Annotated in this window: 168 protein-coding genes and 1 riboswitch; of the genes, 64 read left to right on the plus strand and 104 right to left on the minus strand. The window is 70.9% G+C overall.

The window, feature by feature from the left end; all coding sequences use genetic code 11:
• Positions 1 to 46: 46 nt before the first annotated feature.
• Positions 47 to 523: a TIGR03668 family PPOX class F420-dependent oxidoreductase gene (locus tag ACIBU0_RS01550; protein WP_398809958.1), complete on the minus strand. Its 477-nt coding sequence runs from the start codon at positions 521 to 523 to the stop codon at positions 47 to 49.
• Between the two features lie 80 nt (positions 524 to 603).
• On the opposite strand from ACIBU0_RS01550, the gene ACIBU0_RS01555 reads away from it, so the two are divergent.
• Entirely contained in the window at positions 604 to 909 is a 306-nt protein-coding gene (locus ACIBU0_RS01555) for a hypothetical protein (protein ID WP_398809961.1), read from the plus strand.
• 28 nt (positions 910 to 937) lie between these two features.
• On the plus strand, positions 938 to 1,393 hold the full coding sequence (locus ACIBU0_RS01560; protein WP_398809964.1) for an archease: 456 nt from the start codon (positions 938 to 940) through the stop codon (positions 1,391 to 1,393).
• Positions 1,394 to 1,486: 93 nt separating this feature from the next.
• On the opposite strand, the gene ACIBU0_RS01565 is transcribed toward ACIBU0_RS01560, so the two are convergent.
• Complete coding sequence (locus tag ACIBU0_RS01565) at positions 1,487 to 2,899, minus strand: RtcB family protein (protein WP_398809966.1); 1,413 nt, start codon at positions 2,897 to 2,899, stop codon at positions 1,487 to 1,489.
• Between the two features lie 165 nt (positions 2,900 to 3,064).
• Here ACIBU0_RS01565 and ACIBU0_RS01570 point away from each other — a divergent pair, with 165 nt between their 5' ends.
• Both ACIBU0_RS01570 and ACIBU0_RS01575 read left to right on the plus strand, forming a co-directional pair.
• Positions 3,065 to 4,189 (plus strand): CapA family protein, encoded by a 1,125-nt coding sequence (locus ACIBU0_RS01570; RefSeq protein ID WP_398809969.1) that lies wholly within the window; start codon positions 3,065 to 3,067, stop codon positions 4,187 to 4,189.
• Positions 4,186 to 4,809 (plus strand): hypothetical protein, encoded by a 624-nt coding sequence (locus tag ACIBU0_RS01575; protein WP_398809971.1) that lies wholly within the window; start codon positions 4,186 to 4,188, stop codon positions 4,807 to 4,809. Before ACIBU0_RS01570 ends, ACIBU0_RS01575 begins: the two co-directional genes overlap by 4 nt.
• 23 nt (positions 4,810 to 4,832) lie before the next feature.
• Here ACIBU0_RS01575 and ACIBU0_RS01580 read toward each other — a convergent pair whose 3' ends face one another.
• The 3 genes from ACIBU0_RS01580 to ACIBU0_RS01590 form a co-directional block, all read right to left on the minus strand.
• A complete protein-coding gene (locus ACIBU0_RS01580; protein ID WP_398809974.1) occupies positions 4,833 to 5,474 on the minus strand; it encodes a phosphoribosyltransferase in 642 nt (213 codons plus the stop codon).
• A 293-nt stretch (positions 5,475 to 5,767) separates the two neighbouring features.
• Entirely contained in the window at positions 5,768 to 6,121 is a 354-nt protein-coding gene (locus tag ACIBU0_RS01585) for a hypothetical protein (RefSeq protein WP_398809977.1), read from the minus strand.
• A gap of 114 nt (positions 6,122 to 6,235) precedes the next feature.
• On the minus strand, positions 6,236 to 6,475 hold the full coding sequence (locus ACIBU0_RS01590) for a hypothetical protein (RefSeq protein WP_398809979.1): 240 nt from the start codon (positions 6,473 to 6,475) through the stop codon (positions 6,236 to 6,238).
• Between the two features lie 232 nt (positions 6,476 to 6,707).
• Here ACIBU0_RS01590 and ACIBU0_RS01595 point away from each other — a divergent pair, with 232 nt between their 5' ends.
• Complete coding sequence (locus ACIBU0_RS01595; RefSeq protein ID WP_398809982.1) at positions 6,708 to 7,115, plus strand: hypothetical protein; 408 nt, start codon at positions 6,708 to 6,710, stop codon at positions 7,113 to 7,115.
• Positions 7,116 to 7,149: 34 nt separating this feature from the next.
• Here ACIBU0_RS01595 and ACIBU0_RS01600 read toward each other — a convergent pair whose 3' ends face one another.
• On the minus strand, positions 7,150 to 7,602 hold the full coding sequence (locus tag ACIBU0_RS01600) for a YbhB/YbcL family Raf kinase inhibitor-like protein (protein WP_398809985.1): 453 nt from the start codon (positions 7,600 to 7,602) through the stop codon (positions 7,150 to 7,152).
• Between the two features lie 114 nt (positions 7,603 to 7,716).
• On the opposite strand from ACIBU0_RS01600, the gene ACIBU0_RS01605 reads away from it, so the two are divergent.
• Positions 7,717 to 7,917, plus strand: a complete 201-nt coding sequence (locus ACIBU0_RS01605; RefSeq protein ID WP_398809988.1) for a hypothetical protein — start codon at positions 7,717 to 7,719, stop codon at positions 7,915 to 7,917.
• A gap of 73 nt (positions 7,918 to 7,990) precedes the next feature.
• On the opposite strand, the gene ACIBU0_RS01610 is transcribed toward ACIBU0_RS01605, so the two are convergent.
• The 3 genes from ACIBU0_RS01610 to ACIBU0_RS01620 form a co-directional block, all read right to left on the minus strand.
• On the minus strand, positions 7,991 to 8,179 hold the full coding sequence (locus ACIBU0_RS01610; protein WP_398809990.1) for a hypothetical protein: 189 nt from the start codon (positions 8,177 to 8,179) through the stop codon (positions 7,991 to 7,993).
• A gap of 56 nt (positions 8,180 to 8,235) precedes the next feature.
• Positions 8,236 to 9,126 (minus strand): SDR family oxidoreductase, encoded by an 891-nt coding sequence (locus tag ACIBU0_RS01615; RefSeq protein ID WP_398809992.1) that lies wholly within the window; start codon positions 9,124 to 9,126, stop codon positions 8,236 to 8,238.
• A 119-nt stretch (positions 9,127 to 9,245) separates the two neighbouring features.
• The gene (locus ACIBU0_RS01620) at positions 9,246 to 9,641 is read right to left on the minus strand and encodes an SseB family protein (RefSeq protein WP_398809995.1); all 396 of its coding nucleotides are present in this window, start codon (positions 9,639 to 9,641) and stop codon (positions 9,246 to 9,248) included.
• 181 nt (positions 9,642 to 9,822) lie between these two features.
• Here ACIBU0_RS01620 and ACIBU0_RS01625 point away from each other — a divergent pair, with 181 nt between their 5' ends.
• Entirely contained in the window at positions 9,823 to 10,476 is a 654-nt protein-coding gene (locus tag ACIBU0_RS01625; RefSeq protein ID WP_398809998.1) for a phosphoribosyltransferase, read from the plus strand.
• Between the two features lie 55 nt (positions 10,477 to 10,531).
• On the opposite strand, the gene ACIBU0_RS01630 is transcribed toward ACIBU0_RS01625, so the two are convergent.
• Positions 10,532 to 11,551, minus strand: a complete 1,020-nt coding sequence (locus tag ACIBU0_RS01630; protein ID WP_398810000.1) for a sigma-70 family RNA polymerase sigma factor — start codon at positions 11,549 to 11,551, stop codon at positions 10,532 to 10,534.
• A 115-nt stretch (positions 11,552 to 11,666) separates the two neighbouring features.
• A complete protein-coding gene (locus tag ACIBU0_RS01635; RefSeq protein ID WP_398810003.1) occupies positions 11,667 to 12,101 on the minus strand; it encodes a PPC domain-containing DNA-binding protein in 435 nt (144 codons plus the stop codon).
• Positions 12,102 to 12,171: 70 nt separating this feature from the next.
• Between ACIBU0_RS01635 and ACIBU0_RS01640 the strand changes: the two genes are divergently transcribed.
• Positions 12,172 to 12,744, plus strand: a complete 573-nt coding sequence (locus tag ACIBU0_RS01640; protein ID WP_398810006.1) for a GNAT family N-acetyltransferase — start codon at positions 12,172 to 12,174, stop codon at positions 12,742 to 12,744.
• A gap of 24 nt (positions 12,745 to 12,768) precedes the next feature.
• Here the strand turns inward: ACIBU0_RS01640 and ACIBU0_RS01645 are convergent, their stop codons facing one another.
• On the minus strand, positions 12,769 to 13,548 hold the full coding sequence (locus ACIBU0_RS01645) for an SDR family NAD(P)-dependent oxidoreductase (protein WP_398810009.1): 780 nt from the start codon (positions 13,546 to 13,548) through the stop codon (positions 12,769 to 12,771).
• A 169-nt stretch (positions 13,549 to 13,717) separates the two neighbouring features.
• Between ACIBU0_RS01645 and ACIBU0_RS01650 the strand changes: the two genes are divergently transcribed.
• Positions 13,718 to 15,241, plus strand: a complete 1,524-nt coding sequence (locus ACIBU0_RS01650) for a right-handed parallel beta-helix repeat-containing protein (RefSeq protein WP_398810012.1) — start codon at positions 13,718 to 13,720, stop codon at positions 15,239 to 15,241.
• Positions 15,242 to 15,339: 98 nt separating this feature from the next.
• On the opposite strand, the gene ACIBU0_RS01655 is transcribed toward ACIBU0_RS01650, so the two are convergent.
• Positions 15,340 to 16,791 (minus strand): FAD-dependent oxidoreductase, encoded by a 1,452-nt coding sequence (locus tag ACIBU0_RS01655; protein ID WP_398810015.1) that lies wholly within the window; start codon positions 16,789 to 16,791, stop codon positions 15,340 to 15,342.
• Positions 16,792 to 16,866: 75 nt separating this feature from the next.
• A complete protein-coding gene (locus ACIBU0_RS01660) occupies positions 16,867 to 18,102 on the minus strand; it encodes a polysaccharide pyruvyl transferase family protein (protein ID WP_398810018.1) in 1,236 nt (411 codons plus the stop codon).
• 338 nt (positions 18,103 to 18,440) lie between these two features.
• Here ACIBU0_RS01660 and ACIBU0_RS01665 point away from each other — a divergent pair, with 338 nt between their 5' ends.
• Positions 18,441 to 18,644 carry a hypothetical protein gene (locus tag ACIBU0_RS01665; protein ID WP_398810021.1) on the plus strand — a complete coding sequence of 68 codons (204 nt, stop codon included), beginning with the start codon at positions 18,441 to 18,443 and terminating at the stop codon, positions 18,642 to 18,644.
• Between the two features lie 44 nt (positions 18,645 to 18,688).
• Here the strand turns inward: ACIBU0_RS01665 and ACIBU0_RS01670 are convergent, their stop codons facing one another.
• The 12 genes from ACIBU0_RS01670 to ACIBU0_RS01725 all read right to left on the minus strand — a co-directional run bounded on the left by ACIBU0_RS01670 (position 18,689) and on the right by ACIBU0_RS01725 (position 31,259).
• A complete protein-coding gene (locus tag ACIBU0_RS01670) occupies positions 18,689 to 19,612 on the minus strand; it encodes a glycosyltransferase family 2 protein (protein ID WP_398810024.1) in 924 nt (307 codons plus the stop codon).
• Positions 19,609 to 20,565: a glycosyltransferase family 2 protein gene (locus tag ACIBU0_RS01675; protein ID WP_398810027.1), complete on the minus strand. Its 957-nt coding sequence runs from the start codon at positions 20,563 to 20,565 to the stop codon at positions 19,609 to 19,611. The genes ACIBU0_RS01670 and ACIBU0_RS01675 overlap by 4 nt, the downstream gene beginning before the upstream one ends.
• A gap of 13 nt (positions 20,566 to 20,578) precedes the next feature.
• Complete coding sequence (locus ACIBU0_RS01680; protein ID WP_398810030.1) at positions 20,579 to 21,529, minus strand: glycosyltransferase family 9 protein; 951 nt, start codon at positions 21,527 to 21,529, stop codon at positions 20,579 to 20,581.
• Positions 21,530 to 21,612: 83 nt separating this feature from the next.
• Complete coding sequence (gene rfaE2 / locus ACIBU0_RS01685; protein ID WP_398810033.1) at positions 21,613 to 23,067, minus strand: D-glycero-beta-D-manno-heptose 1-phosphate adenylyltransferase; 1,455 nt, start codon at positions 23,065 to 23,067, stop codon at positions 21,613 to 21,615.
• On the minus strand, positions 23,064 to 23,819 hold the full coding sequence (locus tag ACIBU0_RS01690) for an SIS domain-containing protein (protein WP_398810036.1): 756 nt from the start codon (positions 23,817 to 23,819) through the stop codon (positions 23,064 to 23,066). The genes rfaE2 and ACIBU0_RS01690 overlap by 4 nt, the downstream gene beginning before the upstream one ends.
• Positions 23,816 to 25,051, minus strand: coding sequence for a glycosyltransferase (locus ACIBU0_RS01695; RefSeq protein WP_398810039.1), 1,236 nt, complete (start codon positions 25,049 to 25,051; stop codon positions 23,816 to 23,818). The genes ACIBU0_RS01690 and ACIBU0_RS01695 overlap by 4 nt, the downstream gene beginning before the upstream one ends.
• On the minus strand, positions 25,048 to 26,010 hold the full coding sequence (locus ACIBU0_RS01700) for a glycosyltransferase (protein WP_398810041.1): 963 nt from the start codon (positions 26,008 to 26,010) through the stop codon (positions 25,048 to 25,050). The genes ACIBU0_RS01695 and ACIBU0_RS01700 overlap by 4 nt, the downstream gene beginning before the upstream one ends.
• Positions 26,007 to 27,014 (minus strand): glycosyltransferase family 9 protein, encoded by a 1,008-nt coding sequence (locus ACIBU0_RS01705; RefSeq protein ID WP_398810044.1) that lies wholly within the window; start codon positions 27,012 to 27,014, stop codon positions 26,007 to 26,009. The genes ACIBU0_RS01700 and ACIBU0_RS01705 overlap by 4 nt, the downstream gene beginning before the upstream one ends.
• Entirely contained in the window at positions 27,011 to 27,586 is a 576-nt protein-coding gene (locus ACIBU0_RS01710) for a D-glycero-alpha-D-manno-heptose-1,7-bisphosphate 7-phosphatase (RefSeq protein WP_398810047.1), read from the minus strand. The genes ACIBU0_RS01705 and ACIBU0_RS01710 overlap by 4 nt, the downstream gene beginning before the upstream one ends.
• On the minus strand, positions 27,583 to 28,587 hold the full coding sequence (locus tag ACIBU0_RS01715; protein WP_398810050.1) for a glycosyltransferase family 2 protein: 1,005 nt from the start codon (positions 28,585 to 28,587) through the stop codon (positions 27,583 to 27,585). The genes ACIBU0_RS01710 and ACIBU0_RS01715 overlap by 4 nt, the downstream gene beginning before the upstream one ends.
• The gene (locus tag ACIBU0_RS01720) at positions 28,584 to 30,218 is read right to left on the minus strand and encodes a carbamoyltransferase (RefSeq protein ID WP_398810052.1); all 1,635 of its coding nucleotides are present in this window, start codon (positions 30,216 to 30,218) and stop codon (positions 28,584 to 28,586) included. The genes ACIBU0_RS01715 and ACIBU0_RS01720 overlap by 4 nt, the downstream gene beginning before the upstream one ends.
• Before the next feature lie 54 nt (positions 30,219 to 30,272).
• A complete protein-coding gene (locus tag ACIBU0_RS01725) occupies positions 30,273 to 31,259 on the minus strand; it encodes an NAD-dependent epimerase/dehydratase family protein (protein ID WP_398810054.1) in 987 nt (328 codons plus the stop codon).
• Between the two features lie 358 nt (positions 31,260 to 31,617).
• Here ACIBU0_RS01725 and ACIBU0_RS01730 point away from each other — a divergent pair, with 358 nt between their 5' ends.
• Complete coding sequence (locus tag ACIBU0_RS01730) at positions 31,618 to 32,181, plus strand: hemerythrin domain-containing protein (RefSeq protein WP_398810057.1); 564 nt, start codon at positions 31,618 to 31,620, stop codon at positions 32,179 to 32,181.
• A 368-nt stretch (positions 32,182 to 32,549) separates the two neighbouring features.
• Complete coding sequence (locus ACIBU0_RS01735) at positions 32,550 to 33,812, plus strand: MFS transporter (RefSeq protein WP_398810060.1); 1,263 nt, start codon at positions 32,550 to 32,552, stop codon at positions 33,810 to 33,812.
• Between the two features lie 456 nt (positions 33,813 to 34,268).
• On the opposite strand, the gene ACIBU0_RS01740 is transcribed toward ACIBU0_RS01735, so the two are convergent.
• From ACIBU0_RS01740 to ACIBU0_RS01755, 4 genes are all read right to left on the minus strand, one after another.
• Positions 34,269 to 34,796 carry a hypothetical protein gene (locus ACIBU0_RS01740; RefSeq protein WP_398810063.1) on the minus strand — a complete coding sequence of 176 codons (528 nt, stop codon included), beginning with the start codon at positions 34,794 to 34,796 and terminating at the stop codon, positions 34,269 to 34,271.
• 144 nt (positions 34,797 to 34,940) lie between these two features.
• Positions 34,941 to 35,705 (minus strand): metallophosphoesterase, encoded by a 765-nt coding sequence (locus ACIBU0_RS01745; protein ID WP_398810067.1) that lies wholly within the window; start codon positions 35,703 to 35,705, stop codon positions 34,941 to 34,943.
• Positions 35,702 to 35,989: a hypothetical protein gene (locus tag ACIBU0_RS01750; RefSeq protein ID WP_398810069.1), complete on the minus strand. Its 288-nt coding sequence runs from the start codon at positions 35,987 to 35,989 to the stop codon at positions 35,702 to 35,704. Before ACIBU0_RS01750 ends, ACIBU0_RS01745 begins: the two co-directional genes overlap by 4 nt.
• Positions 35,986 to 36,681, minus strand: coding sequence for a hypothetical protein (locus ACIBU0_RS01755; RefSeq protein WP_398810072.1), 696 nt, complete (start codon positions 36,679 to 36,681; stop codon positions 35,986 to 35,988). The genes ACIBU0_RS01750 and ACIBU0_RS01755 overlap by 4 nt, the downstream gene beginning before the upstream one ends.
• A gap of 311 nt (positions 36,682 to 36,992) precedes the next feature.
• Here ACIBU0_RS01755 and ACIBU0_RS01760 point away from each other — a divergent pair, with 311 nt between their 5' ends.
• Positions 36,993 to 37,301: a hypothetical protein gene (locus ACIBU0_RS01760; protein ID WP_398810075.1), complete on the plus strand. Its 309-nt coding sequence runs from the start codon at positions 36,993 to 36,995 to the stop codon at positions 37,299 to 37,301.
• A 27-nt stretch (positions 37,302 to 37,328) separates the two neighbouring features.
• Here ACIBU0_RS01760 and ACIBU0_RS01765 read toward each other — a convergent pair whose 3' ends face one another.
• The 3 genes from ACIBU0_RS01765 to ACIBU0_RS01775 all read right to left on the minus strand — a co-directional run bounded on the left by ACIBU0_RS01765 (position 37,329) and on the right by ACIBU0_RS01775 (position 41,386).
• On the minus strand, positions 37,329 to 38,435 hold the full coding sequence (locus tag ACIBU0_RS01765) for an NAD(P)/FAD-dependent oxidoreductase (RefSeq protein ID WP_398810077.1): 1,107 nt from the start codon (positions 38,433 to 38,435) through the stop codon (positions 37,329 to 37,331).
• Between the two features lie 254 nt (positions 38,436 to 38,689).
• Positions 38,690 to 40,912 carry a catalase/peroxidase HPI gene (gene katG / locus ACIBU0_RS01770; protein WP_398810080.1) on the minus strand — a complete coding sequence of 741 codons (2,223 nt, stop codon included), beginning with the start codon at positions 40,910 to 40,912 and terminating at the stop codon, positions 38,690 to 38,692.
• Between the two features lie 24 nt (positions 40,913 to 40,936).
• A complete protein-coding gene (locus ACIBU0_RS01775; RefSeq protein ID WP_398810083.1) occupies positions 40,937 to 41,386 on the minus strand; it encodes a Fur family transcriptional regulator in 450 nt (149 codons plus the stop codon).
• 217 nt (positions 41,387 to 41,603) lie between these two features.
• On the opposite strand from ACIBU0_RS01775, the gene ACIBU0_RS01780 reads away from it, so the two are divergent.
• Entirely contained in the window at positions 41,604 to 42,965 is a 1,362-nt protein-coding gene (locus ACIBU0_RS01780; RefSeq protein ID WP_398810085.1) for an alpha-lytic protease prodomain-containing protein, read from the plus strand.
• A gap of 241 nt (positions 42,966 to 43,206) precedes the next feature.
• Here ACIBU0_RS01780 and ACIBU0_RS01785 read toward each other — a convergent pair whose 3' ends face one another.
• The 6 genes from ACIBU0_RS01785 to ACIBU0_RS01810 all read right to left on the minus strand — a co-directional run bounded on the left by ACIBU0_RS01785 (position 43,207) and on the right by ACIBU0_RS01810 (position 47,445).
• On the minus strand, positions 43,207 to 44,289 hold the full coding sequence (locus ACIBU0_RS01785) for a serine hydrolase domain-containing protein (protein ID WP_398810087.1): 1,083 nt from the start codon (positions 44,287 to 44,289) through the stop codon (positions 43,207 to 43,209).
• Entirely contained in the window at positions 44,286 to 45,206 is a 921-nt protein-coding gene (locus tag ACIBU0_RS01790) for a DUF6895 family protein (RefSeq protein ID WP_398810090.1), read from the minus strand. Before ACIBU0_RS01790 ends, ACIBU0_RS01785 begins: the two co-directional genes overlap by 4 nt.
• Positions 45,203 to 46,165 carry a DUF6895 family protein gene (locus ACIBU0_RS01795; RefSeq protein WP_398810093.1) on the minus strand — a complete coding sequence of 321 codons (963 nt, stop codon included), beginning with the start codon at positions 46,163 to 46,165 and terminating at the stop codon, positions 45,203 to 45,205. The genes ACIBU0_RS01790 and ACIBU0_RS01795 overlap by 4 nt, the downstream gene beginning before the upstream one ends.
• Positions 46,162 to 46,899, minus strand: coding sequence for a hypothetical protein (locus tag ACIBU0_RS01800; protein ID WP_398810095.1), 738 nt, complete (start codon positions 46,897 to 46,899; stop codon positions 46,162 to 46,164). The genes ACIBU0_RS01795 and ACIBU0_RS01800 overlap by 4 nt, the downstream gene beginning before the upstream one ends.
• Positions 46,900 to 46,920: 21 nt before the next feature.
• Positions 46,921 to 47,106 (minus strand): hypothetical protein, encoded by a 186-nt coding sequence (locus tag ACIBU0_RS01805; RefSeq protein ID WP_398810098.1) that lies wholly within the window; start codon positions 47,104 to 47,106, stop codon positions 46,921 to 46,923.
• 93 nt (positions 47,107 to 47,199) lie between these two features.
• Positions 47,200 to 47,445, minus strand: a complete 246-nt coding sequence (locus tag ACIBU0_RS01810; RefSeq protein ID WP_398810101.1) for a hypothetical protein — start codon at positions 47,443 to 47,445, stop codon at positions 47,200 to 47,202.
• Between ACIBU0_RS01810 and ACIBU0_RS01815 the strand changes: the two genes are divergently transcribed.
• Positions 47,429 to 49,423, plus strand: a complete 1,995-nt coding sequence (locus ACIBU0_RS01815) for a spermidine synthase (protein ID WP_398810104.1) — start codon at positions 47,429 to 47,431, stop codon at positions 49,421 to 49,423. The two genes, ACIBU0_RS01810 and ACIBU0_RS01815, sit on opposite strands and share 17 nt — an antisense overlap.
• An 81-nt stretch (positions 49,424 to 49,504) precedes the next feature.
• On the opposite strand, the gene ACIBU0_RS01820 is transcribed toward ACIBU0_RS01815, so the two are convergent.
• A complete protein-coding gene (locus tag ACIBU0_RS01820; protein WP_398810107.1) occupies positions 49,505 to 50,254 on the minus strand; it encodes a CbtA family protein in 750 nt (249 codons plus the stop codon).
• A gap of 16 nt (positions 50,255 to 50,270) precedes the next feature.
• Positions 50,271 to 50,489 (minus strand): CbtB-domain containing protein, encoded by a 219-nt coding sequence (locus ACIBU0_RS01825; RefSeq protein ID WP_398810110.1) that lies wholly within the window; start codon positions 50,487 to 50,489, stop codon positions 50,271 to 50,273.
• A gap of 63 nt (positions 50,490 to 50,552) precedes the next feature.
• Positions 50,553 to 50,627, minus strand: a riboswitch (cobalamin riboswitch).
• Between the two features lie 115 nt (positions 50,628 to 50,742).
• On the opposite strand from ACIBU0_RS01825, the gene ACIBU0_RS01830 reads away from it, so the two are divergent.
• Entirely contained in the window at positions 50,743 to 51,327 is a 585-nt protein-coding gene (locus ACIBU0_RS01830) for a histidine phosphatase family protein (protein ID WP_398810112.1), read from the plus strand.
• 84 nt (positions 51,328 to 51,411) lie between these two features.
• On the opposite strand, the gene ACIBU0_RS01835 is transcribed toward ACIBU0_RS01830, so the two are convergent.
• Positions 51,412 to 52,848, minus strand: a complete 1,437-nt coding sequence (locus ACIBU0_RS01835) for an MFS transporter (protein WP_398810115.1) — start codon at positions 52,846 to 52,848, stop codon at positions 51,412 to 51,414.
• A gap of 105 nt (positions 52,849 to 52,953) precedes the next feature.
• Here ACIBU0_RS01835 and ACIBU0_RS01840 point away from each other — a divergent pair, with 105 nt between their 5' ends.
• A complete protein-coding gene (locus ACIBU0_RS01840) occupies positions 52,954 to 53,604 on the plus strand; it encodes a TetR/AcrR family transcriptional regulator (protein ID WP_398810117.1) in 651 nt (216 codons plus the stop codon).
• A 75-nt stretch (positions 53,605 to 53,679) separates the two neighbouring features.
• Here the strand turns inward: ACIBU0_RS01840 and ACIBU0_RS01845 are convergent, their stop codons facing one another.
• The 4 genes from ACIBU0_RS01845 to ACIBU0_RS01860 all read right to left on the minus strand — a co-directional run bounded on the left by ACIBU0_RS01845 (position 53,680) and on the right by ACIBU0_RS01860 (position 57,253).
• Positions 53,680 to 54,981, minus strand: a complete 1,302-nt coding sequence (locus ACIBU0_RS01845) for an MDR family MFS transporter (RefSeq protein WP_398810120.1) — start codon at positions 54,979 to 54,981, stop codon at positions 53,680 to 53,682.
• Entirely contained in the window at positions 54,978 to 56,123 is a 1,146-nt protein-coding gene (locus ACIBU0_RS01850; protein WP_398810123.1) for a PLP-dependent cysteine synthase family protein, read from the minus strand. Before ACIBU0_RS01850 ends, ACIBU0_RS01845 begins: the two co-directional genes overlap by 4 nt.
• Positions 56,124 to 56,271: 148 nt before the next feature.
• Positions 56,272 to 56,676: a hypothetical protein gene (locus ACIBU0_RS01855; RefSeq protein ID WP_398810126.1), complete on the minus strand. Its 405-nt coding sequence runs from the start codon at positions 56,674 to 56,676 to the stop codon at positions 56,272 to 56,274.
• 178 nt (positions 56,677 to 56,854) lie between these two features.
• Complete coding sequence (locus ACIBU0_RS01860) at positions 56,855 to 57,253, minus strand: hypothetical protein (RefSeq protein WP_398810129.1); 399 nt, start codon at positions 57,251 to 57,253, stop codon at positions 56,855 to 56,857.
• A 257-nt stretch (positions 57,254 to 57,510) separates the two neighbouring features.
• Between ACIBU0_RS01860 and ACIBU0_RS01865 the strand changes: the two genes are divergently transcribed.
• The gene (locus tag ACIBU0_RS01865; protein ID WP_398811721.1) at positions 57,511 to 58,455 is read left to right on the plus strand and encodes an MIP/aquaporin family protein; all 945 of its coding nucleotides are present in this window, start codon (positions 57,511 to 57,513) and stop codon (positions 58,453 to 58,455) included.
• 124 nt (positions 58,456 to 58,579) lie between these two features.
• Here ACIBU0_RS01865 and ACIBU0_RS01870 read toward each other — a convergent pair whose 3' ends face one another.
• Together ACIBU0_RS01870 and ACIBU0_RS01875 are read right to left on the minus strand one after the other, a co-directional pair.
• Positions 58,580 to 59,410: a tetratricopeptide repeat protein gene (locus ACIBU0_RS01870; RefSeq protein WP_398810132.1), complete on the minus strand. Its 831-nt coding sequence runs from the start codon at positions 59,408 to 59,410 to the stop codon at positions 58,580 to 58,582.
• 112 nt (positions 59,411 to 59,522) lie between these two features.
• Complete coding sequence (locus ACIBU0_RS01875) at positions 59,523 to 61,067, minus strand: protein kinase (protein ID WP_398810135.1); 1,545 nt, start codon at positions 61,065 to 61,067, stop codon at positions 59,523 to 59,525.
• A 215-nt stretch (positions 61,068 to 61,282) separates the two neighbouring features.
• On the opposite strand from ACIBU0_RS01875, the gene ACIBU0_RS01880 reads away from it, so the two are divergent.
• Positions 61,283 to 62,623, plus strand: coding sequence for a DUF2254 domain-containing protein (locus tag ACIBU0_RS01880; RefSeq protein WP_398810138.1), 1,341 nt, complete (start codon positions 61,283 to 61,285; stop codon positions 62,621 to 62,623).
• Positions 62,624 to 62,912: 289 nt separating this feature from the next.
• Here ACIBU0_RS01880 and ACIBU0_RS01885 read toward each other — a convergent pair whose 3' ends face one another.
• Positions 62,913 to 63,938 (minus strand): 6-phosphofructokinase, encoded by a 1,026-nt coding sequence (locus tag ACIBU0_RS01885; RefSeq protein ID WP_398810139.1) that lies wholly within the window; start codon positions 63,936 to 63,938, stop codon positions 62,913 to 62,915.
• A gap of 169 nt (positions 63,939 to 64,107) precedes the next feature.
• Between ACIBU0_RS01885 and ACIBU0_RS01890 the strand changes: the two genes are divergently transcribed.
• The 7 genes from ACIBU0_RS01890 to ACIBU0_RS01920 all read left to right on the plus strand — a co-directional run bounded on the left by ACIBU0_RS01890 (position 64,108) and on the right by ACIBU0_RS01920 (position 71,542).
• Positions 64,108 to 64,407 (plus strand): DUF1876 domain-containing protein, encoded by a 300-nt coding sequence (locus ACIBU0_RS01890; protein WP_398810142.1) that lies wholly within the window; start codon positions 64,108 to 64,110, stop codon positions 64,405 to 64,407.
• Between the two features lie 252 nt (positions 64,408 to 64,659).
• Positions 64,660 to 65,448 (plus strand): GntR family transcriptional regulator, encoded by a 789-nt coding sequence (locus tag ACIBU0_RS01895; RefSeq protein WP_398810145.1) that lies wholly within the window; start codon positions 64,660 to 64,662, stop codon positions 65,446 to 65,448.
• Positions 65,449 to 65,496: 48 nt separating this feature from the next.
• Positions 65,497 to 65,724 (plus strand): ferredoxin family protein, encoded by a 228-nt coding sequence (locus ACIBU0_RS01900; protein WP_016437651.1) that lies wholly within the window; start codon positions 65,497 to 65,499, stop codon positions 65,722 to 65,724.
• 29 nt (positions 65,725 to 65,753) lie between these two features.
• Entirely contained in the window at positions 65,754 to 67,100 is a 1,347-nt protein-coding gene (locus tag ACIBU0_RS01905) for an ABC transporter substrate-binding protein (protein ID WP_398810150.1), read from the plus strand.
• A complete protein-coding gene (locus ACIBU0_RS01910; RefSeq protein WP_398810153.1) occupies positions 67,097 to 67,981 on the plus strand; it encodes an ABC transporter permease in 885 nt (294 codons plus the stop codon). Before ACIBU0_RS01905 ends, ACIBU0_RS01910 begins: the two co-directional genes overlap by 4 nt.
• A gap of 31 nt (positions 67,982 to 68,012) precedes the next feature.
• Complete coding sequence (locus tag ACIBU0_RS01915) at positions 68,013 to 68,777, plus strand: ABC transporter ATP-binding protein (RefSeq protein WP_398811724.1); 765 nt, start codon at positions 68,013 to 68,015, stop codon at positions 68,775 to 68,777.
• Positions 68,774 to 71,542, plus strand: a complete 2,769-nt coding sequence (locus ACIBU0_RS01920; protein ID WP_398810156.1) for a fumarate reductase/succinate dehydrogenase flavoprotein subunit — start codon at positions 68,774 to 68,776, stop codon at positions 71,540 to 71,542. Before ACIBU0_RS01915 ends, ACIBU0_RS01920 begins: the two co-directional genes overlap by 4 nt.
• Before the next feature lie 36 nt (positions 71,543 to 71,578).
• On the opposite strand, the gene ACIBU0_RS01925 is transcribed toward ACIBU0_RS01920, so the two are convergent.
• Positions 71,579 to 72,304, minus strand: a complete 726-nt coding sequence (locus ACIBU0_RS01925; RefSeq protein WP_398810159.1) for an SDR family NAD(P)-dependent oxidoreductase — start codon at positions 72,302 to 72,304, stop codon at positions 71,579 to 71,581.
• Positions 72,305 to 72,661: 357 nt separating this feature from the next.
• Complete coding sequence (locus tag ACIBU0_RS01930; protein ID WP_398810161.1) at positions 72,662 to 73,045, minus strand: VOC family protein; 384 nt, start codon at positions 73,043 to 73,045, stop codon at positions 72,662 to 72,664.
• 131 nt (positions 73,046 to 73,176) lie between these two features.
• Here ACIBU0_RS01930 and ACIBU0_RS01935 point away from each other — a divergent pair, with 131 nt between their 5' ends.
• The gene (locus ACIBU0_RS01935) at positions 73,177 to 74,415 is read left to right on the plus strand and encodes a PP2C family protein-serine/threonine phosphatase (RefSeq protein ID WP_398810164.1); all 1,239 of its coding nucleotides are present in this window, start codon (positions 73,177 to 73,179) and stop codon (positions 74,413 to 74,415) included.
• 17 nt (positions 74,416 to 74,432) lie between these two features.
• Here the strand turns inward: ACIBU0_RS01935 and ACIBU0_RS01940 are convergent, their stop codons facing one another.
• The 7 genes from ACIBU0_RS01940 to ACIBU0_RS01970 form a co-directional block, all read right to left on the minus strand.
• Entirely contained in the window at positions 74,433 to 76,985 is a 2,553-nt protein-coding gene (locus ACIBU0_RS01940; protein WP_398810167.1) for an ATP-binding protein, read from the minus strand.
• 12 nt (positions 76,986 to 76,997) lie between these two features.
• The gene (locus ACIBU0_RS01945) at positions 76,998 to 77,681 is read right to left on the minus strand and encodes a response regulator (protein WP_398810169.1); all 684 of its coding nucleotides are present in this window, start codon (positions 77,679 to 77,681) and stop codon (positions 76,998 to 77,000) included.
• A 57-nt stretch (positions 77,682 to 77,738) separates the two neighbouring features.
• Positions 77,739 to 78,374: a potassium-transporting ATPase subunit C gene (locus ACIBU0_RS01950; protein ID WP_398810172.1), complete on the minus strand. Its 636-nt coding sequence runs from the start codon at positions 78,372 to 78,374 to the stop codon at positions 77,739 to 77,741.
• Positions 78,375 to 78,399: 25 nt separating this feature from the next.
• A complete protein-coding gene (gene kdpB, locus ACIBU0_RS01955; protein WP_398810175.1) occupies positions 78,400 to 80,496 on the minus strand; it encodes a potassium-transporting ATPase subunit KdpB in 2,097 nt (698 codons plus the stop codon).
• A 32-nt stretch (positions 80,497 to 80,528) separates the two neighbouring features.
• Positions 80,529 to 82,190: a potassium-transporting ATPase subunit KdpA gene (gene kdpA, locus ACIBU0_RS01960; RefSeq protein ID WP_398810178.1), complete on the minus strand. Its 1,662-nt coding sequence runs from the start codon at positions 82,188 to 82,190 to the stop codon at positions 80,529 to 80,531.
• An 8-nt stretch (positions 82,191 to 82,198) separates the two neighbouring features.
• The gene (gene kdpF, locus ACIBU0_RS01965) at positions 82,199 to 82,288 is read right to left on the minus strand and encodes a K(+)-transporting ATPase subunit F (protein WP_016434100.1); all 90 of its coding nucleotides are present in this window, start codon (positions 82,286 to 82,288) and stop codon (positions 82,199 to 82,201) included.
• A gap of 511 nt (positions 82,289 to 82,799) precedes the next feature.
• A complete protein-coding gene (locus ACIBU0_RS01970; RefSeq protein ID WP_398810182.1) occupies positions 82,800 to 83,363 on the minus strand; it encodes an HXXEE domain-containing protein in 564 nt (187 codons plus the stop codon).
• A gap of 124 nt (positions 83,364 to 83,487) precedes the next feature.
• On the opposite strand from ACIBU0_RS01970, the gene ACIBU0_RS01975 reads away from it, so the two are divergent.
• Positions 83,488 to 84,549, plus strand: a complete 1,062-nt coding sequence (locus ACIBU0_RS01975; RefSeq protein ID WP_398810185.1) for an AraC family transcriptional regulator — start codon at positions 83,488 to 83,490, stop codon at positions 84,547 to 84,549.
• Between the two features lie 80 nt (positions 84,550 to 84,629).
• Here the strand turns inward: ACIBU0_RS01975 and ACIBU0_RS01980 are convergent, their stop codons facing one another.
• Genes ACIBU0_RS01980 through ACIBU0_RS01990 form a run of 3 tightly spaced genes read right to left on the minus strand, consistent with a single transcriptional unit; the run spans position 84,630 to position 88,278 of the window.
• Complete coding sequence (locus ACIBU0_RS01980; protein ID WP_398810188.1) at positions 84,630 to 86,060, minus strand: aldehyde dehydrogenase family protein; 1,431 nt, start codon at positions 86,058 to 86,060, stop codon at positions 84,630 to 84,632.
• On the minus strand, positions 86,057 to 86,935 hold the full coding sequence (locus ACIBU0_RS01985) for an SDR family NAD(P)-dependent oxidoreductase (protein WP_398810190.1): 879 nt from the start codon (positions 86,933 to 86,935) through the stop codon (positions 86,057 to 86,059). The genes ACIBU0_RS01980 and ACIBU0_RS01985 overlap by 4 nt, the downstream gene beginning before the upstream one ends.
• Entirely contained in the window at positions 86,932 to 88,278 is a 1,347-nt protein-coding gene (locus ACIBU0_RS01990; RefSeq protein ID WP_398810193.1) for a flavin-containing monooxygenase, read from the minus strand. The genes ACIBU0_RS01985 and ACIBU0_RS01990 overlap by 4 nt, the downstream gene beginning before the upstream one ends.
• Positions 88,279 to 88,469: 191 nt before the next feature.
• Between ACIBU0_RS01990 and ACIBU0_RS01995 the strand changes: the two genes are divergently transcribed.
• The 4 genes from ACIBU0_RS01995 to ACIBU0_RS02010 all read left to right on the plus strand — a co-directional run bounded on the left by ACIBU0_RS01995 (position 88,470) and on the right by ACIBU0_RS02010 (position 92,882).
• Positions 88,470 to 89,633, plus strand: coding sequence for a sensor histidine kinase (locus tag ACIBU0_RS01995; RefSeq protein ID WP_398810196.1), 1,164 nt, complete (start codon positions 88,470 to 88,472; stop codon positions 89,631 to 89,633).
• A complete protein-coding gene (locus tag ACIBU0_RS02000; RefSeq protein ID WP_398810199.1) occupies positions 89,630 to 90,298 on the plus strand; it encodes a response regulator in 669 nt (222 codons plus the stop codon). Before ACIBU0_RS01995 ends, ACIBU0_RS02000 begins: the two co-directional genes overlap by 4 nt.
• Before the next feature lie 164 nt (positions 90,299 to 90,462).
• Positions 90,463 to 90,678, plus strand: coding sequence for a hypothetical protein (locus tag ACIBU0_RS02005; protein WP_398810202.1), 216 nt, complete (start codon positions 90,463 to 90,465; stop codon positions 90,676 to 90,678).
• A gap of 8 nt (positions 90,679 to 90,686) precedes the next feature.
• Positions 90,687 to 92,882, plus strand: coding sequence for an MMPL family transporter (locus tag ACIBU0_RS02010; RefSeq protein ID WP_398810205.1), 2,196 nt, complete (start codon positions 90,687 to 90,689; stop codon positions 92,880 to 92,882).
• A 68-nt stretch (positions 92,883 to 92,950) separates the two neighbouring features.
• Here the strand turns inward: ACIBU0_RS02010 and ACIBU0_RS02015 are convergent, their stop codons facing one another.
• Positions 92,951 to 94,156, minus strand: a complete 1,206-nt coding sequence (locus tag ACIBU0_RS02015; RefSeq protein WP_398810208.1) for an MFS transporter — start codon at positions 94,154 to 94,156, stop codon at positions 92,951 to 92,953.
• A 143-nt stretch (positions 94,157 to 94,299) separates the two neighbouring features.
• Positions 94,300 to 97,521 (minus strand): bifunctional cytochrome P450/NADPH--P450 reductase, encoded by a 3,222-nt coding sequence (locus tag ACIBU0_RS02020; RefSeq protein WP_398810211.1) that lies wholly within the window; start codon positions 97,519 to 97,521, stop codon positions 94,300 to 94,302.
• A 204-nt stretch (positions 97,522 to 97,725) separates the two neighbouring features.
• Between ACIBU0_RS02020 and ACIBU0_RS02025 the strand changes: the two genes are divergently transcribed.
• Entirely contained in the window at positions 97,726 to 98,313 is a 588-nt protein-coding gene (locus ACIBU0_RS02025; protein ID WP_398810214.1) for a TetR/AcrR family transcriptional regulator, read from the plus strand.
• A gap of 181 nt (positions 98,314 to 98,494) precedes the next feature.
• Positions 98,495 to 99,334 carry an RICIN domain-containing protein gene (locus ACIBU0_RS02030; protein ID WP_398810217.1) on the plus strand — a complete coding sequence of 280 codons (840 nt, stop codon included), beginning with the start codon at positions 98,495 to 98,497 and terminating at the stop codon, positions 99,332 to 99,334.
• A 13-nt stretch (positions 99,335 to 99,347) separates the two neighbouring features.
• Here ACIBU0_RS02030 and ACIBU0_RS02035 read toward each other — a convergent pair whose 3' ends face one another.
• Both ACIBU0_RS02035 and ACIBU0_RS02040 read right to left on the minus strand, forming a co-directional pair.
• Positions 99,348 to 101,780, minus strand: coding sequence for a SpoIIE family protein phosphatase (locus ACIBU0_RS02035; RefSeq protein WP_398810220.1), 2,433 nt, complete (start codon positions 101,778 to 101,780; stop codon positions 99,348 to 99,350).
• 413 nt (positions 101,781 to 102,193) lie between these two features.
• Entirely contained in the window at positions 102,194 to 103,204 is a 1,011-nt protein-coding gene (locus tag ACIBU0_RS02040; protein WP_398810223.1) for a LacI family DNA-binding transcriptional regulator, read from the minus strand.
• Positions 103,205 to 103,435: 231 nt separating this feature from the next.
• Here ACIBU0_RS02040 and ACIBU0_RS02045 point away from each other — a divergent pair, with 231 nt between their 5' ends.
• Positions 103,436 to 104,086, plus strand: coding sequence for a GNAT family N-acetyltransferase (locus ACIBU0_RS02045; protein ID WP_398810226.1), 651 nt, complete (start codon positions 103,436 to 103,438; stop codon positions 104,084 to 104,086).
• 277 nt (positions 104,087 to 104,363) lie between these two features.
• Here ACIBU0_RS02045 and ACIBU0_RS02050 read toward each other — a convergent pair whose 3' ends face one another.
• The 4 genes from ACIBU0_RS02050 to ACIBU0_RS02065 all read right to left on the minus strand — a co-directional run bounded on the left by ACIBU0_RS02050 (position 104,364) and on the right by ACIBU0_RS02065 (position 107,188).
• Positions 104,364 to 104,588, minus strand: coding sequence for a hypothetical protein (locus ACIBU0_RS02050; RefSeq protein ID WP_398810229.1), 225 nt, complete (start codon positions 104,586 to 104,588; stop codon positions 104,364 to 104,366).
• A 110-nt stretch (positions 104,589 to 104,698) separates the two neighbouring features.
• Positions 104,699 to 104,827 carry a hypothetical protein gene (locus ACIBU0_RS02055; RefSeq protein WP_398810232.1) on the minus strand — a complete coding sequence of 43 codons (129 nt, stop codon included), beginning with the start codon at positions 104,825 to 104,827 and terminating at the stop codon, positions 104,699 to 104,701.
• On the minus strand, positions 104,824 to 105,609 hold the full coding sequence (trpC, locus tag ACIBU0_RS02060) for an indole-3-glycerol phosphate synthase TrpC (protein WP_398810235.1): 786 nt from the start codon (positions 105,607 to 105,609) through the stop codon (positions 104,824 to 104,826). Before trpC ends, ACIBU0_RS02055 begins: the two co-directional genes overlap by 4 nt.
• Before the next feature lie 262 nt (positions 105,610 to 105,871).
• Positions 105,872 to 107,188 carry a ferric reductase-like transmembrane domain-containing protein gene (locus ACIBU0_RS02065; RefSeq protein ID WP_398810238.1) on the minus strand — a complete coding sequence of 439 codons (1,317 nt, stop codon included), beginning with the start codon at positions 107,186 to 107,188 and terminating at the stop codon, positions 105,872 to 105,874.
• A 621-nt stretch (positions 107,189 to 107,809) separates the two neighbouring features.
• Here ACIBU0_RS02065 and ACIBU0_RS02070 point away from each other — a divergent pair.
• The gene (locus tag ACIBU0_RS02070) at positions 107,810 to 108,916 is read left to right on the plus strand and encodes a ricin-type beta-trefoil lectin domain protein (protein WP_398810240.1); all 1,107 of its coding nucleotides are present in this window, start codon (positions 107,810 to 107,812) and stop codon (positions 108,914 to 108,916) included.
• A 73-nt stretch (positions 108,917 to 108,989) separates the two neighbouring features.
• Here ACIBU0_RS02070 and ACIBU0_RS02075 read toward each other — a convergent pair whose 3' ends face one another.
• Positions 108,990 to 110,348 (minus strand): glycoside hydrolase family 43 protein, encoded by a 1,359-nt coding sequence (locus ACIBU0_RS02075; RefSeq protein ID WP_398810243.1) that lies wholly within the window; start codon positions 110,346 to 110,348, stop codon positions 108,990 to 108,992.
• A gap of 518 nt (positions 110,349 to 110,866) precedes the next feature.
• Between ACIBU0_RS02075 and ACIBU0_RS02080 the strand changes: the two genes are divergently transcribed.
• The 4 genes from ACIBU0_RS02080 (at position 110,867) to ACIBU0_RS02095 (ending at position 118,588) form a co-directional block, all read left to right on the plus strand.
• Positions 110,867 to 112,918 (plus strand): family 43 glycosylhydrolase, encoded by a 2,052-nt coding sequence (locus ACIBU0_RS02080; RefSeq protein ID WP_398810246.1) that lies wholly within the window; start codon positions 110,867 to 110,869, stop codon positions 112,916 to 112,918.
• Positions 112,919 to 113,017: 99 nt separating this feature from the next.
• Positions 113,018 to 115,330 (plus strand): beta-L-arabinofuranosidase domain-containing protein, encoded by a 2,313-nt coding sequence (locus ACIBU0_RS02085; protein WP_398810248.1) that lies wholly within the window; start codon positions 113,018 to 113,020, stop codon positions 115,328 to 115,330.
• Between the two features lie 99 nt (positions 115,331 to 115,429).
• The gene (locus ACIBU0_RS02090; RefSeq protein ID WP_398810251.1) at positions 115,430 to 116,851 is read left to right on the plus strand and encodes a non-reducing end alpha-L-arabinofuranosidase family hydrolase; all 1,422 of its coding nucleotides are present in this window, start codon (positions 115,430 to 115,432) and stop codon (positions 116,849 to 116,851) included.
• Positions 116,852 to 116,941: 90 nt separating this feature from the next.
• Positions 116,942 to 118,588: a glycoside hydrolase family 27 protein gene (locus ACIBU0_RS02095; RefSeq protein WP_398810254.1), complete on the plus strand. Its 1,647-nt coding sequence runs from the start codon at positions 116,942 to 116,944 to the stop codon at positions 118,586 to 118,588.
• A 124-nt stretch (positions 118,589 to 118,712) separates the two neighbouring features.
• Here the strand turns inward: ACIBU0_RS02095 and ACIBU0_RS02100 are convergent, their stop codons facing one another.
• Together ACIBU0_RS02100 and ACIBU0_RS02105 are read right to left on the minus strand one after the other, a co-directional pair.
• Positions 118,713 to 120,668, minus strand: coding sequence for an RICIN domain-containing protein (locus ACIBU0_RS02100; RefSeq protein ID WP_398810257.1), 1,956 nt, complete (start codon positions 120,666 to 120,668; stop codon positions 118,713 to 118,715).
• 52 nt (positions 120,669 to 120,720) lie between these two features.
• Positions 120,721 to 122,988, minus strand: a complete 2,268-nt coding sequence (locus ACIBU0_RS02105) for a glycoside hydrolase family 97 catalytic domain-containing protein (RefSeq protein ID WP_398810260.1) — start codon at positions 122,986 to 122,988, stop codon at positions 120,721 to 120,723.
• A gap of 424 nt (positions 122,989 to 123,412) precedes the next feature.
• Between ACIBU0_RS02105 and ACIBU0_RS02110 the strand changes: the two genes are divergently transcribed.
• Both ACIBU0_RS02110 and ACIBU0_RS02115 read left to right on the plus strand, forming a co-directional pair.
• Positions 123,413 to 124,840, plus strand: coding sequence for a glycoside hydrolase family 43 protein (locus ACIBU0_RS02110; RefSeq protein ID WP_398810263.1), 1,428 nt, complete (start codon positions 123,413 to 123,415; stop codon positions 124,838 to 124,840).
• A 57-nt stretch (positions 124,841 to 124,897) separates the two neighbouring features.
• On the plus strand, positions 124,898 to 126,466 hold the full coding sequence (locus ACIBU0_RS02115; protein WP_398810265.1) for an alpha-L-arabinofuranosidase B: 1,569 nt from the start codon (positions 124,898 to 124,900) through the stop codon (positions 126,464 to 126,466).
• A gap of 108 nt (positions 126,467 to 126,574) precedes the next feature.
• On the opposite strand, the gene ACIBU0_RS02120 is transcribed toward ACIBU0_RS02115, so the two are convergent.
• Positions 126,575 to 128,005 carry a glycoside hydrolase family 43 protein gene (locus tag ACIBU0_RS02120; protein WP_398810268.1) on the minus strand — a complete coding sequence of 477 codons (1,431 nt, stop codon included), beginning with the start codon at positions 128,003 to 128,005 and terminating at the stop codon, positions 126,575 to 126,577.
• 364 nt (positions 128,006 to 128,369) lie between these two features.
• Between ACIBU0_RS02120 and ACIBU0_RS02125 the strand changes: the two genes are divergently transcribed.
• Positions 128,370 to 129,794, plus strand: a complete 1,425-nt coding sequence (locus tag ACIBU0_RS02125; protein ID WP_398811727.1) for a family 43 glycosylhydrolase — start codon at positions 128,370 to 128,372, stop codon at positions 129,792 to 129,794.
• Between the two features lie 18 nt (positions 129,795 to 129,812).
• On the opposite strand, the gene ACIBU0_RS02130 is transcribed toward ACIBU0_RS02125, so the two are convergent.
• The 12 genes from ACIBU0_RS02130 to ACIBU0_RS02185 all read right to left on the minus strand — a co-directional run bounded on the left by ACIBU0_RS02130 (position 129,813) and on the right by ACIBU0_RS02185 (position 141,504).
• A complete protein-coding gene (locus ACIBU0_RS02130) occupies positions 129,813 to 130,535 on the minus strand; it encodes a FadR/GntR family transcriptional regulator (protein ID WP_398810271.1) in 723 nt (240 codons plus the stop codon).
• Positions 130,526 to 131,539: an aldo/keto reductase gene (locus ACIBU0_RS02135; protein ID WP_398810274.1), complete on the minus strand. Its 1,014-nt coding sequence runs from the start codon at positions 131,537 to 131,539 to the stop codon at positions 130,526 to 130,528. The genes ACIBU0_RS02130 and ACIBU0_RS02135 overlap by 10 nt, the downstream gene beginning before the upstream one ends.
• Before the next feature lie 36 nt (positions 131,540 to 131,575).
• Positions 131,576 to 132,613 carry a PfkB family carbohydrate kinase gene (locus ACIBU0_RS02140; RefSeq protein ID WP_398810277.1) on the minus strand — a complete coding sequence of 346 codons (1,038 nt, stop codon included), beginning with the start codon at positions 132,611 to 132,613 and terminating at the stop codon, positions 131,576 to 131,578.
• On the minus strand, positions 132,610 to 133,242 hold the full coding sequence (locus ACIBU0_RS02145) for a bifunctional 4-hydroxy-2-oxoglutarate aldolase/2-dehydro-3-deoxy-phosphogluconate aldolase (protein WP_398810280.1): 633 nt from the start codon (positions 133,240 to 133,242) through the stop codon (positions 132,610 to 132,612). The genes ACIBU0_RS02140 and ACIBU0_RS02145 overlap by 4 nt, the downstream gene beginning before the upstream one ends.
• Positions 133,239 to 134,000 (minus strand): SDR family oxidoreductase, encoded by a 762-nt coding sequence (locus tag ACIBU0_RS02150; protein ID WP_398810282.1) that lies wholly within the window; start codon positions 133,998 to 134,000, stop codon positions 133,239 to 133,241. Before ACIBU0_RS02150 ends, ACIBU0_RS02145 begins: the two co-directional genes overlap by 4 nt.
• Complete coding sequence (locus tag ACIBU0_RS02155) at positions 133,997 to 135,040, minus strand: zinc-binding dehydrogenase (RefSeq protein ID WP_398810285.1); 1,044 nt, start codon at positions 135,038 to 135,040, stop codon at positions 133,997 to 133,999. The genes ACIBU0_RS02150 and ACIBU0_RS02155 overlap by 4 nt, the downstream gene beginning before the upstream one ends.
• Complete coding sequence (locus ACIBU0_RS02160) at positions 135,037 to 135,474, minus strand: RbsD/FucU domain-containing protein (protein WP_398810288.1); 438 nt, start codon at positions 135,472 to 135,474, stop codon at positions 135,037 to 135,039. The genes ACIBU0_RS02155 and ACIBU0_RS02160 overlap by 4 nt, the downstream gene beginning before the upstream one ends.
• Entirely contained in the window at positions 135,465 to 136,373 is a 909-nt protein-coding gene (locus ACIBU0_RS02165) for an amidohydrolase family protein (protein WP_398810291.1), read from the minus strand. Before ACIBU0_RS02165 ends, ACIBU0_RS02160 begins: the two co-directional genes overlap by 10 nt.
• Positions 136,366 to 137,691: an L-fuconate dehydratase gene (locus ACIBU0_RS02170; protein ID WP_398810294.1), complete on the minus strand. Its 1,326-nt coding sequence runs from the start codon at positions 137,689 to 137,691 to the stop codon at positions 136,366 to 136,368. The genes ACIBU0_RS02165 and ACIBU0_RS02170 overlap by 8 nt, the downstream gene beginning before the upstream one ends.
• Before the next feature lie 92 nt (positions 137,692 to 137,783).
• Positions 137,784 to 138,827 carry an ABC transporter permease gene (locus ACIBU0_RS02175; protein ID WP_398811730.1) on the minus strand — a complete coding sequence of 348 codons (1,044 nt, stop codon included), beginning with the start codon at positions 138,825 to 138,827 and terminating at the stop codon, positions 137,784 to 137,786.
• Positions 138,828 to 138,831: 4 nt separating this feature from the next.
• The gene (locus ACIBU0_RS02180; protein WP_398810297.1) at positions 138,832 to 140,397 is read right to left on the minus strand and encodes a sugar ABC transporter ATP-binding protein; all 1,566 of its coding nucleotides are present in this window, start codon (positions 140,395 to 140,397) and stop codon (positions 138,832 to 138,834) included.
• Positions 140,398 to 140,442: 45 nt separating this feature from the next.
• Complete coding sequence (locus ACIBU0_RS02185; RefSeq protein ID WP_398810300.1) at positions 140,443 to 141,504, minus strand: sugar ABC transporter substrate-binding protein; 1,062 nt, start codon at positions 141,502 to 141,504, stop codon at positions 140,443 to 140,445.
• A gap of 434 nt (positions 141,505 to 141,938) precedes the next feature.
• On the opposite strand from ACIBU0_RS02185, the gene ACIBU0_RS02190 reads away from it, so the two are divergent.
• Complete coding sequence (locus tag ACIBU0_RS02190; RefSeq protein ID WP_398810303.1) at positions 141,939 to 144,170, plus strand: alpha-L-fucosidase; 2,232 nt, start codon at positions 141,939 to 141,941, stop codon at positions 144,168 to 144,170.
• 37 nt (positions 144,171 to 144,207) lie between these two features.
• On the opposite strand, the gene ACIBU0_RS02195 is transcribed toward ACIBU0_RS02190, so the two are convergent.
• From ACIBU0_RS02195 to ACIBU0_RS02205, 3 genes are all read right to left on the minus strand, one after another.
• Positions 144,208 to 146,286, minus strand: coding sequence for a glycosyltransferase (locus ACIBU0_RS02195; RefSeq protein ID WP_398810306.1), 2,079 nt, complete (start codon positions 146,284 to 146,286; stop codon positions 144,208 to 144,210).
• A gap of 8 nt (positions 146,287 to 146,294) precedes the next feature.
• Positions 146,295 to 147,002 (minus strand): hypothetical protein, encoded by a 708-nt coding sequence (locus tag ACIBU0_RS02200; RefSeq protein WP_398810309.1) that lies wholly within the window; start codon positions 147,000 to 147,002, stop codon positions 146,295 to 146,297.
• Between the two features lie 320 nt (positions 147,003 to 147,322).
• A complete protein-coding gene (locus ACIBU0_RS02205) occupies positions 147,323 to 148,705 on the minus strand; it encodes a condensation protein (RefSeq protein ID WP_398810312.1) in 1,383 nt (460 codons plus the stop codon).
• 782 nt (positions 148,706 to 149,487) lie between these two features.
• Between ACIBU0_RS02205 and ACIBU0_RS02210 the strand changes: the two genes are divergently transcribed.
• The 4 genes from ACIBU0_RS02210 (at position 149,488) to ACIBU0_RS02225 (ending at position 156,514) form a co-directional block, all read left to right on the plus strand.
• On the plus strand, positions 149,488 to 151,848 hold the full coding sequence (locus ACIBU0_RS02210) for a xyloglucanase (RefSeq protein ID WP_398810315.1): 2,361 nt from the start codon (positions 149,488 to 149,490) through the stop codon (positions 151,846 to 151,848).
• Positions 151,849 to 151,984: 136 nt separating this feature from the next.
• Positions 151,985 to 152,701 (plus strand): cellulase B precursor, encoded by a 717-nt coding sequence (locus ACIBU0_RS02215; RefSeq protein ID WP_398810318.1) that lies wholly within the window; start codon positions 151,985 to 151,987, stop codon positions 152,699 to 152,701.
• Between the two features lie 124 nt (positions 152,702 to 152,825).
• Complete coding sequence (locus ACIBU0_RS02220; protein WP_398810320.1) at positions 152,826 to 154,961, plus strand: alpha-galactosidase; 2,136 nt, start codon at positions 152,826 to 152,828, stop codon at positions 154,959 to 154,961.
• A gap of 41 nt (positions 154,962 to 155,002) precedes the next feature.
• Positions 155,003 to 156,514 (plus strand): glycoside hydrolase family 43 protein, encoded by a 1,512-nt coding sequence (locus tag ACIBU0_RS02225; RefSeq protein WP_398810322.1) that lies wholly within the window; start codon positions 155,003 to 155,005, stop codon positions 156,512 to 156,514.
• Between the two features lie 72 nt (positions 156,515 to 156,586).
• Here ACIBU0_RS02225 and ACIBU0_RS02230 read toward each other — a convergent pair whose 3' ends face one another.
• From ACIBU0_RS02230 to ACIBU0_RS02240, 3 genes are read right to left on the minus strand one after another with little or no spacing between them, the layout of a single operon-like run.
• Entirely contained in the window at positions 156,587 to 157,852 is a 1,266-nt protein-coding gene (locus tag ACIBU0_RS02230; RefSeq protein WP_398810325.1) for a cellulose binding domain-containing protein, read from the minus strand.
• Positions 157,853 to 157,906: 54 nt separating this feature from the next.
• Positions 157,907 to 159,400, minus strand: coding sequence for a glycoside hydrolase family 43 protein (locus ACIBU0_RS02235; protein ID WP_398810327.1), 1,494 nt, complete (start codon positions 159,398 to 159,400; stop codon positions 157,907 to 157,909).
• Entirely contained in the window at positions 159,397 to 161,043 is a 1,647-nt protein-coding gene (locus ACIBU0_RS02240) for a glycoside hydrolase family 27 protein (protein ID WP_398810330.1), read from the minus strand. The genes ACIBU0_RS02235 and ACIBU0_RS02240 overlap by 4 nt, the downstream gene beginning before the upstream one ends.
• A 358-nt stretch (positions 161,044 to 161,401) precedes the next feature.
• On the opposite strand from ACIBU0_RS02240, the gene ACIBU0_RS02245 reads away from it, so the two are divergent.
• The 3 genes from ACIBU0_RS02245 to ACIBU0_RS02255 all read left to right on the plus strand — a co-directional run bounded on the left by ACIBU0_RS02245 (position 161,402) and on the right by ACIBU0_RS02255 (position 166,253).
• Entirely contained in the window at positions 161,402 to 163,051 is a 1,650-nt protein-coding gene (locus ACIBU0_RS02245) for a glycoside hydrolase 43 family protein (protein ID WP_398810332.1), read from the plus strand.
• A gap of 66 nt (positions 163,052 to 163,117) precedes the next feature.
• Complete coding sequence (locus ACIBU0_RS02250) at positions 163,118 to 165,190, plus strand: non-reducing end alpha-L-arabinofuranosidase family hydrolase (protein ID WP_398810334.1); 2,073 nt, start codon at positions 163,118 to 163,120, stop codon at positions 165,188 to 165,190.
• A 97-nt stretch (positions 165,191 to 165,287) separates the two neighbouring features.
• A complete protein-coding gene (locus tag ACIBU0_RS02255; RefSeq protein WP_398810336.1) occupies positions 165,288 to 166,253 on the plus strand; it encodes a glycoside hydrolase family 6 protein in 966 nt (321 codons plus the stop codon).
• A 99-nt stretch (positions 166,254 to 166,352) separates the two neighbouring features.
• Here ACIBU0_RS02255 and ACIBU0_RS02260 read toward each other — a convergent pair whose 3' ends face one another.
• Positions 166,353 to 167,564 (minus strand): S8 family peptidase, encoded by a 1,212-nt coding sequence (locus tag ACIBU0_RS02260; RefSeq protein WP_398810338.1) that lies wholly within the window; start codon positions 167,562 to 167,564, stop codon positions 166,353 to 166,355.
• A 436-nt stretch (positions 167,565 to 168,000) separates the two neighbouring features.
• On the opposite strand from ACIBU0_RS02260, the gene ACIBU0_RS02265 reads away from it, so the two are divergent.
• Positions 168,001 to 170,454 carry a SpoIIE family protein phosphatase gene (locus ACIBU0_RS02265; protein WP_398810341.1) on the plus strand — a complete coding sequence of 818 codons (2,454 nt, stop codon included), beginning with the start codon at positions 168,001 to 168,003 and terminating at the stop codon, positions 170,452 to 170,454.
• A 49-nt stretch (positions 170,455 to 170,503) separates the two neighbouring features.
• Here the strand turns inward: ACIBU0_RS02265 and ACIBU0_RS02270 are convergent, their stop codons facing one another.
• The 3 genes from ACIBU0_RS02270 to ACIBU0_RS02280 form a co-directional block, all read right to left on the minus strand.
• Positions 170,504 to 172,018 carry an RICIN domain-containing protein gene (locus tag ACIBU0_RS02270; protein ID WP_398810343.1) on the minus strand — a complete coding sequence of 505 codons (1,515 nt, stop codon included), beginning with the start codon at positions 172,016 to 172,018 and terminating at the stop codon, positions 170,504 to 170,506.
• Between the two features lie 155 nt (positions 172,019 to 172,173).
• Entirely contained in the window at positions 172,174 to 172,449 is a 276-nt protein-coding gene (locus ACIBU0_RS02275; RefSeq protein ID WP_398810346.1) for a hypothetical protein, read from the minus strand.
• Entirely contained in the window at positions 172,446 to 173,264 is an 819-nt protein-coding gene (locus ACIBU0_RS02280) for a phytanoyl-CoA dioxygenase family protein (protein WP_398810349.1), read from the minus strand. Before ACIBU0_RS02280 ends, ACIBU0_RS02275 begins: the two co-directional genes overlap by 4 nt.
• 73 nt (positions 173,265 to 173,337) lie before the next feature.
• Between ACIBU0_RS02280 and ACIBU0_RS02285 the strand changes: the two genes are divergently transcribed.
• The 3 genes from ACIBU0_RS02285 to metG all read left to right on the plus strand — a co-directional run bounded on the left by ACIBU0_RS02285 (position 173,338) and on the right by metG (position 176,341).
• Positions 173,338 to 174,114 (plus strand): helix-turn-helix domain-containing protein, encoded by a 777-nt coding sequence (locus ACIBU0_RS02285; RefSeq protein ID WP_398810352.1) that lies wholly within the window; start codon positions 173,338 to 173,340, stop codon positions 174,112 to 174,114.
• 39 nt (positions 174,115 to 174,153) lie between these two features.
• On the plus strand, positions 174,154 to 174,603 hold the full coding sequence (locus ACIBU0_RS02290; protein WP_398810355.1) for a hypothetical protein: 450 nt from the start codon (positions 174,154 to 174,156) through the stop codon (positions 174,601 to 174,603).
• A gap of 208 nt (positions 174,604 to 174,811) precedes the next feature.
• A complete protein-coding gene (gene metG / locus ACIBU0_RS02295; RefSeq protein ID WP_398810358.1) occupies positions 174,812 to 176,341 on the plus strand; it encodes a methionine--tRNA ligase in 1,530 nt (509 codons plus the stop codon).
• Here metG and ACIBU0_RS02300 read toward each other — a convergent pair.
• The 3 genes from ACIBU0_RS02300 to ACIBU0_RS02310 form a co-directional block, all read right to left on the minus strand.
• Entirely contained in the window at positions 176,316 to 176,891 is a 576-nt protein-coding gene (locus ACIBU0_RS02300; RefSeq protein ID WP_398810361.1) for a dihydrofolate reductase family protein, read from the minus strand. The two genes, metG and ACIBU0_RS02300, sit on opposite strands and share 26 nt — an antisense overlap.
• A gap of 246 nt (positions 176,892 to 177,137) precedes the next feature.
• Positions 177,138 to 180,389 (minus strand): carboxyl transferase domain-containing protein, encoded by a 3,252-nt coding sequence (locus ACIBU0_RS02305; RefSeq protein WP_398810363.1) that lies wholly within the window; start codon positions 180,387 to 180,389, stop codon positions 177,138 to 177,140.
• A 2-nt stretch (positions 180,390 to 180,391) separates the two neighbouring features.
• Positions 180,392 to 182,155 carry an AMP-binding protein gene (locus ACIBU0_RS02310; RefSeq protein ID WP_398810366.1) on the minus strand — a complete coding sequence of 588 codons (1,764 nt, stop codon included), beginning with the start codon at positions 182,153 to 182,155 and terminating at the stop codon, positions 180,392 to 180,394.
• 755 nt (positions 182,156 to 182,910) lie between these two features.
• Between ACIBU0_RS02310 and ACIBU0_RS02315 the strand changes: the two genes are divergently transcribed.
• Both ACIBU0_RS02315 and ACIBU0_RS02320 read left to right on the plus strand, forming a co-directional pair.
• Positions 182,911 to 183,684 (plus strand): calcium-binding protein, encoded by a 774-nt coding sequence (locus ACIBU0_RS02315; protein WP_398810368.1) that lies wholly within the window; start codon positions 182,911 to 182,913, stop codon positions 183,682 to 183,684.
• 82 nt (positions 183,685 to 183,766) lie between these two features.
• Entirely contained in the window at positions 183,767 to 184,543 is a 777-nt protein-coding gene (locus ACIBU0_RS02320; RefSeq protein ID WP_398810371.1) for a calcium-binding protein, read from the plus strand.
• A gap of 100 nt (positions 184,544 to 184,643) precedes the next feature.
• On the opposite strand, the gene ACIBU0_RS02325 is transcribed toward ACIBU0_RS02320, so the two are convergent.
• The 3 genes from ACIBU0_RS02325 to ACIBU0_RS02335 form a co-directional block, all read right to left on the minus strand.
• The gene (locus ACIBU0_RS02325; protein ID WP_398810374.1) at positions 184,644 to 185,642 is read right to left on the minus strand and encodes an RNA polymerase subunit sigma-70; all 999 of its coding nucleotides are present in this window, start codon (positions 185,640 to 185,642) and stop codon (positions 184,644 to 184,646) included.
• Positions 185,643 to 185,758: 116 nt separating this feature from the next.
• A complete protein-coding gene (locus tag ACIBU0_RS02330) occupies positions 185,759 to 187,219 on the minus strand; it encodes a ricin-type beta-trefoil lectin domain protein (RefSeq protein WP_398810376.1) in 1,461 nt (486 codons plus the stop codon).
• Positions 187,220 to 188,658: 1,439 nt separating this feature from the next.
• Positions 188,659 to 189,267, minus strand: coding sequence for a TetR/AcrR family transcriptional regulator (locus tag ACIBU0_RS02335; RefSeq protein WP_398810378.1), 609 nt, complete (start codon positions 189,265 to 189,267; stop codon positions 188,659 to 188,661).
• A gap of 146 nt (positions 189,268 to 189,413) precedes the next feature.
• Here ACIBU0_RS02335 and ACIBU0_RS02340 point away from each other — a divergent pair, with 146 nt between their 5' ends.
• From ACIBU0_RS02340 to ACIBU0_RS02350, 3 genes are read left to right on the plus strand one after another with little or no spacing between them, the layout of a single operon-like run.
• The gene (locus tag ACIBU0_RS02340) at positions 189,414 to 190,175 is read left to right on the plus strand and encodes an SDR family NAD(P)-dependent oxidoreductase (protein ID WP_398810381.1); all 762 of its coding nucleotides are present in this window, start codon (positions 189,414 to 189,416) and stop codon (positions 190,173 to 190,175) included.
• 43 nt (positions 190,176 to 190,218) lie between these two features.
• Positions 190,219 to 190,623, plus strand: a complete 405-nt coding sequence (locus ACIBU0_RS02345; RefSeq protein WP_398810383.1) for a DUF4345 family protein — start codon at positions 190,219 to 190,221, stop codon at positions 190,621 to 190,623.
• A gap of 44 nt (positions 190,624 to 190,667) precedes the next feature.
• Positions 190,668 to 191,366, plus strand: coding sequence for a type 1 glutamine amidotransferase domain-containing protein (locus ACIBU0_RS02350; RefSeq protein ID WP_398810386.1), 699 nt, complete (start codon positions 190,668 to 190,670; stop codon positions 191,364 to 191,366).
• A gap of 180 nt (positions 191,367 to 191,546) precedes the next feature.
• On the opposite strand, the gene ACIBU0_RS02355 is transcribed toward ACIBU0_RS02350, so the two are convergent.
• Positions 191,547 to 191,723, minus strand: coding sequence for a hypothetical protein (locus tag ACIBU0_RS02355; protein ID WP_398810389.1), 177 nt, complete (start codon positions 191,721 to 191,723; stop codon positions 191,547 to 191,549).
• Positions 191,724 to 192,272: 549 nt separating this feature from the next.
• Entirely contained in the window at positions 192,273 to 192,689 is a 417-nt protein-coding gene (locus tag ACIBU0_RS02360) for a MarR family winged helix-turn-helix transcriptional regulator (RefSeq protein WP_398810392.1), read from the minus strand.
• A 92-nt stretch (positions 192,690 to 192,781) separates the two neighbouring features.
• On the opposite strand from ACIBU0_RS02360, the gene ACIBU0_RS02365 reads away from it, so the two are divergent.
• The 4 genes from ACIBU0_RS02365 (at position 192,782) to ACIBU0_RS02380 (ending at position 196,832) form a co-directional block, all read left to right on the plus strand.
• Entirely contained in the window at positions 192,782 to 194,386 is a 1,605-nt protein-coding gene (locus tag ACIBU0_RS02365) for an MFS transporter (RefSeq protein WP_398810395.1), read from the plus strand.
• A 140-nt stretch (positions 194,387 to 194,526) separates the two neighbouring features.
• The gene (locus ACIBU0_RS02370) at positions 194,527 to 195,816 is read left to right on the plus strand and encodes an aldehyde dehydrogenase family protein (protein ID WP_398811733.1); all 1,290 of its coding nucleotides are present in this window, start codon (positions 194,527 to 194,529) and stop codon (positions 195,814 to 195,816) included.
• Positions 195,817 to 195,903: 87 nt separating this feature from the next.
• Positions 195,904 to 196,284: a PPOX class F420-dependent oxidoreductase gene (locus ACIBU0_RS02375; RefSeq protein WP_398811736.1), complete on the plus strand. Its 381-nt coding sequence runs from the start codon at positions 195,904 to 195,906 to the stop codon at positions 196,282 to 196,284.
• 23 nt (positions 196,285 to 196,307) lie between these two features.
• The gene (locus ACIBU0_RS02380) at positions 196,308 to 196,832 is read left to right on the plus strand and encodes a hypothetical protein (protein ID WP_398810397.1); all 525 of its coding nucleotides are present in this window, start codon (positions 196,308 to 196,310) and stop codon (positions 196,830 to 196,832) included.
• An 89-nt stretch (positions 196,833 to 196,921) separates the two neighbouring features.
• On the opposite strand, the gene ACIBU0_RS02385 is transcribed toward ACIBU0_RS02380, so the two are convergent.
• A complete protein-coding gene (locus tag ACIBU0_RS02385; protein WP_398810399.1) occupies positions 196,922 to 198,637 on the minus strand; it encodes a sigma-70 family RNA polymerase sigma factor in 1,716 nt (571 codons plus the stop codon).
• Positions 198,638 to 199,518: the final 881 nt, after the last annotated feature.

Here is a 199,518-nt window from a genome sequence, read left to right on the forward strand (position 1 = left end):
ATTATGATCGTGGACGGTCGAGGTCAATGGGACCGCACCGGCGGAATCACCCGCCGGTGCGTCCGGCAGACGGCTCCGCCTGCCAGCCGCGCCAGCGCTGCACGGTGATCGCGATCACCGGCCCGTCCGGCGGTTGCCGCACGTACTGGGGGTATTTCTGCCGCAACAGCTCGATGGCGGCGGCGTACTCGTCACGCGCATCACTCGCGTCGGGCATGTCGGGCATGTCGGCCGGAAGGACGTGGGCGCCGCCGTCCGCCCGGACCCACCACAGGCGGTCCCAGTCGTCGTCGTACATGTCCGCCAGGACGCAGACGGCCGGGTGGACGGCGATGTTGTGCAGCCGCCTGAGCTGCCCGGACCGTTTCGGTTTCCGGTCGACGGCGGTGACGATCTCGTCGCCGCGCACCGCGAACACGACCGGCACCAGATGGGGCCGGCCCGCGGGATCGACCGTCGCCAGCCGTGCGACAGGCGCCTCGGCGAACCGCCTGCGCGCCTCGTCCTGCTCCATGTCCGGCATGTCGGCTCTCCTTCGGCTCTCCGCGATAGGCGATGCCCTGTCGCGGGTACCCGGCTCGGCACAGGACGCCTCGTGGGGAGATGACTCGGATGCTGTTCCTCGGCCTGCTCCTCCTCGTGGCCACCGGTGTCTTCACCGGGCTGGTCATCGCCGACAACCTGTCCGGCGGTCCCGAGTACACGGTGTCGGTGCTCGGTCAGGACATCGCCACCATGAACACACTGGCCGTCTTCTGCTCGGGCCTCGCCCTGGCACTCATCTTCTGCCTGGGTCTGATCCTGGCGACGAGCCGCAGGGGTAACTCCCGCCATCGCAAGCCGCGACGGCACCTGACCAGCGGTGGCTTCCCGTCCCGCCGGACGGCGGATCCCGACGCCCGCGCCTGAGCGGCCCGACAGCCGAGAGGTGGTGCACATGGTCGGCGACACCGACGACGACATCGAGACGCGGCGGCGCGGCGGAAGCGGCCATCGGGCGGTGCCGCACACGGCCGACGTGCGGATCGAGGCGTGGGGCGTGAGCCGCGAGCGCTGTCTGGTGGAGGCCGCGCTGGGAATGGTGGAGTGCTTCGCGGACGTCGCGGCGGTACGGCCCACCTCGGTGGAGCGGGTGCAGTTCGCGGAGGAGAGCGACGAGGATCTGCTGACCGCACTCCTCGACGAGGTCGTCTTCCGCCTCGACGTGGACGGCCGCGTCCCGGTCGACCTGGAGGCCGACACCACGGACGGGGACCTGGACGTACGGCTCGCGCTGGCCGACCTGGCGGACGTGGAGGTCACCGGCGCCACCCCGAAGGGCGTCTCCTGGCACGGCCTGCACATCGGGCCGGATCCGTACGGGTGGTCGTGTGCGGTGACCGTGGACGTGTGAGGCATGACGTATGAGGCACGACCTGTAAGGCATGACCTGTGAGGCACGACCTGTGAGGCACGACCTGTGAGGCATACGGCCCTCCCTGCGACCTCAGCCCTTCACCACCCCCAGCGGCACCAGCCGGGCCACCGTCCGGCACAGTCCCGCGCCCTCGCTCGCGGCCACCACCTCGCTCACGTCCTTGTACGCCTCGGGCGTCTCCTCCGCCAGGCCGCGCAGTGACCGCGGGCGCACCGCGATGCCCGCCGACTCCAGCCGGGCCCGCAGTTCCCGGCCGCCCACCGCGCGGGCGGCCTTGTGGCGGCTGAGGACCCGGCCCGCACCGTGGCAGGTGGAGGAGAAGGCGCCTCCACCGGGCACCCCGACGAGGACGTAGGAGGCTGTGCCCATCGTCCCGGGAATCAGCACCGGCTGGCCGACCTCGCGCAGGTCGGTGGGCAGGTCGGGATGGCCGGGCGGGAAGGCGCGGGTCGCGCCCTTGCGGTGGACGCACAGGGTGCGACGGGCGCCGGCCACCGGGTGGGTCTCGATCTTGGCGAGGTTGTGGGAGACGTCGTACACCAGCGACAGCCGGGCGCCCGCGGCCCGGCGAAAGACCTTGCGGGCGGCGTCGGACAGCAACTGGCGGTTGGCGCGGCCGTAGTTGGCCGCTGCGGCCATCGCGCCCAGGTACCGCTGCCCCTCGGGCGACTCGACCGGAGTGCAGGCCAGTTGGCGGTCGGGGACGTCGATGCCGTGCCGGGACATCGCGCGGTCCATCAGCCGGACGTGGTCCGTGCAGATCTGATGGCCGAGGCCGCGGGAACCGCAGTGGATCATCACGCACACCTGGCCGGGGGCGAGCCCGAACGCGGCGGCGGCCGTCGCGTCGTACACCTCGTCGACGCGCTGCACCTCCAGGAAGTGGTTGGCGGACCCGAGGCTGCCGACCTGGCCGAGGCCGCGTTCGCGGGCCCGGGCGCTGACCTGGTCGACGTCGGCGTCGGCGACCGCCCCGCCGTCCTCGCAGCGCGTCAGGTCGCGTTCCTCGCCGTGGCCCTGCTCCACCGCGTACCGGGAGCCGCCGCACAGGATCCGCTCCAGCTGCCCGGGGCCGGTCAGGTGCCACACCCCGCCCGGTCCGGCGCCCCGCGGAATCGCCGGGTCCAGGCCGTCCATCACCGCCTGCAGCGCGGATCCCAGCCCCGTGCGGTCGGTGTCGACGGCCAGCAGCCGTACGCCGCAGGAGATGTCGAAGCCGACCCCGCCGGGCGAGACGACGCCGCCCTCGGCCACGTCGGTCGCGGCGACGCCGCCGATGGGAAAGCCGTAGCCCCAGTGGATGTCGGGCATGGCGTACGACGCACCGACGATCCCGGGCAGCGTGGCCACGTTGACCACCTGCTCCAGTGACTTCTCGGCGTCCCTCAGCAGTCGCCGGGACGCGAACACGACGCCCGGTACGCGCATCGCGCCGTGCGGGTCGATACGGAAGCGGTGGGGAGCTTCCTCGACCAGTTCCATGACAGCCTCCCGCGCCTCGGCCGACACCCCGGTCCCCTGAGCCCGGCACGCAGGTGCGGGGTACCCGCGCGCGGGAGTCCGTATCGCTCCGGGTGCCGCGGCCGGCATCGGGGGTGCCCCGGCCTCGTACCGTGGAGAGGCACCGCGGGCTCGTACCGTTGAGACATGAGCGGCGGCACCGTGACGCTGTTCGTCTGTGGCGACGTGATGCTCGGACGCGGCGTCGACCAGATCCTGGCCCGGCCGGGCGACCCCGAGCTGCGGGAGGGGTACGTCACCGACGCCCGGTCGTACGTGGGCATGGCGGAGGCGGTGAACGGCCCGATTCCGGCGCCGGTCGATCCCTCCTGGCCGTGGGGCGAGGCGCTGGGGCTGCTGGAGGCGAGCCCGCCGGACGTGCGGATCGTCAACCTGGAGACCTCCGTGACGCGCAGTGACGCGTTCGAGCCCGGCAAGGCTGTCCACTACCGCATGCATCCGGCCAACCTGCCGGCCCTCACGGTGGCCCGGCCCGATGTCTGCGTCCTGGCCAACAACCATGTGCAGGACTTCGGCCGCGCGGGCCTGGAGGAGACGCTCGACGTGCTGCACGGAGCGGGTCTGCGGACGGCGGGCGCGGGACGGAGCGCTGAGGAGGCGTACGCGCCCGTGGCTCTGCCGCTCCCCCACGGCGGCCGGGTGCTCGTCTTCGCTCTCGGCGCGGCCAACAGTGGCGTCCCGGCGGGCTGGGCGGCGACGGCTGACCTTCCGGGCGTCGCCTACGTTCCGGAGCTGTCGCCGGTCACGGCCGCCGCCGCGGTGCGGCGCATACGGCAGGTGAAGCGGACGGGCGACATCGTCGTCGTGTCCGTGCACTGGGGCTCCAACTGGGGCTATCTCGTCTCCCGCGACCAGCGCCGCTTCGCGCACGCCCTGGTGGACGGTGGCGCCGACCTCGTCCACGGCCACTCCTCGCATCACCCCCGCCCCGTCGAGGTCTACCGGGACCGGCTGATCCTGCACGGCTGCGGCGACTTCATCGACGACTACGAGGGCATCCCCGGGTACGAGGAGTACCGCGACGATCTCCGCATCGCCCATGTCGTCACGGTGGCCGCGGACACCGGTGCGCTCACCGGTCTGCGCATGGTGCCACTGCTCGCCCGCCGGATGCGGCTGGAGCACCCGTCGGCGGCGGACCTCGGCTGGCTCCACACCACCCTCGACCGCATCAGCCAGGGCGTCCACGTAACCCTGGGCGCGGACGGCACGCTCGCCCTGGCCGGTCCCGCCACCCGGGCCGGACCGTGACCCGCCGGCTCCGGCTGACCCTGCTCGGCGTCGGCGCGATGAACTCGCCCCGTTTCGCCCCGGCCGGTCTGCTGCTGCGCCACGCCGGACAGCGCGTGGCCTTCGACGGCGGTCCCGGGGCCGAACCGCCACCCGGGCCGCTGGCCGCCTGGCTGGTCACCGACGAGCAGGCGGAGCTGCGGTCCTTGCTGCGCAGGAGCGCGGCCGAGCGGGACGTCGTCCTGCGCGCGGGTGATCTGGACGTGGGCGAGGTACGCGTGCGCTGCCGTCCCGTGGTGCACACCTCGCATCCGGCGTACGGGTATCGCGTCGAGGCCGGTGACCTGCTCGTGGTGTGGGCGCCGGAGTTCTGGGAGTTCCCGGCCGGGGCGGACCTGATGTTCGCGGAGGCCGCCGCCTGGAACCGGCCGATACGGTTCCGGGGCGGCGTCGGCGGCCACGCCGATGTGCACACCGTCGCCGAGGAGGCCGTACGGCACGGTGTGCGCCGCCTGGTCTGGGCCCATATCGGGCGGCCCGGCATCCGGGCGATCGACGCCGGGCTCAGGCCGCCGGCCGGTGAGTGGGGCGTCGAGGGGCGGACCTACACGCTGCGGCTGCCGCAGAGCGCGCCGAGCTGAGCACGGGCGGGCCGAGCCGCGCCTCATGCGCCGCGCAGTGCCTCCAGCACATCGGCGTCGGTCAGCTGCCCGAAGTCCTGGTACCACTCCCCGACCGCGCTGAACAGCCTCGGCTCGTGCAGGCAGACGAACTCGTCGACCTCCCGGCGCAGTTCCTCCGCCGCCTCCGGCGCGCACACCGGTACGGCCAGCAGCAGGCGCTCGGGGTTCCGGTTGCGCACGGCACGCAGGGCGACGCGTGCCGTGGAGCCGGTCGCGACCCCGTCGTCGACGACGATCGCGGTACGACCGCGCAGTTCCGGAGCCGGCCGGCCCTCCCGGTAGCGCTCCTCGCGCCGCCGCAGCTCCTTGCGCTCCCGCTCCACCACCGGCGCCAGATCGGCCTCGCTCAGGCCCAGCCGGTACAGCGACGCCTCGTCGAAGAGCGGAGGGTCGTCGCCCGCGATTGCGCCGACCCCGAACTCCTCGTGGAACGGGGCGCCGATCTTGCGGACGACGAGAACGTCCAGCGGGGCGTCCAGCTCCCGGGCGATCTCCCGGGCGACCGCGACCCCGCCCCGGGGCAGCGCGAGGACCACGGGCTGCGGAAGGTTGCCCTTGTCCTGCCGGATGCGCAGCTGCTCCGCCAGCTCCCGCCCGGCCTCCTTGCGGTCACGGAACTGCATGGCTTCCCCTTCCGTTCCGTCGCCGCGTACCCCGCCCACCGGCACCGGACACCCCACAGGGTTCGACCGTCTTCCACGCCGCACGGGTCCCGACCTCCCGGACGGGCTGTCCTGGCGGGCTGGGCCCCCGTACCGGCGCCACGAAGGCGGTGCCGGTACGGCGGCCCCGATGACCGCCGACTTCGCGGCGCGGGTGCTGGAGTTGCAGATCGTGATCGGCACGGGCGGCCTGCCGCGGCGTGTCCGGCACCGCCGGAGAGCTGCCACCGGTGTTCAACGGCCGACCCGGGCTCCTACTGGATGGTCCAGCCGACGCTGCCGACCCCGGAGCTGTAGATCGCGCACACGCCCGACGACTCGCCGTACTGCCCCGGCGCCAGCGTCACCCACTGGCCCGAGACGTCCGGGGCCCAGCCGCAGACGATCTCGGCGCGGAAGGTGATGGTGCGGTCGGTGTTGTTCTGGCAGCCCGCGATGCCGTGGTCCGGGTTGTTGTTGTGCACCCAGCCGTCGCAGTCGACGGTGCCCACGGCCGCGGGCTGCACGGACGCGGCCTGCGCCGGGCCGGCCAGGCCGCCGACGGTGAGCGCCACGGCCGAGACGGCGGTGGTCAGTCCGGCCGCGAAGATCTTCTTGCTGCGGTTCATGAGTGTCCCCGTGAAGTAGTCGTCCCCGTTCGGGTCTTGCCGCCTTCAGTGAAGGTCAGCGGCGCCCGTACGGGAACCTCGGACTTCCGAGGGTGGTGTCGGGGGCGGGCCGGTTCACCCGTTCGCCGTGTCGGGTGGGTCCGGGCTGTTCCAGTCGTACGGCCCGCCGCCCTGCCATTCGATCAGCTCGGGGTCGTCGACGGCCCGGTCCTCGGCGGGCAGGTCCGCGCGGTGCACCAGGTCCAGCACGTCGAAGAGGCTGTAGGCGGTGCCCACCGGTTCGCCGTGGATCGTCACCTGACGTCCGCCGTCCGGCGCGGGCGGCAGCACCACCACGGGGGGACGCGTGCTCATGCCACCACCATGCGCTCTGCGCGGCGCGTACGCAGCCCGGCGTACCGGCCACAGTGGCCGGTTCTTCCGCATGCCGCCCGGACCGGCCGGGTAGCGGCACGCCGATGAGTGCTCGGGTACCGGAGCGTGACCGGATGACGAAGATCCTGCTCACCGGCTGGTTCAGCTTCCGCGACGGGGAGGTCACGGCGGGTGACGTGCTGGCCCTGAGTGCGGTCCCCCGGACCTGTCCATGAGCGCGCCTCCCGTCGCCGCCGCCCAGGTCGTCGGGGTGATCCTGACGCACGGCCAGCAGGAGTACGGCGGGCGGCGTCGGCACGAGGAGGTCGCCGACACCCTGACGCGGTGGCTCGGCGGCCTCGGCTGCGCGACGATCGACCTGGAGACGCGGCTCGACTCGCGTGACTGGCGGCTGAGCACGACGGCCGACCAGCTGCGGTCCGTGCTGTCCCGGCTGGACTGTGTCGTCACCGACCCACTGCACGGCCTTGTGCTGGACGTGGGAGAGCTGGACCGCTGGTGGACCTGGTGTCTCACCGACGGCCGTACGGCGGCCCGGAGCCGTCAGCGGGAGTTCCTTGCGGGATCGCCCAGGGACGGCGCGGAGGGGCTGCTCGACGCGCTGCACGCCGTCCGGTGATCGCGCTGCACGCCGTCCGGTGGCAGGAGCGCCGTCAGCGCTGGTAGAGCCCGACGAGTGTCCCGGTCGCCAGCTGTTGCCGGTCCAGTACCCGGTGGGCTTCGTCGGCCGTGGCCGCCTCCGGGATGGAGACGTGGCCCGGGAGGGCGTAGAGGCGGAAGAAGTACCGGTGTGCGTTGTCGCCCGCCGGGGGCTGCGGACCGCCCCACCCCGACTGTCCGTAGCCGTTGCGGTGCGGGTGGCTGCCCGGGGTCGTCGCGCCCGTCGGCAGCCCGTCCGTGTGCGGGTCGATCCCGGTGACCAGCCAGTGGACGAAGGTCCCCGACGGGGCGTCCGGGTCCTCGCACAGCAGGGCCAGCTCCGAAGCCTCGTCGGGGACTCCGGACCAGGTCAGGGGCGGGGAGACGTTGTCCCCCTCCTTGGCGTAACGGCGCGGGATCATCGCGTGGTCGTTGAACGCGGAGCTCTTGAGTTCGATGCCGGTCATGCGCGCCGCAGTACCCACACCGGCACGGTCCACACGCGGTGACGGGCGGGTTGAGCGGGGCGGCGTTTGCACGAGGAGGGCGAGGGGCACCCGCGGGCGAAGGAGGTGATCGTCGTGCCCGAACCCGGCAGCAAGAAGTACGACACGCGGCGCGCACGGCTGCGCAAGGACGCGGAGCGGGCCGGAACGCCCGATCAGCACGCGGGCGAAGAGGCCAACGAGACCTTGCAGGAGGAAGAGGCCTGGCGCAGCCGGGGCCCGCGCACGGAACGCGGCCGCGGCCCGAAGGGCGAACGCCCCGAGAACCTCGACTGAGACGGGACGGCGAAGACGCGGGCCGGAAGCCCTTCGCTCCGGCCCGCGCCTTCGGCGGTTCGTCTGCAGTCGTTCACCGGTCCAGTTCCTCCTCCACCGGAGGCTTTCCGACGGTGCGCAGATGCTGCGACTGGCCCGGCTTGCCGCCCTGGCGCGCCTGCTCGGCCCGCTGGGCGGGGCTGAGATCGAGGTCGGAGTCCGGGTCCGAGGCTCCGGCCTGCCGCGCCGCGCGCAGCACCTCTTGAACGTTCGTGTGAGCCATGGGAGTTCCCCTTCCTGAGGAACCTTGAGACTTCCGGCGGTGCTCGGTGGCAGCCGTCACGGCAGCGGCGTGCCTCCGGTCGCGTTGAGGATTTCCGCCGTGACGAAGCTGGCCTCCTGGGAGGCGAGGTAGACGTAGGCCGGGGCCAGCTCGGCGGGCTGTGCCGGGCGGCCCAGCGGGCTCTGCTTGCCGAACTCGACCGTGTCCGGCAGCGTCGCCGGGATGAGCGGCGTCCACACCGGCCCGGGCGCGACCGCGTTGACGCGGATGCCGCGGTCGACAAGCATCTGGGCCAGCCCCTGCGTGAAGGTCACGATCGCGCCCTTCGTCGTCGCGTAGTCCAGCAGATGCGGACTGGGCTTGTAGGCCTGCACGGACGTGGAGTTGATGACGCTGCCGCCCTCGGGGATGTGCGGCAGGGCGAACTTCGTCAGCCAGAACATGCCGTAGAGGTTGGTGCGCATGACCCGGTCGAACTGCTCGGTGCTGATCGCCTCGATGCCGTCCGGCTGGGACATCTGGTAGGCGGCGTTGTTCACCAGGACGTCGATGCGCCCGAACTCCGCGACCGCGCGCTCGATCAGCGCTCGGCAGTTGTCCTCGTCGCGGATGTCGCAGGACACGGCGACCGCCTTGCGGCCGGCGTCCTCGACGAGCCGGGCCGTCTCGCGTGCCTCGTCCGCCTCCTCATCGAGGTGGGTGAACAGCACGTCGGCTCCCTCCCGCGCGAAGGCGAGGGCCACCGCCCGCCCGATGCCGGAGTCGCCTCCGGTGATGACGGTCTTGCGGCCCTCCAGCCGCCCGGCGCCGCGGTAGCTCTCCTCACCGTGGTCGGGCGGCGGGTCCATCGGACCCGTCCATCCGGGGTGGGGCTGGTCCTGCGCGGGAAACTCGGGGCGCGGGTGCTGGGTGGCCGGGTTCTGCTGGGTGTGCTGCGGGTCGGTCACGACGGCCTCCTGAACCGCTTGAGCAGGCACGGACCGTGACCGGGTTCCCGCCCGGCGCGGACCGAAAAGCCAACCGCAGCAGTCACCCACGCCTCACCGGGCGCCGCCCCGCCACAGGGTCAGGTGTCCTCCCGGTCCAGCAGCGCCCTGACGCCCTGGGCGGTCAGAGCCAGCTGCTCGGGGGTGCCGGCGTCGATGACCAGGGACAGGTCGCCGGGCCAGCCGTGGGCGAGCACGCCGAGCAGCACACTGCGGTGCCGCCGGATCCGGGGCAGGGCATGTTCCATGCGTTCCTGCGTGGTGAAGACCGGCACCAGTTCGGTGCCGTCCTCCTGCTCGAACACGGGAAGCGTCAGCGCCTTGGGAGCCGGCCCCTCCGCGTCCGTCGCTGCGGGAAGCAGCACCTCGCTGTGGGCCAGCGTGCTCAGCGCCGCCTGGTCCGCGCCCTTCTCGACGACCGTCCGCAAGGCCTGCTGGGCCGCCAGGGCACCGCTCTCGGAGTGGTGGTCGGTCATGGTTCGTCCCGTCGCCGTGTCGTGTCCCCCCGCTCCGTCCGGTGTGCGCCGGACGGTTCGGGTACCCGATCCGCGGCCCCTCATGTGCGCGAGCCCCTCATGCGCTGACGGGGGAGGTCCTCGTTTCGCGCGGGTCACGCCGGGCACTCGGCGGCTGCGCCGACGTGGAGGGAGAAGTGCCGTGTCATTCCGCGACCGCACCCACGCGGGCCAGGAACTCGCCCTGCGGCTGGTCGAGTGGGCCGACTCCGGCGACCTGCTCCATGTGCTCGTGCTGGCCCTGCCGCCCGGCGGTGTGCCCGTCGCCGCGCAGGTGGCGGGTGCGCTGCACGCCCCGTTGGACGTGCTGGTCACCCGAGAGGTGAGCACCCCGGTCCGGCCCGAGACCGCGATCGGCGCGATCGTCGCCGACGATCCGCCGCTGTACGACCGCCGGAGCCTGGCCATGATGCATCTGTCCGAGGACCGGCTCGGCGATGTCATCGTCCGCGAACGCAACGAGCTGCACCGCAGCGAGTACGTCTATCGCGGCCGCCGCCCGCTGCCGGCCGTCAACGGCCGCACGGTCGTCCTCGTCGACGACGGCCTGGCCACCGGCCTGACCGCCACCGCTGCACTGCGCTTCCTGCGCCGCCATGGTCCGGCCCGGCTGATCCTGGCGGTACCCGTCGGCAGCCCGCGGACGCTCGCGTCGATCCGCGCCGAGTGCGACGACGTCGTCTGCCTCGAGCAGCCGCCGCACCTCCATGTCGTCGGTGAGTGGTACGAGGACTTCGGCCCGGTCTCCGACACGCAGGCCGCGAACACGCTGCATGCGTTCCACGCCCCGGCGTGACGCTGCCCCGGCGTGACGCGGACGGCTCAAGCTCGCCCGGCGTCACGCGGATGGCTCAACTCGCCCACGCCATCAGCCGCTGCCCCGTCTCCGGCGCCCGCAGCCTCGCCAGTGACTGCTTCTCCAGCTGGCGGACGCGCTCGCGCGTGAGGCCCACCTGCCGGGCGACCTGTTCGAGCGTGCGCTGCTGCCCGTCGTGCAGGCCGTAGCGGAGGCTGAGGATCATGGCTTCGCGGGGCGCGAGCGTGCCGATGGCCTTCCTCAGGTCCGCCGCGAGCGCCTGGTACTCGGCGATGTCCGCGGCCTGGAGCACCTCGGTGTCGGGGATGAGGTCGCCGACCACGGTCTCCCCGGTCTCGTCGACCGGTGTGTCCAGGCTGACCGCCTGCCGGCCGACCCGGCGCAGCCAGCCGACCCGCTCCTCGGTGAAGCCGCTGCCCTCGGCGACCTCCTCGACGGTGGGCTCGCGTCCGAGGTCGTGCTGGAGACGCCGCTCGATCTTGCCGAGCTTGCGCAGCTCCTCGACGATGTGCATGGGCAGCCGGACGGCCCGGGCGTGCTGGGCCAGGCCCCGCTCGATCGCCTGGCGGATCCACCAGGTGGCGTAGGTGGAGAACTTGAAGCCCTTGGTGTGGTCGAACTTCTCCACCGCCCGGATCAGTCCGAGGTTTCCCTCCTGGATGACGTCGAGCAGCGGCACACCGCGATGGGCGTGCCGCTTGGCCATCGCCACCACCAGCCGGAGGTTGGCCCGGATCATGTGGTCCTTGGCGGCCCGGCCGTCCCGGGCGAGGGCCTCCAGTGCGTGGCGTCGCTCCGGCTCCAGGGCGGGCTCGCCCACATCGGCCTGCCCGAGTTCCTCGGCGGCCCGCACGCCGGCCTCGATGCGCCGGGCCAGCCGTACCTCGTCCTCCGCGGTGAGGAGCGGGGTCGACGCGATCTGCGCCAGGTACTGGCCGAGTAGGTCCGGCTCCTCGTCGGGCTCGGGTACCCGGCCGCGTGAGCGTGCGGTGCGGGTGGAGGCACGCCGGCTCACCCGGGGATCCACTGCGGGAGTCCGTGTCAGGGGAGGCATCGTCAGGGCCCTCCGTCCCGTGCGTGTCCCCCGTCGTACAGAGCTTCACGAGTACCCGGAGGGTGCGCGGCGAACCCCGAACACGCCTTGCCCGGCAGCGGGATCGGCCCGCTCGTCACTCCGGGTCGATCAGCGCGAGGCCGACGTCGGGGCGGTGGATCTTCGCCAGGGCCGCCGGGCTGTCCCGCACGATCACCTCGAGGGTCGGCCACACCTGCCCCTGCAGCAGATGACCGCCGCGCGTCGTGCCGTCCGACAGGCCGAGGACGGCATGCAGATGGGCGGTCGGTCCGTCCTCGCCGACGGCGATGTCCCCCAGCAGGGACAGGACTTCGCACTGTTCGTCGACCCCGATGCGCCGGTAGTCCTTGGCCTCGCGGTCGAACCACCCCACCACGGCCCGCGCGAAGGCGCCCACGGCGGTCACCTGGGACGCCCCGAGAGCCTGCTCCCGGGCGAACCGGGTGATCTCCGCGAGGGCCTCCTCGCCCGGAGCCAGGACCAGGACGTACACCGACGCCGGGGAGGCCTGCACCTGTTGCCACTTCATGCGCGCCGGGTACCCGGGCGCCCGCTGGAACAACCGCGCGGCGCTCCCGCCCGCGTGACATCGTGGTGCCATGGCCATCGACGTTCGCCCAGCTACGGTGTTCGACCACGTCAGTTCGGTGATCGGCCCCAAGTCGCCCACCGCGACCGTCTGTTGGTGCCTGAGCCACCGCATCCCGTCCAGGCTCAACAACGAGCTGCGCGGGCCCGCCCGCGGCGCGTATGTCGCCGAGCTGTGCCGTGCCGATCCGCCGCCGCGGGTGCTCGCCTACGACGGCGACGAGCCGGTCGGCTGGGCCGCGGTGGCGCCTCGCGCGGCCACGTCGTTCGCCCGCAACCGCAAGATCCCGCACGTCGACGACCTGCCGGTCTGGTCGCTGTGGTGCATCCGCGTCCGCCCCGGCCACCGGAAACAGGGGATCTCCCACGCCCTCATCGCCGGGGCGGTCGACTTCGCCCGCGACCGGGGTGCGCCGGTGATCGAGGCGTACCCGCTCGACAACGGGGACGCCAGGGTCGACCTGACGATGGCGTACGCCGGACTGCGGAAGAACTTCGAACGGGCCGGCTTCGTCCACGCGGCCGACACGACGTCCGTCCTGGCCGGGCACCCCCGGATCCTGATGCGCCTCGACCTGCGCTGACGGATCGCCGAACGACCGGTTGGCTCAGTGCACGGAGAACCCGCCGTCGACGAAGACCGCCTGCCCGGTGACATAGGCGGAGGCGCGGCTCGCGAGAAACACCGCCGCGCCGGCGAAGTCCTCGGCCAGGCCGTTTCGCCCGACCATGGTGCGTGCGGCGAGCGCCGCCACCTTCTCCGGGTCGGACGACAGGCGGGCGTTCAGGGGCGTCATGACGAACCCCGGCACGAGCGTGTTGCAGGTGACGCCGTACGGCGACCAGGCCTCCGCCTGGGAACGGGCCAGCGCCTCCAGTGCCCCCTTGGACACACCGTAGGCGCCGCTCTGGACGAACGCCCGGTGCGCCTGCTGGGAGGTGATGTGGATGATCCGTCCGAAGCCCCGCTCGGCCATGCCGGGCCCGAACCGCTGCCCCAGCAGATGGGGCGCCTCGAGGTTCACGGCCATCGTCGTGTCCCAGACATCCTCGCCCAGCTCGCCCATCGGGGGCCGCAGGTTGATCCCGGCGGAGTTGACGAGGATGTCGGGCTCCCCGAACGGCTCGGCCGCCTCGTCCGCGGCGCGCCGCACGCCGTCGCGCGTGCCCAGGTCGGCGCTCACCCAGGCCGCCCGGCAGCCGTGCGCCTCCAGCTCGCCGACCGTCGCGGCCAGCTCCGCCTCCTTGCGCGCCACGATCGCCACACGCGCTCCCGCGCGGGCGAGGGCCTCGGCGATGGCCCGGCCGATGCCGGAACTGCCACCGGTCACCAGGGCGACCCGGCCGTCCAGGGAGAACAGTTCGGAGAGGTATGCCTGCGAGGTCATGTCCGCACCCTAGGGCGACGGCGCACAGGGGCGGCGCGCGGGGCGTCGTCATCGCGTCCCCGCCGTGCCGGTGTGCCTGCATGCATAGTCGTGCGCATGCCCGGTACTCGGCGATCACGGAGCGCCCCCTTCGCCCCGGCGCTCCTTGGAGAGGAACGGCACGATGTCCATGCCGTTGACCGTTGACGCCCAGGCGCACGGTCTGGTCGGCGACGGTACGACCAATGACCAGCCGGCGCTCGCGAAGCTGGTGGACGCGCTGGGGGCGGCGTGCGAGGCGGACGGCCGGCCTCGTGTCATCCAGGTCCCGCCCGGCCGTTATGTGATCCGCGACCAGGCCGTCGTATGGCGCAGCGGGGTGTCGCTCATCGGTGCCGGGCGGGGCGCCACCTGCTTCGTGCTGTGCAATCCAGAGGCCCCGACGACACCGGTCCCACTGGCCTGGTTCACCTCCCAGCTGCACGGAGCGGGCCCGGACCACCACATCGAGGACGTCACCTTCGCGCACTTCGAGATCGACGGCGCGGGTGTGGTGACGGAGGAGTACGACCCTCTCGCCAAGGGGCTCGGTCTGCAGTACGTGCTGCGCGGCCGCTTCAGCGACCTGTACATCCACGACACCGCGGCCACCGGCTTCGGCTGCGACTTCCTGCAGGACACGGTCGTGGAGGGCGTGCTTGCCGCCCGCTGCGGCCGGCAGGACCCAGGCGACAGGATGGGCGGCGCGGGGCTCGGTATCGGGATCGGCGGCTGGGGCATGGTCGAGCGGCTGACCCTGACGGCCTGCACCGCGCTCGGCAACGGCACCAACGGGATCTTCGTGGAGTTGCAGCAGGAGGAGTGGCCGCCGCCGCGGGGCATCCGCATCACCGCCTGCCACGCCGAGGACAACCGGTTCGGCATCTCCGACTGGGGCGCCGACGGTCTGATCGTCACCTCCTCGACGATGGTCTCCAACCACGAGGCCGGGTTCGATGTGTCCTCCCAGGGCACCGCGGGTGTCGGCGGACGCGGCGGCATCGTCACCGGCTGTGTGATCGACGGCAACGTCCGCGACGGCATCGGGTTCGGCAACACACCGGGGCCTTACGCCTTCCGCGGCAACCGCATCAGCCACAACGGCCGCTACGGCTACTGGGAGCACAACCTCGCCGGCGGCGACCAGGAACCGGTCGCGGACCTCGTGCTGGAGTCCAACGACATCCGGGACAACGCGCTCGACGGCATCCGCATCGACGCGGACCTGCGCGACCCCGCGATCATGGGCAACCGCGTCCGCAACAACGGCCGGCGTGCCGCGCCCGCGGCGAGCGGCGGCGGCGCGGGCGTGCACTTCACCAGCCTCTCCCTGACCGACGAGAACGCCGACTGGCCCCCGGACGGGCACCGCGGCAAGCGGCTGACGGTCGGCGGGCAGAGCGCGGTCGTCACGTTCAACACGTCGACCCGGCTGGCCCTGGCCCCCATGCGCCCGGGCGCGGGCACGGCCTGGCCCGACGGCACGCCGGAGTCTGGCGCCGCGTACCGGCTGCCCGGCTCTTCCGGTCCGCGTGCCGGGATCGCCGTCGCCGCAGCGGTCACGGGGGTGCAGGTGAGTGGCAACCGGGTCTGGGACGATCAGCGGCCCGCGACGCAGACGCAGGGCTTCTTGATCACGGACGGCGGACAGTGGACTGAGTGCCGCGATACGTAGGTGCCACGCTTTGTCGTCGTGCGTCTGCGGCGCCATCGTGGCTTGTCGCGCAGTTCCCCGCGCCCCTTGAGGGCGTTGCCGTACCGCGCCTTCGCAAGTCAGCGGCGCTGCGGTACGGGTTCCCGGGGTTCCAAGCGCAGGTGGGCGCCCTGGCGGCGTAGTGCCCGTTGGACCAGGTGGTAGGGCACCTCGCGGGGACTGCGGCCGAGGCGGACGGCCAGTGCGGCGCAGACTCCGGCCGCCTGGCCGGTGGCCATGGAGATGGGCATGACGCGGTAGGAGGAGTGCGCCACGTGGGAGCCGGAGATGCAGCGGCCGGCGACGAGCAGGCGGTCGGTGTCCCGGGGCAGCAGACAGCGCAGGGGGATGTCGTAGAAGTGGCCGCGCGGGACGCGTTTGAGGACGGTGCCGCTGCCCCTGGGGTTGTGGATGTCGACGGGGTAGGCACCGTGGGCGACCGCGTCCGGGAAGGAGCGCGCCGCGAGGATGTCGTGGCCGGTGAGGTGGTAGTCGCCGAGGATGCGGCGGGTCTCCCGTACCCCGATCTGGACGCCGCTCTGGGCCACGTACGACTTCTTGAATCCGGGCACCTTGCGCCGCAGGAAGCGGTCGATCTGTTCCATCTGGCGGCGCGCGGCGTACTCGGCGCGGCTGAGGTCCCACACGTCGGTGCCGAGCGCGCGGGTGACGCGGGTGCTGTTGATGCTGACCTCGCGGGGGTGCGGGGTGCCGAAGAACAGGATGTCCTCGCGGGGCAGGCGCAGCTCACCCGCCTCGGTGGCCTCCTGGACGAGGTCCCACAGCCCGTGCACGCCCCGCCACTGGTCGGGATGCTCGCTGACGTACTCGGAGAAGACCGGCTCCAGGAAGTCGACGACCCGGAACATGAGGGTCATCGGCTGTACCAGTCCGTCCTCCGGCCGCCCGATCTCGTACGGGGCCCCGGCGGCCGCGGCGATGTCCCCGTCCCCCGTACCGTCCACGACGACTCCGGCGTCGATCACCACCGGCCCGGACTTGGTCTCGAAGACCACCCGCCAGCCGTCGTCGAGGGGCAGCGCGGCGGAGGCGAAGGAATGGAACAGCATGCGCACGCCCGCCTGGTCCATCAGGTCGAGGAGGACGAGTTTGTAGATCTCCGGGTCGAACGGCACGGTGTAGCCGGTGTCGGGGGACGGCGGGATGCAGCCGCCGCGTGCGGTGAGCCGGTCCAGCAGGAGCCACAGGAACCCGGCCACCACCGGTTCGCCCTCGCCGTGGTCGGTCGGCAGCAGCCGGCTGTTGTGCCCGCTCTCGTTGAAGACGGCCTGCTTCTGCTCGTTGTGGAACGACATCAGCGGCATCACCAGCGCGGCGGTGGCATTGCCGCCGAGGAAGCCGTAGCGCTCCACGAGCACGACGTCCGCCCCGGCGTCGGCCGCCGCATAGGCCGCGGCGGTGCCGGCCGGCCCGCCGCCGACGACCAGGACGTCCGTGCGGCCCCCGTGGCGGGCCGCACGCGGCGGCAGGGTGACGGTCGTGGCGGGGCGGGGTGGTTCCAGGATCGGCATCGCTTCTCCCGTCGACTGGGTTCGGTTGCGGACGGCGCGCTCCCTCCCGGTCCCACGGCGCGCGGCGTCCGGGCGTCACGCCCCGTGGCCCCTCAGGTCGGCCGTCCCGGAGCCCGGCGTGAGAATCAGGTCGGCGCTCTCGGCCCGCCGGGCCTCGTGTGCGCCGCCGTCGATGGAGTCCAGCAGGGCTCCGCAGCGCGCGCAGGTCTCCCGGGCCAGGGCCCGCAGTCCCTGGACCCGGGTGTTGAGGTCGGCCTGCCGGTGCGGGAACTCGTCCCAGAGCCGGTCCACCTCGGCGAGCAGGAGTCCGGCCTGCTCCCGCGCCACGCCGACCAGGGCGGGCGCCCCCGTACGGCGGGCGAAGTCGAAGACCTTCCCGGAGTACGGCAGCGGCAGCACGGGCAGGCCGGACAGCGCGGCGAAGATCACGACGTGCAGGCGCATGCCGACCACCATGTCCAGGTGGCTCATGAAGCCGAGGACCTGGCCGGGGCTGTAGGAGTTGTGCAGGATGCGGCCCAGGTCGGGGGCGCTCATCCGGGACAGGACGCCGTGGGCGTGCCGGACGTCCTGGCGTTCCATCGGCACGAACACCACGTGGGCGTCCAGGCGCCGGGCGAGGAAGTCCGCGACGTCGGCGAGCAGCGCGTGGTAGTCGTCCTCGTCGAGTTTCTCCGCCGCGCGGCCGGGCTCGCGCACGGACATCCCGACCAGCCGGGCGCCGAGGGGGAGGCCCTCCTGCCGCATCATCTGCTCGGTGAAGGGTTCCGGCGCGAGCAGCAGCGCCGGGTCGGCGGTGACGGTGAGGTCGCACTCGACGCCGACCTCCTCCAGGACGAGGCGGGACTCCTCGTCGCGTACCACGACATCGGTCATCTCCGGGAGCACGGTGCGCACGGCCTCGCGGTCGTCCGCGTCGCGCAGCGGGCCCGCGCCGACCGCGTAGGCGAACGTGCGCACGCCTCGTTCGTGAGCCGCCTTCACCAGCCGCAGATAGCGCCGCGCCTCGCCGTCGTAGAGGATTCCGCCGCCGCCCAGCACCAGCAGGTCCAGTCCGCCGAGTGCGTCGAGGACGGGTTTCTGCGGGACGTTCTCCCAGTCGATGACCTCGTCGGCCTCCGGCTGATGGCTGCGGGTGTGCTCGGCGTTCCGGCTGAAGACGACGAGTCGCGCCTGCGGCCGGTGGGCGCGCAGGCAGCGCAGAACACACATCAAAATCGCTTCGTCGCCCATGTTGCACCCGCCGTACGAGCCGAGCAGGCCGATCCGAAGATCCGGCGAGACGGGCGACGGGTACTGGTTGATCGTCATCCGGGACTCCCGTTCGAAGGAGGCGGGCGGGACACACGAGAACGGCTGCTCGCCGAGAGACTGCGAGCCGGGGTCTGGTGGGGCTGACAACACGCCGTCGTGGCGTCGGGCCCGGACGCCCGGGCCTTTAGGGACAGTATGGGTGCTCTTGCACGACTCGTCCTTTCCGTCGCCGGGCCGCGCTGCAGCGACGGGTAACCCGCCGGGCGAGGGCGACACCGGCGGAGGTCACCGTGTCACCCGTCGGCGAGGGGGTACCCGGTTCCGCGCTCGACGGTGCCGGGCCCCTCCCCCGCCCGGAGGAGGGCCGACCGTCTCCTGTGCGCAGGAGGACCACGATGAGCGTGAGCCACCACACCCCGTCGCAGGCCGAGGGCGAGCGGGACGAAGACGAAACCCCCTGGGCCCACCATCCGGCTACGGAGTACACGACGCCCTCCCAGGCCGAGGGCGAGCGCGACGACGACGCCGCGACGACCGAGGACACCGACGGCCCGGACGCCGAAGCGGCCGGCACCGAAGTCCCCGGCACCGGTTCCTGACGCCGCCGCACCGCTCACCCGACGACCACTTACCCGACGGCCACTCATCCGACGTATTTGCGCGCCGACGACGAACGCCGGGCGCGCTGCAGTGCCATGACCCGGTCCTCGATCTCCGGTGGCACCGGGTCGCGCTGTCGCAGTACCCAGGGCAGACCGGCCGCCGCGCGGCCGAAGGCGCGGGCCGAGGCCAGGTCGTGGGGGACGGTGGCCATCAGGTGGGCCGTCCGCCGCAGGGCGGGCAGGAGCGGGCGGCGCAGCCAGGTGAACCAGAGCGTGTTGCGCAGGCCGAGGATCCGGCGTGCCGTGCTGTCCCTCAGCGCGGAAGCCCGGTGATGAATCGTCAGGTCCTCTACGTAGCTGAGCCACCAGCCCTGCCGCTGCAGATCGGTGGCCATCAGTTCCTCCTCGCCGCCGAGCCACAGGCCCGGGTGGAAGCCGCCCGCGGCCCGGAAGGCCTCGGTGCGCATCACGGTGGCGGCCGCGAGGAAGGACCCGAGGGCCGGCCCCGGCAGCCAGTCGGGTCCCGTCAGCGGGGACCCCCTGAGCTCCGGCACGACCGGATCCTCCGTGCCGGACGGCTCCACGAGGATGCGTGCGGTGACCGCCGCGAGGCGCGGCCGCTCGTCGAGCAGGTCCGCCGCCCGCCGCAGGCTGCCCGGGGCCCACCAGGTGTCGTCGTCGCAGAAGGCGACGTAGGGCGTGCGGACCCGGCGCAACGCCAGGTTGCGGCCGACCGCGCCCAGGTTGTGGCCGGGCCGCAGCAGCACGACCTCCGGGAAGTCGCGCAGGACCGCTTCGGCGGTTCCGTCGGTGGAGCCGTTGTCGGTGACGACGACCTGCGGTCGCTCGGGCAGCTCCCGGAGGCGGCCGAGGGTGTGCAGCAGCTCCGCACGCCGGTTGTGGGTGATCACCACCACGGTCGTACGCCCGTCCGGCCCGCCGGGCGCCGCGTTCCGTGCGCTCATGTCGGCCCGTTCCCGCCAGCCGCCGCCGCGAACGCGCCGTTCCCGTCCAGCAACCGGGCCGCCTGCTCGATGTGCGGCGGCAGCGGCCTGCGCCGGGTGACGGCGGCGGGCCAGCGTACGAGGACCTCCCGCAACGCCCGGCGGGCGCCCGGCTCGCCGGTGAGGGCCGAGGTCGCCAGCCGCGCGCTGGCCCGCAGGGCCACCGGGAGCGGACGGCGCAGCCACAGGGTCAGCACTTCGTTGCGGCGCACCAGATGGCTGCGGCCGTCGCGGCCGCCCGGCTCCGGGAGGTGACATGCCGTCAGCGACGGTACGTAGGTCACGCCCCAGCCGGCGGCCGCCATGTCGTAGGCGAGCAGGGTCTCCTCCCCGCCGAAGAAGAGGAGCGGGTGATAGCCGCCTGCCGCGAGGAAGGCGTCCCGGCGCACCACGCAGGCGCAGGCCAGGAAGCCGAGCACCGGACGGCCCGGCAGGTCGGGCCGGTCCGGCAGGGGTGAGGCCGCGAGGACGGCGTTGAGCGGGTCCTCGGCCCCGTCGGCGCCGACCAGGGTGCGGGCGGCCACCAGGCCGAGACGGGGGTGCGTGTCGAGCAGGTCGGCCGCGTGGCGCAGCGCGCCGGGCGTCCACCAGGAGTCGTCGTCGCTGAAGGCGACGTAGGGCGTCCGCGTGTGTCGTACGGCGAGGTTGCGGCCGAGGGCTCCGGTGTTCTCGCGGGGCCTGAGGAGTCGGGCCGCCGCGGCGTGCCGGCGCACCGCGCCGCTGGTCGCGTCGTCGGAACCGTTGTCCACCACGATCACCGGGGGCTGCTCGGGCAGGGCGGCCAGGGCGTCCAGCGTGCGCAGCACGCTCGTGGGGCGGTCGCGGGTGATCACCGCGACGGTGACCCGCCCGTCGGGGTCGTCCGCTCGGCCGGGCGGCGCGTGGGGGGCGGACTGGTAGGCCACGAACGTCATCTCCCTTGCGGGGCTACGCGGTTGTCGGAACGGGCCGCAGCAGGCTCAGGGCGGCGGTGACGACCTCGTCGGTGCCGATCCGCAGCAGCAGCGGGTCGGGGACGTCACCGTGCGGATCGCCCGGCGGGCCGGGTTTCCACAGAGCGATGTGGCATTCCGCGCGTGGCGGGCCCCACAGTCGGGGCGACACCGGTCCGAAGAGCGTCACGGAGGGTGTGCCGTGGGCCACCGCGAGATGCGCAAGGCCCGTGTCGCCGCTGACCACGAGCGCGGCGTGGGCCAGGAGCGCCGACAGCTCGCCGAAGGGCAGCCCGCCGCGCAGCAGGCCACTCGTCGGCAGGCCGGCGCGGGCGGCGACGTCCAGGACGAGCGGGTCCTCGGCGGGGCCGCCGGTGAGGACGACCCGTCGGCCGAGCGTGCGCAGTCGCCGTACGACGGCGGCGTACCGCTCGGCCGGCCAGCGCCGGGCGGCGGACTCGGCGCCGGGATGGACGACGACGGCGCCGGGCGCCGGGGACGGCGTGGCGGGCGGGGGCAGCCGTACGTCGTCGGGGTCCGCGGCGATGCCGTACGCCCCGAGGAAGCGGCACCAGCGTTCACGCTCGTGCTCGTCCGGCCGCCACACGGGAGGGCGCACGGGGGCGTCCCCGGGTTCGGCGGCGTGGGCCAGCAGTCGGCGGGGGCGCAGGGCGGCCAGGGCGTCGCGGCTCTCGGGCCCGTTGCCGTGCAGGTCGATGGCGATGTCCGGGGGCGGCCCGGCCCAGTGGTCCAGCGACGGCACGCCCCGTCCCGGAGCCTCGGCCGGCAGGATGCCGTCGACCGCTCCGGTGGCCGAGGCGGCCTCGGCCAGGGCCGGCGGCACCGCCAGCACGACGTGATCCTGGGGGAAGGCGCGGCGGATGCCCCGCAGGGCGGGTACGCCGGCGAGCAGATCTCCCAGCCCCAGCGCCCGCAACACCAGCACGCGCCGCTCCTGCGATGGCGCCCCAGGCTGTTCGGCGCCCGGTTCGGCTGCGCTCCCTGCGCGATGCCGCTCCGGCGGATCGATCACCGTGACCTCCGCCCGCTTCCCGCGACCTTCGCTGCCTCGCCCGCCGTTCGCGGGGCCAGCGCCGCCCGTTCGGCGATGCCCGTGGTGGAGCGGCCGTCGAGGTAGGGAAGCAGGACGACCTGGCCGCCCCAGCTCTCCACGAGGGACGCCTCCGGCAGGCGGGTCAGGGCGTAGTCGCCGCCCTTGGCCCAGATGTGCGGGCGCAGTTCGGCGAGGAGGCGTTCGGGGGTGTCCTCGTCGAACACGGCGACCGCGTCGACGCACTCCAGTGCGCGCAGGACGCGGATGCGGTCCGCCTCGGGGACGAGCGGCCGGCCGTCTCCCTTGCGGCGGCGTACGGACGCGTCGGAGTTGACGCACACCACCAGGCAGTCCCCGGTGCGCCGGGCGGCCTGGAGCAGGGCGACATGGCCGGCGTGCAGCAGGTCGAAGCAGCCGCCCGCGGCGACGACGGTCCCGCCCGCCGCCCGCACCCGGGCCGCCGTGCGCAGCGCGTCGTCCGTCGGCTCGGCGTCGGTCGGCGCGGCCGCGGGCTCGGTCGGCGGCGTGTCCACGGCGACGGAACGGACGCCGCCCTCGGCGACGTACCGGGTGGCGGCGTGCACGGCTCCCCGTACCGCCGTCTCGACGAGCTCCCCGTCGGCCAGGAGCCCGGCGGCGGTCGCCGCGAACCGGTCCCCGGCGCCGCAGGCGTCGCCCTCGGCCGTGACCGGCGACGGCACGAGCAGCGGCGTTTCGCCGTGCGACAGCAGCGCCCCGCGCCCGCCGAGGGTCACGGCGACGGAGGCCGCGTGCCAGGCGCGGACGAGCCGGGCGGCGTCCTGTGCCGCCGCGTGCAGCTCGCTGCCGTGCCGGTCCTCCCCCGCGTCGGCGCCCCGGCCCGCGAAGGCGTGCGCCTCGGCGGCCGACGGCGTCGCCAGCCGCACCCCCGGCACGGGCGGACGTCCCCGCGGATGCGGATCCCAGGCGACCGGTACCCGCGCCGCGGCATCCGCCAGTGCCTCGCGCAGCACGTCGGCGGTGCCCCGGCCGTAGTCGGCGACGAGGACGGCGTGGGCCTCGGCGATCGCCCGGCATGCCTGCTCGGTCGCTTCCCGGGCCCTTCCCTCGCCGTCGTCCAGGCGCAGCAGGGGCCTGCCGTCCGCGAGGACGCGGGTCTTGCTGGACAGCGCCCCCGTGAGCGGGAGTTCGACCAGGTGGACCCGGTCGGCCAGGAGCTCGCGCAGGGACGCGCTGTCCGAGTCGTCGCCGAGTGCGGTGACCAGGGTGACCGGCCGGCCGTCGGCCGCGGCTAGGCAGGCGGCCAGCGCCGCACCGCCCGGTCGGGTGGTGCGCCGGGGTCCGCTGACGACCGGTACGGGCGCGTCGGGGGCGAGGCGTTCGACCCGGCCGGCGACGTCGTGGTCGAGGAGGGCGTCCCCGACGACCAGCAGCGCGGCCGGGGCGCTCATGTGCCGTCCTCCTCCAGGAGCAACGCCCAGCGCTCGGCGGGCCGTCGGCTCTCGGCGGTCTTTTGCCGTCCGTCGGCCCGGTGCCGCTCCTCGGGGGCCGCACCGGTTCCGACGGCCCAGTACCGGTCCTCCGCCGTCTCGCCCCGTGCGCCGGCCAGCCGCCGCCGCTGGGCCGCCTCCCGTCGTTCGACCGCCTGGTCGAAGGCCTCGCAGAGCATGTGGACGGCCACCAGGTGCAGCTCCTGCACGGTCGCGGCGGTCGCCGCCTCGACACACAGGGCCTCGTCGGCCGTCCCCGCCAGCGGGTTCGGCGCCGGGCCGGTCAGCGCCCACACCGTCATGCCGAGGCGGCGGGCCTCGCTCGCCGCGACGAGCAGATTGCCGCTGGCGCCGCTGGTGGACAGCAGCATCAGGACGTCCCCGGCGCGGCCGTGCGCCGCGACCTGCCGGGCGAAGATCTCCTGGACGCCGTAGTCGTTGGCGATCGCGGTCGTGGACGACGTGTCGGCGTGCAGGGCGAGGGCGGAGAACGGCGGGCGGTCGTCCCGGTAGCGGCCGACCAGCTCGGCCGTCAGGTGTTGGGCCTGGGCGGCGCTGCCGCCGTTGCCCGCGACGAGGAGCCGGGACCCCGCGCCGAGCCGGGAGGCGAGCAAGGTGCCCCAGCGCCGGACCACGGGGGCGGCGTAGCCGCGGAATCCTTCGAGTGCCTTCATCAGGTCGTCGCAGTGCGTGACGTCGGTGGCGAGTTTCATCGGACGGCTCCCGAGAGTGAGGGGACCGAGGACACGGCGCTGTAGGCGCGGGTCACGCCGTCGGCCACCCGGTCCCAGGTGTAGCGGGCGAGGACCCGGCGGCGCCCGGCGGCGCCGTAGCGGGCGAGCAGGTCGGGGTCGGCCAGGAGGCGGCGGACGGTTCCGCTGATGTCGTGGTCGTCGTCGGGTGGGACGAGGACGCCGGTGATGCCGTCGACGACGGTGTCGAGCTGTCCGCCGACGGCGGTGGCGAGGACGGGTGCGCAGCAGGCCATGGCCTCGACCGGGACGATGCCGAACGGCTCGTAGCGGGGCAGGGAGAGCACGAGGTCGGCGCTGGACAGCAGCCCCGGCATCTCCTCCCGGCCCACCCCGCCGAGCAGGGTCACCCGGTCGGCGACGCCGCATTCCTCGGCGATGGCGCGCAGCCGCTCGGCCTCGGGTTCGGCGAGGAGCAGGGCGGCTTCCGGCCCGCCGGCGATGAGGAGTTCGGCGTCGGGGACGTCGGCCAGCGCGCGGATCGCGCGGTCGAAGCCCTTGCGCGGGACGAGCCGGCCGACCGAGAGCAGCCGCCGGGGCGCGGACGCCGGCCGGGGCGGGGCCGCGACCGGGGCGAACCGCACGGGATCCACGCCGCAGGGGACGACGGAGATGTGCTGCCGGGACAGTCCCATGGCCTCCAGTTCGGCCACCTCGTCCTTGCAGGTGGCGATGATGCGGCTGCACTCGCGGCCGACGGCGGTCTCGATCGCGATGCGGTCGGGCGGGCTGGTGTCGGCGGCGCCCTGGTAGCGCCTCTTGACGGTGCCGAGCGCGTGGTAGGTCTGCACGACGGGGATGCCGAGGCCGCGCGCCCCGGCCAGGGCCGCCCATCCGGACATCCAGAAGTGGGCGTGCACCACGTCGGGCGGCTCCGTCGCCCACTGACGTGCCAAGAAGTCCCCGAACTCCGGCATGTACGGCGGGAGTTCGTCCTTCGGTATCGGAGCCGCCGGTCCGGCGGGCACATGGACGACCTGGAACCCGTCGGGGGTGGTGACCCGCTCGGGCAACCGGGGGTCGTCACGCCGCGTGTACACGATGACCTCGTGTCCCCGGCGGACCAGTCGCCCGGCGAGTTGCGCCACGTACACGTTCTGCCCGCCCGCGTCCGGCCCGCCGAGCGCGGCCAGCGGACTGGCGTGCTCGGAGACCATGGCGACACGGCCGGCCGAGGGGTGGCTGGTGCTCATCGGGTGACCTCCTTGATCAGGCGCTCCCAGTCGTCCCGGAAGCGCCGCTCTCCATAGCGGGCCTGTGCCGCGGCCCTGGCGGCCTCCCCTGTCAGCCGGGCGTCCGTGGGATCGGCGAGGAATCCGCGCAGGGCGTCCTTGAGTACGTCGAGCCGGTTCGAGACGACCCCGGCCCCGTCCGGGACGGCCTCGCGGACCTCGGTGGTGTCGAGGGCCACGACGGGCATCCCGAGGAACATCGCCTCCAGCAGGGACAGCCCGAGGGACGTCCACCGGATGGGGTGGAGGTACATGCGACAGCGGGCCATCGCCGGGTGCAGGCGGCTCTGCGGCAGGTCACGGCTGCGGCAGCGGTCGGGGGGCAGCCCGAGGTGGCCGCCCAGGCCTTCGCTGCGCATGCCGAAGACGTCCAGCGGCACCGCTGCGGCGAACTCCGGCAGCAGGTCGGTTCCCGTCGTACGGCCGCGCCGTACGGGCTCGTTGACGACGACCGCGGCGCGCGGCTCCTCGCCGGTCCACAGGTGGCCGGGGTCGATGATGCCGTGCTCGATCACCGTGGTGGGTGCCCGGCCGTTGTCCCACATCAGGCGGTTGAAGTGGGTGACGTGCACGAGGGGGATGTCGGACCGGTCGGCCAAGGGGTGCCGGGTGTCGACGGGTGTCTCGTGCGGGCTGTTGTGCTCGACGTACACGGCGGGTACGTCGATGCCGGGGCGGCGGCCGGTCCACCGACGGGCCAGTTCGAGTTCGTGCGGCCGCTGCAGGACCATCAGGTCGATGTCGGCCTCGCGCAGCCGGTCGGAGCTCAACTCCCGTACGGTCGGCGGCCATTGCCATGTTCTGGCGCGGCCCAGGCCGTCGGGGCCCCGGTCGGGGGTCACGGGGACGAGGAAGGTGTAGGCGCCCTGGACGAACGACGTCAGCCAAGAGCCGTGCACATGCCAGACAAGGATGTTCATGCGGTCTCCCCCATGAGTTTCTGCACCGCGGCCACCACGTCGTGGGCCGTGACCTCGTCGAGGCACGGATGGCCGGGCACGGGACAGTGCAGCGCCCTGGTGTCCGCGCACGGTGCGTTCTGGTCGCCGAGGAGCACGCTCGGCACTCCGTACGGCGCCCAGCGCTCCGCCGGGACCACCGGGGAGAACAGGGACACGACCGGCGTGCCGACGGCCGCGGCCAGGTGGGCGGGGCCGGTGTTGCCGCAGACCACGGCGTCGGCGGTGCGCAGGACTCCGGCGAGCGTGCGCGGGGAGGTCCTGCCGCCGAGGTCCACGGCGGTGTCGCCGCTGACCTTCCGGGTGAGGCCCGCTTCGTCGGGGCCTCCGGTGACGACGACCCGGTGACCGGCGTCGGCGAGCAACTCGACGGCCTCGGCGCAGCGTTCGGGGCTCCAGGCGCGGGCGGGCGCGGTGGCGCCGGGGTGCAGCACGACGTACGGGCCGTTGCCGGTCAGCGCGATGGTGTCGGGCGGCGGCAGCACGCGCAGCCTGCCGTCGTCGCCGGGGTGGGGCAGGAAGCCCATGGCCGCGGCGGTGTCCAGGGCGGCCTCGGCCTCGTGACGGCCGGGGAGCCGCCGGTGCCGTACGTCGAGGAGGCGCCCGGGATGGTCGACGCTGTCGGCGCCGATGCGGGGGACGCCGGCCAGACGCAGCAACAGGGCGGTGGGCAGGGGGCTCTGGTGGAAGGAGGTGAGCACGAGCGCGGTGTCGAACGCCGCGTCCCGCAGGCGCCGTACGAGACCGTCGACATCGGCCTCCTGGACGGTGGGCGGGTCGAAGCCCTCCCAGGGGGACTCCCACACCATCACCTCGTCGACACCCGGCAGGAGTTGGGCGGCAGGCTCGCCGCGCGGGCCGCACAGCAGGGTGACGTGGGTGGAGTGCGCGGCGACGGCGCGGACCGCGGGTCCGGCGAGCAGTACGTCGCCGAAGCTGTCGAGACGGACGACCAGTGATTTCACGGGCGATCACCTCGCGCCCAGGTGTCCGTCTCCGTCTCGGCGAGGAGCCGCCGCACCGCCGTGAGCAGGTCGGGGGCGGTGCTGGGTGCGGTGTCGACCTCGCCCGGCAGGGTCGCCGCGTTGGGCACCAGCACGCCCCGTGCGCCCGCGGCGCGTGCGGCCTGGACGTCGGCCGCGATGTCGCCGATGACCACGCAGTGCGCGGGGGGCACGCCCAGGCGTCGTGCGGCCTCGATGACCAGGCCCGGGCGGGGTTTGCGGCAGGCGCAGCCGGCCTCGGGCGGGTGGGGGCAGTAGACCCAGGTGTCGAGGCCGCCGAGCAGGGTGTTCGCGCGGTCGTTGACAAGGCGGACGTCGGTGTCCGTGAGCAGTCCGCGGCCGATGCCGGACTGGTTGCTGACCACACCGGTCGGGATGCCCGCGGCGCGCAGCAGGTCCAGTGCCTGCCGGGCGCCGGGCAGCGGGCGTACGCGGCCGGGGTCCCCGTTGTAGGGGACGTCCTCGACGAGGGTGCCGTCGCGGTCGAAGAGGACGGCGGCGACCCGAGTGCGGTCCCTCGTCCGCGGGTTCATGGTGTGCTCCTGAGCGGCGTGCTCGTGAGGCGCGTGACCCGGCGGTGGCGGATCAGGCCGTCGAGCCAGTGCCGGATCGCCAGCGGCGGGATGACCACGCTGGTGGCGACCATGGTGGTGATCTCCTGGGGGGTGCGCGGCCCGGGCCTGATGCGGGCCAGGGCGAACTCGGCCGTGCCCAGCGCCCACAGGGCTCCGGCCAGGCCGGCCGCGCGGCGCCGGCCGGTCAGCGCCAGGGCGGGTGCCGTGAGCGCCATGGACGTCACGAGTACGTGCCGGGGCAGCCGTCCGCGCGGCGCCTGGGCGCGCGCCCACCAGTCGGGGCCGTGCAGCCGGGTCATCAGGGCGTCGTCCGCGTTGCCGCGCTGGGCCCGCACCGACACCCAGCGGTCGGCCGGCCGCACCGGGTGGCGTGTCGTGCGCCCGCCCCGGTGCAGCAACCATCCGGCCTCGTGCACGCGCAGGGCCAGGTCGGCGTCTTCCCGGAAGGCCCGGCCGAACCGCTCGTCGAAGCCCTGGACGTCCACCAGCGCCGCGGTCCGGTAGGCCATGTCCGCCGTGGCCCAGGCGGCGTGCTCCAGTCCGGCCGTGCCGCGCTCCCAGTCGGTGGGCCTGCGGTCCTCGGGCAGCGGCACGCGCAGGCGTCCCTGGATGCCGCCCGTGGAGGCCCCGGCCGCGGCGAGGTCCTCCGCGAGGAGGCGGGACCAGTCGGGCAGGACCTGGACGTCGTCGTCGAGGAAGACGGTCCAGGGCGTACGGACCGTGCGCCAGCCGGCGTTGCGGGCGGCCGCCGGGCCGCGTCCTGCCGTGCGCAGGGTCCTCACCCGCAGCCCGTCGGCCGCGTCCAGGGGCAGGGGGCCGGTGAGGTCGGGGCGGTCGTCGACCACGACGACCTCGTCGGGCGGGTGGCCGGTGGCCGCGGCGAGCGCGCGCAGGCAGTCGGCGAGGCAGGGGCGCCCGATCGTCGGGACGACGACGGAGTAGGCGGGCGCGTCCGTCATGCGAACACCTTCTTCCGCCGGATCGCGAACGGTCCCAGGGCCAGCAGGTCCACGGGCGCGGAGCCGAAGCACTCCAGCGCGTCCCTCGGATCGTCGACCATGGGCCGTCCGGCGGTGTTGAGGCTGGTGTTGACCACGACGGGCAGTCCGGTGAGGCGCTCGAATCCGTCGATCATGCGCGCGACGAGGGGCTCGTCCTGCCGGTCGACGGTCTGGATGCGGGCCGTGCCGTCCACGTGGACGACGGCCGGGATGCGATCCCGCCACTCCTCGGCGACCTCGTGCACGAACAGCATGTAGGGGCTGGGCAGCGGCCCGTCGAACAACTCCGGGGCCCGCTTGGCCAGGACCATGGGCGCGACGGGGCGGAACTCCTCGCGGCCCTTCACGGCGTTGAGGCGTTCCAGGTTGGCCGCGCGGCCGGGGTGGGCGAGCAGCGAGCGATGGCCGAGTGCGCGGGGCCCGTACTCGCTGCGGCCCTGGAACCAGGCCACGATGCCGTCCCCGGCGAGTTCGGCGGCGACGGTCTCGGCGATGTCGTCGGGTTCCTCGTAGGGCACGGCCGCGCGTTCCAGCCAGGCGCGCAGGTCGTCGTCGCTCCAGCCGCGGCCGAGGGCGGCGGTCGGCATGGCCTCCACGGCTTCCTTCTGGTGCGCGACATGGAGCGCGGCGCCCAGGGCGGTGCCCGCGTCTCCGGCGGCGGGCTGCACCCAGACACGGCGGAAGGGGGTCTCCCGGTAGAGCCGGGTGTTGGCCACGCAGTTGAGGGCCACGCCGCCCGCGAGCGTGAGCACGTCCTCACCGGTACGGTCGTGCAGCCACCGGGCGAGTCCGAGCAGGACCTCCTCCAGGCACGCCTGCGCGCTGGCGGCGATGTCGGCGTGGTCCTGCGTCCAGGCGCCGCCCGGCAGGCGCGGCTGGACCAGCGTCCCCCAGGGGACGGGGCGGGCCCGGAATCCGCCGTGGCCGTCCAGGTGGACGTACGGGCGCAGTCGGTCGAGGAAGCGGGGCTTGCCGTAGGACGCCAGTGCCATCACCTTGAACTCGTCGCTGCTGCGCAGGAACCCGAGGTGCTGGGTGAGGTCCTCGTAGAACAGGCCCATCGAGTCGGGCAGCGACTGCGAGCCCAGCACGGTGAGTTCGCGGTTCGCGTAGCGGCCGGCGAGGTGGGAGCCGCACTCGCCGCGTCCGTCCAGCACCAGGACGGCGCTGTCGGGGTACGGGGCGGCCTGTCCGGCGGAGGCGGCGTGGGCGACGTGGTGGGCGACGAAGCGGACCTTGTCCGGGTCGAGTCCGGGCAGGGCCTCGGCGAGGAACTCGGGGGCGCGGCGGGCGTATTCCTGACGCAGGTGGTCCCAGGGGTCGTACAGGCCCAACTGTTCTGCGGGGCGGGCGAGTTGCGGGTCGTACGAGTAGGCGACCGCGTCCAGGTCGGACGGGGTGAGGCCGGCCCGCTCCAGGCACCATCGGGCGGACTGTTCGGGCAGTTCCCAGGCGGAGAAGGGGACGGGCCGCTTGCCGTGCTTGCGCCGGCTGAAGCGCTCCTCCTCCGCCGCTGCCACGATCCTGCCGTCCATGGCGAGAGCGGCGGCCGGGTCGTGGAAGAGGGCGTTGATTCCCAGGACTCGCATGCGTTGCCTCCGTGCGGCGTACGGGAAGGGGGCGTACGGGACGTAGCTGTCCGCCTACGGGGCCGGCTCGCCCGCGGACTGCGCCGTGGCGAAGTAGGCGATGGTCTGCTTGATGCCCTCCTCCCAGGGCACGTGGGGCGTCCAGCCCAGCAGTTCGCGCGCGAGGCCGGTGTCGGGGCGGCGGCGCTGCGGGTCGTCGGTGGGGCGGTCGACGTAGACGATCCGGGAGGAGGAGCCGGTCAGTTCGACCACGCGGTGGGCGATCTCGCCGACCGTGACCTCGTCGGTGCCGCCGATGTTGACGGGACGGACCGAGTGACTCGCCGCGACCAGCAGGACACCGTCGACGGTGTCGTCCACGTAGCACAGGGACCGGGTCTGCCGGCCGTCCCCCGCCACCGTCAGCGGTTCACCGGCCAGTGCCTGACTGACGAAGGTCGGGACGGCACGCCCGTCGTGCGCGCGCATGCGCGGCCCGTACGTGTTGAACAGGCGGACGATGCCCGCGTTGGCGTCCCTCTCCCGCACATGCGCGGTGACCAGTGCCTCGGCGAACCGTTTGGACTCGTCGTACACGCTGCGCGGACCGACCGGGTTGACGTTGCCCCAATAGTCCTCGCGCTGCGGATGCTGCAGCGGATCGCCGTACACCTCGGACGTCGACGCGAGCAGGAAGCGGGCTCCGTCACGCTCTGCGACGGCCAGCATGTGGCGCGTGCCCAGACTGCCGACGTCGAGTGTCTCCAGCGGCAACCGCAGGTAGTCGGCGGGTGACGCGGGGCACGCGAAGTGCAGGACCAGGTCGTACGGCCCGGGCAGGTGCTGGAGGGCGTCGGGGGCCGAGACGTCGCACTCGACGAACCGGAAGCCGCGGCGGCCTTCGAGGTGCGCGACGTTCTCGGGCGACCCGGAGGACAGGTTGTCGGCGCAGTCGACTTCGACGCCTGAATTCAGCAGCCGTTCGCACAGGTGACTGCCGAGGAAGCCGGCGCCGCCCGTCACCAGCGCTCGTTGCCATGTACATGTCGTATTTGCGCTCATGGAAGTTCCTTCGTCCGCACCCGAAGGCGCCGGGCGGTTGGCCCGGCACACGCCGTCCGGCGCGACACAAGGGGGATTCGGAGAGCCGCGGAAAGCCTCGGCGGGCTTTCCCGAGCTATGGGCGAGAGTGAAAGAACATGTCGCGGATTGCGCTGAGCAGCGGAGCCGCTTCGGCGGGTCGCCGAGTCCCGGCGACGCACTGCCACGGGGTTCCCGGGCCAGTTGTTTTCACACGTTGATTCCCACTATGCGTCGGTTCGCAGACACTCGCGACTCCCCGTGTGAGTCCGCCGACCGCGGGCACTCGGAGCCGCGGCGGCTCCGTCCGGACCGCCGCTCCAGGCTGGAGGTGAAGGACATGGGTCATGGTGGGAACGTCATCGACGAGCTGATGACCGATCACCGCGAGGTCGAGCAGATCTTCGGCCGGATCGAGGGGCTCGCGTCCGGGGACAGGGTCCGCAAGGTCTACGCCGAGCAGGCCACGATGGAACTGGTCCGGCACTCGGTGGCCGAGGAGGAGTACCTGTACCCGGCCGTGCGGGAGCACGTGGCGGGCGGGGACGCCATGGCCGACAAGGAGATCGAGGACCACTCCACGGCCGAGCAGATCATGAAGGACCTGGAAGGGTGCGAAGCCGGTGACCCCGAGTTCGACCGGCTCATCGGAATGCTGATGAGCGACGTCCGCTCGCACATCGCCGACGAGGAGCAGAACCTCTTCCCCAAGCTGCGCGCGGCGTGTTCCGCGGAGACGCTCGACGAGCTGGGCGACAAGGTGCGTCAGGCGAAGAAGATGGCCCCGACCCGCCCGCACCCGTCGGCCCCGGACAAGCCGCCGGCCAACAAGCTGCTGGCCCCGGGAGCGGGCCTCGTCGACCGGGTGCGCGACGCGCTGACGGGACGCGGAAAGGAGAGCTGACCGCACCCGGGCGGACGGTCGTGCGGTCCGGCCGCCCGAGGGCTGTGAGCAACCACACTCGATCAACCAAATACGGGAGTTTCCCGGGCAGTTGGCCCCCGAGACGGCGGCGCGAGAGGAGCACGCGGCGTCGGCTCGGGGGTCCCGTCTGTCACGATGGTCCGCGCCGTGACCGACTCGGTGGAACCGCCGCGCAACGCAGCCGGTGATGTCAGGTTCCCCGGTCCCTCCTCTGACTCCTCCTGGTTGTCGAGTACCGCACTGTGTCTTCCACCACCTCTGCCCTGCCCCCGCCTGCGCCGAAAACCGCCTCAGTCCCGTCCAAGGACGCGTCCCGTTCGCCCTGGCGGTCGCTGCGGTACCGCAGCATGCGCTGGTGGTCCGTCGCCAACTTCCTGTCGAACGCCGGTACGTGGATGCAGCTCACGGTCCAGAACCTGCTGGTGCTCCAGATCACAGGCTCGGCCGCGGCGACAGGTCTGTCGATGTCCGTCCAGGCCGCTCCCGCGCTGTTCATGAGCCTGCTGGGCGGCAGCGCCGTGGACCGCTGGCCGCTGAAGATGACGGCCGCCGTCAGCCAGGCGCTGCTCGGCGCGGTCGCCTTCACCACGGCCGTGCTGGTGGCGATGGACCGGCTGGACATGACGTCCCTGATGGTGCTGGCCGCGGTGACCGGCGTGATCGCCACCGTCGACGGACCGGCGTGCGCCCTGCTGGGCAACGACCTCGTCCCGGTGGAGGACGTCCCCTCCGCCATCGGCGTCGGTGCGCTGGTGCACAACGCGGGCCGGCTCGTGGGCACCGCCCTGGCCGGTGTGACGGTCGGCTTCCTCGGCACGGCCTCCGCCTACGCCGCGAACGGCCTGTCGTTCCTCTTCGTGGCCTCGGTCATCCCGTTCCTGCGCCCGGCGCCGGGCGCGGTGCGCCACGCCGCCCGGGTGAAGGCCGCTCCCCGCGGTGACGGCGGCGCCTCGGGCCCCGACATGACCGTGCGCCAGGGCCTGAAGTTCTTCGCGCGCCGGCCCCGCCTGGTCGCGCTCGCCGCGGTCACCGGGATCAGCGCGGTCTTCGGCCGCAACTACGGCCTCACCCTCGCCGTGCTCGTCACCGGGCCGCTCGCGGGCGGCGCCGGCTCCTTCGGCACGGTCTCCACGGTCCTCGCCGTCGGCGGCATCCTCGGCGCGGTCCTCGGCGCCCGGCTGCGCCGCCCCTCCGTCCGGCTCGTGGGCATGCTGGCGGCCTCGGGCGCCCTGCTGCAGGTCGCGGCCGGCCTGTCCCCGTCGCTGGCGGTCCTGCTGGTCCTGGTCCTGCCGATGGCAGTCGTGGAGTCCGTCTCCGACACCGCCGGCACCGCCGTCCTCCAGACCGACCCGCCCGCTCACCTCCGAGGACGCGTCCTCGGCGTGTGGAGCAGCATCGGCACGATCTGGGGCCTCGGCGGCCCCCCGGCCCTCGGCCTCCTCATGGAACTGGCCGGCGCCCGCGGCGCCCTGGTGACGGGCGGCCTGATCATCGCGCTCGCGATCGGAGCGGGCTTCGCCCTGCGCTCCCGCCGGACCCCGGCCCCGGTGGTCCTCCCCACGAAGGACGGGGACATCACGGGGCGGGCGGCACTGGACACGGCGGCCTGACGGCCCGGAGGGGGGCCGTAGTGCGCGGCTCCACGGGGAATGCCCCGGGCCGCGCGGCGCCGAGCACAACCACCTGAGCGGGCGGCACGGCGCCTGGGCCACCTGACCTCTGTCCGATGAGCAGCAGCCCCCGGCGCTTCGCACACCGCGCACGCGCGGGAGACCCACAGCGGCACTCGGCACGGCTGCTGCCCGAGACATCCAGGGCGGCGCAGGACCGCCCGCCTCCGTGTGACGGAAAAGCATCCTCTCGGCGCCGTCGCACACCGCGCCGGCGCGAAGGCGCCCGAGCCACCTGAGCGCGGGCGAGCCCGAAACAAAGCACACGCCCAGGCCCCGAACGCCGGCCTCGTAAAGCCCCCGCCACGCAGACAGAGCTCAGCGCGGCTGCCTGACGTTGCCGAGCGGCCCAGGGGCGGGTCCGCGTCGTACGGCCCGTTCTCCCAGGGCCGCCGCTCAGGCGATGAGCGCCCGGCCCGGGTCGAGGCGTTCGTGGAGGGCGGGGGCGTGCAGGGCGGCCACGGGGGCGAGGAGGTCGGGGTGGCGCAGGAGGGCCGCGGCCTGGCGGTCCCGGGTGTCGGGGGACACCAGGCGCCGGAACTCGATCGGCACCCCGGTCGCATGACCGCCGTCGGCGATCGCGGCGACCGCCAGCCGCGCCAGCCCGGCGTCGGTGAGCAGGCAGGCCGCCCAGCTCGCCACGACCTCGTCCACCCAGGTGCGCCAGGCCGCGTCGTCGGCGTCGTCGTGCGCGGTCGCGTCCGCGCCGGTGATCCAGTCCAGGCCCGCCGAGCCGCCGGGGCCGGCCATGCCGACCAGGGCGGCGTCGGTCGGCGTCGGGTAGCGCAGCCACGCCGCGACCGTGACGGCCTGCCGGGCCTGCACCTCACCCAGGGCAGCGGCGAGCGCGCCGCCGCACGCCGGGTAGGAGCGCGTCAGCCATTGGGTGGTCGCGGCGATGAGCGGGGAGAGATCTGCGAGCACTGCCGGTCCGTCCGAGGTACGGGAGATGGACGGGAATCCATCGGATGAACGGGGATCCATCAAACGGTAGCCCGCCACCCGCGACGGCCGACATGCCTGTGACCTCGTGAACGGCGTGGTCTCGCCCACACCGGGACGGCGCGCTCAGTCCGCCCCGCCGTCCGGGGCGCCGGTCGTAGTCCGCCTGGGCCTCGCCAGGTGGTAGACGTGGAACGCCCGGCCTATGACCGGCTGGGCGACGTTGCGCACCTTCACACCCCCACTGGTCATGCCGTGCTCCGTGCCGAGGTGGGCATGCCCGTGCACCGCGAGGTCGGCGCCTGCCGTGTCGATCGCCTCGGCCAGCAGATAGCTGCCGAGGAAGGGGTAGATCTCGGGAGGTTCACCGGCCAGCGTGTCCGGAACCGGCGAGAAGTGGGTGAGGGCGATGCGTACGTCGCAGTCCTGCTCCTGAAGCTGCTCCAGTGAGGCCCGCAGCGTGTCGGCCCGTCGGCGCGAGTACCTGACGAACTCCTTCATGATCGGCTCACCGAACTCTCCGGCGCAGCGGCCCACGAACCCGCCGCCGAACCCCTTCGTACCGGCCACGCCGATCCGCGCGTCCCCGTCGTCCACCACCGTCGCCTGTCCTTCCAGCACCCGCGCGCCCGCGTCCTGCAGCACGGCGGTGACCTCCTCCGCACAGTCGGCGTGGTGATCGTGATTTCCCAGCACCGCGACCACGGGGACCGCCAGGTCCTTGATCTCCCGTGCCACCACCTGGGCCTCCTCGCGGGTGCCGTGGCGGGTGAGGTCCCCGGCGAGCAGCAGGACGTCGGCGCTCTCGTGCAGGGTCTCGAACGAGGGGCGGAGCATGCCCTCGCTCTCGGGGCCCATGTGGATGTCCCCGACGGCCGCGATCCGGATCATTCGACCTCCTCGGCGTGGTCGGGCGCGGAGTTGTCCACGACCACGATGTCGCAGTGCACCGGGTGTCCCAGCAGCTCCGCGCGAGCGGTGCGCAGGACGTCGTCGCGGCACTGGACGGACGGCACGGTGCCGGTCAGCAGGACCGCCTCGCCACGGATCTCGATCCGCACTCCCAGCTCGCCGAGGGGTCCGGCGGCCAGGTGGTCGGTGAGGTGGGCCACGAGGTAGTCCAGGTTCTGCGCTGCGCCCGCGTCGGCGGCGGGCTGTGCGCCGTGAGGGCTCATCGGTGCTCCTCCCGTGGGGCGATCACATGCAGGCGTTCCAGCAGGTAGAAGAAGGCGGCGGGCATCGGCTCGTCCCCGCAGGAGCGCCGTACGTCCTCCCAGTCGACCTTCTCCCGCAGGGCGCGCGCCGCGGCGAGCGCCGGCCCGAAGTCGCAGTAGTGCTCCGAGAAGGGCTCGATCAGGCCCCGCATCAGATCGGTCGGCGCCAGGACGGGCATGTGCACCGAGTCGACCGAGAGCGCCTGTGCCCGGTCGAGGATCTCCGTGGTGACCGGGCGGTGTGCCAGCTCGAAGAGGATGTCGACGTCCTGGCCGAAGCACGCCGTCTTCATCAGCCAGTCCTCGGGCGGCATACGGACCACGAGCCCGGCCTCGGTCAGCGTCTGCGCCACCGCGTCGGCGTCCGCGCCCCGCACACAGAAGTCGGCGTCGTGCTGCAGATGGCCGCTTCCGCCGTGGGCGTACACGGCCACGCTGCCCGCCAGGGCGAACCTGTGCCCCTTCCGTTTCAGCAGAGCGCCGACCTGCTTCGCCGCCTCGAGGATCGCCTTGCTGCGGTCGCGGGGAAGTTCCTCGCCGCTCAGCGAGTGCGTCTCCCCCGGCGACGGCTGGGCCGGGTTCTCGCCGACCGGGCGCAGCTGGGGAATCCCGGGGCGCGGAGCGGGCGTCGCACTCTCCCGGTTCTGCGTCATGACGCCTCCGTTCGCCCTCCGGCCGTCCGGCGCAGGTCCCCGCGGGGACCCCGTGCGGGTTCGAAAGCCTCCGAGTACCCGGCGCTCCCGATTTCGATACGGCACGTCTTGGGCCGGCTCTTCGTGGGCCGACCGCACCGCCCGCTCGCCCAAGGCCGTGCCGAGAGCGGATCAGCTCGCCGTAGCCGCACCAGTGGCGCAAGATCGCGGCGTCTGCCTTCTGGGGCACACCGGGCCGACCACCGTGCCGGTCGTGAGGCCCGCCCGCAGCGTTCGGAGCGACCGCGCGGTCGGCCGCTCCCCGCCCCCGATTGGTCGCGCTCACCGCGGTCACCGGTACCGACGTGCGGACCGCGCTGGGCGGCAGCGTGGCGGTGTACGCCCACGGTGCGAGCGGCCATGTGCAGCACGACCCCCGTGAGGCGCCGCCCGCGACGTTCGGCGCGTCCGCGCGGACGCCCATGCCCCTGGCCGCCTTCGAAGGCGGGCCCGCACAGCCACCGCGGCCAACCCACCGCGTCGGCCGTCCTGTTGTGGAGGGCGGGCGGCCTGGCCTCGTCGGCCGTACGTCCCAGCGGCTCCTCGCGGCACCACGTCGGCAGCGGTTGCGAGTGAAGTGACGCCGGGTCAGGACCCCAAAGCCCCTCTCACGCCGCGGTGTAACCGAGCTGGCGCCGCATGAACGGCGTCATGAGCGTCTTCGCCTTGGCCAGCGTCGTGGTGAGGCCACCGAGGACCGCCGTCTCGCCGCCGGGCACGGGCAGCAGCGTCACTCCGTCGGCCGGGCCGAACGGGACGATGAGCGGGGTGCGGTGGATCGGCCGGTAGAAGCGGGGCTCCTTGCGGTGCTTGCCGGCGTTGTTCAGGTAGGAGCGGATGTTGTGGGCGGCCAGGTCGGCCTGGGCGAGTGCGGCCGGGGTGATCTTGAGTTCGGTGGCGTCGTTCACGTCGCCGACCGCGAACACGTCCAGCCACCCCTGGACGCGCAGCGCCTGGTCGACCTTGACGTGTCCCGACGCGTTCAGCCAGTCCCCGTGACCGGCGAGACGCAGCCAGAGCGTGTTGGGTGTGGTGCCGGTCGCCCAGAAGGAGCGGTCGGCCTCCATGACGGTGCCTTGGGCATCGCGATAGGTGCCGAAGTCGTTGCCGGGGGACATGAAGGCGTCGAGGCGCACCTCCACGTCATGGGACTCCAGCCAGGTCCGTGCCTTGCGTCCGGCCCGGGTGCTGCCCGTGGAGTGCAGCAGTTCCGGCCCGGAGTGGGCGAGCGTGACGCGGGCGTCCGGCCGGGCGAGGCGGATCTCGGCGCTGAGCTCGACGCCGGAGGGCCCGCCGCCGACGACCAGGATGTGTTCGGCGGCGGCGATGTGCTGCTGGTGCGTGGCGAAGGACTTCGCCGCCTCCTCGGTGGTGGTGCCGGTGAAGCGGGCAGGTTCGGGGTAGTCGGCGCCGGTGGCGATCACCAGCACGTCGTACGGCAGCCGCTCCCCCGTCGCCAGTACCACCTGGCGCTCGGTGGTGTCGATGCGGACCGCTTTGCCGACGGCCACGCGGCCGTTGGTCAGCAGCCGGTCGTACGGGATGAAGGGGGTGTACGACCAGTCCCGCCGCACTCCGGCACGCAGGGAGGCGATGCGGTGGAAGAAGACCTCCTTGCGGTCCACCAGCGTCACGCGTGCCGTCGCGTCCAGTCGCTTGGCCAGACGGACGCCCGCATAGCCGCCGCCGATCACCACTACGTCGCCGTCGAGCACGCCGCGTCTCCTGTGCTGGGTGGGGGGGAAGGAGGAGCGGGCGGAGCGGCGGGCCGGCCGCCGTCGGCCACTCCCCGCAGGGAGCGTAGCCCTTGAAACTTAAAGGGGTCGCTGAGGTGGCGTGTGCATTACGTGAAGACTGTGATCCGAGCGGCGGCCGCTGACGTGGCCGCCGTGGCCGCCGAGGTGGCCCCGCAAACGCCGACGTCCAGGCCGGCCCGTGCGGGCCCGCCTGGACGTCAGGTGCGGGGCGATCAGACGAGGTCGAACCGGTCCGCGTTCATGACCTTGACCCACGCCGCGACGAAGTCGTTCACGAACTTCTCCTTCGCGTCGTCGCTCGCGTAGACCTCGGCGAGCGCGCGCAGTTCGGAGTTCGAGCCGAAGACGAGGTCGGCACGGCTGCCGGCCCACTTCAGCTCGCCCGTGGCGGCGTCACGGCCCTCGAACGTGGTCTGGTCGGAGGACGTCGACTTCCACGTGGTGCCCAGGTCGAGCAGGTTGACGAAGAAGTCGTTGGTCAGCGCGCCCGGGGTCTTGGTGAGGACACCGAGCTGCGACTGCTGGTGGTTGGCGCCCAGGACGCGCAGGCCACCGACGAGGACCGTCATCTCGGGGGCGCTCAGGTCGAGCAGGTTCGCCCTGTCGAGCAGCAGGTACTCGGCCGGCAGGCGGTTGCCCTTGCCGAGGTAGTTGCGGAACCCGTCGGCGGTCGGCTCCAGCGCGGCGAACGACTCGACGTCGGTGTGCTCCTCGGTCGCGTCGACACGGCCCGCCGCGAACGGCACCTCGACGTCGAAGCCGGCGTCCTTGGCGGCCTTCTCCACGGCCGCGGAGCCGCCGAGCACGATCAGGTCGGCCAGGGACACCTTCTTGGCGCCGGAGTTCGCGTTGAACTCCTGCTGGATGTTCTCCAGGGTGCGCAGCACCAGGGCCAGCTGGTCGGGGTCGTTGACCTCCCAGCCGCGCTGCGGCTCCAGGCGGATACGGGCGCCGTTGGCACCGCCGCGCTTGTCGCTCGCACGGAACGTCGAGGCCGACGCCCACGCGGTGCTGACCAGCTGCGAGACGGTCAGGCCCGAGTCGAGGAGCTTGGCCTTGAGGGCCGCGACGTCCGCGGCGTCGATGGCCTCACCCTCGGCCTGCGGCAGCGGGTCCTGCCACAGCAGCGTCTCCTCGGGGACCTCCGGGCCGAGGTACAGCGACTTCGGGCCCAGGTCACGGTGGGTCAGCTTGTACCAGGCGCGGGCGAAGGCGTCCGCGAACTGGTCGGGGTTCTCCAGGAAGCGGCGCGAGATCTCACCGTAGATCGGGTCGAAGCGCAGCGAGAGGTCGGTGGTGAGCATCGTGGGCAGACGCTTCTTCGACGGGTCGTGCGCGTCCGGGATGACCGCCTCGGCGTCCTTGGCGACCCACTGCTTGGCGCCGGCCGGGGACTCGGTCAGCTCCCACTCGTAGCCGAAGAGGATCTCGAAGAAGTCGTTGCTCCACTGGGTGGGCTTGGTGGTCCAGGTGACCTCCAGACCACTGGTGATCGCGTCGGCGCCCTTGCCGGTGCCGAAGGTGGACTTCCAGCCCAGGCCCTGCTCCTCCATGGTGGCGGCCTCGGGGTCGGCGCCCACGTGGTCGGCCGGTCCGGCGCCGTGGGTCTTGCCGAAGGTGTGACCACCGGCGATCAGGGCGACGGTCTCCTCGTCGTTCATCGCCATGCGGCGGAACGTCTCGCGGATGTCGCGGGCCGCGGCGATCGGGTCCGGGTTGCCGTTCGGGCCCTCGGGGTTGACGTAGATGAGGCCCATCTGGACGGCGCCGAGCGGGTTCTCCAGCTCACGGTCGCCGCTGTAGCGCTGGTCGTCGAGCCAGGTGGTCTCGGGACCCCAGTACACGTCCTCGTCGGCCTCCCAGACGTCGGCGCGGCCGCCGCCGAAGCCGAAGGTCTCGAAGCCCATCTGCTCCAGGGCGACGTTACCGGTGAGGATCATGAGGTCGGCCCAGGAGATGGACTGGCCGTACTTCTTCTTGACCGGCCACAGCAGACGGCGGGCCTTGTCGAGGTTGCCGTTGTCCGGCCAGCTGTTGAGCGGCGCGAAGCGCTGCTGCCCGCGGCCGCCACCGCCGCGGCCGTCGCTGATGCGGTAGGTGCCGGCGCTGTGCCAGGCCATCCGGACCATCAGCGGGCCGTAGTTGCCGAAGTCGGCGGGCCACCAGTCCTGAGAGGTGGTCAGCACCTCGGCGATGTCCCGTTTCACGGCCGCGAGGTCCAGGTTCTCGAACGCCTGGGCGTAGTCGAACTCCGCACCGAGCGGGTTCGCTACGACCGGGTCCTTGGCCAGGATCTTCAGGTTGAGCCGCTCCGGCCACCACTGACGGTTGCCGCCGCCCTGCGTGGGGTGCGCGGCGCGACCGTGCGCGACGGGGCAGCCACCGGTGCCCTCAGTCTTCGCGTCAGTGACGATCGCATCGGGGTTCTCAGCCATGGGAAACCTTCCGGACTAGGTGGATCACAGTGCTCGGGGTGCACTGCCGGCAGTGGAACAGTCGGGGCACAGGCCCCAGTAGGTGACCTCGGCCTCGTCGATGGCGAAGCCGTGGTGGTCGGACGCGGTCAGGCAGGGCGCTTCACCGACTGCGCAGTCGACGTCGGCGACGGCACCGCACGACCGGCACACGATGTGGTGGTGGTTGTCGCCGATGCGCCCCTCGAACCGGGCCGGACTGCCGGCCGGTTCGATACGGCGGACGAGTCCCGCCGCGGTGAGTGCGTGGAGGCCCTCGTACACGGCTTGCAGCGAGACATGACCTACGCGATCACGCACCCCGGAGGCGATGGCCTCGACACCGAGGTGGTCACCGGCACGGACGGTCTCGAGCAACGCGACACGCGCGGCGGTCACCCGCAGGCCGGCACCGCGCAGCTCCTCGGCGGGGGTGGGAGTCGGGGATGCGGTCATGGCAGACAACCTACCTCGCTAAACACGAATGATTCAAGAAAACGAATGATGAAAGTTTGGGGGGCCGCGCCGGCCCCGGTTCCGTCCGCTAGCGCACATGGCACCCCCCGGCGCCCCCCAAAGCGCGAAAAAACGTCTCTTCCGGCATTGCGGCATGCCTTTCCGTCAAGGCCTTGACGTGGCCGACAGCCCACTCGTACTCGATGGAGGTAATCGCATGCTCGGCAGACATACCGCGGCCGGCCGCCGCGCCGCCCTGACCGTCCTCGGCACTCTCGTCCTCACCGGCGTCCCCTCGGCCGCCGCGGCCGAGCCGCCGCCCGCGTCCAACGCCGCACACACCGTCGGCGCCGACCGGCCGCCGGCAGCGGTGCTGCGTGCCATGGAGCGCGATCTCAAGCTGAAGCCGGGTCAGGCGGCCGAGCGGCTGGTCAACGAGGCGGAGGCGGGCGCCCGTGCCGGCCGTCTCCGCAACACCCTGGGCAAGCACTTCGCGGGGGCCTGGGTGCGCGGGACGACGTCGGCCGAGCTCACCGTCGCGACCACCCATGCCGCCGACGTCTCCGCCATCCGGGCCCAGGGCGCGAAGGCCGCCGTGGTCAAGCGGCCGCTGACCGAACTCCAGGCCGTCAAGAAGAAGCTGGACGCGGCCGCCACCCGCACCAAGACCCGCGACACGCCGGTCTGGTACGTCGACGTGCCGGCCAACCGGGTCGTCGTCCAGTCGACCAAGCGGGCGGCGGCCACCGCCTTCATCAAGGCCGCCGGCCTTGAGGGCAAGGGGGTGGGCGTGCGCCTGTCGGAGCTGCGGCCGCGGCTGCTGGACGACGTGGTCGGCGGCGAGGCCTACTACATCGAGAACTCCGCCCGCTGTTCCGTCGGGTTCGCCGTCACCAAGGACAAGCAGCAGGGCTTCGCCTCGGCGGGCCACTGCGGCGACCAGGGCGACACCACCACCGGCTTCAACATGGCCGACCAGGGCACGTTCCAGTCGTCCAACTTCCCCGGCAAGGACATGTCCTGGGTGGCCGTCAACAGCAGCTGGACCGCCACGGCCGACGTGAAGGGCGAGGGCGGCCAGCGCACGCAGGTCACCGGGTCGGTCCAGGCGCTCGTCGGGGCGTCGATCTGCCGCTCCGGCTCCACCACGGGATGGCACTGCGGCACCATCCAGCAGCACGACACGAGTGTCAGCTACTCCGAGGGCACCGTCGACGGCGTCACCCAGACCACGGTGTGCGCCGAACCGGGTGACTCCGGTGGCCCGTACATCTCCGGCTCGCAGGCACAGGGCGTGACCTCCGGTGGCTCGGGCAACTGCACGAGCGGCGGCACCACCTTCTACCAGCCGATCAACCCGATCCTCAGCGACTTCGGCCTCGTCCTGAAGACCGCGGCCGCCCAGTCCGGCGCCCCCGCCCCGCAGGACAACGCCGCGGACACCTGGGCCGCGGGCCGCGTCTACGAGGCCGGCACCACCGTCACCCACGAGGGCGTCCGCTACCAGTGCCTGCAGACCCACCAGGCCCAGGGAGCGTGGTCGCCGGTCGCCACGCCGGCACTGTGGCAGCGCTTGTAGAAGTCGGTCGTACGACTCTCGCGGTGCGGGGGCCGGCTCTCGCGGTGCGGGGGCCGGCTGGCTCCCGCACCGCCCGCTCCCACGGGCCCGCGGGGCGCTCCGCCTGATCATCGGATCACTGGCCGGAGGTGGTCGGTGGCGTGTTCTCTGTCGCACCGGCCTCCTGCGGCCGTCTTCCTCTGGTCCGCCCTCTCAGAAGAACAGCCAGGGTTCGTGGGGCTGTGGGACGGTCCGAGAGCTCCTAGTCCTCCGCGAGGAGCCCGTACGCCGTCGTGACGAACGGGTCGCGGGCGCGGAAGCGGCGGGTGCACACCGCGGCCAGGGCCGTGTCCGTGTCGGGCCGGAAGCCCAGGAAGGCCTGCTGGCCGAGGGTCGCCCCGCTGTGGAAGTACATGGGGCCGCCGTCCGTGGGGTGCCGGAACCACGCCATCGTGTGCACGTGCCGTCGGTCCCGTCCGCGCCGCAGGACGGGCGTGCGCACCGCCCGCAGCGCGTCGGCCAACGGGGAGCCGGCCGGGTCGAGATGGGCTTCGAGAAAGGTCAGCAGGTCGTGCGGGGTGGCACGGACGGCGCCCGCGGCCTGGAACCCGCCCGCGTCGAAGGGGAGGGCGGGCGTACGGCCGTCCTTGCCGTGGCCGACGGCGTCCGTCTTCGGGTCCTCCGCCGCCAGGGCGGTACCGCTCAGGCCGAGCGGGCGCAGCACATGGGCGCCGAGCAGTTCCTCCCACGCCGTACCGGTCGCGGCGGCGACGGCGTGGCCGAGCACGGCGACGCCGAAGTTGGAGTAATGCCACCGGGTGCCGGGACGGTGCCGGGGGCGATGGCGCAGGAAGGCGTCGGTCACGCACTCGGCCGGATAGCGGCCGTAAGGATTGGTACGCCACGCGGGAAGCGCCCGCCGGTAGAAGTCGGCCGGCAGGGCGGGCAGCCCGGCGGTGTGCGTGACGAGGTGGGCGAGCGTCACCGGGTCCGGGCCGGTGTGCCGGGCCGGGTCCAGGCAGGCGGCGGCCGGCTCGCCGCCGGTCAGCACCCCGCGCCGGATGAGCTGGGCCAGCAGGAGTCCGGTGAACGCCTTCGAGGCCGAACCTGTCTCGTAGCGCAGGTCCTGCCGGGGGACCGAAGGGGACGGGCCGGTGCCGCCGCAGTGCAGGATGCGGCGGCCGGACCGGGACATCGCGAAGACGACGTCGGGCGCGTCGACGGCTTCGACGGCCCTCTCCAGCCGATCCCGCACCGCCTCGTCATCGGTGCCGGCGGCGCCGCCCGCACGGGCGTGGTCCATGGCGTCCGCGACGCCCGGCCAGGGCGTGGGCCGACCGCTCATGACGGGGTGTGCGTCAGCTCGGTGAGGGCACGGGAGGTGGCCAGCACGGAGGCGAAGGCGGCGACCAGCGTCGGGTGGTAGACGACGTCGAACACCTCGTCCGGTTCGCCCTGGGGCATCGTCCGTACGGCGGGCATGGCGCCGTCGGGCTGCTGCGCGGCGGCGAAGCCCTGCCAGGCCCGTTCGTCCAGGGTGGGGCGGGGCAGACAGGCGTCGACGACGAGGAGTTCGCCGAGCAGGTCCCAGCGCTCCAGGTCCAGCCAGTCGTCGATCCAGACCGGCAGCCAGATGGCGAGGTAGTCGGCGATGTCCGGCGGCAGGCCCTCCGGGCGCGCTCCCCAGTCGGTGAGGTGGAACACCGTGTGGGTGACGTCGTAGGCGATGTGTCCGCTGACCGTCCAGGGCTCGGGGGTGTGGCCGAGCCAGGTGGAGCCGACGATGTCCGCTTCGGGCGTGCGGGGCGTGAGGCCGAAGCGGCGCTGGAACGCGGCCAGTCCGAGGCGCCGGGTCGGGTCCAGTTCGAGGGCCGACCAGCTGTCGAGCCGGTGGTAGAAGGCGGTGGCGCGCTCCACCTCGGGCTCGCTGTACCCCAGTTCCTTGTACGGGAGGTACACCTCGAACGGGATGGGCGACAGCGGTTCGATGCGCTGGCCGCGCACCAGCATGCGCCCGCCGTCCAGGGTCTCCCGCCACGTGTGGTCGAGGAGCCTGCGGGCCAGGTCGGCCTGGCGCGAGCCGGCCACGCCTTCGCGGAAGAGGACCCGGCAGATCAGGGCCAGTTCGCCGACCGGTTTGAACCGCTCGAGGAAGCCCACTTCCGGGTCGACGTCGGGCTCCAGGCGGAATCCGTCGCGGTGGGCCCACAGCCACTCCAGGGCGCGGACGCCGACGGTGTGTATGAGACGGGTGTCGGTCATCGGGGCGCTCCTTGTCCGCCGGTGAGGCATGTGACGGTCTGTGCCGCCGCGAAGGCGGCCATCAGGGTGGAGTGGTAGCAGTGGCGGAAGTCCGGCTCCGGACCGGCTCCTGCACCGTCCTGGCCGGCCCGCTCCGGGAGTGCTCCGGAGGGGCACTGCTCCCCCGCGATCCGGGTCCAGGCGTGCTCGAGGGTGGGGAGATCGGGCGGATCCGGAAGGCTCGTGGCGACCACCAGCAGCTCGCAGCTCAGGTCCCACATGCCGGCGTCCAGGCAGGTGTCGAGCCAGGGCGGCAGCCAGTGGGCCAGGTAGGCGGCGAGGTCCGCGGGGACGCCCGCGGGGGTGCGGCCCCAGTCGGTGAGGTGGAAGACGACATGGGTGAGGGCGTACCCCGAGGAGCGCTCGAACGTCCATGGTTCCGGAAGTCCGCCCAACCAGGTGCGCCGCAGTGCCTGCTCGGCCCGTTCGGCCTGCTCGGGCCGGTGGATGCCGCTGCGCCGCTCGGCTCTCAGGACGCCCAGCCGACGGGTGGGTTCGTGCTCGGTGAGCCGCCAGCTCCGGGTGCGGGCCGTCGTCGCGGCGGCGGCCTCGTACCCCTCGTGCCTGAACCCGGCCGCGGCGAAGACGGAGTAGATCTCCAAGGGGTAGGTCGCGAAGGGCTCCAGCCGCTGGAGCCGCAGGAAGAGGTCACCCCGGCCGGTCTCCTGCCAGGCGAACCGCAGCAGGTCGGACGCGCACGCGTGCAGCGGGTCGTGGGCCGGGGTGTGTGCCCGTACGCTCGCGCACGTCTGGGCCAGTTCCCCGAGCGGTTTCCAGGTGGCGTCCACGTGGCCGTCCCGGGCGAGGGCGTCCTCGCCCAGGGCGAAGTCGTCGCGGTGCGCGGACAGCCACGCGAACGCGGCGGCTCCCACTTCCCGGATCTCATCGGTGCCCAGGGCGGTCGTGCCCAGGGCGGTCATACGAGCGCTCCGGCCGTCCGGATGACGCGTGCCGCCTGTACCTGGAGGGCCACGCGGGGGTCGCTGCCGCCCATCAGCTCCACGAAGTCCAGCCCCGCCTCGAGACCGAGGGAGTCCGGTACCCCGTCGAGCAGGGTGAGCCAGCGCCCCGCCGAGGCCGCCTGCTGCCAGTCCCTGCGGCGCACCGCCCGCACGAAGCCCCGGGCCACGTCGACCGGGCGGCGCCGGGCCGCGCGCGTCACCGCGCAGTCGTCGCCGGGCACTGCGAGGGGGGCGAGGACGGCGAGTTGATGAGTCAGCACCTGCCAGGTCGCCCGGTCGAGCCAGTCGGCGTCGGGTTCGGCGGCCTCGTCTCCGAAGGCCGCGCCGGAGGTGTCGAGTGCGCCGGGTGCGCCGGTCACGGGCGTGTCGAGCCGCCGCAGTGTGCGGCTCATCGCCCAGTGGCTCCACCGGACGGTGGGGGCCGCGTCGGCGCGGGGCGGGAAGGCCTCCACCGTCTTCCGGAACACCGCGAGTGCCTCCGGGTCGGGCGGAGTGGGGAAGAGTACGTGGGGCAGCAACAGGTCTGCTCCCACTACGCGTACGGCCGCGAGATCGAGGCTTCCCCCGGCCTCGTCCACCGCTTGGGTACCGGACATGCGCACGTGGTCTCCGCCCCGAAGGGCGGAGACCACGTCGGACGCAAGGTCCTGCACCGCGCCCTGCAAGAGGGCGGAAGTGCCTGACTGCTCCATTCAGCCGCTCCTGTCGGTCCGTCAGCCCTTCTTGGGGCGAGGGGTCGGCGGGGACAGCAGCAGCTTGGTGTCCGCGGAGAGCAGCGCCAGGGCGGCGCACTCCCGGCTGTCACGGTAGACACCGTCGGGTTCGGCGGGGTCAAGTGCCGCGTCGAGGTCGCTCCGGACGCCGGTGAGGTCCTCGATCGCCTTGTCCATGGAAGGCATATCACCATCTCCTCTGGGGTCAGCCATAGCCTCCACAACCCAGAGCACCACACAGTCACAAAGCGCGCATCTTTTCCCACAAGCCCCCATAGGTCACGGATTCAACATCCCGACTTCGCCGCCACCCCATGACCGGCGCGCCGCGCAGGCGCGGATGCGGCTTGCCGTGCACATGAACGCCCGCAGGTGGCCGTCCAGTTGTTCCCGGAAGAGTGAAGGGCGCAGGGGCGTTGCTCGACTCATCGCCCCGGAGCTGGCACCGTACACGCGCATGAAGTCGTATAAATCCGGGCAAACCGAAAGCTCGGTGCGCTGGAGGCTCGTGCTGGCCAGCACCACGATGCTCTTCGTCGAGCTGGCACTGATCAGATGGGCGGGCGCCAACGTCGTCCACCTCAGCTACTTTTCGAACTTCATCCTGCTGGGGTCGTTCCTCGGGATCGGCATCGGCTTCCTGATCCCCGCCGCGCGCGGGCAGTGGCTCAAACGCTGGACGCCGGTCCCGCTCGCGCTCCTCGTCGTCCTGGTACGCGCGTACCCGGTGCAGGTGCGTCAGAGCAGCAGCGAGGTCATCTACTTCACCGCGGTGAAGACCACCGGCCTGCCCCAGTGGGTGACCCTGCCGGCCATCTTCCTGCTGACCGCGGTGATCATGGCAGGCATCGGCAAGATCACCGCCGATCTCTTCCGCCAACTCCCCTCGCTCGACGCCTACCGCTACGACCTGCTCGGCAGCATCACCGGCTCGGTCTCCTTCGCCGTCCTGTCCTGGCTCCGCGCCCCCTCGGTCGCGTGGGGGGTACTGGCCGCCGCGGCCCTGCTGGTCCTGGGCGGACGCCGCAACACCCTGTGGTACTCGGTTCCCCTCACGGCGATGGTCGCCGCGCTGTTCCTGGAGTCGACCACGGCCGGCATCTCCTGGTCGCCGTACTACAAGATCCAGCTCAAGCCGTCGCCGACGGCCAGCCGGACCTATTACATCTCCGCCAACGGCGTCCCCCACCAGAGCACCGCGCCGTTGCCGGTGCTGATGCGGGAGAACTCGCCGTACCGGCAGGCGTACGACCAGACACCCGACAACCCGCACAAGCGCGTGCTGATCATCGGGGCGGGCAACGGCAACGACGTCGCGGTCGCGCTGGCGCACGGAGCGGAGCGCGTGGACGCGGTCGAGATCGATCCCCGTCTGCAGGAGATCGGCAAGCAGCTGCATCCCGCCAGGCCGTACGACGATCCCAGGGTGCACGCCTACATCGACGACGGACGGGCGTTCCTGGAGCGGACCGACGCCAAGTACGACCTCGTGGTCCTGGCGCTCCCGGACTCCCTGACCCTGGTGTCGGGGGCGAGCAATCTGCGGCTGGAGAGCTACCTGTTCACCCGGCAGGCGTTCGAGGCCGCGCGCGATCACCTGGCGCCGGACGGCGCGTTCGCCATGTACAACTACTACCGCAAGAGCTGGTTGGTCGACCGCTTCGCCGGCGACCTCGACGCTCTCTACGGTCACGCCCCCTGTATGACGACGTTCAAACGGAACGCGGCCGTGCTGGTGGCCGGGATGACGCCCGCCGACCAGGCCTGCAAGCAGGTCTGGCAGCCCGGCGGCCCGGTCCCGGCGGCGGCGAGCGACGACCACCCCTTCCCGTATCTGCTCCACCGGACCATCCCCACGCTCTATCTGGGTGCCCTGGGCGCGATCCTGCTGGTGACGCTGCTGTCGGTGCGCCTGACCGGGGTCCGTATCCGCAGCACGGTCCGTTATGTCGACATGTTCCTGCTGGGCGCGGCCTTCATGCTGCTGGAGACGAAGAACGTGATCGGCTTCGCGCTCTACTTCGGTACGACGTGGCTGGTCAACGCCCTCGTCTTCTTCGGCGTTCTGCTCTCCGTCCTCGCGGCGGTCGAGGTCCGGCGCAGAATGCGGCGGGCCAACCAGCTGCTGCTGCAACTGCTGCTCTTCGGCTCTCTCGCGGTGGCCTGGCTCGTTCCGACACAGGCCGTGCTCTCGCTGCCCTTCGCCGGACGGCTCGCCGCCGCCATCGCGCTGGCCTTCGCCCCCATCTTCTGCGCCAACCTGATCTTCTCGGACCGCCTCGCGCAGGCCCCGGACCCGACGGCCGCGTTCGGCGCGAATCTGCTGGGCGCGCTGACCGGGGGCGCACTGGAGTACCTCGCGTTGGTGACGGGCTATCAAGCGTTGCTGCTGGTCGTCGCCGTGCTGTACCTGGGGGCATGCGTCGCCATGCGGTTCGCCGGGCGGGGACCGGGCGGGCAGCCGGCCGAGGTGCCGGGCGAGACGGTGGCCGCCAAGACCTGACGTACACACACTTCAGGACCCCGCACAGCGCAGGACCCGCCGGGCGCGCCCCCGGCGGGTCCTGTTCATGGTGCGGCCGGCTCAAGCAGCCAGCGTGGAGACTCTCTGTCCGGCCGGCTCGGGTTCGAGGACGCGTTCCGCCAGGTACCCGAAGAACACGCCGAACGCAGCCCACAGCACTGCCTGGACGCCGATGGCGGCCAGACGGAACTCCCACAGGGTGGTCGCCGGGAAGCCGTGCGGCACGTTCTCGCCCGAGGGCAGGAACACCATCGCGACGGTCAGCGCCGCAAGGAAGGCGGCTCCGGCGACGACCGACGCGTTCCAGTTGCCCAACGTTGCCGCGAGTCGGCGGCCGAGCAGGACCGCCGCGATCGCCAGCAGGACGCTGAGCGCGATCATCAGGAAGAACAGGGCGGTCCGCTTGTCGAGCGTGTCGGGGTTGCCGACCGCGGGCGGATTGGCCGGGTACTTCAGCATCGGCACCAGATACCCGGCCCCGAACGCGGTGAGCGCGGTCAGCGCCGCGGTGGCGCGCGCCCCGAACCGGCCGATGCGGCCGAGCGCGAAGCAGAACGCGAGAGCGGCGATGCCGCCCACCGCGACCCCGTACACGAGGACACCCGTGGCCAGGCCGGCCGTGGACTGGAGGGTCCGGCTGACCAGTTCCTCGCCTCCCGCCTCGTGGTGCGAGTGGCCGGATTCGAAGGCGATGGCCGCGTCCACCGGTCCCTCACCCACCAGATACGCGAAGACCAGCGCCGGTATCCCGGCGACGAGCCCCGCGAGCATGCCGCGCACCAACAAGGCACGCACGACAGTGGAGTTCATCGGTGCTTGCCCCGCCTCAGTGGCAGGGGAAGCCGAGCAGGTGGCGTGCGTCGTGCACCCACTCGTGGACGCCCTCACCGGAGAGGACGGCGGTGGCGCCCTGCTCGGCGCCGACGAAGTAGAGCAGCACAAGCATCAGAACGCCGAAGAACACCGCCCACGGGGCGATGGCCCGCAGCGGCAGCGGCTGGACGGCCTGGGTGGTGGGGGTGGGGGCAGCGGTGGACTGCGCCATGGCGAGACCTCCTCCGGGAACACGCGTCCCGCATCGTGTGGAGCACTCGACGACGGCGTTCGGGTCTGACTCGCCACCACCTCTCGTCGAGGGGTGGCACACAGTGGCGCGACCGTGCCGGACTTGCACCGGGCTTCCGTTGCGCCGTCGTCCTGTCGACCAGATGGTAGGGGCAATATCCGATCCGGCCAACATGGCGTACGCCACCTACGATGGGCGGCCGATGCCGTGGACCTGCCGCGAAGGGGATGTCATGACCGTCCGGTTGATGCTGGTGTGCGCCGCCGCGCCGACGGGACATGAGGTGCGGTTCGCCGACGCCGTCCCCGATGAGCGGGCGCTGAAGCAGGCGCGCGCCCTCGCCGATGCCCTGCCCTCGGCCCAACTCCGGTGCACGGCGCCGTCGCAGCGGTGCCGCCTGACGGCCACGGCCCTGGGGTGGGACGCCGTTCCGGTCGAACCGGGGCTGCGTGAGCTCGACATGGGCCGCTGGCGGGGCCGCACCCTCGACGAGGTCGCGGCCGACGAGATGGACGCGCTCGCCGCCTGGTCGACGGATCCCCATGCCGCGCCGCACGGAGGCGAGTCCGTGGCCGAGCTGTGCCGGCGGGTCGCCGCCTGGACCGATGCGCTGGCGCCCGACGCGGGGCGTGTGCAGGCGGTGGTCGATCAGGCCGTGGCACGTGCCGCGGTGATCCATGCCCTGTCCGCCCCGGAGCGGTCCTTCTGGCGCGTCGACGTGCCGCCGCTGGCCGTCGTCCGGCTCACCGGCCGGAGCGGGCGCTGGAACCTGCGGATGGGAACACTCGCCGACGCGACGGCCGCCGACGGCGACTGAGCACGCCGCCGCTCTCGCGCCGCGCCCGCCGCTCCCCTGTCGGCCGGACACGGTCACGGGTGGTCGGGCCGGTGCACGTGCCGTTCAGTGCACGTGCGGGCCGCCCGTCACCCGCGGTTTGCCCCGCGGTACGAGCGCCAGGGCGACGACGGTCCCGGCAGCGGCCGCCACCGCGCAGACCGTGAACGCGTCACCGAAGCCGCCCGCCGTGCCCCGCTCGAAGCCGGAGGCCGCGACGGTGGAGACGACGGCGACGCCGATCGAACCGCCCACCTCGTGAAAGGTGTTGACGACTCCTGAGGCGAGCCCCGCCTCCCGGTGGTCCACCATGGCCAGGGCGGTGGTCGTGGCGGTGACGAAGACCGCGCCGAGGCCTAGGGAGGCGACCACGAAGCCCGGCAGGAGTCCGGCGTACACACTGCCGGTCTCCGAGAGCCGCGTCAGCGGGACGCTGCCGGCGGCCGCGACGGCCATGCCGGTGACGGCCGTGGGGCGGCTGCCGATCCGGCCGACGAGGCGGGAGCCCAGGTGCGCGCCGATGCCGGTGGCCACGGCGACGGGCAGGAAGAGCACCCCGGTCCGCAGCGGGCTGAAGCCGCGGATGTGCTGCAGGTAGACGGATCCGAGGAAGAAGTACGCGATCAGCAGGGCCGTGGCGATCAGCATCAGGAAGGCGCCGGCCAGCACCGGCCGCCGCGTGAACATCCGCAGGTCCATCAGCGGCGCACGGGCGGCTCGCTCGACCGCCGCGAAGGCCGCGTACGCCGCCGCCGCACCGAAGAGCGGCAGCAGGGCCGAGGTGTCCGCCCAGCCGGTGTCGCCCGCCTCGACCAGGCCGTAGATCAGCGCCGCGGTGCCCGCGGTGACGAGCAGTGCGCCGGGGACGTCGAGCCGTGCGGGCCGGGGAGCGCGGGCCGGGACGAGGACGGGCAGGGCGGCCAGCAGAAATAGCCCGACCGGCACGTTGACGTAGAAGACCCACTGCCAGCCCGGTCCGTCGGTCAGAGCGCCTCCGAGGAGCACACCGGCCGCGGAGCCGGTGCCGCCGATGGCCGCCCAGACGCCGAGCGCCTTGTTGCGTTCGGCGCCGTGGAAGGTCGTGGTGACGAGGGACAGCGCGGCCGGGGACAGCAGCGCCGCGCCGACGCCCTGGCCGATCCGGCCGCCGATCAGCGTCGGGGCGTCCTGGGCCAGCCCGGTGACCAGTGAGGCGGTGGTGAAGAGCGCGAGCCCGGCGAGCAGGGTGCGGCGGGCGCCGAGGGCGTCGGCGAGCCGGCCGCCGAGCAGCATCAGTCCGCCGAAGCAGAGGGTGTAGGCGGTGACCACCCAGGTCAGCGTCTCCCGGTCGAGGGCGAGGTCGGCCGCCATGTCGGGCAGGGCGACGTTCACGACGGTGACGTCGAGGATCAGCATGAACTGGGCGAGACAGATCAGCGCGAGGGCCGTCCAGCGGCGCGGGTCGGCGGGCGGGTGAGGAGCGTGTTCGGCCGTGTGCGGCGCATCGGCTGCGGAGTGGGTCATGAGGAGTCCTTCATGAGCAGGGGTGGTGACGGGCCCTATCTGAACCATACTGTTCAGTTCACATGAACTCAACCGTACAGTTCAGATGGGTGCTAGGGTCGTTTCATGAGCGTGGACAGCGTCAAAAGGCCGCCGAGCGGGCCCCGCGCGGAGCTCAAGCGGCAGGCCATCGTGCGGGCCGCCCGTGAGCTGTTCCTGCGGGAGGGCTTCGGCGTGGGAATGGACGCCATCGCCGCCGAGGCAGGCGTGTCGAAGGTGACCGTCTACAACCACTTCGGCAGCAAGGAAGCCCTGTTCACGGCGGTCATCACGAGCGCGCTCGACGAGCCGCTCGCCGGGGAGTCGTCGGCCGCGCTGGAAGGCCTGGCCGAGGCCGAGGACCTGCGGGCCTCCCTCGTCGAGGCGGCCCGCACCTGGGTCCACGCCGTCCGGACCAACCACGAGGTCACCGCCCTGCGCAACCTCGTCGCCGCCGAGATCCACCGCTTCCCCGAGCTGGGCGAGGCCTGGCGACAGCGCGGCACGGAAAGCCACCACCCGGCGGTCGCCGCCGCCCTGCGCGCCCTCACCGAGCAGGGGCGGCTGGAGATCCCCGACCTGCAGGTGGCGATCATCCAGTTCTACGGGCTGCTGGTCTTCCCCCACATGGTCTTCGGCTCCTACGGCACACACATCGACGAGGACCTGACGGACCGTCTCATCACCAGCGGTGTCGACATGTTCCTCGCCCACTACGGTCCGCCGGGCAGCGCATAGCGGCGGACCGGGCCCGGCAGGGGCGGGCACCGAGCGGTACCCGCCCCCGGTCCGAACGGCCGGTGGGCCAGTGGGTCAGACGGTGGCGGGCAGCGGCTCGGAAGCGGGCGGTGCCGTCAGCCGGCCGGTGCGGTGCAGGCCGTACAGGGCGGCGGCGCACGCCAGGCCGAGCGCGCACAGCGTGACCCATGGCAGCGCGGGCATCCCGGCCGTGCGGGCGGCGTCGAGCGCGGCCCCCGTGCCCAGGTTCCCGATGGTGATGCCGATGCCGCAGATCGTGTTGTACAGCCCGTAGTGGGTGGCGACGAGGCGGTCACCGCAGAGGCGGACGATGGTGTCCATCTCGAAGGGGTAGGCGATCATCGTGCCGACGGCCAGCAGCAGCGCGGCGAGCGTCGGCGGCACCGCCGCGAGCAGCCACAGCCCGGTCCCGGACTCCGGTACGGGCACGGCGCCGGCCACCAGCAGGGGCACGAACGCCAGACCCATCGCCGTCAGCCCCCGCACGAGCGCCTGCCCGGGCTCGTACCGTGCCTTGCACCACGCCGTCACGCGGGTCTGGCCCAGGATCGTGCTCAGCCCGGACGCCGCGAACAGCACCGCCACCGCGACCGTGCCGAACTCCCCGTCCCCGCCGAGCCGGCGGACCTCCAGCGGGAGCGCCAGGTAGACCTGGAAGGACAGGACGTACGAGCCGATCATGGCGACGGAGAACAACAGGAACGGCCGGTTGGCGAGGATGCCGCGCCACTGGGCGAGCACGCTCCGACCGCCGTCGCGCTCCTTCCGGCCGCTGTCCTCGGCCCGCCGGGCGGGCAGCGCGCGGATCTGTACGACGCTCAGCAGGGCGAAGATCCCGGCCGCCACCAGGCAGGTGACGCGGAAGTCCACTCCGGTGAGCACCATGCCCACCAACGGGCCCAGCAGGATCCCGGCCTGATAGAAGACGTTGAACAGGGCGAACGCCTCGACCCTGCGCTCCCCCGCGTCGGCCGCGAGATACGCCCGTACGGCCGGATTGAACAGCGCTCCGGCCAGCCCGGTGGCCGCGGACGCGGCCACCAGCGCGGGCAGCGAGTCCACCAGTCCGAGCGTCGCGAAGCCGAGGGTGCGCAGCACACATCCCGCGACGATCATCGGCTTGTAGCCGAGCCGGTCGGCGAGCGTGCCGCCGACCAGGAACATGCCCTGCTGGCTGAAGTTGCGTACGCCGAGGACGAGTCCGACGACCCAGCCGGCCAGACCGAGCGTGCCGGAGAGGTGGGCGGCCAGGTAGGGCATCAGCATGTAGAAGCCGAGGTTGATGGTGAACTGATTCACCATCAGCAGCTGGACACTGCGTTCGTACGACCGCACCTGCGCGAGCAGCCCCTTCACCGGCCCTCCTCCTGCGAGGAGCCGGGCTCGACGCCCGGAGCGGCCTCGGCGCCACCCTGCCGTGCGCCCGGCAGGGTGAGGGGGTCGACCACGGTGGTGCACCGGCTCCAGCGGGTGACCTCCTTCTCGTCCAGGCGGGCGATCAGCTCGGGTTCGGGCGCCGCCGGGGAGTCGAGCAGGCCGTGGGCGGCGCAGTAGTCGTCGTCGTAGACCGTCCCCAGGTACCGCTGGGGGCCGTCGGGGAAGACGGCGACGATCCGGGCGTCCGCAGGCATCGTCCGGGCCAGCCAGCCGGCCACCAGCGCGACCGCGCCGACGCTCCACCCGCCGGTCGCGTAATGGGAGGCGGCCAGTTGGCGGCACGTCCACACCGCCTCGTGCGGGGCGACCCAGTGGACCTCGGAGAAGGTCTCGTAGGCGACGTTGCGGGGGTGGATGCTGGAGCCGAGTCCGCGCATCAGGCGGGGCCGGGCGGGCTGACCGAAGATCGTCGAACCCGTCGTGTCCACACCGACGACGGTCAGCTCCGGGTAGAGCTGGCGCAGGACGCGGGACACGCCCGCGGAGTGGCCGCCGGTGCCGACGCTGCACACCAGGACGTCGATGTGGCCCATCTCGGAGGCCAGTTCGAGGGCCAGCGGCGTGTAGGCGGCGACGTTGTCGGGGTTGTTGTACTGGTCCGGGCACCAGGAACCGGGGCACTGCTCCAGCAGCCGCTGCACACGGTCGCGGCGGGCCTGCTGCCAGCCGCCGCTGGGATGCGGCTCGGAGACGACGTTGACCTGGGCTCCGTACGCCGTGAGCAGCCGGGTCATGGACAGCTCCAGGCCCGGATCGGTGACCAGGGTGACCGGGTGGCCGTACACCATCCCGGCCAGGGCGAGTCCGAGCCCGAGGGTCCCACTCGTGGACTCGATGATCCTTCCGCCGGGGCGCAGGTCGCCACGGGCCCGGGCCCGCTCCACCATGTGCAATCCCGGACGGTCCTTGATGCCGCCGGGGTTGAACCCCTCGAGCTTCGCCCAGAACCCACGCCCGGCCGGGGCCAGCGGCTGCGACACCCGCAATAACGGGGTGTTGCCCACCAGGCCGGACAGGGCGGACCGGCCCGAGGCGACTGCGGCCTTGGTCAATGACTGCATGTCTGTGTTGTCACTCTCGCTCGATGAATGCAGATGACTGCACGTGCGGGTTCATCTCGCGTCCCACGGCGCCAGGCGGACAGCGGGTCCGTGGTCATGCCGTGGATGCGCGGCAGCCGACGCGATCGGCCGGCTGCGAGCGAGTGGTCTAGATCCGCCACCGCGACGTTCGGACGAGCGCCGCGCGGCCGGTGCGTGCGCTGCGACGTCTGCGGGAGGCGTGCCGTACGAGGGGCCGCCCCACCGACAGGAACACGGCGACGAGTACGACGACGGCCGGTACGCCGAGGGGAAGATCCTCCCCCGCACGGGCCGCGGTACGGACCATCGCGTCCGCCGAACAGTCCTCGATCCCGTGCGGGACATGGTGCCCGTGAGGGTCCTCGTCCGTGACCGTCGCCGAGACTCCGGCCGGCACGGGCACCGACGCGTGCGCCTTCTCGGGCAGGCCGTGCATGACGGCGCACAGGATGAGCGCCATCACGAAGGTGCCGCGGAGCGCCGGACCGAGTCGGCGCCACAGGGGCGTGGGCGTGGGGGGATGTGTCGGCACAGGTCCTCCGTGCTGCTGCCCCGTCTCCGGCGAGGCCGGAGTCGGACGCAGCCATGGGATGGTGGCAGGACGGCTTCGACGAATGTGACGACCCATCATGAACACGGGGCACCACGCCCGTCGCGCGGTACCAGCCGAACCGGTGACACCCGGCGGCCGGTTGGAGGACGTCGGGCCTCTAGACCTGCCGCACCACGGACGCTGCTCTGAGAGCCGCCGGAGACGCACGGTCGCCGGCCCCGTCGGCACCCGGCACTCGTACGGTCCAGGCGTCGTCGGCAGTCGTCGATGCGCGCACCGACGCCGCACCACAGGGCGGTGCCGGCAGAGAACTCTGCTGAGGCTGCCCTGCCACGCAGTGCTCGCCGGGCTGGGACGGCGCATGCCCCCCGCCTTCGGCCGACAGCGCGGCTGAGGCGGTTGCGCTGGTGGAGAGGTGTCCCTGGACGCTCTCCCCGTGCACGCCGTGCGTGACGAGGACGCCGCACAGGATCACGGCCAGCGCCAGGATGCGCACCAACGGACCCGCACCGGAGCGGGTCCTGACGATACGCCAGGGCGACCAAGCCGTAACCATGCCGTGATCCTAGCGGCTCGCCGAGGAAAGTATGACCGCGGGCGAGCCGGCGACGTAAGGACGCCCTTCTCGGCGTAGAAGCACAGTGCCTCCGGGGATCGCCTTTTCCTATCCGAATGGACGCTCTCGGCTCGCTGTGGTCGGGCTGCGACGGTACGCATAGGGAGACGCTGACCGTTTCCAGCGTTCCCGCGCACCGCCTGACGAGCGGGCAGGCGCGTTTTGAACACGACCGGACGAATGCGTGGGAGGATCACATGGCCGTGGAGATCCCGCCTCTGGTTAAACCCTCTCGACTCAGACGCCGTGGGGGCCTGTGGGGCGAATGCCTGGCTGAATTTCTGGGGACGTTCATCCTCATCTCCTTCGGTTGCGGCGTGGTGGCCATGGCGGTCGCTGCGCTGCCCGGCTCGGGCCGCACCTCGGGGCCCACCACGTTCTTCCTCGGTGCCGGGGACTGGCTGCTGATCACCTGGGGCTGGGCCATGGCCGTGGTTTTCGCCATCTACGTGGCCGGCGGGGTCAGCGGAGCGCATATCAACCCGGCGGTAACGCTCGCGTTCGCGGTACGCCGCAAATTCCCGTGGGTCAAGGTCCTTCCGTACTGGGTGTCACAGGTGGCCGGTGCCCTCGCCGGAGCCGCGCTGGTCTACGGCGTGTACCACGACGCCATCAACACGTTCGACGACGCCATGAAAGGACCCAAGACGGGTGGTCACACCCTCGCCTCGTTCTCGATTTTCGCCACCTTCCCCGCGCCGTACTTCGGCGGCGGCATCTGGGGACCGCTGATCGACCAGGTCGTAGGCACCGCCTTCCTGGTCATGCTGGTGGTGGCCGTCATCGACCTGCGCAACACGGCCGTACAGGCAAACCTCGGTCCCCTGGTGATCGGCTTCGTGGTGGCCGCCATCGGCATGTCGTTCGGGGCCAACGCGGGCTATGCCATCAACCCGGCCCGCGACTTCGGTCCCCGTCTGTTCACCTGGATGGCCGGATGGAAGGATCTGGCGTTTCCCGGCAGTTTGTCCGGGGCGTTCAGCTCCTATTGGTGGATCCCGATCGTGGGTCCTCTTGTCGGTGGCGTGATCGGCGTGCTGGTGTACGACCTGTTCATCGGGGACATCCTGCACATCCGCGCCCAGCAGGCTGTCCCGCCGGAGCCGGGCCGCACCCGCCCCACGACCTCCGAGGAGGAGTAGGCCATGGCGACCGGCGCCCGAATCGGCACCGGTCAGCCAGACGGCTTTGGGTCCGGCGAGTCGCGATAGCTGGGTGCGCTGCCCAGGGAGCGCCTGCGACTCGCCCCGAGCGGGAGCGCTGCGCCTACGGTCGAGTGCCGTCGATGGTCTCGAGCAGAGTTCGGGCTTCGACGGTGCGGCGGTGGTCCGGGCCGAAGGAGGCCAGGCAGGCATCGTGAGCGGCTGCAGCCTGGCGCCGGGCGTCGGGAACGCGGCGCAACCCGAACAGGGCAGTGGCAAAGGCCAGTTCGACAGCACCCGTATCTGGATGGCGCTGGTAGTCGGGCAGAGCGCGGTACAGCTTGTCGGCTGCCCGCGCCTCGGTGAGGGCGTCTTCGTGGCGGGCTTGGCCGTTGAGGCTGCGAGCCAGGCCGAGGCGCAGGACCAGGGACATCCGGTCACGTGCGTGATGGGCGGCCAGGGCCTCGCGGGCGAGTGTCTCGGCCTCCTGGTGGCGCCCTTGCGCATTGAGGGCGAAGACCAGTCCATTGCGGGCGGCCGCTGCCAGGCGTGACATTTCGGGGCCTGCACCGCGGCCCGCAGCCTCGGCGACGGCCGCACATTCCGCCTCGCACTCGGCGTGCCGGCCGAGCGAGATCATCTGCTGGGCGCGGTCCGAGCGCAGCTTCAGGGTCAGCCAGTGACCGCCTCCAAATATCCTGCTGAAGGCAGGCAGCGCTTCGTCGTAGGTGGCGAGTGCCTCGGCGTGGCGGCCTTGGGCGCCCGTCGCGAGCGCGGCGATGTTCAGCGCCACCGCTGCGTACTCGTCGTCGCGTGGGCGCGACCGGGCCACGGCGCGGGCTTCGGTCTCCGCCTCGGCGTAACGCCCGGCTTCGTAAAGGGCTTTGGCCTCGGCCACAGGCGTTCCCGCCATTCGTTGGGCGTCGCTTCGGCCGCGCGACCGGAAGAATCTCATGGCCGGGAGCATACGCAGGCCGCGCAGGCTGCTCGGCGAGGAGGCAAGGAGATGGTCGGCAGCCCTTGCACCTTCCGCTGCGCGGCCGACGGATGATGAGTCCGCCGCCCGGTCAGTCCGTGAACCCGTCCCGCACGGCGTCGAAGACGGGACGGTACGTGTCCCACTGGGCTTCCGGCGCCGAGAGATAGATGTCGTACTCCCGGCCGCCCGCCGTGCCGTATCCGAGGTCGATGGCGCGGAAGGCGCGGGCACGGCCCTGGAAGGTGAACTCCCACACCGCGGCCGGCTTCCCCTTGAACGTGGTCTTCTGCAGGCGCAGCCTGCGGTACGTGGGGTAGTTGCCCTCGGTGTTCGTCTCGATGTCCTTGAAGTGTTCGATCGGGTGGGAACCGGCCGGATCCACCATGCCGATCGTGATGCCGGCCAGCCCGCTCGGGTCGGCGTAGGTGACCTCGTCGCTCGGCCCCTTCTTCGGCTTCCAGCCGTCCGGCACGGGGAAGGAGACGCCGAGCTGCCGGTCCCGGACCAGGTGGTGGCCGTCGGGGACGGGCGAGGGCGCGGCGGACGCGGTGCGGGTCGTGCCGGTCCTGTCGGCACGTCCCGGGGTTCCGCCGTCGTACGAGGAGGCGTAGAGGATCACCGCGGCAGCGGACGCGGCCAGGACGCTCACCGCCGGCAGCAGGACGCGCCGCTTCCGCTTCCGGCCCCGGCGGCGGTCCCCTTCGCTCTTGTCCGAGGGCGTCGGCGCGGTGTGTCGCGTCGGCGACGTTGGGGTGCTGTCCGGTGTGGCGTCCGGGTCGTGGTGGGCGAGGGCGGCTGATGACACGGTGGTCGGGCCGCCGGACCAGGTGGCCCGCAGAGCGCGTTCCGTCTGCTCGGCCGTGGGCCGGTCCTCGGGGTTCTTCGACAGCAGGGTCTCGATGAGCGGTTCCAGCGGACCGGCCCGCCGCATCGCCTTCAGGGGCTCGACCGCGATGGCGTACGCCGTCTCCATGGCCGTGTCGCGGCGGTACGGCGGGTGTCCCTCGACCATCTGGTACAGCGTCGCGCCCAGCGACCACAGGTCGGAGGAGGGGCCGGGTTTCCGGCCGCGGACCCGCTCGGGGGCCATGTAGTCGATGGAGCCGACCATCTCCCCGGTCTGGGTGAGCGTCGAGGTCCCGGCGGTCAGGGCGATGCCGAAATCGGTCAGGACGACCCGGTCACCGTCGGCCAGCAGGACGTTGCCGGGTTTGATGTCGCGGTGCAGGACACCGGCCGCGTGCGCGGCCCGTACGGCGGCGATCATGCCGAGGCCGATGCGGGCCGCCTCCTCGGGTGCCAGGGTCCGGCCGCCCTTGAGAACGTCGCCGAGGGTGAGCGCGGGGACGTACTCCATGACGATGCAGGGCCGGCCGTCGTCCTCGACGACGTCGTGCACCACGACCACATTGGGGTGGGCGACGCGGGCGGCGCTGCGCGCCTCTCGGCGGGTGCGCTCGTAGAGCGTGGCGACCTCGGCGTCGGACAGGTGTGGCTGCGTGTGGAGCCGCTTGACCGCGACCTGGCGGGCGAGCAGCTCGTCCTCGGCCCGCCATACCGTGCCCATGCCGCCGCGGCCGATGCGCTCGACCAGCCGGTAGCGCCCGGCTACGAGCCGTCCCTCGTCCGACACAGCCCTGCCCTCCGCCTGCTCTGCCCCCCTTCGTGCCACTTGGCCCTGAACAGTAACCGACCTCGTCGGCAGACCGGTGGGGCAGTCCGGCATCCGGAACCGCACGGCATGCCCCGAGCGGCCCCGTCCTTCGCCCGTCCCGGGCGGGCAGTGGACCGCTTGGACGGCTCGGCGACTCATCGGATACTGGCTGTGTCGACGTGCTGGGGCTGGACATGATCCGACGTGATGCGCTGGCGGAGTACGTTCGCGGGTCGCTGTGGGTGCTTCCCACGCTGTCCGTGCTGGGGGCGCTCGTCGCCGGGACGCTGCTGTCCCTCGTCGAGACCGGCTCGGAGTCGCCGCTGGCGTTCCAGGGGACCGCCGACGATGCCCGGACGCTGCTGATCGGGATCGCCGGGACGATGGTGACGGTCATCGCGGTGCTGCTGGGCCTGACCGTGGTCGCGCTGCAGTTGTCGTCCACCCAGTTCTCGCCGCGGCTGCTGCGCAACTTTCTGCGGGACCGGCCCAACCAGATCGTGCTCAGCGTCTTCGTGGCGACCTTCGCCTACAGCGCGGCCGGTCTGTACACGGTCGGCGTGTCGGGAGGGAGCCGCTCGGAGAGCTTTCCCCGGTTCGCGGTGAGCGGTGCGATCGTCCTGCTCTTCGTCAGCCTCGGTCTGCTGGTGTATTTCGCCGACCATCTCGTCCACTCCATCCAGGTCGACGCGATCATGACCGTGGTGGAGCGCAACACCGTGCGGGTGGTCCGCGACAGGGTGTTCGCCGGCGGCGAGGACGTCGGTGGAGTGCCGGAGGGAGCCGTGCCCATCGCCGCCCGGCACTCCGGGTACGTGCAGGTGGTGCGTCCGCGGCTGCTGCTGTCGGCGGCGGCCGAGCAGGAGGTCTGTCTGCGGCTGCGGCCCCGGGTCGGCGAACACGTCGTCGCCGGAACGACGCTGGCGTGGATCTGGTACGCCACACCGCGCGACCGGGGTCCCGACCCGGCGGGGTTCGTGCGGGTGCTGGACGCCGGTGTGCGGATCGGATTCGAGCGCACCCTGGAACAGGACGCCGCGCTCGGCATCCGGCAACTGGTCGACGTGGCCTGCAAGGCGCTGTCCCCGGCGGTCAACGATCCGTACACGGCGGTCCAGGCCATCGATCACCTGTCCGTGATCTTCTGCGCGCTCGCGCAGCGGCCGCTGGGAAACCACGTCGTCCGGGACGACAGCGGGGCCGTCGTGATCATTCCCGGGCGGCGGTTTCCGGAGTACCTGGCCGTGATGTGCGGGCTCGTCCGGCGCTACGGGGCTCGTGAGCCGACCGTCGCGCATGCCCTGCTCCGGCTGTTGCACCATTGCGCGGCCGTCGTCGGCGACGATGCCGAGCGGTGCGCGGCGATCGGGGAACAGGCCCGCACCGTCATCACCGACGCCGAGCGGGAGGTCGCCCAGCCGGCCGACCTCGCCCTCGCACACGCGGAAGCGGAAGCCGTACGTCAACAGCTGGCCGAGAACCGACGGCCCGCTCACCGGGCCGGCCACCGGCTAGGGCAGCCGCGCATGCCGTGACCGCTCGGGCCGGAGGCAGACGAGCAGCAGCCGCATCGCGTGTCCGGGGGCATCGGGACGGCGCGAACCATGGCCGAGGCCTCGCGCATACGGCACGGTGGTCGCTCGGCGACGGTTGGGCGACCCTCCACACCGGCACCGGGCTCGTGCTCGCCTTCCAGCGTGCGGAGGACCAGCGGCCGCCTCGGTGGCCAGATCCTGCCCGGCCGCAGCAGTTCCACCTCGACCTGGGGGTCCCGGACCTCGATCAGGCCAGGTCACCCGTTCTGTCTCGGCCGGGACTGACGGTTCAGCCGAAGAACACCTCGAACTCGTCGTACAGCGACGGATCGACCTTCTTCGTCCGCTCCGTGGCATCGGCGAGGGGAACACGGACGACCTCGGTGGCGTGCAGGGCCACCATCGTGCCGTAGTCACCGTCCTTGACCGCGTCGACGGCGTGCAGGCCGAAGCGCGTGGCCAGCCACCGGTCGAAGGCGCTGGGCGTGCCGCCGCGCTGGACGTGGCCGAGGACCGTCGTACGGGCGTCCTTGCCCGTGCGCCGCGAGATCTCCTGGGCCAGCCACTCACCGATGCCGGACAGCCGTACGTGGCCGAACTCGTCCCGCGTCCGGTCCTTGAGGAACATCTGCCCCTCCTTCGGAACGGCCCCTTCGGCCGCCACGACGATCGGCGCGTAGTTGATCTTGAATCGGCTCATCACCAGCTCACACACCTGATCGATGTCGAACGGGCGCTCCGGGATGAGGATCACGTTGGCGCCGCCCGCGATCCCGGCGCGCAGCGCGATCCACCCGGAGTGCCGCCCCATCACCTCCACCACGAGGGTGCGCATGTGCGACTCGGCGGTGGTGTGGAGGCGGTCGATGGCCTCGGTGGCGATGCCCACGGCCGTGTCGAAGCCGAAGGTGCAGTCGGTGGCGGACACGTCGTTGTCGATGGTCTTCGGTACGCCGACCAGGCGCACCCCCTGACGGCTCAGCTCGGCGGCCACCCCGAGGGTGTCCTCACCGCCGATCACGACCAGCGCGTCCACGCCGTGCGCGGCGAGGGTGTCCCGGACGCGCCGCACCCCGTCCTCGTGCCCCAGCGGGTTGGTCCGGGAGGAACCGAGGATGGTTCCGCCGCGGGGAAGGATCCCCCGCACGCTGCCGATGTCCAGCGGTACGATCTTGCCCTCCAGGGCGCCGCGCCAGCCGTCCCGCACCCCGACGAACTCGAAGGCGTACTCCTGGACGCCCTTGCGGACGACGCTGCGGATCACGGCGTTGAGGCCGGGACAGTCGCCGCCGCCGGTCAGTACTCCGACCCTCATGGCTTCCTCCCTGCCGCCGAGGGGCCCCGCACGGATCGTCTTCCTCCAGCCTCCCTCCATCCGGTTCACGACGGCCACTCCACGCCCGCCCGAGCGGGCATACCGTGGCACAAGACGGTGATGCGCGACGGCCGGCACATCGACCGGCGCGCCGAGACGAGGAGGAACCATGCCGCACACCGCGCAGTGGAAGGTCCGCCTCTCCCTCGTCGAGGACGACGGAACGACGAAGGCGCGTGCGGAGCTGGACACCGGCACGGCCGGTACTCCGGCGCTCACCGGCCACGGTGTGGCGCACCGCAATCCCGCGGACACGGATGTTCCGGAGATCGGTGACGAACTGGCGGCGGGCAGGGCCATGCACGACCTCGCCCAGCAGCTGGTGGCCGCCGCCGAGCAGGACATCGAGGGCATGGGCGCCTCCGGGACCGGACAGGACACTCGCCCCGTGGCCGGATGGCCCCTGTGAACTGGATGGGCCCTGTGAACTGTTGAATCACGCGTCGCCCGGCCGGTGCCGGAAGCCCGCGGAAGGCACGCACCGAACGGCGTCAGGGACGCGCCGGTAGCCGAGGCACCTCGCGCCCGGCACCGGCGGACCCTGGCAGATCTTCCTTCCCGCCTCACAAAAGCCCAGGTCAGCGAGGTATCCGGCGAGGCGTCAGGTGGCGCAACACTTCCGCAACACCACTATCCCTACCGGATGAGTATGGTTCCGGCCATGTCCCCGACCGACCGCATCCGCGACCACGCCGGCCAGGGCGCGACCACCGTCGCCGCCCACCGTGCGCGGCGCCGGCTGCGCGCGGACCGGGCACGTCAACTCGCCGACCTGCTCCGCCACCAGATCCTCACCGGCGACTTCCCGGCCGGCGCCCTCCCCCACGAGTCCGCCCTCGCCACCGACTACCGCGCCTCCCGCAACACCGTCCGCCAAGCCCTCGACCTGCTGCGCGCCGAAGGCCTCGTGGAACGGCTCCCCGGCGTCGGCACGGTCGTCGTGGCCCAGAAGTACCCCCACGGACTCGACAAACTGATGGGCCTCGCGGAAACCCTGCGCGAACACGGCCGCGTCACCAACGAGGTCCGCACGACGGTCCCCGTCCCCGCCCCGGCCCCGGTGGCCGACCGCCTCCGGCTCCCGCCCGGTGCCGACGTGCTGTACATCGAACGCCTGCGCCGGCTGGGTGGCCTCCCGCTCTCCCTCGACCTCACCTACATTCCCCTCGACATCGGCACCGCCCTGCTCGGTGAGGACCTGGAGAACACCGACATCTTCCGGCTCCTGGAGACGCTGACCGGCACGCCGCTCGGCCACGCCGAGATCAGCCTGGAGGCGGTGAACGCCGACGCCCACTCCGCCGCCGTACTGGATGCCCCGCAGGGCGCCGCCGTACTGATGCTGGAACGCCTCACCCACCTCGCCGACGGCCGCCCCGTCGACCTGGAGTTCATCCGCTTCCGCGGCGACCGCATCACGATGAGCGGCCTGCTGCGCCGCTCTGTCTGACCCCCTCTCCCTTCCCGACCTCCTTGCTCGACCTCCCTGGAGACAGCCATGCCCTTGGCGCCCCAGCGGGCCGACGTGCCCGTGACCATCGACGAGTCGAAGTGCATCGACGGCTGCACGCTCTGCGTGGACATGTGCCCGCTGGACTCGCTCGCCATCGACGACAGCAGCGGCAAGGCGTACATGCACGTCGACGAGTGCTGGTACTGCGGCCCGTGCGCGGCCCGCTGTCCCACCGGAGCCGTCACGGTCAACATGCCCTACCTGCTCCGGTGAAAGGCCGAACTCCCATGTCCCGAACTCCTGTGAAACGCACCGCACTTGCCGCATCCGCGGCCCTGCTCCTCGCCCCGCTCACCGCCTGCGGGGGCAACGCCGCGGCCGGCGGTGACGGCTCCACCGTCACGGTCACCGTCGGCTACCAGTCCAAGACCATCAACACGGTCACCGCGGGGACGCTCCTGCGCTCCCTCGGCTACTTCGAGAAGCAGCTGAACTCCCTCCACGACGGCCGCACCTACAAGGTCGACTGGCAGGACTACGCCACCGGAGCCCCCATCACGGCGCAGATGACCGCCGGGAAGATCGACATCGGCTCGATGGGCGACTTCCCGCTGCTCATCAACGCCGCCCGCGGCAAGCAGCTGAACCGCCCCACCCACCTGGTCTCCGTCACCGGCTACAACCTCCGCGGCGGCCTCAACACCATCGTCACCGCGCCCGGTTCCAAGCTCACCTCCCTGAAGGACCTGAAGGGCAAGAAGGTCTCCACGAGCGTCGGTTCGGCCGCCGACGGCACCCTCGTACGGGCCCTGCAGCGCGCCGGCATCGACCCGAACGACGGCATCGAGAAGCTCAACCAGCAGCCCGCCGTGGGCGCCTCGGCCCTGACCGCGGGCAGCGCGGACGCCCTCTCGCAGTTCGTCGCCTGGCCGGGTCTGCTCACCTACCAGGGCAAGGCGAAGGCCCTGTACGACGGCGCCCAGCTGAACCTGCCCACCTTCCACGGGGTCACGGCCCGCGAGGACTTCGCCGAGGACCGCCCGGCCGTCCTGGAGGCCTTCCTCAAGGCCCAGGCCGAGGCCACCGACTACCTCGACGCCCATCCCGTCGCCGCCGCCGAGAAGGTCGCGAAGGCCACCGGCCTGCCCGCCGAGGTCGTCTACCTCTACAACGGCGCCCACGGCATCTCCACCTTCGACCCGGCCGTCAAGCCGCAGCTCGTCTCCGCGCTGAAGCAGGACGTGTCGGTCCTGAAGGCGGCGAAGCTGACCGGCGACGTGGACGTGGACTCGTTCGTCGACGACCAGTACGTGAAGAAGGCGCTCGGGGCGTCGTACGGGAAGCGGCTCACGGCCACGCCGCCCGCCGCCGCGAGCGAGGTGTGGCCGAAGGGCACCGAGGAGACCAGGACCTTCAAGTCCCCGGCGCAGCTGCTCGGTTACGTGTCCGCCCACTCCGACGGCATCCGCGCCGCCTACGTCCCCGACGCCACCACCGGCACCCTCTGGTTCGCCGACAAGGCCGTGTGGGTCGCCGACGGTGAGCAGCTGCTGCCGTTCGTCGCCCCCGCGACCGCGCAGGCCTACGTGGACGGACACGACGGAGCACGGGTCGTCACGTATGCCGACGCCCTGGAGCGTGCGGCGTGAGCGGGCCAGCGCCACGAGCCGCCCGGTACGCACTGCGGGTGGCCGCCCTCGCCGCCGCCCTCGGCCTGTGGCAGCTCCTGACCAGCCTGGACGTCGACCTGTGGCTGCGCTTCTCGCAGTTCCCCACGGTCACCGACGTGGCCCACGCCTTCGCCGGCCGCCTCGCCGGGGCGGACTACTGGACGGACCTCACCGACAGCCTGACCCGCATCGTCACCGGCTTCCTGCTGGCGGCGGTGCTGGGCGTGGCCACGGGCGTGCTCGTGGCGCGCTCGCGGCTCGCCGAGGACCTGCTGGGCCCGCTGCTGGAGGTGGTCCGCCCGATCCCGGCGATCGCGCTGGTGCCCGTCGCGATCCTTCTGTTCCCCTCCAACGAACAGGGCATCGTCTTCATCACCTTCACGGCCGCCTTCTTCCCGGTCCTGGTCTCCACCCGGCACGCCGTCCGCGCGCTGACCCCGGTGTGGGAGGAGGCCGTGCTCACGATGGGCGGCGGCCGGTGGCGGATCCTCGGTTCGGTCGTCCTGCCGGGCGCGCTGCCCGGCATCTTCGGCGGCCTGTCGGTCGGCATCGGCGTCTCGTGGATCTGTGTGATCTCCGCCGAGATGATCTCCGGCCAGTACGGCGTCGGCTACCGCACCTGGCAGGACTACACGATCGTCGACTACCCCGGTGTCTTCGTCGGCATGGTCACGATCGGCGTCCTCGGCTGGCTCACCTCCACGGCGGTGGAGCTCCTGGGCCGGCGTCTCACGCGCTGGCTGCCCCGCACCTCGTACGTCCCCGCGGGACGGGCACCGCGTCAGGTGCGCGGTGCCGCGGCCGCCGTACCGATGAGCCGCACGCACAAGGAGGAGGTGCCCCGTGACCAGCTCGTCTGACCTTCGTTCGTCCGACCTTCGCTCGTCCGACATTCGCTCGTCCGACCTTGGTTCGTCCGCCCGCACCGGCGCGGCGCTGGCGGTGCGCGGAGCCGCCCTCGGGCGGCCGGGCGCGCCCGTGCTCGACGGCGTGGACCTCGACGTGGCCCCCGGCGAGATCCTGACCGTCGTCGGCCCTTCCGGGTGCGGAAAGTCGACCCTGCTGCGCACGCTGGCCGGGCTGCTGTCTCCTCTCGTGGGAGAAGTCAGCCAGGACGGGAGCCCGTTGACGGGCCCCGCCGCCGACCGCGCCCTGATCTTCCAGGAAGACGCGCTGCTGCCCTGGCGCACCCTGCGCGCGAACGTCGAACTGCCGCTGGCCATCAAGGGGGTGGCCCGCACCGAACGCCGTACCCAGGCCGGGTCCTGGCTCACCCGCGTCGGTCTCGCGGACCACTCCCGGCACCTGCCGTACCGCGTCTCCGGCGGGCAGCGCCAGCGCGCCCAGCTGGCCCGGGCCCTCGCGGGAGCTCCCCGCGCCGTCCTCATGGACGAACCGTTCGGCGCGCTCGACGCCCAGACCCGCGCCGGCATGCAGGACCTGCTGGTGGAGGTGCTGCAGGGCACGGGCGCGACCGTCGTCTTCGTCACCCACGACGTGGACGAGGCCCTGTTCCTGGGCGACCGCGTGGCCCTGCTCGGCGCCGGCCGCCTCCTCGCCGTACGGGACGTACCGCGTCCTCGTGACCGTACGGCCCTCGGCGACCCGGCCCGCGTGGCCCTGCGCCGCGACGTCCTCACCTCGCTCGGCACGTGAAAGGCACCCCGGTGAACACCCGCGCCACCCCCTCCCCGGAGCCCCTCCGGATCCCCGAACTCGCCGACGCCGAGGTCCTGACCTGCGACGTCCTCGTCATCGGCGGTGGCACCGCCGGCACGATGGCGGCCCTGACCGCCGCCGAGCACGGCGCGCACGTCCTGCTGCTGGAGAAGGCGCACGTCCGTCACTCCGGCGCCCTCGCGATGGGCATGGACGGCGTCAACAACGCGGTCATCCCCGGCCGCGCCGAACCCGACGACTACGTCGCCGAGATCACCCGCGCCAACGACGGCATCGTCGACCAGTCCACCGTCCGCCAGACCGCCACCCGCGGCTTCGCGATGGTGCAGCGGCTGGAGTCGTACGGCGTGAAGTTCGAGAAGGACGAGCACGGCGAGTACGCGGTCCGCCAGGTCCATCGCTCGGGTTCCTATGTGCTGCCGATGCCGGAGGGCAAGGACGTCAAGAAGGTCCTGTACCGGCAGCTGCGGCGACGCGAGATGCGGGAGAGGATCCGCATCGAGAACCGGGTGATGCCGGTGCGCGTGCTGACCGCCGGAGGGCGGGCCGTGGGGGCGGTCGGCTTCAACACGCGCACGGGCGCGTTCGTTGTGGTGCGCGCGGGTGCGGTGATCCTCGCGACCGGCGCCTGCGGCCGCCTCGGCCTGCCCGCCTCCGGCTACCTGTACGGCACGTACGAGAACCCCACCAACGCGGGCGACGGCTACGCCATGGCCTACCACGCGGGCGCCGAGCTCACCGGCATCGAGTGCTTCCAGATCAATCCGCTGATCAAGGACTACAACGGGCCCGCCTGCGCCTACGTCGCCAATCCGTTCGGCGGCTACCAGGTCAACCGGCACGGCGAGCGCTTCGTCGACTCCGACTACTGGTCGGGCCAGATGATGGCGGAGTTCGCGGCGGAGATCGCCTCCGACCGGGGCCCGGTCTACCTGAAGCTGAGCCACCTCCCGGAGGAGTCGATCTCGGCTCTGGAGTCGATCCTCCACTCGACCGAGCGTCCGACACGAGGCACCTTCCATGCCGGCCGGGGTCATGACTACCGCACCCATGACGTCGAGATGCACATCTCGGAAATCGGCCTGTGCGGCGGTCACTCGGCCTCGGGTGTACGGGTCGACGACCACGCCCGTACGACCGTACCCCGCCTGTACGCCGCCGGCGACCTGGCCTGTGTGCCGCACAACTACATGATCGGCGCGTTCGTCTTCGGGGACCTGGCCGGGGCGGATGCGTCCCAGTACCACGCCTACGAGGGCGAGTTGCCCGAGGAGCAGCTCCGCGCGGCGCACGAGCTGATCTACCGCCCGCTGCGCAATCCGGACGGCCCTCCGCAGCCCCAGGTCGAGTACAAGCTGCGCCGCTTCGTGAACGACTACGTGGCACCGCCGAAGTCCGGCGCGCGGCTGTCGTTGGCCCTGGAGGCCTTCGAGCGGATGCGCGACGACATCGCGGCCATGGGCGCCCGCACCCCGCACGAGCTGATGCGCTGCGCCGAGGTCACCTTCATCCGCGACTGCGCGGAGATGGCCGCGCGCGCCTCGTTGGCCCGCACGGAGTCGCGCTGGGGCCTCTACCACGACCGCATCGACCACCCGCGGCGCGACGACACGTCCTGGTTCCACCACCTCGATCTGCGCAAGTCGTCCTCGGGTGCGATGGAGTTCACGGCCCGTCCCGTGGCTCCGTATCTGGTTCCGGTCGAGGAGTTCAGCCCGGTCGGCGGTCCTGCGCGGCACCTCGGCGAGGTCCACGCCGAGCACGTGGCCACGGCGGGCGCGCGGGAGGTGGCGCCGGTGGCCGCCGGGGCGAGGGCCGACGCCCCCTCCGCGCCCGGCGTGGCTTCCGCGCCTCGTGAGGTCGCCTCACCCCGGCTGCTCACGCTGCTGTCGCTCGCCGAGGAGGAGCCCGAACTCGCCCTCGTCGAGCCCTACTTGACCGACCCCGACCCCGCCGTGCGGCGGACGGCCGTCTCGGTCCTCACCGAGACCGCGCCGCCCGGCACCGGGCAGGCGCTGGCCGGGGCGCTCGCCGACCCCGACGCCGAGGTGCGGTCGGCCGCGGCGGCCTCCCTGCGCGAGCTGGTCGAGACGCTGCCGCCCGAGCCGGCGCTGCGCGACGCCCTGGCCGCGGCTCTCGCGGAGGCCGACCCCGTGGTCCGTGCCGCGGCTCTCGACGTGCTGCGCGCCCTGCGCCTGGGCGATGCCGGCCTGTTCGCAGCCGCCCTCGCCGACCCCGACATCCCGGTGCGTATCGAGGCCGTCCGTGCGCTCGTCTCGGTCGACGCGGACGAGGCGGTGGCGCGTGCGGCGCACGATCCGTCCCGCGAGGTCCGCGTCACGGTGGCCAAGGCCCTGGCCGGCGTGGGCTCCTCGTCCGTCGCGCCGCGGGCCCTGGCCGGGCTCAGCGAGGACACGGACCCCCTGGTGCGCGGTGCCGCGTTCGGGGCGCTGGCCTCCGTCGGCTGCCCGTCGGCGCTCGCCGCCCGTGCCGTGGCCGCTCTGTCCGACCCGGCATGGCAGGTACGCGCCGGTGCGGCCACCGCCCTGTCCGCCGCCGACCCGGCCACCGCGGTGCCGGCGCTCGCCAAGACCCTGGCCGACCCGAACGCCGATGTCCGCAAGGCAGCGGTCCTCGCGCTGACGCGTCACGCCGCGACGGAGGAGGCCCGTGCGGCCCTCGCGACGGCGACGACGGACTCGGACGCGGACGTCAGGGCGTACGCGACGCGGGCGCTGTGACCTCGGTCCGCTGTCCCTCCCCTGCCGTTCGATCGTTCAGAGGACGGTGCCCGTCTCCTCGGCCAGTGCCTGCAGGAGGCGGTCCTGGAACGGCTCGTCATGGACCGCGCGATGGGGCTGCTGCCGTTGGCCGTGGTACCAGTAGCCGCCGGTCGTCAGCGCCTCGGGGTCGTCGCTGGAGGCAAGCCACTCCTGCGTCCGGTGGCCGAGTTCCAGGTCGTCCGGTGCACCCGGTCCGCCCATCTTGGTCGGCACCCAGCCCGGATCCACGGCGTTGCTCGGCACCCCGGGGCGCAGGCGGGCCACCGCGGCCGCGAGGGTCGTGACGAACAGCTTGCTGTCGGCGTACGAGCCCGCGCTCCGACCTCGCCAGTCGACCCCGGCGAGCGAGGGGCGCCCGTCGTAGTGCGAGCCGCTGCTCAGGTACACCAGCCGGCGGGGGGTCCGGAGCAGGGCCGTGAGCAGGTACGGGGCGATGATGTTGACGGGCATGACCGCCCGTCCGCTCCACACGCCGGCATTGTGGATGACCGCGTCGAGGGGCTCGGCATCTGCCAGTTCGGCTGCGATGCGCCGTACGGCGTCACGGTCCGTGAAGTCGCCCACCACGAGCTGGGCCCCATGGTCGACGAGCGCGTCGAGCGCGACAGCGCGCTCCGGGTTCCGGGCGTGCGCGACCACCTCGTGTCCGGCGGACAGCAGCGCATCGGCCGCGGCATGTCCGAGGCCGTCCGCGGAACCGGTCACCAGGATCCGGCTCACGATCGCACCGCCTTGCGCATGGGAACGCCTCCTTCCGGGGAGCCTCGCAGCTCCTCCCCCGGTGTTCAGGTTACGAAGACCTGCTTCCCGGTCGTGATCGCCGCCATGGCTTCGGGCCGGCCGGCGTAGCAGGCGGCGTCCCTCGGGCCGAACGCTCCCCTCCGCAAGACTTGGCGCCGCGCCGTCGCCAAGCGCCCTGCCCGTCGCAAGCGTGCCCGCGGACCGCTGCCCCGACTCGTTGCGCACCCCCTGGGCCAAGCACAAGGTGCGCCTGCACCACACCGGGCGGGATTCCTTCCGCCCCCCTGCCGTCGGGGTCCTCACCCTGGACTTCGACGGCTTGGGGTCGCGTGAGCGTCAGGGATTCACGGCAGCCCGTTCGGACTCACTGCGCAGCACACAGAACTCGTTGCCTTCGGGATCAGCAAGGATCACCCAGCCTGAACCATCGGGGTTCCGGTGATCGGCGACAAAGGTGGCACCGAGGCCCAGCAGCCGGTCCACCTCCTGATCGCGCGAGGTCTCAGGGCGCAGACACAAATGGATCCGGTTCTTGATCGTCTTGGCCTCGGGCACCTGGTTGAAGTACAGCACCGGGCCCTCCGCCGACAGCACCTGAGTCTCTCGGGCTCCCGGTCTGTCCTCCGGATGCAGCGGACGTCCGGTCACTCCGCTCCAGAACCGAGCCAGCTCATAGGCATCCGCACAGTCGATCGCCACGTTCTGCACCACCGAGACCATGCACGCGAGCCTTCCCGATCCCTGCTCCGAGCGCCACCGAGTTACGTACCCGCACCCGGCGAGCCCGGGCACCGGATCGCCCGTAGATTGGAAGAACAGCAGTCGCGCTCGAGGGTTACGGAGAGCGCGCGATGACATCGGACATCGAATTCACGGCGTTCTTCGACGCCACACCGAGCCCGTACTTGGTGCTGGACGCGGACTTGGTGATCCGCTACGTCAACCCGGCGTGCCTGCAGACCACCGGCCGGACCAGGGACGAGCTGGTCGGCAGGTACTTCTTCGACGCCCTGCCGCAGAACCCCGGCACCCCTGACGACACCCAGCGGAACCTGAAGGCGTCACTGCGCCGGGTCCTGGACACCGGGCAACCGGACACGCTGGTGCTGCAGCGGTACGACATCCCCGCCCCCGCCCGGCCCGGAGGGTTCGAGGAGCGATGGTGGTCGGAGATCCACACCCCGATCCCCGGAGCCGACGGCAGGGTGAAGTGGATCGTCCAGCGGGCCGAGGACGTCACCGCCTTCGTCCACTCGCGCCGGGCCCGCGAGCTCACCGAGGAGTTCACCGAGCGGGAGAAGGGCATGGCAGCCGAACTGTACGCGCGCGCCCGCGAGCTGCACCGGCTGAACCAGGAACTGCGCCAGGCCCACGCCCGTGAACGGCAGGTCGCCGTCGCCCTGCAGGAAGCCATGCTCTCCGCGCCCGACCTGGACCGACATGCCGACAACATCGCCGTGCGCTACTTGCCCGCGACCACATCACTCAACGTGTGCGGCGACTGGTACGACGTCGTCGACCTGCCGCCCGACCGCTACGCCGCAGCGGTGGGAGACGTCGTCGGCCACGGCTTGCACGCCGCGGCCGTCATGGGCATGCTCCGCAGTGCCCTGAGCGCGGTCATCCGCGCCATTCCCAGCCCTGCCCAGGCCCTGGAAGTCCTGGGGCTGTACGCCCGCTCCGTGGACGGCGCCACGGCTGCCACTGCGGTCAAGGTTCTCATCGACACCCGCAGCAGGCTGATCATCTACAGCAATGCCGGGCACCCGCCCCCCGTCCTCCTCCGCTCCGACGGGACCTGCGAGCTGCTGGACCAGGCCACCGATCCGCCGCTCGGCGCCCGCCCGCACCATGTCCCCCGCCCCCAGGCCGGGCTGCCCTACGCCCAGGGGGACACCCTGGTGCTCTACACCGACGGCCTCATCGAACGTCGCGACGAGGACATCGACGCCAGCCTGGCACGCCTGACCACAGCCCTCGCCCAGGACCACACCCTCGCCCCTGGGAAACTGGCCGACTCCCTGCTGGCCCGGCTGGGGGTCGCTGCCGGTGCGGCCGACGACATCGCCCTCGTCGTCATCCGCCTGTAGGTGCCCTGTCCCGCCCGTCACGAGGCAGCCGCGGCCGGAAGATCCGGTTGTCCTGGCCGCTCGGGCCGGCGCTGCGGTGCCGTCGGCACGCTGAGCACCATCGTGAGGCCGCCGCCGGGAGTGTCCTCGGCGCTCAGTGTGCCGCCCATGGCCTCGGCGAAGCCACGCGCCACCGCCAGGCCCAGGCCGACGCCGTTGCCGCGCGGGGAGTCGCCGTAGCGCTGGAAGGGTTCGAAGATGCGGTGCTTGGCCTCGTCGGGGACGCCCGGCCCGCGGTCCACGACCCTGACCTCGACGCGTTCCGCGATGGCGCTGGCCGAGACGAGGACGTTCTCCCCCGGCGGGCTGTACTTGACCGCGTTCTCGACGACGTTGGCGACGGCCCGCTCCAGGAGCCCCCGGTCCACGTGCACCATGGGCAGCGTCTCCGGGATGTCGAGCTCCACGCTGTCCTCGGGCACGCCGCCGAGCGCCATGGGGACGACCTCGTCGAGGTCGGTCTCGCGGACGATCGGGGTGACGGTGCCGGTCTGGAGGCGGGACATGTCCAGCAGATTGCCCACCAGGTGGTCCAGGCGGTCCGCCCCCTCCTCTATGGCCTCCAGCAGTTCCGCCTGATCCTCCTCGGACCACTCGACGTCGTCGGAGCGCAGGGAGGTGACGGCCGCCTTGATCCCGGCCAACGGGGTGCGCAGATCGTGGCTGACGGCGGCGAGCAGCGCGGTGCGGATGCGGTTGCCCTCGGCCAGTTCCTTGGCCTGGCCGGCCTCCTGCTGCAGGCGTCGGCGGTCCAGGACGACGGCGGCCTGGGCGGCGAACGCGGCCAGCACACGGCGGTCGGCGGCCGGCAGCACACGGCCCGTGAGCGCCAGGGACATGTGGTCGCCGACCGGCACGTCGACGTCCGCGTCGTCGGGGTCCTGGCAGGGCCGGGGTCCCACGCTGCCCGCGCAGGTCCATGGATCCGTCTCGCCGGCCCGCTCCAGCAGAGCCGCCGACTCCATGCCGAAGGTCTCGCGCACCCGCTCCAGCAGCGCCTCCAGGCCGGTCTCGCCGCGCAGCACGTTGCCCGCGAGGAAGGACAGGATCTCGGACTCGGCGCGCAGCCGGGCGGCCTGGTGGGTGCGGCGGGCGGCGAGGTCCACCACGGAGGCCACGGATACGGCGACCCCGACGAAGATCGCGATGGCGACGATGTTCTTGGGGTCGGCGATCGTCAGGGTGTGCACGGGTGGTGTGAAGTACCAGTTGAGCAGCAGGGAGCCGACGACCGCCGAGGCCAGCGCCGGGTAGAGCCCACCGAGGAGGGCCGCCGCCACCGTCAGGGTGAGGAACAGCAGCATGTCGTTGGCGAGGCCGACCTCCGGGATCGCGCTGGTCAGCAGGATGGTGAGCAGGACGGGGCCGAGCACGCCGACGAGCCAGCCCCGGATGAGCCGGGACCGTCCGAGCCGCGCTCCCTTGGCGACGGGCAGTCCGCGTCCCTTGCCCGCCTCGTCGTGGGTGATGAGGTGGACGTCGAGGTCGGGGCCCGAGTCACGGGCGACCGTCGCGCCGACGCCCGGCCCGAAGACGTACTGCCAGCTCTTGCGCCGCGAGACACCCAGCACGATCTGAGTGGCGTTGACCCCGCGTGCGAAGTCCAGCAGGGCCGCCGGTATGTCGTCGCCGACCACCTGGTGGAAGGTGCCGCCCAGGTCCTCCACGAGGGTCCGCTGTGCCTCCAGTTCCTTCGGTGAGGCGGCGGTGAGGCCGTCGCTGCGGGAGATGTAGACGGCCAGGACCTCGCCGCCGGCGCCCTTCTCCGCGAGGCGGGCGGCCCGCCGGATCAGCGTGCGCCCCTCGGGGCCGCCGGTCAGCCCGACGACGATCCGCTCACGCGAGCCCCAGATGGCCGAGACGTTGTGCTCGCTGCGGTACTCGGTCAGATACGCGTCGACCCGGTCGGCCACCCACAGCAGCGCCAGCTCCCGCAGCGCGGTCAGATTGCCGGGCCGGAAGTAGTTCGACAGGGCGGCGTCGACCTTGTCCGGTTTGTAGATGTTGCCGTGCGCCATACGGCGGCGCAGTGCCTCCGGCGCCATGTCGACCAGCTCGATCTGGTCCGCCCGCCGTACGACCTCGTCCGGCACGGTCTCCTGCTGGCGGATGCCGGTGATGGACTCGACGACGTCGCCGAGCGACTCCAGGTGCTGGATGTTGACGGTGGAGACCACGTCGACGCCGGCGGCGAGCAGTTCCTCCACGTCCTGCCAGCGCTTGGTGTTGCGGGAGCCGGGGATGTTGGTGTGGGCGAGCTCGTCGACCAGCGCCACCCGCGGCCGGCGGGCCAGCACCGCGTCGACGTCCATCTCGGTGAACGTGCCGCCCCGGTACTCGATCTCCTTGCGCGGGATCTGTTCCAGGCCGTGCAGCATCACCTCGGTACGCGGCCGGTGGTGGTGTTCCACGAACGCGACCACGCAGTCGGTGCCCCGCTCGATCCGGCGGTGCGCCTCGGAGAGCATGGCGTAGGTCTTGCCGACGCCGGGTGCCGCGCCGAGGTAGATCCGGAGCTTTCCGCGTGCCATGGCGTCCCTCGGTCAGGCTTCGAAGCGGTAGCCCATGCCGGGCTCGGTGATCAGATGGCGGGGGTGGGAGGGGTCCGTCTCCAGCTTGCGGCGCAGCTGGGCCATGTAGACCCGCAGGTAGTTGGTCTTGGTGCTCTGGGTGACCCCCCACACCTCCTGGAGCAGGTGCTTCTGGGTGACCAGTTTGCCGGGGTTCGTGATCAGTATCTCCAGCAGGTGCCATTCGGTCGGGGTCAGCCGTACGTCCCGCCCGCCCCGTACGACCTTCTTCGCGAGCAGGTCGACGCTGAACTCGTCGGTCTCCACCAGCGTCGCCTCGGGGGCGAGCGGCACATCGTCGGTGCGCCGGACGGCGGCCCGCAGCCGGGCCAGGAGCTCGTCCATGCTGAAGGGCTTGGTGATGTAGTCGTCGGCGCCCGCGTCGAGCGCGGCGACCTTCTCCCCCGACGCCTGACGCGCCGACAGCACCAGGATCGGCACCCGGGTCCAGCCACGCAGCGCCCGGATCACGTCGACGCCGTCCATGTCGGGCAGGCCGAGGTCGAGCATCACCACGTCCGGCTGCCGGGCGGCCGCCAGCCGGAGGGCGGTGGCACCGTCGGGCGCCGCGTCGACGCCGTACTTGCGTGCCTGCATGTTGATCACGAGGGCCCGTACGAGCTGCGGGTCGTCCTCCACCACCAACACCCGGGTCATGGGTGTGCGCCTTTCGTCTCGTACGGGCGGACGCGTGCGCCTGCCTGGGTAACGCCATCAACTCGTCTTCGTCGCACGTTCCTTGAGCGCGATGTTGAGCTCCAGGACGTTCACCCGGGGCTCACCCATGAAGCCGAGCGTGCGTCCGTCGGTGTGGTCCTCGACCAGCTTCTCCACCTCGGCGACCGGGAGGTGGTTGCGGGCGGCGACCCGGTGCACCTGGAGCTCCGCGTACGCCGGGGAGATGTCGGGGTCGAGACCGGAGGCGGAAGACGTCACCGCGTCGGCCGGCACCTGGGACGGGCGGACGCTGTAGCCGGGGACGGTGTTGTCCGTGACCACCTTCGCCTTCGCCGCCTCGACCTGCTTGATCAGCTCCTTGTTGTCGGCGGAGAGGTTGGTGGCGCCCGACAGCAGCAGCTTGTACTGCGTGTTGACGCTGTTGGTGCCGAGGCCGTTCGCGGGGCGCGGCTGGAAGTAGTCCAGGCCGTAGCCCTGTTGCCCGATCAGGGAGGAGCCGACGACCTTTCCGTCCGCCTTGATCTCGGAGCCGTTCGCCTTGTCGTGGAACAGCCCCTGGGCGATGCCGGTGACGACCAGCGGATAGATGACGCCCGTCACCAGGGTCAGCACGACCAGGGCGCGCAGGCCCGCCCCGAGCAACCGGGCGGTATTGGCTACGGAGTTGTTCATGGTCCTTCACCACGCTTTCAGGAAATTACAGCCCGGGGATCACAGAGATGAGCAGGTCGATGAGCTTGATGCCGATGAAGGGCGCGATCAGCCCGCCGAGGCCGTAGACGGTGAGGTTGCGCCGCAGCATCCTGTCCGCGCTCACCGGCCGGTACTGCACGCCCTTCAGGGACAGCGGCACCAGCGCGATGATGATCAGCGCGTTGAAGATGACCGCGGACAGGATCGCGGAGTCCGGCGAGGACAGGCCCATGATGTTGAGCCTGTCCAGGCCCGGGTAGACGGCCGCGAACAGCGCCGGAATGATCGCGAAGTATTTCGCGACGTCGTTGGCGATGGAGAACGTCGTCAACGCGCCCCGGGTGATGAGGAGTTGCTTGCCGATCTCGACGATCTCGATGAGCTTGGTCGGGTTGGAGTCGAGGTCGACCATGTTGCCGGCCTCCTTCGCGGCCGACGTACCCGTGTTCATGGCGACGCCGACGTCCGCCTGAGCCAGCGCGGGCGCGTCGTTCGTACCGTCACCGGTCATCGCGACCAGCTTGCCGCCGGCCTGCTCCCGCTTGATCAGGGCCATCTTGTCCTCGGGCGTGGCCTCCGCGAGGAAGTCGTCGACGCCCGCCTCCTCGGCGATCGCCTTGGCGGTCAGCGGGTTGTCACCTGTGATCATGACGGTCTTGATGCCCATGCGGCGCAGCTCCTCGAACCGCTCCCGCATGCCGTCCTTGACGACGTCCTTGAGGTGGATGACCCCCAGGATCCGGGCATCCCGCTCGTCCTCGACGGCGACCAGCAGCGGCGTACCGCCCGCCTCGGAGATCCGGTTGGCGATGCCGTCCGCGTCCCCGGCGATCTCGCCGCCCTGTTCGCGCACCCAGGCGATGACCGAACCGGCCGCGCCCTTGCGGATCCTGCGTCCGTCGACGTCCACACCCGACATCCGGGTCTGGGCGGTGAAGGCGATCCACTCGGCGCCGACCAGCTCGCCCTGATGCCGCTCGCGCAGCCCGTACCTCTCCTTCGCCAGTACGACGACGGAGCGGCCCTCGGGTGTCTCGTCGGCCAGCGACGACAGCTGGGCGGCGTCGGCCACCTCGGCCTCGGTCGTCCCGCGCACCGGCACGAACTCGGCGGCCTGCCGGTTGCCGAGCGTGATGGTGCCCGTCTTGTCCAGCAGCAGCGTCGAGACGTCCCCGGCGGCTTCAACCGCCCTGCCGGACATGGCGAGCACGTTGCGCTGCACGAGCCGGTCCATGCCCGCGATGCCGATCGCCGACAGCAGCGCGCCGATCGTGGTCGGGATCAGGCAGACCAGCAGCGCCACCAGCACGACCATCGTCAGGTGCGTACCGGCGTAGTCCGCGAACGGCGGCAGCGTGGCCACGGCCAGCAGGAAGACGATCGTCAGCGACGCCAGCAGGATGTTCAGCGCGATCTCGTTCGGCGTCTTCTGCCGTGCCGCGCCCTCGACCAGGTTGATCATCCGGTCGATGAAGGTCTCGCCCGGCTTCGTCGTGATCTTGATGACGATGCGGTCGGACAGCGCCTTCGTACCGCCGGTGACGGCACTGCGGTCGCCGCCGGACTCGCGGATGACGGGTGCCGACTCACCGGTGATCGCCGATTCGTCGACCGAGGCCACGCCTTCCACGACGTCGCCGTCACCGGGGATGACGTCGCCGGCCTCGCAGACGACCAGGTCGCCGATCCTCAGCTCGGTGCCCGGGACCTGCTCCTCACGGTCGCCCACGAGCCGCCGGGCCACCGTGTCGGTCTTGGCCTTGCGCAGCGTGTCGGCCTGGGCCTTGCCGCGGCCCTCGGCGACGGCCTCAGCCAGGTTGGCGAAGACCACGGTCAGCCAGAGCCAGGCGCTGATCACCCAGCCGAACCAGTCACCCGGGTCCTTGAAGGAGAAGACGGTGGTGAGCACGGACCCGATCCACACCACGAACATCACGGGCGACTTGACCATCACTCGCGGGTCGAGCTTGCGGAAGGCGTCCGGCAGGGACTTCACCAGCTGCTTGGGGTCGAAGAGGCCCGTGCCGACACGTCCTTCGGCGGGCTTGTGCCCGGTGGGTACGTCGCTGTGCGGCGCCCGGGTCGGGGTGGCTGTGGACATCGAGTCCTCTTGGTTCTCTGTACGAGTGGTCATCACGCCAGCCCTTCGGCCAGCGGGCCCAGTGCCAGGGCCGGGAAGTACGTCAGACCGGTGATGATCAGGATCGCGCCCACCAGCAGCCCGGTGAACAGCGGCTTCTCGGTGCGCAGGGTGCCCGCGGTCACCGGCACGGGTGTCTGCCCGGCGAGCGAGCCGGCCAGGGCCAGCACGAACACCATCGGAACGAAGCGGCCGAGGATCATCGCCAGACCGGTCGTCGTGTTGAACCAGTCGGTGTTCGCGTTGAGGCCGGCGAAGGCCGAGCCGTTGTTGTTCGAGGCGGACGTGAAGGCGTACAGGACCTCGGAGAACCCGTGCGCACCGGAGTTGAGCATCGAGTGCGGCGGGGTCGGCAGGGCCATGGAGGCCGCCGTGAAGATCAGCACCAGCGCCGGGGTGACGAGGATGTAGCAGGCCGCCAGCTTGATCTCGCGGGTGCCGATCTTCTTGCCCAGGTACTCGGGCGTACGGCCGACCATCAGGCCGGCGATGAACACCGCGATGACCGCCATGATCAGCATGCCGTAGAGGCCGGAGCCGGTGCCGCCGGGCGCGATCTCGCCCAGCATCATGCCGAGCATGGTGATGCCGCCGCCCAGCCCGGTGAAGGACGAGTGGAAGGAGTCCACCGCACCGGTCGAGGTCAGGGTCGTCGAGGTCGCGAAGATCGACGAGGCGCCGACGCCGAAGCGGACCTCCTTGCCCTCGTACGCCCCGCCGGCGATGTCGAACGCCGGGCCGTGGTGGGCGAACTCGGTCCACATCATCAGGGCGACGAAGCCGACCCAGATGGTGCCCATGGTCGCGAGGATCGCGTACCCCTGCTTCACGGAGCCGACCATGAGGCCGAAGGTGCGGGTCAGCGCGAACGGGATGACGAGGATCAGGAAGATCTCGAAGAGGTTCGAGAAGGGGGTGGGGTTCTCGAAGGGGTGGGCGCTGTTGGCGTTGAAGTAGCCGCCGCCATTGGTGCCGAGCTCCTTGATGGCCTCCTGCGAGGCGACCGCGCCGCCGTTCCACTGCTGCGAGCCGCCCATGAACTGCCCGACCTCATGGATGCCGGAGAAGTTCTGGATCGTCCCGCAGGCGACCAGCACGACCGCGGCGACGGCCGCCAGCGGCACGAGAACGCGAACGACACCCCGCACCAGGTCGGCCCAGAAGTTGCCGAGTTCACCCGCACGCGAGCGCGCGAAGCCGCGCACCAGAGCGACCGCGACGGCCATACCGACGGCCGCGGAGACGAAGTTCTGCACGGCCAGCCCGGCGGTCTGCACGACATGGCCCATGGCCTGCTCGCCGTAGTACGCCTGCCAGTTGGTGTTGGTCACGAAGGACGCGGCGGTGTTGAACGCCTGCGCGGGCTCGATCGAGGAGAAGCCGAGCGAGCCGGGCAGGACACCCTGGAGCCGCTGCAGCAGATACAGGAAGAGGACGCTGACCGCCGAGAAGGCGAGCACCCCGCGCAGATACGCCGACCAGCGCATCTCGGCGTCCGGGTTGGCACCGATGCCCTTGTAGATCCACTTCTCGACGCGCCAGTGCTTGTCGGAGGAGTAGACCTTGGCCATGTAGGTGCCGAGGGGAATGTAGGCGAGCGCCAGCGCGCCGATCAGGGCGAGCAGCTGGAGCACACCGGCGAGTACGGGACCCATGTCGTGGCTCAGAACCTCTCCGGGAAGATCAGGGCGAGGACGAGATAGCCCAGCAGGGCGACGGCCACGACCAGGCCGACTATGTTCTCGGCGGTCACAGCTTCGTCACCCCCTTGGCGACGAGGGCCACCAGCGCGAAGACCGCGATCGTGGTGAGGACGAAGGCCAAGTCGGCCATCGTGAACTCCTGGATGAGGTGCGGGAATCCGCAAGCGGATCGGACGCACTGAGCAAACCCTGTTCCTGGCCGGTTTCGAGCGCCGTTGACGGGTCCCTTACGGCGGTCCGCTCGCCTTTGACGAACCTCTTACGGCCCCTGAGCCCACCTGTGGCAAGGACCACAGGCCGGCGGGCACCTCACGGCATCAGGACAGCCGCAAGCGCTCGGCCTGGGGGTCGCTCCGCACGACCTCGTCGGACGCCGCCTCGTACTGCGACACTCCGGTGATCTTCTCGACCACGTCGAAGAGGGACGCGCGCGAGGAGGCCGAGGCCCGACCGCCGCCGAGCCGGTGGAACTCCAGCGCTCCCTGGACCTGGGGAAGCCCGCCTGACCGACTCCTGACGGAACTCGGCCGGCCTCGGCCTCGGTGCGAGCGCCCCCGGTGATCAAATTCGGGACGGCGTTCGATTCCAGCTGGCGGCCCGTCGCGCCATCACGTGCGCCCCGACCGTGGCAGCTGCGGCCAAGGTGAGGCCCTGCACGACGTCGCGTGGACCGGCCGGGCGCAGCACCCCAGCCCGCCGCAGCCGGCCGCGGGCCCAGAGCGTGAAGGGAATGACCACCGAAGGCGAGGTGGCCGAGCCCGGCGTGTATCCGCGGACCAGGGCGGCCTGCGCGAGGTGCACCAGGCCGTGCAGCCCAAATCCGTCGAGGGCCCGCTGGTAGAAGGCAGAGCGCCCGCCGGTGCGGTACCCGTCGGCCGCCGCTGCGGCCACGATGACGGCCATTCCGGCGACGGCGGTCGCGAACTCGCGCTCGTCGACGGACTCCAGGTGCCGCCATATCCGATCCGGTACCCGCGGAAATCGTCCCCGCAGTTCGGGCACCCGAGAACGTGCCCATCGCGGTACCAACAGCACTTCCTCCGCATCATGTGCTGCCCACGCGGCCAACAACCCCAAGGTCACGCCTGCACCGACGCCACTCCGCCCGCTCTCATGCCCGCTCATGGACGGGCAGTCTGTCAGCACACCTGCCTGCGGACGACCGCCGCCAGCCTGCGGCCCCAGGTCTGCGGGACACGACCCTTTTACTGTATGGCGCAGCGAACAACGCCCTGCCCGAAGGAACGCCATGCCCGACAGCCCCGCCCCGGCGCAGCCGCCGGGAACCAGCCGCAGCACGTCGGCGACCATCCCGCCGAACATCCTGCGCTGCCTCACCCCGGTCACCGACGGGTACGGCGTCGACCTCCGGCCGGAGCTCGGCCGGGTCGGGCTGGACGAGGCGATGATGGGCTCGGCGGCGCTGCGGGTCTCCTACCGCCAGGGCAGTGCCGTCATCCGGCGTGCGCTGGAGCTCACCGGTGACGCTCATCTGGGCCTGCGGGTGGGTGCCGCGCAGCATCTGACCTCCTGGGGTCTCCTGGGGTTCGCCCAGATGGCCGCCGAGACGCTGCGGGAGGCCATCGAGACGGGCGTGCGCTTCCAGAACCTGTCCGGGGCGATGGTGGTCTGGTCGGCCGGGTCGGAGGAGGCCGGCTACGCGCTACGGGCCGAACTACCCGATCCCGCCCTCGATCCGGCGGTCGCGGTCTTCCTGGCGGAGGAGGCGTTCGCCAGCGTCGTGGCCCTCACGCGGCTGAGTTCCGGGGAGGAATTCGCCCCGCAGAGCGTCGAGTTCGCCTTCCCCGCCCCCCACGACACCCGGCCGTTCACCGAGCTGTTCCGCTGCCCGGTACGGTTCCGCGCCGCGGGGAACCGCTTGATGTTCCCCACGGCATGGGCCGGACGGCCGATGCCGGGCCGCGACCCGGTCACCTACACCGCCGTCGTGGAGCTCCTGGAGGAGCAGGTGGCGTCCACGCGCGACCAGCAGGACCTGCTGGAGGTGCTGGAGATCTCCATCGCGCAGAGCCTGCCCGACGTGCCGTCCTTCGTCGAGCAGGCCCGACGGCACGCTTCCAGCGAGCGCACGCTGCGCCGTCGGCTGGCCGAGTGCGGCACCACGTACGAGGCGGTCGTCGACGGGGTGCGCCGCGAGCGGGTGGAGCAGCTGCTGCGCCGACCCGAGCTGACCCTGCGTGACATCGCCCGGCAGGCGGGCTTCTCCGACGTACGCGCACTGCGGCGCGCGGTGCACCGCTGGCACGGGACGACCCCGGCCCGGCTGCGCGGGGAGCCCGCGGCACAGTAGGCGGCGCAGCAGGACGAGACGAGCGCCCCACGCGCTACCGCTCACCGGCCAGCGGGCCACCAGGCCGCCGGGCCAACCGGTCAACGCGTGCGGATCCAGACGGTTTTCTCCCTCGTCCACTGCGCGAACGCGTCGGTGGACTTCTCCGCGCCGCCGAACCCCGACTGCTTCCACCCGCCGAAGGGGGTGCTGATATCGCCTTCGCTGTACGCGTTGACGGAGACCACCCCGGCCTCGATGCCCCGCGCGAGCCGGAGCGCGGCGTCGAGGTCGCGGGTCCACACCGAGGCGGCGAGCCCGTATTCGGTGGCGTTCGCCATCCGCACCGCCTCGTCCTGCGAGGTGAAGGTCTGGACGGTGACGACGGGACCGAACAGTTCCTTGGTGAGCACGTCACTGCCCGCCGGGGCCCGGCTGACCACGGTGGGCGGGTAGTAGGCACCACGTGGCGGCAGACCGTGCGGCAGCCCGCCGGTGTGGATCTGGGCTCCGGCGCTGCGGGCGGCGTCCACCGCCGCCGCGACCCGGTCGAAGGCGGCACGGCTGATGAGCGGCCCCACCTGGGTGCGTGCGTCGGCGGGATCACCGATGACGAGGTTCTTCGCGGCGGTGGTGAACCGGTACAGCACCTCCTCGGCGATGCTGTGGTGGACCAGGACCCGGGAGCCGGCGGTGCAGTTCTGACCCATGGTCAGGAACGCCGCCTCGATCATGTTGTCGATCAGTTCGTCGCCGTACTCCAGCGCGTCCGCCATCAGCACCTGGGGGCTCTTGCCGCCCATCTCCAGGGAGACCCGCTTGAAGTTGGTCTCCGCCGCGTCGGCCAGGACGCGGCGTCCGGTGGCGGTGGATCCGGTGAACGACAGGGCGCGTACCAGGGGGTTGCGGGCGAGCGCCGTACCGGTGACGGCGCCGTGGCCGGGCAGCACGGTGAGCACGCCGTCCGGCAGGCCCGCCTCGGCCGCCAGAGCGGCCAGGTGCAGGGTGGAGCGCGGGGTGGCCTCGGCGGGTTTGAGCAGCAGGGAGTTGCCCGCGGCCAGCGCGGGGCCGACCTTCCAGGCGGCCATGGCCAGCGGGTAGTTCCAGGGCAGGATCGCGGCGGCCACCCCGACCGGTTCCCGGCTCACCAGGCCCAGGCTGTCGTGACCGGTGGGGGCGACGCGGCCGAAGACCTTGTCGGCCGCCTCGGCGAACCAGCGGATCGACTCGATCGCCGAAGGCACGTCGCCGGTACGGCACTCCGTGATCGGTTTGCCCGCGTCCTCGCAGTCCAGGCGGGCCAGGAACCCGGCGTGGCGCTCCATGAGGTCGGCCAGGCGCAGCAGGACAGCGGCTCGCTCCCGCGGGGACCGGCCGGCCCAGACGCCGCTGTCGAAGACCTTGTGCGCCCGCTCGGCCGCCAGGACGACGTCCTGCTCGCTCGCCGCCTGTACGGTCGTGATCAGCTGACCCGTCGCGGGATTGACGACGTCGAGCGTCCCGTCGACATCCGTGATGTCCGTGCGGCTCACGCTTCCTCCACCAGTTCCCACCGGCCGCCGCCGACCTGGCGGGCCAGTCCCCGGCGGCGCAGGTCCTCCAGGTAGCGGGCCATGCCCCGCTCACCCCGCTTGCGGAACAGCGGGAAGAGCCTGGGCAGCAGATTCGGCGCCAGCATCGCGCACCGCACCAGCCGCGACTCGCCGGGCCGGACGTAGGACTCAAGGCGCGGTTTGTCCAGCAGGCTCACGACGGCCCGGACGACATCGGACGGCTGCTGCGGCGTGTCCTGGAACTGCATGGAGTTCCCGCCGTCCACGGCCTCCTGACGCAGCATCCGCGTGTCGGTCGCCGACGGCAGCACCGAACCGGCCTTGATGCCCTTGTCCCGCAGATCCAGCCCGATGGCGAGCATCGCGCCGCGCAGCCCGAACTTCGCGGCGGTGTAGATCGGGGTCTCCCCCAGCGGGAAGATGCCGCCGAGGGACACGGTCGTGACCACCCGGGGGTCGCCGGAGGCCCGCAGCAGCGGGACGGCGAGCCGGGTCGTGACCAGCGGGGCGGTCAGGTTGACGTCGATCTCCCGCTCGATGCTCTCGACGCTGCGCACATCGAACCGCTCGGCGCTGGTCATGCCCACGTTGTTCACCAGGACGTCGATACGGCCGTGGGTGGCGGCGATGCCGTCGAGCATCTGCTCCGTCGCGGCGCGGTCCAGCAGGTCGCAGCCCAGGCCGGTATGCCCGCTCCCGGGCAGATCGCCAGCGGTCCGCTTCGCCCGCGCCTCGTTGATGTCGACCACGACGAGGCGGGCACCGCCCGCGGCGAAACGGTGACACAGGGCGCTGCCGATGCCTCCGGCGCCGCCGGTCACCAGGATGACCTTGTCAAGGAAGTCGTACGTCATGACGCCACCGCCTCCTGTCGCGCGGACGTGGCCCGGGGCGGCAGGCCCGCGGTGCGCCAGCCCATCCCTTCGGCGACCTTGCCGAGGTACTTCACGAAGGCGTCGCTGTGCACGTAGCCGGTGTGGCGGGGCGAGTCGACGAACCTCAGTCCGCCGGACAGGTCCGGCCGGTCGCTGCGGATCATGCCGGCGAACCGCTCGGCGGTCGGCAGCCCGGCCCTCGCGTCCCGGATGAACGAGGCGATCAACTGAGCTTGGCTGTCGAAGAGTTGGTAGGCACCGGAGTTGGTCTCCACGAAACCGACGCCGAACAGGCCCTCGTGCTCGCGGGAGAAGGAGCACAGGTAGAGGTCGGGGTGCTGCTCGTCGCCGAAGTACTTCTGCACGACGGGGACTTTGTGGACGTATCCCGTGGCGAGGAGGATCAGGTCGAAGTCGTCGCTGGTGCCGTCGGTGAAGTGCACCGTGCGGCCTTCGGTGCGCGCGATGCCCGGCTTGGCCGTGATGTCTCCGTGCTGGAGGTGGTGGATCAGCAGCGAGTTGATGGCCGGGTGGGTCTCGAACAGTTTGTGGTCGGGCTTTTGCAGACCGAGCCTGCGCGGGTCGCCGTTGACGAGCCGCAGCAGACCGCCGAACACCTTCTGCTGCAGCCACATCGGCAGGTGGGGTCCGCCCGCGGCGATCGTGTCCACCGGCCGGCCGAACAGGTGCTTGGGGATGAACCAGTACCCACGGCGCATGCTGATCGCCGCGTGGTCGGCGGATCGCGCCGCGTCGCAGGCGATGTCCAGCCCGGAGTTCCCCGCACCCACCACCAGCACCCGCTTGCCCCGCAGTTCGGCGCTGCTGCGGTAGGTGACGGTGTGGCGGATCTCCCCGGTGAACTCGCCGGGCAGGTCAGGGACGTTGGGGTGCCACTGCGCCCCCGTGCACACGACGACCTGCCGGTGTGTGCCGGCCCGGCCGTCCGCCCGGGTGACCGTCCAGGTGCCGTCCGGGTTCTTCTCCACGCTGCGGACCTCGGTGCCGAACTCGATCCGGTCGCTGAGCCCGTACGCCTCCGCGAACGACGTCAGATAGGACAGGATCTGCCGGTGCGGCGGGTAGTCGGCGAAGTGGTCCGGCATCGGATAGCCGCCGAAGCCGGAGAGCGTCTTGCTGGAGATGAAGTGGGCCGACTCGTACATCGGGCTGCCCGGGTTGTCGATGTCCCACAGCCCGCCCGGCCCGGTGTGGCGCTCGATGTGCGTGTACGGCAGGTCCCGCTCGGCCAACGCCCTCGCCACCGCCAGCCCTGCGGGGCCCGCCCCGATCACACAGGTGTCGTACTGGTTCTCACTCACCAGCCGGCCTCCTTCCCGATGTCTCACGTGTTGTGGGGAACCTATGCACCGGGCGGTCGGCGGGAACTGACCCCTGCGGCCACAGAGGGGACCGCAGCGGCCAGCGGCAGGCCGCTGCTGCCCGGCCGCCGGGCCAGGACCCGACCGGCCGACTTGTTCGATGCATTCGGCGGCGCGGGCAGAATGAAGCGGTGCCGCCTTTCGATCACACCCGCTTCCGGTTGCCCCGTGGCGTCCGCGCCGACGCCGTGCTGGCCGTCGGGGTGTTCGTGTTGGTGGCCCTCGCGGAAGGGCAGCAACTGGGCCGGGGCGGGAACTCGACGTCCTCGCCGGCCGCGTCCTGGTTTCTGGTGACGGCGGTGTGCGGGGCGTTGCTGCTCCGGCGTCGGTATCCGGTGGCGGTGGGCTGGTTCACGGTGGCGGGCACGGGCGCCTACCACGTACTGAGCGCCGTGGACGGTCCGTTGGTCCTGGTCCCGGTCGTGGCGTTGTACGCCATCGCGGCCCGGGGCCGGACGCAGGCGGCCGTCGCCATGGCGGCGGCCATGGTGATCGGCGTGGGTGCGGGCACCCTCGTGACCACGAGCGATGTCACCGGTACGGCGGTCTTCATGCTCACCGGCTGGCTGGTCGCCGTCGTGGCCCTGGGCGTCGCGCGGCACGGCCGGGTGGCCTATGCCGAGGAGCAGGCGCGGCTGCGGACCGCCGAGGAGCGGCTGCGCATCGCGCGCGAAGTGCACGATGTGGTCGGGCACAACATCTCGATGATCAATGTGCAGGCGGGGGCGGCACTGCACCGACTGAAGAAGGACCCCGCGCAGGCCGAGGAGGCGCTCGGCGCGATCAAGGCGGCCAGCCGGGAGACGCTTCGGGAGCTTCGGGCCACGCTCGGTGTGCTGCGCCAGGTCGACGAGGAGGCGCCCACGGCACCCGCGCCGGGGCTGGCCCGGGTGGAGGAACTGGCGGCTTCGGCGGGCCTGTCGGGGCTCCGGGTGCGCATCGAGCGGACCGGGGCCGAGCGTTCGCTGTCCGCTCCGGTCGACCTGGCGGCGTACCGGATCGTGCAGGAGTCGCTGACCAACGCCGCCCGGCACAGTGGAGGCGGCGACGTCACGGTCCGGCTCGGCTACGGGGAGGAGGGGCTGGCCTTGGCGATCGAGGACGACGGCCGGGGTGCGGCGGCGGTCCGTCCGGCCGGGGCGGGCGGCGGTAGCGGGATCGCCGGCATGGCGGAGCGGGCGCGGGCACTGGGTGGCGAGCTGACCGCGGGCCCGCGGGCGGAGGGCGGCTTCGTGGTGCGGGCCCGGCTGCCATACGCAGTCACAGCAGAGCCGAGGGAGCGGAGAGACGGATGATCAGGGTTCTGCTGGCGGACGACCAGCGGCTGGTGAGGGCCGGGTTCCGGTCGATCCTGGAGGACGAGGACGACATCGAGGTGATCGGGGAGGCCGCGGACGGTCAGACCGCGGTCGAGGCCTGCCACGAGCTGCGGCCCGACGTGGTCCTGATGGACATCCGGATGCCGGGCACGGACGGTCTGGAAGCCGCCCGGCTGATCGCCGCGGACGAGCGGTTGGCGTCGGTGCGGGTGGTCATCCTGACGACCTTCGATCTGGACGAGTATGTGTACGGGGCGCTGCGCGCCGGGGCGACGGGCTTTCTGGTGAAGGACACCGAGCCGGAGGAACTGCCGCAGGCGGTGCGGGTGGCCGCCCGGGGCGATGCCCTGATCAGCCCGTCGGTCACCCGGCGGCTCATCGCCGAGTTCGCGGGGCGGGTGCAGGGCCCGAAGCGGGACGACGCCCGGCTCGATGCCCTCACCGACCGGGAGCGCGAGGTGATGCGGCTGGTGGCCGCGGGATGCACCAACGACGAGATCGCGGAGCGGCTGGTGCTGGCGCCGTCGACGGCGAAGACACATGTCAGCCGGATCATGACCAAGCTGGGGGCGCGGGACAGGTCGCAGGTCGTGGTGTTGGCGTACGAGTCAGGAATGGTCAGCCCGGGCTGGCTGGGGTAGCGGTCGGGCTCGGGAGGCGGCAGGCTCCTCGGAGAGCCGGCCGCATGGCCCTCCGCGACAACTCCTGGGGTACGACGCGGCAGCAGCTGCATCCCCTGGGGTACGCCCAAGTGTCGGCCGGGGGCGGACGCCCTCGATCCCACTGCGCGGGCACGCTCAGGGGCATGAATTCGCCCACCTTCCTCGCCCGGGCCGCTGCCGCCCACGTCGGCGCGCTGGTCGGGGCTGCCGCCGGAATCCTGCTGGTCACGGCGGCGCGGGCACTGGCCATCGGCATCGGGGGCGTTCTGATCGCCCTGGCGGTGGGCGTGCCCGCGCTGTGCGGCGCGGTGGTGGGCGTGGTTCTCAAGCCGGGCAACTCCCGATCGAATCCGAGGTAGCCACCCCTATGTCTCCCAACCGCGGCGCAGGCGCGCCCGTCGCACCGCCAGTTCCCCCGCTCGCACCGGACGGGCCGGACAAGCCGCCCGTCGGCCGGTTCGGAGCCCTGGCCGGCTGGGCGCAGCGTCACCGCTGGGTCGCCCTGCTGATCTGGGTGGCCGTCCTGGCGGCCGTCACTTCGGGTGCCGCGGCCGCCGGCTCCGCGTACAGGAACGACTTCTCCCTGCCGGGCACGGACTCCCAGAGCGCCACCGACCTGTTCAGCAAGCACGGGTCCGCCCAGGCCGGTGACAGCGTCGACATCGTGCTGAAGGACGGTCAGGGCCTCGACGGCCGCAAGGCCGCGGTCGAGGAGATGCTGGCCGAGGTGAAGCGGCTGCCGGGGGTCGCCGAGGTCCGCAGCCCGTACGCCGACGCCTCCGCCGTGTCCGAGGACGGGACGATCGGCTACGCCACCGTGACGCTCGACGGCAAGGCCGAGGCCGTACCCAAGGAGGAAGTGACCGCGATCATCGACACCGCCAAGGGCGCCGAGCAGGACGGGCTCCAGGTCGAGCTCGGCGGTGATGCCGTACGGGGCGCGGAGGACAAGGGAAGTCCCACCGCGGAGCTGGCGGGCATCGTGGCCGCCGTGGTCATCCTCGGGGTGCTGTTCGGCTCCCTGGTGGCGGCCGCCGTACCGCTGATCACCGCTCTCTTCGCGGTCGGTTCGGCTCTCGGCCTGATCGTCCTCGCCTCGCACCTCTTCACCATCGCCGACTTCACGCCACCCATCACGATGCTCGTCGGCCTCGGCGTCGGCGTCGACTACGCCCTGCTCATCTTCTACCGCTACCGGCACGAGCTCACCGCCGGAGCCGACCCGGCCGACGCCACCCGCAAAGCCCTGGACGCCGCCGGCCGCACCGTCTTCTTCGCCGGCTGCACCGTGATCATCGCCCTGCTCGGTCTGGTCGCGCTCGGCCTCGGCTCGCTCCAGGGCGTGGCCCTCGCTCTGGCACTGACCGTGCTGACCACGATGGCCGCCTCACTCGTCCTGCTGCCCGCACTCCTTGCACTCTTCGGCAAACGCATCCAGCGCCACGTGCTCGAGCACCGGGCCAGGACCGCGGCCACGGGCCGGACCGAAGGCCGCCGCTGGCGGGCCCTGGCCGCGGTCGTACAGCGCCGTCCGCTGCCGTCGCTCATGGTCGCCGTACTTGCCCTGCTGGCCCTGTCCGCACCGGCACTGGGCATGCGTCTCGGCTTCGCCGACGCCGGCAACGACCCGAGGACCGCCACCTCCAGGAAGGCGTACGACCTGCTCGCCGAGGGCTTCGGGCCGGGCTTCAACGGACCCCTGGTCGTCCTGGTACAGGGTGACGAGGCCGCAGGCAGGATCGTCCGGGCGAAGTTGGCCGAAGCCGGGGGCGTGGCCGCGGTCAGCCCCGCACTGCCCTCCGAGGACGGCGCTCTGTCCACCGTGATCGTCTATCCGAAGACGGCGCCGCAGGACGAGGGCACCACTGATCTCGTCCATCGCCTGCGTGCCGACGTGGCCCCGGATCTCGAGCGCGACACCGGCGCCGAGATCCTGGTCGGCGGTGCCACCGCCGCCTCCCAGGACTTCGCGGACACGGTCTCGAGGAGGCTGCCGTTGTTCGTCGCCGTCGTCGTAGGGCTGTCCTCACTGCTGCTGATGCTGGTCTTCCGGTCGCTGCTGATCCCCGTCAAGGCGGCCCTGTTGAACCTTCTCTCGATCACCGCCGCGCTCGGCGCGATGACCCTGGTGTTCCAGCACGGCTGGTTCGGAGTGCAGCCCGGGCCGATCGAAGCCTTCCTCCCTGTGCTGATCTTCGCGATCGTCTTCGGCCTTTCCATGGACTACGAGGTCTTCCTGGTCGGGCGGATCCATGAGGAGTGGGAGCGTACGCGGGACCACTCCCTCGCGGTCCGGGAAGGACTGGCCGCCACCGGCAAGGTGATCACGGCGGCCGGGGCGATCATGATCGTGGTGTTCGGTGCCTTCATGCTGAGCTCGGACCGGATGCTCCAGCAGTTCGGCCTCGGCCTCGCCGTGGCGATCCTGATGGACGCGCTGGTCATCCGTTGCCTGATCGTCCCGGCCGCCATGCAGCTGCTCGGCACCTGGGCCTGGTGGCTGCCCGCCCCCCTCGCCCGGCGGCTGCCCGAGGTGGCGCTCGAACGCCCCGCGGACAGCTGACGTCCAGCCGGGAAGAGCCCGCACGGACTCTCACGGCGTCGAGCCGTCGGACTACCCGACCGAAGGGCTCACCCGGTCTCGGCGGCGGAGGTGGACGCGAGCTCGCGCTCGGCGGATGCCTTCGCGCCGGCCACCGTCATCCTGAGCAGGGGCAGCGAGGCAAGGACGGTGCCGAGTGCCAGGACGAGGCCGAGCACATCGGCCCCGGCGGCGTCGAGGACGGCTCCCACGGCCAGCGGTCCGATGCCGGTGCCCAGGGCGCCCGCGCCGCTGAGGGAGGCGACCAGGCGTCCGGTCGGGTCGATGAGCGCCGCGGCGGCGAGCATCTGCACCAGGACGGCCAGTTGGGAGGCCTGCCAGAGGACGGCCGCGACGGTGAAGAGCACGGGGTCGTGGGTGAGGACGAGGGCCGCCATCGCGAGGGCCTGCGCCGTGACGAAGACGGCCATCGACCGCATGCGCCCGAAGCGCCGCGCCGCCATCGGCCCCACCGCCGCGCCGGCGAGCGCCACGATGCTGGAGATCGCGAGCACGGCCGATACGGCCGAGTGGGACATCCCGGTGTGCTGACGGCCCAGGACCGAGGCGTACGACCACGCGCCCTGGGTGACGGTCCACAGGAGCGCGGTCCCGAGGAGCAGAACCACCGTCGGCTCGGCGGTGGATGTCCCTCCCCCACCGGCGGAGGCGGCGTCCGGTGTCGCGGGACCGGCGGGGCCTTCCGGCAGTCGGCGTATCAGTGGCCAGGCGGCGAGACAGCACAGCGCCATGAGCAGGAAGCCGGTGCCCTCCCCGAGGTCGTGGTTGGCCGCGGGGACGCCCATGATCAGCAGGGCCGTCACGCCGACCACACCGCAGATCGTGACGGCGGACGCCTTGTCGGCGTCGTCGGTGGCGGCGAGTGCCGCCGTGGCCGCCGCGTAGACCGCGCCGAGCCCCGCACCGAGGACCAGGTTGGCCAGGACCAGGGTGACCGGTCCGGTGGCCGCCGTGGCTCCCAGGAAGCCGGCTCCCGCGAGGGCCAGACCGAAGCGCGTCATCAGGACCCGCCCCGGCCGCGCGGCCCGCTTGGCCAGCAGCAGCGTCACCACCGCCGTCGCCATCAGCTGGCTCGCGGCCACGAGCCCGGCGCCGGAGTCCGACAGCGCGAAGCGTGACGCGAAGTCGTCGACGAACACGGGCATCACGTTCGCGCCGCCGTTGCCGAGGGTGACTCCGGCGATGAGCGCCACCGCCACACCGAAGGTCAGGGCGGAGCCGCCCCGCGCGTTCACCGGCCGCTCCTCTGCGGGGAGTTGGGGACGACCACCGTTCCTCGGCGGAGCGCCGAGTGTGCAACAAGCATGAGAGCCTCACGAGTCAGGGGGCGCGAGCCGGATTCGAAGAAGTTTCGAAGAAGCGGAAGGCGGGGGGGCGGTCAGCCGGCCCAGACGTCTTCCACGTAGTGGCCGGATTCGGTGAGGGCGGCCAGCCAGGCGGTGGCCTCCTCGTCGCCGGCGCCGGTGTTCTTGCGGTAGATCGCCATGAACGCCTCCCGTACCGCCGGGGCCATGCGGCGGCCGTCTCCGCAGACGTGGACGCGTCCGCCGGCCTCCAGTACCGCCCAGACCTCGTCGCTCTCCTTGGCGATGCGGTCCTGGACGAAGCGGGCCCCGTCCTCGGGCGCGCAGGAGAAGGTGGGCCGCATGCTGACGGCTCCGGCCGCCTCGGCCGCTTCGAACTCCGCGCGGTGGAGGTAGTCGACGTCGGGGTGGTCGCAGCCGAAGTAGCACAGCAGCGTTCCGGTGGACCGGGTGTGGTGGCGGTCGAGGACCGCGCCGCGGAACGGCGCCAGACCCGTGCCCGCGCTGACCAGAATCACCGGCACCGACTCGTCCTGCGGCAGGCGGAAGGCCTCACTGCAGGGCAGCACGCGGGCCTGGACGGTGTCGCCGGCGTGCACGGTCTGGAGGTAGTGCGAGGCAATGCCGTGGAACGTGCCCTCGCCGCCGCGGTGGGGCGCGGCGAGCAGCGACACCATCAGGTCCACCTCGCCGGGTGCCGCTTCGGCGGACGAGGAGATGGAGTAGTGGCGCGGGCGCAGGACGGGCAGCAGCTCCAGGAAGCGTTCGAAGGGCAGCTCGCAGGCGCGGTAGCGCTCCAGCAGGTCCAGGACGCTGCGTCCGGCGGCGGTCACCTGCTCGCGGAAGGCCTCCGGGTCCAGCGCCGCGAGTTCGGCCAGGGGCCGCTTCTCGGGCGGGCAGGCGGTGTGCTCGGCGAGCACGGCGACCTGCTCCTGGGTGGCGGCATCCTGCAGTTCCACGAAGTCGGTGAGCAGGCGGCGCAGCGTCAGCGGCCGGTCGACGGGCAGGGCGCCCCGGCTGCGGCGACGGGCGCGCAGGCGCACGGTGCGGTCCAGATCGAGGCCGAAGCGGTCGGCCACCCGCTGCACGAGGCGTTCCGGGTTGCTCGGGAGCACGGCCAGGTGGTCGCCGGTGCGGTAGGTGACGCCCTCGGGCAGCCGCAGCCTCAGGAAGCGCTTGGAGCGGCCCAACCCGTGGCTCATGTCGACCAGTTCGTGCGCGTCGAGCACCTCCATCGGCTGCACGCCGTGCCGTGCCGCGAGGCCGCCGATGACCGAGTCGGTCGCGTCTTCCAGTTCGTACAGTCCCGTCTCCTGGTCGGCAGCCGGCCCGTCCTCCTGCGCTTCTGCTGCGGCTCCGTACCGCTCCAGCAGCGCGGTCCACAGGTCACCGGTCCACCGGTCCACCGTGCCGGCGAAGTCTCCGGCGGCGTCCGCGGCGCCGCGCCCCAGCAGTGCGGTGGCGCCCGCGGCGCCGAGCCGCTCGTCGATGAGGGTGGGGACGCGCTGGTAGGTGGCGGCCCAGTTGCGGTCGCCGACGCCGAGGACGGCGTACTGCAGGCCGTCGAGCGCGCCGGGCTGCAGGCCCTCCAGCCATGCGACGAATTCCGTGGCGTCGTCGGTGGGCCTGCCGTTGTAGGAGGCGGCCACGATCACCACCGGTCCGTCACCCGCGGAGAGTTTGCCCACGGCGTCGTTGAGGGCAGCGACGGACGGGACGAAGCCGCGCTCGTCGCCGTCCGCCGCCAGGTCGCGGGCGATGCCCGCGCAGGTGCCGAGGTTGGAGCCGTGCAGGACGGTCAGCGCGGTGCCGGTGGCGCGTCGGACGGCGGGGCGGTCCTGGCCGGCGGGAGCGCTGCTCGCGGCGACGGCCGCGGCGGTGGGCAGGCGGCGCTCCCCGCCGGTGCGCCGGGCCAGGTTCAGCGTGAACGCGTCGGGCTTGAGGGTGAGGGACTGCTTGATCTTCAGTTGATAGTCGGTGTGGTCGATCAGGCGGTAGCGGTGGATCACCAGCGCGAGGACCAGCGTCGCCTCGTGCAGCGCGAACTGGCGGCCGATGCAGGCGCGTTCGCCGCTGCCGAACGGCTTGAACAGGTGGACCGGCCGCTCCTCCTCGCGCTCGGGCAGGAACCGGTCCGGGTCGAACAGCTCGACGTTGTCACCCCAGGCGGGGTCCCGGTGCAGCTGCGGGATGAGCACCTGGATCGACTCGCCCTTGCGCACCGCGTACTTCCCGCCGATGACGGTGTCCTCCAGCGGCTCCACGGCGTACGCGGGGGCCGTCGGCCACAGCCGCAGACCCTCGTTGAGCACCTGGCGGACGTACGTCAGCTTGCCGATGTCCCCGTAGTCCGGCTCGGGAGCGTCCGAGTCGCCCCACAGCGCGTCGACCTCCGCCTGGGCGCGGGCGAGGACCTCGGGGTGCTTGGTCAGGTAGTAGAGGGCGAAGGACAGGGCCCCGCTGGTGGTCTCGTGACCGGCGATGAGGAACGTGATCGCCTGGTAGCGGATGTTGATGTCGTCCAGGGGCTCGCCCGTGACCGCGTCACGGGTGTGCAGCATGCGCCCGAGCAGATCGTCGGTGCTCGGGTCTCCGGAGGCCCGGCGCTCACGGATCACGTCGTCGACCAGATCCTTCATCAGGGTCACGTCGGCGCGGAACTGCTCGGCCTGCTTCCACTTGAACAGTTCCGTGCCGGGGATGGACTCCCCCTTGGCCTGGGCGAAGCCGAGCGCTCGCGAGAGGGCGGTGACGAAGGGGTGGGGCTCCTGGCGGCTGAAGGACTCGAAGTCGTAGCCGAAGCCGCACAGTCCGATCGTGTCGAAGGTCAGCCGCGTCATGTCGCCGGACACGTCCACGGGCTCCGTGCCGACCGCCCGGTCCCACTTGCCGATCAGCTCCCGGGCCACTTTGAGCATCGTCGCGTGGTAGCCGCGCATCGCACCGAGTGAGAAGGCCGGCATCAGGATGTCGTGCGCCTTGCGCCAGTTGGGCTCGTCGTTGAACGCGGTGAAGAGCCCGTCGCCACCGATCTCCCGGAGGATCACGAGGTCGGGGTGCACGTTCTTGCGGAACCGGCTCTCGTCGGCCAGCTCGGTGACCAGGTCGAGGCCGGAGGCGAAGTTGATCTCGTTGCCGAAGACGCGGAGCTTGAACAGCGGCCCCAGCTCCCTGGCCTCCTTCATCACGTAGAGCAGGCCGTCGGCGCCACTGGGGATGTCGAACGCGTGGCCGACCAGGGGCAGGGCGGGACGCTGGGGGATCGGCTCGGTTCCGCGCACGGTCTCGTGAGTCATGAGCTTGCCTTTCGTTCGGCACAGGCTGTCGCTGGCCAGAACCATACAAGCGACTTTGTCACTCGACAATGTCGAGCGATCGTGTTGGGCGACACAGTCGATCGACGGAACCTTCGAGGGCCTTCAAACGTCCAGCCGCGCCGGGGCCGGGGCAGATTTAGTCGAGCGACCTGATCGAGGGACTGAGTCGCATAAGATGCCGTCATGGCTCATGTATCCGCGGCGGAGCGCCGCCCCCAGCTGATCAAGGCGGCCATCGAGCTGATGGCCAGGGAGGGCGTCGCCGCCGGCAGCACCCGCGCCATCGCGGCGGAGCTCGGTGTCGCCCAGGCGACCGTGCACTACACCTTCGGCACGAAGGAAGAGCTCTACCGGGCCGTGATGGAGCAGCTCACCCAGGACCTGGTCGCCCAGGTGGAGCAGGCCGCGCCCACGGCAGCGGGCTTCGAGGACACGATCGTCGCGCTCGCCGAGGCACTCTGGCGCACCGTGCTCGAACAGCCCGCGTCCTACCAGCTCCTCACGGAGCTCTCCCTGTTCGCTCTGCGCACGCCCCATCTCCAGGAGGCTTTGCACAGCCACTACAGCGGCATCTTGACGGTGACGGCGACCCTGATCAGCGAAGCCGCCGAACGCACCGGTCACCAGCTCGCCCAGCCCGCCGAGACGATCGCGAGGTTCTTCCTCGCGGGCTTCGACGGCCTGACGATGCAGCGCCTCTCACTGCCGGACGAGGAGGCCGAAGGCGTCTGCCTGCGGGCGCTGATCTCCGCGGTCCTGGCCATGGCCTGAGGTCGCCGCGCAGCCGGCAGGAAGGTCAGCAGAGGGGTCGGCCTGGGTGAGCAGGTCTGCGCGGCGCGAAGCAGAGCACCTGGGGCGCCGCCCGGTGACCGGGACCCATGGTCGGGGCGCTGCGCGACCGGCTTCGGCCCGGCCGGGACGCCACTGGAGGACCACCGGAACGTCGACGCCAGTGCGCCACCGCCGGCGCGGCGCGGAGCAATTGACGGCCGGCAGCGAGGAATCCGCCAAGGGCAACACAGCGGCCAAGGCCGTCGACGGCTCCACCGCCACCCGCTGGTGCGCGAGCGACGGCACCACGGGTCAGTGGCTGAAGGTGGACCTGGGCTCGGAGCGGTCGCTGACCGGAACCCGTGTCGTCTGGCAGTCCCCGGCCACCAACTACCGCTACCGGATCGAGGGTTCCACCGACAACGCAGGCTGGACCACGCTGGCCGACCTGACCGCCACCACCGGCACCAGTCAGGTGCAGGTCTCCGTCTTCCGCGCCCAGGCACGGTATGTACGGGTGACGGTCACCGGGCTGCCCTCCGGGGGCTGGGCCTCGATCCGCAGCTTCGAGGTCTACGACCGTCCCTTCAGCGCGGACGCCGGGACCGTCCGGCTGGTGAACCGCAGGAGCGGCAAGGTGCTGGACGTCGGCGGCGCCTCGACCGCCGACGGGGGCGCCGTCATCCAGTGGCCGTGGAGCGGTGGTACCAACCAGCAGTGGAAGCTCCTGCCCAACACCGACGGCTCCTACCGGCTGTCCAACGTCCGCAGCGGCGAAGTTTTGCAGAGCCCGGGCGGCTCCGCCCAGGGCGACGGGCTGGACCAGTGGACCGACGGCGGCGGCGACAACCAGTCGTGGAAGCTGGTGCCCTCGCCGACCAGCGGCTACTACCAGCTCGTCAACGTCCGCACCGGCTGGTGCGCCGACGTCAAGGACGCCGCCACCACGGACGGCACCCCGGTCATCCAGTGGCCCGCCTCCGGCGGCTCCGACCAGGACTGGCAGATCCTGGCGCCGTGAGCGGCCGGGACGCTCAGTGAGGCAGTGATTGCTCGGCCCAGATCGTCTTGCCGACGGCGGTGTGGCGGCTGCCCCAGCGGTCGGCGATCTGGGCGACGAGCAGCAGTCCGCGTCCGCCCTCGTCGAAGACGCGGGCCCGCCGAAGGTGCGGGGCCGTGCTGCTGCCGTCGGAGACCTCGCAGCTGAGGACGTCGGAGCGGATGAGGCGCAGCTCGATCGGGGCGTTGCCGTACCGGATGGCGTTGGTGACCAGTTCGCTGACGATCAGCTCGGTGGGGAACTCCAGCTCGGCCAGCCCCCAGGCGGCCAGCTGTTCGCTCGCCATGCGGCGGGCCCCGGCGACGGCCGCCGGATCGACGGGCAGCTGCCACGTGCGGACCTGGTCCGCGCCGAGACCGGCGGTGCGGGCCAGCAGCAGGACGATGTCGTCGGCCGGCGGGTCGGGCCGTACCTTGCGCATCACCTCGTCGCAGGCTTCCTCCAGGCCGGCGGACGGGCGCCGCAGCGCTTCGGTCAGCAGCTCCAGTCCGACGTCGATGTCCCGGCCCGGGGCCTCGATCAGGCCGTCGGTGTAGAGGGCGAGCAGGCTGCCCTCGACCACGTCGATCCGGGCGGCCTCGAAGGGCAGTCCGCCCAGGCCGAGCGGTGGTCCGGCAGGCAGGTCCAGGACATGGACGGTGCCGTCGGGGTTCACCAGCACGGGCGGCGGGTGCCCGGCCCGGGCCATGTCGCACCGGCCGGCGACGGGGTCGTAGACGGCGTAGAGGCAGGTGGCACCGACCTCTCCCGAGGCCTCCTCCGCCTGACCTCGGGTGTCGGGGCCTTCCTCCCGGTCCAGGCGGATGACCAGGTCGTCCAGCCGGGTGAGCAGCTCGTCGGGCGCGAAGTCGGCGTCGGCGAGGGTCCGTACCGCGGTGCGCAGGCGGCCCATCGTGGCCGAGGCGTGCACGCCGTGGCCCACGACATCGCCCACCACCAGCGCGACCCGGCCCCCGGACAGCGCGATGACGTCGAACCAGTCGCCGCCTATCTCGTCCCCCGGACCGGCGGGCAAGTACCGGTGGGCCAGGTCCACCGCCTGGGCTCGTGGCAGCCGCTCGGGCAGCAGGCTGCGCTGGAGGGTGAGCGCGGTGTGGCGCTCGCGGGTGTAGCGGCGGGCGTTGTCGATGCTGACCGCGGCCCTGGCGGCGATCTCCTCGGCGAGCACGAGATCGTCCTCGCCGAACGTGTCGGCGGTGCGGTGCCGCAGCAGGTGCATCACGCCCAGGGTGACGCCCCGGGCGCGCAGCGGCACCATCATCACCGAATGGATCCTGAACCGCCGCATGCTCTCGGCACGGGCAGGAGAGGCCGTCGACCACTCGCGCAGCCGCGGGTCGCCCGCCCGGTAGTAGGCACCCCGGCCGGTGATCAGCGCCTGTGCCGGGGGTGAGCCGGGAGGGTAGACGTCGACATCGCCCGCCCGGACCGCGGATTCCGGGCAGCCCGAGAGCACCGACCGTTGCGCGGTACGACGGCACTGCACCGGGGTGTCCGGCGGTACGGGTTGCGGCTCGTGGCCCTGGACGACCGACTCCAGCAGGTCCACGGTGACGAAGTCGGCGAAACCGTCCACCGCCACCTCGGCCAGTTCCTCGGTCGTCCGGGTCACGTCCAGGGTGGCGCCGATGCGCGAGCCGGCCTCGTTGAGCACGGCCAGGCGGCGCCGGGCCCAGTACTGCTCGGTGATGTCGATCACCAGCGCCGACAGTCCCAGCACCGTGCCCGCCCGGTCCTTCAGCGGGGACAGATACACCGACCACGCGTGATCGCGGACCTCACCGGAGGCCCGGAAGGGCTGCTCCTCGCGGAAGACCATCTCACCCGTGCGCACCACCTGCCGCTGGAGGCGGTCGATCTCGTCCAGAGGCGGGACGGGATAGATCTCCCACAGCGTCAGGCCCCGCATCTCCTCCTGCGTCAGCCCCATGGCACGGCTCATCACCTGGTTGCAGGCCACGAACCGCGCCTCATGGTCGTATATGGCCACGGGCACCGGGAGCTGCGCGAGCGTGAGGTCCCACAGCTGCGCCGTCCCCGTATCGGCCGGCGCGGCGGCGTATGTCGTCGCCGCCGGGGTGACCACCCATGGAGTCCCGCCGTCCGCGTCCGCCAGCGGCGTGCCCCGAAGCTGCACCTTGACACGGTCTCCGTCCCGTTTCCGCAGCGACACATCGCTCGTCCACGGCTCCCTGGCGGCCAGGTGGCGTCGCAGCGCGGTGGGCAGCTTCGCGGCGAGCAGGTACGCGGCCGGCCGGCCGACCACCTCCTCGGACCCGTATCCGAGCAGGCGCCCCGCTCCCGCGCTCCACGCCATGACGGCTCCGCGGGCGTCGATGACGACGGCGAAGTCCTCGGGCGCTCCCGCGTCCCGCTCTCCTGTGGTCGTGTCGGGTTCGTTGTCCATGAGGCACCCCGACCTCGTTCGGGCAGCCGCTCAGCCGGGGGCTGCGTCGCCCCTCACGGGCTCTGCCTCCAGCATCCCGCCACCGCACACCCCCCTCAAGCGGCCGCACCCCGCACGCGGGCGGCGCATGCGGACAGCGGACGCCGGCTCCGGCCGACCCGTACATCTTCCGGATACCCGGCGACGACACAGGCGCCGCCGGCTTCGGCGAGACGTGGATACGCACCCTGCGCGAACGCACCAGGGCGGGGTTCGCTGCCCCGCGGCGCGGCGCCACGAGCCGGCCCTCGGTCGCATACACCGCGTCCTGCCCTTCCTCACCCAGGCCCGCGAGGCTGCCCTCGCCGGCGAAGGATCCATGATCCGCTCCTTCAGGTCGGAGCGGTCGAGGATTGGGCGCGGATGCCGCTCGGTCATGGAGTGCCGTTCTTCCCCGGCACCGCGCGCCGTGTGGACCGTCGAGGGAGCAGCACCGGCTCCACGAGCCGGCGCCGGTCCACTCCGCCGCAGGCGTTGATGACAGCGATCAGCAGGTCGACCGCTTCGGCGCCCACCCGGTCGGGGCGGAGGCTGAGGGTGGTGACGGGCGGGGTGGTCGACGCGTAGTCCGGATCGTCGCTGACACAGGCCACCAGCAGATCCCTCGGTACCCGAAGACCGTGGTGCCGAGCGGCGGCGAGGATGTTGTGGCCGGAGTCGGAGTAGACGCCGATGACGGCGTCCGGGCCCGGGTCGCGGTCGAGCAGCCGGCTGACCGCGTCCTGTTCGGCCGTGAAGTAGTCGGGCAGCGTGGCGTACTCCTCCATGAGGGCGGGCACGCGGTGTTCGTCGCACCAGGACCGGTAGGCGCGCTCGATGAGGTGCGGATACGCGTCGTCGTGCAGAGGCAGGGAGAGCCCGATGCGCCGGGCGCCGCGCTCCGTCAGGTGGTCGAGCAGCAGGCACAGGCCTGCTTCGTGGTCGGCGTCCACCCATGCGTCGCACGGATGCGGGTCGGGCGGCCTGCCTTCGCTGATCATCGGTATGCCACGGTCCCGCAGGATGGCCCGCACCGGGTCGTCGGCGCGCGGTGCGACGTGGATGACGCCGTCCATCGGCGTGTTGAGCCACATCCACGGTGACATCGAGCTGGGCATCGCCAGCAGCAGGTAGCCGCGTTCGTGCGCCGCCGCCATGGCGCCCAGCGTCAAGCCGGCGTAGTACGGGATCTCGGTGTACGGGACGGGAAGGTCGCCGTACGTCGTCATGGTCAGGCCGAGCACTCCGGTGCCGCCCCGGGCCAGGGCACGGGCCGTGCTGGCCGGGGCGTAACCGAGTTCGCGTGCCGCGGTCAGCACGCGCTGCCTGGTCGACTCGGCGAGCCGTCCGGTGCCGTTGAGCGCGTTCGACACCGTGGCGGTGGACACGCCTGCTCGTGCGGCCACGGCGCCGAGTGTGGGACGCCGCCAGGCGCGTGAGCTCTCCATGCGCACTCCAACCGCCGCGTGGCCGCTTGTGGCCAAGAACTTGATCACGCAGCGTACCGGCGGGCGACGGTGGCCGGGACCGGTCGCCGGGTGAGGAGTCACGAGATGCCGGTCCTCGACCGGGACATCATCAGGACACGCAGTAATAGATACACTCGCGATTGATCTATTACCGGCGAGGGGGGCATTGTGTCGTTCACGAACGTGGCCGAGGCAGTGGAAGCGTGGATCCATGGCTGGACCGTCTCGCGCGGAGCAGCCGAACCCGCGCCCCAGCCCTGGGGCTTCACCGTTGACGTCGGCCTGCCGGGGCACGTCGTGCGTCACGTCCTGCCCACCACGGACGAAGCGGCCATCCGCAAGATCACCGAGACCACGACCGCAGCCGGCGTGTGGCTGAAGGCACCGGTGCCACCGGAGACGCTCGAGTCCTGGCTCGCGCCCGGTTGGTCGCTCGCCGGAGGACCCGGCTTCCTGATGTCCGCCCCGCTGCGCACTGCCCGCACCGAGGCCCCGACCGAAACCGCCGACGGCTACCGGCTGCGCACCTGGACCCGGGCCGGTATCACCCGCGCCCTGGTCCGCACGCCCGACGGAGCCTTCGCCGCGCGTGGTCAGATCGTCGTCACCGGTGCCACCGCCGTCGTCGACCAGGTCGAGACCGACCCGGCTCATCAGCGCCGCGGTCTGGGACGCCTGGTGATGCGGACGCTCGTCGCCGTCGCCGCCGGAGCGGGCGCCACGACAGGTGTGCTGGCCGCGACGCCGGAGGGACAGGCTCTGTACGAGGCGGCGGATTGGCGCGTACTCGCCCCCCTCACCGGCGCCGTGCGGAGCTGAGACCACGGGGTGTCACGAGGGCGTCGGTCCACCACGCTCCAGCCCATCCCGCCCGTGGGGGTGCGCTCTCGAAGGTGCAGCTGCCGAACTCCTGGACGGACAGCGGCTTTCGGGGTCGCAGGAGGCGCCTGAGACAGAAGAGCAGAAACTCGCGGCCCCCGCTGAAGTGCACGTCGGCGCCCCGGCGTCGGAGCCGCTCGGCGAAGCGCCCGGTCTCGGCGAGGTGGTCGAGGATGAGGATCCCCCGCTCCGGTACATCGCCGAGGGTCGGCTCCAGCTACGCGTTGCGCCCGCGCTCAGCGGCCTCGGCGCTCCAGCCGGTGTCAGGGGTGTCGCCTTCGCCGCCTTCGTGGACGACGCTGCGACAGGTCAGGTCGCGGCGCGGTGGCGTCCGTGTCCCGTGGGCGATCCGGATCATCGCCGCGGCCCTGGTCGTCGGCAGCATCAGGGCGTCGGCCGCCGCCGAAGCCATGGCCAGGAAACGAGCCAGGCTGATGCTCACTGCGCTCTCCTCCCCCTTGGTCCCGCTGCACCGGTACCAGTGTGGGAAGGGGGAGGGCGGCGCGGTGTCGGCAGATGGTCCATGGCTGAGCGACGAAGGTATGCGGCAGGCTAGACAGGCGTCGACGCCGACGGCACGAACGGCGCCCCGTGTCCCGGCACGATCAGCGCCGGGCCGAGGGCCAGGACCTTCTCCCTGGCCTGCCCGGGCATGCCGTCCGCCGAGTCGTCCGCCGTCATGCTCCGGCGGCCTCGATGAACTGTCGAACGGCGCTGCGCGGGTCCCCCGAGCGGACCAGTGCCTCGCCGACCAGTACGACGTCGGCTCCCCAACCGCGGTACTCCGCGACATCCTCCGGGCCCGCCACTCCTGATTCCGCGACCCTGACCGTGCCGTCGGGGATGTCTGTCACGAGGTCGGCGAACACCTTGCGATCCACGTCCAGCGTGGTCAGGTCCCGCGCGTTGATGCCGAGGAGCTCCGCTCCTGCGGCGGCGGCGCGCCGCACTTCGTCGGCCGTGTGGGCCTCCACGAGCGGCGTGAGCCCCAACTCCTTGCACAGCCCGATCAGGTCGGCGAGCTGACCGTCGTCCAGCGACACGACCATGAGAAGCGCGAGATCGGCGCCGTGCGCGCGGGCCTCCCACAGCTGATAGGGGTCGACGATGAAGTCCTTGCGCAGGACGGGCACGTCGACCTGGGCGCGCACGGCGTCCAGATCGGCGAGGGAGCCCCCGAAACGCCTGCCCTCGGTGAGCACGCTGATCGCAGCGGCGCCGCCGGCCGCGTACTGTGCCGCGAGGGATGCGGGGTCGGGGATGTCGGCCAGTGCGCCCTTGCTGGGGCTCTTCCGCTTCACCTCGGCGATGATGGACACCCCTGGCGCGCGGAACGAGGGCAGCGGGTCGATCGCGGGTGCCGCGTCCGCCGCCCGGGAGCGCAGCTCTGCCAACGGCGTCACACGCTTACGCTCCTCCAAGTCCTCGCGAACTCCCGCGAGGATCCCGTCAAGAACGCTCATTGTCGTCTCCCTGTCCAATCATCTGCCGCTGCGGACGCCCTCGGTTCGAGTGAGGCCGTGCATCACCTACGCCCCTCACGCCCAAGGCGTACTCAGAAGAAGGCTATGCGGATCGATCATGGCGTGCGCCCCCGGCCTGCCACGGGGGCGCGCAAGTGGAACTCGCGGGGGATGATCCGTGAAGCGTCGTGATCCCAGGGCCGGCGACCACGGCCGACGGCCGTGGTCGCCGGGTGCCACCCGATACCGCCGCGGTCGGGGCTCAGGCCAGGCCGAACCGCTCGGCGTGCACCTGCCGGTGGGGAACCTTCAGGCTGCGCAGGGAGCTGAGCACGGCCGAGGTCATCGCGGGCGGGCCGCAGACGTACACGTCGCGTTCGGTGATGTCGGGAACCAGGGCACGCAGACCGTCCGCCTCGAACGGCGTGCACCCCTCCCCCGTGCGGCCGGTGAGCAGGTGCAGCCGCCCACCGCGGTCCGCGACCAGGTCCCGCACCTCGTCGATCAGCACGGCGTCCTTCTCGCTGCGCACCCGGTAGAGCACGACGACGTCACCGTCCGGTTCCTCCTCCAGCAGGGCCCGAACCGGCGTGATCCCCACTCCTCCGGCGATCAGCAGTGCGCCGGGCCGCGTTCGATGCACCGAGGTGAACGCCCCGTACGGCCCCTCGACGAACGCGCGGCTCCCGACCGGGACATGCCGCAGGCCGGCGCTGGTGCTGCCGACCGCCTTGGCGGTCAGACGCAACGTACGGCCGTCGGGTGCCGCCGACAGCGAGAACGGATTCGCCAGCCACCAGTGGTTGTGTCCGGGGAACCGCCAGATGCAGAACTGGCCGGCCCTGGCGGGCAGCCTGTCGAGGTGGCGGCCGGTGACGCGCACCGACACCACGTCGTCCGACTCCGCCACCACCTCCGCGACCCGGAATCGGTGATAGGCGTTGCGCCACAGAGGCACGACGATCCGGCCCGTGATCAGGGCGCCGAACGCGAACAGCCACAGGGCCCACCAGTAGATCTTCGCGAACGCGGAAGAGCTGAAGGTCGTGGTCTCCTGCAGTTGGTGGACGAACGCCAGCCCCAACGCCAGGTACAGCAGCAGGTGCAGGCCGTGCCAGGTCTCGTACCGCAGCCGCTGTCTCACATACCGGGCGGAGACCGCGGCGACCACGACGACGATCGCCGCGGCCAGCATCCCGAGCAGGGAGGCCGGCACTCCGGCCAGCGCGAAGAAAGTCTTCGTCATCGACGCGTCATCGAGCCTCGCGAAGCCCAGCACCACCAGCACGGCATGGGTGAGGATGGTCCACAGCAGGGTGAAGCCGACCCATCTGTGCCACAGCGTCAACCGGTCCATGCCGATACGGCGGTCGAGCCACGGCAGCCGGGCCACCAACAGCAGCTGGAACAGGATCAGCACGGCGGCGTGCAGGCCGAAGAACTTGGCGACCGTGAGCACTCCGTTCTGGCCGGTCCCGGCGTCGAGGAACAAGACCTCGACGATCACCAAGTTGACGATGACAAACGTCCACAGCGCCCACCGCGCCGCAACGACCGGAGGTATGGTGCTTTGCCGCACCTGTGAAATCGTCGCCTCCACCGCTTCCCCTCTTGTTCATGTGACGCAGTCGCGCCCGGTACCCGCGAGGTCGCGATGACCCCGGCGTCTTCACCTGATACGGCCCGCTGGTCGAGCGGTATCAGTACCTCATCCGGCGGCCGTCGGTCGGTAGGTTGAGTGATTAAGGCGTTAACCACAAGCCGTCACGGGGCTGTTGAGGCACACATGCCGTGATCGTTCTTCGTGGGGCCCGGCTCGGTGGGGTGTGATCGACGGACTGCACACCAGCAACCAGACATGGGATGTTCAAGAGCCAACGCCGGCCAGAGGCGCTGCGGCGAACAGGCGACCATCCAGGGGCACTTGGCAGCAACCCTCGCAGCATTCGCCCCTGCGCCACCGGTCTCAAATTCCTCTACATTCATGGGATGTTACCGGCGGGATCGTGGTATCTATACGGATGCGCTTGCGAGGCGGGTTAGGGCCGACCCGCTCGGTATGCGCTCCCCCCACCCCCCAACCCGTTCTGCCAGTACGTCAGGCGGCCGCCGACGCCGAAGGGAAGGCGTTGCGGCCGAGCTGCTGGCACGAACGGCGATCCCCCCTGATTCAGCACTCACTCGCAGAAGAGGACGCTGCATGAGAAAGCCTTGGGCTCAGCCCCTGATCACGCTCGCCGCTGTCGCACTCGGGGTGACGGCGGCAGGTGTGACCCCTGCCTCCGCCGCCCCCACCACGCCCTTGCGGGTCATGCCGTTGGGCGACTCGATAACCTGGGGCGTCGGAAGCAGTACGGGCAACGGCTACCGCGGGCCGCTGTGGAACCAGCTCGCGGCGGACGGCCATCCGCTGGACTTCGTGGGCACGGTGCGGAACGGTTCGATGGCCGATCCCGACAACGAAGGCCACTCCGGGTACCGCATCGACCAGATCGCCGCTCTCGCCGACGCCTCGCTGACCCGCTACCGGCCCAACGTCGTGACGCTGCACATCGGCACCAACGACCTCCAAGGAGCCTCCGAGGTCGACAGCGCCATCGCCCGGCTGAGGTCGCTGGTCAACCAGATCACCGCCGACGTCCCTGACGCAACCGTCCTCGTCGCCTCCCTGGTCGTGTCCACCAGCAGCTCGGAGGAGCGGTTCCGGGGCACGTACAACCAGGCCACCCGGCAAATCGTCAGCGACGCACAGGCCGCGGGCAAGCACGTCGCATTCGTCGACATGAGCAGTCTGACCACGGCCGACCTGGCCGACCCCCTGCATCCCAACGACTCGGGCTACCAGAAGATGGCCGACGCCTTCCGCCGTGGTGTCCAGTCCGCGGACAGCGCCGGGTGGCTGAAGAACCCCGCCCCCGCCCCCGCCCGCGTGCAGTCCGGCATCGCCGGCAAGTGCATGGACGTCAACGGCGCCGGCACCGCCGACGGGACCGCCGTCCAGACCTGGAGCTGCGGAGACAGTGCCAACCAGTACTGGTCCGCCTACACCGACGGCACCCTGCGTTCCATGGGCAAGTGCCTCGACGCCGCCGGCGGGGCCACCGCCAACGGCACCAAGGTGCAGACCTGGGCCTGCCACGGCGGCGCCAACCAGGTCTGGCAGCCCTACAACGGCGGCTACCGCAACCCCGCCTCCGGCCGCTGCCTCGACGTTCCGGGCTCCTCCACGACCGACGGCACCCAGCTCGTGCTGTGGGACTGCAACGGCGGCTCCAACCAGAAGTGGACCACTCTGACCGCCGGATGACACCGGCTCCCGGGATCTGGGCCTCTCCTGGCTCGGATCCCGGGAGAACGTGCAAGCGGCTGGGTCGGACAGGTCAGGCCCAGGGGCTGACCACCGTGAAGGAGCTGTCGGCGCGGAACGTGTCGGTGTCCTGGTAGGGGTCCACGCGCAGTGCGTAGTTGTAGTGGCGGACATAGCGGCCGGGGTAGTTGTACGACTCCAGGCGGACGGAACCGGAGGCCGTGCCCGGGCGGGCGCAGTAGGTGGCGTCCTTCTTGAAGGTGTCGGTGCCGTTGCTGCTGTCGAAGCGGATCCGGAAGTCCCAGTGGCGCATATAGCGGCCGGAGGAGTCACGGAAGGAGTAGCAGTTGGCGTCGGCGAGGCCGGGTACGACGGTGAAGGTGGCGCTCTGCTTGACGGCGGTGCTGCTGGAGGTGCTCACCGGGTCGATGTAGCCGAGGCTGTCGGAGCGCACCAAGGCGTACCGGTCGGGGTAGTTGACCGACCGCAGCGACCTGGTGGTGTTGGTGGGCAGGGTGACACCGCCGGAGACCGTCTCCTTCAGCACGGTGGCGTGGCGGATGAAGCCGGAAAGGCCGGGCACCTCGGTGGGCGTGGACCAGGTGGCGAAGTTGTCGTAGCTGTCGCTGTACCAGTACTTCCCGGCGCGGTAGCCGTCGTAGTAGATGCGCCAGCCGCCGTTGTCGAGCTGGACCAGGGCCGGGCCCTCGACCCAGCTGCCGAATCCGGCCCAGTCGCCCGTCTTCCGGATGGTGTAGGGGCCGGTGAGGCTGGAGGCGGTGGCGTACTCGATGTACTTCGTCGTCTCGTTCTTGGTGAACGCGTGGTAGGTGGAGCCGACCTTGACGATGAAGGTGTCGATGTTGTTCGGACCGATGCCGGACAGCTGGGTGGGCGCGGACCAGGTGGTCAGAGCGGAGTTGGTCGCCGTGAGCTTGTAGGGGGTGAAGTTGGTGGCGGTGCTCGCCGTCGTCAGGGAGACGACGATGTTGACGCTGCCGTCGGTGTCGATGAACCACTCGGGCGCCCAGGTACGGGTCAGCCCGCTGATCGGGATCGTGTAGTTGTACAGGAACGTCCAGTTCACCCGGTCGGCGCTCCGGGCGAAACCGATCGTGTTCCCGGTCCAGTTGGTGGTGTAGGTGAGGTAGTAGAAGCCGTCGGTGTGCTTGAAGATGCTGGGGTCCCGGATCAGTCCGGACGGCGGGGTGTAGGCGGGGCCCTTCTGCAGGGTGAATCCGGTGGCGTCCGGCGAGTCGTACACGTACAGGTTGGACTCACTGCTGTTGGTGAACGCCGTCATCGTGTAGCGCGTGGCCTGCCCGGCCGGCGGGGCGGCGGCGGAGGCGGTGCCCAGAAGGGCGGGGACGCCCAACAGAGCCAGCAGCACTGGGCCCAGCAAGGCGAGCAGGGTTCTTACGGTTCTGTTCAACTCTTCCTCCGGGCTCGGCCAGTCCGCTTGGCCGATCGCCGTGATGCGATTGTTCGAAATAGCGACCAGTGTGCGGAACTTCGAGCAGAAGATAAGTTTGAGCCGTGGTTCCGTCAACGTTTCCGGCAAGTTCCGTTCCGGCACATTTCGCGCCGCCCGGGTAGCACAGAAGCCCTACCGTCACACACGTTGACTTCCGCACGGGGCACCCTTTACGTTCAGCGCCGACCCGTCCGGCAATTCGACCCACGTTCGGAATATCGGTCATTCGCGGAGCGGTACCGCCTCCGGAAGGAGCCCCCCCATGCCCCGAACCGCGCGCTTTCACCGCAGTCGAACCGCTGTCTCGGCATCAGCAACAACACCATTACCGACGTTACCGATGGGTCACGGAGGAAGGCGCCGGCCCCGCTTGGCCGTGGAGGGCGCTTTCCGGGCCGTCCCGGTATCTGTGCGAGGCGGTATTTCCCGTCGGAAAACCGCCCCTCGATGCGATGACTTCTGACAAAGGACGGTCCTTGGACATCACCAGACGACAGCTCGGCCGGCTCGCCGCGGTCGGCGCTGGGGCGCTCGTGTTGCCGGGCCTGCTGCCGACGAGCAGGGCGGCGGCGGCCGTACCTCCGGCCGGCACGTGGGGCGATCAGGGTGACGGGACCTACGTCAACCCGATCGTCCCGGGCGACTTCAGCGACTGGGACTGCATCCGGGTCGGTTCCGACTATTACGGCATCACCAGCACGTTCGGATACTCGCCCGGCATGGCCGTCCTGCACTCCAAGGACCTGGTCAACTGGCGCACGCTGGGCGGCGCGGTCGGCGATGTCACCCGGATCGGACCGGAGCTGAACTGGGACCGTATGAACCGCTACGGCCGCGGCGTGTGGGCCGGCGCCATCCGCTACCACGCGGGGCGGTACTGGGTGTACTTCAACACCCCCGACGAAGGCTTCTTCATGACGTCGGCCCCGTCGCCGGCCGGGCCCTGGGACCCGCTGACCGCGGTGTGGCGGACCTCCGGCTGGGACGACCCGTGCCCCTTCTGGGACGACGACGGCCAGGGCTACCTGGTCACCACGCACTACTCGGACGGCTACAAGATCAACCTGTTCAAGCTGTCCGAGGACGGGAAGTCGCTGGTCGGCTCGCCCACGGTCATCCACCAGTCGCCGGGCAGCGAGGCCAACAAGCTGTACAAGATCAACGGTCTCTACTACTACCTGTACAGCGAGGTGAAGTCCGAGGGCCGAGTGCTGATGATGAACCGCGGCTCCAGCCTCTACGGCCCGTTCGAGAACAAGCAGTTGATGCACGTCAACACCTCGGCGGACCGCGAGCCCAACCAGGGCGGGCTGGTGCAGACTCCGGACGGCACCTGGTACTTCGTGACCCACCACGGCCACGGCGACTGGGAGGGGCGCGTGCTGTCCCTGCTGCCGGTGACCTGGGTGGACGGCTGGCCGATCCTGGGCGCGGTGGGCACGGACGGCATAGGCGGCATGGTGTGGACCGGCCGGGTGCCCGCCGGCGGCACGCCCGGTATGCCGGTCGACGCGCTGCCCGCCGTGGTGACCGGCGACCTGTTCACCGACACCCGCCTCAAGCCGCAGTGGGAGTGGTACTACCAGCCGCGCGCCGACCGCTGGTCGCTGACCGAACGCCCCGGCTACCTGCGGCTGAAGGCGTTCGCCCCGCTGGTGGCGAACAACCTGACCAAGGTGGGGAACACCCTCACCCAACGGGTGCTGCGCACGGCCGGCGACGCGACGGTGACCGTCCGCCTCGAACTCGCCGGCCTCGCCGACGGCCAGCACGCCGGACTGTGCCACTACGCCGCCACCTACGCGGGGTTGGGTGTCCGGCGCTCGGGGACCACCACCACGATCGCGCACAACACGGGCGGCACTCTGACCTACGGTCCGGCGATCACACAGAACGCCGTGTGGCTGCGCACCACTTGGGACGTCAACGGAGTCAGCCGGTTCTCCTACAGCCTCGACGGGAGCACGTTCACCCAGGTCGGCGGCACCTACCAGCTCACCTGGGGCGGATACCGCGGCGACCGGATCGGCCTCTACACCTACAACCCGAACGGCACCGGCCACGTCGACGTCGACTCGGTGCAGTACACCATCGCGTCCGCCAAGGCCTACAAGTGCGTCAGCGTGCGCAGCGGCAAGGTCGCCGACGTCTACCGTGCGTCGAGCGCGGACGGCGCCGCCGTGATCCAGTGGCCCGACACCGACGCGTCGAACCAGCACTGGGCCTTCCAGTCCACCGGGGACGGCTACCACACCATCACCTGCGTCCGCAGCGGCAAGGTGCTCGACGTGGCGGGGTCCTCCACGGCGGACGGCGCGGCGGTCGTGCAGATGACCGCCGACGGCCGCACGAGCCAGCAGTGGCAGCTTCGCCCGCAGACCGGCGGCGAGTTCGTCCTGGTCAATCGCAACAGCGGCAAGGTGCTCGACGTCAAGGGAGGCAGCACGGCCGACGGTGTCGCGCTGATCCAGTACCGCGACGTGGGCAGCTCCAACCAGCGCTGGACCTTCCACCGCGTCACCAACTAGGGCCGCACAAGCCCCGTGACGGCTGCACCCGACCGCAGAACGTGTGAGCCGACACACCACCGACCAAGCAATCGCTCTCTCGTCACCGAAAGGTGCAAGATGTCTTCCTTCGTCAGCAGACGGCGTCTCCTGCAGGCAGCCGGGGCCACCGTCGTCGCCTCTGCCACCGGATCCTTCGTCGGGGCATCTCCCGCTCACGCGGCGGCCGTTCCTCCCGCGAGGGCCGACATCGGGGTCTTGGCGCATCCCTTCGAGCTCGGCCAGGTACGGCTCACCGCAAGCCGGTGGCTGGACAACCAGAACCGTACGCAGAACTACCTGCGGTTCGTCGATGTCGACCGGCTGCTGTACAACTTCCGCGCCAACCACAAGCTGTCCACCAACGGCGCGGCCGCCACCGGCGGCTGGGACGCACCAGACTTCCCCTTCCGCACCCACGTCCAAGGGCACGTCCTCACGGCATGGGCACAGCTGTACGCCGTCACCGGGGACACCACCTGCCGGGACAAGGCCACCTACATGGTCGCGGAGCTGGCCAAATGCCAGGCCAACAACAGCGCCGCCGGTTTCAGCGCCGGGTACCTCTCCGGCTATCCCGAGTCCGACTTCACCGCTCTCGAACAGCGGACCCTGACCAACGGCAACGTGCCGTACTACACCATCCACAAGACCCTCGCCGGCCTGCTGGACGTATGGCGCCACATCGGCAGCACACAAGCCCGGGACGTGCTGCTCGCCCTGGCGGGATGGGTGGACTGGCGCACCGGCCGGCTGACCAGCCAGCAGATGCAGACCATGCTGGGAACGGAGTTCGGCGGCATGAACACCGTGCTCACCGATCTCTACCAGCAGACAGGCGACGCGCGGTGGCTCACCGCCGCCCAGCGGTTCGACCACGCCGCGGTGTTCGACCCGCTGGCGGCCAACCAGGACCAGCTCAACGGAATCCACGCCAACACCCAGGTGCCCAAGTGGATCGGGGCGGCCCGGGAGTACAAGGCCACCGGCACCACCCGCTACCGGGACATCGCCACCAACGCCTGGAACATCACCGTCAACGCGCACACCTACGCCATCGGCGGCAACAGCCAGGCGGAGCACTTCCGCGCCCCGAACGCCATCGCCGCCTACCTGAACAAGGACACGTGCGAAAGCTGCAACACCTTCAACATGCTCTCTCTCACGCGGGAGTTGTTCGCGCTGGATCCGAACCGGGCCGCGCTGTTCGACTACTACGAGCGGGCGTGGCTGAACCAGATGATCGGCCAGCAGAACCCGGCCGACAACCACGGCCACGTCACCTACTTCACCTCACTCAACCCGGGAGGCCGACGAGGTGTGGGCCCGGCCTGGGGCGGCGGCACCTGGAGCACCGACTACGGCACCTTCTGGTGCTGCCAGGGCACGGGCCTGGAGATGCACACCAGGCTGATGGACTCCGTCTACTTCCACAGTGACAACACGCTGATCGTGAACATGTTTGTGCCCTCGGTGCTCAACTGGTCGGAGCGCGGCATCACCGTCACCCAGACGACGACATACCCCGTCAGCGACACCACGACCCTGCAGGTCACCGGCAGCGTCGGCGGAACCTGGGCGATGCGCATCCGTATCCCGAGCTGGACCACCGGGGCCACGATCAGCGTCAACGGCACGCCGCAGAACATCACCACCACCCCCGGCAGCTACGCCACCCTGAGCCGCTCGTGGACCTCCGGCGACACCGTCACCGTCCGCCTGCCCATGCGGATCGGCATACGACCGGCCAACGACAACGCGAACGTCGCCGCGATCACCTACGGCCCCGTGGTCCTGTCCGGCAACTACGGCGACACGACGCTCAGTTCCCTCCCGACGCTGAACACGTCCTCCATCAAACGGACCAGCAACACTTCGCTCGCCTTCACCGCCACCGCCAACGGCTCCACCGTCAACCTGGGCCCGTTCCACGACGCGCACGGCCACAACTACACCGTCTACTGGAACACCACCGGCAACACCGTCCGCCTCGCCAACGTGGGCAGCGGTCTCGTGCTGGGCATCCAGAACATGTCCACGGCCGACGGTGGCCGCGCCCTGCAGTGGAACGACTCGGGCACCGCCGACCACAACTGGCAAATGATCACCGACGGAAACAAGGTCCGCTTCCGCAACGCCAACAGCGGCAAGGTCCTCGGCGTCCTGGACATGGCCACGACGGACGGCGCGACCGTCCTGCAGTGGTCGGACAACGGCACCGCCGACCACCGATGGACACTGCTCGACCAGGGAGACGGCACCTACAAGATCCGCAACGAGAACAGCGGCAAGTTGCTCGCCATCGCGAACAACTCCACCGCCGTCGGCGCGTTCGCGGTCCAGGACTCGGACAACGGCACCGCCGACAACCGTTGGCGCATCTTGGTGAACTAGGTCGGTCTGTCGCTGAACTTGGCCGTTCTCCGCCCTCCCGTTCGCTCGGCACTTCGATCATCCATCGGTCCACCGAACACACAGGATTGCGAGATCCCCATGCGCAGCTTAGGTTTCAGTCGCAGACGTCTGTCCGTGGTGCTCGCCGCCGCAGTCGCGGCCCTGGTCGCGTTGGCGGCGATGCTCGTCGCCAACCCGGCTCAGGCGGCCACCAGTGGCGCCTTGCGCGGTGTCGGCTCCGGCCGGTGTCTCGATGTGCCGGGCGCCGGCCAGACCGACGGCACGAACCTGCAGATCTGGGACTGCAATGGCGGGACCAACCAGCAGTGGACGCTGACGGACAGCAACCAGCTGACGGTGTACGGCAACAAGTGTCTGGACGTCCCGGGCCACGCCAACACCGCCGGTACCCGGCCGGTGATCTGGTCCTGCAACGGCGGTACCAACCAGCAGTGGCGGGTGAATTCCGACGGCACGGTCGTCGCCGTGGAGTCCGGGCTGTGCCTGGATGTGTCGGGCGCCGCTACGGCCAACGGCACGGCGGTGCAGCTCTGGGACTGCAACGGCGGCAGCAACCAGAAGTGGACCGGCCTGTCCGGTGGGGGCGGCACATGTGCACTTCCGTCGACGTACCGGTGGACGTCGACGGGTGCGCTGGCGCAGCCGGCGAACGGGTGGAACTCGGTGAAGGACTTCACCAACGTGACGTACAACGGCAAGCACCTGGTCTACGGCTCGAACGTGTCGGGAGGGACGTCGTACGGCTCGATGGCGTTCAGTCCCTTCACCAACTGGTCGGACATGGCGTCGGCCGGCCAGACCGGGATGAGCCAGTCCGCGGTTGCGCCCACGCTGTTCTACTTCGCGCCGAAGAACATCTGGGTGCTGGCCTCCCAGTGGGGTGCCTCGCCCTTCATCTACCGCACCTCCAGCGACCCCACCAACCCCAACAGCTGGTCCGCGCCCCAGCCGCTGTTCACCGGCAGCATCCCCAACGGCGGCCCGCTCGACCAGACCCTGATCGCCGACGACAAGACCATGTACATGTTCTTCGCCGGTGACAACGGCAACATCTACCAGGCGACCATGCCGATCGAGAACTTCCCGGGCAGCTTCGGCTCGTCGTACACGACGGTCATGAGCGACACGAGGGAGAAGCTGTTCGAGGCACCGGAGGTCTACAAGGTCCAGGGCCAGGACCAGTACCTCATGATCGTCGAGGCGATCGGCGCGAACGGGCGCTACTTCCGCTCGTTCACCGCCTCCAGCCTGAACGGTCCGTGGACCCCACAGGCCGCCACCGAGTCCAACCCCTTCGCGGGCAAGGCCAACAGCGGCGCCACCTGGACCAACGACATCAGCCACGGTGACCTGGTCCGCAACAACCCCGACCAGACCAAGACCATCGACCCCTGCAACCTGCAGTTCCTGTACCAGGGGCTGTCCCCCGCCTCCGTCACGCCGGGCATGCCCTACAACGAGCTGCCCTGGCGGCCGGGCGTCCTCACCCTGCAGCGCTGACCCGCGCGCACCCGACCAGAAGCCTGTGACCGTGCCTGCCCGGCACGGTCACAGGCGGCTCTCGCTCTGTCTCCCAGGAAGGAATCCTGCATGGCTCCCAGGCACAGACAACTGCTGCGTCTCCTCGCAGCCACCGCACTGACGCTCACCACCTGCGTCACGGCCTCCGCCGGCACGACCGCCGAGGCCGCACCGGGCAGCCCGGCGCTGACCCCGCCGCTGGGCTGGAACAGCTGGAACAGTTTCGGGTGCGGCATCACCGAGGCGCAGGTCCGCGAGGCCGCCGACGCCATGGTGAACTCGGGTATGCGCGATGCCGGCTACCGGTACGTCGTCGTCGACGACTGCTGGTTCGACCCGCAGCGTGACAGCGCGGGCAACCTGCGGGCCAACCCGACCAAGTTCCCGAGCGGGATGAAGGCGCTCGGCGACTACATCCACAGCAAGGGCCTGAAGTTCGGCATCTACCAGGCGCCCAACGAGAAGACGTGCGCGCAGGGCGTGGGCACTTACCCCGGGTCCACGGGCAGCAAGGGCCACGAGGCCCAGGACGCCAAGATGTTCGCCTCATGGGGCGTGGACTACCTCAAGTACGACTGGTGCTCCGGCAGCGGCACCCGTGACGAGCAGATCGCACAGTTCACCATCATGCGTGATGCCCTGCGCGCCACCGGGCGGCCGATCGTCTACAGCATCAACCCGAACAGCTTCCACGCGATCACGGGCGACAAGTACAACTGGGGTGAGGTCGCCGACCTGTGGCGGACGACCGAGGACCTGCTCGACATCTGGCAGAACAACAACACCAACAGCTACCCCATGGGTGTGGGCAACGTCCTCGACGTCACCGCCCCCCTGGCGGCTCAGTCGGGTCCGGGACACTGGAACGACCCGGACATGCTGGTCGTCGGCCGCCCCGGCCTGTCCCTGACCGAGTCCCGTTCCCACTTCGCCCTGTGGTCGCTGATGAGTGCCCCGCTCATGGCCGGCAACGACATCCGCACCATGTCCCCCGACGTGAGCGCCATCCTGCGCAACCCACGCCTCCTCGCGGTCAACCAGGACACCCTCGGCGCGGGCGGACGCCGGGTCCGCGACGACGGCAGCACCGAAATATTCGCCAAACCCCTGTCCGACGGCTCCGTCGCCGTCGGCCTGTTCAACCGCGGAAGCGGAACCGCGACCATCACCACCACGGCCGCGCAAGTCGGCCTGTCCGGCGGCTCGTTCACCCTCACCGACCTGTGGACCGGCGGCACATCGACCACCTCCGGCCAGATATCGGCCAGCGTCCCCGCACACGGCGTCGCCGTGTTCAAGGTGAGCGGCGGCAGCCCGCTGGCCTCCACCACCGCCCGCCTGCGCGGCACCGGCTCCGGCCGCTGCCTGGACGTCGACAACGCCTCCACCGCGGCCGGGACCAAGACGCTGATCTGGGACTGCCACACGGCCGCCAACCAGATGTGGACCACCTGGGCCGGCGGCGAGATCCGCGTCTACGGCGACAAGTGCCTGGACGCCTCCAACCAAGGCACCACCAACGGCACACCGGTCATCATCTGGCCCTGCAACGGCCAGGACAACCAGAAGTGGACCACGCAGGCCGACGGATCGATCCGCAACGTCCACGCAGGACTGTGCCTCGACGTCAACGGCGCCGCCACCGCCAACGGCACCCCGCTGGTCCTGTGGACCTGCAACGGCCAGAACAACCAGAAGTGGACCACGCTCCCGTAAACCGCCACCCCGCCGCACAAGCAGATGTCCGATCGGAAGAGGGCAGTCCCCGCAGCAAACCAAGCTGCGGGGACTGCCCCTTCTGCGCCGGCGTCGGTGCAGGCGTCGACCGTCGTCGGGATCGTCAGACGGCGATGATCTGCCACTGCTGCCGCGTCAGTGACGCGTACGGCTGCTGCTCGATGTTGGCTCCGTCGGCGGTGCTGCCCTCGTCGACGGCGAGGCAGAGCCCGCTGTAGCGGTTGATGAGGAAGTAGTAGCCGTCACCGGTGGGCGTGACGGCCCAGTGCTGCTGGGGGGCGCTCGCGTCCGACCAGATGCCGACGTTGCCGCCGTCGGCGCGGGAGAGACCCGCGACCTCCATGAGCTTGCCGCTGTTCACACCCTTGATCTTGTAGTAGCCGTCGCCGGTGTTGGTGAAGGTCCACTTCTGGTTCGCCTTGTTGAGCCACGGCCACTGGAGGACGTTGGTGTTGTTCGCGGTGCCCCCGCCCTCCACGTCGGCGACCTTGCCGCTGTGCCGGGCGACCAGCCGGTAGACGGTGCCGTCGCCGGGCAGTGTGGTGGAGACCAGGGCCGGCTTGGCCGTCCGGCCGCCGATCCTGACGCCGCCCATGTTGGCGTATCCGCCGGTGGCCGCGTTGGCCCGGATCCGTACGAAGCCCACGTTCCGGGCGGGCCACTCGACCACCTTGGTGGCGCGGTTGGCGGCCCAGGTGCCGGTGGCGACCTGGGTGAAGTTCGTGCCGTCGGTGCTGGTGGAGATGGTGTACGAGGTGATGTCCCCGTCGGTGGTGTCGGTGCGGCCCCACTGCTTGGGCAGGTATTCCAGGGTGGAGACATTGCTCCACACCCCGCCCAGATCGATCGTGATCGAGTGAGGCAGGGGCGAGGGCAGTCCCCACGTCGACCAGCAGGTCTCGTAGCCCCTGTCACTCAACCCGTCGATGGCGTTGAGCGGTCCCTCGCGGTCGCGGAATCCGGTCGCGTAGGCGCTGACGGGCGTCACGGGGTGCTCGGCGCGGAGTATCTGGGTCGGCAGTGGTGGCCTGGAGGTGTCGGGGCTCCAGGCCGCCCCGACTTCGGCGAGCCGGTTGACGATGTTGGTGTCCAGCCTGCCGTTGCGGTTGGGCGGGCAGTTGAGGATGAACGAGGTGTACTTCGGTTCCAGGTCCGCCAGGTGGGCCAGGATGGCGTCCTTGCTCATCGGGTCCTCGATCGGCGTGTGCGGATGCCAGAACCAGCCATTGCTGATCGTCTGCCCCTGCGTGGCGGCGTAGGTGTTCCCGGCCGGCGACGAGACGCCCAGCGGCTCCTCGAAGTAGATCGCGTCGCCGAGCCACGGCACCGACAGCGCACCGTGGTCGATCATGACGATGTCCGGCTGGAGCGACTTCACGTGCTCACGGATCCGCTGGTAGGAGACGGCCTGCTGGCCCATCTGCCACGCGTAACCGTCGGTGACGAACATGTCGATGGTGCCGTAGTTGGTGAGCAACTCGGTGATCTGACCGAGGATGAAGGTCATGTCGCTGGGCTGGATGGCATCGGTGATCTCGAGCCCGGACACCTTGTGCCGGCTCTCCCACGCCTCGACGCCGAAGGTGCGGTCCCAGATCGAGTAGTAGAACCCGACCCTCAGCCCCTTCGCCCGGAAGGCGTCACAATACGCCTTCACCACGTCCTGCTTGTAGGAGCTGTTCGCGACGTTCTGGGTGCCGTAGGCGCTCGGCCACAGGGCGAAGCCGTCATGGTGCTTGGTCGTCAGGATGCCATAGCTCATCTTCGCCGCCGCGGCGGCGGCCGCCCACTGGGCACAGTCCACGGCCGTGGGCGCGAACAGGGCGGGGTCCTGGTTCGGGGCGGCCCACTCCTGGTTGGTGAACGTGCCCAGGCTGAAGTGGTTGAACATGCCGAACCGCATGTTCACCAGCTTTTCCAGGTTGGTCTGGGGGTCCGCGGCGGCCGCCTCCGCGACCAGAGGGGACAACCCGGGGATCACGGGCACCGCGGTCGCGGCCACCGCGGCACCCGCGGCGCCCAGCAACGTGCGACGGGACAGTCTTCTGTCTGACGACATGGGCGTACTCCCGGTTGCGGGTGGATTTGATGTGTCGAGGAATTCAGCGGCGTCAGGAGACGGTGAACAGCTGGTGGTCGGCGCCGTCGAAGGGGCGTTGCTCCAACTGGTCGCCCTGGGCGCTGCCCGCGGTGAGGTAAAGACCGCTGTGGCGGTTGAGCAGCCGGATACGGCCGTTGCCCGCGTCTTCCGCCAGCCATTCGTCGTTGGTGTTCGCGTTGGCTTCGTACGTGTACTGGACGGCCTTCGCGCCCGCGTCGCGGGAGGCCCACCGGATGACGACGTCCTTGCCACTCGCCTGGTTGACGATCCGCGTGTATCCGTCGCCCAGGGGCACGAACGCGAAGCGCTGGTTGGTGCCGCCGGTGCTGGTCCAGCGGATGATCGCGGCGTCGTTCGCGAGGCTCGCGCCCTTCACGTCGAGTACGTGGCTGCTGCCGGCGACGGTGACCGTGCGGTTCCCGGTCGGGATGGCCGGAACCTTGGTCAGCCTGACCACATGGCCGCCGTTGGCCACCGCCGGGATGCTCAGCGTGTCGCCGGCCTGGATGACCTTGCTGGTACGGGTCAGACCGTTGGAGCCGTCGGTGATGATCTCCGCGTGCCAGGTACCGGAGCCGAGGAACGTGGTCGGGTAGCTGATGGTGGTGGCGCCGCCGCGCCGGAAAGCCCCGACGAACCACCGGTCGCCGTTGCGGCGCGCGATGACCCCTCCGGCGAGCGGGTCGCCGGAGACGTACTTCGTCTCGTCCCACACGGTGGGCAGCATGCGCAGCCACCGCTGTGCCTCGGGCCGGGCCTCGTAGTCCGAGATGCGGCTGCCGGGCAGCATGATGCCGCTGTCCAGGAGTACGCCGAGGGCGAGTTCGGCGGCGTCGCTGTTCGGGTTGCGCTGTTGGAAGCTCATCGGCGAGTAGTCGGCCGGGCCCAGTACGCCGCGAGTGAACGGCAGCGCGGCCACGTGCCCGATGTCCCGGCCGCCGGGGTATTCCTCGCCCCGGACGGCCTCGTTGGTCAGCACGTGCGGCCAGGTGCGGTGGACACCGACGGACAGGCGCGAGCCGTGCAGGTCGACCATCAGCTTGTACCGGGCGGTGTCGGCCAGGGCCGCGTCGTACCACTGCTGACGGGCCCGGGTCTCCGAACCCATGAAGTCCATCTTGACGCCGACGACACCCCACCCGGTGATCTTGGTGAACTGGGCGTCCCGCTCGGCGGCGGTGTCCAGGTCCTGCCAGTGGTACCAGAGCATGATCCGCACGCCGCGGTCCCGGGCATAGGCCACGAGCTCGGGAATGATCGCCTGGTTGTCCTTCCACCCGTCGTCCACCAGGAGATAGGGCCAGCCCTGCGAGGAGGCGTAGTCGGCCCACTGCTTGAGCTTGGTCAGGTCGCGCTGGGTGTCCCACATGCCGTCCAGCCACGGCCACGCGGCGACACCCGGCTTGATCCACGAGGTGTCGGAGATCTTCGACGCGGGCGCGACGTCGTCGACCAGCGTGGACTCCACGACCGTCGCCGTGCTGCCGATGGCGGCGGTGCGCCACGCCGTGGTGAACGCGCCGGACCGCACGACCTGCGAGTCGGCCAGGGCGACGGTGAACCGGCCGGTGCCCTGGGTGTGGGTGAACTGGCCACCCGAGTAGTCGCCGTCCACACCGGACTCGGCGAGCAACACCCGGGCGCCGTTGGTCTGCTGGGCGAACATGCCCATGTCGTAGGAGCCCGTCGGGACGTCGGCGACCGCAGAGGTCGCATAACCCCGCTCGTGATCGGGACTGAACACCTGCCGGGACAGCTGGGCGTCCGTGGGCAGTTCGAACGACGTCGCCTCTCTCAGCACCGTCGCACCCGACGGCAGCTCGTAGCGCAGCGCCATACCGTCCGCGGACGTGCGGACATGCACGGTCATCTGCGCGGAGCCCTTCGCGAACACCAGCCTCGTCTCGGTCGCGGACCGCGTCCGGACGCGGGACTTCCCCGCCATGACCTCGTAGTTGTAGGAGATGGGCGTGTCCGTGCGTCTGACGAACTCCAGTCCGGTGGTGAAGTCGGCCTGGCTGGTCACCAGCCCGATCGGAGCGGGTATCAGGGCTTGGCGGCAGTTCCAGGTCGCGCCGAGCGAGAGGGCGCCGTTCGCGTCCAGGGCCACGGTGGCGCGCACGCCGTCGCAGCCGGTCTGCGCGACACCGGGCTGGACCAAGGTCCAGCTTCCCGGCGTGGCGGCGGACGCGGGCACCGCAGTGACCGAGCCCAGGCCGGCGAGGACGGCGGCGGCCGCACCGGCGACTCGAATCCCGCTTCGGTGGAGGAGTTTCATGCGGTGGCCTTCCGGGTGGTTACAGGGGGGGTCCGCCGCGGATCACTCGCGCCGGGAGTCGCAGGGAGATTGCCGTTACATCCCATCACTGTCAAGGGACCAGTCCGCAATTGATCGGAGTTACCGGGCAGTTAGGACTTACGGTCCGACCTTTTATGGGATGTCTGGCGTGCCGGATGTATTGACGCCGCCCGCTTCCCCCACTTACTGTCAGCCGACCCTACGAACATTGTTCGATATATCGCACAGCTTGTGCTGCAACGAGTCGGGTACGGCGCTTCCCGGCCCGACGCGGGGCCCCACCCGGGCGACAGCCGTGGCTCAGCCGCACACGGCGGACCCGCCGTTGCCCGGATCCCTTCGCCCGCCACCTCGCTTTCCCCCTGGCCCGACGGTGGCACCCGCACAACGACGGGAGATCCACATGTCCGCGCTTCGCGCCCGGCTGACGGTGATATTGCTCGCCGTCAGCCTCCTCTTCACAGGCCACGCCCTGACCACACCCGAGCGGGCGGCCGCCGCCGACCCCGGCTACCTGATGGTGCACTTCACCGGCGACTCCGCGACCGGCCAGATGTTGTACCTCGCGCACAGCACGGACGGACTGCGCTGGAACGACCTCAACGGCGGAGCGCCGGTCCTCAACTCCAAGATCGGCACGAAGGGCGTACGCGACCCCGCACTGGTGCGCTCCCCCGACGGCACCAAGTACTGGATCATCGCGACCGACCTGTGCATCCGCTGCGGCTCCACGTACACCAACGGCAGCCCCAGCTTCGTGGTGTGGGAGTCGACCGACCTGGTGACCTGGTCCAAGCCGTGGCTGCTCAACGCCGCCGGACTGATCCCCGGCGGCCGCAACGCCTGGGCGCCCGAGGCCGTCTGGAACCCCGAGACCAACGATTACGTCCTGTACTGGGCGACGAACGCCACCGTGAACGGCGTGTTCAAGTACCGCATCTACTACGCCCGCACCAAGGACTTCCGCACCATCACCACCCCGCGGATCTGGATCGACCCCCCCGGCAGCACGCCGGTCGTCGACACCCAGATGACCGAGGTGCCCGCCGGCACCGGCCCCTACCGCTACGTACGGGTCTCCGGCGACAACCAGAACACGGTCGAGGGCAGCAACTCGATCCTGGGGACGTGGACCAAGCTCGGCGACCTCTCCAGCATCGGCCTCACCGGCAATGTGGTCGAAGGCCCGGTCTGGATGAAGTTCAGGGACCGCGACGAGTGGGCCCTCTACATCGACTACAACAACCCGCAGGGCGTGCGCGAATACCGGCCGGTCCTGACGACCGACCCGTTCGACGTCGGCACCTACCGGCTTCAGGACGCGGCAAGCTACGACATGGGCGGCACCCCGAAGCGCCACGGCGCGATCACGACCCTCACGGCCGCCGAGGAGAGCCGCGTGCTCGCCCGCTGGCCCAACACCCCCGCCCAGCGGCTGCAGTCCTTCAACTTCCAGGACCGCTACGTGCGCCACACCAACTTCGACGTACGCATCGATCCCGACGTCAGCCCAGCCGAGGACGCCCAGTTCCGGCTGCGGCCCGGACTGGCCGGCACCGGCACCGTCTCCTTCGAGTCGGTGAACATGCCCGGCTACTTCCTGCGCCACGCCAACTACGACTTCCAACTCGTCCACAACGACGGCAGCAGCCAGTTCGCCGCGGACGCCACCTTCCGGAAGGTCGCCGGACTCGCCGACTCCACCTGGTCCTCGTTCCAGTCCTACAACCACCCCGACCACTACATCCGCCACTACGCCTACCAACTCCGCCTCGACCCGATCACCACCGCGACAGGACGCAGCGACGCCACCTTCCGCGTGACGAACTGACCCGACACCTGGGGCTCGTCGACACGCACGTCACACCCATCCCGCGAAGGAGTTGTCATGATCAAGCCACCATGGATACGCAGCGTCAGACGCGCGCTGCTGGCGGTCGGTGCCACCGCCGCGCTCGCCGCCGGACTGCTCACCGCCACGGCCACCACCTCGCAGGCCGCCACCCAGGGGCCGTGCGACATCTACGCCGCGGGCGGCACCCCCTGCGTCGCCGCGCACAGCACCACTCGCGCCCTGTACGGGGCGTACAACGGCCCGCTGTACCAGGTCAAGCGCGCCTCCGACAACACGACCAAGGACATCGGGCTGCTGAGCGCCGGCGGATACGCCGACGCCGCCGCGCAGGACTCCTTCTGCGCGGGCACCAGCTGCGTCATCACCGTCATCTACGACCAGTCCGGCAAGGGCAACAAGCTCACCCAGGCGCTCAGGGGCCACTGGCCAGGGCCGGCCGAGGGTGGGAACGACAACCTGGCCAACGCCTTCGAGGCACCGGTCACCGTCGGCGGGCACAAGGCGTACGGCGTCTACGTCGCCCCGGGCACCGGCTACCGGAACAACAACACCAACGGCATCGCGACGGGCGACCAGCCCGAGGGCATGTACGCGATCTTCGACGGCACCCACTTCAACGGCGGCTGCTGCTTCGACTACGGCAACGCCGAGACGACCGGCAACGACGACGGCAACGGCACCATGGAGGCCCTCTACTTCGGCAACAGCAAGGGCTGGGGCTGGGGCAGCGGTCCCGGCCCCTGGGTCATGGCCGACCTGGAGAACGGTCTGTTCTCCGGGGTCAACCGCGGATTCAACGCGGGCGACCCGACCGTCAACCACCGGTTCCTGACCGCCATGCTCAAGGGCGGCCCGAACAAGTGGGCCATCCGCGGCGGCAACGCCCAGTCGGGCGGCCTGTCCACCTTCTACAACGGCGTACGTCCCAACGCCGACGGCTACAACCCGATGAAGAAGCAAGGCGCGATCATCCTCGGCATCGGCGGCGACAACAGCAACACCGGCCAGGGCACCTTCTACGAAGGCGTCATGACCCAGGGCTACCCCTCGGACGCCACCGAGAACGCCGTACAGGCCAACATCACCGCCGCCGGCTACAACAGCGGCTCGACCAGCACCGGTTCACTGACACCCGGCTCCCGGATCTCGCTGCGGGCCACCACCTCGCCCTGCTGCACCTCGCACTATCTGCGCCACAACGACGCGGACACCAAGGTCGTCATCTCCAGCATCAACTCCTCCAGCCCGGCCACCGACAAGGCCGACGCCACCTGGATCGTCCGCGCCGGCCTGGCCAACACGTCCTGCCTGACCTTCGAATCCGCCAACCATCCCGGCCAGTTCCTGCGCCACGCCAACTACCAGCTCCATCTGAACTTCGACACCGGCGGCAGTTCGTTCGCGAAGGACGCCACCTTCTGCCCCACCGCGGGCAACAGCGGGGTCGGCACCTCCTTCCAGTCCGTGAACTTCCCGACGAAGTACATCCGCCACTACAACTTCACCGGCTACATCGCGAGCAACGGCGGTACCAACGCCTGGGACGCCACGAGGTCGTGGGCCCAGGACACCAGTTGGCTCACCGCATCTCCGTGGAGCTGACGAGGACCGAACCCGTGGGCGCCTGAGGGCCGGCCGCTCACCGGTTCGGGACGGAGTATGGGGATGCCGGCGCTCTCCCGGAGGCGCCGGCATCCCTTTCGGTGCGGGTCAGTTCGTCACGCGGAAGGTGGCGTCGCTGCGTCCCGTCGCGGTGGTGATGGGGTCGAGGCGGAGTTGGTAGGCGTAGTGGCGGATGTAGTGGTCCGGGTGGTTGTAGGACTGGAACGAGGACCAGGTGGAGTCGGCGAGGCCGGCGACCTGGCGGAAGGTGGCGTCGGCGGCGAACTGGCTGCTGCCGTCGTTGTAGGCGAGCTGGAAGTCGTAGTTGGCGTGGCGCAGGAAGTAGCCGGGGTAGTTGACCGACTCGAAGGAGACGGTGCCGGTGCCGGCCAGGCCGGGCCGCAGCCGGAACTTGGCGTCGTCGTCGGTGATGTTCTGGTCGATGCGTACGTCGAAGTTGGTGTGGCGCACGTAGCGGTCCTGGAAGTTGAAGGACTGCAGCCGCTGGGCCGGGGTGTTGGGCCAGCGGGCGAGCACACGGCTCTCCTCGGCGGCCGTCAGGTTCATGATCCAGCCGTGGCGCTTCTTGGTGCCGCCCATGTTGTAGCTGGTCGACGCCAGTTTCTGGTACGCGGCGGGGTTGGACGGGTCGGTCGTCACGACCGGCATGTAGCCGCCGCTCGTGGCGTACTGGTCGAGGTAGAGGGCCCACTTGTTGGTGCCGTTGAACTTCATCCACATCGGGCCCTCGACCTGCGAGCCCGTCAGGCCGATGCCGGAGAGGTCACCGAGCCTGGTCCAGGTGCCGAGGATCGAGTTGCTGCCTTCGAGGGTGATCTGGCCGTCGCCGGAGGCCCGCACGTAGCGGTAGGTGCCGACGCCGGCCGGCACCTCGATGATCTGGGTGTCGATGATCTCCTGCGTCCCCGGGCGGTCGATGTAGATCTGCGGAGTGGTGATGGTACGGAAGTCGCTGGTGCGGGCGTAGAAGATGCGGTGCTTCGTCTTGCCGTCGAGGGGCACGTTCGTCGCCCAGTACAGGACGTAGTCGTTGGTGGCCGGGTTCCAGATCGCCTCGGGCGCCCAGGCGTTGCGTCCGTCGGGGATCGCGCCGGCGACGTTGAGCAGCCACGGCTCGGACCAGTTGATCAGGTCCGTCGACTCCCACACCACCAGATTGCGGCTGCCGTCGTTGATGGACTGACTCCACGTCTGCCCGCAGCTGATGCACAGGTCGGTCGCGATGATCCAGTACTTGCTGCCGTCGGGGGATCTCACCAGTGCGGGGTCACGCACCCCCTTCGTGCCGACCGTGGAGCGAAGGACCATGCCTCCGCCGTTGAGGTCGTTCCAGTGCAGACCGTCGGTGCTGTGCGAGAGGTACATCTGCTGGTTGGTCGCCCCCTCACCGGTGAAGTGCACCATCAGGTAGCCGGGGTCGGCGGCGGCGGCCCGGTCCGGTGCGGTCAGGACTTGGCCTGTGAGGAGCAGGCAGGCGGCGACCAGTATCGCCGCCAGCCGGGAGACAAGCGTGCGCATGTACCTCTCCTGTCGTTCTGCGGATGCCACCACGGGTGAAAAGGAAAGGGGCCGACTGGAACCGGGCCCCTTGACGGTTCGGCTGAAGCGAGTCCGGGGGACGCCTCCGTGGTCAACGCGCTGTCCAGCCGACCGAGTTGTGCGAGATATCGAACCGCGTTCGCATGATCGGGCAGAGACTAAGGGGGGGAAACAGGAAGCGTCAACGTATCGGACATGCTCCGGATACTTGTGTGACAAGTGTTGACGGGTGCAGGTGCAGACCCTATCTTCTGGCCGAGCTTACGAACGATGTTCGATATATCGGCACCACCAGAGGGAGCACTCCGTGAGACCTGCGCTCACCCGTCGAACGGTCCTCGGCATGATCGCCGGCTCGGCCGCCGCCACCGTCACCGGCGTCTCGGCCGGTACCGCCCACGCCGCCGTGCCCGCCTCCCCCGGTGTGACGTACACGAACACCATCGCCGAGCAGCGGGCCGACCCGCACATCTTCAAGCACACCGACGGCTTCTACTACTTCACCGCCACGGTTCCGGCGTACGACCGGATCGTGCTGCGCCGGGCCACCACGATCCAGGGGCTCACGTCGGCCGCCGAGACGACCATCTGGACGAAGCACTCCACCGGTGAGATGGGCGCCCACATCTGGGCTCCGGAGATCCACTTCATCGACGGCAAGTGGTACATCTACTTCGCCGCCGGGGCCGCCAACGACATCTGGAGGATCCGGCCCTACGTCCTGGAGTGCACGGCCGCGAACCCGATCACGGGCACCTGGACGGAGAAGGGCCGTATCGCCCTGCCGCTGGACACCTTCTCCCTGGACGCGACGACCTTCGCCGTCAACGGCACCCGCTACCTCGCCTGGGCGCAGAACGACCCGGCCGTCGGCCGCGGCACCAACATCTACATAGCGCGGATGTCCAGTCCGTGGACCATCACCGGCTCCCCGGTCATGATCAGCCGGCCGACCGCCTCATGGGAGACCGCCGGAGGGGAGACGGTCAACGAGGGCCCGGCCGTGATCCAGCGGAACGGCAAGGTCTTCCTGACCTTCTCGGCCAGCGCCACCGACGCCAACTACTGCATGGGCATGCTGACCGCGTCCGCCTCGGCCGACCTGCTCAGCGCCTCGTCGTGGGCCAAGAGCGCCGGACCGGTCTTCGCCAGCTTCGCCGCCACCAGCCAGTACGGCCCCGGGCACAACCAGTTCACGGTCTCCGAGGACGGCAAGTCGGACATCCTCGTCTACCACGACCGCAGCTACAAGGACATCAGCGGTTCCCCGCTCAACGACCCCAACCGCCGCACCCGTGTCCAGAAGATCTACTGGAAGGCCGACGGCACCCCCGACTTCGGCATCCCGGTCGCCGACGGTCTGACCCCGATACGGCTCTCCTCGTACAACTTCCCCGACCGGTTCATCCGGCACTGGGAGTACCGCGCCAAGATCGAGCCGAACGTCTCCCCGCTGGCCGACTCGCAGTTCCGCGTCGTCGCCGGTCTGGCCGGCACCGGCACCGTCTCCCTGGAGTCGGCCAACTTCCCCGGCTACTTCCTGCGCCACAAGAACAACGAGGTGTGGGTGGAGAAGAACGACGGGACGGCGCTGTTCGCCGGTGACGCCTCCTACACGGCCCGGGCCGGCCTCGCGGACTCCGCCGGGGTCTCGTACGAGTCGTACAACCTCCCGGGCCGCTACATCCGCCACTACAACTACCTGCTGTACGTCCAGGCCCTCAGTACGACGACCGACCGGGCGGACGCCACCTTCTACACCCAGTGAGCCGGCGGCCCTCGCCTGTCACTTCCGCTCTGTCGTCCGGACGGCGAGGGGCTCGGCCGAGCGCAGGTGTTCCCTCAGCCACTGCTCGGTGTTGCTCACGTGCAGCAGTGCGGCGGCCTGGCTGAGGGCGGCGTCACGGGTGGACAGCGCGTTGAAGATCGCCTCGTGTTCGGCGAGGGTGCGGCCCGCGGCCTTGTCGTCGACCAGACCGCGCCAGATACGGGCGCGCAGGGTGCGGCCGGAGATCCCTTCCAGGAGGGTGAGGAGGGTTTCGTTGCCCGTGGCCGAGACGACGGCGCGGTGGAAGGCGGCGTCGTGGGCGTTGAGCTGTTCGACGTCGTCGCGGGCCTCGCGCATGGCGTCCAAGTGCCGCTTCACTTCGGCCAGTTGGGCGTCGGAGATCCGGGTGGCGGCGAGGGCCGTGGCCATCGGTTCGAGGAGCCGGCGTACCTCCATGAGGTCCTGCAGGGCGACCGAGTCGCCCTGCAGCAGCTCCACCGCGCCGCCGAGCCCCTCCAGGAGCAGGCTCGGCTGGAGGCTGGTCACGTACGTGCCGTCGCCCCGCCTCACCTCCAGGACGCGGGCGACGGCCAGCGCCTTGACCGCTTCGCGGGCGAGGTTGCGGGACAGTCCCAGCTGGGCGGCCAGGTCCGGCTCCGGCGGGAGCTTCGAGCCCGGCGGCAGCGCACCGGTCCGGATCAGCTCACGGATCTGTTCGATGGCCTTGTCCGTCAGTGACACCGCGCATCCCTCCCCCCACCGTGCCCCGTGAGCACGTCCGACCTGATCAGCCCCTGAGCGCGAAGATCGTCCCAGAGGCCGTCGGGGACGTGCTGACCATGGAGCTCCACGTTTCGTACGACCTGTTCGAGATTTCGCATGCCGAGGGTGACGTTGATGATACTGGGATGCGTGTACGGGAAGGCGATCGCGGCGGCGGGCAGGGTGGTCCCGTGCGCCTCGCAGACCCCGGCGATCGCCCGGGCGCGCTCGACCAGGGCCGACGGGGCGTCACGGTAGTCGTACTTCATGCCCTCTGCGGGCCGGTCCCGGGAGAGCAGTCCCGAGTTGAAGACCCCCACCGCCACCACGCCCTTGCCCAGTTCCCGTGCGGCGGGCAGCACGTCGTCCAGCGCCGACTGGTCCAGGAGTGTGTAGCGCCCGGCGAGCATCACCACGTCGGCGGGCGTCTCGCGCAGGAAGCGGGCGAGCATCGCCGACTGGTTCATACCGGCGCCGATCGCGCCGATCACGCCCTGGTCGCGCAGCTCGGCGAGGGTGGGCATGGCCTGCTCGGCGGCCTGCCGCCAGTGGTCGTCCGGATCGTGCAGGTAGACGATGTCGAGGCGGTCCAGGCCGGTGCGCTCCAGCGTGTCCTCGATGGAGCGGAGCACGCCGTCCCGGCTGAAGTCCCACTGCCGGCGCAGGTCGTCCCGTACGACGAAGCCCTCGGTGTCGACGCCGCGCGGCTCCTCGTTGGGTACGAGCAGCCTGCCCACCTTGGAGGAGATGACGTACTCGTCACGCGGGCGGCCTCGCAGGGCGGCGCCCAGACGGCGTTCGGACAGGCCGAGGCCGTAGTGCGGTGCGGTGTCGAAGTACCGCAGGCCGGCTTCCCAGGCCGCATCGACGGCGGCTGTCGCCTCATCGACCGGGGTGACGCGGTACAGGTTGCCGATCACGGACGCCCCGAAGCCCAGCTCGGTGAGGGAGACGGACGTGTTCTGGATCTTCCGCTGGTGCAAGACGTGCTCCTGGGATACGGGCGACGGGGGCGCCGGTCAGCGTCTGACGTGGGCCGAGCCGCCCGCGATGAGCGCCTCGACCTCGGCGAGCGAGGCCATGGAGACGTCTCCGGGCGTGGTCATGGTGAGCGCGCCGTGGGCGGTGCCGTAGGCCAGGGCGCGCTCGAGGCCGGCGCCGTCCAGCAGTCCGTGGATCAGTCCGGCGGCGAATCCGTCGCCGGAGCCGATGCGGTCCAGGACCTGAAGGCCGGGCATCCGCGGGCCGGTGACGAAGCCGGTTTCGCTGGACCAGGCGGCCGAGGACCAGTCGTTGACGCCGGCCGACGGCACGTCGCGCAGGGTCGTCGCCAGTACCTTCACCTCGGGCAGCAGGCCGGCCACCTCGGCGAGCGCGTCCGCCACCTCGTCGTCCCCGATGCGCGTCTGCCCCGGGTACGTCCCGGCCAGGCCCAGGGCGCCCACCACGACGTCGGCGTGCCGGGCGAGCCGTAGGTCGACCTCGCGGGCCGCCTCGGCGCCGCCCCGCCCGGCCCACAGGCTCGGACGGTAGTTGGGGTCGTAGGAGACGGTGACACCGTGGCGGCGGGCCGCGGCCATGGCCTCGTCCGCGGCGTCCACCGTGGTGTCGGACAGGCCGGCGAAGATGCCGCCCGTGTGGAACCAGCGCACCCCGGCCGAGAACACCACGTCCCAGTCGACGTCCCCTTTGCGCAGCTGGGAGACGGCGGTGTGCGCGCGGTCGCTGACGCCGAGCGCGCCGCGGATGCCGTAGCCGCGTTCGACGAAGTTGAGGCCGTTGCGGGCGGTGCGGCCGATGCCGTCGTCGTGCACCCAGCGGATCAGCGAGGTGTCGACGCCGCCCTGGAGGATCAGGTCCTCGACGAGCCGGCCCACCGCGTTGTCGGCGAGCGCGGTCACGACGGCTGTGCGCAGGCCGAAGCAGCGGCGCAGGCCGCGTACGACGTTGTACTCGCCGCCGCCTTCCCACACCTGGAAGGTCCGGGCGGTGCGGATGCGTCCCTCCCCCGGGTCGAAGCGCAGCATCACCTCGCCGAGGGCCACCACGTCGATCACGTCACGCTCCTCTCCACCGCCTCGGCGGTCAGTCGGCGGATCTCCTCGTAGTCGCCCCGCTCCAGGTGGGCCGCGGTGGCCATCCAGCTGCCGCCGACGGCGAGGACCGCCGGGTCGGCGAGGTAGGCGGCCAAGCCGGAGGCGTCGATCCCGCCGGTCGGTACGAAGCGCGTCCGGGGGAAGGGCGCCGCGAGCGCGCGCAGCGTCCGCAGGCCGCCGAGCGGTTCGGCGGGGAAGAGCTTGACGGTGTCGAGGTCCGCCTTCAGGGCGCGCATCAACTCGGTGGCGGTGGCGATGCCGGGCACCACGGGCACTCCCAGCTCGCGGCACTTCGCGACGACCTCCTCGTCGAAGCCGGGCGAGACCACGAAGCGGGCCCCGGCCGCCACGGCCCGCTCCGCCTGCCGGGGCGTGACGACCGTGCCGGCGCCGACGACCAGGCCACCGTGGGCGGCCATCTCCTTGAGCACCGGCTCGGCATCCGGGGTGCGGTAGGTGACCTCGGCGCACCGGGCGCCGCCCGCCGCGAGCGCGTCCGCCAGCGGGCCGGCGGTCGAGACGTGCCGCACGGTCAGCACCGGCAGCACGCGGGCGCCGTCCAGCACGGAGGCCAGGTCGGTCCTCGTCATCGGCCGAGCCATCCGCCGTCGACGGGCAGGACGACCCCGTGGACGTAGGCGGCGGCGTCGGAGGCGAGGAAGACCGTGGCGCCCGCCAGGTCGTCGGCGTCGCCCCAGCGGCCGGCCGGTATGCGGTCCAGGATCGCCTTGCTGCGCACCGGGTCGTCCCGCAGTGCCTGGGTGTTGTCGGTGGCGATGTAGCCGGGTGCGAGGGCGTTGACGTTGACGCCGCGCGGCGCCCATTCGTTGGCCAGCGCCTTCGTGAGCCCGGCGATGCCGTGCTTGGCGGCGGTGTAGCCGGGGACGGTGATGCCGCCCTGGAAACTGAGCAGCGACGCCGTGAAGATGACCTTGCCCTGGCCGCGGGCCACCATCGACGCGCCTACGGCCCGGGTCAGCGCGAACTGCGCGTTGAGGTTGACCTGGAGGACCAACTCCCAATCCGTGTCGGCGTGTTCGGCGGCCGGACTGCGGCGGATCGTGCCCGCGTTGTTGACCAGGATGTCCACCGGCCGCTCGCGTCCGGCGAGGTCCGCGCCCAGGGCCCGTACGGCCTCGGGATCGGCGAAGTCGGTCCGGATCGCCTCGAAGGTGCGGCCCGCCGCGAGGACGTCCTTCTCCACCGCGCTGCCGGACTCCTCCAGCGAGGCGCTGACGCCGATGACGTCCGCGCCGGCCTCGGCGAGCGCGCGGGCCATGGCCCGTCCGATGCCGCGCCGGGCTCCGGTGACGACGGCGAGCTTTCCCGTGAGGTCGAAGGCGTTCATACGGCGGCTCCCTCGGCGTCGTCGGTGCAGTCCACGAGGATCTTCATCACGTCGCCGCCGCCCTCCAGGGCCTCGAAGGCGGCGGGTGCCTGCGTCAGCGGTACGACCTTGCTGATGAGCCGCTCGGCCGGGATGGTGCCGTCGGCGACCAGGGTCACCGCCTTCTCGAAGTCGGAGCGGTCGTACAACCGGGCGCCGACGAGGGTGAGTTCGCGCCAGAAGAAGCGGTGCAGGTTGACCTCGCGGGGGCGGGGGTGGATGGCGACGAGGCACAGACGGCCGCGCACACCCAGCACGTCGACCGCCGTGTTCACGCCGCCCGCGGCGCCGGACACCTCGAAGGCGACGTCCGCGCCCGCGTCCGCGGTCCACTGCCGCACCAGCTCCGGCACGTCGACGTCGGCCGGGTTCCACGCCGTGAGTCCCAACTCCTCGGCGAGCAGCCGACGGTGGGCGCTCAGCTCGGCCACCCGGACCTCGGCGCCCGCGGCTCGCGCGACCAGCGCGATGAGGATGCCGACGGGGCCGCCGCCGACCACGACCACCTTCTCGCCCTCGGCGACCTGGGCCCGGCCCACGTCGTGCACGGCGACCGCCGTCGGCTCGACGAGCGCGGCACGGTCGAGGGGAAGGGAGTCGGGGAGCCGGATGAGCGTCGGGGCGGGCACGACCCAGCGCTGCTGCATCGCGCCCGGGGAGTCGATGCCGATGAAGTCCAGGTGCTGGCAGATGTGCTGGTGGCCGGCGCGGCAGGCCGGGCAGGTGTCGTCCCAGCGCAGCGGCATCACGGTGACCGCGTCGCCCGGCTGCCAGCCCTCGACGCCCGGGCCGACGCGTACGACGCGGCCGGACATCTCATGCCCCAGGACGGCGGGCGCGGACACCCGGGCGTCCATGTCTCCGTGGAAGATGTGCAGGTCGGTGCCGCAGATGCCGACATAGGCGGGGGCCAGCTCCACCTCGCCGGGACCGGGTGGCGCGCTGAGTGCGGGGGCTGTGTCCAGGGTGCGGGCGGAGGTGTAACGGACGGCGAGTGTCATCGTGTCGTCAGGGTCCCTTCAGCGCGGACGCCGATGGTCAGCAGCAGGTTGGCGTACGTACGGGTGTCGGCGGTGACGATCGCCAGGGCCAGGTCCGGCGAGCGGGCGGCGTCGTAGAACTCGAAGCGGCCCAGCGTGTCGACCGGGGTGGGCGCCAGCATCGAGCGGTACTCGGCGATGGCGGGCGGCTCCGGTTCGCCCTCGGGCGGCACCATGACGTGGGCCGCCTCGACGGGCAGGGCACGCAGCAGGACGTCGAGCACGGTGGTGACGTCCAGCAGGCCGGGCGCCAGGTTGAGGTGGACGGTTCTGGCGCGCTCGCCGGTGGCGGTGCTCGCCGGATAGTGGCCGTCGGCCAGCAGTACGCGGGCGCCGTGGCCGGCTCCGGCCAGGGATTCGAGGATGCCGGGATGGAGCAGTTCGGTCAGGAGCACGGCGTCCCTTCCTTCGTCGGAGTGGGAGCAGGGGTCAGGTGGTAGAAGGCGGTCGCGGTGCCGGCGAGCAGCGCGTGGATCTCGGTCGCGGAGCCGCCGTCCAGGAGTTCCTCGACGGTGGCGGCCCAGCGGTTCCAGCCGCCGGCGAGGACGCAGACGGGCCAGTCGGAGCCGAACATCAGGCGGTCGGGACCGAAGGCGGCCAGCAGGACGTCCCACACCGGGCGGATGTCGTCGACGGTCCACTTCTCGTGGTCGGCCTCGGTGACCAGACCCGACACCTTGCAGTGGACCTGGGGATGCCGGGCCAGCGTCCGCAGCTGCTGTGCCCAGTCGGTCAGTTCGCGCCGCGCGATGGGGGGTTTGCCGGCGTGGTCCAGGACGAGGGGCAGCTCCGGCAGCCGTTCCGCGAGGCGGATCGCCTGTGGGAGCTGGTGGCTGCGGACCAGTACGTCGTATCCGAGTCCGCGCTCCCCCACCGCTCGCAACCCCCGCTCGACGTCCGGCTGTTGAAGCCACTGCGGATCGGGCTCGCCCTGCACGACATGCCGTACGGCCCGCAGGTACCGGCCTCCCGTCCCGGTCCGCAGGTCGTCGAGTACGTCGCCGATCGCGGGGGACGTCAGATCCGCCCAGCCGACGACGGCGCCGATCAGCGGGTCGCCGTCCGCCAGGGCCAGGAGGTCCCGGGTCTCGGGCACGGAGGCGATGCACTGGACGACCACCGTGCTGGTCAGCCGCCGTCCTGCGATCGGCCGGGTCGCCGCCGATCGCAGGGCGTGCGTGCCGAAGCTGCGGCGGATCGGCTCGTGGCCCGGGTCGTCCAGCCAGGGCTGCGGCCGGACGTCCAGGTCCCACACGTGGTGGTGGGCGTCGACGAGGGCCTGGGCGTCAGACACGAGCGGTCCAGACGGGGCCGTCGGGGTAGGCGTACTCCTTGAGGGACTCGGTGTGCATCTGCGCGCTCAGTCCGGGCAGCGCCGGCGCCTGGTAGTGGCCGTCGGTGATGCGCACCGGGTCGACGAAGTGCTCGTGCAGGTGGTCGACGTATTCGATGACGCGGTCCTCGGTCGTGCCGGAGACGGCGATGTAGTCGAACATCGACAGGTGCTGCACCATCTCGCACAGGCCGACGCCGCCCGCGTGCGGGCAGACCGGCACGCCGAACTTCGCGGCGAGCAGCAGGATCGCGATGTTCTCGCCCACGCCGCCGACCCGGGCGGAGTCGATCTGCACGATGTCCACCGCGCCCGCCTGCAGCAGCTGCTTGAAGACGACCCGGTTGGCGACGTGCTCGCCGGTGGCCACCTTGATGGGGCCGACGGCCTTGCGCACGGCGGCGTGGCCGAGGATGTCGTCGGGTGAGGTGGGCTCCTCGATCCAGTACGGCTGGTACGGGGCGAGGGCGCGCATCCAGTCGATCGCGTCCTGGACGTCCCATCTCTGGTTGGCGTCCACCGCGATGCGGATGCCGTCGCCGACCGTCTCACGGGCGGTGCGCATGCGCCGTACGTCGTCCTCCAGGGACGCGCCGACCTTCAGCTTGATCTGGGTGAAGCCGTCGGCGACGGCCTCGCGGGCGAGGCGGGCCAGCTTCTCGTCGGAGTAGCCCAGCCAGCCGGGGGTGGTGGTGTAGGCGGGGTAACCACTCTCCAGCAGGCGGGAGATGCGCTCGTTGCGGCCGGGCTCGGCGCGGCGCAGGATCTGAAGGGCCTCCTCGGGGGTGAGGGCGTCGGACAGCCAGCGGAAGTCGACCTGTGCGACCAGGTCCTCCGGGGACATCTCGCCGAGGAAGCGCCATACGGGCTTGCCCGCACGCTTGGCCGCCAGGTCCCAGGCGGCGTTGACGACCGCCCCCGTGGCCATGTGGATGGCGCCCTTCTCGGGTCCGAGCCAGCGCAGTTGGGGGTCGTGGACGAGGGAGCGGGAGAACGCGCCGAGGTCGGCGCAGACTTCGTCGACCGAGAGGCCCACCACGTACGGGGCGAGGGCCGCGATGGCGGCGGCCTGTACGTCGTTGCCGCGTCCGGTGGTGAAGGCGAGCGCGTGGCCCTCCAGTCCGTCGCCGGCGTCGGTGCGCAGGACCACGTAGGCGGCGGAGTAGTCGGGCTCGGGGTTCATGGCGTCCGAGCCGTCGAGGTGTTCGGAGGTGGGAAACCGCACGTCCAGGACGTCCAGGGCGGTGATGCGGGCGGATGAGGGCACGGTGGAGGACATGGCGGCAACTCCTGTGAGGGCAGGGGCGGTAGGGCCCCTGGCGACGAGACGTGAACGCGGCGGAGGTCGGGCGGCCGGTGGGGCCGCCCGGGTCACTCCTGGACCTTGCCGCCCGTGATGCGGGAGATGGCGAGGGCGACCAGGATGATCAGGCCGTTGAGGGCGCCGATCCACTGAGCGGGCACGCCCGCGAGCGTGAGCACGTTCTGGATCATGAAGAGCAGCAGGATGCCGCAGAACGCGCCGAACATGGTGCCCTTGCCGCCGTTCAGGCTGATCCCGCCGATGACGGCCGCGGCGAAGACGGTGAAGATGTAGCCGTTGCCCTGGGCCGAGGCGACGGAGGCCAGGCGTCCGGAGAGCATCAGTCCGGCGAGGGCGGCGAGCACGCTGCCGGTGACGATGACGATCCACAGCACCCGGTCGGTGCGGATGCCGGCCGCCTTCGCGGCGTCGACGTTGCCGCCGATGGCGTACAGCGAGCGGCCGAAGCTGGTCCAGCCGAGCACCACGATCGCGGCGGCGAACAGCACCAGGCAGATCCAGATGGAGGCCGGCATCCCGAACCATTCGGTGGTGCCGAGGTAGAGCATCGACTCGGGCAGCTGGAAGAAGGTCTGGCCGCCGGAGATACCGGTGAGGACACCGCGCAGCACGATCAGCATGCCGAGCGTGACGATGAAGCCGTTGAGGCCGAAGCGGATGATCAGCAGGGCGTTGATCACGCCGACGAGGGCGCCCACAGCGAGGGTCACCGGGATGGCCCAGGCGCCGGGGAGCAGTCCGAGTCCGTGGCCCGCGCCCGCCGGCACCACCAGCCAGGCCGCCACGCCGGGCGCGAGGCCCATGGTGGACTCCAGGGACAGGTCCATCTTCTTGACGATCAGGACCAGCGTCTGGGCGAGGACCAGCAGGGCCATCTCGGACATGGTCTGCAGGACGTTGATGAGGTTGTCGGCCTGCAGGAAGACCGGGTTGACGATCTGTCCGACGATCGCGATGACCACGATGGCCGGGACGAGCGCGAGGTCGCGCAGCCGGGCCAGGGGGATGCGGCCGCCGAGCAGCGCGGTCCGCTTGGGCTGCGGCTCCGTGCCCTTGGCCGCGGCGGTGTCCGCGAGGACGGTTTCAGGCATCACTTCAGGCATGCAGGTCCACTCCTTCCATCGCGGCCACGAGGTCGTGGTCGTGCCAGCCGCGGGCGATCTGAGAGGTCACACGGCCCTGGAACATCACCAGGACCCGGTCGCACATGCGCAGGTCGTCGAGTTCGTCGGAGGCGATGAGCACTCCGGCGCCGGTCCGCGCGGTCTCCTCGACCTTGCCGAGGAGGAACTCCTTGGAGCGCACGTCCACGCCCGCGGTCGGGTTGATCAGGACCAGCAGCTTCGGGTCGTCGGCCAGGGCGCGGGCCATGACGACCTTCTGCTGGTTGCCTCCGGACAGTGCGGAGACGGGCAGTTCGGGGCCGGGAGTCTTGATCGCGAGTTTCTCGATCATGCCCTCGGCGAGCCGGTCCCGGCGGCCCCGGCTGAGGAATCCGTTGGCGCCGAGCCGCTTGGGTACGGACAGGGTGGCGTTGTCCGCGATCGACATGTCGGGAACGAAGCCCTGGTGGTGCCGGTCCTGGGGGACGAACCCGGCGCCGGCGGCGAGCGCGGCGGGCACGCTGCCCGGCCGGGGCCGCGTCCCGGCGATCTCCACGTCACCCGCCACTGCCGCCCGCAGCCCCACGACGGTCTCGGCGACCTCGGTGCGCCCGCTGCCGGCGGCGCCCGCGAGGCCGACGATCTCGCCGGCTCCGACCTGGAAGGTCACGTCGTCGTACTCGTCGCCCCGCAGCGCGCGGATGCTGAGTGCGGCCGTGGCGCCGTGGTCGACGGTGCTCGCCCGGTCCTCGCGCCGGTCGGCCGCCGCCTCGCCGGTCATGGCGGCGACCAGGTCGGCGCGGCCCAGTTCCGCGACCGGCGCGGTCACGATGTGCCGGGCGTCGCGGAACACCGTCACCATGTCGCAGATCTCGTAGATCTCCTGGAGGTGGTGGCTGATGAACAGGAAGGTGACGCCCTGGCGTTGCAGGTCGCGGATGCGGTCGAAGAGGCGGTTGATGGCCGCCCCGTCGAGTTGGGCGGTCGGCTCGTCGAGGATGATGAACCGCGCCCCGAAGGACAGTGCGCGGGCGATCTCGACGAACTGCCGCTGTTCGACGCTCAGATCGCCGGCCGGGGTCTGCGGGTCGACGTCCACCGACCAGGTCGACAGCAGCTCCTGTGCGCGGCGGCGGGTGGCCTGCCAGCTGATGAGCCGCCCTCGTCCGTGGTCGTGCCGGTTCAGGAAGAGGTTCTCGGCGACGGTCAGCGTGGGGATGATCGTCGACTTCTGGTAGACGCAGGCCACGCGCCGGCGCCAGGCGTCGCGGTCGCTGAGCCGGGGGGCCGGCTCGCCGCCGAAGGTCACCGTTCCCTCGTCGGGGGCCTGCAGGCCGGTGAGGACCGACACCAGGGTCGACTTGCCGGCTCCGTTGCGGCCGACGAGCGCGTGGGTCTCACCGGGCCTGATGGTGATCCGGGCGCCGTTCAGGGCCACCGTCGGACCGAATCGTTTGACTATGCCCGTCGCCTCGACGACGGGCGGATCCGAGGGGACCCGTCCGTCGTCCGCCGGGGCGGGCGCGGGGGTGACTGCTGCTCGCTCCCCGTCGCTCATCTCAACCGCCTTGTTCTCGTGAGCCGTCGGATTCCGGGTGAGGGGTCAGCCGAGGTTGTTGCCCCACAGGGACTTGTCGTCGCTCTTGACACTGGGCACACCGCCGTAGGTGCCGCCGTCGGCGGTGACGAGGGGGGCGGAGAGCTGGTCCTCCAGCAGGCCGTCGCGGACCTGGATGATCGTGCTGTCGTGGTCGGTCTTGCCGGGCTTGAACGTCTTTCCGGCGATCGCGGCCTTGAGGTAGTACAGGGCGTACTTGGCGTAGAGGTCGGCCGGCTGGGACACGGTGGCGTCGATCTTCCCGGCGGCGATGTCCTTGAGCTCCTCGGGGATGCCGTCGTTGGACACGACGAAGACGTGCTTCTTGTCCTGCGGGCCGACCAACAGGCCCTTCTGCTTGAGGACCTGGAGCGTGCCGGACAGGGCGAAGCTGGACTGCATGTAGATGCCCTTGATGTCCGGGTGGGCGGTCAGGTCGGTCTGCAGCTTCTGGGCGGCGACGGCGCCGTCCCAGTTGGTGGCCTCGCCGAACACCTTGATGCCCGGGTAGTTCTTCTTCATGCAGTCGTTGAACGCCTCGGTGCGGTCACGGCCGTTGATGGAGTCCAGGCCGCCCTGGAGCATGACGACCTTGCCCTTGCCGCCGAGCTTGGTGCCCAGGTACTGGCAGGCCTTCTCGCCGTAGGCGCGGTTGTCGGCGCGTACGACCATGAACACCTTGCCCGTGTCGGGGCGGGTGTCCACGGTGACGACGGGGATCTTCTTCGCCTCCAGCTGCGCGAGGGTCGGGGCGATGGCGGCGGTGTCCTGCGGCGCCATGGCGAGGCCCTTCACGCCCTGGCTGATGAACGTCTGTGCGTTGGCGGTGAGCTTGGCGACGTCGTTCTGCGAGTTGGTGGTCTTCAGCTCCAGCCCCAGCTCCTTGGCGTACTGGGGCGTGTACTTGATGTACGAGTTCCAGAAGTCGGTGTCGGAGCGCGGGTAGTCGACGCCGACCAGAGGCGTGTCGCTCGACGCCGCAGTGGTGGAGCCGCTGCCGCACGCGCTGAGCAGCGCCAGTGCGGACAGGGTGGAGACGGCTGAACAGAGGGCGGTTCTGAGTCTCATCGGTGCTTCCTCGCGCCGGTCCCGTAGCGGGAGATGTTTCGCCTCGACGACATCTGCGCATCGCCGAGACTGTAGAGATGGGATGTTTATAGGCGCGTCACCGGCGCGCTGTCCAGCCTCTTGCTTCATTCAAGCTGAAAACCCAGGTCACAGCCGGTCCGGGATGGAGGCAGAACACCGCGAGGGCGCGAGATCCATCCCATCAATCACCGCCGACGGACAGTTCCAATCGGCCACGAGACCTCAACAGACATTCCATGTTTCGCTGGTCACAAATCGCACCAGACCATCGGCAACTGGAGTCAACTACCAAGCTGCAGAGCGCTTTTCATCCCTGCACGCCAGTTGACATCCCACGGAGACATGGCGGACCTTCATGCGTAACAAGCGGCGCCCTGCACCCCCCTGTCCCCTCCTGCCTCAGGGATGTCTCCATGTCGAGTTCGATCAACAGACGCCACTTCCTCGCCGGTGCAACCTTCGTTGCCGCGGCCGCCGTTGCCGGAGGTCTCTTCGGCGCGAACGTCGCCCAGGCGGCGCCCAGCACGTACACGCCCGACTGGAACTCGGTCGACCAGCACCCGCCGGCCCCGGAGTGGTTCCAGGACGCGAAGTTCGGGATCTACTTCCACTGGGGCGTCTTCAGCGTTCCCGCCTTCGGCAACGAGTGGTACCCGCGCAACATGTACCGCGCCGGGGACGGCGCCAACCAGCACCACATCGCGACCTACGGCCAGCCGTCGGCGTGGCCGTACCACAACTTCATCAACGGCGCCCAGGACCTGGCGGGCAACTTCGTGAAGTTCGCGCCGAAGCTGAAGTCGGCCGGCGGGAAGTTCGACCCCGACGAGTGGGTGCAGCTGTTCGTCGACGCCGGTGCCAGGTTCGCGGGTCCGGTCGCCGAGCACCACGACGGCTTCTCCATGTGGGACAGCCAGGCCAACGAGTGGAACTCGGTGAAGAAGGGCCCGGGCCTCGACCTGCTGAAGCTCTTCTCCACGGCCATCCGCGCCAAGGGCCTCAAGCTGCTGGTTGCCATGCACCACGCGTACAACTTCACCGGCTTCTACGAGTTCGCCCCCGCCCAGACGGACCCCAGCCTGAAGAAGCTGTACGGGCAGTTGGGGTCGGCCGCGGAGAACCAGCTCTGGTTCGACAAGCTCAAGGAGGTCGTCGACCGGGCCCAGCCCGACATCCTGTGGCAGGACTTCAATCTGCGCGCCGTCGACGAGCAGCAGCGCCTCAATTTCCTGGCGTACTACTACAACCAGGCCAACGGCTGGGGCCGTGAGGTCGTCGCCACGTACAAGGACGGCATGAACGGCAAGGGCGAGGTCTTCGACTACGAGCGCGGCGGCCCGGCCGACATCACCAGCCCGTACTGGCTGACCGACGACAGCATCTCCAGCTCCAGCTGGTGCTACACCCAGGGCATCGGCTACTACACGATCCAGCAGATGCTGCACTCGCTCATCGACCGGGTCAGCAAGAACGGCAACATGCTGCTGAACATCGCGCCGATGGCCGACGGCACCATCCCGCAGGCGCAGAAGGACATCCTGCTGGGCATCGGGGACCACCTGAAGCGCTTCGGCGAGTCGCTGTACGCGACCCGCGCCTGGACGGCGTACGGCGAGGGCCCGACGAAGATGGGCGGCGGCTCCTTCACCACCCCGCACGCCGGCACGGCACAGGACATCCGCTTCACCCGCAACAAGGCGGGCAACGTCCTGTACGCCACCGTCCTGGGCTGGCCCGGCAGTTCGCTGACGATCAAGACCCTCACCTCGGACCGGATCAACCTCTCGTCGCTGACCTCGGTCAAGCTCCTCGGCTCCACCGCCGGCACCTACATCGACCTGCCCACGCCGACACAGAGCTCCTCCGGCCTCACCGTCACCCTGCCGTCGTCCGCGCCGTACAGCGCGAACGCCTACGTCCTGAAGCTCTCGTTCTCCGGCACGATCCCGGGCCTGCGGCCGCTCGTCGGCGCCATCGGTTTCAAGGACGTCAACTACACCGGCGACTACGCCCTGCTCCCCGTCGGCGACCACACCGCGGCCGGCCTGACCGCGATCGGGCTCGGAGCGGCCACCCTCTCCTCCCTCCGGCCGGCCCCCGGCTACCAGGTGATCGGCTACTCCGGAGACAACTTCACCGGCACCGCCTGGACCTTCACCGCCGACAACCCCGACCTCAGGGTCACCGGCAACAACGACCAGATCACCTCGCTGAGGGTCCAGTTCAACCCGGCGACGTACTTCCGGATCAGCAACGTCACCAACGGCCTCGCCCTGGACAGCGGCGGAAACGTCGCCTCCGGGTCCAACCTCAAGCAGTGGACCTGGGACGGCAGCAACAACCTGCAGTGGCACGCCGAGGCGGTCTCCGGCGGCTACTACCGGCTGGTCAACCGCACGAACGGCATGGTCGCCGACGGCTGGGGCGCCACCGACAACGGCTCGCCGGCCCGACAGGCCCCCTGGAACGGCGGCACCAACCAGCAGTGGAAGATCACCCACCGGGGCGGCGACAGCTACTCGATCGCCAACCGCACCACCGGCCTGGTCCTCGACGGCGGCGGCAACGTCTCCTCGGGCTCCGTCACCAAGCAGTGGACCGACGGCAGCAGCACCAACCTGCTGTGGACCTTCACGGCCCTCTGACCCTGGGGCCGTGCGAGCGCTGCGGCGGCGTGGTCCCCTACGCCTCCGCAGCGCCTCCCCGCCCATCGGCGGTCCGCAGCACCAAGTCGTGATCACGTGTCAGCCGGGGCCGCAGCGACACCTCGCCGCCGCGGCCCACGCTCCGGACGACGGGGAACACGCTCACGTCCTGGCGGTCGACGAGGTCCCCGGTCACCATCGCCGGGCGGATCTCCGGGCCGCCGTACGCGCTCAGGCGCAGGTCCCACAGCACCTCTCCTCCGGGGTGGAGGTCCGCGACCACGTCGACCGGCAGGGTGATGTCGAAGTCGCCGTACGGATCGACAGGACATGGGGCGTCGATGAGGTGGCCGCCGTCCGCCCGGAGCCGGGCCACGAAGCGATAGTGGTGCGCCCGTGCCGTCCTTCCATGGAGCGAGCCCCTCAACCGGATCGCCTCGTCGTCGACTCGGACGGACGTGACCTCGGCATGCGCGGGCCGGAGCCAGGCGCGCACAGCGAGATGCCCGTCCTCGGTCGCGTACGGGATCCATGTCCGCACTCCCCCGTCCGCCGGCCGGAGGGCCGCGGGATCCAGGAGGCGCGCGGTCTCGATGAGCCCTGCCCGGACCGGCCGTGACCGGCTGCCGCCGCCGCGTTGGAGGAGTACGTCGAAGTCGCCCTCGGCGAGTTCCCAGTGACGTGTGTCGAGGACGGCCCGCACGCGGCCGTCGCCGCCCGTGCCGGGTTGTTCGAGCGGCAGGTGCGGAGTCTCGGCGACGGTGTGGGTACGGGGGTGCAGGACCAGCTTCCAGCCGGCGGCCGCGGGTTGGTCGGCGGGCAGCTGAAAGGCGAGCGAGCCTCCCGGCAGCACCCGGCAGCCGACGGTGACCGGCTGACCGAGTCGGGCAACCGCCAGGCGCAGCAGCCGACTTCGCCGCCCCGTACCGGCCGTGGGCTTCGACGACGACCGGCTGCCGTGCCCGGGCCGAAGGGCGGTGAACAGGGCCTCGTACTGGGCGGCGATGTGCTCCGGCCGGAAGCGCTCGGCGTTCCGCCGGGCCGCCGCGGCCATCCGTCCGCGCTCGGCGTCGTTCTCGATCAGACGGCACAGCGCGTCGGCGAGCGCGTCCTCGACCGGGCCGTCGTCCGGGACCAGGAGACCGTCCTGGCCGTGCGTGATGATCTCGCGGGGCGCGTGGTCGCAGTCGGTGCTCACCACCGGGAGCCCGCAGCTCATGGCCTCCACGACGGACATGCCGGACGGTTCGCCGCTGCTCGGCACCACGGCGAGAGCGCCCTTGGCCCACTCGGGGTGCAGGGGAGTGCGAGCGCCCATGAGGAGGACGTTGTTGTACAGGCCGAGTTCCTCGATGCGGTGACGCAGCCGGTGGTGCTCCCGGCCGCGTCCGTAGATCCGCAGACTCCAGTCCGGGTGCACGGCCGCCACCTTGGCGAACGCGTCCACGAGACGGTCGTAGCGCTTCGCCGGTGTCAGCCGCCCGGCGGCGAGTACGATCCTCGACTCGCCACTGGAGGGCTCGGCATCCGGCTCGGGGCAGCAGACCGGGATGCTCGTCACCCGCGTCCGCACGTCGGCGAGCGCCGTACGGTGGGCGCGCTCGTCGGCCTGGGACAGGGTGATGTAGCCATCGAGGCGGGCGACGGCCGTGTCCAGGTCGCTCAGCAGCGCGGGCCCGTGCGCGTCACGACCCGCGTACTCCTGGCCGACGCGCAGGTGGTCGGTACGGCCGTGCTCGGCCAGGAAGCAGACGAGGTACGGGCGCGTCGCGATCACCACGTCCGCGTCGGTGCTGCGCAGGTACGCGGCAAGGCGCGTCTCGCCGAGCCGGCTGGGCGGTGTCCAGCCGGCGTGTACGGAATCGTGCGGGCACACGATGCCCGGCGATCGCAGATCCGCCGCCTCGACGGCCGTCCGCCTGGCGGCGGGACGCAGGTCCACCAGCGCCCGCGTCCTCACCCCCTCCGCCACTCCGAGCGGCATCCGGTCGGCGGTCCGGTAGTAGGAGACGATCTCCACCTCGTGATGTGCCGCGAGTGCGGCGGCGACGTTGGCGGTGGCTCGGACGGTGCCACCGACGGCGTAGGCGTTGTGCAGCAGAAAGGTGATCTTCACGGGTCTCGTCACTTGCCGGGGGAGCCTGCGGAGCCGGGGGAGCCGACCTTGGCGTACGCCTTGGTCACCGCCTCGGCGAGGATGTCCTTGCCGCCCACGACCGGGCTCCACTGCTTGGGGGCGAGGTAGGTGGTGGGGGTCAGCCCGACGCCGTTGACGGCACCGGGGTTGCAGGCGATGACCGGACGGTCCTGCGCTCCGGGGGAGCCACCGAATCCGCAGGCGGAGGAGCGGGGGATGGACATGTCCTGGCGGCTTCCGTCCACGATCAGCGCCTGCTCGGTGCGCTGAAGATGGTGCTGCGTCAGGACGGGGGCGGCGCGCAGTGCGGCGGCGGTGGCGCGGGTGGTGTCGGTGACGTAGGTCCAGGTGTCGCCGCGCCTGAGGAACAGCCGCGCCTCGGACTTGCCGGAGCCGACCAGTTGGAGGGTGCCGGTGGCGGCATCCGAGACGCCGCAGACCGGGACCGTGCGCGGGGGTGCCAGGTACTCCGGCGCCCGTACGGCGTTGCCCTGGGCGTCGTTGCACGCCTGGAGCCGGGCATTGGACAGCCGGCGGCCGTCCGGCGTCCCGGTCTGGCAACGCCGGTGCGTGTCACCGAGGTTGGGCAGGAAGATCGCACCTCGCCCGCTGTTCCACGTCGTCTTGCCAGCGACATCGGAGTCCCCGGAGACAACGACCGCGCTGTCCCGCGACTTGGGCCCGACTGTACTCATTCACCTGCTCCTCCCGGTCTTGACCCGCACCTCCATCCCATCGCGGCGTCCATAGCCGCTCACTCCCCCGACCAGCGGGACCACCCCCGCCGACAGGCCGGACTCCGACCATCCGAAAGTGGGACGCGGGACACCTGCTGTGCCGGGCGGCTCACGATCGATCGCGGCACGGAGAGCGGCAAGGCAGCCGACGGCGACACCGCACGACGGGCTCATCGGCTCACCGGCCGCTCCGGTCAGAGAGGCAACCGCTCGCATCAAGCAGCACACCCGGCGTCGTGAGTGATCGCGACGTCGGCCATCCGCGCTCCGCCGCATCTCTAGGCGCCGGCGAAGGAGCCGCTCCGTGCGGCGTGACCGCCGATCGCGGTCCCGACCAGCCGTCTCTCGAAGGACCGCAGGATCTGTTCGAGATCCGTCGCGTCGAACGACGTCGCATCCGTCCCGAGACTGATTCCGGCCGTCTCGGACATGCCCCACACATCGAAGGAGAGGTTTCCGGAGTACGCGTCGACAGGTTTGGGGAATCGTCGGTAACGGCTGGATGCCATGGCTCGGTCGAGGTTCTGCGGTGCGCTGTCCGCGCGAGCCCGAATCAGTGTGCGGGGCGCTATGGGGCGGATGTTGACGACATACGGGTTGTGTGCGGAGCGGCCCAGTTCGGCGGAGACCTCGTCCAGGGATCTGGCGTAGCGGTCGGGCTCTCGCAGGCTGACGGCAGAGGATCTGACGAGTGCCGCGTCGACGGCTCGGCACAGCGCCGGGAACCGGTCGCTGCCCAGGGACGTGTCGACCGGGACGAGGGCCCTGCCGGCGATATGGGCCACCGCGTCGCGGGCGAAGACGGTCTGCCGGTTGGGCATCACGGTGTTGAACACACAGGTGCCGATGCCGAGGTGCTCGGCGAGCGTGCACGCGTAGGCGGCTTGCAGAACGGCGGCCGCGGATGTCCGGTACTGCTTCGCCAGACCGGCGGCCGCGAGGGCGACCGCCGTGGAGTCGAGGCATACGAAGTTGTAGACGGCGGCGGCGTGGCCCGGGGGCGCCTGGAGTTCGGGCATGGCGGACCGACGCAGCATGGCCCGGTCATGGGTGTCGACACGATGGGCGTGCCGCAGCCCCGAGGGACTGGCTTCGAAGCTCGCGATCTGCCGCGGCTGCCACCCCGAGCCGAGGTCGGCGCCCGGATCGGCGGCCAGCCGGGCTATGTGCTCGGCGGCGATCCGGGCGCCCGTCGTGTCCGCCGAGAAGTGGTGCAAGGACAGCGCGATGTGGACGGGCCTGCCGTCCACGGTGATGACGGCGGCCCGCAACGGCAGGTCGTCCGGGGCGAATCCGGGCTCGGCCAGGCGGAGGGTGAAGGCGCTCAGCTCGTCGTAGGTCGGCGGGGCGTCGGAGGCGTACTCGTCGACCTGGAGCACACCGGAAGCCACGACGACCGCGCGCGGGTGCCTGTCCGCGTCACGTGGATACAGCGTGCGCAGCGCCTCGAAGTGAGCCATGACCGCGGCGAAGGCATGCAGCACCGCGGCCATGTCGGGTCGGCCGTCCAGTGCCCGCCCCATCCGTACGTTCCTGTTGCGGGGTCCGTGGAGATGGGGGCGGCACCCTTCGCGCTCATGGGTCTTCTGCGACCAGGTCAGTTCATGCTCTCCGGCGGTGCCGGCGACGAAGACGACGTCATGGCGTGCGGTGTGTCGCATACCCGCCCCGGCCCTCCTCCGGTACGGACGACGTTCAGGCAGAGGATAGATCCACGCGGGCCACGTGCGTCAATGGTCGGAAAGTGTGGAACGCGGCGGCGAACCGCCTTCTTGCCCCCCGCCCTGCCGCTCCTTACCGCGCCCTACCGCTCCTTATCGCGTCCCGCCGGCGATCGCGGCCAGGTGGACACCGCCCCGCAGAACGAGACGCAGATCCTGCACCCCGGTCACCTCCGCCGGCATCGGTGCGCTGACCGTGTGCCAGTCGCACCTTGTCGAAGCGCTTCGACGTTGGCGTGGCGCCAAGTCGCGCATCAATCACAGCTGGCTCGGCTGTCGCGTGCAGCTCTTCCGGCATTGACGTGCCCGCTGAAGCCTCACCCAGAAAGCCAGCTCACCTGGGGCGAAGCCGTATGGAGGGCGAGGTGCGCCCTCACCCCCGGCCGTGCCTGTTACCGAAAAGTGACCTTACCGGACCGTTGTCGCCCCCGGAAACACGGCCTTAGTGTCATCGAAACGTCGAAGCGCGTCGACTCGGGTCGGATTGCTCCCGCCCTGCCGACATCAGACCACCGGACGACGCAGCGTCGGCCCGCCCGCCGGTCGGCTCCACGCACAAGAAGGGCCGCAACGACATGAGCCTTGAGCTGAACCGCCGAGCCGTCCTGCGGACCTCCTCATCTGGACAAGGCCTGCGGTATCGCCTTCCGGAGCCGGCCGACCGGACCGCTGCTTGCGCGCCGGCCCCGTACGGACCCGCACCCGAAAGGCGAGAACCCGTCATGACCCATGCCCCGCACCTCTCCCGCCGAGGCCTGCTGACCGCCGGCGCGGCCACGGCCGCACTCCCCCTGCTCGCCCCCTCCGCCGCCTCCGCCGCCTCCGCCGCATCAGCCCACGCGGCCGGGAAGGTCCGGCACACGCCCTACACCTTCCGCAACGCCGAGATAGTCGGCGGCGGCTTCGTCACCGGCATCGTCTTCAACCAGAGCGAGCCCGGACTGGTGTACGCCCGCACCGACATCGGCGGCGCCTACCGCCTCGACACGAAGTCCAGACGGTGGATCCCCCTCACCGACTGGATCGGCTGGGACGAGTACGGACACACCGGCATCATCAGCATCGCCACCGACGAGGTCGACCCCGACCGCGTCTACCTGGCGGCGGGCACCTACACCATGCCCGAGTGGGACCCGAGCATGGCGGCGATCCTGCGCTCGACCGACCGCGGCCGCACCTGGAAGACCACTCCCCTGCCGTTCCGGCTCGGCGGCAACATGCCCGGCCGGGGCATCGGCGAGCGGCTGGTGATCGACCCCAACCGCAACAAGATCCTCTACCTGGGCGTGCGCGGAGGCCACGGGCTGTGGCGCAGCACCGACCACGGCAAGACCTTCGCGAAGGTGGCCGGCTTCCCCAACCCGGGCAACTTCGTCATCGACCCCACCGACCCCGACGGCTACAACGGCGACAACCTGGGCGTGCTGCAGGTCGTCTTCGACAAGCGCACAGGCAGACCTGGGAAGGCCACCCGGACCCTCTACGTCACCGTCGCCGACAAGGACAACATCCTGTACCGGTCGACCGACGCGGGAGCGACCTGGGAACGCGTCCCCGGCCAGCCCACCGGATTCATCCCGCACCACGCGGTCTTCGACCACGTCGGCGGCTACCTGTACCTGGCGACCAGCGACACCGCCGGCCCTTACGACGGGAACAAGGGCGACGTGTGGAAGCTGGACACCGCCACCGACACCTGGACCCGGATCAGCCCGGTCCCGTCCACCAGCGACGACAACAAGTACGGTTACAGCGGCCTGACCATCGACCGGCAGAACCCGGACACCCTGATGGTGTCCACCCAGGTCAAGTGGTACCCCGACTGCATCCTCTTCCGCTCCACCGACGGCGGCGCGAGCTGGACCCCCGCGTGGGACCTGGGCCCGAATTCCGAGCGCACCCTGCGCTACGACATCGACATCTCCGCCGCCCCCTGGCTGACCTGGAACGCCTCGCCGTCGCTGCCCGAGATCGCACCGAAGCTGGGCTGGATGATGGAGTCCGTCCAGATCGACCCCTTCGACTCCGACCACTTCATGTACGGCACCGGCGCGACGATCTACGGCGCCGACAACCTGACCGACTGGGACAGCGGCGGCACGGTGCACCTCTCCGTGCGGGCCCAGGGCCTGGAGGAGTGCTCGGTCGGCTGCGTGATCAGCCCACCCGCCGGTCGCGCACACCTCTTCTCCGGCGTGGGCGACGTCGGCGGCTTCCGGCACACGGACTTCCACAAGGCGCCGAAGATGTACGACAGCCCGACCTTCGGCGCCACGCCTGCCCTGGACTACGCGGAGTTGGCACCCCACACCATCGTGCGGGTCGGCAACCCCACCAGTGGCTGGACCCAGCACTTCGCCATCTCCACCGACAGCGGCGACACCTGGAAGCCGTCGGGCAGTGAGCCGTCCGGCGTCACCGGGCCCGGAATCGACGACCAGGCGGTCGCCATCAGCGCCGACGGCAGGCGGATCGTCTGGTCGCCGGCGGGAGCCCGGGCCGGCTGGTCCGACGACCACGGAGCCACCTGGACCGTGTCGGAGGGGCTGCCGGCCGGGGTTTCGGTGCGCTCCGACCGGGTGAACCCCGCGAAGTTCTACGCCTACGGCTCCGGCGTCTTCTACCTCAGCACGGACGGCGGAAAGAGTTTCAAGGCCACGGCGGCAACCGGTCTGCCCACCGCCGGGAACGTCCGGTTCAAGCCGGTACCGGGCCACGAGGGCGACATCTGGCTGGCCGGCGGCACCACCAAGCCCACCACCCCCACGCCCTACGGGCTGTGGCGGTCGACCGACTCCGGAACGTCGTTCACCAGGTTCGAAGCGGTGGACCAGGGCGACGTCGTCGGATTCGGCAAGGCCGCCCCCGGCGCCTCGTACCCCGCCGTCTACACCAGCTCCAAGATCCACGGCGTGCGCGGCATCTTCCGGTCCGACGACGCGGGCCGGACCTGGATCCGCATCAACGACGACCTGCACCAGTACGCCTGGACCGGCAACACCATGACCGGAGACCCCCGGATCTACGGTCGCGTCTACTTCGGGACGAACGGACGCGGAGTCATCTACGGCGACCCCGAGTGAGGTTCGCCTCCCGGCCACCCCGCTCCGCACCCGCCGTCCCGAAGGGGAGACCGACGTGGCCCTGCCGCCACGGCAGGACGACCGACTTCTCCTCTCCTGTGTGATCCCCCCACTCAGCACACATTCCGGAGGGCTGATGAGATTCCGTATCGGCTGGGCCGCGCTGCTCGCGGCGCTGGCTCTCGTCTTCACCCTGCCGAACTCGGCAGTGGCAGCCTCACAGACGTACTGGTTCAAGCACTACTCGACCGGCGGCAACGCCTCGACGTGGTACAGCAACGACAACTCGTGGGGTGTGAACTCCTCGACCGGCACCGGCTTCGTCGCCATGGTCAACGGCAAGGACTGGGGCTGGTCGTCCCCGGTGACCACACTCCCCAAGAAGATCCGCGACGTCAGCCCCAACAACAACACGTGGTTCAGCCAGTCGGCGTGGCCGAAGTCCGGCTCGTACTACGACGCCGCGTACGACATCTTCATCGACCCCTACCCCGCTCCGACCGACCGCAACTCCAAGACCGAGATCATGATCTGGCTCAACTGGTACAACACCAAGCCGCTGGCCGACCGCTACGACGCGAACGGCAACGCGATCCCGGCCGCGACCAACGTCAGCCTGGGCGGCCGCACCTGGGACATCTACGAGTACACCTGGAGCAACGGCGGCCACACCCTCAGCTTCCTGGACAGGAGCAAGTCCGGCTGGTGGTCCGGCAGCCTCACCCCGTTCTTCAACTACGGCCTGAACAGGGGCTTCTACACCGGCGACCACTACCTGAACAGCGTCATGGCCGGATGGGAATTCGGGCCGGGCGACTACACGGCTCACTCCTGGGGCGCCGTGGGCTTCTGACGCCGCGCTGCCCTCGCGCATCACCGCGCCGCACACCACCGTGCTCGCCGTCGAGTTCGACGGCGAGCACGGCCTGTACCGAGACACCGGCCCACAGCCCGGCCACTGACCTGGAAAGGACACCATGGAGAACGGACAGCGGAGCTTCCGCTGGGGTCACGACGCCCTGCATCTCGAGTTCGTCCTCGGCGACGACGACAGCGCCCGCCTGACGCATCTCGGACTGCCCGGCGAAGGGGGCGGCGACCCCGGCGCGTCCCTGCCTCTGGTGGAAGTGACGGCCGCAGGTCAGGGCCGCGGCTGGTCGGGCAGCCGTCTGATCGGGACAGCTCTCGGCGGGCGGCTGCGCCACCGGGCCCACAGCGCGGCCCGCGACGGCGACTGGCACACGCTGACCGTGCATCTCCACGACCCGGAAACCGGACTGGCCGCGGAGGTGACCTACCGGTCGCCTGACGGCATCCCCGTGCTCCGCAGCGAAGTGACCCTGCGCAACGAAGGGCGGACCACACTGCACCTGGAGTCGGTCAGCTCGCTCGTGGTGGGCTGCCTCACCCCGCGGGACCCGGCGGCCGTCGACGCCGCCGACCTGCTGTGGGCGGACAACGACTGGCTCGCCGAGTGCCGCTGGCAGCGACAGCCGATGCGCCGGACCACACCCGGCGTCAGCGGACGCGTGCAGTACGGGCATGGCAAGGCCGGCTTCGCCCTGAACGGCCAGGGCACCTGGTCCAGTTGCGGACACCTGCCCATGGGCGGCCTGACGGACCGGCGTACCGGCCGCACGTGGGTGTGGCAGATCGAGCACAACGGCGGCGGCTGGCGCTGGGAGTGCCAAGAGCACGACCAGGCGGCCTACGCGGCACTGTTCGGGCCCACCGACGCCCACCACGGCTGGCGCCACCCCCTGGAACCCGGCGCCGCCTTCCGCACCGTACCCGTGGCCCTGTCCTTCAGCGCCGACGGCGGCCCCGACGCCGCGTTCGCCGCGCTGACCCGCTACCGCCGCGCCCATCGCCGCCCGCATCCCGACCACCGGCGACTGCCCGTCATCTTCAACGACTACATGAACTGCCTGATGGGCGACCCCACCACCGACAAGCTGCTGCCGCTGATCGACGCGGCGGCCGAGGCCGGCGCCGAGTACTTCGTCATTGACGCGGGCTGGTACGACGGCGACAACGGCGGCTGGTGGACCACCGTCGGCGCCTGGGAACCGGCCGCCTCCCGCTTCCCCGGTGAGAAGGGGATCCACGAGGTGCTGGACCGCATCCGCGAACGCGGCATGGTGCCCGGCCTGTGGCTGGAGCCGGAAGTCATCGGTGTCGACAGCCCCATGGCCAAGTCCCTGCCCGACGAGGCGTTCTTCCGTCGCGACGGCGTCCGCCTCACGGAGACCGGCCGGCACCACCTGGACCTGCGTCACCCGGCCGCCCGCGCCCACCTGGACCAGGTCGTGGACCGCCTGGTCGGCGAGTGGGGCGTCGGCTACCTCAAACTCGACCACAACATCGACCCCGGCTCCGGCACCAGCGCCCACCCCGGCGAGACCCCGGGCGCCGGTCTGCTCGGCCACAACCGGGCGCACCTGGACTGGCTCGACGGCATCCTGGACCGCCATCCGCTCCTGGTCGTGGAGAACTGCGCCTCGGGCGGTATGCGCTGGGACCACGCCCTGCTGTCCCGGCTGCAACTGCAGTCCACCAGCGACCAGCAGAACCTGCTCCTCTACGCGCCCATCGCGGCCTCCGCGCCCACCGCCGTCACCCCCGAGCAGGGCGCCGTGTGGGCCTATCCGCAGCCGGAGGACTCCCTCGACGAGGTCGCCTTCACCATGGCCAGCGCCCTCCTCGGCCGCATCCACCTCTCCGGCCTCCTGCCGGAGCTGGGGCCCGAGGCCCGCGCCCTGGTCCACGAGGCGGTTGCCGCATACAAGGCCGTCCGCGCCGACCTGGCGGAGGCCGTGCCGACCTGGCCACTCGGCCTTCCCGGCTGGGACGACCCCTGGATCGCCCTGGCCCTGCACACCCCCGCCACCACCTACCTCACCGTCTGGCGCCGCCCGGGCGGAGCGGCCACCACCACCCTCCGGCTGCCCGAACGGGCGGACGGCGCGGCCCGTGCCGAGGTGCTGTACCCCGCCGCAGGTCAGGCCGTCGCCGTCTGGAACCCGGACACCGCCGACCTCACCGTGACCCTGCCCAGCGCGCCCTCCGCGGCGCTGCTCCGCATCACCCGCACGGAGCCGGACGCTCGCTGAGCGCCGTCCCCGCCGCCCACCCGACGAAAGGACGACCAAGGGTGCCCGCCCAGAACCAGCCCGCCCCCGCCACCAACCCGGTGCTCCCCGGCTTCCACCCCGACCCCAGCGTCTGCCGGGTCGGCGACGACTACTACCTCGCCTGCTCCAGCTTCGAGTACTTCCCCGGCGTACCCCTCTTCCACAGCCGCGACCTCGTGCACTGGCGACAGATCGGCAACGCCCTCGACCGGCCGGAGCAACTGCGCCTGCCGGCGTCCATGCCGTCCTCGGGCGGCATCTACGCCCCCACCCTGCGCCACCACGACGGCCGCTTCTGGCTGATCGTCACCAACTGCAGCGAGGGCGGCGGCAACCTCATCGTCACCGCCACCGACCCCGCCGGACCGTGGTCGGACCCCATCTGGGCACCCGGCGTCCCCGGCATCGACCCCGACCTCGCCTGGGACGAGGACGGCACCTGCTGGTGCACCGTCGCCGGGGTCGCACAGGTCCGCCTCGACCCGTCCACCGGACAGACCTACGGCACACCGCACAAGCTCTGGTCCGGCGGTCCCGGCGCCAAGGCCCCGGAAGCACCCCACCTGTACCGCATCGGCGATTACTGGTACCTGCTCATCGCCGAGGGCGGCACCGAACGCGGCCACGGCGTGTCCATCGCCCGCGGCCGCACGCCGACCGGCCCCTTCGAGCCGTGCCCGGCCAACCCCGTCCTCACCCACCGCGGCACCGACCACCCCGTCCAGAACACCGGCCACGCCGACCTCGTCCAGGCTCCCGACGACTCCTGGTGGATGGTCTTCCTCGGCGTACGCCCGCGCGGCGGCACCCCCGGCTGGCACGTACTCGGCCGGGAGACCTTCCTGGCACCCGTGACCTGGGAGGACGGCTGGCCCGTCGTCGGCGAGGTCACCACGGAACTCTCCACGCTCCCGTGGCCGCTCTCCCCCGCCCCCGTCGAGGAAGGACGCGACGACTTCGAGCTCAGCGAACTCGGGGCGTCCTGGATCTCCGTGCGGGACCGCCCAGCCGAGCTCTGCACCACCAAGGAGCGCCCCGGATGGCTGACGCTCCACGCGCGGGGCGCCTCCCTGGACGAGCCCGACGTGGTGTTCACCGGCCGCCGCCAGCAACACCTCACCTGCCGGGCCCGCACCCTGGTCGACCCGGCAGCGGGTCGCGGCGGCCTCGCCGTCCGGCTCGACGAGCGGCACCACTACGCGATCGAGGCGTCCGGGACGGACGTACGGGTGATCGCGCGCGTCGGCTCCCTGCGCACGGTCGTGGCCGAACGCCCCGTACCCGCCGGGCCCCTGGTCCTCGCCCTCACCATCACGGACCCGCCGCCTCCGCACGGACCGTGCACCGGACCCGACATCGTCTCCCTCGGCATCGAACAACCCGACGGCACCTTCACCGAACTCGCCGCCCTTGACGGCCGCTACCTGTCCACCGAGGTCGCCGGCGGCTTCACCGGCCGCGTCATCGGCATGTACGCCGCCGAAGGCACCGTCCACTTCGACTGGTTCCAGTACGAACCCCTCGAAGGCTGAACCGGCCGAAGAAAGCGTTCGGATCGCCGGCCCCTGGACGTGACGTCGCTGTCCAGGGGCCGGGCCACCTGGTCACTGCGGTGCACTCGCTGTGACGGCGCAGGCGGTGCCGTTGAGGCTGTAGGCCGTCGGCGGGGCGGGATTGCCCGTGTGGGTTGCCTGGAAGCCGATGTCGACCGAAGTGCCCGGAGCAATGGTGGCGTTGTGGGAGACGTTCCTGGCCGTCACCCGGCCTGCGGCGGCCAAATAATCCGCGTTCCAGCCGGAGGTGATGGTCTGGCCGTCGGGCAGGGTGAAAGCAAGGGACCAGCCGTCGATCGCGGTGGTGCCGGTGTTGGCGATGGTGATGTTCGACGTCAGGCCGGTGTTCCACGCGTTGACGGTGCTGGTGACCCGGCAGGTCGCCGTGTCCGGCGGCGGGTCGGAGGTCTGGAACTGGGTGAAGAACTTCCACACCTCCTGAGGCACCCAGGTCCTGCCGCTGTCACCGGGGGCCCCGTCCTGCGGGGCGGCGATGTGCCCTTCGTCGAACGCCGCCCAGGCGACCGGATGCCCGGCCGAGCACCCCGCGTAGGTGGTGACCCGGTGCGTCAGGCTGCCCTGCGCCGGTTCCGGCGGGTTCTGAGGGGTGCAGCCGTTGTTCCTGACGAACCTGTCCCGCAGTGCCCGTCCGCCGGAGATGCCGAGGACGTTGTCCCTGAGGCCGTGCACGCCGAGGTAGGCGATCGGCTGGGTGCCGCCGCTGCATCCGCTGAGCTGCCCGCCGCTCTGCACCGCGACCGCGCGGAAGACCGTCGCGCGGGAACATGCGAGGGCGTACGACATGGCGGCGCCGTAGCTGAATCCCAGGGCGAAGCGCTGTGTCGTGTCGACGCACAGGTCGGACTCGATGCGCCTGAGCATGTCGTCGACGAAGGTGACGTCCTCCCCGCCGTTGTTGGCCCAGCCGTTGTTGAGGCCTTGGGGGGCGACGAAGATGGTGCTGTTGTTCGCCAGTCGCTGGAGCCCGTAGTAGGCCCAGGTGCCCGTTTCCACGGTGCGGCCGGTGGCGACGTCGGTGGAGGTGCCGCCCAGCCAGTGGAACCCGAAGACCAGCCGGTGGGCGCGGTTGCGGTCGTAGCCGTCCGGGATCCGCAGGATGAAGCTCCGGTTCTTGCCGCCGCTGGAGATCGTGTGCGTACCGCTCGTCAGGGTGGGGGCCTTGCCGCATCCGGGGCTCGCGGCGGCGGGGCCGACGGGTGCGGCGGCCGTGCCGGAGCCGGCGAGCCGGGTGTCCTCGCCCTGGCCGCGGCCCAGTGCCGTGCCGCCCATGCTCAGGACGAGCAGCACCGCGACCATGGCGGGCCATAAGAGGGATCTTGCCCTTGTCAGCATGCAACTGCCCTTCTGTGGTTACCGCGGTGCCGTCACGGTGGTGGCGGGGTTGAACTGCCACCAGTTGATGTTGAGCAGGTAGCCGCTGCCGCCGCTGAACCGCAGGTACAGGTCCTGGGTTCCGGTCCCGCCGGTGACCGGGCAGGTCACCGTCGTCCAGCTCTGCCAGCCCCCGGTGTTCGGCACACCGCACCGGCCGACGACCGTCCCGCTCGGCGAACCCAGGCGCAGTTCGACGGTGCCGCCCCCGCTGCCCGAGGCCACGCGCGCGGTGAAGGAGGACGCCCCCGACCCGAAGGCCACTCCCTTGACCTTGAGGTAGTCGCCGTTGTCGATCCAGCCGACGTTCCTTCCGCCTTCGCCGGCCGGTTCGGTCTCGATCCCGGACCCCCAGGCGATCGTCTCGGCCTCCTGGCGAACGTACGGGTTGAGTGTGCCGACCTGGGGTGCCCCGCCGCTCGACATGTTGATCACCGGGATGGTGCCGTCGGCGTTGTAGGAGAACCGCTCCACCGCGACCGAGCGGGTGAAGCCGCCGCCGCCCGGGAGGGCGCCGTTGTGGTAGAAGAAGTAGGAATTGCCCTTGAAGTCCACGATCCCGGGGTGGTTGGTGAAGCTGCTGCCCTGGGTGGGCATCACCGTCCCGCGGTAGGTCCAGGGCCCGGTCGGGCCGGGTGCGGTGGAGTACGCGATGAACTCCGAGCAGCACTTGGCCGCGAACACCATGTAGTACAGGCCGTTCCGCTTGTAGACCCAGGGACCCTCCTCGTACAGCGTGGGACGGTTGGGGTCACCGGTGCGGGTGCCGAACCCCGCGGTGGTGAGCGGGATTCTGTTGACGCCGCCCGAGTAGGAGGTCATGTCGGCGTTCAGCCTGACGTACGACAGATTCGGGTTGCCCCAGTACAGGTAGGCCTGGCCGTCGTCGTCGAGGAAGACGGTCGGGTCGATCTCGCCGTTCTCCACCAGCGGATGGCCGAGTGCGTCCCGGAACGGTCCGGTGGGGCTGTCCGACACCGCCACGCCGATGGCCATGCGGCCGGTCGCCCGGTTCTTCACGGGCACGTACCAGTAGAACCGGCCGCCTCGCTCCACGGCCTGTCCCGCCCAAGCGTCGGCGGACGCCCAGCTGAAGGTGACCAGGCTGAGCGGGGAGCCGTGGTCGGTCCAGTTGACCATGTCGGCGGAGGACCACACCCGCCAGTCCTTCATGGTGAAGTAGGTGGAGCCGTCCTCGTCGTGCCCGGTGTAGAGGTAGACCCGTCCGTTGTGGACCAGCGGGGCCGGGTCGGCGGTGTAGATGTGCTGGACGATGGGGTTGTCGGCCCTGGCCGGCGTGGGCTGCACCGCGGCGGGGACGACGGCGAAGGCCAGCAGGAGGCCCACGGTCCAGGCGACTGCCCGGGTGAGCCTGGTGCGGGTGGCGGGCAATGACGGAGCCGGGATCATCATGGCCTCCCCAGGACGTCGGCCGGCGGGTGAGCTGGTGACGGGGTGCGCGACGTCTCTCATGCGCGGGTCCACTTCTGGCCGGCCTGGCCGTTGCAGGTCCACAGGACCAGCGCGGTGCCGTTGGCGGTGCCGGCGCCGTTGACGTCGAGGCACAGTCCGGCGCGGACGTTGCGGATCGACCCGTCGGAGCCGACGGTCCACTTCTGGTTGTCCTGGCCGTTGCAGGGCCAGGTGATGACCCGGGTGCCGTTGGTGGTGCCCTGGTTGTAGGCGTCCAGGCACTTGTCTCCGAAGACGCGGATCTCGCCGCCCGCCCACGTGGTCCACAACTGGTTGGCGGCCGTGTGGCAGTCCCAGAGCAGAACCGTGACCCCGGCTGCGGTGGAAGCGTTGTCCACGTCCACGCAGCGGCCGGAGGCGCTGCCCCGCAACCGCGAGGTGGTGGAGGCCAGCGGGCTGCCGCCGGTCACCTTGAACACGGCGACACCGTGTGCGGGGACGCTGGCCGATATCTGGCCGGAGGTGCTCGATGTGCCGCCGGTCCACAGGTCGGTGAGGGTGAACGAGCCGCCGGACAGGCCGACTTGCGCGGCCGTGGTGGTGATGGTCGCGGTTCCGCTTCCGCGGTTGAACAGGCCGACGGCGACGGAGCCGTCGGACAGGGGTTTGGCGAACACCTCGGTGCTGCCGTCGTCGCGGACCCGGCGTCCGCCCGCGCCGAGGGTGTCCTGGTTGACCGCGAGGAGGCGTGGGTTGCGCAGGATGGCGCTCACGTCGGCGGACATGGTGCGGATGTCGTTGCCGGCCATGAGCGGGGCACTCATCAGCGACCACAGGGCGAAGTGGGAACGGGACTCGGTCAGGGACAGGCCGGGGCGGCCGACGACCAGCATGTCCGGGTCGTTCCAGTGGCCCGGACCCGACTGAGCGGCCAGGGGGGCGGTGACGTCGAGGACGTTGCCCACACCCATGGGGTAGCTGTTGGTGTTGTTGTTCTGCCAGATGTCGAGCAGGTCCTCGGTCGTGCGCCACAGGTCGGCGACCTCACCCCAGTTGTACGTGGCGCCCGTGATCGCGTGGAAGCTGTTCGGGTTGATGCTGTAGACGATCGGCCGCCCGGTGGCGCGCAGGGCATCACGCATGATGGTGAACTGTGCGATCTGCTCGTCCCGGGTGCCGCTGGAGGAACACCAGTCGTACTTGAGGTAGTCCACACCCCACGAGGCGAACGTCTTGGCGTCCTGCACCTCGTGCCCTCGGCTGCCCGTGGACCCCGGGTAGGCGCCCGTTGTCTGCGCGCAGGTGCGGTCGCCCGGCACTTGGTAGATGCCGAACTTCAGGCCCTTGCTGTGGATGTAGTCCCCGAGCGCCTTCATCCCGCTCGGGAACTTGGTCGGGTTGGCCCGCAGGTTGCCCGCGCTGTCACGCTGCGGGTCGAACCAGCAGTCGTCGACGACGACGTACCGGTAGCCGGCATCGCGCATACCCGAGTTCACCATCGCGTCGGCGGCCTGACGGACCTGCGCCTCGGTGATCCCGCACCCGAAACTGTTCCAGCTGTTCCAGCCCAGCGGCGGCGTCAACGCCGGGCTGCCCGGTGCGGCCTCGGCGGTCGTGCCGGCGGAGGCCGTCACGGAGGCGGTGACCGTCAGCGCGGCGGCCGCGAGGAGGTGGAGCAGTCGTCTGCCTGATCGTCTGAGCACTGAGGGCCCCTGTAGGTCAGGTCCATGACATGGACGCGGGAGGCTTCTAACCGTTGCGAAATTTCGAACGCCATTCGGAAAATTGTGGCCTCAGGGATACTAGAGAGACGCCCGGACATGTCAACACCATCCGGCCATCGAACTCCGCCACCTACTCGCAATGGCGAGAACCGTTCCCGATCTGGGACATTCGGTCAGTCGGCCCACGACAACCCGATAGGGAAGCCTTCGAATCTTTCGATGTCACTCGCGAATCATGCGAAAGGTATTGACGCGTTCAACCGGCCTCCTATCATCCAGAATGCTCGACAAACCGATCTGCGTTCGACATCGCGAACATCATCGGAGAGCGCCACCTATGAATCTGTCATGTTCTGATCAATACTGGCCTCGTCGCCGCGCGCTGGCGGCCGCCACCGGCCTCGCCGCCGGTTCCTTGCTCCCTCTGACCGGAACCTCCCGCGCCGCCGACTCCGCTCCCTCCCAGGGATCGGCCCGCGCGACCGCCACGTCGTACGCGAACCCGGTGATTTGGCAGGACTTCGCGGACATCGACGTCATCCGCGTCGGCGACACCTTCTATGCCTCGGCCTCGACCATGCACTACTCGCCGGGCGCACCCGTCCTGCGTTCGTACGACCTGGTGCACTGGGAGATCGCCGGTCACTCCGTGCCGGTCCTCGACTTCGGCGCCAAGTACGACCTGAACGGCGCCCGTGGCTACGTCAGAGGGATCTGGGCGTCGTCGCTGGCCTACCGTCCGAGCAACAGGACGTTCTACTGGCTGGGCCAGATCGACTTCGCCCGGACGTACGTCTACACCGCGACCGCCGTCGAGGGACCGTGGAGCAGGCTGACGACGATCAGCACCCCGTACTACGACGCGGGGCTGCTCGTCGACACCGACGACACCCTGTACGTGGCCTACGGGAACACCACCATCAGCGTGGCCCAGCTCTCGCCCGACGGCCGCACCCAGGTGCGCACTCAGCAGGTGTTCACCACTCCGTCCAGTGTCGGCACCCTCGAGGGATCCCGCTTCTACAAGATCAACGGGCAGTACTACATCTTCCTGACCCGCCCCGCGAACGGCCAGTACATCCTGAAGTCGTCGAGCGGCCCCTTCGGTCCGTACACGATGCGGCAGGTCCTCCTCGACCTGCGCGGGCCGATCCCCGGCGGTGGCGTCCCGCACCAGGGCGGGCTGGTGCAGACGCAGAGCGGTGCCTGGTACTACATGGCCTTCGTCGACGCATACCCCGGCGGCCGGATGCCCGCCCTGGCGCCCGTCACCTGGACCTCGGACGGCTGGCCCGTCGTGCAACTCGTAAACGGCGCATGGGGCACCTCGTATCCCAGCCCGGTCGTGCCCACGCCGCCCCGCGAGGTCACCCCCATGACCGGGGTGGACACCTTCGACGGCACGACCCTCAAACCGAGATGGGAGTGGAACCACAACCCGGACAACACCAAGTGGTCGGTCGGCAACGGCCTGACCCTGCGGACCGCGACCGTCACCAACGACCTCTACTGGGCCCGCAACACCCTCACGCATCGCATCCAGGGCCCCACCTCCACCGCCACGGTTCAGCTCGACCACTCCGCGATGCGGGACGGCGACCGGGCCGGACTCGCGCTGCTGCGTGACTCCTCCGCCTGGATCGGCCTCAAGCGCGACGGCGGCAGGACGCGAGTGGTGATGGTCAACGGGCTGACCATGGACGGCAACTGGAACACCACCGGCACGGGCACCGAGGTGGCGAGCGCGCCCGCTTCGGGCGGCCGCATCTGGCTGCGCGCCACCGCGGACATCCGCCCCGGCACGGCACGCCCCGGCACCTTCTCCTACAGCACCGACGGCACCACCTTCACCCGCCTCGGACCCGCCTTCTCCATGGGCAACGACTGGCGGTTCTTCATGGGCTACCGGTTCGCCCTCTTCAACCACGCCACACAGGCGCTCGGCGGCGCGGTCCGCGTCACGCGGTTCGAGCTGTCCACGCCCTGAACGACACGCCCCGAACGATCGGAGGTTCGCCCACCCAACCCCCCACCCGACCGTACGAGGAGAACCATGAACCCGCTGAAACGACTCGGCCGTCGCCGGGCCACGGTGCTGTCCCTCCTGGCCGCGGCCACCCTGGTGACGCCCGGTACCGCGACCGGCGCACCGGACGCCGTCAAGGCCTCCACACTGGGCGCCCAAGCCGCCCAGTCCGGACGGTACTTCGGAACCGCAGTGGCCGCCGGCAGGCTCGGCGACGGCACGTACAGCACGATCCTGAACCGCGAGTTCAACTCGGTCACACCCGAGAACGAGATGAAGTGGGACACGACCGAGCCGTCCCGCGGCGCGTTCAACTTCGGCCCCGGCGACCAGATCGCGAACCGCGCGCAGGCCCGCGGTCAGCGGCTGCGCGGCCACACCCTGGTCTGGCACTCCCAACTGCCCGGCTGGGTCAACTCCATCAGGGACGCGAACACCCTGCGCGGCGTGATGAACAACCACATCACCACCGTGATGAACCACTACAAGGGCAAGGTCTTCGCCTGGGACGTGGTCAACGAGGCCTTCGCGGACGGCGGCAGCGGCCAGCACCGCCCCTCGGTGTTCCAGAACCTGCTGGGCGACGGCTTCATCGAGCAGGCCTTCCGCACCGCGCGGTCGGCCGACCCGGCGGCCAAGCTCTGCTACAACGACTACAACATCGAGAACTGGAGCGACGCCAAGACACAGGGCGTCTACCGCATGGTGCGCGACTTCAAGGCGCGCGGCGTGCCCATCGACTGCGTCGGCTTCCAGGCCCACTTCGGCACCGGCGGCCCGCCCGCCAGTTTCCAGAGCACGCTGTCGAACTTCGCCGCCCTCGGCGTGGACGTCCAGATCACCGAACTGGACATCGCACAGGCGTCGCCGACCGCGTACGCGAACACCGTCAGGGCCTGCATGAACGTCGCGCGCTGCAACGGCATCACGGTCTGGGGCATCCGCGACAGCGACTCCTGGCGGGCTTCGGAGAACCCGCTGCTGTTCGACCGGGGCGGCAACAAGAAGCCCGCGTACAACGCGGTGCTGACGACGCTGGGCGGCACACCCGCCGCCACCCGCAGCACGCCCACCGCCACCCGCGGCATGCCCGCTGCCACTGGCGGCACGCCCGCCGCTGCGCGCAGCGCCACCAACGCCGCCGCTCTGCCCGGCCGTTACTCGTGGAGCTCCAGCGGCCCGCTGATCTCGCCGAAGCCGGACTCGACCCACAACATCGCCGGGATCAAGGACCCGACGGTCGTCCAGTACAACGGCAAGTACCACGTGTTCGCGAGCGTCGCCAGTTCCTCCGGCTACAACCTGGTCTACCTGAACTTCAGTGACTGGTCCCAGGCCGGCTCGGCCACGCACCACTACCTCGACCGGACCGCCATCGGCTCCGGCTACCGGGCCGCACCGCAGGTCTTCTACTACGCGCCGCAACGCCTGTGGTACCTCGTGTACCAGACCGGCAACGCCTCGTACTCCACCAACCCCGACATCAGCAACCCGAACGGGTGGAGCGCGCCGCGCAACTTCTACGCGTCGATGCCCGACATCATCCGGCAGAACATCGGCAACGGCTACTGGGTCGACATGTGGGTGATCTGCGACAGCGCCAACTGCTACCTGTTCTCCTCCGACGACAACGGCCACCTGTACCGGTCCCGGACGACCGTCGGCCAGTTCCCGAACGGCTTCACCGACACCGTCATCGCGGCCCAGGACTCCAACAAGTACGCCCTGTTCGAAGCGAGCAACGTGTACAAGGTGCAGGGCAGTAACCAGTATCTGCTGCTCGTCGAGGCCATCGGATCGGACGGCCGACGCTACTTCCGCTCCTGGACCTCGGGCAGCCTCGCCGGTTCCTGGACACCGCTGGCCGCGTCCGAGAGCAACCCGTTCGCACGGGCCGGCAACGTCGCCTTCCCCTCGGGCGCCTGGACCCGGGACATCAGTCACGGCGAGATGATCCGAGCCGGGTACGACCAGACCCTCACCATCCCGGCCTGCCGGCTCCAGTACCTCTACCAGGGCATGAACCCCAACGCGGGCGGCGACTACAACAGCCTGCCGTGGCGGCTCGGCCTGCTCACCCAGACCAACTCGACCTGCTGACCGACCGTGCCGCGGGGAGCGCTTCCGGTGGGAGCGCTCCCCCAACCCGCCCCCGACCTTCGGACGCACCCCCTGTCAGAAAGCCGAGGTACCCGTCATGCGCCGCAGACTCCTCGCCCTGGTGGCAGCGCTCTCCTCACTTCCGCTGGCGCTAGCCGCCGCCCCCTCCGCCCACGCGGCCGACCCGACGACCATGACCAACGGGTTCTACGCGGACCCCGACTCCAGCGCGAAGCGGTGGGTCGCCGCCAACCCCGGTGACGGCCGGACACCCGCGATCAACGCCTCCATCGCCAACACACCGACGGCCCGCTGGTTCGGCTCCTGGAGCGGCACCATCGGCACCGCCACCGGCGCGTACGCCGGCGCCGCGGACGCCCGCGACAAGCTGCCCGTCCTCGTCGCCTACAACATCTACAACCGGGACTACTGCGGCGGGCACTCCGCGGGCGGAGCCTCCTCGCCGTCCGCCTACGCGAACTGGATCGCCCAGTTCGCGGGCGGGATCGCGGGCCGCCCGGCCGTCGTCGTCCTCGAACCGGACTCCCTCGGTGACTACGGCTGCATGACCCAGGCCCAGATCGACGAGCGCGAGAACATGCTGACCGGAGCACTCGCCGAGTTCAACCGTCAGGCCCCCAACACCTGGGTCTACCTCGACGCCGGCAACCCGGCCTGGGCGAGCGCGGCGACCATGGCCCGGCGCCTCCACGAAGCGGGCCTGCGGCAGGCCCACGGTTTCTCGCTCAACGTCTCCAACTACCTGACCACGTCCGAGAACACCGCGTACGGCGCCGCCATCAACAGGGAACTGGGCGCCCGGTACGGCTACACCAAGCCGTTCGTCGTGGACACCAGCCGCAACGGCAACGGCTCCAACGGCCAGTGGTGCAACCCCTCGGGCCGCCGTATCGGCACCCCCACCCAGCTGGGCGGAGGCGCCGAGATGCTCTTGTGGATCAAGGTCCCGGGAGAGTCCGACGGCAACTGCGGGGTGGGAACCGGCACTTCGGCCGGACAGTTCCTCCCGGAGGTCGCCTACAAGATGATCTACGGCTACTGAGGCGGGGCCGCGCGGGCGCGGTTCGGGCACGACGCGGCCCGGCGATGCCGCTGCGCACGCGCGCTGGCGGCACCGCCGGGCCCGGTGTCCGGTGTGGCTCTACTCGGTGACCTTCAGCAGCTTGTTGGGCGTTCCGCTGCTCGGGTTCGTGATCTTGTCAGCGGTTGCCGCGCCAGTGAGGGCGGTGGCGACCTGAGCGGGGGTGGCGTCCGGGTGACCGGCCAGGTAGACGGCGGCGGCTCCCGTGACGTGGGGGGTGGCCATGGAGGTGCCGGAGATCGTCTTGGTGCCCTGGTCGCTGTCGTTCCAGTCGGAGGTGATGTCCGAGCCCGGCGCGTACAGGTCCACGATCGAGCCGAAGTTGGAGAAGTCCGACTGGGCGTCGTCCTTGGTGCTGGACGCGACCGTGATGGCCTCGGGGACGCGGGCCGGTGAACCCTGCCCCGCGTCCGCCGACTCGTTGCCGGCGGCGACCGCGAAGGTGACGCCCGAGGAGATGGCCTTCTTGACCGCCTCGTCGAGCGCGGGGTCCGCGCCGCCGCCGAGGCTCATGTTGGCCACCGAGGGGCCCTGGTGGTTCTGGGTCACCCAGTCGATGCCGGCGACGACCTGCTCGGTGGTGCCCGAGCCGTTGTTGTCGAGCACGCGAACCGCGACGATCTTGGCCTTCTTGGCCACACCATGGGCGGCACCGGCGATGGTTCCCGCCACATGGGTGCCGTGGCCGTTGCCGTCGTCGGCATTGTCGTCGTTGTCGACGGCGTCGAACCCGGAGGCGGCACGGCCCTCGAAGTCCTTGTGGCTGATGCGTACGCCGGTGTCGATGACGTACGCGGTCACGCCTTCCCCGGCCTTGTCCGGGTAGGTGTACTTGCCGTCGCCGGCCGTGTCCTTCTGGTCTATCCGGTCCAGGCCCCAGGACGGCGGGTTGTCCTGGGTGGCATTGATGTGGAACTTCTTGTTCTGGACCACCTTGGCCACCGCGGGGTCGGCCGCGAGACGCTTGGCCTCCGTCTCGGTCAGGCTGCCGGCGGAGAAGCCGTTGACCGCCGAGCCGTAGGTCCGGCTGATCTTGCCACCGTACTCGGCGGCCAGATCCCGCTTCTCGGCAGTGGACGCCTTCTCGTCCAGGAGGACGATGTAGCTGCCGCCCACGGCTCCTTCGGCGTTCAGCCCGTAGACCTTGCCCTCCGCGGGCTGTCCCGCCTGGGCGAGGGGGGACAGGTAAAGGCCGGTGCCGACGACGGTTGCGACGGCCGCGATCGCGGTGACGATCTTGGCCTTGCCTGAGCGTTTGTGATGCGCCGTCAAGAGGGGTCTCCTCGTGAAGTGGGGGGATTTGCGTTCGAACGGCAGCGCTGCGCGTGCTCAGGAGAGTGCCGACTTGTCGCGAGCAGATCAATCTCCTGGCGCGACCCCAACGTCCGACGGATGGTCGATCTCCACAGGGTTCACGCACATCCGAAGCAACCCGAACGCAAACGTGCAGCGCTCAGCGCTGGTTGAATGGCATAGGAACAGTCCAGGATTATCTGTGCCGATTTCTTCACCGGCTGCTCACGAGGCACTGTGCTCCCCGGTGATCTTCTTCGCGGTCCTGCAGGAGGTGGCCGGGCGGGCCGGCCCTCGTCACCCCGAACGCACCAGCCGGAGCGCCGTGCAGCGGGGAGCGATCTAGGCTGGAAACAGCCGCTGGAAACGAGCCCTGACGGGTACGGCTGTCCGGACGGAGGCGTGGTGCGTGGAGATGGCCGGCAAGCAGGACGCGCCCACCGCCGTTGTGGTCGTGGACCCGGACGGCAGGGTGAGTGCCTGGAGCGAGGGGGGCCGACTGCTGCTGGGCTGGACGGCGGAGGACACCGTCGGCCGTGCCGTGACCGAGCTGCTGGTCGATCCCCCGCCCCCCGGCTTCCCCGAGGGCTACGGCGCAGGCCCCGATCCCACGGGCTTCATCCTCCTGCGCCACCGGGACGGTTCCACGGTGGACGCCGTGGTGACGGCTCACCCGCTGTCCGGACCCGACGGGCGGGCGCTGGGTCATGTGGTGACCGTCCAGCGCTGGGGACGCCGCCCGGTGATCGCCGACCGGGCCTTCGAGCAGAGCCCCTTCGCTCTGGGTGTCTACGACCCTGAGCTGCGGTTCCTGTGGATCAACGCCTCCTCGGCCCGGGTGATCGCGCACTCCGAGGAGCAAGTGCTCGGCAAGAAGTACCGCGAGGTGCTTCCCGAGTTCGACCGCACGCTGTTTCCGGAAAGGGACGACAAGCCCTACACCGACGCGCTAGCCCAAGTGGCGAGGACGGGCGAGCCCACGCGCCTCATCACCGTCTTCCAACCGCGCGGCAGCGACTACGCCAACGCCTGGGCCACCAGCATCTGGCCCGTCCGGGATGCCGAGGGCAGGGTCCGCGCGATCGCCAACTGGGGATTCGACATGAGCGCCGAGTACTGGGCTCGGCAACGCCTGCTCATCCTCAACAAGGCCAGCGGCGGCATCGGCCGCACCCTCGACGTGATCGGCACCGCCCATGAACTGGCCGGCACTCCGGTGCCGGGATTCACCGACCTGGTCACCGTGGATCTCTTCGACGAGGTACTGCGCGGAGAGGAGCCGCCCTCCGTGTCCGCGCTCGCCCGCGGCGAGACCATCGAGCTCAGCCGCGCCGCCCGGCACAGCGCGAAAGAGGGGGCCGACCCGGCTCCCGGCCCCACGACACCGGTCAGTCACGCTCCCGGTTCCGTCGCCGCCCGCTGCATGATCACCGGCAGGTCCACGGTCGAGCTCGCCGCCGAGCCCGGCCAGGGCGGCGAGTGGGCCTTCGGGCCCGGGCTCGCCGCCGACCCGGCCCACTGGCCGCCGGGCAACCCGGTGATCGACGAGTCCCTCGCCGCGGACGGGCTGACCGGCCGGATCACCGTGCCGCTCCGGGCGCGCGGCGCGCTGCTCGGGGTCGTCACCTTCTCCCGCCTCGACCGGCCCGAGGCCTTCACCGCCGACGACCTGATCCTGGCCGAAGAGCTCACCGCCAAGGCAGCCGTCGCCATCGACAACGCCCGTCGGTACTCGCGCGAACGGTCCACCGCGCTGACCCTGCAACGCAGCCTGCTGCCGCAGGGGCTGCCGAACCAGGACGCGGTCGAGGTGGCATCCCGCTACCTGCCCGGCGGGACGGGCGCCGAAGTGGGCGGTGACTGGTTCGATGTCATTCCGCTGTCCGGCGCCCGGGTCGCCCTGGTCGTCGGCGATGTCGTCGGCCACGGCCTGCACGCCTCGGCCAGCATGGGCCGGCTGCGTACAGCGGTCCGCACCCTCGCCGACGTGGACCTTCCGCCGGACGAGCTGCTGACCCACCTGGACGACCTGGTCCTCCACCTCGCCAGCGACCTCCAGCCCGCCGGCCACTTCCAGCAGACCGGCGAGTCCGGTGCCACCTGCCTGTACACCGTCTACGACCCTGTCTCCCGCCGCTTCACGCTGGCGAGTGCGGGCCATCCCCTGCCGCTGATCATCTCCCCCGACGGCACCACGACCCCGGTACCCGCCCACCCGGGACCGCCGCTCGGCATCGGCGGGCTGCCGTTCGAGGCCACCGAGCTCGAACTGCCCGAGGGCAGCCTGCTCGCCCTCTACACCGACGGACTGCTGGAAAGCCGCGAGCGCGACGTCGATGAAGGGATCGCGGCACTGCAGCGGGTCCTGAACCACACAGCCCCCTCGCTGGAGGCCCTGTGCGACACGGTGATCGATGCCATGCTCCCCGATCGCCGTACCGACGACGCCGCCCTGCTGCTCGCCCGCACGCACGCGCTGGATCCCCACCACGTCGCGGACTGGGACGTCGAGCCCGACCACGCGCAGGTGCCGCGCGCCAGGAAGTTCGCCGTCGACCAGGTGGACGCCTGGGGCCTGGAGGAGGCGTCGTTCGTCACCGAGCTGGTCGTCAGCGAGCTGGTCACCAACGCCATCCGATACGGCGAGCCGCCGATCAAGCTGCGGCTGATCCGCGACACCTCCCTGATCTGCGAGGTCTCCGACGCCAGCAACACCGCCCCGCACCTGCGCCGGGCCCGCGCCTTCGACGAGGGCGGCCGGGGCCTGCTGCTCGTCGCCCAGCTCACCCAGGGGTGGGGCACCCGGCACACCACCAACGGCAAGACCATCTGGTGCGCGCAGACACTCCCCGAGACCGGGCCGCACTGAGATCCGCGTCGGATGCTCCTGGTGGGCTGCTCGTGGCCGGTCGGTGCAGTCACCAACCTGTCGGCAGACCGGCGAGGAACGAGGTCAGCCGGTCGGCGATGAGTCGGTCGTCGTGGGCCGAGTAGTGCCAGTCGCAGCCGAGGAAGTCCAGGCCCGAGTCGTCGAGGAACCAGTAGCGGACCCGGCTGTCGCCTGCGTCGTTGCGCGCCTTCACGACCTGCTGGACATGTCCGGCGTACTGGCCGGCGCCCACCGCCACGATGGTCGTGTCGGCCCCGTAGCGCGTCCGCAGCTTCTGGATGAAGTCGCCGTAGGCGCTGCGGTAGCCGGCCGCGAGACTGTCGGGCGTCCACGGCTCACCGGGGTTGATGGCGGTCGAGAAGTCGTTGGTGCCGAGGTTGACCACGACGACCTGGGGGCGCCAGGTGCCCGGGTTCTGCCAGACGTCGCCGGACACGTTCAGCAGGGCACGGTCGTAGAAGGTCCGGTACGTGACGTCCGGCGAGCCTCCGTTGTAGTTGCGCACCATGCCGAGGCCCGAGTAGCCGTTGATCTGGTAGTCGGCGTTCAGTTTCCGGGCGGTGAGGGCGCCGTAGCTCACGTCGGTGTTGGTGGTCCGCCTGACCTGGTCCCCGGGGCAGGTGCGGGAGGTCGAGAGGTTGCCGTAGCCCACCGTGAGGGAGTCGCCGATGAACTCGATCTGACGGCTGCGGGCGGCCGGTTTGCTCAGTACGGCACCACCGGGCGCGGCGACGAAGCCTCCGAACGTGCTGGTGTCCCACGGGGTGTCGTTGCGCTTGACGAGCCGGACGGTGTGCGTGCTGTTGGACAGGCCGTTGATCCAGTGCGTGGTGTTGCCGGGCGTGACCAGCGTGGCAACGGTGGATCCGTCGATCTGGACGTCGTAGTCGGCAGCCGAGTCGCCCAGCACGATGCCCACGCCGGTGCCGCTGACGCGGCCCTCGAAGTAGACGCCGGGCCAGCTGTACTGCACCGTGTTCCCGGCGTCCTTGACCCGACCCGCGGTGTGCACCTGCGCCGGCACTCCCGTCGGGCCGACGCGGACCAGTTGCCACTGCTGGTCGGCCCCGCCCCCGTCGGTGTACTGCACGACCTTGGCGCCGTCCGCGGTCGAGGCGTTCTGCACCTCCACCGCCTTGCCGCTGTTGCGGTTGATCAGACGGACGTAACCGTCCGACGAATCGGCCGGCCGGAACTGCTGGTTGACGCTGTTGGCGTCGCTCCACTGCACGATGTCCGCGAGGTCGGCGGTGGAATAGCCAGAGACGTCCAGCACCTTGCCGGAGTGCTGCGCCTTCAGCCGGTAGTAGCCGCCGCCCGAGTCCACGAACTGGAACCGCTGGTTGGCCCCGTCATGGCGGGTCCACTGCTGGACGGCCGCCCCGTCGGCGGTGCTCGCGCCGGACACATCCAGCGCCTTGCCGCTGCCACGATTGACCAGCACATACGACGCACTCGTATCCACGGTGGCCGCCTGCGCCGTACCCGCGGCGCCCAACCCGGTCAGAAGCGCCACCAGCAGGGCGGTCACCGCGGTGAGCACAGCCGTACTGCTCCCGTATCTCTGCCACGAAACCCTGGATGTCATATACATGCCCTCCGTTCGCGGCACCACCATATTGTCGAAGCGCTTCGAACGTAACCGTGCGGTCGCAAACTCCCTCTCGCAGAGAGTTCTGTCGAAGCGCTTGACCGGCGTCAAGAGCGAGGGCTGTCCTCCACCTTCTCGAAGAAGAACTCGTGCTTCAGGAAGGAGACGTCGTACTCGTGACCGGGCTGCGGGGGCAGCAGTTGGGAGGCCTGGAACAGGCGCCACCCGTCGTGCAGTGCGGCAAGCCCTGTGGGATAGGGCGGCTCGTCGCTGTCACCGGTCGTCGGTCGGGTCCGGCCGGTCCCGTCGTAGCGGGACCAGCCCACGACGTCGGAGTCCAGCGCCGACGTGGCGAGATAGAGCACCAGAACCTGCTGCCTCATGCGTGACTCCTCAGGGTCGGCCGGTTGCTGACGCGCGTGACCCAGTAGTCGACGTCGAACGAGTCGTCACCGGTCAGGGCCCGCCACAGCAGGACCCGGTTGTAGATCTCCAGCCGGCCCGTGGCCCACTCGTACCAGGGGAAGTACGTGTTGAGTTCCGCGCTCACCGCAGGGTCGTGCAGGTCGGAGACGTCCCACAGACGCACCTGCGGCACGGTCGGGTTGAGGCGGATTTTGTACATGTAGCGACGGCGCGCGGTGTCGTTGCGGCGGCCGCTGTGCCAGATGCCGTGGTGCACGAGAACGACCGTGCCCGCCGGGCAGGTCAGACGGGTCTGTCCGCGGAGGTTCTGGACGCGGCCGACGTCCGTCTCGTTGATCCTGCGCAGATGGCTGCCCGGCACACTGAGAGTGCCGCCCATCTCCGCGGTCACCTCGTGCGGGTAGTACATGAGCTGGATGTCGAACGCGTCCGGCCGTACGTCGATGATCGCGTCCCCGTGGAGCGGCTGCGCCTGTCCCTCGTGGGGCTCGCGCACATGAACCGCATGGTGGTCGACGGTCGGCTCGGGGCCGACCAGGCTCTCGACAGCGCCCGCGACGACCGGCAGGGCGAGCAGCTCGTGGACGAAGGTGTCCGGCGTGAACGCCCGGCCCAGCGGAGTGCCGTAGGCCACCTCGGGCAGGCCCTCCGTCAAGGCCGCGATGGCCCGTTCATTGATCTCCTGCGGCACCGCCCCGTCCAGGCGCAGGAATCCCTGCGCGACGAAGCGCGCCACCTGAACCGATGTCAGGAGTTGCTTGCTGGTTGACATGCGACGAACGTACGGGCCCTGTCCGGCTCGGTGGTGGGCTGAAATCGTCCAGTGCTGGTAATTTTCCGTCCTCGTGAAACACGTGACGCTGCGGCTCGACGAGCCGCCCACGGTGGTCGATGCCGGCATCGGGGTGCACGGCGTCTCCACCGCGCACGACGTCTTCCGGCTGCCCGATCTGTGGCAGCTGCACCTCTACCACTACGAGGGCGCTCTGTCCCTCGGGCAGTCGGTCCACCCCATACGTCCCGGCCACGTCAGCCTGGTGCCGCCGAACACGGAGGTGCACTTCCACTACCGGGGCAGGTCGGAGCACTACTACGTCCACCTGCGGCTGCACGACGGCGGAACCGCGCGGGAGGTGCCGGTGATGCAGGACGCCGCAGCCGACAGCGCACGCCTGGCCGACCTGCTCCGGCACGCCGTGGCGGCCATGCCGACCGCTCCCCCACGAGCCACGGCCGAGGTCTGGACCGCTCTGTGGCGCATCGCCGAGCTGCCGAGGGGCGAGGGACGCCGCCATCCCTTCGTGGCAGCCGCCCAGGCCTACGTCGAGGAACATCTGGCAGGCCCGCTGTCCGTACCGGACGTCGCGCGCGCCGTCGGAATCTCCCACACACACCTGACACGCGTGTTCCGTGCGGAAACCGGCCTCACGGTCGTGTCGTACATCCGGCACCGACGCCTTCAGCGCGCCCGTCACCTCCTGTTGTCCTCCACCCTGTCCATCACCGCCGTCGCCGCGGCGGTGGGCATCGCCGACCTGCAGGCCTTCAACAAGGCCTGCCGCCGTGAACTCGGCGCGAGCCCGCGTGACGTACGTGCGGCTGGCCCTGCGGGGCTGGAGTGAAGTGCGCCTAGGGAAAGGGTGAGTACGCGTATGGGACCTATGAGGCCGCGTCGACGCAGGTGGCTGGTGTGGCTCCTCGCCTTGTGTGTGGTGTGGACGCTCGGCGCGATCGCTTGGGCGGCCGTCGCGCTGCTCACGCCGGCCGGTGACGGTCCGCAGGAGGCAGTGGAGCGCAAGGCGGGGATGCACCACGATCAGCACCAAGCCGCGGGGCGCTACTACATACCCACGTACGCCAAGGTGGAGGACGGCACCGCGGTGCTCCGGTACGAGGTGGGCAACAGCCAGGACTCCAGCGTCGAGGACTTCCTGCGCACGTACGACATCACCGTCGAGCCGCAGCGCACCAGCCGGTCCGAGGTGACGTACTCCGACCGCTTCGGCGACGTACGGCGGACCTTCACCGTCACCTACAACCCGTCGCCTGAGCCTGGTGGGTACGACTACGCGCGGATCACCGTCAGAGCCAGGGACGCCGACGCAGGTTGAAGCTCCGGGTCGCTCGCCGCAGGAAAAGCGCATGCTCGGCGTGCGGCGCTGTTGCTACCATCGGCGCCATGATCACGCCTTCGCCTCAGCACCGCATGATGCCCCGCTCACGGGGCTGCTGAGCACGGACGCGTACCGAATCCGAGGCCCCGGGACGGGGCCTCGACGCGTTGTGCGGACCGGGCCTCGCCACCCGGTGGGAGGACCCATGACCGCACAACGGCACTACATCACCACGACCATTCCGTACGTCAACGCACGCCCGCACCTGGGCTTCGCGCTGGAGATCGTCCAGGCGGACACCCTGGCCCGCCACCACCGCCACCGAGGCGGCCAAGTGCGATTGCTGAGCGGGACCGACGACAACTCCCTCAAGAACGTGCTCGCCGCCGAGGCCGAGGGCATCGACGTGCAGGCGCTGGTCGACCGCAACGCCGAGGCGTTCGCCGCCCTGCGCGGCCCGCTGGCGCTGTCGCTCGACGACTTCATCCGCACCAGCAGCGACCCCCGCCACCGCATCGGCGTCGAGCGCCTGTGGCGGCGGTGCGCCGCCGCCGGCGACCTCTACCGCAAGGAATACGAGGGCCTGTACTGCGTCGGCTGCGAGCAGTTCTACACCGAAGCCGAACTGGTCGACGGACAGTGCGCCGAGCACGGCACCGAACCTGAACTGGTCACGGAGGAGAACTGGTTCTTCCGCCTGTCCCGCCACGCCGACCGGCTCCACGACCTGATCGCCGGCGGCGCCCTGCGCATCGAGCCCGCGGCCCGCCGCAACGAGGTCCTCGCCCTGATCGAGGGCGGACTGCGCGACTTCTCCGTCTCCCGTTCCCACAGCCGCGCCCGCGGCTGGGGCATCCCCGTGCCCGACGACCCGTCCCAGGTCGTCTACGTGTGGTGGGACGCGCTGGGCAACTACGTCACCAGCCTCGGCTACGGCACCGACGACCCCCTGTACGAGCAGTGGTGGGTCACCAGCGAACGCCGCATCCACCTGGTCGGCAAGGGCGTGGTGCGCTTCCACGCCGTGTATTGGCCGGCCATCCTGCTGTCGGCCGGACTGCCGCTGCCCACCGACATCCTCGTCCACGACTACCTCACCGTCGACGGCCGCAAGATCAGCAAGTCCGGCGGGACCACCGTCGACCCCGTCGCCCTGGCCGACGCCTACGGCACCGACGCGGTGCGCTGGTGGCTGCTGCGCGAGGTCCCCCGCGTCGGGGACGCCGACTTCACAGCCGACCGGCTCGTCGCCCGCGCCGACGCGGACTTCGCCGGGGGGCTGGGCAACCTCGTCCACCGCGTCGTGACGATGGTCCACCGCTACCGAAGCGGGGCCGTGCCCCCGCTCGGCACCGACCGGTTCGCCGTGGCGACGCTGCTGGACGTGTGCGAGCAGGCACCCGCCCGGATCGACGCCGCGCTGGCCGACTTCGACTTCCGCGGCGCCGCCGACGCCGTCTGGAGCATCGTGGAAGAAGCCAACCGCTGCATCGACGCCACCCGCCCCTGGGAACTGGCCAGAGCGGAACGGCAGGGCAACGCCAGTGCGGCCGAACGCCTCGACGCCGTCCTGGCCGCGCTGGTCAAAGCCTGCCGCGTGCTGGCCGACGAACTGCGGCCCTTCATCCCCGACGCCGCCAGGCGGATCGCGGAGCAAGTGACGCCCGCCGAGGGGAGTCTGGCGCCCGCGAACCCGCTCTTCCCTCGCATCAATGCAGGGTGGGTCGGTAGATGAGCTCTTGGATGTGACCGTCGAGCGTCCGGTTCTCGATCAGCTCCAGGTCGAAGTCGGCCGCACCCTGGAAGATCGGATCCGCCCCCGTCCGACCGGTGATGACGGGGAAGAGCGTCACCTGCAAGCGGTCGACCAGGCCGGCGGCCATCAGCGCCCGGTTCATCGACAGGCTGCCGTGCGAGCGCAACGGCACCTCGGACTCCTCCTTGAGCCGGGCGACGACGTCGACGGCGTCGCCGCTCACGACGGTCGCGTCCGGCCAGTCGAGGGGGCCTTCCAGTGTCGTCGACACCACGGTTGCCGGCATGCTCCTCATCCGCGTGACCCATGGGTCCCGCACGTCGGAGTCCTCGGTGCTCTCGGCCAGCATCCGCGCGAACGCCCGGTACGTGTTGGCCCCGAAGACCATCCGCTGCTCCGCGTCGTACAAGGCCAGGCGGTGGTCGAGCAACTCGGGGCCCTGCTTGCCCCAGTAACCGGTCCAGTCGCCGCCGGCGGCGCCGTAGCCGTCGAGGCTGGAGAAGACGTCGAAGGTGTAGGTAGCGGTCATGTCGTTCTCCTCGAATGCGGTTGATCGACGGGGGTACGGAGGGGCGATCTCCTCCGCGGGCCTTCGGCGACCGTCGCACGTACAGACCCGGCACGCTTCCGGAACTCATCGCTGTGCCAACCACCAGTGGCCCTGACCACTCGAATGGCACAGGAGACGCGGCCGCGGGCGGACAGCGGTTGAGAACGTTCAGCACCGCTCAGCGCACTGTGCAGGCCCAGCCGCGGGCCGGGCTTCGGCGGGCCTTCACCAGGTGTCGACGCAACGGCGAGAGCCGCGCCGCCCGGAATCAGGGTCATGCAGCAGCGTGCTGATCCAGCGTCGGGACTCGGCCGGGTCGATGACGTCGTCGATCTCGAAGACCGATGCGACGTTGAGGGCCTTGCCGTGCTCGTACGCGGCCGCGACCCTGCGGGCGAACTCCCGCTCGCGCTCGTCCGCGTCCTCGATGGCCGCCAGCTCCCGGCGGTAGCCCAGCCGCACCGCACCCTCGATGCCCATCGGCCCGAACTCGCCCGTGGGCCACGCCACCGTGAACCGGGGGATGCGGAAGCCGCCGCCCGCCATGGCCTGGGCGCCCAGCCCGTAGCCCTTGCGCAGCACGATCACCCCGAACGGCACGGTGAGCGCCGAGGCGTGGACGAACATGCGGCTGACATGCCGCACGGTCGCGGTCTTCTCCGCCTCGGGGCCGACCATGAACCCGGGTGTGTCGCACAGGGAGACCACCGGCAGTCCGAACGCGTCGCACAGCTGCAGGAAGCGGCTCGCCTTGTCGGCCGCGTCGGAGTCGATGGCGCCGCCCAGATGCCGCGGGTCGTTGGCGAGGATGCCGCACGGGCGGCCCTCCACCCGGGCCAGAGCGGTGACGACGCCGCGTCCGAAGTGCCGTCGCAGCTCCAGGACCGAGTCCGCGTCGGCGAGGGTGGCGATGACCGCGCGCACGTCGTACGCCCGCCGCCGGTTCTCGGGAACGAGGTGGCGCAGTCGGCCCTGGTCGGGGCACTCCCATTCCGTCACCGGGCCCTGGAAGTACGACAGATACGTGCGCGCCAGCCGGACGGCGTCCGCGTCGTCCTCGGCCTCGAGGTCGATGACGCCGTTCGCCCGCTGGACCTCGACCGGCCCGACGTCCTCCGGGGCGAAGCTGCCGAGACCCCCGCCCTCGATCATCGCGGGGCCGCCCATGCCGATGCTGGCCTCGGGCGTGGCGATGATGACGTCGCAGCAGCCGAGCAGCGCGGCGTTGCCGGCGAAGCAGCGCCCCGAGCCGATGCCGACCAGTGGCACCTTCCCGCTCAGGGACGCGAACAGCGCGAAGGCCGTGCAGTCCAGGCCGGAGACCACCGTGCCGTCCACGTCGCCCGGCCGGCCGCCGCCCCCTTCGGCGAACAGGACGACGGGCAGGTCCGCCTGTTCGGCCAACGCGAAGAGCCGGTCCTTCTTGCGGTGGCCCATCAGGCCCTGGGTGCCGGCCATGACGCTGTAGTCGTACGACATGGCCACCACGCGCGCGGACCGGGGGCCGAACCGGTCGGCGCCCACCGTGCCCACGCCGCCGACCAGGCCGTCGGCGGGGGTACGGCGGATGAGGTCGTCCAGGGACCGGCGGCTGCGCTGGGCGGCGATGGCCAGGCCGCCGTACTCGATGAAACTGCCCGGGTCGCACAGGTCGGCGATGTTCTCGCGGGCGGTGCGCCGCCCCTCGGCGTGCCGCCGGGCGACCATCTCGGGCCGCTCGGCGTCGTCGCCGAACCGCTTGCGCGCCCGCACCTCCTCCAGATCGGCGCGTGGGGCGTCCGGGTCCTGCCGTTCCTCGGGACGTGGCTCACCGTCCGCCGCGCCGGTGGTCTCCATCACCACCAGCGGCTGGCCGGGCTCGGCCAGATCGCCCAGCTGCGCCCGGACGGCGACGACCACGCCGTCGCCCGGCGCTTGGAGCAGGTGCTCCATCTTCATGGACTCCAGGACCACCAACGTGGTTCCGGCCCGTACGCGCTCGCCTTCGGCGACGGCGACGTCGACGACGGTGGCCGTCATGGGCGCGGTGAGGGTGAGCGTGCCCTGCGACTCGAAGGCGTCGGGGACCTGCGCGTCGTTCTCCGGGTCCCTCTCCTGCGGGACCAGTGCGGGCAGGAGTTCGTCGACGAGCGCCGTGTGCAGCCGTCCGGCGACGACCTCGGGTGCCTCCAACAGCCGCCGCAGCGCCTCGGCGTTGGTGGCGACTCCCTCGACCCTCAGCTCCGCCAGGGCGCGCCGGGCGCGGGCGAGCGTGTCGGGCAGGCTGCCGGAGCCGTCGTGGGCGACGAGCTTGGCCAGCAGCGAGTCGAAGCGCTGGCTGACCCGGCCGCCGGGGAACGCGGCGGTGTCGACGCGCACGCCCGGCCCGGCCGGCGGCCAGAAGACGTCCAGCGTGCCTGCGGAGGGCAGCACCGTCCCGTCGGGACGGACCGTCTCGGCGTTGACCCGCACCTGCACCGCGCAGCCTCGGGGAACGGGAACCTGCCCCTCCCCGATGCGGTCCAGGCTCTCGCCGGAGGCCACCCGCAGCTGGGCCTTGACCAGGTCGATGCCGGTGACCTCCTCGGTGACGGTGTGTTCGACCTGGATGCGCGGGTTGGCCTCAAGGAAGGAGAAGCCCGGGGAACCGTCGCCGGTGTCCACGAGGAACTCGAACGTGCCGAGACCGGCATAGGCGACCTCCCGTGCCATGCGCAGCGCCGCATCGTGCAGCCCGGCCCGCACCGCCTCGTCGAGGCCGGGCGCCGGCGCGATCTCCACGATCTTCTGCCGGTGCCGCTGCAGGCTGCAGTCGCGGTCGCCGTAGCCGACGACGGCGCCCGTGCCGTCGCCGAGCACCTGCACCTCGACATGGCGGGCACGCCGCAGCAACTGCTCGACGTAGACCGCGCCGTCGCCGAAGGCGTGCGAGGCCTCCGAACGGCAGCGCCGCATGGCATCCGCCAACTGCCCTGCCTCGTACACCGGCCGCATGCCGCGCCCGCCACCACCGGCGACGGCCTTGACCATCACCGCGGCACCCTCGCCGAGGCCGGCCATGAAAGCCCGCGCCTCCTCGATGCCGGTGTCGCCGGACGTCGCCGGCAGCACCGGCACGCCGAGGCGCGCGGCGAGTCCACGGGCCGCGGTCTTGTCGCCGAGCGTCCGCAGCACCTCGGGGCGCGGTCCGACCCAGGTGAGTCCGGCGTCGGTGCACCGCTGCGCGAAGTCGGCGTTCTCGGCCAGCAGTCCATAGCCGGGGTGGACCGCGTCGCAGCCCGTGCGCACCGCCGCGCCGACCAGAGCCGCGGCGTCGAGGAAGGCCGTCGGCCCCTCGCCGTCGAGCACCGCGACCTCGTCGGCCATGCGGGCGTGCAGCGCGTCCGTCTCGTCGCGGGAGCACAGCGCCACCGTGAGCAGGTCCAGTTCGCGGGCGGCGCGGATCACCCGTACCGCGATCTCGCCGCGGTTGGCGACCAGCAGCTTGGCCAGACCCATCGTCAGCGGTCCTCTCCGTAGGCATCGGCAGCGGCCGGGGACGCCGAAGACACGGCGATGCGCGCGGCCTGCTCCAGCAGTTCCCCCTTCTTCACCTTGCCGGTGGTGGTCATGGGCAGGGCGTCGACGCACATCACCAGGGGCACCTTGTACGGGGCCATGTTCGCCCGCGCCCACGCGCGCACGCCCTCGGCGTCGAGCTCGGCGCCTGGGCGGGGCCGGACGAACGCCAGTGGCACCTGCCCCCGGCGGGGATCGTCCATCGGGACCACCGCCGCGGTGAGCACATCCGGGTGCCGGGCCAGCAGCGCCTCCAGCTCGGACGGGAAGACGCTCATACCCGAGACCTTGATCATCTCCTTGTCGCGGCCCAGATAGTGCAGGCACCCGTCCTCGTCGATCATCCCGATGTCGCCGGTGTGCAGCCAGCCGTCGCGCAGGACCCTGGCGGTGGCCTCCGGCTGCCGCCAGTATCCGGTCAGCAGGGAGGGAGAGCGTACGAGGATCTCGCCGCGCTCGCCCAGCGGCAGCGGCTCGGCGCTCTCCCCGTCGGCCACCATGAACTCGGTTCCCGGCACGGGCAGTCCGCAGAAGACCGGCTCGGTCAGCAGGTCGTGGTCGCCGTCCTGGAATCCGGTGGTGAAGGAGTCCGCGGTGTGCGTCTCGGTCATGCCGTACGCCGCCTCCTGCAGCACGCTGTGCTCGCCGGCCAGGGAGCTCCACCGGGCCCGGAGCGCCGGCGTCAGCTTGCGCACGAACGACATGGCCCGCGGCTGCGCCAGGCTGGACAGGTCGGTGCCGGGCAGGCCGGGGTGGTCCATCAGCTCGACGTAGTTGTCGACCGTGCCCAGCATCAGCGTCACGTGGTACCGCTCGATCGCCTGCAGCACGGCCTCGGGGTCCCACCGGGTGAGCAGCACGATGCCGCTGCCGGTGAGCAGCGGCAGCAGAATGCCGAAGTCCTCGCCTGCGATCCAGAAGACCGGCACGTAGATCAGCAGCACGTCGGGGTTGGCGCCGGAGAGGTCCATGCCGCTGGAGGCCGCCGCCGTCGCCGCGGTGTAGAGCATGTGCCGCTGGGTGTGTTCGCACCCCTTGGGCAGGCCGGTGGTCCCTCCGGTGTAGTTGAGCGCCGCGAGCGCGTCGAGGTCGGCCGGCTGGTCCTGGCCGCGTTCGCCGCCGACGGCCTGCCCCCACCCACTGCCGGCCGGGCCGACAGCCGCCAGGCCGGGCGGCAGCGGCAGCGCCGGATCGGACGGAAGCATGTCGGCGAGGCTGGTGACGAGTACGTACCGTACGGCGGTGTCGGGCCGCACCGCATCGACCAGCGGTCGCAGGGTGTCAAGGGTGATCAGGACCTCCACCCCGGCGTCGGCCAGTTCGTGCCGCAGCTCGTGCTCCCGGAACATCGGGTTCATCGGGACGTGCACGGCTCCGGCGCGCAGGAGGGCGAGCATGGCGACGACGAACTGCGGGCAGTTGGGCAGGAACACCCCGACGCGGTCTCCGGGGCGTACGCCGCTGCGCTGCAGCCAGCCGCACAGCCGCGCCGTCAGGTCCTCCAGCGCCGCGTACGTGATCTGCTCGCCGTAGAAGGTGATCGCGACGCGGTCGGGATGGCGCCGGGCCCAATGGCATAGATAGTCGGTGAGTGGCCGCTGCCCGAGCGGGTACACCACCTCCCTCGGCATCGAGTCCGGCCATACGCGCTCCTGGCGGGCCCGTACATCGGCCAAGTACTCGTCCACGCGCGCGCTGTCCGCCACAACGGCCTCCACCTGCCCCTGAGATACCAACCGGTCGGCATGTGCCGCATCACGGTAGGGGAGCCCGCGGGTCGGGACAAGGGTCGGGGACGAGTCCCTCAGAGGTGACGAACAAGCCAAAGACAGGACACCGTCAGCCGCTTTGCCTTCCAGATCGGAGGCGTCCTCGACGGCTCCACAATTCGTTTGAACCAATCGACTGATCCAGTCATCGATCCCGTCGGCCCCAGAGACGGGACCGGGACACCAGGCCCCGCACGGACAGAGTCCGACGCCGCTGAGCAGGCCGACGGAAATCCCTGTTCACCAACCCTTTCAGACCCCGATCCCGGGGGTGAGTCAACGTTGGCCACCCACTGATTGAATGCGATACGGGTGAATCGTGAATTGATAGAACCAGGGCTGATGAAAATCAAGTGGCGGACATGCGCGCAGGTGCTTCCCTTCTCGGCCAAAGCGGCCATCCACGCGCGGAGACCGCGTATTCGGCAATGGCGGTAATTCGGCTTCAGCGCCGCTTCGCATCCCGGCATGCTCTGGGTGCCCAGGCGTCAGGGCTGATCACCGGGCGAGCAGACGTCGGCCATGGCGGGCAGGGAGGGGTCCGGGGGCCGGTTATCGGGTCCCGGCTGCGGTCGGCAGACGACGCGTCGGCGTCGTCGATACCTGTGCCATGCGGTTGATCCGGCGATCGAAGCAAAAAGGCGCGGCCCTTTGACCGATAGAAATTCAGCGTCCTATTTCAGGAGCAGGTCATGAAGAGAACGCACCATCGCACCGTGGCACTTCTGGCCACGGTGTGCGGTTTCACTCTGTGCCTCCCGGGCGTGGCCCACGCGGCCGACGCACCGTCGCCACAGCTTTTTGCCACAACGCTGGTGAACAAGACCGGCACCACCATCACGGTCACCGCCGGAGTCGGCCGGGGCAACACGATCAGCGTCTGGCAGTCGGGCGGCAGCATCAGAATCAGGGACACCGGCGACACGGTCGCACCGTCCGGCGACTGCACCGCCGTCAGCACGACCGAAGTCGCCTGCAGGGCCGCCGACGCCACCGAACTCGTGGTCAACGCGGGCGACCAGGACGACACCGTCACCTCCTCGCTGGGGGCCCTCGGCGTCACCCTCATCGGCGGTGCCGGCAACGACAACCTCTACGGCGGATCCGCAAACGACACCCTCGAAGGCGACGAGGGGTCCGACTTCCTCTCCGGCGGCGCGGGAAACGACACGCTGACCGGAGGAGCCGAGGCGGACAGGATCTTCGGCGGCTCCGGCAATGACTCCATCGAGGGACGCGGCGGCTCGGACATCGTGGACGGCGGTGCCGGCAACGACGTGATCTACGGCGGCAGCGGCAACGAGCAGATCGTCGCCGGCGCCGGCAACGACTACGCCGAGGGCGGCAACGGCCGGGACACCATCGACGCCGTGGACAACGTCAGCGGCAACGACTACGTCGAAGGCGGCGCCGACGTGGACGACTGCCGCGCCGACCTGGGCGACAACGTCAGCGGATGCCCCTGACGCCGGCGTGAGCGAGCAGCACGCCAGTACCCGTACCCGGCGAGACCCGTACACGGCGAGACAACACGAAAGGCGGGCACCGATGAGAACACGAGGCATCTGCACCACGGCGTTGGCGATCGGCGCACTCACCTGCGCCCCGCTGACCGCCGCCTCCGCCGCACCCGGTGCGGCCCCCGGCGGGGGCCTGGCCGGCACAACAGTCGTGCAGGAGGTGGGCGACGCCCTTGTCGTCACGGCGGCCCAAGGTGTGGCGAACGACATCACCGTCCGGCGTCAGGGCAACGTTGTCGTGGTGACGGACACGGGGGACACCGTGTCCGCCGTAGCCCCGTGCCAGTCGACGGGGACGCACACGGCGGAGTGTCCGCTGCCCGTCACATCGATACGGGTCAACGCCGACGACGCCGATGACAGCGTCAGCATCTCCCCCAACCTGGAGGCCGCCGGAACGGTGATCGGCGGCGCGGGTGACGACCGCCTCAACGGCGGCCCCCGGGCGGACCGGCTCGTCGGCGACGACCCGGCTGCCACCGGGCTGCGGGCGACGCCGGGCAACGACACCATCAACGGCGGTCCCGGCAACGACACGATCTCCGGGCTGGCCGGCAACGACACCATCAACGGCAATGCCGGCAACGACACCCTCAACGGCGACGACGGCAACGACACCCTCGGGGGTGATCAGGGCAACGACACCCTCACCGGGGGCCGCGGCAACGACACGCACAACGGTGGCGAGGGCAACGACACCCTCAACGCCGTGGACAACGTGATCGCCAACGACAGCCTCGACGGCGGCCTCGGCTTCGACACCTGCAACCGCGACACCGGCGACACTGCCGTCAACTGCCCCTGATCAACGACTCGTTTCCTCGGTACTGCGCCCGCACACCGTGGTGCGGGCGTCGCCGGACAGCCGTACGGCTGTCCGGCGGCAGGATGACAGCACACCAGCACTACTCCGTGCCGTACGCCGGCAGGCGCTCCGGCAGCGCGAGCCGCGGGAACCGGTCGTCGTGGAACGTGATGATCTCGGTGATCGCCCCGCCGGTGACGCGCAGGACATCGATCGTCAGCGGCAGGTACGCGCCCTCCTGCTTCCGCCAGAGGTAGAAGGCGACGGCGGGCTGCCGGTTCACGGAGGTGGGGACGGCGCGCAGGCCCGTCATGCCCTCGAAGCCGTCCTCGATCCAGCTGTTCACGACCGTGTCGCGGCCGATGTACAGCCCCGGCGTGGGCGGCATCGAGCAGCGGACGTCGTCCCGGAGCATCGCGGCGAGCGCCGGGATGTCCGTGGCCACGCTGGCGTCGGTGTAGCGGCGTACCAGCTCACGCGTCCTGGCGTCCTCCTCGCCGCCGGTCCAGTCCTGCCGCTCGGCGGGCAGGTGCTCCCGCATGCCGGCGCGGGCCCGCTGCAGCGCGCTGTTCACTGAGTTGACCGAGTCCCCGAGGAGCTCCGCGACCTCCTTCGCCCGCCAGCCGAGCACGTCGCGCAGGATCAGCACGGCCCGCGGACGCGGCGCGAGGTGCTGGACCGCGACCAGGTACGCCAGCTCGATCGTCTCCCGCGCCACGGCGACGGCCTCCGGCTCGTCCGCGTCGCCCGCGGGCAGCTCGTCGAGCAGTCGGTCCGGGTAGGGCTGCAGCCACCGCACCTCGCCGCCGGTCGCAGGCTCCGGGCGGCACTTGGCCAGCAGGTCCAGGCAGGCGTTGGTGGCGATCCCGTACAGCCAGGCCCGGAACGTCGACCGCCCCTCGAAGGTCTCCCGCCGCCTCCACGCGCGCAGGAACGTCTCCTGCACGGTGTCCTCGGCGTCCTCGAACGCCCCGAGCATCCGGTAGCAGTGCACGTGCAGCTCCCGACGGTGCCGCTCCACCAGCCCCGAGAACGCCGGCTCGTCGACCTCGCTCAGCCCGCCCACGCCCAGCTCCTCCAGCCGCGTGTCCGCTCTCATCACGTCATCCTTCCGCCTCGCCGACCCCCGTCGTAGGTGTGACGGGTGCGGGCGCGAAAACTCATCACCCGGCTCGGTCGGCACGGCAGACTGCCGCGGGCTGGTGTACCTGTGGTCTAGCTGGTCTTCCACTTCTGGTTGTCGCCGCCCCAGCAGGACCAGAGCTGGACCTTGGCGGTGGCCAGGTCCTTGTCCAGGCACAGACCGGACTTCAGTGAGCGGATCGTGCCGTCGGAGTAGAACATCCACTTCTGGTTGTTCTGCCCGTTGCAGTCGTAGGTGCCGACTTCAGTGCCGTTGCTCGTGCCTTCACGGTAGGCGTCCAGGCATTTCGTGCCGCCGTAGACGGTGAGCTGTCCGGAGGGCGTCAGGGTCCACTGCTGGTTGGCGCCGCCCGAGCACTGGTCGTAGACCTGGACCTGGACGTTGTCGTGGCTGACGTACGGGACGTCGAGGCAGCCGTTGCCGTCGGCGTTGCGCAGGATGCTCGTGTGTGAGCCGGGGTCGGCACCCCAGGCACGCTTGACGGCGTCGATACCGCTGATGTTGCGGATGCCCACCGCCAGGTCGGCACCGCTGCCCTCGAGGTCGAAGAGCGAGTAGTAGTCGTGGTCGGGGTACTCCTGGTACTTGCCGCCGATGGCAGGCCAGTAGACCGCGCCCATGCCGAGTTCGTGGACGGTGTCGGTGTCGGCGCGCAGGTACCGCACGAAGTTGTCGGTGCTGTTGGCGTCGTTGTAGTCCTTGCCCGCGTCTGCCCCTGCGCCGTCCATCGGTGCGCCGAACTCGTCCAGGACGGTGCGCTTGGCGCAGGTGCCGAACTTGCTCTTGAAGTCGGTGACCCACTCGCCATAGGTCCTCGCCGGCTTACCGAAGGCGTAGTGGTGGAGCGAGAGGTAGGTCCCGTCGAGGCGGGAGTCGGCGCACACGCTCGTGACGTAGTCGTTGTAGCCGGGTCCGCTCACGATGATGCGGTTCCTGGGGACCGATGGGCTGTCGGCGATCCACTTCGCGGCGATGTCCGCCCACTCGGTGGCACTGTGCCCATGAGGCTCGTTGAACGGCTCGAAGTAGACCAGGCCGTTGGACCCGTACTTGTCCGTCACGGCCTTCCACATCGCCTTGAACGCGTCCGCGTCGACGACCTTGCCGTTCCAGCCGGGCCCGTCCGGTTTCCCGTCGTTGTTCCTGTCCTCGCCGTCCCCTTCCCAGTAGGAGAGGATGACCTTGAAGCCCTTGGCTGTCGCGGCGTCGATGGCGCCGGCGTACCTGTCGCCCCACGTCGTGCCGGGGACAGAGTGGCTGTTGATCGGCAGCCGTACGGTGTTGGCGCCGAGCGTGCTCTGGAACCCGCTGAGGACGGAGTTGGCCTTGGCCTTGACGGTCTCGTAGCTGTCGGATTCGTTCAGCCCCTCGGGGACAACGGCGCCGTAGGTGAAGTTGTCACCCACCCTGGCCCAGTTCACGCCTTGGAACCGGGCGGCGTCCAGCGTGGAGTCTTCGGCGGCGGCCGGTGATGCGCCGGACAGGGTACTGATCGACACGGTGATCAGCCCGGCCAGCAGACCAGCTGCCACACGGCGCGGGGCGCGCGTACCTGTGGGAGGGGGTGCGGTGGAGTGGGAACTGGGTCGGGTGGGCTGGTAGTTGAGCATGTCGTGTCCCTTCTGTGCTCGCGGCTCTGTGTAGACGGCTCTGTGCAGTCGGCTCTGTGCAGGCCGACGATCGAGGTGGCGCGGACGGGCGCCGAACCGGGGCTCGACTTCGTTTGAGTCGTGGCAACTGTCGGTTCGAGGTGGGTCCGCTGGAGTCGGCTTCGCCTGCCGAGCGGTCCATCTCCTGGACTTGGCGGGGACTCTCGGCATCGGCCGACTGTGTGGTACTGCGATCTCTCGATCACCGGTCGGAATGCTGCGGCTCTCGGTCAGGCAATGCGAGTACTCCGCTGCCGCGCCTTCGTCACTGGTCGAGCGCCTTCGAGCCCGAGGTGACGGTCTTCGGGTCACGCCGGTCGGGGCCAGGGCAGGAAGGACCGGGACCGGGGAAGAAAGGTGCATGCATGACGACTCCTGGGCAGAGCAGCGGGCCCTTTGGGATGCAACCCACGAGGGCACAAGTTCGATCAGAAGCAAACGCGACCAAACGGAGGATGGCCCATAAGATCCGTTCGGCCTGCCGAACGTCAAGGGTCGCGCACCCCCTTTTTCCGACCCTTACGAAAACGGATGACCTGGAGAAATCGCTTTCCGCATGCGCTCGTTGATGAATCCCCGCAGGCGAGAGGTGATGGATGCACCGCCCACCCATGACCTGCATCGGCCCACATTGCACACCAAGCGAGCAACTGCGAGAAGCGCCGACCACCCCAACACATCGTTCGACATAGCGGACGGCATGCGGAATGCAGTACAGCTCCGATAGTTTCGAAGAGGCTTCCTCTAACCCCTTGCAGAAGCGTCGCGAAGCTCCTAGGTTCCCGGTCGGCGCACTACCCGAGTTGCCGCCGTGGAAGAAGGCGCGGGCAGCAAATGGACACCCTCCGAGTCGATCCGGGCAGCATCCTCGCCCCAGATTCGGCCGGACCTCCCCTCCGCCTGCTCAAATGCGGAAGTCGATACGGGCCCAAGCGGCTCGGAACGCATGACGCTCCCACCTAGCCATGCAACTGAGACCCCCTGTAGAAAAAGCCACATAAAACGAACCTAACGGGCCCCGTCACCGCGCGACGCGGCCTTCACCCCTCCGCTCTGCGACCTCGTGAGGGATCCCACAAGCGGGGCGACAAGTGGCGCACGGACGTCGCGGGAGCTATCGTCAGATAGTAGAACGACCGGTCTTCCTACCTCTGGCGGAGCGGTCGATCAGGCTTCCTGACTGGGGCTGCCTCCGGGCGGAGACATGGCGGGAGGTCGCCGGTGTAGGTCGAAGAGAGATCAAAAGTTCCGTGAAACCAATCCGCGCCCCGGCCCGGCCGGGGCCCTGCACAGGGTCGCCGCTCGATGGCGCCCCGACGGGGTCAGCCTCCCGACCGGATCAGCCGGACCGCGTCCAGCAGCGTCTTGTGGGCGGCCGTCGAGTCGTCCAGGTAACCGGCGGCCATCGCGCCGTCGTACAGCATCAGCAGCGCACCGGCGGCCGACTCCGGGTCGGCGTGGCCGAGTCGGGTGAGCAGGTCCTGGAAGAGGGAGCGGATCCAGACCCGGTGGGACGCCACCAGGCCCCGGATCGGATGGTCGGCGTCCGGGTACTCGGCGGCGGCGTTCATGAACGGCGATCCGCGAAAGCCGCGCTCGCGGGCGTGCTCGGCGATCGCCTCGAAGATCAGGTCGATCGCCTCCGCGGGCGGATGCGCGGCGGCCAGCGGTTCCGCCACCCCCTTGTAGTAGGCGTCCTTGGTCAGCAGATAGGCCACGACCAGGTCGTCCTTGGAGGCGAAGTGCCGGTAGAAGGTCGCCTTCGTCACGCCGGCCTCGGCGATCAGCCGCTCCACGCCGATCGCGCGCACACCCTCGTAATAGAACAGCCGCGACGCGGCCCGGACCAGACGTTCGCGAGGAGGCAGGTTTGCCTCACTCGTGCTGTCCTGACGCTTGGCGTTGGTTGTCTTCTGCCCAGTAGTACTCACTTCCCCATTCTGCCCGTGACCCAGCTCTGAGTGGCCTCCACCCCCATACGGCCGCACCAGCGCTGTCACTCTCCATCCCCTACGGCATCCCTAGGGCATGCCCTACGGCCCGCAACGGCGTGGCCGTTCATCGAAAGGTTTGAACCATGACTCGTCGTCTCGAAGGAACCGCCGCCCTGGTCACCGGGGCCTCCAGCGGCATCGGCCACGCCACCGCCCTGCAGCTCGCCGGCGAGGGTGCCTCCGTGGCCCTGGTCGGCCGGCGCGAGGACCGGCTCACCGACCTCGCCGCGCAGATCACGGACGCCGGCGGGAAGGCCCTGGTCGTGCCCGCCGACATCACCACCGCCGAGGCCGCCGCGGAGGCGGTCGAGCGGACCGTCGACGGTCTGGGCCGCCTGGACATCCTGGTCAACAACGCCGGCCTCATGCTGCTCGGCCCCACCCCCGGCGCGGACCTGAACGACTGGCGGCGCATGATCGACATCAACCTCATGGGCCTGATGTACACCGCCCACGCGGCCGTCCCCCACCTGGTGAAGGCCGCCGCCGACGGGCCGCGCCAGGTCGCCGACCTCGTCAACATCAGCTCGCTCAACGGCCGTGTGGCCTACCCCATGATGGCCGTGTACGGCGCCAGCAAGTTCGGTGTCAACGCCTTCAGTGAGTCGCTGCGCCAGGAACTGGCCCGCCAGCACGTGCGGGTGTCCGTCGTCGAGCCGGGCAGCGTCGACACCGAACTGCGCACGCACAACCCGGAACCGGTCCTGAAGGCACTCGCCGCCGGTCTGGGTGACATCGAGCGCCTCCAGAGCCAGGACATCGCCGACGCCGTCGGCTACATCGTGACCCGCCCCCGTCATGTGGCCGTCGGCGAACTGCTCGTACGCCCCACCGAGCAGGCCTGACCACCCATTCCGAGGCCAACTCCCTGATACACAAGGAGTCGTGATGGCGGCCCGCGTTCCTCTCACAGCAGCCGACACCGTCGTCCGGGTCTGCCTGCTGCTCGCCACCGCCATCGCGCTCGGAGACGGCCTGCAACTGCTGGCGCAGGGAGGCCCCGCGGACGCGGACGACGTGCACCGCTTCATGGCAGGCGTCTACATCGGCTGGGCTCCCCTGTTCTTCTGGACGGCGGCAACGATCCAACGGCAGGGAGTGCTCGTCTACTTCCTGGCAGTTCCGATCTTCCTCGGAGGCGTGGGCCGGCTGGTCTCCTTCGCCCAGAACGGCATCCCCAGCCCGGTGGGGGTCTTCCTCGCCTCCGCCCTCCTGGATTTCACCCTCTCGATCGTCCTCGTCCGGGCGCAGTCCACCGCCCTCAGGTCCAGACGAGCGGCGACGACTGCCTGAGGTACTGGTCGCGGGAGGGCCGGCCGGCGAGGAAGGTGGGAAGAATGACACGGAAAAAGATTCTGGCGGTGGTGACCAACCAGGCCACCTACGGGGCGAGCGAGCACCGGACCGGACTGTGGCTGGCCGAACTCGTCCATTTTTACGACAAGGCGGTGAAGGTCGGCCACACCGTGGATGTGGTGAGCCCGGCGGGCGGCGAGGTGCCGGTCGACCCGCGAAGCCTGGGCCGGCTGTTCGTCGACCGGACGGTGCGCGGATATCTCGATGACCCGGCCTTCATGGCCTCCCTGAAGTCCACCGCTTCCATCCGCGATGCGGATCCGGACGACTACTCCACTGTCTTCTTCACAGGCGGCCACGGCACCATGTGGGACTTCCCCGACAGCGCCGACCTGCAGCGAACCGCCCAGGCCATCTACGCCGACGGCGGCATCGTCTCCTCGGTCTGCCACGGCGCCTGCGCCCTCATCAACCTTCGCGACGCCGACGGGAACCCGCTCGTACGGAACCGCACCGTCACCGGCTTCGCGACGGTCGAGGAGAGACTGGCCGGAGTGAAGGGCAGGGTGCCGTTCCTGCTGGAGGACGAACTGCGCTCGAAGGGGGCCAAGTATGTGCGCTCCACCATCCCGATGACACCGCACGCCGTGCGGGACGGCCGCCTGATCACAGGCCAGAACCCGGTCTCCACCAAGGCCGTCAGCGATCTGATTCTCGCTGCCTTGGCCGAGACCGAATAGCCCGTACGACACCTGGGCGCCCGCGTCGTCACCACTGTCCGCGGCCTCGAGCACGCGGCCAGGGCACGAGCCCTCGGCGCCGGCCTCGCCAACCCGGATACAACGTGACGCCGACCCGCCGCCGCTCGCGTAGCAGGCGGCACGCCTGGGTTGGATCGCGCCCGCCCTTGACTGCCTCGGTCAACGCCTCGCCGGAGGCAGGCGAGGGAGGCCTCGTGAGTTGGGCGGGACGACTTCCTCGAAGCGCTCGGCCAGCAGGACGCGGAACCGGCGGGCGGGCCTGAGGGGAACGGCGTGGAGGTAGGTGAACGCGGTGAAGGCACCCGCCGGGGCGAGCACCGCGGACGTCGCGTCCATCAGCCGATGTTGGACGGCTGTGGGAAAGAGTGCCCAGGGCAGGCGCTGACCACCACGTCGGCGCTGTCGATGCCACGCTCCTCCAGCAGGTGGCGCAGGTTTACGGCTCGCGCCGGATCGCCTCCGCCCTCGGGTGGCGGCCGCGACCGCCGAGCCGGCGCTGTATCCCGGCGATGAACGGTCCTCTGCCGGCCACCAGTTCCACCACGACGGGCTCGCCGCGCTCCGGCACTGGGGTGCAGACCGCCTCGGCCAGGTGTCAGGTGTCGCGAGCTGGGCACGACGGCCCCCATCCAGAGCCCAACAGGAAGACCGGTCGTTCTACGGTCGACGGCAGCCGCTACGAATGCCCCGCGCCACTCCGGTCAGGCCGAAACGCCGGCGTTCTACGCCATCCCCGCCGGACACCGGCCCCTCCACGGACTGCCGACCTCGTCGAGTCCGCCGTCGCCGCCGTCCGCCCGAGCGCGAAGATCATTCGCGGGACTTCGGTCGAACCTCCGGTCACCGCTCGATCGCTCGCGGACCAGCACCCGCACAGCGCGCGCGTCAGCGCGGGAAGACGACCGTCAGCAGGCGGAAGAGTTCGGCGCGTTCCTCGTCGGACAGCTGGTCCAGGCCGGTGTGGGTCTGTTCCATCCGCCCGCGGATCGTGTCGATCGCCTTCTCGCCCACCTCGGTGAGGGCGACGTTCTTCACGCGACGGTCGGTGGCGCTGACCTCACGGCGGACCAGCTCGCGCTTCTCCAGCCGGTCGATGATCCCGGTCATGTTCGACGCATCACAGGCAAGGGTGTGCGCGAGCGAGCGCATCGAGGCGGGCGCGCGGCGCAGCACCGAGAGGGTCTTCGCCTGGCTCGACGTAAGGCCCAGGTCGGCGGCGGCGGCCGTGAAGTCGGCGTAGTGCGTACTGACCGAATGGGCGAGCAGCTCCATGAGCTGGACCTTGGACGGAATCGGGGACATGCCTCGAGAGTACCGCGAAAAGCTTGAACCTCCCAACCTTTGACATTCACCAAGCTCTTATTGTTTGATGTCCTCAAGCATCGAGTACCTCAATGGTCTCCCTCCTCGACCATCGATGCATCCATCCTTCGGGCACCCCTTCCACCGGAAAGAAGACCGTGAAGTCCTCCCTTGCCACCGCGCCGGAGCGCCGCACCGGCAGCCTCAGCCTCGTCCTGGTACTGGGCCTCGCCGCCATGGTCGTGTCGATGATGCAGACCCTGGTCATCCCGATCCTCGGCATCATCCAGAACGACCTCGGCGCCACCACTGCGCAGGTCAGCTGGGTCACCACCGCCACGCTGCTGTCGGCCGCGGTCTTCACGCCGCTCCTCGGCCGCCTCGGCGACCAGCACGGCACCAAGCCGACCCTGCTCGGCGTGCTGGTGGTGATGGTCGCCGGATCCGTCCTCGCCGCGACCACGAGCTCCATGCTCTGGCTCATCGTGGCCCGGGTGATGCAGGGTGCCGCCACCGCGATCTTCCCGCTCGCGCTGTCCGTGCTGCGCGCCGAGGTCGAGCCCAGGCGGCTGCCCGGCGCCATGGCCCTGGTCAGCGGAACCCTCGGGTTCGGCAGCGGCCTCGCCCTGGTGAGCGCAGGACTCCTGTCCCAGGGTGCGCACCCGGACTACCACCAGGTCTTCTGGCTGGCCGCCGCCCTGGCCACCGCGGCCCTCATCGCGGTAGCGGTCGCCGTTCCCGCGCCCCGCACCCGGCCCGGCGGTCGGACCGACTGGCTCGGCGCCACCGGTCTCGCCCTGGTGCTCGTCCTGCTCCTGCTGCCCATCTCGCAGGGCCACTCCTGGGGCTGGACCTCGGCCCGCACGCTCGGCCTCTTCGCCGGCGCCGCCGTCATGACCGTCATCTGGGTCATGATCGAGCGCAGGGTCCGCGAGCCCCTGGTGGACATGAAGATGTTCGTCCACCGGCCGGTGCTGTTCACCAACCTCGCCGGGCTGCTCGTCGGGTTCGCCATGTTCGCGCAGTTCATCGGCGTCTCCTACCTGGTCCAGACGCCCTCTGACATCGCCGGTTACGGCTTCGGCGCCTCGGTCCTGCGGGCCTCCGTCGTCTACCTGCTGCCCTCCGCCCTCGTCTCGCTGGTCGCCGCCCAGTTCGGAGGCGTACTGGTGCGCCGCGTCGGTGCGCGTCTCACCCTCGCCGTCGGTGCCGCCTTCGGGGTCATCGGTTTCGCCTGGCTGACCCTCGCCCACGACACCACCGCGTCGGTGATCCTGGCCGGCATGGTCGTCGGCATCGCCATCAGCTTCGGTTACGCCGCGATGCCGGCCCTGATCGTGGCCGGCGTCCCGCACCACCAGACCGGCATCGCCAACGGCATCAACTCCATCTCCCGCTCCGCCGGCAGCGCGATCGGCAGCGCGGTCATCACCTCGCTGCTCGCCTCCAAGACGCTCGACAACCTGCCCGCCGGGGTCCCCGCACTGCCCGCCGAGAGCCAGTACACCCTGAGCTTCGCCCTCGCCGGTATGGCGTTCCTGCTGGTCATCGGTGTGGCCATGGTCGGCCTGGCAGTCCGCCGCAGGTCCTCCTCGCCGGCCATCGGCACGCTCGCCGCGTCGAGCGACGACGAGACCGCTCCCTCCGCACCGAGCGACGCCGAGACCACGCCCGCCCGCACGGCCGTCACTGCCTGACCGCGCCACCTGTACGGCCGCGGCTCTCCTTCCCTGGATGCCGAGCGGCTCTCCCCCTCACCGAACGGGACACGACTGTGACTGACACCAAGGCAGCCTTCACCCTCGACGACACCTTCACCGCCGCCGAAGCCACCGCGCTGGTGCACCGGCTGCGCGCCACCTTCCGCACCGGCCGCACCAAGCCCCTGGCCTGGCGCCGGCAGCAGCTCATCCGCCTGCGCGAGCTGCTCACCGACAACCGCGCTGCGATAGCCGACGCCCTCTACGCCGACCTGCGCAAGAACCGCGCCGAGGCCGACGCCATGGAGATCGATCTCACGATCGCCGAGATCGACGACTACCTGGAGCACCTGGAGGAGTGGACCGCCCCGCAGCCCGCCCCCGTGACGATGCCCGGAGTCACCGGCAGCACCGCCCACACCGTCTTCGACCCCCTGGGGGTCACCCTGGTCATCGCGGCGTGGAACTACCCGGTCAATCTGCTGCTCGTGCCCGTCGCGGGCGCGCTCGCCGCCGGGAACGCGGTCGTCATCAAGCCCGCCGAGTACGCCGCCCGCACCTCGGCACTGCTGGCCGAGCTGCTGCCCGCCTATCTCGACACCGACGCCACCGCGGTCGTCGAAGGCGGCGCGCCGGAGACCACCGCGCTGCTGGAGCAGCGCTTCGACCACATCTTCTACACCGGCAACGGCACCGTCGGCCGCATCGTGATGACCGCCGCCGCGAAGAACCTCACCCCCGTCGTCCTCGAACTCGGCGGCAAATCACCGGTGTTCGTGGACCGGGACGCCGACATCGCCACGGTCGCGCAGCGCCTGGCGGTCACGAAGTTCGCCAACGCCGGACAGACCTGCGTCGCCCCCGACTACGTCCTGACCGACCCGGACACCGCGGCCGAACTGCAGGCCGCCCTGGTCGTCGCGCTCAAGGCGCTGTTCGGTGACGACCCGCAGACCTCCGACGCCTACGGACGCATCATCAACGAGCGGCACTTCGACCGGCTGTCCGCACTGCTGGCCTCCGGCCGTACCGTCACCGGCGGGCGGACCGACCGCGCGGACACGTACATCGCCCCGACCGTGCTGGCCGATGTCCGGCCCGACGAACCCGTGATGCAGGAGGAGATCTTCGGTCCCATCCTGCCGATCCTGACCGTGGCGGACCTGGACGAGGCGATCACGTTCATCACCGAGCGCGACAAGCCGCTCGCCCTGTACGCCTTCACCGAGAACGACACCACCAAGCGCCGCCTCGCCGTCGAGACCTCCTCGGGCGGCCTCAACTTCGGCCTGCCGATGCGTCACCTCGCCGTACCCACGCTCCCGTTCGGCGGCGTCGGTGAAAGCGGCATGGGCAACTACCACGGCCGCTACTCCATCGAGACCTTCAGTCACCGCAAGGCCGTCCTCGACGTCCCGCTGAGCTGAACCACCCCGGAAGAAGGCATCCCCATGCCGTACGCCGCCCACATGGCCACCGACCTCGAACCCGAGAACAAGGAACACGAACGCATCATGGACGACACGCTGGAGCAGCTCGGCGCCGGCAAGTACATGCTCGTCACCAGCTACCGCAAGAACGGCACCCCGGTCGCCACCCCGGTGTGGGTGGTGCGCGACGGCGACACGCTGGGCGTGCGCACGCCCGCCGAGTCCTGGAAGGTCAAGCGGATCCGGGCCCGCGGCGACATCCTCGTCGGCCCCTGCGACCTGCGCGGCAACCCGACCGGCGAACCGGTCCCGGCCACCGCCGAGATCACCGACGAGGCGACCGGCGCCCGCTACCGCAAACTCATCGCCCGCAAGTACGGCATCCTCGGCCGACTCATGATCCTCCAGAGCCGGCTCCAGGGAAGGGACAGCACGCTGGGCATCCGCGTGCGGCTCACCGCGTAACAGGGTGCAAAGGGGCTCGGCTCATGGAGACAGCGCAGCGTCAGCAGCAGGCGGCGCCCGGCATCTTCACCTCCTTCGCCCGCTTCGTATTCTTCGGCGGCGGAGTGGGGCTCGCGTCCGGCTTCGCCGTGGCGGCCCTCGCCTCCTGGATCTACTGGGGCCTGGCCAACGCTCTGATCACCGCGGTGTCCACGCTCCTCGCCACCGAGCTGCACGCCCGCTTCACCTTCGGCGCAGGCGGGCGCGCGACCCGGCGCCAGCACGCGCAGTCGGCCGGGTCCGCGGCGGCCGCATACGCGGTGACCTCCGTGGCGATGCTTGTCCTGCAACAACTGGTGCCGGCACCCGGCGTGGTGCTCGAACAGGTCGTCTACCTGTCCGCCTCCGCACTTGCCGGTATCGCGCGGTTCGCGGTGCTGCGCCTCGTTGTCTTCGCGCGGAGCCGCTCGCAGGTCGCGGGCACCGTCCGCACCGCCCGTCTCGTGCACGCCACCGCGCCCCGCGCCGCGGCACCCGCCGGCCCAGTGGTGCTGGGCCACGCCGCCTGACCGTTACGCCGGGCCAGGACATCGGTGAAGGCGGGGGCGTCTTCGGCAGCCGGTTGCAGACGCCCCGCCGGTCACCGTTACTTCTCTGCCTAGTAGTCGATGTTGAGAGCAGAGATGAGTCCGCTCGGGCCCACGGCACTTCCGGCGCCGGCGGTGCGGGAAGTGGGGTGGGTGAGGGCTGCCTTGTGCCCGGGGCTGTTGAACCAGGTCTCCATCATCTCCTCCGGTGTGGCTAGGGAGATATTGGGTGACCAATAGAGGACTTCGTAGCCGCAGTGCTCGCTGGGGCCGGGCTGTCGGGCGGCGTTCTTGTCCGCGCATGCCTGGGCGGCTTGCACCTGTTGGGCATTTTCCTTGACCTCGGGTAGTCCCAGCGCGCGGCGACGTTCATTGAGCAAGGTGATCAGCTGCGATGTCAGTGACGGAGCCGTCGGGTTCGTCTTGACGGTCGGTTTCGGGGCTGCGTCGCGCGTGGGCGGCGTTGTCCGCCTCTGGGGCTTTACACCGGTCGGCGGCGAACTGGTAGCCGGTGGGGAAGACGGCGAGGCCGTGGATTCTTCTGTGGCCGACCTCGTGGGGGATGCGGTCGGCGACGGCGTCGAGGATTCGGATGCGGACTCGGGCTCCCCCTCGGGGGTGGCGATCGCCCGCGTCGGCCGGTGACCGGTGTCCGGCGACAGGATGGCCATGGCCGCACCGGTGCCTCCGGCGGTGATCAGTGTGACGGCGGCGGCCACGACGGCACGACGCCGCCTCGGTATGCGGCGTTGTATGCGCAGGCTGCGGCGTCCAGGTGGATTGCCGGTCCCCGGCGTGCCGAGGACGATGGTGTCCGCCTCGACGGCGGGGTACCGACCGTCCGCGCCCGGGTCGGTGTTCCCGCCGTAGTGGGCCAACTCGGCGGGGCCGCCCTGATCCGTGTGCACGGCCAGGTCCGAGGGACCACTTGCACCCGTCTGCACGCCGGTCTCGAATGCCGCGTTCTGGGCCGGCAAGCCGTTGTCCCTGACGGGCGCGAACCCCGCGAGGCCGGACAGCGCCCCGGCCGATGCCACCAGGCCCAGGCCCGCCAGCAACTTCTCGGCGGGCAGGAGGCCGGCCTGCAGGCGCGAGCAAAGCGTGCAGTCGCGGGCGTGCCGCGCGATCCGCTTGCGCCACAGCGCCGACGGGACGCCGTCCCAGAGCCCGATGCTGTCGTCGAGCAGCACACAGCGGGGCACCGCGGCCAGCGCCCGCACCACCAGGCGGGCCGTCTCCAACTGGGCCTTCATCCGCTGCACTCGCACCGCGGTGTGCTGCGGCGACAATTGAAGCGCCGCGGCCACCTCGCCCCGGGTCAGCTCGCCCGCGGCCTCCAGCCACCACAGCGCCAGAAGCTCCCGGTCGGCGTCATCCAGCCAGCGGGTGGCTTCGGCCACCTCCTGCCGCTGTCCCTGAAGCCCCAGCTGGACGATCGTCAGGTCCACGAAGTCCGCGCCGGGGTCGGCCACGTCGTGGAGATCCTGCAGTCCTGCAACGGCCGGCGCCGCCTTGCGGGTGTCCCAGTGGCTGCGGATCCGGTTCATCGTGATGGACACCAGCCAGGACCGGAACTGTTCTGGATCACGCAGCGAGCCGAGCCCGCCGAGCGCGCGGAGCATGGTCTCCTGCACCACGTCGTCGACGTCGGCGTCCCCGTTCAGTGCCCGGCCCACGATGTTGTAGACCAACGGCAGATACGCGGCGACCAGTTCATCCTGTGCCCACAGGGCCCCTTGTCGGGCCGCCTCGACCAACGCGGCGTCGCGTTCCCTGCCCGCTTCCACGGCTGACCACTTCCTTTCCCGGTGCTCGAAGTGCCTTGCCTCTCCTATGGGAGACCTCGGCCCGGGGAGTGGGATAACAACAAGCGCGCCGCGAACCTGGGCGACAGCCAAACTTGTATCGAGAGATTGACACAAGATCCCCCCTGGGGCATCTTGTACTTACTACTCGATACAAGCAGCCTTGCGGCAAGCGGCGTCCACTGCCGCCCGTGCAGGCCGCGCAGCCGCCATCCTCACTGGGGTCTTCATATGCTCGATACCCACCAGCCCGAATCCCGCCCCCGCGCCCACACCGACCGCTACGCCCGCTGGGCCGGTCTGGTTGTCGGCGTCGTGGCCGCACCGCTATGGGCCACCGTGGACATCACCAATCACGGCATGAGCAGCTTCGACGCCGGGGTGCCCTTGGTGAGCTTCGTGACCGCCTTCGGCCTGTGCGCGCTGGGCGGAGTCCTGCTCGGCGACATCCTCACCCCCCACCCTCAGGGCGCGATACGCACCGCCAGTCTCACCCCACGCCGGGTCCGAGACCACGTGCCGCCCCGTATCACTCTCTTGCTTCTCCTCCAGGGGGTGTTCCTCGTCGCGCTGGCGGGTCTGGGAGATGCCCTGGGAACCCAAGACGCCATGAACCGGGCGATCGGGGCGCAGGACGGCTGTGACGGAACCGAACCCCCCGTCATTTTGTGGCCCGGCATGTTCGACGGCAGGCAGATCCTCGGTTCTCTCGCCATCGGCACGGTCGCCTGCGCCTGGGCCTTGCGTCGTGGGGGGCGCCCCGCGGGGGGGGGCCCCCCCCCCCCCCCCCCCCCCCGGGGGCCGGCCGGCCCCCGGGGGGGGGGGGGGGGGGGGCCCCCGGGGCGCGCCCCGGGTTAGGGAAA

Source organism: Streptomyces sp. NPDC049627 (assembly GCF_044465645.1).
Taxonomy (GTDB): Bacteria; Actinomycetota; Actinomycetes; order Streptomycetales; family Streptomycetaceae; genus Streptomyces.

What these genes read in the sequence shown, in the direction of transcription:
- ACIBU0_RS01550 (WP_398809958.1), bottom strand. Translation starts at nt 523, where the DNA reads ATGCCGGACATGGAGCAGGACGAGGCGCGCAGGCGGTTCGCCGAGGCG.
- ACIBU0_RS01555 (WP_398809961.1), top strand. Translation starts at nt 604, where the DNA reads ATGACTCGGATGCTGTTCCTCGGCCTGCTCCTCCTCGTGGCCACCGGT.
- ACIBU0_RS01560 (WP_398809964.1), top strand. Translation starts at nt 938, where the DNA reads ATGGTCGGCGACACCGACGACGACATCGAGACGCGGCGGCGCGGCGGA.
- ACIBU0_RS01565 (WP_398809966.1), bottom strand. Translation starts at nt 2,899, where the DNA reads ATGGAACTGGTCGAGGAAGCTCCCCACCGCTTCCGTATCGACCCGCAC.
- ACIBU0_RS01570 (WP_398809969.1), top strand. Translation starts at nt 3,065, where the DNA reads ATGAGCGGCGGCACCGTGACGCTGTTCGTCTGTGGCGACGTGATGCTC.
- ACIBU0_RS01580 (WP_398809974.1), bottom strand. Translation starts at nt 5,474, where the DNA reads ATGCAGTTCCGTGACCGCAAGGAGGCCGGGCGGGAGCTGGCGGAGCAG.
- ACIBU0_RS01585 (WP_398809977.1), bottom strand. Translation starts at nt 6,121, where the DNA reads ATGAACCGCAGCAAGAAGATCTTCGCGGCCGGACTGACCACCGCCGTC.
- ACIBU0_RS01590 (WP_398809979.1), bottom strand. Translation starts at nt 6,475, where the DNA reads ATGAGCACGCGTCCCCCCGTGGTGGTGCTGCCGCCCGCGCCGGACGGC.
- ACIBU0_RS01595 (WP_398809982.1), top strand. Translation starts at nt 6,708, where the DNA reads ATGAGCGCGCCTCCCGTCGCCGCCGCCCAGGTCGTCGGGGTGATCCTG.
- ACIBU0_RS01600 (WP_398809985.1), bottom strand. Translation starts at nt 7,602, where the DNA reads ATGACCGGCATCGAACTCAAGAGCTCCGCGTTCAACGACCACGCGATG.
- ACIBU0_RS01610 (WP_398809990.1), bottom strand. Translation starts at nt 8,179, where the DNA reads ATGGCTCACACGAACGTTCAAGAGGTGCTGCGCGCGGCGCGGCAGGCC.
- ACIBU0_RS01620 (WP_398809995.1), bottom strand. Translation starts at nt 9,641, where the DNA reads ATGACCGACCACCACTCCGAGAGCGGTGCCCTGGCGGCCCAGCAGGCC.
- ACIBU0_RS01630 (WP_398810000.1), bottom strand. Translation starts at nt 11,551, where the DNA reads ATGCCTCCCCTGACACGGACTCCCGCAGTGGATCCCCGGGTGAGCCGG.
- ACIBU0_RS01635 (WP_398810003.1), bottom strand. Translation starts at nt 12,101, where the DNA reads ATGAAGTGGCAACAGGTGCAGGCCTCCCCGGCGTCGGTGTACGTCCTG.
- ACIBU0_RS01640 (WP_398810006.1), top strand. Translation starts at nt 12,172, where the DNA reads ATGGCCATCGACGTTCGCCCAGCTACGGTGTTCGACCACGTCAGTTCG.
- ACIBU0_RS01645 (WP_398810009.1), bottom strand. Translation starts at nt 13,548, where the DNA reads ATGACCTCGCAGGCATACCTCTCCGAACTGTTCTCCCTGGACGGCCGG.
- ACIBU0_RS01650 (WP_398810012.1), top strand. Translation starts at nt 13,718, where the DNA reads ATGCCGTTGACCGTTGACGCCCAGGCGCACGGTCTGGTCGGCGACGGT.
- ACIBU0_RS01655 (WP_398810015.1), bottom strand. Translation starts at nt 16,791, where the DNA reads ATGCCGATCCTGGAACCACCCCGCCCCGCCACGACCGTCACCCTGCCG.
- ACIBU0_RS01660 (WP_398810018.1), bottom strand. Translation starts at nt 18,102, where the DNA reads ATGACGATCAACCAGTACCCGTCGCCCGTCTCGCCGGATCTTCGGATC.
- ACIBU0_RS01665 (WP_398810021.1), top strand. Translation starts at nt 18,441, where the DNA reads ATGAGCGTGAGCCACCACACCCCGTCGCAGGCCGAGGGCGAGCGGGAC.
- ACIBU0_RS01670 (WP_398810024.1), bottom strand. Translation starts at nt 19,612, where the DNA reads ATGAGCGCACGGAACGCGGCGCCCGGCGGGCCGGACGGGCGTACGACC.
- ACIBU0_RS01675 (WP_398810027.1), bottom strand. Translation starts at nt 20,565, where the DNA reads ATGACGTTCGTGGCCTACCAGTCCGCCCCCCACGCGCCGCCCGGCCGA.
- rfaE2 (WP_398810033.1), bottom strand. Translation starts at nt 23,067, where the DNA reads ATGAGCGCCCCGGCCGCGCTGCTGGTCGTCGGGGACGCCCTCCTCGAC.
- ACIBU0_RS01690 (WP_398810036.1), bottom strand. Translation starts at nt 23,819, where the DNA reads ATGAAACTCGCCACCGACGTCACGCACTGCGACGACCTGATGAAGGCA.
- ACIBU0_RS01695 (WP_398810039.1), bottom strand. Translation starts at nt 25,051, where the DNA reads ATGAGCACCAGCCACCCCTCGGCCGGCCGTGTCGCCATGGTCTCCGAG.
- ACIBU0_RS01700 (WP_398810041.1), bottom strand. Translation starts at nt 26,010, where the DNA reads ATGAACATCCTTGTCTGGCATGTGCACGGCTCTTGGCTGACGTCGTTC.
- ACIBU0_RS01710 (WP_398810047.1), bottom strand. Translation starts at nt 27,586, where the DNA reads ATGAACCCGCGGACGAGGGACCGCACTCGGGTCGCCGCCGTCCTCTTC.
- ACIBU0_RS01715 (WP_398810050.1), bottom strand. Translation starts at nt 28,587, where the DNA reads ATGACGGACGCGCCCGCCTACTCCGTCGTCGTCCCGACGATCGGGCGC.
- ACIBU0_RS01720 (WP_398810052.1), bottom strand. Translation starts at nt 30,218, where the DNA reads ATGCGAGTCCTGGGAATCAACGCCCTCTTCCACGACCCGGCCGCCGCT.
- ACIBU0_RS01725 (WP_398810054.1), bottom strand. Translation starts at nt 31,259, where the DNA reads ATGAGCGCAAATACGACATGTACATGGCAACGAGCGCTGGTGACGGGC.
- ACIBU0_RS01730 (WP_398810057.1), top strand. Translation starts at nt 31,618, where the DNA reads ATGGGTCATGGTGGGAACGTCATCGACGAGCTGATGACCGATCACCGC.
- ACIBU0_RS01735 (WP_398810060.1), top strand. Translation starts at nt 32,550, where the DNA reads ATGCGCTGGTGGTCCGTCGCCAACTTCCTGTCGAACGCCGGTACGTGG.
- ACIBU0_RS01745 (WP_398810067.1), bottom strand. Translation starts at nt 35,705, where the DNA reads ATGATCCGGATCGCGGCCGTCGGGGACATCCACATGGGCCCCGAGAGC.
- ACIBU0_RS01750 (WP_398810069.1), bottom strand. Translation starts at nt 35,989, where the DNA reads ATGAGCCCTCACGGCGCACAGCCCGCCGCCGACGCGGGCGCAGCGCAG.
- ACIBU0_RS01755 (WP_398810072.1), bottom strand. Translation starts at nt 36,681, where the DNA reads ATGACGCAGAACCGGGAGAGTGCGACGCCCGCTCCGCGCCCCGGGATT.
- katG (WP_398810080.1), bottom strand. Translation starts at nt 40,912, where the DNA reads ATGGCTGAGAACCCCGATGCGATCGTCACTGACGCGAAGACTGAGGGC.
- ACIBU0_RS01775 (WP_398810083.1), bottom strand. Translation starts at nt 41,386, where the DNA reads ATGACCGCATCCCCGACTCCCACCCCCGCCGAGGAGCTGCGCGGTGCC.
- ACIBU0_RS01780 (WP_398810085.1), top strand. Translation starts at nt 41,604, where the DNA reads ATGCTCGGCAGACATACCGCGGCCGGCCGCCGCGCCGCCCTGACCGTC.
- ACIBU0_RS01785 (WP_398810087.1), bottom strand. Translation starts at nt 44,289, where the DNA reads ATGAGCGGTCGGCCCACGCCCTGGCCGGGCGTCGCGGACGCCATGGAC.
- ACIBU0_RS01790 (WP_398810090.1), bottom strand. Translation starts at nt 45,206, where the DNA reads ATGACCGACACCCGTCTCATACACACCGTCGGCGTCCGCGCCCTGGAG.
- ACIBU0_RS01795 (WP_398810093.1), bottom strand. Translation starts at nt 46,165, where the DNA reads ATGACCGCCCTGGGCACGACCGCCCTGGGCACCGATGAGATCCGGGAA.
- ACIBU0_RS01800 (WP_398810095.1), bottom strand. Translation starts at nt 46,899, where the DNA reads ATGGAGCAGTCAGGCACTTCCGCCCTCTTGCAGGGCGCGGTGCAGGAC.
- ACIBU0_RS01805 (WP_398810098.1), bottom strand. Translation starts at nt 47,106, where the DNA reads ATGCCTTCCATGGACAAGGCGATCGAGGACCTCACCGGCGTCCGGAGC.
- ACIBU0_RS01820 (WP_398810107.1), bottom strand. Translation starts at nt 50,254, where the DNA reads ATGAACTCCACTGTCGTGCGTGCCTTGTTGGTGCGCGGCATGCTCGCG.
- ACIBU0_RS01825 (WP_398810110.1), bottom strand. Translation starts at nt 50,489, where the DNA reads ATGGCGCAGTCCACCGCTGCCCCCACCCCCACCACCCAGGCCGTCCAG.
- ACIBU0_RS01830 (WP_398810112.1), top strand. Translation starts at nt 50,743, where the DNA reads ATGACCGTCCGGTTGATGCTGGTGTGCGCCGCCGCGCCGACGGGACAT.
- ACIBU0_RS01835 (WP_398810115.1), bottom strand. Translation starts at nt 52,848, where the DNA reads ATGACCCACTCCGCAGCCGATGCGCCGCACACGGCCGAACACGCTCCT.
- ACIBU0_RS01840 (WP_398810117.1), top strand. Translation starts at nt 52,954, where the DNA reads ATGAGCGTGGACAGCGTCAAAAGGCCGCCGAGCGGGCCCCGCGCGGAG.
- ACIBU0_RS01850 (WP_398810123.1), bottom strand. Translation starts at nt 56,123, where the DNA reads ATGCAGTCATTGACCAAGGCCGCAGTCGCCTCGGGCCGGTCCGCCCTG.
- ACIBU0_RS01860 (WP_398810129.1), bottom strand. Translation starts at nt 57,253, where the DNA reads ATGGTTACGGCTTGGTCGCCCTGGCGTATCGTCAGGACCCGCTCCGGT.
- ACIBU0_RS01865 (WP_398811721.1), top strand. Translation starts at nt 57,511, where the DNA reads ATGGCCGTGGAGATCCCGCCTCTGGTTAAACCCTCTCGACTCAGACGC.
- ACIBU0_RS01870 (WP_398810132.1), bottom strand. Translation starts at nt 59,410, where the DNA reads ATGAGATTCTTCCGGTCGCGCGGCCGAAGCGACGCCCAACGAATGGCG.
- ACIBU0_RS01880 (WP_398810138.1), top strand. Translation starts at nt 61,283, where the DNA reads ATGATCCGACGTGATGCGCTGGCGGAGTACGTTCGCGGGTCGCTGTGG.
- ACIBU0_RS01885 (WP_398810139.1), bottom strand. Translation starts at nt 63,938, where the DNA reads ATGAGGGTCGGAGTACTGACCGGCGGCGGCGACTGTCCCGGCCTCAAC.
- ACIBU0_RS01890 (WP_398810142.1), top strand. Translation starts at nt 64,108, where the DNA reads ATGCCGCACACCGCGCAGTGGAAGGTCCGCCTCTCCCTCGTCGAGGAC.
- ACIBU0_RS01895 (WP_398810145.1), top strand. Translation starts at nt 64,660, where the DNA reads ATGTCCCCGACCGACCGCATCCGCGACCACGCCGGCCAGGGCGCGACC.
- ACIBU0_RS01900 (WP_016437651.1), top strand. Translation starts at nt 65,497, where the DNA reads ATGCCCTTGGCGCCCCAGCGGGCCGACGTGCCCGTGACCATCGACGAG.
- ACIBU0_RS01930 (WP_398810161.1), bottom strand. Translation starts at nt 73,045, where the DNA reads ATGGTCTCGGTGGTGCAGAACGTGGCGATCGACTGTGCGGATGCCTAT.
- ACIBU0_RS01935 (WP_398810164.1), top strand. Translation starts at nt 73,177, where the DNA reads ATGACATCGGACATCGAATTCACGGCGTTCTTCGACGCCACACCGAGC.
- ACIBU0_RS01940 (WP_398810167.1), bottom strand. Translation starts at nt 76,985, where the DNA reads ATGGCACGCGGAAAGCTCCGGATCTACCTCGGCGCGGCACCCGGCGTC.
- ACIBU0_RS01945 (WP_398810169.1), bottom strand. Translation starts at nt 77,681, where the DNA reads ATGACCCGGGTGTTGGTGGTGGAGGACGACCCGCAGCTCGTACGGGCC.
- ACIBU0_RS01950 (WP_398810172.1), bottom strand. Translation starts at nt 78,374, where the DNA reads ATGAACAACTCCGTAGCCAATACCGCCCGGTTGCTCGGGGCGGGCCTG.
- kdpB (WP_398810175.1), bottom strand. Translation starts at nt 80,496, where the DNA reads ATGTCCACAGCCACCCCGACCCGGGCGCCGCACAGCGACGTACCCACC.
- kdpA (WP_398810178.1), bottom strand. Translation starts at nt 82,190, where the DNA reads ATGGGTCCCGTACTCGCCGGTGTGCTCCAGCTGCTCGCCCTGATCGGC.
- ACIBU0_RS01970 (WP_398810182.1), bottom strand. Translation starts at nt 83,363, where the DNA reads ATGAGCGGGCATGAGAGCGGGCGGAGTGGCGTCGGTGCAGGCGTGACC.
- ACIBU0_RS01975 (WP_398810185.1), top strand. Translation starts at nt 83,488, where the DNA reads ATGCCCGACAGCCCCGCCCCGGCGCAGCCGCCGGGAACCAGCCGCAGC.
- ACIBU0_RS01985 (WP_398810190.1), bottom strand. Translation starts at nt 86,935, where the DNA reads ATGACGTACGACTTCCTTGACAAGGTCATCCTGGTGACCGGCGGCGCC.
- ACIBU0_RS02000 (WP_398810199.1), top strand. Translation starts at nt 89,630, where the DNA reads ATGATCAGGGTTCTGCTGGCGGACGACCAGCGGCTGGTGAGGGCCGGG.
- ACIBU0_RS02005 (WP_398810202.1), top strand. Translation starts at nt 90,463, where the DNA reads ATGAATTCGCCCACCTTCCTCGCCCGGGCCGCTGCCGCCCACGTCGGC.
- ACIBU0_RS02010 (WP_398810205.1), top strand. Translation starts at nt 90,687, where the DNA reads ATGTCTCCCAACCGCGGCGCAGGCGCGCCCGTCGCACCGCCAGTTCCC.
- ACIBU0_RS02020 (WP_398810211.1), bottom strand. Translation starts at nt 97,521, where the DNA reads ATGACTCACGAGACCGTGCGCGGAACCGAGCCGATCCCCCAGCGTCCC.
- ACIBU0_RS02025 (WP_398810214.1), top strand. Translation starts at nt 97,726, where the DNA reads ATGGCTCATGTATCCGCGGCGGAGCGCCGCCCCCAGCTGATCAAGGCG.
- ACIBU0_RS02035 (WP_398810220.1), bottom strand. Translation starts at nt 101,780, where the DNA reads ATGGACAACGAACCCGACACGACCACAGGAGAGCGGGACGCGGGAGCG.
- ACIBU0_RS02055 (WP_398810232.1), bottom strand. Translation starts at nt 104,827, where the DNA reads ATGACGGCGGACGACTCGGCGGACGGCATGCCCGGGCAGGCCAGGGAG.
- trpC (WP_398810235.1), bottom strand. Translation starts at nt 105,609, where the DNA reads ATGAGCGTTCTTGACGGGATCCTCGCGGGAGTTCGCGAGGACTTGGAG.
- ACIBU0_RS02070 (WP_398810240.1), top strand. Translation starts at nt 107,810, where the DNA reads ATGAGAAAGCCTTGGGCTCAGCCCCTGATCACGCTCGCCGCTGTCGCA.
- ACIBU0_RS02085 (WP_398810248.1), top strand. Translation starts at nt 113,018, where the DNA reads ATGTCTTCCTTCGTCAGCAGACGGCGTCTCCTGCAGGCAGCCGGGGCC.
- ACIBU0_RS02090 (WP_398810251.1), top strand. Translation starts at nt 115,430, where the DNA reads ATGCGCAGCTTAGGTTTCAGTCGCAGACGTCTGTCCGTGGTGCTCGCC.
- ACIBU0_RS02095 (WP_398810254.1), top strand. Translation starts at nt 116,942, where the DNA reads ATGGCTCCCAGGCACAGACAACTGCTGCGTCTCCTCGCAGCCACCGCA.
- ACIBU0_RS02100 (WP_398810257.1), bottom strand. Translation starts at nt 120,668, where the DNA reads ATGTCGTCAGACAGAAGACTGTCCCGTCGCACGTTGCTGGGCGCCGCG.
- ACIBU0_RS02105 (WP_398810260.1), bottom strand. Translation starts at nt 122,988, where the DNA reads ATGAAACTCCTCCACCGAAGCGGGATTCGAGTCGCCGGTGCGGCCGCC.
- ACIBU0_RS02110 (WP_398810263.1), top strand. Translation starts at nt 123,413, where the DNA reads ATGTCCGCGCTTCGCGCCCGGCTGACGGTGATATTGCTCGCCGTCAGC.
- ACIBU0_RS02115 (WP_398810265.1), top strand. Translation starts at nt 124,898, where the DNA reads ATGATCAAGCCACCATGGATACGCAGCGTCAGACGCGCGCTGCTGGCG.
- ACIBU0_RS02120 (WP_398810268.1), bottom strand. Translation starts at nt 128,005, where the DNA reads ATGCGCACGCTTGTCTCCCGGCTGGCGGCGATACTGGTCGCCGCCTGC.
- ACIBU0_RS02125 (WP_398811727.1), top strand. Translation starts at nt 128,370, where the DNA reads ATGATCGCCGGCTCGGCCGCCGCCACCGTCACCGGCGTCTCGGCCGGT.
- ACIBU0_RS02145 (WP_398810280.1), bottom strand. Translation starts at nt 133,242, where the DNA reads ATGACGAGGACCGACCTGGCCTCCGTGCTGGACGGCGCCCGCGTGCTG.
- ACIBU0_RS02150 (WP_398810282.1), bottom strand. Translation starts at nt 134,000, where the DNA reads ATGAACGCCTTCGACCTCACGGGAAAGCTCGCCGTCGTCACCGGAGCC.
- ACIBU0_RS02155 (WP_398810285.1), bottom strand. Translation starts at nt 135,040, where the DNA reads ATGACACTCGCCGTCCGTTACACCTCCGCCCGCACCCTGGACACAGCC.
- ACIBU0_RS02170 (WP_398810294.1), bottom strand. Translation starts at nt 137,691, where the DNA reads ATGTCCTCCACCGTGCCCTCATCCGCCCGCATCACCGCCCTGGACGTC.
- ACIBU0_RS02175 (WP_398811730.1), bottom strand. Translation starts at nt 138,827, where the DNA reads ATGCCTGAAACCGTCCTCGCGGACACCGCCGCGGCCAAGGGCACGGAG.
- ACIBU0_RS02180 (WP_398810297.1), bottom strand. Translation starts at nt 140,397, where the DNA reads ATGAGCGACGGGGAGCGAGCAGCAGTCACCCCCGCGCCCGCCCCGGCG.
- ACIBU0_RS02185 (WP_398810300.1), bottom strand. Translation starts at nt 141,504, where the DNA reads ATGAGACTCAGAACCGCCCTCTGTTCAGCCGTCTCCACCCTGTCCGCA.
- ACIBU0_RS02190 (WP_398810303.1), top strand. Translation starts at nt 141,939, where the DNA reads ATGTCGAGTTCGATCAACAGACGCCACTTCCTCGCCGGTGCAACCTTC.
- ACIBU0_RS02200 (WP_398810309.1), bottom strand. Translation starts at nt 147,002, where the DNA reads ATGAGTACAGTCGGGCCCAAGTCGCGGGACAGCGCGGTCGTTGTCTCC.
- ACIBU0_RS02205 (WP_398810312.1), bottom strand. Translation starts at nt 148,705, where the DNA reads ATGCGACACACCGCACGCCATGACGTCGTCTTCGTCGCCGGCACCGCC.
- ACIBU0_RS02210 (WP_398810315.1), top strand. Translation starts at nt 149,488, where the DNA reads ATGACCCATGCCCCGCACCTCTCCCGCCGAGGCCTGCTGACCGCCGGC.
- ACIBU0_RS02215 (WP_398810318.1), top strand. Translation starts at nt 151,985, where the DNA reads ATGAGATTCCGTATCGGCTGGGCCGCGCTGCTCGCGGCGCTGGCTCTC.
- ACIBU0_RS02220 (WP_398810320.1), top strand. Translation starts at nt 152,826, where the DNA reads ATGGAGAACGGACAGCGGAGCTTCCGCTGGGGTCACGACGCCCTGCAT.
- ACIBU0_RS02230 (WP_398810325.1), bottom strand. Translation starts at nt 157,852, where the DNA reads ATGGTCGCGGTGCTGCTCGTCCTGAGCATGGGCGGCACGGCACTGGGC.
- ACIBU0_RS02235 (WP_398810327.1), bottom strand. Translation starts at nt 159,400, where the DNA reads ATGAGAGACGTCGCGCACCCCGTCACCAGCTCACCCGCCGGCCGACGT.
- ACIBU0_RS02245 (WP_398810332.1), top strand. Translation starts at nt 161,402, where the DNA reads ATGAATCTGTCATGTTCTGATCAATACTGGCCTCGTCGCCGCGCGCTG.
- ACIBU0_RS02250 (WP_398810334.1), top strand. Translation starts at nt 163,118, where the DNA reads ATGAACCCGCTGAAACGACTCGGCCGTCGCCGGGCCACGGTGCTGTCC.
- ACIBU0_RS02255 (WP_398810336.1), top strand. Translation starts at nt 165,288, where the DNA reads ATGCGCCGCAGACTCCTCGCCCTGGTGGCAGCGCTCTCCTCACTTCCG.
- ACIBU0_RS02265 (WP_398810341.1), top strand. Translation starts at nt 168,001, where the DNA reads ATGGCCGGCAAGCAGGACGCGCCCACCGCCGTTGTGGTCGTGGACCCG.
- ACIBU0_RS02275 (WP_398810346.1), bottom strand. Translation starts at nt 172,449, where the DNA reads ATGAGGCAGCAGGTTCTGGTGCTCTATCTCGCCACGTCGGCGCTGGAC.
- ACIBU0_RS02280 (WP_398810349.1), bottom strand. Translation starts at nt 173,264, where the DNA reads ATGTCAACCAGCAAGCAACTCCTGACATCGGTTCAGGTGGCGCGCTTC.
- ACIBU0_RS02290 (WP_398810355.1), top strand. Translation starts at nt 174,154, where the DNA reads ATGAGGCCGCGTCGACGCAGGTGGCTGGTGTGGCTCCTCGCCTTGTGT.
- metG (WP_398810358.1), top strand. Translation starts at nt 174,812, where the DNA reads ATGACCGCACAACGGCACTACATCACCACGACCATTCCGTACGTCAAC.
- ACIBU0_RS02300 (WP_398810361.1), bottom strand. Translation starts at nt 176,891, where the DNA reads ATGACCGCTACCTACACCTTCGACGTCTTCTCCAGCCTCGACGGCTAC.
- ACIBU0_RS02305 (WP_398810363.1), bottom strand. Translation starts at nt 180,389, where the DNA reads ATGGGTCTGGCCAAGCTGCTGGTCGCCAACCGCGGCGAGATCGCGGTA.
- ACIBU0_RS02315 (WP_398810368.1), top strand. Translation starts at nt 182,911, where the DNA reads ATGAAGAGAACGCACCATCGCACCGTGGCACTTCTGGCCACGGTGTGC.
- ACIBU0_RS02320 (WP_398810371.1), top strand. Translation starts at nt 183,767, where the DNA reads ATGAGAACACGAGGCATCTGCACCACGGCGTTGGCGATCGGCGCACTC.
- ACIBU0_RS02325 (WP_398810374.1), bottom strand. Translation starts at nt 185,642, where the DNA reads ATGAGAGCGGACACGCGGCTGGAGGAGCTGGGCGTGGGCGGGCTGAGC.
- ACIBU0_RS02340 (WP_398810381.1), top strand. Translation starts at nt 189,414, where the DNA reads ATGACTCGTCGTCTCGAAGGAACCGCCGCCCTGGTCACCGGGGCCTCC.
- ACIBU0_RS02345 (WP_398810383.1), top strand. Translation starts at nt 190,219, where the DNA reads ATGGCGGCCCGCGTTCCTCTCACAGCAGCCGACACCGTCGTCCGGGTC.
- ACIBU0_RS02350 (WP_398810386.1), top strand. Translation starts at nt 190,668, where the DNA reads ATGACACGGAAAAAGATTCTGGCGGTGGTGACCAACCAGGCCACCTAC.
- ACIBU0_RS02355 (WP_398810389.1), bottom strand. Translation starts at nt 191,723, where the DNA reads ATGGACGCGACGTCCGCGGTGCTCGCCCCGGCGGGTGCCTTCACCGCG.
- ACIBU0_RS02360 (WP_398810392.1), bottom strand. Translation starts at nt 192,689, where the DNA reads ATGTCCCCGATTCCGTCCAAGGTCCAGCTCATGGAGCTGCTCGCCCAT.
- ACIBU0_RS02365 (WP_398810395.1), top strand. Translation starts at nt 192,782, where the DNA reads ATGGTCTCCCTCCTCGACCATCGATGCATCCATCCTTCGGGCACCCCT.
- ACIBU0_RS02375 (WP_398811736.1), top strand. Translation starts at nt 195,904, where the DNA reads ATGGACGACACGCTGGAGCAGCTCGGCGCCGGCAAGTACATGCTCGTC.
- ACIBU0_RS02380 (WP_398810397.1), top strand. Translation starts at nt 196,308, where the DNA reads ATGGAGACAGCGCAGCGTCAGCAGCAGGCGGCGCCCGGCATCTTCACC.